Source organism: Halomonas qinghailakensis (assembly GCF_025820815.1).
Lineage (GTDB): Bacteria > Pseudomonadota > Gammaproteobacteria > Pseudomonadales > Halomonadaceae > Vreelandella > Vreelandella qaidamensis.
Genome location: NZ_CP096973.1, coordinates 862,650 through 1,093,335, shown reverse-complemented (window position 1 = coordinate 1,093,335; position 230,686 = coordinate 862,650). Strand labels below are relative to the sequence as shown.

The 230,686-nt window shown below is 53.2% G+C and carries 208 protein-coding genes, 4 tRNA genes and 2 pseudogenes (2 of these 214 only partly in view); 115 read left to right on the top strand and 99 right to left on the bottom strand.

From position 1 onward, the window contains the following. Positions 1-1,655 carry the 3' portion of a tRNA(Met) cytidine acetyltransferase TmcA gene (locus M0220_RS05095; RefSeq protein ID WP_030074722.1) on the top strand. It extends 547 nt beyond the left edge of the window, so 1,655 of the gene's 2,202 nt are visible here — the last part of the coding sequence; its start codon lies off the left edge, out of view; its stop codon occupies positions 1,653-1,655. 32 nt (positions 1,656-1,687) lie between these two features. Further along, on the top strand, positions 1,688-3,151 hold the full coding sequence (locus M0220_RS05090; protein ID WP_264018867.1) for an aminoacyl-histidine dipeptidase: 1,464 nt from the start codon (positions 1,688-1,690) through the stop codon (positions 3,149-3,151). 104 nt (positions 3,152-3,255) lie between these two features. Here M0220_RS05090 and M0220_RS05085 read toward each other — a convergent pair whose 3' ends face one another. Both M0220_RS05085 and M0220_RS05080 read right to left on the bottom strand, forming a co-directional pair. Then, complete coding sequence (locus M0220_RS05085; protein ID WP_009724882.1) at positions 3,256-3,732, bottom strand: Dps family protein; 477 nt, start codon at positions 3,730-3,732, stop codon at positions 3,256-3,258. A 276-nt stretch (positions 3,733-4,008) separates the two neighbouring features. Next, the gene (locus M0220_RS05080; RefSeq protein WP_264018865.1) at positions 4,009-5,139 is read right to left on the bottom strand and encodes a glycerate kinase; all 1,131 of its coding nucleotides are present in this window, start codon (positions 5,137-5,139) and stop codon (positions 4,009-4,011) included. 130 nt (positions 5,140-5,269) lie between these two features. On the opposite strand from M0220_RS05080, the gene M0220_RS05075 reads away from it, so the two are divergent. From M0220_RS05075 to M0220_RS05060, 4 genes are all read left to right on the top strand, one after another. After that, positions 5,270-5,848, top strand: a complete 579-nt coding sequence (locus M0220_RS05075) for a hypothetical protein (protein WP_264018864.1) — start codon at positions 5,270-5,272, stop codon at positions 5,846-5,848. Continuing rightward, the gene (locus M0220_RS05070; RefSeq protein ID WP_264018863.1) at positions 5,845-6,222 is read left to right on the top strand and encodes a hypothetical protein; all 378 of its coding nucleotides are present in this window, start codon (positions 5,845-5,847) and stop codon (positions 6,220-6,222) included. The genes M0220_RS05075 and M0220_RS05070 overlap by 4 nt, the downstream gene beginning before the upstream one ends. Beyond that, on the top strand, positions 6,219-6,914 hold the full coding sequence (locus M0220_RS05065; RefSeq protein ID WP_156963091.1) for a DUF1007 family protein: 696 nt from the start codon (positions 6,219-6,221) through the stop codon (positions 6,912-6,914). The genes M0220_RS05070 and M0220_RS05065 overlap by 4 nt, the downstream gene beginning before the upstream one ends. A 75-nt stretch (positions 6,915-6,989) precedes the next feature. Then, on the top strand, positions 6,990-7,976 hold the full coding sequence (locus M0220_RS05060) for a nickel/cobalt transporter (RefSeq protein ID WP_030074734.1): 987 nt from the start codon (positions 6,990-6,992) through the stop codon (positions 7,974-7,976). Positions 7,977-8,008: 32 nt separating this feature from the next. Here the strand turns inward: M0220_RS05060 and M0220_RS05055 are convergent, their stop codons facing one another. Then, positions 8,009-8,428 (bottom strand): HIT family protein, encoded by a 420-nt coding sequence (locus tag M0220_RS05055; protein WP_030074736.1) that lies wholly within the window; start codon positions 8,426-8,428, stop codon positions 8,009-8,011. Between the two features lie 190 nt (positions 8,429-8,618). Between M0220_RS05055 and M0220_RS05050 the strand changes: the two genes are divergently transcribed. Continuing rightward, positions 8,619-8,750 carry an entericidin A/B family lipoprotein gene (locus M0220_RS05050; protein ID WP_030074738.1) on the top strand — a complete coding sequence of 44 codons (132 nt, stop codon included), beginning with the start codon at positions 8,619-8,621 and terminating at the stop codon, positions 8,748-8,750. Positions 8,751-8,856: 106 nt separating this feature from the next. Next, on the top strand, positions 8,857-9,225 hold the full coding sequence (locus M0220_RS05045) for an I78 family peptidase inhibitor (RefSeq protein WP_030074740.1): 369 nt from the start codon (positions 8,857-8,859) through the stop codon (positions 9,223-9,225). Here M0220_RS05045 and M0220_RS05040 read toward each other — a convergent pair. Continuing rightward, a complete protein-coding gene (locus M0220_RS05040) occupies positions 9,222-9,827 on the bottom strand; it encodes a LysE family translocator (RefSeq protein ID WP_264018861.1) in 606 nt (201 codons plus the stop codon). The genes M0220_RS05045 and M0220_RS05040 overlap by 4 nt on opposite strands. 95 nt (positions 9,828-9,922) lie before the next feature. Here M0220_RS05040 and M0220_RS05035 point away from each other — a divergent pair, with 95 nt between their 5' ends. Beyond that, the gene (locus M0220_RS05035) at positions 9,923-11,317 is read left to right on the top strand and encodes an aminotransferase-like domain-containing protein (protein WP_264018860.1); all 1,395 of its coding nucleotides are present in this window, start codon (positions 9,923-9,925) and stop codon (positions 11,315-11,317) included. Positions 11,318-11,366: 49 nt separating this feature from the next. Here M0220_RS05035 and M0220_RS05030 read toward each other — a convergent pair whose 3' ends face one another. From M0220_RS05030 to M0220_RS05000, 7 genes are all read right to left on the bottom strand, one after another. Continuing rightward, positions 11,367-12,371: an ion transporter gene (locus tag M0220_RS05030; protein ID WP_264018858.1), complete on the bottom strand. Its 1,005-nt coding sequence runs from the start codon at positions 12,369-12,371 to the stop codon at positions 11,367-11,369. Positions 12,372-12,403: 32 nt separating this feature from the next. Continuing rightward, positions 12,404-12,928, bottom strand: a complete 525-nt coding sequence (locus M0220_RS05025) for an acyl-CoA thioesterase (RefSeq protein WP_264018856.1) — start codon at positions 12,926-12,928, stop codon at positions 12,404-12,406. A gap of 101 nt (positions 12,929-13,029) precedes the next feature. Next, positions 13,030-14,340, bottom strand: coding sequence for a short-chain fatty acid transporter (locus tag M0220_RS05020; RefSeq protein WP_264018855.1), 1,311 nt, complete (start codon positions 14,338-14,340; stop codon positions 13,030-13,032). A 230-nt stretch (positions 14,341-14,570) separates the two neighbouring features. Beyond that, the gene (locus M0220_RS05015; protein WP_264018854.1) at positions 14,571-15,869 is read right to left on the bottom strand and encodes an MATE family efflux transporter; all 1,299 of its coding nucleotides are present in this window, start codon (positions 15,867-15,869) and stop codon (positions 14,571-14,573) included. 11 nt (positions 15,870-15,880) lie between these two features. After that, positions 15,881-16,129 carry a YfhL family 4Fe-4S dicluster ferredoxin gene (locus M0220_RS05010; RefSeq protein ID WP_030074752.1) on the bottom strand — a complete coding sequence of 83 codons (249 nt, stop codon included), beginning with the start codon at positions 16,127-16,129 and terminating at the stop codon, positions 15,881-15,883. Between the two features lie 72 nt (positions 16,130-16,201). After that, complete coding sequence (gene coaD / locus M0220_RS05005; RefSeq protein WP_030074754.1) at positions 16,202-16,696, bottom strand: pantetheine-phosphate adenylyltransferase; 495 nt, start codon at positions 16,694-16,696, stop codon at positions 16,202-16,204. Beyond that, positions 16,693-18,579, bottom strand: a complete 1,887-nt coding sequence (locus M0220_RS05000) for a beta-ketoacyl synthase (protein ID WP_035537023.1) — start codon at positions 18,577-18,579, stop codon at positions 16,693-16,695. Before M0220_RS05000 ends, coaD begins: the two co-directional genes overlap by 4 nt. 209 nt (positions 18,580-18,788) lie before the next feature. Here M0220_RS05000 and trmB point away from each other — a divergent pair, with 209 nt between their 5' ends. The 6 genes from trmB (at position 18,789) to M0220_RS04970 (ending at position 25,815) form a co-directional block, all read left to right on the top strand. Beyond that, positions 18,789-19,454: a tRNA (guanine(46)-N(7))-methyltransferase TrmB gene (gene trmB, locus M0220_RS04995; RefSeq protein ID WP_030074758.1), complete on the top strand. Its 666-nt coding sequence runs from the start codon at positions 18,789-18,791 to the stop codon at positions 19,452-19,454. Next, positions 19,451-19,780 (top strand): DMT family transporter, encoded by a 330-nt coding sequence (locus M0220_RS04990; protein WP_030074760.1) that lies wholly within the window; start codon positions 19,451-19,453, stop codon positions 19,778-19,780. Before trmB ends, M0220_RS04990 begins: the two co-directional genes overlap by 4 nt. 56 nt (positions 19,781-19,836) lie before the next feature. Then, a complete protein-coding gene (gene dacB, locus M0220_RS04985) occupies positions 19,837-21,330 on the top strand; it encodes a D-alanyl-D-alanine carboxypeptidase/D-alanyl-D-alanine endopeptidase (RefSeq protein ID WP_051690215.1) in 1,494 nt (497 codons plus the stop codon). 28 nt (positions 21,331-21,358) lie between these two features. Further along, positions 21,359-21,730, top strand: coding sequence for a diacylglycerol kinase (locus M0220_RS04980; RefSeq protein ID WP_030074764.1), 372 nt, complete (start codon positions 21,359-21,361; stop codon positions 21,728-21,730). Between the two features lie 73 nt (positions 21,731-21,803). Continuing rightward, a complete protein-coding gene (gene glnE, locus M0220_RS04975) occupies positions 21,804-24,803 on the top strand; it encodes a bifunctional [glutamate--ammonia ligase]-adenylyl-L-tyrosine phosphorylase/[glutamate--ammonia-ligase] adenylyltransferase (RefSeq protein WP_264018853.1) in 3,000 nt (999 codons plus the stop codon). 118 nt (positions 24,804-24,921) lie between these two features. Next, positions 24,922-25,815, top strand: coding sequence for an AEC family transporter (locus M0220_RS04970; protein WP_030074768.1), 894 nt, complete (start codon positions 24,922-24,924; stop codon positions 25,813-25,815). A 23-nt stretch (positions 25,816-25,838) separates the two neighbouring features. Here the strand turns inward: M0220_RS04970 and M0220_RS04965 are convergent, their stop codons facing one another. Next, complete coding sequence (locus M0220_RS04965; protein ID WP_030074770.1) at positions 25,839-26,195, bottom strand: hypothetical protein; 357 nt, start codon at positions 26,193-26,195, stop codon at positions 25,839-25,841. A gap of 240 nt (positions 26,196-26,435) precedes the next feature. On the opposite strand from M0220_RS04965, the gene M0220_RS04960 reads away from it, so the two are divergent. The 4 genes from M0220_RS04960 (at position 26,436) to M0220_RS04945 (ending at position 30,578) form a co-directional block, all read left to right on the top strand. Next, positions 26,436-28,061, top strand: coding sequence for a BCCT family transporter (locus M0220_RS04960; RefSeq protein WP_264018852.1), 1,626 nt, complete (start codon positions 26,436-26,438; stop codon positions 28,059-28,061). A 385-nt stretch (positions 28,062-28,446) separates the two neighbouring features. Beyond that, positions 28,447-29,796, top strand: a complete 1,350-nt coding sequence (locus M0220_RS04955; protein WP_030074774.1) for an MFS transporter — start codon at positions 28,447-28,449, stop codon at positions 29,794-29,796. 14 nt (positions 29,797-29,810) lie between these two features. Next, a complete protein-coding gene (locus M0220_RS04950; protein ID WP_030074775.1) occupies positions 29,811-30,326 on the top strand; it encodes a retropepsin-like aspartic protease family protein in 516 nt (171 codons plus the stop codon). A 72-nt stretch (positions 30,327-30,398) separates the two neighbouring features. Further along, positions 30,399-30,578, top strand: coding sequence for a PLDc N-terminal domain-containing protein (locus tag M0220_RS04945; protein ID WP_030074777.1), 180 nt, complete (start codon positions 30,399-30,401; stop codon positions 30,576-30,578). 118 nt (positions 30,579-30,696) lie between these two features. On the opposite strand, the gene M0220_RS04940 is transcribed toward M0220_RS04945, so the two are convergent. Continuing rightward, positions 30,697-30,819, bottom strand: coding sequence for a hypothetical protein (locus tag M0220_RS04940; protein ID WP_264018851.1), 123 nt, complete (start codon positions 30,817-30,819; stop codon positions 30,697-30,699). Positions 30,820-31,047: 228 nt separating this feature from the next. Between M0220_RS04940 and M0220_RS04935 the strand changes: the two genes are divergently transcribed. After that, entirely contained in the window at positions 31,048-31,806 is a 759-nt protein-coding gene (locus tag M0220_RS04935) for a winged helix-turn-helix domain-containing protein (protein WP_264018850.1), read from the top strand. 22 nt (positions 31,807-31,828) lie between these two features. Then, on the top strand, positions 31,829-33,424 hold the full coding sequence (locus M0220_RS04930) for an ATP-binding protein (RefSeq protein WP_030074779.1): 1,596 nt from the start codon (positions 31,829-31,831) through the stop codon (positions 33,422-33,424). On the opposite strand, the gene M0220_RS04925 is transcribed toward M0220_RS04930, so the two are convergent. Next, entirely contained in the window at positions 33,387-34,325 is a 939-nt protein-coding gene (locus M0220_RS04925) for a LysR family transcriptional regulator (protein ID WP_030074781.1), read from the bottom strand. The genes M0220_RS04930 and M0220_RS04925 overlap by 38 nt on opposite strands. Before the next feature lie 99 nt (positions 34,326-34,424). On the opposite strand from M0220_RS04925, the gene metE reads away from it, so the two are divergent. Next, on the top strand, positions 34,425-36,722 hold the full coding sequence (gene metE, locus M0220_RS04920) for a 5-methyltetrahydropteroyltriglutamate--homocysteine S-methyltransferase (protein WP_264018849.1): 2,298 nt from the start codon (positions 34,425-34,427) through the stop codon (positions 36,720-36,722). A gap of 160 nt (positions 36,723-36,882) precedes the next feature. Here metE and ppk1 read toward each other — a convergent pair whose 3' ends face one another. Then, positions 36,883-39,075 carry a polyphosphate kinase 1 gene (gene ppk1 / locus M0220_RS04915; RefSeq protein ID WP_264018848.1) on the bottom strand — a complete coding sequence of 731 codons (2,193 nt, stop codon included), beginning with the start codon at positions 39,073-39,075 and terminating at the stop codon, positions 36,883-36,885. Positions 39,076-39,224: 149 nt separating this feature from the next. Then, complete coding sequence (hemB, locus tag M0220_RS04910) at positions 39,225-40,232, bottom strand: porphobilinogen synthase (RefSeq protein WP_030074786.1); 1,008 nt, start codon at positions 40,230-40,232, stop codon at positions 39,225-39,227. A gap of 196 nt (positions 40,233-40,428) precedes the next feature. Between hemB and elbB the strand changes: the two genes are divergently transcribed. After that, positions 40,429-41,088 (top strand): isoprenoid biosynthesis glyoxalase ElbB, encoded by a 660-nt coding sequence (elbB, locus tag M0220_RS04905; RefSeq protein ID WP_030074788.1) that lies wholly within the window; start codon positions 40,429-40,431, stop codon positions 41,086-41,088. A 124-nt stretch (positions 41,089-41,212) separates the two neighbouring features. Here elbB and tatC read toward each other — a convergent pair whose 3' ends face one another. The 13 genes from tatC to M0220_RS04840 all read right to left on the bottom strand — a co-directional run bounded on the left by tatC (position 41,213) and on the right by M0220_RS04840 (position 54,284). After that, the gene (gene tatC / locus M0220_RS04900; protein WP_030074790.1) at positions 41,213-41,995 is read right to left on the bottom strand and encodes a twin-arginine translocase subunit TatC; all 783 of its coding nucleotides are present in this window, start codon (positions 41,993-41,995) and stop codon (positions 41,213-41,215) included. Further along, on the bottom strand, positions 41,992-42,576 hold the full coding sequence (tatB, locus tag M0220_RS04895) for a Sec-independent protein translocase protein TatB (protein ID WP_030074791.1): 585 nt from the start codon (positions 42,574-42,576) through the stop codon (positions 41,992-41,994). Before tatB ends, tatC begins: the two co-directional genes overlap by 4 nt. 3 nt (positions 42,577-42,579) lie before the next feature. Continuing rightward, positions 42,580-42,864, bottom strand: coding sequence for a Sec-independent protein translocase subunit TatA (tatA, locus tag M0220_RS04890; RefSeq protein ID WP_030074794.1), 285 nt, complete (start codon positions 42,862-42,864; stop codon positions 42,580-42,582). Positions 42,865-42,887: 23 nt separating this feature from the next. After that, positions 42,888-43,244, bottom strand: a complete 357-nt coding sequence (locus M0220_RS04885) for a phosphoribosyl-ATP diphosphatase (RefSeq protein WP_030074795.1) — start codon at positions 43,242-43,244, stop codon at positions 42,888-42,890. 69 nt (positions 43,245-43,313) lie between these two features. Next, positions 43,314-44,936 (bottom strand): ubiquinone biosynthesis regulatory protein kinase UbiB, encoded by a 1,623-nt coding sequence (gene ubiB, locus M0220_RS04880; protein ID WP_030074797.1) that lies wholly within the window; start codon positions 44,934-44,936, stop codon positions 43,314-43,316. After that, positions 44,936-45,613 carry a ubiquinone biosynthesis accessory factor UbiJ gene (locus M0220_RS04875; RefSeq protein ID WP_030074799.1) on the bottom strand — a complete coding sequence of 226 codons (678 nt, stop codon included), beginning with the start codon at positions 45,611-45,613 and terminating at the stop codon, positions 44,936-44,938. The genes ubiB and M0220_RS04875 overlap by 1 nt, the downstream gene beginning before the upstream one ends. A 22-nt stretch (positions 45,614-45,635) precedes the next feature. Beyond that, positions 45,636-46,391, bottom strand: a complete 756-nt coding sequence (gene ubiE / locus M0220_RS04870) for a bifunctional demethylmenaquinone methyltransferase/2-methoxy-6-polyprenyl-1,4-benzoquinol methylase UbiE (protein ID WP_030074801.1) — start codon at positions 46,389-46,391, stop codon at positions 45,636-45,638. A gap of 121 nt (positions 46,392-46,512) precedes the next feature. Continuing rightward, positions 46,513-46,914: a gamma-butyrobetaine hydroxylase-like domain-containing protein gene (locus M0220_RS04865; RefSeq protein ID WP_030074804.1), complete on the bottom strand. Its 402-nt coding sequence runs from the start codon at positions 46,912-46,914 to the stop codon at positions 46,513-46,515. A 237-nt stretch (positions 46,915-47,151) separates the two neighbouring features. Then, positions 47,152-48,474: an ATP-dependent protease ATPase subunit HslU gene (gene hslU / locus M0220_RS04860; RefSeq protein WP_030074806.1), complete on the bottom strand. Its 1,323-nt coding sequence runs from the start codon at positions 48,472-48,474 to the stop codon at positions 47,152-47,154. An 11-nt stretch (positions 48,475-48,485) separates the two neighbouring features. After that, on the bottom strand, positions 48,486-49,019 hold the full coding sequence (gene hslV, locus M0220_RS04855) for an ATP-dependent protease subunit HslV (RefSeq protein WP_030074808.1): 534 nt from the start codon (positions 49,017-49,019) through the stop codon (positions 48,486-48,488). 267 nt (positions 49,020-49,286) lie between these two features. Further along, complete coding sequence (locus M0220_RS04850; RefSeq protein WP_264018847.1) at positions 49,287-50,066, bottom strand: SPOR domain-containing protein; 780 nt, start codon at positions 50,064-50,066, stop codon at positions 49,287-49,289. 3 nt (positions 50,067-50,069) lie between these two features. After that, positions 50,070-51,755 (bottom strand): arginine--tRNA ligase, encoded by a 1,686-nt coding sequence (gene argS / locus M0220_RS04845; protein ID WP_264018846.1) that lies wholly within the window; start codon positions 51,753-51,755, stop codon positions 50,070-50,072. 144 nt (positions 51,756-51,899) lie between these two features. Next, positions 51,900-54,284, bottom strand: coding sequence for a primosomal protein N' (locus M0220_RS04840; RefSeq protein WP_264018845.1), 2,385 nt, complete (start codon positions 54,282-54,284; stop codon positions 51,900-51,902). Between the two features lie 19 nt (positions 54,285-54,303). On the opposite strand from M0220_RS04840, the gene rpmE reads away from it, so the two are divergent. After that, entirely contained in the window at positions 54,304-54,519 is a 216-nt protein-coding gene (gene rpmE / locus M0220_RS04835) for a 50S ribosomal protein L31 (RefSeq protein WP_009724828.1), read from the top strand. Positions 54,520-54,864: 345 nt separating this feature from the next. Here rpmE and M0220_RS04830 read toward each other — a convergent pair whose 3' ends face one another. The 9 genes from M0220_RS04830 to M0220_RS04790 form a co-directional block, all read right to left on the bottom strand. Further along, complete coding sequence (locus M0220_RS04830) at positions 54,865-57,711, bottom strand: valine--tRNA ligase (RefSeq protein ID WP_264018844.1); 2,847 nt, start codon at positions 57,709-57,711, stop codon at positions 54,865-54,867. A 92-nt stretch (positions 57,712-57,803) separates the two neighbouring features. Further along, positions 57,804-59,120, bottom strand: coding sequence for an HlyD family type I secretion periplasmic adaptor subunit (locus M0220_RS04825; protein WP_264018843.1), 1,317 nt, complete (start codon positions 59,118-59,120; stop codon positions 57,804-57,806). Beyond that, positions 59,117-61,255 (bottom strand): type I secretion system permease/ATPase, encoded by a 2,139-nt coding sequence (locus M0220_RS04820; protein ID WP_264018842.1) that lies wholly within the window; start codon positions 61,253-61,255, stop codon positions 59,117-59,119. Before M0220_RS04820 ends, M0220_RS04825 begins: the two co-directional genes overlap by 4 nt. Next, a complete protein-coding gene (locus tag M0220_RS04815; protein ID WP_264018841.1) occupies positions 61,242-62,696 on the bottom strand; it encodes a TolC family protein in 1,455 nt (484 codons plus the stop codon). The genes M0220_RS04820 and M0220_RS04815 overlap by 14 nt, the downstream gene beginning before the upstream one ends. A gap of 36 nt (positions 62,697-62,732) precedes the next feature. After that, a complete protein-coding gene (locus M0220_RS04810) occupies positions 62,733-63,512 on the bottom strand; it encodes a SapC family protein (protein WP_264018840.1) in 780 nt (259 codons plus the stop codon). 58 nt (positions 63,513-63,570) lie between these two features. Then, positions 63,571-64,782: an MFS transporter gene (locus M0220_RS04805; RefSeq protein WP_264018838.1), complete on the bottom strand. Its 1,212-nt coding sequence runs from the start codon at positions 64,780-64,782 to the stop codon at positions 63,571-63,573. Between the two features lie 81 nt (positions 64,783-64,863). Further along, positions 64,864-65,295: a DNA polymerase III subunit chi gene (locus M0220_RS04800; protein WP_264018837.1), complete on the bottom strand. Its 432-nt coding sequence runs from the start codon at positions 65,293-65,295 to the stop codon at positions 64,864-64,866. Between the two features lie 101 nt (positions 65,296-65,396). Then, positions 65,397-66,518, bottom strand: coding sequence for a branched-chain amino acid aminotransferase (locus M0220_RS04795; RefSeq protein ID WP_264018836.1), 1,122 nt, complete (start codon positions 66,516-66,518; stop codon positions 65,397-65,399). Positions 66,519-66,670: 152 nt separating this feature from the next. Continuing rightward, positions 66,671-68,191: a leucyl aminopeptidase gene (locus tag M0220_RS04790; RefSeq protein WP_030074833.1), complete on the bottom strand. Its 1,521-nt coding sequence runs from the start codon at positions 68,189-68,191 to the stop codon at positions 66,671-66,673. A gap of 164 nt (positions 68,192-68,355) precedes the next feature. On the opposite strand from M0220_RS04790, the gene lptF reads away from it, so the two are divergent. From lptF to bfr, 5 genes are all read left to right on the top strand, one after another. Then, the gene (gene lptF, locus M0220_RS04785) at positions 68,356-69,435 is read left to right on the top strand and encodes an LPS export ABC transporter permease LptF (protein ID WP_030074835.1); all 1,080 of its coding nucleotides are present in this window, start codon (positions 68,356-68,358) and stop codon (positions 69,433-69,435) included. A gap of 15 nt (positions 69,436-69,450) precedes the next feature. Continuing rightward, positions 69,451-70,515, top strand: a complete 1,065-nt coding sequence (gene lptG, locus M0220_RS04780; protein ID WP_030074837.1) for an LPS export ABC transporter permease LptG — start codon at positions 69,451-69,453, stop codon at positions 70,513-70,515. 46 nt (positions 70,516-70,561) lie between these two features. Further along, positions 70,562-71,038, top strand: coding sequence for an RDD family protein (locus tag M0220_RS04775; protein ID WP_030074839.1), 477 nt, complete (start codon positions 70,562-70,564; stop codon positions 71,036-71,038). Between the two features lie 158 nt (positions 71,039-71,196). Beyond that, entirely contained in the window at positions 71,197-71,403 is a 207-nt protein-coding gene (locus tag M0220_RS04770; RefSeq protein WP_083001105.1) for a (2Fe-2S)-binding protein, read from the top strand. 154 nt (positions 71,404-71,557) lie between these two features. Next, on the top strand, positions 71,558-72,043 hold the full coding sequence (gene bfr / locus M0220_RS04765; protein ID WP_030074841.1) for a bacterioferritin: 486 nt from the start codon (positions 71,558-71,560) through the stop codon (positions 72,041-72,043). A gap of 151 nt (positions 72,044-72,194) precedes the next feature. Here the strand turns inward: bfr and sodC are convergent, their stop codons facing one another. After that, positions 72,195-72,728: a superoxide dismutase family protein gene (gene sodC / locus M0220_RS04760; protein ID WP_030074843.1), complete on the bottom strand. Its 534-nt coding sequence runs from the start codon at positions 72,726-72,728 to the stop codon at positions 72,195-72,197. A gap of 202 nt (positions 72,729-72,930) precedes the next feature. On the opposite strand from sodC, the gene M0220_RS04755 reads away from it, so the two are divergent. From M0220_RS04755 to M0220_RS04730, 6 genes are all read left to right on the top strand, one after another. Then, positions 72,931-73,704, top strand: a complete 774-nt coding sequence (locus tag M0220_RS04755) for a pseudouridine synthase (protein ID WP_264018835.1) — start codon at positions 72,931-72,933, stop codon at positions 73,702-73,704. A 65-nt stretch (positions 73,705-73,769) separates the two neighbouring features. Continuing rightward, complete coding sequence (tcdA, locus tag M0220_RS04750; protein ID WP_264018834.1) at positions 73,770-74,594, top strand: tRNA cyclic N6-threonylcarbamoyladenosine(37) synthase TcdA; 825 nt, start codon at positions 73,770-73,772, stop codon at positions 74,592-74,594. Then, a complete protein-coding gene (locus M0220_RS04745) occupies positions 74,591-74,827 on the top strand; it encodes a DUF1653 domain-containing protein (protein WP_030074849.1) in 237 nt (78 codons plus the stop codon). The genes tcdA and M0220_RS04745 overlap by 4 nt, the downstream gene beginning before the upstream one ends. 185 nt (positions 74,828-75,012) lie before the next feature. Beyond that, positions 75,013-75,441: a TIGR01244 family sulfur transferase gene (locus tag M0220_RS04740; RefSeq protein ID WP_264018833.1), complete on the top strand. Its 429-nt coding sequence runs from the start codon at positions 75,013-75,015 to the stop codon at positions 75,439-75,441. A gap of 89 nt (positions 75,442-75,530) precedes the next feature. Further along, positions 75,531-77,270 carry a SulP family inorganic anion transporter gene (locus tag M0220_RS04735; RefSeq protein WP_264018832.1) on the top strand — a complete coding sequence of 580 codons (1,740 nt, stop codon included), beginning with the start codon at positions 75,531-75,533 and terminating at the stop codon, positions 77,268-77,270. A gap of 111 nt (positions 77,271-77,381) precedes the next feature. Then, positions 77,382-79,403: a RecQ family ATP-dependent DNA helicase gene (locus M0220_RS04730; RefSeq protein WP_264018830.1), complete on the top strand. Its 2,022-nt coding sequence runs from the start codon at positions 77,382-77,384 to the stop codon at positions 79,401-79,403. 3 nt (positions 79,404-79,406) lie between these two features. Here the strand turns inward: M0220_RS04730 and zigA are convergent, their stop codons facing one another. The 4 genes from zigA to M0220_RS04710 form a co-directional block, all read right to left on the bottom strand. Beyond that, the gene (gene zigA, locus M0220_RS04725; RefSeq protein WP_030074856.1) at positions 79,407-80,633 is read right to left on the bottom strand and encodes a zinc metallochaperone GTPase ZigA; all 1,227 of its coding nucleotides are present in this window, start codon (positions 80,631-80,633) and stop codon (positions 79,407-79,409) included. A 111-nt stretch (positions 80,634-80,744) separates the two neighbouring features. Continuing rightward, positions 80,745-81,020 carry a TIGR03643 family protein gene (locus M0220_RS04720; RefSeq protein ID WP_264018829.1) on the bottom strand — a complete coding sequence of 92 codons (276 nt, stop codon included), beginning with the start codon at positions 81,018-81,020 and terminating at the stop codon, positions 80,745-80,747. 135 nt (positions 81,021-81,155) lie between these two features. Continuing rightward, positions 81,156-81,770: a class I SAM-dependent methyltransferase gene (locus M0220_RS04715; protein WP_264018828.1), complete on the bottom strand. Its 615-nt coding sequence runs from the start codon at positions 81,768-81,770 to the stop codon at positions 81,156-81,158. A gap of 51 nt (positions 81,771-81,821) precedes the next feature. Next, positions 81,822-82,766 (bottom strand): helix-turn-helix domain-containing protein, encoded by a 945-nt coding sequence (locus M0220_RS04710; protein ID WP_030074859.1) that lies wholly within the window; start codon positions 82,764-82,766, stop codon positions 81,822-81,824. Positions 82,767-82,966: 200 nt separating this feature from the next. Here M0220_RS04710 and M0220_RS04705 point away from each other — a divergent pair, with 200 nt between their 5' ends. The 6 genes from M0220_RS04705 to M0220_RS04680 all read left to right on the top strand — a co-directional run bounded on the left by M0220_RS04705 (position 82,967) and on the right by M0220_RS04680 (position 90,006). Continuing rightward, positions 82,967-84,382, top strand: a complete 1,416-nt coding sequence (locus M0220_RS04705; RefSeq protein ID WP_264018827.1) for an ethanolamine ammonia-lyase subunit EutB — start codon at positions 82,967-82,969, stop codon at positions 84,380-84,382. Beyond that, entirely contained in the window at positions 84,375-85,217 is an 843-nt protein-coding gene (gene eutC / locus M0220_RS04700; RefSeq protein WP_264018826.1) for an ethanolamine ammonia-lyase subunit EutC, read from the top strand. The genes M0220_RS04705 and eutC overlap by 8 nt, the downstream gene beginning before the upstream one ends. Before the next feature lie 161 nt (positions 85,218-85,378). After that, on the top strand, positions 85,379-86,812 hold the full coding sequence (gene eat / locus M0220_RS04695; RefSeq protein WP_030074862.1) for an ethanolamine permease: 1,434 nt from the start codon (positions 85,379-85,381) through the stop codon (positions 86,810-86,812). A 119-nt stretch (positions 86,813-86,931) separates the two neighbouring features. Beyond that, on the top strand, positions 86,932-87,450 hold the full coding sequence (locus M0220_RS04690; RefSeq protein ID WP_030074863.1) for a CIA30 family protein: 519 nt from the start codon (positions 86,932-86,934) through the stop codon (positions 87,448-87,450). Positions 87,451-87,493: 43 nt separating this feature from the next. Beyond that, positions 87,494-89,260: a bifunctional isocitrate dehydrogenase kinase/phosphatase gene (gene aceK / locus M0220_RS04685; protein ID WP_264018825.1), complete on the top strand. Its 1,767-nt coding sequence runs from the start codon at positions 87,494-87,496 to the stop codon at positions 89,258-89,260. 32 nt (positions 89,261-89,292) lie between these two features. Next, positions 89,293-90,006: an SIR2 family NAD-dependent protein deacylase gene (locus tag M0220_RS04680; RefSeq protein WP_264018824.1), complete on the top strand. Its 714-nt coding sequence runs from the start codon at positions 89,293-89,295 to the stop codon at positions 90,004-90,006. Positions 90,007-90,011: 5 nt separating this feature from the next. On the opposite strand, the gene bioA is transcribed toward M0220_RS04680, so the two are convergent. The 6 genes from bioA to bioB are packed head-to-tail and all read right to left on the bottom strand — an operon-like array spanning position 90,012 to position 95,717. After that, positions 90,012-91,283 (bottom strand): adenosylmethionine--8-amino-7-oxononanoate transaminase, encoded by a 1,272-nt coding sequence (gene bioA, locus M0220_RS04675; protein ID WP_264018823.1) that lies wholly within the window; start codon positions 91,281-91,283, stop codon positions 90,012-90,014. After that, positions 91,280-92,005 (bottom strand): dethiobiotin synthase, encoded by a 726-nt coding sequence (gene bioD / locus M0220_RS04670; RefSeq protein WP_264018822.1) that lies wholly within the window; start codon positions 92,003-92,005, stop codon positions 91,280-91,282. Before bioD ends, bioA begins: the two co-directional genes overlap by 4 nt. Next, complete coding sequence (gene bioC, locus M0220_RS04665) at positions 92,002-92,781, bottom strand: malonyl-ACP O-methyltransferase BioC (protein WP_264018821.1); 780 nt, start codon at positions 92,779-92,781, stop codon at positions 92,002-92,004. Before bioC ends, bioD begins: the two co-directional genes overlap by 4 nt. Then, positions 92,772-93,512: an alpha/beta fold hydrolase gene (locus M0220_RS04660; RefSeq protein ID WP_264018820.1), complete on the bottom strand. Its 741-nt coding sequence runs from the start codon at positions 93,510-93,512 to the stop codon at positions 92,772-92,774. The genes bioC and M0220_RS04660 overlap by 10 nt, the downstream gene beginning before the upstream one ends. Beyond that, positions 93,500-94,654, bottom strand: coding sequence for an 8-amino-7-oxononanoate synthase (bioF, locus tag M0220_RS04655; RefSeq protein WP_264018819.1), 1,155 nt, complete (start codon positions 94,652-94,654; stop codon positions 93,500-93,502). The genes M0220_RS04660 and bioF overlap by 13 nt, the downstream gene beginning before the upstream one ends. Beyond that, positions 94,641-95,717, bottom strand: a complete 1,077-nt coding sequence (gene bioB / locus M0220_RS04650; RefSeq protein WP_264018818.1) for a biotin synthase BioB — start codon at positions 95,715-95,717, stop codon at positions 94,641-94,643. The genes bioF and bioB overlap by 14 nt, the downstream gene beginning before the upstream one ends. 182 nt (positions 95,718-95,899) lie before the next feature. Between bioB and M0220_RS04645 the strand changes: the two genes are divergently transcribed. Next, entirely contained in the window at positions 95,900-96,661 is a 762-nt protein-coding gene (locus M0220_RS04645; RefSeq protein WP_030074880.1) for a tRNA-uridine aminocarboxypropyltransferase, read from the top strand. Here M0220_RS04645 and M0220_RS04640 read toward each other — a convergent pair. From M0220_RS04640 to def, 8 genes are all read right to left on the bottom strand, one after another. Next, entirely contained in the window at positions 96,658-97,563 is a 906-nt protein-coding gene (locus tag M0220_RS04640; RefSeq protein ID WP_264018817.1) for a DMT family transporter, read from the bottom strand. The genes M0220_RS04645 and M0220_RS04640 overlap by 4 nt on opposite strands. Beyond that, positions 97,564-98,817, bottom strand: coding sequence for a TraB/GumN family protein (locus M0220_RS04635; RefSeq protein ID WP_030074884.1), 1,254 nt, complete (start codon positions 98,815-98,817; stop codon positions 97,564-97,566). A 50-nt stretch (positions 98,818-98,867) separates the two neighbouring features. After that, on the bottom strand, positions 98,868-100,316 hold the full coding sequence (locus M0220_RS04630) for a TrkH family potassium uptake protein (protein WP_030074886.1): 1,449 nt from the start codon (positions 100,314-100,316) through the stop codon (positions 98,868-98,870). Between the two features lie 63 nt (positions 100,317-100,379). Next, positions 100,380-101,753 carry a Trk system potassium transporter TrkA gene (gene trkA / locus M0220_RS04625; RefSeq protein WP_264018816.1) on the bottom strand — a complete coding sequence of 458 codons (1,374 nt, stop codon included), beginning with the start codon at positions 101,751-101,753 and terminating at the stop codon, positions 100,380-100,382. A gap of 113 nt (positions 101,754-101,866) precedes the next feature. Further along, entirely contained in the window at positions 101,867-102,073 is a 207-nt protein-coding gene (locus tag M0220_RS04620; protein ID WP_264018815.1) for a dodecin, read from the bottom strand. 64 nt (positions 102,074-102,137) lie between these two features. Then, positions 102,138-103,472, bottom strand: coding sequence for a 16S rRNA (cytosine(967)-C(5))-methyltransferase RsmB (rsmB, locus tag M0220_RS04615; RefSeq protein WP_264018814.1), 1,335 nt, complete (start codon positions 103,470-103,472; stop codon positions 102,138-102,140). Next, the gene (gene fmt, locus M0220_RS04610) at positions 103,469-104,455 is read right to left on the bottom strand and encodes a methionyl-tRNA formyltransferase (protein ID WP_264018813.1); all 987 of its coding nucleotides are present in this window, start codon (positions 104,453-104,455) and stop codon (positions 103,469-103,471) included. The genes rsmB and fmt overlap by 4 nt, the downstream gene beginning before the upstream one ends. A gap of 146 nt (positions 104,456-104,601) precedes the next feature. Next, entirely contained in the window at positions 104,602-105,114 is a 513-nt protein-coding gene (gene def, locus M0220_RS04605; protein WP_030069496.1) for a peptide deformylase, read from the bottom strand. A 222-nt stretch (positions 105,115-105,336) separates the two neighbouring features. Between def and M0220_RS04600 the strand changes: the two genes are divergently transcribed. From M0220_RS04600 to aroE, 5 genes are all read left to right on the top strand, one after another. Then, positions 105,337-106,155 (top strand): peptidoglycan-binding protein, encoded by an 819-nt coding sequence (locus M0220_RS04600; protein WP_449768897.1) that lies wholly within the window; start codon positions 105,337-105,339, stop codon positions 106,153-106,155. A gap of 42 nt (positions 106,156-106,197) precedes the next feature. After that, a complete protein-coding gene (gene dprA, locus M0220_RS04595; protein ID WP_030069500.1) occupies positions 106,198-107,319 on the top strand; it encodes a DNA-processing protein DprA in 1,122 nt (373 codons plus the stop codon). Between the two features lie 82 nt (positions 107,320-107,401). Next, positions 107,402-107,959 (top strand): L-threonylcarbamoyladenylate synthase, encoded by a 558-nt coding sequence (locus M0220_RS04590; protein WP_030069502.1) that lies wholly within the window; start codon positions 107,402-107,404, stop codon positions 107,957-107,959. 41 nt (positions 107,960-108,000) lie between these two features. Beyond that, the gene (gene hemF, locus M0220_RS04585) at positions 108,001-108,933 is read left to right on the top strand and encodes an oxygen-dependent coproporphyrinogen oxidase (protein ID WP_264018812.1); all 933 of its coding nucleotides are present in this window, start codon (positions 108,001-108,003) and stop codon (positions 108,931-108,933) included. 9 nt (positions 108,934-108,942) lie between these two features. After that, positions 108,943-109,770: a shikimate dehydrogenase gene (gene aroE / locus M0220_RS04580; protein ID WP_264018811.1), complete on the top strand. Its 828-nt coding sequence runs from the start codon at positions 108,943-108,945 to the stop codon at positions 109,768-109,770. A gap of 93 nt (positions 109,771-109,863) precedes the next feature. Here the strand turns inward: aroE and M0220_RS04575 are convergent, their stop codons facing one another. Together M0220_RS04575 and M0220_RS04570 are read right to left on the bottom strand one after the other, a co-directional pair. Beyond that, positions 109,864-110,121 (bottom strand): hypothetical protein, encoded by a 258-nt coding sequence (locus M0220_RS04575; protein ID WP_030069507.1) that lies wholly within the window; start codon positions 110,119-110,121, stop codon positions 109,864-109,866. Between the two features lie 22 nt (positions 110,122-110,143). After that, the gene (locus M0220_RS04570; RefSeq protein WP_030069508.1) at positions 110,144-110,947 is read right to left on the bottom strand and encodes a M48 family metallopeptidase; all 804 of its coding nucleotides are present in this window, start codon (positions 110,945-110,947) and stop codon (positions 110,144-110,146) included. 97 nt (positions 110,948-111,044) lie between these two features. On the opposite strand from M0220_RS04570, the gene M0220_RS04565 reads away from it, so the two are divergent. Next, positions 111,045-111,926 carry an ATP-binding protein gene (locus tag M0220_RS04565; RefSeq protein WP_030069510.1) on the top strand — a complete coding sequence of 294 codons (882 nt, stop codon included), beginning with the start codon at positions 111,045-111,047 and terminating at the stop codon, positions 111,924-111,926. Here M0220_RS04565 and M0220_RS04560 read toward each other — a convergent pair. The 15 genes from M0220_RS04560 to trmJ form a co-directional block, all read right to left on the bottom strand. Next, complete coding sequence (locus M0220_RS04560; RefSeq protein WP_264018809.1) at positions 111,923-112,537, bottom strand: hypothetical protein; 615 nt, start codon at positions 112,535-112,537, stop codon at positions 111,923-111,925. The two genes, M0220_RS04565 and M0220_RS04560, sit on opposite strands and share 4 nt — an antisense overlap. A 173-nt stretch (positions 112,538-112,710) precedes the next feature. Beyond that, a complete protein-coding gene (der, locus tag M0220_RS04555) occupies positions 112,711-114,114 on the bottom strand; it encodes a ribosome biogenesis GTPase Der (RefSeq protein ID WP_030069514.1) in 1,404 nt (467 codons plus the stop codon). Continuing rightward, a complete protein-coding gene (bamB, locus tag M0220_RS04550) occupies positions 114,111-115,295 on the bottom strand; it encodes an outer membrane protein assembly factor BamB (protein WP_264018808.1) in 1,185 nt (394 codons plus the stop codon). Before bamB ends, der begins: the two co-directional genes overlap by 4 nt. Next, the gene (locus M0220_RS04545; RefSeq protein WP_030069518.1) at positions 115,292-115,951 is read right to left on the bottom strand and encodes a YfgM family protein; all 660 of its coding nucleotides are present in this window, start codon (positions 115,949-115,951) and stop codon (positions 115,292-115,294) included. Before M0220_RS04545 ends, bamB begins: the two co-directional genes overlap by 4 nt. 77 nt (positions 115,952-116,028) lie before the next feature. After that, positions 116,029-117,324 (bottom strand): histidine--tRNA ligase, encoded by a 1,296-nt coding sequence (gene hisS / locus M0220_RS04540; RefSeq protein ID WP_264018807.1) that lies wholly within the window; start codon positions 117,322-117,324, stop codon positions 116,029-116,031. An 88-nt stretch (positions 117,325-117,412) separates the two neighbouring features. Then, positions 117,413-118,528, bottom strand: a complete 1,116-nt coding sequence (gene ispG / locus M0220_RS04535; RefSeq protein WP_030069523.1) for a flavodoxin-dependent (E)-4-hydroxy-3-methylbut-2-enyl-diphosphate synthase — start codon at positions 118,526-118,528, stop codon at positions 117,413-117,415. 8 nt (positions 118,529-118,536) lie between these two features. Then, a complete protein-coding gene (locus tag M0220_RS04530; protein ID WP_264018805.1) occupies positions 118,537-119,544 on the bottom strand; it encodes a RodZ domain-containing protein in 1,008 nt (335 codons plus the stop codon). 39 nt (positions 119,545-119,583) lie between these two features. Further along, the gene (gene pilW, locus M0220_RS04525) at positions 119,584-120,318 is read right to left on the bottom strand and encodes a type IV pilus biogenesis/stability protein PilW (protein ID WP_264018804.1); all 735 of its coding nucleotides are present in this window, start codon (positions 120,316-120,318) and stop codon (positions 119,584-119,586) included. Positions 120,319-120,451: 133 nt separating this feature from the next. Further along, a complete protein-coding gene (gene rlmN / locus M0220_RS04520; protein ID WP_030069529.1) occupies positions 120,452-121,636 on the bottom strand; it encodes a 23S rRNA (adenine(2503)-C(2))-methyltransferase RlmN in 1,185 nt (394 codons plus the stop codon). An 85-nt stretch (positions 121,637-121,721) separates the two neighbouring features. Next, positions 121,722-122,147: a nucleoside-diphosphate kinase gene (gene ndk / locus M0220_RS04515; RefSeq protein WP_030069531.1), complete on the bottom strand. Its 426-nt coding sequence runs from the start codon at positions 122,145-122,147 to the stop codon at positions 121,722-121,724. Positions 122,148-122,310: 163 nt separating this feature from the next. Beyond that, entirely contained in the window at positions 122,311-122,637 is a 327-nt protein-coding gene (locus M0220_RS04510; protein WP_030069533.1) for a HesB/IscA family protein, read from the bottom strand. Between the two features lie 57 nt (positions 122,638-122,694). Further along, the gene (locus M0220_RS04505) at positions 122,695-123,864 is read right to left on the bottom strand and encodes an aminotransferase class V-fold PLP-dependent enzyme (protein WP_030069535.1); all 1,170 of its coding nucleotides are present in this window, start codon (positions 123,862-123,864) and stop codon (positions 122,695-122,697) included. Positions 123,865-123,895: 31 nt separating this feature from the next. Continuing rightward, positions 123,896-124,363 carry a Fe-S cluster assembly transcriptional regulator IscR gene (gene iscR, locus M0220_RS04500; protein ID WP_030069537.1) on the bottom strand — a complete coding sequence of 156 codons (468 nt, stop codon included), beginning with the start codon at positions 124,361-124,363 and terminating at the stop codon, positions 123,896-123,898. A gap of 76 nt (positions 124,364-124,439) precedes the next feature. Next, a complete protein-coding gene (gene cysE, locus M0220_RS04495) occupies positions 124,440-125,405 on the bottom strand; it encodes a serine O-acetyltransferase (protein WP_264018803.1) in 966 nt (321 codons plus the stop codon). 168 nt (positions 125,406-125,573) lie between these two features. Next, positions 125,574-126,320, bottom strand: coding sequence for a tRNA (cytosine(32)/uridine(32)-2'-O)-methyltransferase TrmJ (trmJ, locus tag M0220_RS04490; protein ID WP_030069541.1), 747 nt, complete (start codon positions 126,318-126,320; stop codon positions 125,574-125,576). A gap of 142 nt (positions 126,321-126,462) precedes the next feature. Between trmJ and M0220_RS04485 the strand changes: the two genes are divergently transcribed. Further along, the gene (locus tag M0220_RS04485) at positions 126,463-127,257 is read left to right on the top strand and encodes an inositol monophosphatase family protein (RefSeq protein ID WP_030069543.1); all 795 of its coding nucleotides are present in this window, start codon (positions 126,463-126,465) and stop codon (positions 127,255-127,257) included. Positions 127,258-127,386: 129 nt separating this feature from the next. Here the strand turns inward: M0220_RS04485 and secF are convergent, their stop codons facing one another. The 5 genes from secF to queA all read right to left on the bottom strand — a co-directional run bounded on the left by secF (position 127,387) and on the right by queA (position 132,989). Then, positions 127,387-128,313, bottom strand: coding sequence for a protein translocase subunit SecF (secF, locus tag M0220_RS04480; protein WP_030069545.1), 927 nt, complete (start codon positions 128,311-128,313; stop codon positions 127,387-127,389). A gap of 75 nt (positions 128,314-128,388) precedes the next feature. Beyond that, positions 128,389-130,242 carry a protein translocase subunit SecD gene (secD, locus tag M0220_RS04475; protein WP_030069546.1) on the bottom strand — a complete coding sequence of 618 codons (1,854 nt, stop codon included), beginning with the start codon at positions 130,240-130,242 and terminating at the stop codon, positions 128,389-128,391. A gap of 134 nt (positions 130,243-130,376) precedes the next feature. Beyond that, positions 130,377-130,703, bottom strand: coding sequence for a preprotein translocase subunit YajC (yajC, locus tag M0220_RS04470; protein WP_030069547.1), 327 nt, complete (start codon positions 130,701-130,703; stop codon positions 130,377-130,379). Positions 130,704-130,774: 71 nt separating this feature from the next. Further along, positions 130,775-131,893 (bottom strand): tRNA guanosine(34) transglycosylase Tgt, encoded by a 1,119-nt coding sequence (tgt, locus tag M0220_RS04465; protein WP_404813845.1) that lies wholly within the window; start codon positions 131,891-131,893, stop codon positions 130,775-130,777. A gap of 64 nt (positions 131,894-131,957) precedes the next feature. After that, entirely contained in the window at positions 131,958-132,989 is a 1,032-nt protein-coding gene (queA, locus tag M0220_RS04460) for a tRNA preQ1(34) S-adenosylmethionine ribosyltransferase-isomerase QueA (protein WP_264018801.1), read from the bottom strand. A gap of 113 nt (positions 132,990-133,102) precedes the next feature. Here queA and M0220_RS04455 point away from each other — a divergent pair. From M0220_RS04455 to M0220_RS04420, 8 genes are all read left to right on the top strand, one after another. After that, positions 133,103-133,189: transfer RNA gene (locus M0220_RS04455), tRNA-Leu, on the top strand. Between the two features lie 386 nt (positions 133,190-133,575). Continuing rightward, entirely contained in the window at positions 133,576-140,052 is a 6,477-nt protein-coding gene (locus M0220_RS04450; RefSeq protein ID WP_264018800.1) for a calcium-binding protein, read from the top strand. A gap of 171 nt (positions 140,053-140,223) precedes the next feature. Then, positions 140,224-140,991, top strand: coding sequence for a helix-turn-helix transcriptional regulator (locus M0220_RS04445; RefSeq protein ID WP_264018799.1), 768 nt, complete (start codon positions 140,224-140,226; stop codon positions 140,989-140,991). Positions 140,992-141,135: 144 nt separating this feature from the next. Continuing rightward, entirely contained in the window at positions 141,136-141,492 is a 357-nt protein-coding gene (locus M0220_RS04440) for a RidA family protein (protein WP_030069556.1), read from the top strand. 1 nt (position 141,493) lies between these two features. Continuing rightward, positions 141,494-142,432: an ornithine cyclodeaminase family protein gene (locus M0220_RS04435; RefSeq protein ID WP_264018797.1), complete on the top strand. Its 939-nt coding sequence runs from the start codon at positions 141,494-141,496 to the stop codon at positions 142,430-142,432. Positions 142,433-142,463: 31 nt separating this feature from the next. Next, positions 142,464-143,513: a histone deacetylase family protein gene (locus tag M0220_RS04430; RefSeq protein ID WP_264018796.1), complete on the top strand. Its 1,050-nt coding sequence runs from the start codon at positions 142,464-142,466 to the stop codon at positions 143,511-143,513. A 10-nt stretch (positions 143,514-143,523) separates the two neighbouring features. Further along, the gene (locus tag M0220_RS04425; protein WP_264018795.1) at positions 143,524-144,630 is read left to right on the top strand and encodes a class II histone deacetylase; all 1,107 of its coding nucleotides are present in this window, start codon (positions 143,524-143,526) and stop codon (positions 144,628-144,630) included. Further along, positions 144,627-145,583, top strand: coding sequence for a branched-chain amino acid transaminase (locus M0220_RS04420; protein ID WP_264018794.1), 957 nt, complete (start codon positions 144,627-144,629; stop codon positions 145,581-145,583). The genes M0220_RS04425 and M0220_RS04420 overlap by 4 nt, the downstream gene beginning before the upstream one ends. 54 nt (positions 145,584-145,637) lie before the next feature. On the opposite strand, the gene M0220_RS04415 is transcribed toward M0220_RS04420, so the two are convergent. From M0220_RS04415 to M0220_RS04390, 6 genes are all read right to left on the bottom strand, one after another. Continuing rightward, positions 145,638-146,747, bottom strand: a complete 1,110-nt coding sequence (locus M0220_RS04415) for a pyridoxal phosphate-dependent aminotransferase (RefSeq protein ID WP_264018793.1) — start codon at positions 146,745-146,747, stop codon at positions 145,638-145,640. A gap of 30 nt (positions 146,748-146,777) precedes the next feature. Next, the gene (locus M0220_RS04410) at positions 146,778-148,160 is read right to left on the bottom strand and encodes an FAD-binding oxidoreductase (RefSeq protein ID WP_264018792.1); all 1,383 of its coding nucleotides are present in this window, start codon (positions 148,158-148,160) and stop codon (positions 146,778-146,780) included. A 36-nt stretch (positions 148,161-148,196) separates the two neighbouring features. Then, entirely contained in the window at positions 148,197-149,852 is a 1,656-nt protein-coding gene (locus M0220_RS04405) for an ABC transporter ATP-binding protein (protein ID WP_264018791.1), read from the bottom strand. Positions 149,853-149,862: 10 nt separating this feature from the next. After that, positions 149,863-150,696 carry an ABC transporter permease gene (locus M0220_RS04400; protein ID WP_030069574.1) on the bottom strand — a complete coding sequence of 278 codons (834 nt, stop codon included), beginning with the start codon at positions 150,694-150,696 and terminating at the stop codon, positions 149,863-149,865. Then, the gene (locus M0220_RS04395; protein ID WP_030069576.1) at positions 150,693-151,670 is read right to left on the bottom strand and encodes an ABC transporter permease; all 978 of its coding nucleotides are present in this window, start codon (positions 151,668-151,670) and stop codon (positions 150,693-150,695) included. The genes M0220_RS04400 and M0220_RS04395 overlap by 4 nt, the downstream gene beginning before the upstream one ends. A gap of 83 nt (positions 151,671-151,753) precedes the next feature. Next, positions 151,754-153,310, bottom strand: a complete 1,557-nt coding sequence (locus M0220_RS04390; protein WP_264018790.1) for an ABC transporter substrate-binding protein — start codon at positions 153,308-153,310, stop codon at positions 151,754-151,756. Positions 153,311-153,575: 265 nt separating this feature from the next. Here M0220_RS04390 and M0220_RS04385 point away from each other — a divergent pair, with 265 nt between their 5' ends. The 15 genes and pseudogenes from M0220_RS04385 to M0220_RS04305 all read left to right on the top strand — a co-directional run bounded on the left by M0220_RS04385 (position 153,576) and on the right by M0220_RS04305 (position 166,265). Next, entirely contained in the window at positions 153,576-154,250 is a 675-nt protein-coding gene (locus tag M0220_RS04385; protein ID WP_264018789.1) for a GntR family transcriptional regulator, read from the top strand. 148 nt (positions 154,251-154,398) lie between these two features. Beyond that, positions 154,399-158,067 carry an ATP-binding protein gene (locus M0220_RS04380; RefSeq protein ID WP_264018788.1) on the top strand — a complete coding sequence of 1,223 codons (3,669 nt, stop codon included), beginning with the start codon at positions 154,399-154,401 and terminating at the stop codon, positions 158,065-158,067. After that, complete coding sequence (locus M0220_RS04375) at positions 158,064-158,693, top strand: condensin complex protein MksE (protein WP_264018787.1); 630 nt, start codon at positions 158,064-158,066, stop codon at positions 158,691-158,693. The genes M0220_RS04380 and M0220_RS04375 overlap by 4 nt, the downstream gene beginning before the upstream one ends. After that, positions 158,690-159,919, top strand: a complete 1,230-nt coding sequence (locus tag M0220_RS04370) for a hypothetical protein (RefSeq protein WP_030069590.1) — start codon at positions 158,690-158,692, stop codon at positions 159,917-159,919. The genes M0220_RS04375 and M0220_RS04370 overlap by 4 nt, the downstream gene beginning before the upstream one ends. Further along, a complete protein-coding gene (locus M0220_RS04365; protein WP_264018786.1) occupies positions 159,916-160,782 on the top strand; it encodes a DUF7281 domain-containing protein in 867 nt (288 codons plus the stop codon). Before M0220_RS04370 ends, M0220_RS04365 begins: the two co-directional genes overlap by 4 nt. A gap of 155 nt (positions 160,783-160,937) precedes the next feature. Beyond that, positions 160,938-161,321: a hypothetical protein gene (locus M0220_RS04360; RefSeq protein ID WP_264018785.1), complete on the top strand. Its 384-nt coding sequence runs from the start codon at positions 160,938-160,940 to the stop codon at positions 161,319-161,321. A gap of 383 nt (positions 161,322-161,704) precedes the next feature. Beyond that, positions 161,705-161,929, top strand: coding sequence for a Txe/YoeB family addiction module toxin (locus M0220_RS04350; protein ID WP_264018784.1), 225 nt, complete (start codon positions 161,705-161,707; stop codon positions 161,927-161,929). A 359-nt stretch (positions 161,930-162,288) separates the two neighbouring features. Further along, on the top strand, positions 162,289-162,543 hold the full coding sequence (locus M0220_RS04345) for a type II toxin-antitoxin system Phd/YefM family antitoxin (protein ID WP_030069594.1): 255 nt from the start codon (positions 162,289-162,291) through the stop codon (positions 162,541-162,543). Next, positions 162,536-162,799, top strand: coding sequence for a Txe/YoeB family addiction module toxin (locus M0220_RS04340; RefSeq protein ID WP_030069596.1), 264 nt, complete (start codon positions 162,536-162,538; stop codon positions 162,797-162,799). Before M0220_RS04345 ends, M0220_RS04340 begins: the two co-directional genes overlap by 8 nt. A 198-nt stretch (positions 162,800-162,997) precedes the next feature. Continuing rightward, positions 162,998-163,276 (top strand): type II toxin-antitoxin system RelE/ParE family toxin, encoded by a 279-nt coding sequence (locus M0220_RS04335; RefSeq protein WP_030069598.1) that lies wholly within the window; start codon positions 162,998-163,000, stop codon positions 163,274-163,276. Further along, complete coding sequence (locus M0220_RS04330) at positions 163,276-163,569, top strand: HigA family addiction module antitoxin (protein ID WP_030069600.1); 294 nt, start codon at positions 163,276-163,278, stop codon at positions 163,567-163,569. Before M0220_RS04335 ends, M0220_RS04330 begins: the two co-directional genes overlap by 1 nt. 118 nt (positions 163,570-163,687) lie before the next feature. After that, positions 163,688-163,846 (top strand): annotated as a pseudogene (locus tag M0220_RS04325) (MBL fold metallo-hydrolase); the annotation flags it as partial. Between the two features lie 227 nt (positions 163,847-164,073). Continuing rightward, positions 164,074-164,475: a type II toxin-antitoxin system death-on-curing family toxin gene (locus M0220_RS04315; RefSeq protein WP_030069604.1), complete on the top strand. Its 402-nt coding sequence runs from the start codon at positions 164,074-164,076 to the stop codon at positions 164,473-164,475. A 62-nt stretch (positions 164,476-164,537) separates the two neighbouring features. Continuing rightward, positions 164,538-165,500 (top strand): ribonuclease Z, encoded by a 963-nt coding sequence (locus M0220_RS04310; RefSeq protein WP_264018783.1) that lies wholly within the window; start codon positions 164,538-164,540, stop codon positions 165,498-165,500. A gap of 111 nt (positions 165,501-165,611) precedes the next feature. Then, entirely contained in the window at positions 165,612-166,265 is a 654-nt protein-coding gene (locus M0220_RS04305) for a DsbA family oxidoreductase (protein ID WP_030069608.1), read from the top strand. A gap of 183 nt (positions 166,266-166,448) precedes the next feature. On the opposite strand, the gene M0220_RS04300 is transcribed toward M0220_RS04305, so the two are convergent. Beyond that, on the bottom strand, positions 166,449-167,645 hold the full coding sequence (locus tag M0220_RS04300; protein WP_030069610.1) for an E22 family MetX-like putative esterase: 1,197 nt from the start codon (positions 167,643-167,645) through the stop codon (positions 166,449-166,451). A 77-nt stretch (positions 167,646-167,722) separates the two neighbouring features. Further along, positions 167,723-168,895: a UbiH/UbiF/VisC/COQ6 family ubiquinone biosynthesis hydroxylase gene (locus M0220_RS04295; protein ID WP_030069612.1), complete on the bottom strand. Its 1,173-nt coding sequence runs from the start codon at positions 168,893-168,895 to the stop codon at positions 167,723-167,725. Positions 168,896-169,010: 115 nt separating this feature from the next. Between M0220_RS04295 and M0220_RS04290 the strand changes: the two genes are divergently transcribed. Further along, entirely contained in the window at positions 169,011-169,850 is an 840-nt protein-coding gene (locus M0220_RS04290) for an NAD-dependent protein deacetylase (RefSeq protein WP_035536194.1), read from the top strand. On the opposite strand, the gene M0220_RS04285 is transcribed toward M0220_RS04290, so the two are convergent. After that, positions 169,847-170,488 (bottom strand): DNA-3-methyladenine glycosylase, encoded by a 642-nt coding sequence (locus M0220_RS04285; RefSeq protein ID WP_264018782.1) that lies wholly within the window; start codon positions 170,486-170,488, stop codon positions 169,847-169,849. The two genes, M0220_RS04290 and M0220_RS04285, sit on opposite strands and share 4 nt — an antisense overlap. A gap of 70 nt (positions 170,489-170,558) precedes the next feature. Here M0220_RS04285 and M0220_RS04280 point away from each other — a divergent pair, with 70 nt between their 5' ends. From M0220_RS04280 to M0220_RS04265, 4 genes are all read left to right on the top strand, one after another. After that, entirely contained in the window at positions 170,559-172,022 is a 1,464-nt protein-coding gene (locus tag M0220_RS04280) for a protein adenylyltransferase SelO (protein ID WP_030069619.1), read from the top strand. Positions 172,023-172,085: 63 nt separating this feature from the next. Further along, the gene (gene dinB / locus M0220_RS04275; protein WP_264018781.1) at positions 172,086-173,132 is read left to right on the top strand and encodes a DNA polymerase IV; all 1,047 of its coding nucleotides are present in this window, start codon (positions 172,086-172,088) and stop codon (positions 173,130-173,132) included. A gap of 143 nt (positions 173,133-173,275) precedes the next feature. Further along, a complete protein-coding gene (locus M0220_RS04270; RefSeq protein WP_264018780.1) occupies positions 173,276-174,097 on the top strand; it encodes an alpha/beta fold hydrolase in 822 nt (273 codons plus the stop codon). Between the two features lie 18 nt (positions 174,098-174,115). Beyond that, the gene (locus tag M0220_RS04265; protein WP_030069625.1) at positions 174,116-174,364 is read left to right on the top strand and encodes a YkoF family thiamine/hydroxymethylpyrimidine-binding protein; all 249 of its coding nucleotides are present in this window, start codon (positions 174,116-174,118) and stop codon (positions 174,362-174,364) included. 130 nt (positions 174,365-174,494) lie between these two features. On the opposite strand, the gene gabT is transcribed toward M0220_RS04265, so the two are convergent. From gabT to csiR, 5 genes are all read right to left on the bottom strand, one after another. Next, the gene (gene gabT / locus M0220_RS04260) at positions 174,495-175,769 is read right to left on the bottom strand and encodes a 4-aminobutyrate--2-oxoglutarate transaminase (RefSeq protein ID WP_264018779.1); all 1,275 of its coding nucleotides are present in this window, start codon (positions 175,767-175,769) and stop codon (positions 174,495-174,497) included. A 165-nt stretch (positions 175,770-175,934) separates the two neighbouring features. Next, positions 175,935-176,738 carry an EAL domain-containing protein gene (locus tag M0220_RS04255; protein WP_264018778.1) on the bottom strand — a complete coding sequence of 268 codons (804 nt, stop codon included), beginning with the start codon at positions 176,736-176,738 and terminating at the stop codon, positions 175,935-175,937. Positions 176,739-176,968: 230 nt separating this feature from the next. Continuing rightward, positions 176,969-178,183, bottom strand: coding sequence for a CaiB/BaiF CoA transferase family protein (locus M0220_RS04250; protein WP_264018777.1), 1,215 nt, complete (start codon positions 178,181-178,183; stop codon positions 176,969-176,971). A gap of 18 nt (positions 178,184-178,201) precedes the next feature. Beyond that, positions 178,202-179,380: an acyl-CoA dehydrogenase gene (locus M0220_RS04245; protein WP_264018776.1), complete on the bottom strand. Its 1,179-nt coding sequence runs from the start codon at positions 179,378-179,380 to the stop codon at positions 178,202-178,204. A gap of 85 nt (positions 179,381-179,465) precedes the next feature. Then, a complete protein-coding gene (gene csiR, locus M0220_RS04240; RefSeq protein WP_030069635.1) occupies positions 179,466-180,155 on the bottom strand; it encodes a DNA-binding transcriptional regulator CsiR in 690 nt (229 codons plus the stop codon). A gap of 122 nt (positions 180,156-180,277) precedes the next feature. Here csiR and lhgO point away from each other — a divergent pair, with 122 nt between their 5' ends. From lhgO to M0220_RS04220, 4 genes are all read left to right on the top strand, one after another. Beyond that, positions 180,278-181,474 (top strand): L-2-hydroxyglutarate oxidase, encoded by a 1,197-nt coding sequence (gene lhgO, locus M0220_RS04235; RefSeq protein WP_264018775.1) that lies wholly within the window; start codon positions 180,278-180,280, stop codon positions 181,472-181,474. Between the two features lie 161 nt (positions 181,475-181,635). Next, a complete protein-coding gene (locus tag M0220_RS04230) occupies positions 181,636-182,595 on the top strand; it encodes a TAXI family TRAP transporter solute-binding subunit (RefSeq protein WP_030069639.1) in 960 nt (319 codons plus the stop codon). A 45-nt stretch (positions 182,596-182,640) separates the two neighbouring features. Beyond that, positions 182,641-183,153, top strand: coding sequence for a DUF1850 domain-containing protein (locus M0220_RS04225; RefSeq protein ID WP_030069640.1), 513 nt, complete (start codon positions 182,641-182,643; stop codon positions 183,151-183,153). 32 nt (positions 183,154-183,185) lie between these two features. Beyond that, positions 183,186-185,198 carry a TRAP transporter permease gene (locus tag M0220_RS04220; protein WP_264018774.1) on the top strand — a complete coding sequence of 671 codons (2,013 nt, stop codon included), beginning with the start codon at positions 183,186-183,188 and terminating at the stop codon, positions 185,196-185,198. A gap of 78 nt (positions 185,199-185,276) precedes the next feature. Here the strand turns inward: M0220_RS04220 and M0220_RS04215 are convergent, their stop codons facing one another. After that, entirely contained in the window at positions 185,277-187,805 is a 2,529-nt protein-coding gene (locus tag M0220_RS04215) for a penicillin-binding protein 1A (RefSeq protein WP_264018773.1), read from the bottom strand. Between the two features lie 192 nt (positions 187,806-187,997). Between M0220_RS04215 and pilM the strand changes: the two genes are divergently transcribed. The 12 genes and pseudogenes from pilM to eno all read left to right on the top strand — a co-directional run bounded on the left by pilM (position 187,998) and on the right by eno (position 205,186). Then, positions 187,998-189,059: a type IV pilus assembly protein PilM gene (gene pilM, locus M0220_RS04210; RefSeq protein WP_030069643.1), complete on the top strand. Its 1,062-nt coding sequence runs from the start codon at positions 187,998-188,000 to the stop codon at positions 189,057-189,059. Beyond that, positions 189,056-189,625, top strand: coding sequence for a PilN domain-containing protein (locus M0220_RS04205; protein WP_264018771.1), 570 nt, complete (start codon positions 189,056-189,058; stop codon positions 189,623-189,625). Before pilM ends, M0220_RS04205 begins: the two co-directional genes overlap by 4 nt. Next, positions 189,622-190,269 (top strand): type IV pilus inner membrane component PilO, encoded by a 648-nt coding sequence (pilO, locus tag M0220_RS04200; protein ID WP_264018770.1) that lies wholly within the window; start codon positions 189,622-189,624, stop codon positions 190,267-190,269. Before M0220_RS04205 ends, pilO begins: the two co-directional genes overlap by 4 nt. Continuing rightward, on the top strand, positions 190,266-190,790 hold the full coding sequence (locus M0220_RS04195) for a pilus assembly protein PilP (RefSeq protein WP_030069649.1): 525 nt from the start codon (positions 190,266-190,268) through the stop codon (positions 190,788-190,790). The genes pilO and M0220_RS04195 overlap by 4 nt, the downstream gene beginning before the upstream one ends. A 29-nt stretch (positions 190,791-190,819) precedes the next feature. Then, entirely contained in the window at positions 190,820-192,847 is a 2,028-nt protein-coding gene (gene pilQ, locus M0220_RS04190) for a type IV pilus secretin family protein (protein ID WP_264018769.1), read from the top strand. Next, positions 192,847-193,413 carry a shikimate kinase AroK gene (gene aroK / locus M0220_RS04185; RefSeq protein WP_030069653.1) on the top strand — a complete coding sequence of 189 codons (567 nt, stop codon included), beginning with the start codon at positions 192,847-192,849 and terminating at the stop codon, positions 193,411-193,413. The genes pilQ and aroK overlap by 1 nt, the downstream gene beginning before the upstream one ends. Further along, complete coding sequence (aroB, locus tag M0220_RS04180; RefSeq protein WP_264018768.1) at positions 193,410-194,516, top strand: 3-dehydroquinate synthase; 1,107 nt, start codon at positions 193,410-193,412, stop codon at positions 194,514-194,516. The genes aroK and aroB overlap by 4 nt, the downstream gene beginning before the upstream one ends. A 515-nt stretch (positions 194,517-195,031) precedes the next feature. After that, positions 195,032-199,523: pseudogene (gltB, locus tag M0220_RS04175) on the top strand (glutamate synthase large subunit). 32 nt (positions 199,524-199,555) lie between these two features. Then, positions 199,556-200,974: an FAD-dependent oxidoreductase gene (locus tag M0220_RS04170; RefSeq protein ID WP_030069660.1), complete on the top strand. Its 1,419-nt coding sequence runs from the start codon at positions 199,556-199,558 to the stop codon at positions 200,972-200,974. Between the two features lie 302 nt (positions 200,975-201,276). Further along, on the top strand, positions 201,277-202,932 hold the full coding sequence (locus M0220_RS04165) for a CTP synthase (RefSeq protein ID WP_030069662.1): 1,656 nt from the start codon (positions 201,277-201,279) through the stop codon (positions 202,930-202,932). 10 nt (positions 202,933-202,942) lie between these two features. Continuing rightward, a complete protein-coding gene (kdsA, locus tag M0220_RS04160; RefSeq protein ID WP_404813844.1) occupies positions 202,943-203,827 on the top strand; it encodes a 3-deoxy-8-phosphooctulonate synthase in 885 nt (294 codons plus the stop codon). Between the two features lie 69 nt (positions 203,828-203,896). Continuing rightward, positions 203,897-205,186 carry a phosphopyruvate hydratase gene (gene eno / locus M0220_RS04155; protein WP_264018767.1) on the top strand — a complete coding sequence of 430 codons (1,290 nt, stop codon included), beginning with the start codon at positions 203,897-203,899 and terminating at the stop codon, positions 205,184-205,186. A gap of 501 nt (positions 205,187-205,687) precedes the next feature. Here eno and fdxA read toward each other — a convergent pair. Beyond that, positions 205,688-206,011, bottom strand: a complete 324-nt coding sequence (gene fdxA / locus M0220_RS04150; RefSeq protein WP_009722190.1) for a ferredoxin FdxA — start codon at positions 206,009-206,011, stop codon at positions 205,688-205,690. 155 nt (positions 206,012-206,166) lie between these two features. Then, positions 206,167-208,734 carry a DNA mismatch repair protein MutS gene (gene mutS, locus M0220_RS04145; RefSeq protein WP_264018766.1) on the bottom strand — a complete coding sequence of 856 codons (2,568 nt, stop codon included), beginning with the start codon at positions 208,732-208,734 and terminating at the stop codon, positions 206,167-206,169. 148 nt (positions 208,735-208,882) lie between these two features. On the opposite strand from mutS, the gene M0220_RS04140 reads away from it, so the two are divergent. The 9 genes from M0220_RS04140 (at position 208,883) to M0220_RS04100 (ending at position 216,078) form a co-directional block, all read left to right on the top strand. Continuing rightward, positions 208,883-209,416, top strand: a complete 534-nt coding sequence (locus tag M0220_RS04140) for a CinA family protein (RefSeq protein ID WP_264018765.1) — start codon at positions 208,883-208,885, stop codon at positions 209,414-209,416. 89 nt (positions 209,417-209,505) lie between these two features. After that, positions 209,506-210,570, top strand: a complete 1,065-nt coding sequence (gene recA / locus M0220_RS04135; protein WP_030069669.1) for a recombinase RecA — start codon at positions 209,506-209,508, stop codon at positions 210,568-210,570. A 39-nt stretch (positions 210,571-210,609) separates the two neighbouring features. Beyond that, a complete protein-coding gene (locus tag M0220_RS04130) occupies positions 210,610-211,071 on the top strand; it encodes a regulatory protein RecX (protein WP_264018764.1) in 462 nt (153 codons plus the stop codon). Positions 211,072-211,252: 181 nt separating this feature from the next. Further along, positions 211,253-213,862 (top strand): alanine--tRNA ligase, encoded by a 2,610-nt coding sequence (gene alaS / locus M0220_RS04125; RefSeq protein ID WP_264018763.1) that lies wholly within the window; start codon positions 211,253-211,255, stop codon positions 213,860-213,862. Between the two features lie 100 nt (positions 213,863-213,962). Then, complete coding sequence (locus tag M0220_RS04120) at positions 213,963-215,213, top strand: aspartate kinase (RefSeq protein WP_030069675.1); 1,251 nt, start codon at positions 213,963-213,965, stop codon at positions 215,211-215,213. A gap of 192 nt (positions 215,214-215,405) precedes the next feature. After that, positions 215,406-215,594 (top strand): carbon storage regulator CsrA, encoded by a 189-nt coding sequence (gene csrA / locus M0220_RS04115; protein WP_030069677.1) that lies wholly within the window; start codon positions 215,406-215,408, stop codon positions 215,592-215,594. Between the two features lie 124 nt (positions 215,595-215,718). After that, a tRNA-Ser gene (locus tag M0220_RS04110) sits at positions 215,719-215,811 on the top strand. A 45-nt stretch (positions 215,812-215,856) separates the two neighbouring features. Beyond that, positions 215,857-215,933 (top strand) — tRNA-Arg (locus tag M0220_RS04105). Between the two features lie 68 nt (positions 215,934-216,001). After that, positions 216,002-216,078: transfer RNA gene (locus M0220_RS04100), tRNA-Arg, on the top strand. A 155-nt stretch (positions 216,079-216,233) separates the two neighbouring features. Here M0220_RS04100 and M0220_RS04095 read toward each other — a convergent pair. Further along, positions 216,234-217,232, bottom strand: a complete 999-nt coding sequence (locus tag M0220_RS04095) for a tRNA dihydrouridine synthase (protein ID WP_232222327.1) — start codon at positions 217,230-217,232, stop codon at positions 216,234-216,236. A gap of 127 nt (positions 217,233-217,359) precedes the next feature. Here M0220_RS04095 and M0220_RS04090 point away from each other — a divergent pair, with 127 nt between their 5' ends. From M0220_RS04090 to M0220_RS04080, 3 genes are all read left to right on the top strand, one after another. Further along, on the top strand, positions 217,360-217,617 hold the full coding sequence (locus M0220_RS04090; protein WP_030069681.1) for an OadG family protein: 258 nt from the start codon (positions 217,360-217,362) through the stop codon (positions 217,615-217,617). Between the two features lie 93 nt (positions 217,618-217,710). Continuing rightward, positions 217,711-219,516 carry a sodium-extruding oxaloacetate decarboxylase subunit alpha gene (gene oadA, locus M0220_RS04085; RefSeq protein WP_264018762.1) on the top strand — a complete coding sequence of 602 codons (1,806 nt, stop codon included), beginning with the start codon at positions 217,711-217,713 and terminating at the stop codon, positions 219,514-219,516. A 12-nt stretch (positions 219,517-219,528) separates the two neighbouring features. Beyond that, positions 219,529-220,851 (top strand): sodium ion-translocating decarboxylase subunit beta, encoded by a 1,323-nt coding sequence (locus tag M0220_RS04080; RefSeq protein ID WP_030069684.1) that lies wholly within the window; start codon positions 219,529-219,531, stop codon positions 220,849-220,851. 118 nt (positions 220,852-220,969) lie between these two features. On the opposite strand, the gene M0220_RS04075 is transcribed toward M0220_RS04080, so the two are convergent. Both M0220_RS04075 and M0220_RS04070 read right to left on the bottom strand, forming a co-directional pair. After that, the gene (locus M0220_RS04075) at positions 220,970-221,593 is read right to left on the bottom strand and encodes an IMPACT family protein (protein ID WP_030069686.1); all 624 of its coding nucleotides are present in this window, start codon (positions 221,591-221,593) and stop codon (positions 220,970-220,972) included. A gap of 31 nt (positions 221,594-221,624) precedes the next feature. Continuing rightward, positions 221,625-221,882 carry a S24 family peptidase gene (locus M0220_RS04070; RefSeq protein ID WP_232222328.1) on the bottom strand — a complete coding sequence of 86 codons (258 nt, stop codon included), beginning with the start codon at positions 221,880-221,882 and terminating at the stop codon, positions 221,625-221,627. Between the two features lie 398 nt (positions 221,883-222,280). Between M0220_RS04070 and ccmA the strand changes: the two genes are divergently transcribed. The 10 genes in view from ccmA to smc are tightly spaced (at most 51 nt apart) and all read left to right on the top strand, a layout consistent with a single transcriptional unit that may run on beyond the window. Next, entirely contained in the window at positions 222,281-222,901 is a 621-nt protein-coding gene (ccmA, locus tag M0220_RS04065) for a cytochrome c biogenesis heme-transporting ATPase CcmA (RefSeq protein WP_030069688.1), read from the top strand. A 50-nt stretch (positions 222,902-222,951) separates the two neighbouring features. After that, positions 222,952-223,650, top strand: coding sequence for a heme exporter protein CcmB (gene ccmB / locus M0220_RS04060; RefSeq protein WP_030069690.1), 699 nt, complete (start codon positions 222,952-222,954; stop codon positions 223,648-223,650). A 14-nt stretch (positions 223,651-223,664) separates the two neighbouring features. After that, positions 223,665-224,405 (top strand): heme ABC transporter permease, encoded by a 741-nt coding sequence (locus M0220_RS04055; protein WP_030069692.1) that lies wholly within the window; start codon positions 223,665-223,667, stop codon positions 224,403-224,405. After that, entirely contained in the window at positions 224,405-224,671 is a 267-nt protein-coding gene (ccmD, locus tag M0220_RS04050) for a heme exporter protein CcmD (RefSeq protein WP_030069694.1), read from the top strand. Before M0220_RS04055 ends, ccmD begins: the two co-directional genes overlap by 1 nt. Continuing rightward, on the top strand, positions 224,661-225,170 hold the full coding sequence (ccmE, locus tag M0220_RS04045) for a cytochrome c maturation protein CcmE (RefSeq protein ID WP_264018760.1): 510 nt from the start codon (positions 224,661-224,663) through the stop codon (positions 225,168-225,170). Before ccmD ends, ccmE begins: the two co-directional genes overlap by 11 nt. 51 nt (positions 225,171-225,221) lie before the next feature. Then, complete coding sequence (locus M0220_RS04040) at positions 225,222-227,225, top strand: heme lyase CcmF/NrfE family subunit (RefSeq protein ID WP_030069699.1); 2,004 nt, start codon at positions 225,222-225,224, stop codon at positions 227,223-227,225. After that, positions 227,222-227,749 carry a DsbE family thiol:disulfide interchange protein gene (locus M0220_RS04035; RefSeq protein ID WP_030069701.1) on the top strand — a complete coding sequence of 176 codons (528 nt, stop codon included), beginning with the start codon at positions 227,222-227,224 and terminating at the stop codon, positions 227,747-227,749. Before M0220_RS04040 ends, M0220_RS04035 begins: the two co-directional genes overlap by 4 nt. Next, positions 227,740-228,210: a cytochrome c-type biogenesis protein gene (locus M0220_RS04030; RefSeq protein ID WP_030069703.1), complete on the top strand. Its 471-nt coding sequence runs from the start codon at positions 227,740-227,742 to the stop codon at positions 228,208-228,210. Before M0220_RS04035 ends, M0220_RS04030 begins: the two co-directional genes overlap by 10 nt. Continuing rightward, positions 228,207-229,454, top strand: a complete 1,248-nt coding sequence (gene ccmI / locus M0220_RS04025; protein ID WP_030069705.1) for a c-type cytochrome biogenesis protein CcmI — start codon at positions 228,207-228,209, stop codon at positions 229,452-229,454. The genes M0220_RS04030 and ccmI overlap by 4 nt, the downstream gene beginning before the upstream one ends. Before the next feature lie 36 nt (positions 229,455-229,490). Next, positions 229,491-230,686: the 5' portion of a chromosome segregation protein SMC gene (smc, locus tag M0220_RS04020; protein WP_264018759.1), read on the top strand. It continues 2,296 nt past the right edge of the window; only the first 1,196 of its 3,492 coding nucleotides appear in the window; it begins with the start codon at positions 229,491-229,493; the stop codon falls past the right edge of the window.

Genomic DNA, 230,686 nt, shown 5'->3' with positions numbered 1-230,686 from the left:
TTCGTGAATCGCGTGCGGCTCCGTTTGATGACACAGACTGTTTAACTGCCGACCAGGCTCGTGCGGTAAATGCACTAGTAAAACTAAAGCGTCGCCGACCATTGGTTATTACTGCCGATCGAGGGCGGGGTAAAAGCGCTGCACTGGGGATTGCTTGTGCTCGCTTATTGAAGAAAAGCATTACGCAACTGGTAGTGACGGCACCTCGTCTTAGTTCAGTGGAAAGCCTATTTGCGCGAGTGGTAGCGTTATGCCCGGAAGGCCAGCGTCTCAGCCACGCGCGGTTTGAACTGCCGAATGGTAGCTCGCTGTGTTTTCTTCCTCCTGATGCGCTAAACGAACAAGTTCACCAAGCAGCGCTCGGCGGCAGTGGCAGCTATTTACTTGTCGATGAAGCGGCAGCTATTCCTGCGGCCTTGCTAGCCCAGTGGTTGGTTGCATTCCCCCGTATCGCGTTTGCCACCACCGTGCATGGTTATGAAGGTTCTGGGCGCGGCTTTGCACTACGTTTTCGCGAGGTGCTAAATAGCAAAGCACCCCAGTGGCGAGAGCTAGCTCTTGAAGCTCCTATTCGCTGGTCAGCGGGCGACCCTTTAGAAGCGACTATTCAAACGTTGCTGCTGCTCAATGCTCCGCTACCTGAGGCTCAGTTACCTGAGTCACACGCTGGTACGGAGTGTCAGACCGTCTCTATTGCACTTGCTCAGGCTCAGTTAGCCAAGCAGCCTGAGTGCTTAGCAAAACTGTTTGGCTTGCTAGTGCAGTCCCACTATCGCACCACGCCCAGTGACTTACGCCAACTGTTGGATGGCCCTGGCACCGCTATTCGCACAATCATCGCATCAAAAGAGCCTCAGGCCGTTTTGGTGACTCGGGAAGAAGGTGACTTTAATGCTGCACTTGCTGAGCAGGTGGCTCGTGGTGAGCGGCGTCCTCAAGGTCATCTACTGGCCCAGTCGTTAGCGGCTCACAGTGGCAGTCGTGAGGCGTTAACCTCTCGCTGGCGGCGGGTAGCGCGCATTGCTACTCATCCAGAGCGGCGCCGTGAAGGATTAGGGCGCTGGTTGTTAGAAGACGATATAGCCGATGCTAGCCAGCAAGGGGTCGCGCTTTACGGGGCTACCTTTGGTGCCGAAGCCTCGTTGCTTCGCTTTTGGTTGGCGCTCGGTTTCGTACCTGTTCGCTTAGGTATCACCCGAGAAGCGGCGACCGGCGAGTACGCCATTATGGTGGCGCGAGCGCTGACAAGCGAAGGGCAAGCAGTGCTGACGTCTCTGCATGACTCTTTTGCGGCCTCGTTGATAACGCTATTAGCCTTTGAGTTAGCGACACTGCCCGCACCGATCGTCGCGTTACTGTTGCCGTCCTTGCCTCGTTTACCGCTTAGCAGCACTGATACTCAGGCAGTAGAAGATGTGGCGTATGGGCACCGTGACCCTGCATTGGCAAGAACGTCGCTTCAGGCGCTGGCCAGAGAGGCTAGCCATTGGTTATTAGGACAAGAGGTGCAAATAGCCCACCAACAGCTGATTGCCTGGGCCTTTCAAAACCAGCCGTTAGCGAAAGCACACGGCGAGTCAGTGCGGCTAATTCGTCGTGCGACTCAACAAATTATTGAACAGCGCACGCTTTTCCCCAGTAGCTCAGGCGGGTAAAGTAAACTGGTTATCGATAATGAAGAGTTTCCATGAACGCACATCTAGAAGCCCTCGAGCCACGTTTAGTGTGGCAGCACTTTCGCACACTATGTAATACGCCACGCCCCTCTGGCCATGAAGCCGCGCTAGTGGCGACGCTAGAGGCCTGGGCTGATTCCCAGGGGCTATCCCACGACCGGGATGCTTTTGGCAACCTGCGCATTTGTAAGCCCGCCACGTCCGGCTGTGAAAGCGCGCCAGGCATCGTGTTGCAGGGCCATCTAGATATGGTGGCGCAAGCTAACGCTGGGCATGACCACGATTTTACCCGTGACCCTATTCAGACGTATGAAAAAGAGGGTTGGTTATTTGCTGATGGCACCACACTAGGGGCTGATAATGGCCTTGGGGTGGCAGCCATACTCGCTGTTTTAGAAGATCCAGAGCTTACTCATGGCCCTTTAGAAGCGCTGTTTACGCTAGAGGAAGAGACTTCTATGGGCGGCGCGCTCAATCTCGCCGAGAACTGGCTGGAAGGGTCGTTGCTACTCAATTTAGACAGCGAAGATCGCGGCCAAGTGTATATTGGTTGTGCGGGTGGTGCTGATGTAGTGGTGAATGCGCAACTTCCCACTACCGTCCTACAAGAAGATGAACAAGTGATCTCGCTGGCGCTGACCGGCTTGAAAGGCGGGCACTCAGGGATGGATATTGATAAGCCTCTGGGTAACGCGAACCGTTTGCTAGTCCGCGTGCTGTGGGCATTGGAAACCTTTGGTGCGCGGCTGATTAGTTACCAGGGGGGCACGCTGCGTAATGCCATCCCCCGTGAGGCGTTTGCACAAGTTGCTCTGCCTGCTGATGAAGTTAACGCGGCGTTGGGGATGGTGGAAGCGCTTGCCGATACACTGAAAACTGAATTGGGCAGTGGCGATAGCAATATGGCGCTCATTGCGGAGCGAGTGGAGCTGGCTGACGCTGAACCGTTAACGCGGGACGCCAGTGCGATGCTGCTGGCTGCGCTGCATGCAGCCCCTTGTGGGGTTGAGCGCATGAGTGCGGATGTGCCGGGGGTAGTGGAAACCTCGAACAATTTGGGTGTATTAAGCGTGGAAAACGGTCGTTTCCATCTTTGTGCACTGGTGCGTTCATTGCATGACAGTGCCACTGACGCGATGTCGAGTCGTTTTCAGGCGCTGTTTGGCCTGATGGGCGCTAGAGTAAAAGTGGAAAATGGCTACCCCGGCTGGGCACCCAATCCACAAAGCCCCTTGCTTGCTATTTTTAACACTCGGCATGCTGCATTAATGGGCCGCGAACCCGAGGTTAAGGTGATTCATGCAGGCCTTGAATGTGGCATTTTAGGAAGTAAATACCCACATTTAGACATGATTTCGTTTGGCCCTCTGATTCGCGGCGCGCATTCGCCAGACGAGCGAGTAGAAATTGAATCGGTAGCAGAGTTCTGGGAGATGTTGCGCGATTTTATTGAAACGTTGGCGAAGTCTCGTTAGACAAATCGCCATAAAAAAACGGCACCGCTATGGGTGCCGTTTTTGATAGTGCTTACCTGATGCTCACGTCAGCCGTCAGCAAGGTAAACATCGTAAACATCGCATTATTTGCTCAGGTAAGCGTTGAGCATCCATACGGTTTTTTCCTGCTCGCGAATGTAGTCACCGGCTTGCGCAGCGGTGCCTTCATCGTCAGCATCCGACGCAATTGCTAGCAATTCCCGCTGTAATTCAATCAGTGTTTGATAACCGGTGAGTACGCCTTTTACGCAGGTTTGGCCATCATGAACGTCTTTATCTTCTTCAATACGCGAAATTTTTACATAGTCGCTATACGCATGAATGGGCTTGTGGCCGAGCGTTAAAATTCGCTCCGCCACTTCGTCGACTTTAGTCAGCAGATCCGTATAAAACTCTTCGAACTTGGCATGTAGCTCAAAAAAATCGCTGCCTCGGACATTCCAGTGGTAGCCACGAACGTTCATATAGAAGATCTGATAATTGGCCAGCAGGTGATTAAGTTTCTCAGCTAGTTGGCTTGCGCTACCTTCGTGTAAGCCGATGCTATTTGTATCACTCATATCGTGCTCCTCCATGGTGGTAGCCGCGCTAAAAACAGTACGGTTATCAAATCGTTTGATTTAGCTTAAGACGCTTAGTGGGCGTTGCAAAACAAGTTTTCTGCATCGCGTCAATAGCGTCATAACATTACCTTGGCGGTGAGCTGGCGACGGCTGACTCATCGCTGACGCAACGTAGTACAGTACTGATATGCCGCTGAATGTGCGTCTAATAAAAGAGATATAGGCGCTAAGTTAGTTTTTCAAGGGGAGATGTATTTTCAAGGGGCGGCTGGCTTACCGAGCAAGCCAAAGTCTTGTAATACTCTCACAGCGGTCAGCAAGCAACTCTGCAGTACGTGGTAGGGCGTCTTCAAGCGCCATTGGACCATCGGCAAGGGCAAATGAGGCAGTAACACCCTCTTCTAAACACGCCTGCCAGCCATCACCTAGGCTACCGGCCAGCACAATGACGGGCTTGCCATGGCGCTTGGCAAGCCGCGCAACGCCAATGGGCGTTTTACCCGAAAGGCTTTGGCCATCGAGACGACCTTCTCCAGTAATGATTAGGTCAACGTTAGGAAGCAGGCTGGGAAGCTTGGCCTGCTGCATAATCATCTCAATGCCTGGCGTAAGGGTGGCGTTAAGAAAGCAGCGAGCAGCAAACCCCATACCACCCGCCGCTCCTGCACCTGCTAATTCTTTCTCATCGCGACCCAACACTTGGGCGCTTAGGTCAGCAAAATGGCCAATTGCGCGGTCAAGGGTGTCGACATCATCAGGTGATGCGCCTTTTTGCGGGCCAAAGACAGCGCTCGCCCCACGAGGCCCTAATAGGGGGTTATCGACATCCACGGCGGCTTCAACCTCTAGGTTGTTTAAACGCGGATCTAGCGTGGAAAGGTCGAGCGTTGCAAGCTGCTGGAGTGCTGCGCCACCGGGAGGAAGCGAATCGCCGTTCTTATCTACTAATTTGGCTCCCAGTGCTTGGAGCATGCCTGCTCCTGCGTCATTGGTAGCACTACCACCTAAAAAAAGCAGCGCCCTCGTGGCACCAGCGTCCAGCGCTGCGAGAAACAATTCTCCGACGCCGTAAGTGGTGGTATGCAGGGCATTACGTTGGTGAGTGGTTAGGTGCTGCAGCCCACTGGCTTCTGCCAGCTCGATAAACGCGGTACGCTGCTCGCTTAGCCAGCCCCAAGATGCTTGTCGCGGCCGCCCCAAGGCATCTTGTACGGTTAGCTGACGGCGTTCGGCGTTGGTGGCGGCAATAAGCGCTTCCAAGCTGCCTTCGCCGCCATCGGCCAGCGGGCAAAGGTTAATCGTGGCGGTTGGCGCAGCCCGCTGAATACCGCTTGCCATGGCGCTTGCCGCTTGTTCAGCGCTAAGCGCATCTTTAAAACTATCGGGGCAAAGCAGAACATTCATCGCACAGCCTCCTTAATGCGTTGTCATAACTATTTGTCGTAGTTTTTTATCATTTATCTTAATGGTTGCCAGCGAGCTTAGCGCGGCGTTCGATGACACACCAGCCGCCACTGGGGCGAGAGGATCACTCATGAAGGCAATACTACCGATTAGCATGACGTGCTTGTTACTAGTGACAGGCTGCCAAACAGTGCCTGAGCGCCTTCCTCAAGCGGAGCCAGCCCCTTCGGCAGCCTGCTATTTTCCAAGCGATCAGCCTAGTCAAAAGACTCCATCGTTGGAGGTGCTGACACAAAGTATTGGCGTATTGGAAACATGGGGTTTTGAGCTTGAAACTACTGACACCGATCTAGGGCTTGTGACCGCTAGTCGGCGGCGAGATTTAATTGGTTACTATGACCCTTATGATAACGACTTTGGGTATGGGCGAAACATGCGGGTATTTGGTGGCTTCGGTTTGGGGCGCGGTGGTTCAAGCATTGGGCTGGGGATTGGTGGTGGGTTTGGAGCTGGTTTCCGGCACCAACCAGTCGAAGTAGAGCGGGTGTCGCTACTGGCTCGCGATGGCTATATCCGGCTTTCACGAGATATTCGTCGCTTTGACCACTTAGGGGATCTGCGTGAATCTTACAGCGCGAGCAATGATGATTTTTGTCAGCGTTTCCAAACTGCGTTTAAGCAAGCAGCAGCTACCCCGGGGGCGTTATGAAACCACTACGTAAGCACTTCTTTTTAACGGCCACCGCGCTACTCATGACTATTACGCTGGCAGGCTGTGCAACGACACAGCCACTAGAGCCGCGAGAGCTACGTTACAACGCTTCCCCAGAGCAAACGTTCCGCGAAGCCATTGAGTTAATGATGGAGCAGGGCTATGTCGTGCGGCACGCTGATTTAGCGCTAGGGCGCGCAGAGGCAACGCTAGCCCGCTGGCCTGAGTATCGCCTGCAACTACAGGTAAGTGAGGTGGCGGGTGGTAGCTATGTCAGCTTATCGGCGTTGCGTGGCAATCAGCCACTGCCACCGCGTGTATTAGATCCTTGGTTGGTTGAGCTGCAACATAAATTAGGAGAATTGCCGTGATAGGCGTATTGCCCGCGCATGGAAATTTGCTGAATAAACTCCGCGGTTACTGGGTAGTGTTGGCAGTAGGTGTTAGCGGCGCGTTAAGCAGCAGTCCGGTGATGGCTCACCCCCATGGCTGGGTCGATCTCAGTGTGCGGGTGATAACAAACAATGAGGGGATTGCAACAGGGCTTCATCAAACGTGGCGAATGGACCCTTTTTACAGTTTGGTGGTGTTCGAAGAGTTACAGCAGGTTCAAGGCAGCAATCTGCAAGAAGGCCTTGACCAGCTAGGCAGCGACATCCGTGACAACTTGTCGCAGCAGCACTACTTTACGGAGATTCGTGTAGATGGCGAACCACAAGCGCTGGGTGAGGTGTCTGAATACACGGCGTTGGAGCGTGATGGCCGCTTAACCTTTATGTTTATTCTGCCGTTAGCAACGCCTCAGCCATTGGCCGGACGAATGCTGGAGTATCAGGTCTTTGATCCAACCTACTATATCGAAGTGGTGCACGAAGAAGAGGAAGGGGCACCCTCTGAGCAGGCACTGATTCTTAATGGTGAACCTGACTGCCGTTTAAGCGTGTTACCTGCTGACCCTGATCCGGAACTGGTTATGCAAGCCGCGCTGTTAGATGTGGACGAAGAAGGTGAGCCAGGATTGGGCCGCCATTTTGCAGAAACGGGGCGGGTTGAATGCGACTAGCGGAAAACCTGGAAGGTCGTGTATAAAGTGTTACTTGACAGTAGTGTTACTTTATAACTTTTCAGTGGAGGGGCAATGCCTTTAACGCGGCAACAACTGTTATGGGGAGCGCTGACCGTGTTTGGGGCGCTGCTGTTGGTCGTCATCGTACAGGCTAATTTGCAGGGGGTTAGTCTTCAACTGCTGGCTTGGCAGCGAGATTTACACCGTACTCTGACGCTTGCTATTACCGAGCTTTCCCGCACGCCTTCTGCCACTACGTGGCTGACGCTACTAGGGGTAAGTTTTGCTTATGGCGTTTTTCATGCTGCAGGGCCTGGGCATGGTAAAGCGGTATTAGCGACGTATTTAGCGTCTCACGGTGGTGCCACCCGGCGCGCCTTGGGGCTTTCCTTTGCGGCAGCCTTGCTACAAGGGATTACAGCGATTGCCATGGTGGCTGTACTCGTACATGGCCTTGGCTGGCTGACCCGTCAGGCAATGGGTAGCGTAGCGTGGGTGGAACAAGCCAGTTTTATGTTAGTAGCACTGTTAGGTGGCTGGTTATGCTGGCGCGCCATTAAACAATTGCGCCACGCTTATTCCGCACACGCTAGCCATGCTGCTGAACACAGTCATAGCCATGATCATTCCCACTGCTGCGGAGGCGCTCATCATATTGAACCTCAGCAAGCGCTCGACTGGCGCACCGCATTGATGACCGTCGGTGCGATCGGTATGAGACCCTGTACTGGGGCAGTGTTGATGTTGGGGGCTGCTAGCCTGCTGGGGCAGTTTTATGTGGGAGTCGCTTCGGTGTTAGCCATGTCTCTGGGTACCGGTATTACCGTTTCTGTGCTGGCGCTGGCAAGCATCTTAGCTCGCGGTTGGGCGGCTAAACGGTTACAGCAACAGAGCAGCCGACAGGTGGTTGAAAAAGCGGCTGGCTGGGCAGCGCTTACTGGCGGTGCGCTCATTGTTGCGCTAGGCATATCGCTTTCCATGGCTGGCGCTGCCCAGCCTGCTAGTGGCCCATTGCTCAGCGAGCCACCATCAAGGCAGGGACCATTGCTAGGGAATTAAGCAATGTTTTGTTTTAAGCAATGCTTTGTTTGTTAAAACTTCAACCCCTCAATCTGGGCAAGCAACTGTTCACGTCGGCTGCCTTGAAGGGCTAGCTCATAAGGCTCAGGGCTGCCGTTTCCCCATACCGGTGCAGGCCAGCTGGCATCATCTTTATAGCGCACTACCAAGTGAATATGCAGCTGGCTGACAACATTGCCTAAGGTGGCAATATTGAGCTTATCACCGTGAAAAGCCTCCTTCATCGCAGCTCCTAGCAGCGTGGCTTCCCGCCATAGCTGTGTCTGGTCCTCGTGGCTAAGTTCAAACACTTCGCTAATTGAATCGCGCTTAGGTACCAGAATTACCCAAGGGTAGCGTGCATCGTTCATTAACAGCGCACGACATAGAGGAAGGTCGGCAAGCGGCAATGTATCCGCTTCTAGTCGCGGATCAAGTTCAAACGTTTTCAATTAAGTACTCCTTTACATAATAAAAGCTAGCATAGCAGCTGCTCAGTTCCTCTGCCTCTTGCCAATAACGGCTAAGTCGGTACCGAAACAAGCAAAATTATTAAAATCTGTTACGCTAAAAGCACTCCCAGACGGTAAGGCTACCGTCGGAGCTTCCCGATTGTTGAATACTTTGTTAAGGAGAACACAGATGAAAAAACTCATGGGTATTAGCTTTATTCTTTTAATGACGGCGGGCGCTCTAGCGGGCTGCAACACTATTTCAGGTGCAGGACAGGATGTTGAAGAGGGCGGTCAAGCAGTACAAGATGCGGCAAGTTAAGGCTATTTATTATTGGCACGTCTTGGCGTGAATGAACGGGTTAGGCATAGTTGTCTAACCCGTTTTGCATTGTGGGTAGTTATTAGCCAAACAAGGAAGAATCATCATGAATCACCCATTACGCTACGCTAAGAAAAAATTGGGTAGCCTTACGGTATTACTCGCATCGGTATTACCAGTCTCGGTCTTGTTGGTGGCATGTGCTGGTTCTCCCGAGAATGTCCCTGCCCCAAAGCCACCTACTGTAGGCCAGCCTTCTGCTGAGATGAACACTAGGTGCGATGCTGAAGCAGTTCAGTACGCTATTGGCGCTCCTTTTGATGAAGCCAATGTACCCACTCTACAAAATGAGAGCGGCGCTCAGCAGGTACGAGTACTCAGGCCTAACAGTGCCGCTACCTTAGACTACCGAGAAGATCGCTTAAATATTCTGCTTGAAAGTAACGACATGATTGAAGCGTTGCGCTGCGGCTAGCGTAAGATCAGTACAACACAGGCGGCCGTTAATAACCCCATGGTGATATTAAACAGCCGCCAAGCTTTATCACTTTTTATCCACTGCCCAATAGCGCTGCCAAACGCTGCCCATAAAGCAATACACGGCAGCGCGACCAATTCTGCAAAACCAGCTAACACTAGCGCATTTACTACTGGCTGCCCGTTTTCGGGGAGAAATCCTGCCATCAACGCCAGCCCCATTACCCAAGCTTTAGGATTAGCGAATTGAAACATTGCGGCTTGCAAAAAAGTTAGCGGCACGCCGTGTTGAGTTCCTTTGAGATTCGGCGGCGGTGCAGTGGCTATCTTCCAAGCTAAATACAGCAGATAGGCGCTACCCACCCAGCGGAGTGTCATTTGCACCATAGGAAAGCGTTCAAACAAGACGCCAAGCCCCAGCGCGATACCGGAAAACAGCAGAAAACAGCCGCCTAAAATGCCCCACATATGAGGCATAGTTCTGCGAAAACCAAAATTCGCCCCATAGGCGGTCAGCATAATATTGTTTGGCCCAGGGGTAAGCGTCATCGACATCATATAAAGCGCAGCCGGGCCAAGCAGTAGCCATTCGTTGTTCATTTTGTATCCATACAATTTTGTGGTTTAGATTGTTTTTTGATCGCTTTTGTAAGCATAATGGCGGGTAAATCTACGTCAAAGGTTTTATTGTCACCATGACAATTTGGGTGCCTTCACTTGAGTGTTTTTCTGGGCCACGCTATCGCGCTATTGCCCAGTCCATTGGCGCAGCCATCTCGGCCGGCGAGCTTGCCCCAGGCGAACGCTTGCCACCTCAGCGGCGCTTAGCGGATGCATTGGGGGTGACCGTAGGCACCGTTACCCGGGGGTATGCTGAGGCAGAGCACCATGGCTGGGTAACCGCTCGAGTAGGCAGTGGAACCTTCGTCAAGCAACCTGCGCCAAAAACCGTTTTTGACATGGCATGGCGGACGGGTGATGACAGTGATGTCATCGATTTAAGCTTAAGTTTGCCGCCGCCTCACCCACTTCGTTTGCAGGCGTTCAGTGCTGCTTTAAAGGCAATGAGCGAATCGCCTTCTGCAGTAACGCGAGGAGTCTCCTATCTTGATGCGAGGGGAGCCGAAGGTCACCGCGAGAGGTTGGCAGAATGGCTAGCGCAGTTAGGTATGTCGCTGAACGCAGATGAGCTGCTGATTACTCAGGGAGGGCAGCATGGCATTAGTCTTGTGCTTAGCACGTTGCTGCGCCCTGGTGAACTGATAGCGATCGATGCCTTGACCTATCCAGGCGCAATTAGCGCTGCCCAGCAAGCACACCTAAAAATGGTGGGCATTGCCTTTGATGAATCGGGAATGTGTATGGAGGCGCTGGAGGCTCAGTGCGCCCGCCAGGCACCCAGGTTAATCTATGTGACACCTGATCAGAATAATCCTACCGGCGCTTGTCTTAGCGAGGCTCGGCGAGAGCAATTAGTGGCGCTTGCCAGACGTTATGACAGTTGGCTACTGGAAGATGGTGTGCAGTATTTGCCTGCTGAGCAGCGCGGCACACCGCTGTATCAGTTAGCGCCAGAGCGAACGCTGTTTGTCTTCAGTACCGCAAAGGTACTAGCGGGTGGGCTGCGTATTGGTGTCTTGCGGACGCCTAATAAACTGCTTGAACGCCTTGCCGCCGGATTAAGGGCACAAAGTTGGATGGTGCCGCCACTAATGGTTGATATTGCCTGTTATTGGATCGCTCAGCCCGAGGCGGCTTCACTGCTTACGTGGCAAACCGAGGAGCTAGCCGCGCGACAGCAAATAGTGACAGAGATATTTTTCGGTTACACGCTGGGCCGAAGTCATAACGGCAGCAATGTCTGGCTTACGTTGCCGGAGGGAAGTCGTGCCATTGAGCTGTGTGAACGCTTGCAGCTGCAAGGCGTTAAAGTTTCAAGTGCGGAGCCTTTTTGTGTGGGAAGTACGCCAGCGCCCCAGGCGATTAGGATTTGTATTGGGGCTGCTGCAGACAGGCAGACATTAACCCAGGCACTGAATGTTATTAAGCAGTGCTTGGCTCAGCCGCCGTTGGCAACTATTACCGTATAACAGGGCTATTAATAGCCCTGTTGTTGATAAACAAGCTACTCATAACAGGCTATTTATAACGGTCTTTCCATCCTTGGTGGCGTACCTGCTCTTTGAGCATTTCGAGAATGTCGTAAAGCACTTGTTCGGTGACATGCGCGCTTGTTTCATCTACGGTTAGCCAACTGTTGAAGCCCGTTTCAGCCGTACGCTCAACCAGTTGGCGAAACTCAGCTGAGTGAATGCCCTGGGCGAGTTCATCCACTAGCCGCTGAGCAACCCCACTAAGAGAGGCCTGCATAGCGTTTGAGGCTGTGTTTCCCATGGGGAGGCGGTGTAGTTTTTGAATTTCTGGGCTTTCCCGTAGTGTTCGGCTAACTAAGTCATCAATCGCCGCCATGATAGTGGTACGGTTTTGTTGATAGGCTTGCCCCACCGTTGTTTCTAATCGCTGAGCAATTTCATGAATTAGCTGGGCCTTGCGAGGGAGGATAACGCGATCAATGACCCGCTCTGTTAGTGAATCGCTAGCCACAATTTGCTCTTGTACATTACCTAGTAAGCGCAGTGCAATGCGGTCGGAAAGCTCTTCTAGCAGGATATCGTAATACTTGGCAAAAAAGCGGTAGCTGTCCCAACTTGTTACATCAATCAAGCGCAGTCGATGCAGCCGATTTAATAGCGATACCACGCGCAGCACGCGCAATAAGCGGAACCCGCTGAGTGGAATGCAGCCCAGTACGTCATACCAGTGGACAAACGGGTAGAAAAACCAGCGGTGATAACGGCGTTCGGCAATCGCTACCGCCCATCCCAGCAGTACATCCGCTATAAAGATAGCGACAAAAAACAAATCAATAGTAATAAAGCGGCTGTGAACTACTGAGTCGTAAAACGCGTGGAAACTGGGTGTAAGGCTGGCAATAGCATCGTTAATTGGCCCAATCAGAAACAGCGAGTCAAACAGTAGCAGGCTAAGGTTGATGATAACCGCAGCGAGAATAAAAAAATCCCAACCGATATGCGCATACTCAACGGTTTTAGGTAGGTGTGGGTAGCGCTCCCTGACGGGCATGAGGGCTCCTTGCTCTGCGGTGTGTTTTAGCGTTAAGAGTGGTGTTGATGGTGGTGTTGATGGGTAAGCAACTCTTCTTGCTCTGCTTGCTTACGTAGTTTTTTACGCAGTGCTGCTTTTTCAAATCGTAGTTTCTGTAGCGAGGTTTTAAGGGCGAGTGGTGGCACTAGCGCGGGCTTGCCATTTGAATCTACCGCCACCATGGTGAGATAGCAGCTATTGGTGTGACGAATCAGCTTTTCACGAATATCTTCGGCCACTACCTTAACCCCGATCTCCATAGAAGAGCGCCCTACGTGGTTAACGCTAGCTAAGAAAGTCACCAACTCGCCGACATGAATCGGCTGTTTAAACAACACCTGATCGACGGAAAGCGTGACAACATAGTGACCCGAATAGCGGCTTGCGCAAGCGTAGGCCACCTCATCGAGTTTTTTAAGAATAGCACCGCCGTGTACTTTGCCACTGAAATTGGCCATGTCGGGTGTCATTAACACGGTCATGGAGAGTTCATGCTGGCCGGGTAGGGCGCTATGTTCAACGTGGGCGTCTGACATACATAAAAACCTACATAGAGAAAAATGCCCGCCCCAAGGGGCGGGCGCTAAACAGACAGTTAGTGTTCTAAAACTATCGCGACGTTAATGGCTATCACTTCTTAAAACCATACTAGGCCAACAGAAATGATAATGCCGGTGATAAACAGCTGGATGAGGCAGAAGCCCATGATGTCTTTCGCTTTCAGACCTGCGATAGCCAATACTGGCAGTGCCCAGAAGGGCTGTAATAAGTTAGTCCAGGCATCGCCCCAGGCGACTGCCATAGCCACACGAGAAATGTCAGCACCCAGCGCTTCTGCGGCAGGTAGCATAACAGGCGCTTGAACGGCCCATTGGCCTCCGCCGGAAGGTACGAACAGGTTTACGATGCCCGCGCTTAGAAATGACCAGAAAGGCAGTGAAGTCGCGGTGGCGAAAGAGACTAACCACTCCGACATGCTTTGGGCCAATCCCGACTGCACCATGATGGCCATAATGCCTGCGTAGAAGGGGAATTGAATGACAATACCTGCGCCGCCTTTAATAGCTTCATTTAAGCTATTGAGCAGGTTGCGTGGGGTACGATGCAGCACAATAGCCAAGAATAAGAATAGGAAATTGACGACGTTGAGGTTTAAGCCACCGCTACGCAGTAGAAAGTGGTCAAGCAGGAACAGAAGCCCTGGTACGCCCACTAAAAGGGCTAGCGGCATGCTGTTCTCGAGCTTTTCCGCTGGGCGGGTAATACGGCCCTGAACTTCAGGTTCATCGTCTAGCAGCTTGGCATCTACATACACGCTGTCTTTTTCATCTGGCAGCATCAAGCGGTTAACCAGCGGTACGGCGATAAACAGACAAATCACAATTGCTAAGTTAAAGAAGGCAAAAATAGTCGAGCTGGTACCAATAACGCCTATTTGGTCAGCGGAGAAGTGGCCTTCCGTTGCAATGGTTAGCGGAATGGAACCCGCAAGGCCACCATGCCATACAACGAAACCAGAGTAAGCGCTGGCAACTAGAAGACGGTAGTCGACCCGTATCAAACGGGCGAGTTCCTTGGCAAATAGTGCCCCAACAACCAGCCCAAATCCCCAGTTAATCCAACTGGCAGCAAGCGAAACGAGCGTTACTAAAATAATCGCGCCACCAGGGCTTTTCGCGGTGCTAGCGATTTTCTGCAGAATGCGTTTTACCGGTGGCGAGCTTGCCAGCATAAAGCCAGTGACGAGCACCAGTAACATCTGCATGGAGAAGGTAAGTAGTCCCCAGAAACCATCACCCCACATACGCAGTACGGCCAACGGCGTTTGGCGCTCAACGGCGATGGCAGCAATGGAGGCAATTAACGTAAGGAGCAGAACAAAGATATAGGGATCTGGCAAGTAGCGCTCAACCAGCTTAACGGCTGGTTTTGATATGAGTTTTAGCATGAGTGCTCTCTTTATTCGTTATTAGGAAGTGCGTGGCTAATATACGGCGGTACAGCGATTTTTTCATCCATTGTCAGGTGCTTGCTCTGGTACTTATGCCGATGCTTATTTAGGCGCTTGCTTAGATACACCCTATTACGGTAGCCCAGTTGGCAACTACTAAGCGTGATGGGCTTCAACGGTGGAACGGAGCCATGCGATTAGCGTTGTAGGTTTCACGATAGGAAGCTTTAATTTTGAGGGCACCAATGGCGTTGGCGATAGTGGTAATAGTAGGCAATCAGTACCGCTGAGCGTGTGAGCATAAAGAGCGAAAAGGCTAGCCACAAACCATGGTTGCCAAGCCCTTGAAAAAGCCACCAAGCAGGTAAGTAAACTGCTAAACCGGTAAAAATGCTGTTGCGCATTTCGCGCACGGCGGTAGTGCCAATAAAGACGCCGTCGAGTAAATAGCTCCATACGGCAATCAATGGCATCACTATCATCCACGGCAGGTAGCTCGCGGCGGTAGCACGAACTTCTGCTAGCCCTGTCAGCAGGGCGACTAAGTAATTTCCGCCTAATGCGAAGGCAAGGGTGGCTGCCGTGGCTGTCCATAACGAGAAACGCGCAGCCGCTCGAACGGTTGCGGCAAATTCACCCCAGTCTCGGCGCCCATAGGCGCGCCCCACCAGCGATTCCGCTGCGTGGGCGAAGCCATCGAGTGCATAGCTAGTCAGCATAATAAATTGCAACAGCACGGCATTAGCGGCTAATACGGTGTCGCCCTGGCGCGCTCCTTGAGCGGTAAAAAAGGCCATGGCAAACAGCAGCCCTAAGGTGCGCACAAACAAATTGGCGTTAACACTAAATAGCGCTGAATAGGCTGATAGCACCAAAAGTCGCTGCCGTTGAAAGCAGCCTTCCAGATGACCAAGCTGGCGTAGGACTAAATAGCCACCAAAGATGAGCGCACTATAATCGGCAATTACGCTGGCCAGGGCAACGCCGCCGCTGGTCATTCCTAGCCCCACCACAAACCAAAGATCGAGCACGATATTGACGCTGTTGGTCAGCACTAAAATCATTAGCGTGACGCGGGCATTCTGTTGGCCCAAAAACCAACCGAGGATGGCGTAGTTCGCAAGCACTGCCGGGGCTGACCAAAGCCGTATTTCAGCATACTCACGTGCCAGTGGTGTCGCCGCTTCGCTGCCATCTAACAGCCATAGGCCGAGCGAAATCAGTGGCGAGCCAAAGATAATCAGCAGTGCGCCAATAACGAACGCCATAATGAGTGACTGACCTAGCAAGTTGCGCACATCGCTATGCGCTTCGCGCCCAATTGCCTGGGCCACTAGGCCGGTGGTGCCCATGCGTAGAAAACCAAATCCCCAGTAGAGGAAGCTAAATAGCGTTGCACCGAGAGTCACGGCAGCCAAATAGCGAGAGTCGGGCAGATGCCCGACGACCGCCGTATCAACCAGGCCCAATAAGGGAACGGTTATATTCGAAAGAATAATGGGCCAAGCAAGGGTCCAAATACGCACGTCTTAGGGCTCTAGGCCGCAGTAATAATGCGGTATTTCTCCATGAGCTTCTCGTGGCTTTCGGGACGCTCTGGGTCGAGGGGAATACAGTCCACTGGACACACTTGTTGGCACTGTGGCTCATCAAAGTGCCCTACACATTCTGTGCATAAATTGGGATCAATAACGTAAATCTCATCACCAGGAGAGATGGCGTCATTGGGGCATTCAGGTTCGCAGACGTCGCAGTTAATGCATTCGTCGGTGATCATTAGGGCCATGGGCATACCTCACGAATGGCTTAACGCCCAGGTAGTGATATACCTGAGCGTTTTACTCAACATTATCGATAGCTAGATAGTGTAGTGCTTACGCAGTGCCTCTGCGACCTGCGGATGAACAAGCGGTGAAATATCGCCGCCCAGCTTGGCGATTTCTCGCACAATAGTGGACGAAATATAGGAGTTTTCCACCGCTGGGGTGAGAAATACGCTCTCAAGTTCAGGATTTTGCGCACGATTCATATTGGCTAGCTGTAGTTCGTATTCGAAATCCGAGACAGCCCGTAGGCCACGTAGAATAATGGTGGCTCCCTGTTCATGCATCATGGTAGTCAACAGTGTTGAAAAGCCGATGACCTCTACGTTAGGTAGCGAAGCACACACTGTTTTGGCCAGCGCGATGCGAGTTTCTAGCTCGAGGCTAGGCCGCTTGCCGGGGCTGGCTGCGACCGCAATAACTACCTTATCGAACATCCGCGCACCGCGCTCAATAAGGTCAAAGTGGCCGTTGGTGATAGGGTCAAAAGTGCCAGGGTAAACAGCAATGTTTACACGTTGATCGCTCATTTTGGTGTCTCCTGTTCGTCAAGCTGACCGAAAGGGTTGTCCGCCGTGAGCGAAACGGCGTGTTCATAACCTGGAATATGAATACGGTCGGCATGAATCTCAAGCTCTGGGCCTTCGAGTACCGCTTCACCGAACTGATAGCGAGGCGCATAGTGCCCACGGTCAGCACTTTCTAAATAAGCCTCAGCATTTGCTCGAACAGCTTCCCGGCGTGTTTTCCAAGCGTTGATAGCTGCACTACCATGACGTTTGATGAGCAAGCGCTCGGTGACCTGGGGAGAGAGCACTACGCCGGTGGCATTATTGCCGCCAAACCCTTTGGCATTAATAAAAGCGGCATCGGCGTCAAACGCCACTGGGGTGGTAGAAAAGCGAAGCCGCTTAGCGAACACATCATCCGCGACTGCATCCAAGGTGGGAATGCCGGGCAGCAGCCCATGGGCAAAGCTACCCAGTGCACTTACCAGTTGGTCGCCTGCTGCAGACCCTTGGGAGTGGCCGATAAATGCTTTAATGGCGACCACTGGCCAGTTCTCGATACCATTTGCGCGGGCAATTTCATCGAAAACATGGGATTCGGTAGTACGGTTTTTAGGGGTGCTGGTGCCATGGGCATGCAGGAAGGTACGCTCTTTGAGCGCTTTTTCGCCCAGCATATCTTTTACTAAAGCGGCGGCTTTACCTAAGGTGATGTAGTTGCCAATGCCGGGGGCGGAAATAGAGCGCTTAAAACCGTCGGCGTTAACGAATACATCGGGCACCGCACCTAAAATATCCGCCCCTAATTCAAGCGCTAACGCATCGTCCATTAACAGCACGAACTGGCTCGCTTCCGCCATGGTGAAGCCACAGTTACGCGCGAACGGGCGACAGGCGCGCTGGTAGTCGGCGTTGGTAAGCAGCTCTAAAGAATCCAGTGCTTTCAGACTGGCATCATCGGCCAATGCGCCCATGGCACGAAAGCCTTCGATGATTTCGGGGGTGATTGGCGCATCGGCGGTGCCTACCATAACGACCCGGCATCGTCCGGCACGGATGTCATCAATACCCAGGCGCAGATTATATAAAAAGCTGGCGCAGGCACCTAGGGCTGCACCAGTACTACCCACGCTGCCTAATACATAGGCATTGAGGAAGTCGGCAGGCATTTGCCCATAGCCTAGCGGCATTTGCTTAGAGGTAGCGCGCTGACCGCTAACCAAGCTCTTGAGCAACCCCCCCCATCCTTGCTCATCCAACTGGCCGATGGAGTTGCCCGCGTATACCGCAATATGGTCAGGGTCTAGCCGTTGGCGAATCGATTCCCAAGCGAGCCCGCTGGCACCTAGGCAGTCACTAGCAGCAAATATTGCCATAGACAGCCCGCGTGGATGATGCACGCTGCGGTAAAGGCTGGCGGGGTCGAAGCCACTGGGCAGTTGGGCAGCCGCACGCACCTTTGGTTCTAAGGCGTCAGGCAGTAGGGCACTAAAGTTTCCCGCAGGCACGGTGACAGCGACTTCCTTCGCATCAAGGTCCTCTACCTGCCATCCTTCAGGTAACTGTTCGGGAAGCTGGCGGCGGCGCAAGGTAAAGCGCATCGGCTCGGTTAGCGTCATTTCTGCCCGTCGGTTGGCTGGCAAGCCGGGAGCGAGAAAGCGCGGGTCTTCGTTGCGCCGAATCAATGTGTGATTAAGCACATGATCGCGCAGGGTTTGAGCGGCAGGGGCAATGGCCTGGCCAGCGCTATCATGCCCGCCGTTATCGTAATGCTCGGCAAGGCGCATTAGCGCTGCCAAGCTTGCCAGTGTTTGGCGCTGTTGGTCAGCTGGAAGAGCATCAAGCACGGTGCGGCGGAAGGCCTGATGGCCCGAGGTTCTGCCGGCGGGATTGATGCCGCCCATGCCGACAATCACCGGTAAGTGTGACAAGCCGGGTTCCTCGTGGTGCGGTGGTTTTAGTAACAGTTATTGTCAGAGGCGTAGCAAAAAAGTGCTGCTCATCTGAGCTTAATAATACGCTTGGGCGTGATCATAGCACCGGGCATACAACGGCGTCATGCCGCGTGCGCGGTAGACTGGTAGAATCACGTTTTTTTTAAGCAGGGGATGGCATGCAGCATACATCACGACCCGTGGTTTCCAATCAGCCAGGCCCGCATCAAGATGTGGCACGCCGGGTGGCACGTGCCTTGGAAAACCCGCTGCGGAAGCCAATCGCTGCGCATACGCAACAAGCGTTTCAATATGCCCAAACGTGGTTAATAAATCAGCAAGCGCCATTGATTTTAGACGCCGGTTGCGGCGTGGGTCTTTCGACCCGCCGCTTAGCAGAGAGGTTTCCAGCGCATGCGGTGATCGGCATCGACCGCAGCGAAGATCGGCTACGTCGAGATCATGGTGAGCTGCCTACTAATGCGCTGTTGGTGCGGGCTGACCTTGTCGATTTCTGGCGTCTAGCTGAACAAGCAAACTGGGCGCCCGAGCGCCACTATCTGCTTTACCCCAACCCTTACCCAAAAGCAGCGCATTTAAAAATGCGCTGGCATGGACATCCTGTTTTCCCCACACTGCTAGCCCTTGGTGGGCATTTAGAAGTGCGAACCAACTGGCAGTTATATGTGGAAGAGTTTGCTCTGGCGACCGCTCTGGTAACGGGTAAGCAGGCATTGATTGCCTCGTTGGCTCCTAACGGCAGCTATCTAACGCCATTTGAAGCAAAGTATGATCAAAGCGGGCAAGCGCTTTGGCAGTTGCAGATTGAATTGGAGCGGACATGACGTTTGTATATCTAGTGCTGGCTATTGTTGCCGAAGTTATCGCTACTAGTGCTCTCAAGTCTTCAATGGGGTTCACGCGACCGCTTCCAAGCGTCATGGTTGTTGTTGGTTACGGCGTAGCGTTTTATTTGTTGAGCCTCGTGTTACGGACCTTGCCTGTGGGTATTGCCTACGCCATTTGGGCAGGTTTGGGCATCGTATTGGTCACGCTGGTTGGTATTGTGGTTTTCGGCGAAAAACCTGATCTACCCGCCGTTATTGGCATTAGTTTGATCGTGGCTGGAGTAGTCGTACTTCAAGTCTTTTCAAAAATGAACGTGCATTGAGGAAGGTAAGCGTGACGTGCTCAGATATTAAGTGCTCGGATATTAAGTGCTCGGATATGAAGTTTTCAGCGGTTAATCATTTGGTTAAATCATCCATATGCCGCTGGCGTCGGGCATTAGTCATTGGTGTAGCCAGCACTGTCTTGTGTGCAAGCCCAGCACTGTATGCCGACTTCAGCCGCCTTGGTCAGTTAGAAAGCAAAGGCTTCTCTATTAGCGCTGAAGCGCGCTTACTCGATGCGGATACCGGCAGTAATGCATTATTGGGTAGCCTAAACCCTGATCGTCAGCTGTCGCCAGCTTCGGTCACTAAAGCTTATCTGTCTGCTGCGGCACTCAATCGTTTTGGGCCCCAGCATCGCTTTACCAGCCAACTCGTCAGCACAGGCAACGTGGATAATGGCGTGTTGCGCGGCGACTTGGTATTCGAAGGTGGGGGGGATCCAGGACTGACTACTGAAGACCTTTGGCGGTTAGTTCAGCGCCTGCAGCTGGCCGGTGTGCGCGAAGTGGATGGCGCGTTGATTGTTAGTCAGTGGCGCTTTGGTCCTGTGGAATGTATTACCACAGACCGTTGTAATGCACGTACCCGTGTCACCAACGCTTACAGTGCGCCGCTCACCTCGGCAGGTGTCAACTTTGGTAGCTGGTGCGCCAATATAGCCCCTGCGGCAGCAGCGGGAGAGCCTGCACGCGTGGGATTATGCGATAGTCAGGCGCCGCTAGTTGCGATTGATAACCAAGTTATCACGCGCCCGGCAAATAGCGGCACTGACATCAGTGCAGAGCGCATTACCGACGAGCGTGGTGATGTCCTGCGCCTCACTGGGCAGATTTCAACCAATGCTTCCGCCCGTGATGTTTACCGTGGCGCCGGCGATGCAGCAGAGAAAACGGCACAAGTATTGTTGAGCATGCTAAATCAGGCAGGTGTCAGCGTGCGTGACCCATGGCGGGTTAGTTCAACACAACCACCTAGCAGTGCGCAGCGTTTAGCGGCAGTGGATAGTAAACCGCTCCAGGAGCTGCTGCTGCGTACCATGAACTACTCTAATAATTATATGGCTGATGTGCTGGCGCTGAATCTGGTGGAAACACCCCAGGCGCAACTGCGCCAGGCAGGACAGGCGATAGAAGCCTATGCGCAGAGCTTGTCCGGCCACGGGCCGCTGACGTTACATAGCGGTAGTGGGTTGACGACGGATAACCGTACCTCCGCTCATGGTGTCAATGTGATGTTGGAGGACATGTTTCACCAAAGTGCCTTGTTCCCTAGCTTTGTTGCTTCCTTTCAATCGCCCGCCAATGGGGTTATGCGCTTTATTCGCCGTGGATCACCGACCTTCCAGAATAACGTCATGTTGAAAACAGGTACGCTCAATCAGCCGTTTGCTGTTCGTGCTGTCGCTGGCTATTTCCGTACTTCTCAGGGGCGTTGGGGCGTGTTTAGTGTGCTAGTTAACGGTAGCGGCAGTACCCCTTATCTTAGTTGGCCCGAGGTGTTAGATCCGCTGTCGCTGGATTTAGATGCGATGATATTGGCTAATTAATCTTAATTTTACCGCCGAGGCAACGGGCATGAAGCCAGGACATACGGGATTAACCCATTTACTGCACTCAACGCGCTATTCATGGAAAGGGCTAAAAGCCGCTTTCAGAAATGAAGCTGCGTTTCGACAAGAAGTGGTTATTGCAGCGGTATTGCTGCCGCTGGCTTGGTGGATTGGAGAAGGGCCTATTAGCTGGCTGCTGCTGGTTGGCAGCCTGTTTCTTGTGCTAATTGTGGAGCTGCTTAATAGTGCCATCGAGAATGTTGTTGACCGCATTGGCACCGAGCATCACGTACTTTCAGGGCGTGCTAAAGATATTGGCTCGGCGGCGGTTATGCTGTCGTTGATCATGGCAGGCTTAACCTGGGGGCTGTTAGGCTGGCAAAAACTGATGGGCTAATTTGCTGCCACGCAACTCATACAGTGGTTAGCTCCATTAACAAACATAATAGATGCTTGGCGGAGAGGTGGTTATGCAGTTAAACGACGCGTTTTTACCCCAGGATGAGTTGCCAATAGCGCTTAGGCCTTCTGCACAGCGTGCATGGCAGCGGTTAAGTGAAGCGCTTAGCCAAGCTGATAATATTGCCTCAATGACCAAGCAACCGTTGCCTTCTAGCAGTTGGGAGGCACTTTCCAACACGCGCCGTGAAGCGTTAGCGAAAGTCGTTTCTATCTCAAGCTTTGCCCTAGATACCTTAGCGCGCTTTCCCCACTGGCTAATTGATTTGGATGTGGCTGGTGAGCTGGATGCGACGGCAAGTAAAGAAATGCAAGCAAGCTGGTTGGATGATGCGCTGGAGAATGCCGATGAAGAAGAGGCTATGCATCGTGCTATCCGCCGTTTTCGTCGTGCCCGCATGCTTGGCATTGTATGGCGTGACCTGAATCGCCCTGACGGTTACACCATGTGGGACACCGCTCAGGCGGTCTCGTGGCTGGCGGAAGTTTGTATTGAAGCTGCGCTAAGCTGGCTTGAGCGTTTTTATGCCCCTCGCTGGGGGGTGCCTGCGACGCGTGCGGACGGCTCGGATCAGCGGCTTGTCGTACTGGGCATGGGTAAGCTCGGCGCGGGAGAGCTCAATCTCTCATCTGATATCGACCTGATCTTCGCCTTTCCTGAAAAAGGCGAGACCGAAGGGGGGCGTAAGCCTCTTGAACACCAGGAGTATTTCACCAAGCTTGGCCAGAAGCTGATTGCTGCTTTAGATGCCATGACGGCCGACGGTTTTGTCTTTCGAGTCGATATGCGGCTACGCCCACTAGGAGACGGTGGCCCACTGGTGGGCAGTTTTTCGATGCTTTCCAGTTACTATCAAGACCAAGGCCGTGAGTGGGAACGCTATGCCATGCTCAAGGCTCGCCCCGTCGCAGGAGATATTGACGGGGGGCATGAGCTGCTCGCTAGTCTCAGACCGTTTGTTTACCGCCGCTACCTGGATTTTGGTGCAATTGAGTCGCTACGTGAACTCAAGGCGATGATCAATCGCGAGGTAAAGCGCAAGGGCATGCAAAGTAATATCAAGCTAGGCCCTGGTGGAATCCGAGAAGTTGAGTTTGTGGTACAGGCGTTTCAGTTGATTCGCGGTGGGCGCGATACCGAGCTTCAAGTGACGTCGCTTAAGACTGCCCTGAACCGGCTGCCCGAGCTGGGGCTATTACCCCAAACGGTCGTTGACGATCTGCTGCCGGATTATGCGTATCTTCGTGATGTGGAGCACGCTATTCAGGCGCTAGAAGACCGCCAAACCCAAACGCTCCCCGTTGATGATGAAGACCGTGAACGGGTCGCTTTTGCCTTGGGGCATGAAGACTGGCCTGGGCTCATCGCGCAGTTGGATGAAGTGCGCGAACGCGTCCGTCAGCACTTTGATGCAGTGATCGCGGATCCAGAAGAGGATAGCGATTCAGAAAGCAGCGACGACAACCTTGGCCTGTCGCAGTGGCGGTTACTGTGGCGCGGCGAGCTAGAGCAAGAAGAAGCGTTAGCATTGTTGACTGATGCCGGTTTTCTTGAACCTGCGAAAGCGCTTAAACGACTGCATGGTCTTTACCACTCCCGCCAGGTACAAAGTATGCAGCGTATTGGCTTTGAACGGCTGGATGCGCTTATGCCACTACTGCTGGTTGCGGTTGCGGAAAGTGACTTACCGGATAACGCGCTTAGCGGCGTTCAACCGCTGATCGAATCAGTGTTAAGGCGTACCGCCTACCTTGCACTGCTGCGTGAAAACCCCCAAGCGCTTGAGCACCTAATGAAACTGTGCTCGTCCAGTCACTGGATTGCTGAACAGCTGGCGCGCTACCCCATCCTGCTTGATGAGCTACTAACGCCGGACACGCTCTACACCCCCGCTGACAAGTCACGTTTGGCAGACGAGCTACGCCAAACGTTGAGCCGCTTGCCAGAAGATGATGATGAGGCGCAGCTGGAAGCACTTCGCGTGTTTAAGCATGCGCAGATGCTTCACGTTGCTGCCTCGGATATCGCCGGAACACGCCATTTGATGAAGGTGAGCGACTACTTAACGTATATCGCTGAAGTTATTTTGGATGCCGTGCTAGCGATGGCGTGGAAACATGTCACGCGTAAACATGGTGTGCCAGAAGGTCTCAATACACAGGAGCCAGCGTTTCTGATTGTAGGGTATGGCAAGCTGGGGGGCATTGAACTTGGTTATGGCTCTGATCTGGACTTAGTGTTTCTTCATGATAGTGATGGGAAGGGAGTCACCGATGGCGCTAGGCCTATTGATACGCCAGTCTTTTTTACGCGATTAGGCCAGCGCATTATTCATCTATTAACGGCCATAACTCCGGCGGGTAGTCTCTACGAAGTGGATATGCGCCTGCGCCCCTCGGGCAACGCAGGTTTGTTGGTTACCTCATTAGATGCCTTTGCAGAGTATCAGCGCCAAAACGCCTGGACCTGGGAACATCAGGCGTTAGTACGCGCTCGCGTCGTAGCAGGAAATACTAAGCTTGCGGAAAAATTTGATGCAATCCGTGGTGAAATGTTGTGTCGTGAGCGTGACCCACACGCTCTGAGAGACGATGTTGTTAACATGCGCCATAAAATGCGTGATCACCTTGGTTCAAAAGGTCAGGGTTCAAAAGGTCAGGGTTCAAAAGGACAGCCAGATAATGCAGAAGGGGAAGTGTTTAGCCTGAAGCATGATGCGGGAGGCATGGTCGATATTGAATTTCTCTGCCAGTACGCAGTGTTATCACTCGCTCACGACACACCTGCATTAATAACGTATAGCGATAATATCCGCATTTTAGAAACTCTCGCGCAGAGTGGGCATCTCACCGAGTCAGAAGCGGAGCAGCTTCGGGAAGCGTATCTCGCTTATCGTAGCCATACCCATCGTGCGGCGTTAACTGGGGAAAAAACCATCGTTGATGCACAGGCATTCAAAGCCCATCGTGATGTGGTTATCGCACTTTGGCAGCGTTTTCTTGAACCTTGATTGGCGAGGTGAGTGTTTTTCAGTAGCATCGATAGGGAAGATAGCCTGATAACAATAAGGATGTACTCCCTATGCCAGCTACAGTTCGTCTTTACACCCTCCGATCGGCGGAGGGCGCATGATCGGTCATATTCTTGCCACTTTGTTACCGGTGTTCTTAATTGCTGGCTGTGGTGCGGTCTATGGGCGTTACCGTAACCCTGATATTCGTAGTCTCAATACGCTCAATATGGAGCTATTTGTTCCACTGCTGGTATTTGCTGTGCTGGCAGATCGCCAAGCCCCTTTAGCAGATTATGCGTGGCTTGCCATTGCGGCGGTGGCCGTAGTGCTTGGGTCTGGTTTGGTGCTTTGGCCGGTAGCTAAATGGCTGTCGCTGGATACAAAAGTGTTTTTGCCGCCAATGATGTTTAATAACTCTGGCAATATGGGGGTGCCACTATTGGTGCTTGCTTTTGGGCCAGAGGTGCTGCCAGCCGCAGTGGTCGTGTTTATTGTCGAGATGCTACTGCACTTCTCAGTGGGTCTTTATATGTTGGACCCACGCACGTCACTTTGGCGACTGTTACGCATGCCCATTGTTGCTGCAAGCCTAGCAGGGTTGGTAGTTAATGTGGGAAGCGTGCCGCTGCCGAGCTGGTTGTTGGAAGCAATGCATATGCTTGGTGGTATCTGTATTCCACTGATGCTGTTCGCGCTGGGCGTTCGGCTACTAGAAATTGACTTTAGTGACTGGCGGACTGGCCTGTTAGGCGCGGTGCTGTGTCCGCTTTCTGGCATAGTGATCGCACTTCCACTCATGTGGTTACTGCCGTTAAATCCGCTACAAACGGCCGTGCTACTGGTGTTTGCTGCACTGCCACCTGCAGTTCTGAATTACTTAGTGGCAGAGCAGTATAAACTCGCCCCACAAAAAGTGGCTTCATTGGTGCTGATCGGCAATTTAGGTAGCTTAATCGTTATGCCGCTGACATTAGCAGCGGCATTTGCCTGGATACAAGCGCCGCCTTAACAGCGGCGATATTCAACGGTTGATTAAGAACGGCGGTGTTCGTCTTTAACTTCGTAACTACCTTCTAGTGCATCGTACTGGCCCTTAGATGCATCACTGTGAGCGTAACCACCACCGATATCCTGAGCATGGTCAGCGCGCATTTGCTCCATGCGTTTTTTCATTTTATGGCGGACAAAAGGCATCATTGCCCATCCGATAAGCAGGAAAAAAAGTCCGAGCACGACACCAACGATCATCAGCGCTCCAAACGCTAGCCATGTTAGTAGCAGTTTAAAGCTACCCATTAGACCAGTTGGCTGGGTTTGGGCTGCCCGTGCACGCCACTGGTTAGCAGCTTGCCACGCGGCATTGCGTTGATCGCGATTCATTTGCGGCATGAAAGCCTCCATCGTTCGTATGCATTTGTTGGAACACAGACGGGGTGTCAAGTTCCTGGCCTGGGTTAACATTTCTTTATTTTGGGGGCGGCAACCCGTTATATGCCTATGTTAGGTTAATGGCCTAACTTGGTACGTTTGATGTTAAGTAACTGGTATACATTCGGTATTTCATAATGCCAGCATTTATCTGTACCGTTTGCATTATGGTACACAACGCTCATCTAACAGGATGGTTATATGGCAAATCATGGCGGTAAGTCGGTTTTTGTCGCATCAGCGATCATTATATTCGGCTTAGTTATTATTGGCGCTGCATTTCCAGAAGGCTTTGGTAATGCAGCCCAAGCAGCGCTTACATCAATTACTGAGCTGTTTGGCTGGTTTTACTTATTTTCAGTATTTGGTTTTGTGGTTTTTTTGATCGGACTTGCACTGAGTAAGTACGGAAAAGTGCGTCTTGGCCCTCAAGATAGCACGCCTAGCTACAGTTTTTTCTCTTGGATTAGCATGTTGCTGGCTGCCGGTTTTGGCGTCGGGCTGGTGTTCTATGGGATGGCTGAGCCAATGACTCACTATATTAATCCCCCTTATGGCGATGTTCCTGCCGAAACGGATGCTGCCGCACGCTATGCCATCCAATACAGCTACTTTAACTGGGGCATCCACCAGTGGGCGGCGTTTTCTGTTGTGGGCTTGATTATTGCCTACTTTCAATTTCGGAAAGGGCAAGCCGGGCTGGTGTCTTCTGTACTCTCTTCGGTGACGGCTAAACATCCCCGCGTTCGCCCTTACGCATCATGGTTGGATATTTTTGCCGTGGTTGCCACCGTTATGGGGGTTGCCACTTCGCTTGGTTTAGGTGTGTTGCAAATGAATGGTGGCCTTAATGCGGTGTTCGGTTTGCCGGAAAATGGCTTTTGGCAGTTTGTTATTCTGTTTGTCATGTTCTGTGCTTATATGGCATCGACCTGGTCAGGCTTGGATAAAGGGATTAAGCGATTATCAAACCTAAACATGATTTTATGTATTGGCTTGATGCTATATGTGTTAATTACCGGCCCTACCGTTGCTATTTTAGAGACTATTACCTTAGGTATTGGTGATTACTTACAAAATTTTATCGGTATGAGTCTGCGGATTTCCCCTTATAGCGATAACGAGTGGGCGAGCAGCTGGACTATCTTCTATTGGGCATGGGTGATTGCCTGGTCTCCCTTTGTCGGTACCTTTGTGGCACGGGTTTCTCGAGGTCGTACGATTAAGGAGTATGTCTTTGGCGTACTGTTTGTGCCGCCGCTATTGGCCTGTTTATGGATTGGCGTATTTGGCGGTGCTGCGCTTAATTTGGAAATGTCGGGCAGTGATGTAGGGTTGGCGGCCGCTACTGAAGCCAATATTACCGTAGCGTTATTCGAGATGTTCGAGCTGATGCCTTTCACCGGGGTATTGTCGGTAGTAGCTATGATGCTTATCTTTATTTTCCTGGTAACGTCAGCTGACTCTGCGTCTTATATCGTGGCGCAAATGACCGATAACGGTTCTATCAATCCACCTCTATACAAGCGCATTATTTGGGGAGTTTTGATCGCGGCGATTTGCTTAACGTTAATAGTGGCGGGGGGGCTTTCTGGTCTCCAGTCGGCAGCAGTGCTTTCAGCATTACCGTTTACCTTTATTTTGTATATGATGATTGTAGTGTTAGTTCGCGAGCTAAGGGCTGACCGCAAAGCGATGCTGACGCAGTTATATCGTCGCCATGGGGAAACGCCAGTGGGTGCCGATGCGTTTGAAGCGGAGCAGTTGGGTGAAGAAGAGCGCCTACGCCGTGCTCCAAGCGTCGTCAATCGGCGTATTAATAGCTAAATCATTCGCTTATTTACAGGGAACGCACACATGGACAAGGCGTGCTAATGGCCCGGCAAGGACACCACGGTGCCACGAGGAAAAAGCCCAAAAGAGTGGTTTTTGATCGCTGGCTGGATCGCATTGTCACCGTTGCTGTGGTCACAGCGATGGTGGTGGGTACTGCGGCCGTGGCAGCCCACTGGTTGCTATGAATTGGATTGCCATGGATGGTTCAGCAACAACGATCAGCGCGTTACGCTCGGCTATGCCGAGCGTTTGTTTTTTTAAGGCCCCGACCGCGGTTAAGCCGCTTTTCTGAATAACCACATGCCATCTTATCGTCATGAACTAACTGCCGTTAATATGGTGATGACGCTACTACACACTTTTTGAGAGAGCCTGCATGCTGCCTGCTAACCCCGCCAAGGTTGCTCCCACCTACGCATCGCGACGTGAAATATTTGGCTGGGCAATGTTTGATTTTGCCAACCAAGCTTACACCTTGCTGATTATCACCGTTGTGTTTGGAGAGCTTTTCACAACGGTCATTGTAGGCGATCGAGGAGATGGCTTTCGCCTAGCGAATTTTTTGTGGAGTCTCGCGTTGGCATTGAGCTATCTCATGGTCGTATTAACTGCCCCGCTATGCGGCGCGGTGATGGATTATCGAGCAGAAAAAAAGCGCTTTTTATTAATTAGTTACCTCGCCACCGTGGCAACTACTGCCATGCTGTACTTTGTCGAGCCTGGCTATGTGGTGGTGGGGCTGCTGTTAATCATACTGTCAAACTACGCTTATTCGATGGGTGAGTCGTTTATTGCCGCTTTTTTGCCAGAGTTAGGGCCGCCTGATGCGCTAGGTAAAATTTCAGGATTTGGTTGGGCGCTTGGCTATATTGGAGGCCTTTTTGCTGCTGGTTTTACACTGATGGTGCTGGGGGAGGCCACCGCCGACAACTTTGAGCGCATACGTTGGGTGGGGCCCTTTGCTGCAGGTTTTTTCTTGGTGGCGGCTATACCCACTTTTCTGTGGATGAAAGAGCGTGGTGTTCCTCAGCCCCATGGTGTTTCCTATCGACGTATTGCGATGCAGCGTGTGCGTTCAACGTTTGCCGAGCTGCGCTATTTTAAAGACTTAACTATCTTCTTAGTCTCGCTGCTATTCTCGATGGCAGGTGTCTACATCATTATTGCGTTTGCCTTTATTTATGGCGCTCAAGTAATTGGTTGGGAAGAGGGTGTGCGCAATATTATGTTTATTATTGTGCAAGTAACGGCAGCGGCAGGCGCGTTGGGGTTCGGGTTTCTACAGGATAAGCTGGGTGCCAAACGCACATATCAAATGACCTTGGCACTTTGGGTCATCGCTATTATCGCAATATGGGCGACGCCAGAGCTAACCGACTGGGTGAATAGCCGTTATGCCGTAGAGTGGCAGGCACAGCACGTTTTCCTGGTAGTTGGCTGTTTGGCAGGTCTTAGCCTGGGGTCTAGCCAGTCAGCCAGCAGGGCGCTGGTAGGCTTGTTTTCGCCACTGGAGAAGTCCGCCGAGTTTTTCGGCTTTTGGGGGCTGGCTAATAAATTGGCAGGGGTATTTGGAATTGTCATGCTAGGCGTTTTGCAAACGTTAATTGGTCTGCAAGCGTCTATCCTACTATGTGTGGCACTGTTTGTTATCGCGATGCTGATATGCGCTGTGGTTAATGAACAACGGGGGCGCGATGCTGCACTCGCCTGGGAAAGGAGCGTTTAGCTCGGAGGTGGCATATGAAAATCCTCGCTATGCAGCGTGGTGGTATCGCCCTAATGCTACTCTTTTGGATGCTACTATTGGCCGGGGGTACATGGCTGCTGGATGGGGGTTTTGAAAAGGTAATGACCCCGAATGCCCATGTAATGTATGCCTCTCCCGAGGATGGGCCTGTTAGTTTAACGCGCAACCGTGCAGGCCATTTTGAAGCGCCAGGTAAAATTAATGGTAAACCGGTTACATTTTTGTTGGACACTGGAGCTACCTATGTTGCAGTACCCGGCAACTTAGCTAGCGAGCTGGGGTTGTCGCCAGGGCGCAGTGCATGGTTTAACACTGCAAATGGGCGTGCAGAGGGAACGTTGACACAGTTAAATGAAGTGGTTTTAGGCAACATACGTATGAATGATGTGCAAGGCTCTATAAGCCCCGGTATGGAGAACGACACTGTGCTGCTGGGCATGAGTTTTCTTAATTTATTAACGATTGAGATACGTAGTGGAGAAATGCTGCTAAGCCTGCCTAAAGAGTGAAACTTACTTGTCGGCATCGGCACGATGTGCTTAGCTGAAAATTCATGGAAGTAAACCCGCTAAGGAGTCGTTATGGGTATTGAAGTAGGTGGATTACTGGGTCTTATTTGGCTGATTATCGTTATATGGGCCATTGTTAAAGTCGCTAAGAGTTCAGCCAGTGGCCTTGCAAAGCTATTGTGGATCTTGGCGTTATTGTTTTTTCCACTGGTTGGGCTGATCGCGTGGTTTCTACTTGGTCCCAAAGGGTAGCGAGCAACACGCTATCTCTAAATAATAAAAGGCAGTCCACTATGGTGGGCTGCCTTTTTAGTAACCCAACTATTAGGTTACTTAATGAAGCGCAACGTGGATGAGCGCATCAATCGTTTTACCCGCGTGGAGGTGCCTTGTAATGCCCAGGAATCGTTAGCTTTTCCCCATTAGGCAAGTCGCGCACTTGGGTGGGTACATAAACACGTTTGATAATACTTTTGGCTTTGCTGTTTCCCATGAAATCCTCCTCCTGTCAGATTGCCGACAGTTAGCCAACTCACATTAGCGCTTGGTTGCTTCAGAATCAAGGTACCTAGCAGGCAAATCATTGAATATACGATTAGGAAATAGCCAAGGGGCAGGCGTTTGAGTGGTTTTGAGGTATCCTGGGAAATATTACAGCCTGCGGTTATGTAAGGGTGAGCGGGTGATAACACAAACTGCCTAAGCGGAGTGAACATACAGGATGGTAGACCACTTGGAACAGCAATTTCAGGCGCTTGGGGCTCAAGACGCCGTAACACCAGATTATCCCGATCAAGATCATGTGTTGATTATTGAAGATGACCAGCGTTTGGCAGAGCTTACTCGCGACTACCTAGAAGCGAATGGCTTTCAAGTGACGCTGGAGGCGGATGGGGCTAAAGGCGTTGATCGTATTTTAACGCTTCAGCCTGACTTGGTGATTCTTGACTTAATGCTACCGGGTGAAGATGGCTTGGCTATTTGTCGTCGTGTACGGCCTAATTTTGCCGGCCCTATTATGATGTTAACGGCCCGTACTGATGATCTTGATCAAGTGCTGGGCTTGGAGATGGGGGCTGATGACTATGTGCCTAAACCGGTTCAACCTCGTGTGCTTTTAGCGCGTATGCGGGCGTTACTTCGTCGCGCGGATGCGCCTGCCCCCGGTGGTGAAATGCGCTTGCGCTTCGAAAATCTAGAGATAGATAACGCCACCCGCGAAGCGTGGCTTTCTGGCGAGCGCATTGACCTTACCAGTGCCGAGTTTGATCTACTGTGGCTATTGGCAAGCAACGCGGGGCGAGTCTTGACGCGCGAAGAAATTTTCAATGAGCTGCGTGGTATCAAATACGATGGACAGGATCGTTCGATCGATGTTCGCGTATCGCGTATTCGTCCCAAAGTAGGCGATGATCCTAATCAGCCACACCGCATTAAAACGGTGCGCAGCAAAGGTTATCTTTTTGTTAAAGATAGTTAATTAATCGAGCGAGGTTAACCGTATGCGGCGAGTGTTGGGCCACGGTTCTTTTTTGAGATTTTATCTTCTGCTGGGCTTGGCACTTTGCGTCGTGTTTTTTATTGCGCTGGGTGGGCGCTCTTTTATTGAGCAGGTTCGTCGCGAAGATTATCGTGAACAACTCGCCGCGTTACCTATGTCGTTAATGACGCAGCAGCTAGCGTCAAGCCAAGTGGCTGAAAGAGAAGCCTCACTTGCGCGCTTTTCAGAACAGCTCGGCATGCAACTCTCACTTCAACGAATTGAAGATGCAGAGCTGAATTACTTTGAACGATCGCGTGTCGAGCGGGGGTCCGTTTTAGTGACCGGAGACCCTTGGAAGCTGCGGCAACGCATACCCAATGATGAGTGGATGCTAGAAGCGACGTTTGCCGCGTGGAGTGAGCAACAGTGGCAAGGCAGTATGGTATTGATTGGAGACTGGCTTGCCAGTATGCCTCCTGAAGCAAGAGCTGACGCTTTGGCTTCTCTGAACACTGGCAGCTGGCCGCTTTCACTGCTTGTTACTGCCCCTCACGGGCTCACCTCAGAGCAGCAGTTTCAGCTCGCGTTAGGAGGTGTGCTGACGCGTTTGGTTTCGGATAAGCTTTCCTTGTTGCTAATTTATCAACTGCCAGGCGAGAACCAATGGTTACAGGCTGGCCCAACCTCTCGCGGTGATACGCTGCCGGTCAACTTGCACCTTCCTTTACTGGTAGGGTTGATGGTGGTGCTCAGCCTGATTATTTACTTAATTATGCGCAGTATCGAAGCGCGCATGGCGCGTTTAGAGCTAGCGGCAACCAGAATCGCCAGTGGCCGTTTGGAAACCCGTGTAAAAGTAGAGAGCGGTGATTTTTTAGGTCGAGTAGGCATGGCCTTTAATGGCATGGCGAATCAGGTCCAAAGTTTGCTAAGAGGCCAACAAGAGATGATTCGTGCGGTGTCTCATGAATTACGCACGCCGGTCGCTCGCATACGCTTTGCAGTACAAATGGTCGAAGATATGACGGATCAGCCTGCGATTCGTCGTCAGCTTCAGGGAATTGATGCTGATATCGCCGAGCTAGACGAGTTGGTTGATGAAATTCTCACCTACGCGCGTTTAGGAGGGGAATCCATTAATGGCGTAGAGTTGGAAATGGCGCTGGTTGAGTGTCGGGCAATGGCCGAGCGCGTTATTGATACGCTGTCACCGCTTCACCAAAGTTTATCATTAACGTTAGAAAGCAACTCAGAGGTTGAACTTTACGCAGAGCCACGTTATTTACAGCGCGCACTGCAAAACCTAGTCAGCAATGCTTGCCGCCATGCCAAGTCCCACGTCGTGATTCGTTTGTGTGACGAACCTCACCTGGTGCGTATCGATATTGAAGATGATGGGCCCGGCATACCGCCTGAGGCCCGCGGTGATATTTTTAAGCCGTTTGCTCGACTCGATAATAGCCGCGCACGTAGTTCTGGTGGTTATGGATTGGGTCTGTCCATTGTGCAAAAAATTATGGCAGGCCACGGGGGTAGCGTCACTGTTGATACCAGCCCTACACTTGGTGGCGCGCGTTTTACGTTGCTGATTCCTCGTCGCGAGTCGCCGGCTTAATGCCTGATAGCACTGCAAATGAGGTCTCTTTAGCGGTGCGCAAAAAGTCCTGCATCCAAGGCGCTTCTAAATTCTCCTCTCGAATAGCGGCATAAAGCGTGCTCCAAATGCCGTTCTCGCCCAGTTTTACGGCGCTAACATAATCCCGCTCTAAATACTCGGTGAGTGCCCAGTTGGGCAGTGCACAGACGCCTCGACCGCTGGCAACGAGCTGCATCATCATGATGGTGAGCTCTGCAGTGCGGATTTCTTTTGGTCGAACATTGGCGGGAGCCAAAAATTGGGTAAACACATCCAGCCGAGCGTGTTCGACCGGATAGGTGATTAGTGTTTCCTCGGCTAATGCTTTTGGTTCGATAAACGGACGGCCTGCAAAAGAGTGCTGCCGAGCAACCGCTAGCAGACCTTCATAACGAAACAGCGGCGCGTAGTGTACTCCTTCCAATGGCTGAGGATCGGCGGTGATCACCAGGTCTAACTGCTCTCTAGCAAGGGCAGGCAGCGGGTCGAAGTGGTGGCCACTGGGGATATCAATTTCGACCTCTGGCCAGTGATCGCGAAAGTAATCCACGGTTGGCATCAGCCATTGGAAACAGCTGTGGCACTCGATGGCCATATGCAGCCGACCCTGCTCCGTACCTGCCAAGCGCGCTAAGTCACGCTCAGCCTTACGTACTTCAGGCAAAATCTCATCTGCCAGTGCCAACAGGCGAAGCCCCGCTCTAGTGAATTCCACTGGGCGTGTTTTACGTACAAACAGTGCGCTGTCAACGCGGCCTTCCAAATCTTTTAACTGATGGGAAAGCGCCGACTGGGTTAGGTGAACCCGCTCTGCAGCCTCCACTAAAGAACCGGTTTCCCGCAGGGCGAGCAGCGTGCGCAAATGGCGTAATTCAATCATTGTGAGTATTTTTCATGTTTTGTATTAAAAACTTTAGTTTGATTCATGATTTTAAGATAAGCAGACTGTGCGAAATCATTCATGTTTAAAGGTTCCATCATGACAGTTTCTCATATTCTCGGCTATCCCCGGATTGGCGCTCAGCGCGAACTTAAAAAAGCCACCGAAGCCTATTGGAAAGGAGACATCTCACGGAACGAGCTTGAAACAACAGGGCAGGCATTGAGGCTCTCTCACTGGCAGACCCAGCAAAACGCTGGCCTCGACTTTGTCAGCGTTGGCGATTTTGCGTTTTATGACCAAGTACTTAATGTTTCCGTCATGCTGGGAGCGGTCCCCGCACGTTTTAATGCGCAGCACGAAGTGAGTGAAGGCAACGTTGATTTAGATACCGCTTTTCGTATGGCCCGTGGCCGAGCCCCAAGCGGTGAGCCTGCCGCCGCCTGTGAAATGACTAAGTATTTTGACACTAATTACCATTACCTAGTCCCTGAATTGCATGATGGGCAGGCGTTTACTTTAGCATCTGACCGCTTATTCAACGAAGTTAATGAGGCCTTACAGGCAGGTTTTACGCCGAAAGTGACGCTGACTGGCCCGCTCACTTGGCTGTGGTTGGGTAAAGCCAAAGGTGGTGAGTTCGATCGGCTGAGCTTGTTGGATAGTGTACTGGATGTATACAGCGAAGTTCTTTCACGCTTAGCGACACAAGGCATTGAGTGGGTGCAGCTAGACGAGCCTGCTTTGGTGCAAGACCTGCCCTTAGCGTGGCAACAGGCTTACGAGCGTGCTTATCATCGCCTACAATCCGCCCCGCTAAAATTGCTTGTTGCCACTTACTTTGGTGGGTTAGGTGATAACCTTTCGCTTACGACACGCCTGCCAGTAGCGGGATTGCATATTGATGCTGTGCGTGCAGCCGAACAGGTAGAGAGCGTGGTTGATCGTTTAAGCCCTCATCAAGTGCTTTCGATTGGCTTGGTGGATGGGCGTAATATTTGGCGTGCTGATTTGGCGGCCCTAAGAGAGCGTCTGCTGCCCCTAAAAGTACGTTTAGGGCAGCGACTATGGCTGGCACCCAGCTGCTCATTGTTGCATGTGCCGGTAGACTTGGTTCAAGAAACTGAACTGGATAGTGAACTAACCAGCTGGTTGGCATTTGCGCGTCAAAAACTGGATGAAGTAGTGACTCTTACCCGGCTGATTGATAACCGAGCCACACCGGTTGATGAACAGCGGGTGAGTGAGGCAACGCGTGCCTTGGATACGCGCCGGGAATCGCGTCGCATTCATCAGCCTGCCGTGAGTGGCCGTTTGTCGGCGATAACGGCTCAAGATAGTCAGCGTCAGTCGCCTTATGCCCAGCGCAGCGTGTCTCAGCGTCGAGCGCTTGCACTGCCACTGTTTCCCACCACCACCATTGGCTCTTTTCCGCAAACAGGTGAAATACGCGCCGCCCGTCGGGCATTTAAAGCCGGTGAGCTGAGCCAGGCAGATTACGAAGCGCGTATGCGCGAAGAGGTCGCATATGTCGTTGAGCGCCAGGAAGCGCTTGGTCTAGATGTGCCCGTTCACGGTGAAGCCGAGCGCAACGACATGGTGGAGTACTTTGGTGAACAACTTGATGGCTTTGCTTTTACGCGCTTTGGCTGGGTGCAAAGCTATGGCTCCCGCTGCGTAAAACCGCCGATTATTTTCGGTGACGTTTCTCGCCCCAAACCAATGACCGTTTGCTGGAGTGAATACGCTCAATCGCTCACCGAAAAACCCATGAAAGGCATGCTGACAGGGCCTGTGACGATTTTACAATGGTCGTTTGTGCGTAATGATCAGCCCCGCGCAACCACCTGCCGTCAGATTGCGCTGGCACTGCGTGACGAAGTTGTCGATTTGGAAAAAGCGGGTATTCAGATCATTCAAATTGACGAGCCCGCGCTACGTGAAGGCTTACCGCTGCGGCAGAACGAGTGGCAATCCTATTTGGATTGGGCAGTAGAAAGCTTCCAGCTAAGCGCTGCAGGCGTTGCAGACAGCACCCAAATTCATACGCATATGTGCTACTCGGAGTTTAACGACATCATTGGGGCCATCGCCGCGCTAGACGCGGATGTGATCACCATTGAAACCTCACGTTCCGATATGGAACTGCTGGACGCTTTCCAGGATTTTGCTTACCCGAACGAAATTGGGCCAGGAGTTTATGATATCCATACGCCCAATATTCCAGATGTCGCATGGATGGTGGCGTTGATGGAAAAAGCGCTGGAAAAAATTCCTGCTGAGCGGCTATGGGTAAACCCTGATTGTGGTCTGAAAACCCGTGGCTGGGCAGAAGTGGAGCCTGCATTGGCTAATATGGTGGAAGCTGCAAATCAACTGCGTGAGCGTTATGCGTAAAGACGATAAGCGTAACGTGGTAGAACCAGCATTAACCGATCATCCGCTAGATAAGTAAGTATGGGTGCCAAAAGCTAATTCTGACTACATAGCTAATTGCCATTTAATTAAGCCCCGCTGCAACAGGCAACGGGGCTTATTGTGTATCTAGCGGTGATGGCTAGCTTTTTGAGGCATAGGCATAGAGCAGCGTTTCCTGGGCACTAATCGCGTCACCATTGCCAGGGTCTTGTAGCTGATAACTGCCATCGCTTTTAAGCAGCCAACTTTGGCAATTATCGACTAGATAGGTCTCCAAGTCTTTACGCACCCGCGTGGCCAGCTTTTTATCCAGCAGCGGAAAGCAGGTTTCTACGCGATGAAACATATTGCGTGACATAAAATCAGCGCTTGAGCACCAGGTCTCTGATTTGCCGTCGTTGTGAAAGTGGAAAACGCGGGTATGTTCTAAAAAACGACCAATAATCGACCTTACGCGAATATTATCTGATATACCCTCAACACCGGGTTTCAAACAACACATACCACGAATAATCAGGTCACACTCGACGCCTGCTTGAGATGCACGATATAGCGCCTTGATAAGCTTGGGTTCGGTGAGTGAATTGCACTTAATAATAATATGCCCACGCTTACCCCTAAGCGCCACCTGAGCTTCACGATCAATCATTTCGACTAAGCGCTCGTGAAGTGTAAAGGGCGCGTGCAACAGCGTATCAATCTTACGCGCGCGGCCCATGCCAGAAAGCTGCTGGAAGACTTTATGTACATCGGCGCATAGCGCTTTATTGGCGGTCAGTAGGCTGTAATCGGTATACAGTTTTGCGGTCTTAGAGTGGTAGTTGCCAGTGCCTAAATGTGCGTAGTGGCGCAGTTCGCCTTTCTCACGCCGCACAATATGCAGCATTTTAGCGTGGGTTTTATAGGCCATAATGCCGTAAATCACAATGGCGCCAGCTTCTTGCAAGCGCGATGCTAGCTGTAGATTATCCGCCTCATCAAACCGTGCCCGTAGCTCAATAACTACGGTAACTTCTTTACCTTGGCTAGCGGCATCGACTAGCGCGCTGACTATTGTTGAATCAGCACCAGTGCGATACAACGTCTGCTTGATGGCCAGTACGTCGGGGTCGCGGGCGGCTTCGCGCAGTAAATCTTCGATAGGCGAAAAGGACTGGAACGGGTGGTGGAGCAAAATATCGCTTTTGGCAATCGCACTAAACAGGCTGCCGCCTTTCAGTGCTTTTGGCACGCTAGGCGAATAAGGGCGGTAAAGTAGCTCTGGGCGGTCGACATCGCCCAATACAGCCATCATGCGAGTCAAATTCACCGGCCCTTGGACACGGTATAAATCGCTATTTTCTAATTCAAACTGACGTAATAAAAAGCTGGTTAAGTCATCTGGGCAATTGTCGGCAACCTCAAGCCTTACGCCACTACCATAGCGACGCGCCAATAGTTCGCCACGTAACGCAGATGCCAGATCTGAGACTTCTTCGGGGTCGACGGTCATATCGGCATTGCGGGTCAGCCGGAACTGATAACAACCGCGCACACGCATACCGGGGAATAGTTCCTCGGCATGGGCGTGAATCATCGACGATAAGAAAATATACTCAGAAAAACCTTCAGCGCACAGCTCCTTTGGTAACGCCATTAAGCGAGGCAGCGAGCGAGGCGCAGGAAGGATTGCCATGCCACCAGCGCGACCAAAGGCATCCTTTCCTTCTAGTTCAACAATGAAGTTGAGGCTTTTATTAACTAGCCGTGGGAATGGGTGCGAAGGATCTAGGCCGATAGGGCTGATCACCGGCATGATTTCATTATCAAAGAACGCATGTACCCAGGCTTTTTGTTCGTCGGTCCACTGATCGCGACGACGGAAACGTAGGCCTTGCGCTTCTAAGGCAGGCAGCAAAATATCATTTAATATCTGGTATTGACGTGCAATTTGCTGATGCGCGATTTCGGAAATTTCAGCTAGTAAAGCTTTAGGCAAGCGACCATCGGCGGCAGTGGTATCGTCACCTAGTGCCATTTGGTGTTTAAGCCCAGCAACCCTGATCTCAAAAAACTCATCCATGTTGGATGAAAATATCAGCAAAAACATCAGCCGATTGAGTAGCGGATGCGCATCATCAAGTGCTTGTTCAAGTACGCGAATATTGAACTGCAGATGGGACAGTTCACGATTGAAATAAAGCTGAGGGTCATCCAAGTCAGCTTCTGAGTGCGATTCTCTGGCGTGAACGCCAGTAGGCGTACGATTAATGCGCAATGGTAAAATATCACCTTCGCCACTGGTGGGCTCGTTTGAAACTGCTGGAGTGGAATCTATTGACTGATCGTCCATGGTTGCCCCCGGTGGTGGTTCATACCCATCATAGCCTGATAGCTCTTGTTAATAACTATCGTTGATAACTATTGTTAATGGGAGTATGCCGGGAAAAGATGACAAATAGGTGTCACCTGTTTGTCATCTTTAAAGCGTAAGACGTTATTTTATCGTTGTAACAAGCGTGCAGCTTCTAACGCAAAATACGTCAAGATGCCGTCGGCTCCTGCTCGTTTGAAGCACATTAGTGATTCAAGAATCACTGGTTCAGCCTCAAGCCAGCCATTATCGAAAGCGGCGCGATGCATTGCGTATTCGCCGCTCACTTGGTAAGCGAACGTAGGTACCTGAAGTTCGCTTTTTACACGACGTACAATATCTAAGTAAGGCATGCCGGGTTTCACCATCACCATATCGGCACCCTCGGCGATATCCATAGCGACTTCATGCAGCGCTTCATCGCTATTGGCAGGATCCATTTGGTAAGTGCGTTTATCCGCTTTGCCAAGGTTGGCGGCAGAGCCCACGGCGTCGCGGAAGGGGCCATAATATTTAGAGGCATACTTGGCGCTATACGCCATAATGCGCACATTATGCAGGTGTTCCTGCTCTAGCACTTGGCGAATGGCACCGATACGACCGTCCATCATATCGGAAGGCGCTACTACATCGGCACCTGCTTCGGCATGAGAGAGCGCCTGTTTGAGCAGCGTGTCTACCGTACGATCGTTTTGCACATAGCCATGCTCATCAAGAATGCCGTCCTGGCCGTGGCTGGTATACGGATCAAGAGCCACATCGGTAATAATGCCAAGCTCAGGGAGCGCTTCTTTTAGCGCCCGCACGCTGCGCTGTACAAGGCCGCTGGAGTTATAAGCCTCTTCTGCCAACTCGCTTTTTTGCTCTGCACCGATAACAGGGAATAGAGCTAAAGCGGGAATGCCGAGCGCATAAGCTTCCCGTGCTTGCTCAATCAACAGATCGATGGAAAGACGCTCAACACCAGGCATAGAGGCAACCGCTTCACGCTGATTTTCGCCTTCGAGTACGAAAACCGGCAAAATCAAATCATTGGGCGTTAATGTTGACTCTTGCATTAAGCGACGGGAGAAATCGTCACGTCGCATACGGCGTAGTCGTGTAGCAGGGAAGTGGCGGGGGGCAGAGGTGTTCAACGGCGTTCTCCAAACAGTCACAAAGTGGATGCCCTAAAAGGCTTAATGTGAGTATATCAGTCTTGTACTACAGCGAAAGCGAGCTTGTGATAGCTGGCTTGTAGTGGCTTTATAGACTGACTAAAGTGAGCTGCTCGGCGACGCAAAGCGGCGACGATTTAACCGCGATAATAAGCGCTACAATAAGGAGATAAGTATGACAAAACAGGTAGCAATCGTATTAGCAGGCTGCGGCGTTTTTGATGGCTCTGAAATCTACGAAACAACGTTAACGCTGCTGCGCCTTGATCAGTTGGGGATTGGCTATCGTTGCTTTGCGCCGGATGTCGCTCAGCACCATGTGATTAACCATATAACTCAAGAGCCTGTAGATGGTGAACAGCGAAATGTGCTGCAGGAGTCAGCGCGCCTTGCTCGTGGTGATATTAGTCCAATTACTGAGCTAGACGCTAACGACTTTGATGCGGTTATTGTGCCTGGTGGGTTTGGTGTCGCTAAAAACCTGTCTGATTTTGCCGATCAGGGTGACAACATGCAGGTACTTGAGAGCGTAAAAGAAGCACTGATAGGTTTTAAAGAAGAGGCAAAGCCCATTGGTCTGATGTGTATTGCACCGGTTCTGGTGCCACGCCTTTTGGGCGAGGGTGTGGCCGTTACTGTTGGCCATGATCCGGGTGTCTCAGGTGCTATTAGTGCGATGGGTGGCCTGCATCGTAGCTGCGGCGTTGAAGAGATCGTGGTGGATCATGAGCACCGGGTAGTCACAACGCCTGCTTATATGCTTGCCACCCGTATCAGCGAGGCCGCCACAGGTATTTTTAAGTTGGTAGACCGCATGGATGAAATGATGGGCTAGTGCTCTCTAGGTAACCGAACTATGCGTATGAAGGGCAAAAAGCCTCTCGTATGAAGAGCAAAAAGCCTCTGTCATTTTTCAATGGCAGAGGCTTTTTTTGAGCAGTGTATCTTTAATAGTGCTTTTAGGTCTCTTGTTCCTCAGCGTCATCTGCCTTTGCCTTACGGCGTACCAATCTGCCAAACAGTAGGCCCACTTCATAAAGTAGATACATCGGTATGGCTAACAGACTTTGAGAAATAATATCGGGAGGGGTAAGCAGCATGCCCACCACGAAACAACCTAAAATAATGTAGGGGCGCTTTTTGGAAAGGCTTTCGACCGTGGTCGCGCCAGACAGTATCAGCAGAAACGTTGCGATGGGGATTTCAAAGGCAACGCCAAAGGCGAAAAACAGCTTCAGTACAAAGTTAAGGTACTGGTTAATGTCGGTCATTACGGCAACGTCTTCCGGCCCGGTCTGGGTGAAAAACTCAAATAACAGCGGAAAGACCACATAATAAGCAAAGGCCGCACCTGCGTAAAACAGCGCTATGCTTGAAACTAAAATAGGAATCGCCAGTGCTTTCTCGTTATCGTACAGCCCTGGTGCCACAAAGGCCCATGCCTGATGTAGCACAAAGGGAATAGCGATAAAGACGGCCACTACCAAGGTGAGCTTAAAGGGTGCCAAGAAAGGCGAGGCTACCTCGGTAGCGATCATCTGTGAGCCTTCCGGCAAAAGTGCCATTAAGGGCTCAGCCACAAAGCTATAGATATCATTGGCAAAGGCGTAAAGACCAAGGAACACGACTAATATGACTACGACTGCTTTCATTAGCCGCGTACGTAGTTCGATTAAGTGCTCAATAAGAGGCGCTTGGGCTTGTTCATTACGCGGTTCATGTGAATCGCCAGACATGCTCATTGGTGATTACTATCCTTTTTAATATCTGCCTTTTTACAATCTGTGTTTTTACTATCTGTCTTGTTAACATCCGCCTGGAAATTAGCCTGGCTAGACGCTTCGTTACTCGCATTGACCGCACGTAGCTCATCGGAAGTAGCTTGGTGGGGCGTTGAGGTGGCGGGTGATGAAGATGTCGATGTAGACGCGGCTGGCGCTTCTTCACGTACCGTCTGCAAAGCATCGTCTAGACGTGCGCTGGCGTTAGCAACCCGCTGTTCGGTATCATTTTGGCTGTCAGACGACGTAGAGTGTGAAGAAGGTTTTGCAGCAGAAGCGGACGGTTCGACAATGCCCTCAACATCCTGTTTGGCTTTCTTCAGGCTGTCATCGAGCTTTTTTTGCTGCTCGTTGAGTTTTTGACGTAACTCTTCTGCTTCCAGCTGGGCGCTAATTTCGCGCTGCATGCCGGATACCGTTCGCTTGATTTTACCGATCCACATGCCTGCTGTGCGAGCGGCTCTTGGCAGGCGTTCCGGGCCAAGCACCAGAAGCCCGACGATTCCAATCAGCATTAGTTCAAGAAAGCCGATATCCAGCATGGGTTATTTGCGCTCTTCGTTACGTTCTGTGGGTCGCCCTTCGGCTGCACGTTTCTCTTCTGCTTGAACATCGTAGGTGTTACCAGCCTCTTCGTGGCTTACCTTTGCCTGAGGTTGGTCGGCATCTTTTTTGTCAGCATCTTTCTCTTCTTCGTTGATTGCTTTTTTAAAGCCTTTGACTGCACCACCTAAGTCGGTGCCCACATTACGCAGTTTCTTGGTGCCGAAAATCAGGATGATAATGCCCAGAACAATCAGCAACTGCCAAATACTGATACCACCTAACATATGCATTTCCTCATTGGGACAGGTTAACGTTGTGTACGGGACGCTTTTTCATCATGGCCAGAAATACCAAACCGCCGTGCTAGCTCATCTAAAACGCATTGATGATCAAGATCAAGGTGCGACAGCATCACCAAGCTATGAAACCACAGGTCGGCGGTTTCAGCGATCAACGCTTGACGCTGTTGATCATTACCGTGTTCGGCATCTTTAGCAGCCAGCACCGTTTCGGTTGCTTCTTCGCCAACCTTTTCGAGTATCTTGTTCAAACCCTTGTGATGCAAGGAGGCAACATAAGAATCTTCTGCATCAGCATGGCGGCGCTGCTTTAAGACCTCGGCGAGTGCATCTAGCACATATGTGCTTTGGGTAGGATCAGTCATAAACATCCTTTTATCAATTGGCACAGCATTTTCGGCGCTATGATGTTTATCATTATCGCTAAGCCTTTGTTATTGCCACAATAACAACAGTAAGCCTACGCCCGCCGCCGCTAATACGGGCCACTCTTGAGTCGCTGCCCATCCGATAAGCGGCTGCCAAGCCAGGGCAATGGCAATCAAAATCAAGCCGAGGCGTAAACGGTAATGACGTTTTTGTTGGCGCGTCAATTGCTGTTGAACCGCGCTAATAGAGCTTACCTGTTGATGGCGCTGACGGTGCTCGTGTTCCATACGGCTCAGAGCCTGATGGGCTAATACCGGCAGTTCAGGCAATTGGTGAGAAAGCTCTGGTGCTTGGCGTTTAAGCGACTCCCACAAGCCACCAATACCTGCGCGCTCTTTCATCCACTTTTCAAGATAGGGCTTAGCAGTACTCCACAAGTCTAGGTCGGGGTAAAGTTGGCGGCCCAGCCCTTCGATGTTAAGCAGCGTTTTTTGCAATAAAACTAGCTGTGGCTGTACTTCCATATTGAATCGCCGTGCGGTTTGAAACAGCCCTAACAGCACCTGCCCAAACGAAATATCTTTAAGCGGCTTTTCAAGTATTGGCTCGCACACAGTACGGATTGCGGCTGCAAACTCGTTGGCACGAGTGTTTTCACCGACCCAGCCAGACTCGATATGCAGCGCGGCTACTTCGTAATAATCCTGATGGAAGAACGCCAGCAAGTTACGCGCCAGGTAGTCCTGATCTTCGCGGGTAAGGCTGCCCACAATACCGCAATCAATCGCAATGTACTGTGGGTCTTCAGGGTCATCGCAGTTAACAAAGATGTTACCGGGGTGCATGTCGGCATGGAAAAAGTTGTCGCGGAAGACCTGAGTGAAGAAGATTTCAACGCCGCGTTCAGCTAGCTTTTTGAGGTTGGTGCCTCGGGCAATAAGCGTGTCTAGGTCGGCCACAGGCACGCCGCGAATGCGTTCTTGTACCATGACGTGGCGACGAGTGTAAGGCCAGTAAATCGTTGGTACGAACAGTAGTGGTGACTCTTTGAAATTACGCTTGAGCTGCGATGTATTGGCCGCTTCTTTATAGAGATCAAGTTCGTCAAACAAAGTGGCTTCGTAATCGCGGATGACCTCAACCGGGCGTAGGCGTTTGGCGTCCGGTACTTTACCCAGCAGCTTGGCAATTTGATACATCAGCGCCATATCCTGTCGCATAATGCGGTCAATGCCTGGGCGAATAATTTTGACGACCACGTCTTCACCGCTATGTAACGTGGCTGCATGCACCTGGGCAATCGATGCAGAGGCGAGGGGGGTGCGATCAAAGGCGGCAAATGCCTCGGCGAGTGACATTTCAAGTTCCTTTTCAACCCGTGCGGCGGCTAACTCGCCGGGGAAGGGCGGCACTTGATCTTGCAGGCGTTTTAATTCATCGGCGATGTCTTCAGGCAATAGGTCTCGACGGGTCGAGAGCATTTGGCCAAATTTAATAAAAATCGGCCCAAGCGCTTCTAAAGCTAGGCGCAATCGCTCGCCGCGACTACGCTGCCCCACCGGAAAAAGCTTAAAAGGTGAAAAGTTCATTAAGATACGCATCCAGAGCGGAAGCCGTTCAGCGGGGATCAGCGTATCTAAACGATGGCGAGCCACTATCCAAGAAATCTTCAATAACCGCAGGCTCATCAGTGCGGCTCCTCAGAGTGTAACTGCTTATTTAGTGACGGGTCGGCCGTCAACTGCGTCAAGCGCTTATGCAGACGGTTAAGTCTTGCTTCAAGACGGTCGGTCGCGATCTCAAGCTCCGTTAAATGGTCACGCAGCACATCGCGCTGCTGACGACCAGGGAGCAAACGCGCTTCTTCAAAGACATACTCAGAAACGTCTTGCAGCAGTTCGTCTTTTGCTCTTAGCCCCCAACGAGCGGCGCGGCGGATGCCTTCGGCCAGTGAATGGGCGGGCATATCGCCTAGCCAGCGCGCTAGCTCGCTTTCCCAGTCAATATCCAAGTCAAATAGCAGGTCTCGGGTGGCTTCCAGTAGATGGATGCGACCGCGTACGGAAAGCTTGCCATCAAACATCAGTCGCTCGACAGAAGCACCGCTGAGCCATTCAGAGAGTGTTTCTGGGGTAAGCTCAACGATGGCATCAACATCGGTTTCGTCTAGATCATCACCGCGTAGCAGATCAATGCCAGCGTGATGATAGTGGAGCACCAACTGGAGATGAGGCTTTTCTAGCCTGACCAATAGTCGACTACCCGCTAACGCCGCAAGTCGCCCAGGCGCAGCTGGGTCGCGGGCAAGCAGGGCATTCAACGTGCGTTCACATCCGGCCAGCAATAGGGTCGGGGTGACTAGCATGCTGACCTCTTAGTCATTGACGTCATAATTTAATGCCACGATGAAGGGCAACAATACCGCCGGTCAGGTTGGTGTACTCCACCCGGTCCAGGCCGGCACTCTCCATCATGGCCTTCAAGGTTTCCTGATCGGGGTGCATGCGAATCGACTCGGCAAGATAGCGGTAGCTCTCACCATCGCCAGCCACTAGCTCGCCCATTTTGGGTAGCAAGCGGAATGAGTACTCATCGTAAGCTTTCGATAGTAACGCATTGTTGGGCTTGGAAAATTCAAGTACCAGTAAGCGCCCGCCCGGTTTTAGTACCCGTGTCATTGAGCGCAGAGCAGCATCTTTATCGGTGACGTTACGCAGGCCGAAAGCAATGGTGATGCAATCAAAACTATTATCGGGAAATGGCAGGCATTCCGCGTTGGCTTGCACATACTCAACGTTGCCCCCAACGCCATTGTCCATCAGCTTGTCGCGGCCTACTCTGAGCATGGAGGCATTAATATCGGCCAACACGACTTTGCCCCGAGGGCCGACGAGGCGGGAGAACTTGAGCGTTAAATCGCCGGTGCCGCCAGCAATATCGAGGACATGGTGGCCAGGGCGAACGCCTGCGCGCTCAATAGCAAGGCGTTTCCAAACACGGTGAATACCCATCGACATCAAGTCGTTCATGATGTCGTAGCGGGCAGCTACCGAATGAAACACATCAGCGACGCGAGAGGCTTTTTCGTCAACTGACACTTCTTGATAGCCAAAATGGGTGGTGCGTTTTTCTGTGGGGCTCATGGGGCTTTAGCTCCCGAGTTCGAGGCGGTAATAATCGACCAAAAGGTCGTCGCAATAAATGGTTAGCGACATTGTAGCCTTCTCACCCCTGATTTGTCTGCGCTTCACCTGAGTCGCAGGGTCACAGCTGTTTGAATTGAATACTGGCGGGCTCGCGGGAAGCCCCTGCCTCTTCTAAACGTTGCAGGTAGTTTTGCCAGTAGTCTGATTGGTGCTGGGCTAAATCGTACAGATAGTTCCAGCTATACAGGCCGCTATCATGGCCATCGTCAAAATGCAGCTTCAGCGCATAATTACCGGCTTGGGTAATGTTTTGCAGGCCGACATCTTTTTTACCTACCTGCAATACGGCGGTGTCGCCACCATGGCCACGTACTTCCGCTGACGGTGAGTAAACTCGCAAAAACTCAACCGGCAGCCGAAAGCTTTCGCCGTTTGCGTAGCCAAGCTCTAGCTCGCGAGCCTGTTTATGGTAGTGAACCCGCGTTGGGGTGGGGGCATTCGTAGAAATAGGAGCGTTCATTGATGACGTCACCTTTTACGATATTGAGCTAAAACGGGTTGACCGACTATTTACGCTTTAGCGAATGCGTGAAGGCAAGCGCCACGGCTAACGTTTGATCGACAGGACGTCGATCAAGCACGAGCAACAGGGGTGTTGTTCTCGTGCGCAACGTTAGCCGCAGCGTAGCCTGAACAGCAGCATTTGCGTGTGTAAAAAGCGGGCAAGCTGCTGCGGACTATACCGATATAAGCGCGTTTACAAAATATAGCGCGATAGGTCTTCGTCTACTGCTAGCTCACCCAGTTGGGCATTGACGTAATCGGCATCAATGACCAGCGGGCTATCCATATCGCCACCTTTAAACGAGGCCTCTTCTAGCAACCGTTCCAGCACGGTGTGTAGACGGCGAGCACCAATATTCTCAGTGCCTTCGTTCACCTGCCAGGAAATTTCGGCAATGCGCTCGATACCGTCAGGGGTGAACTCAATATCTAGTCCTTCAGTGGCCAGCAGCGCTTGATACTGTTTTGTAAGTGACGCTGATGGCTCAGTGAGGATGCGCTTGAAGTCGCCAGGTGTCAGCGCGTCTAGCTCTACACGGATCGGCAAGCGTCCCTGTAGTTCAGGAATAAGGTCCGAGGGACGCGACAGGTGGAAGGCACCGGAAGCGATAAATAGAATATGGTCTGTTTTGACCATGCCGTATTTGGTCGAGACGGTAGAACCTTCGATCAGCGGCAGCAGGTCACGCTGCACGCCTTCACGAGAGACTTCACCGCCACTGGACTGACCGCTACCCTTGGCAACTTTATCGATCTCATCCAAGAACACAATGCCGTGCTGCTCGACGGCTTCGACAGCACGAGCTTTGATCTCTTCTTCATTGACCAGTTTGCTAGCTTCTTCGTCGCGTAGTAACACCAGCGCTTCTTTAACGGTCACGCGGCGCTGCTCACGCTTTTGTTGACCCATGTTAGAGAACAGACTCTGTAGTTGGCTGGTCATCTCTTCCATGCCAGGCGGCGTCATTATGTCGATGCCTTGCCCATGTGAAGAGACTTCAATGTCGATCTCTTTATCATCCAGCTGGCCTTCTCGCAGCTTCTTGCGGAAGGTTTGACGCGTACCACTATCTTCCCGAGGCTTATCTTCCTGGCCACGGGGCGGCGGCAGTAATGCATCTAGAACGCGGTCTTCAGCGGCATCCTCAGCGCGATGGCCAACTTCTTCCTTAGCGTGCTCGCGAACCATTTTGATCGCAGCTTCCATCAAATCGCGAATAATCGACTCAACATCGCGGCCCACATAGCCCACTTCAGTAAATTTAGTGGCTTCGACCTTGATGAAGGGTGCTCTGGCCAGTTTGGCAAGGCGACGAGCAATTTCCGTTTTACCCACGCCGGTAGGGCCAATCATCAGAATATTTTTTGGCGTCACTTCCGGGCGTAGCTCATCGTTTAACTGCATGCGGCGCCAACGGTTGCGCAGGGCAATAGCGACGGCGCGTTTGGCATCCTGCTGGCCAATAATGTATTGATCCAGGGCATGGACGATTTCGCGGGGGGTCATCTGGGTCATAAAAAGGGGCCTCAACGGTCGTTGATGTTCAGCTCTTCGAGCGTCACGTGGTGATTGGTAAACACGCAGATGTCGCCGGCGATTTCGAGTGACTTTTCAGTAATTTCACGCGCAGAAAGCTCAGTGTTTTCCAGCAACGCACGGGCGCTTGCCTGGGCAAAGTTGCCGCCAGAGCCAATCGCAATAATGCCGCGCTCAGGCTCAACCACATCACCGTTACCGGTAATAATCAGTGAGGCGCTGTGGTCAGCTACGGCCAGTAGTGCTTCCAGGCGGCGTAACGCTCGGTCGGTACGCCAGTCTTTTGCCAACTCAACGGCGGCTTTGGTTAAGTGCCCTTGGTATTTTTCGAGCTGCGCTTCAAATCGCTCAAATAGCGTGAAGGCGTCGGCGGTGCCGCCAGCAAAGCCTGCTAGCACCTTGCCACGGTAAAGACGACGTACTTTACTGGCATTTCCTTTCATTACGGTGTTGCCCAGCGATACTTGGCCGTCGCCTGCCAGAACAACGTGGTTACCACGGCGTACGGATACAATAGTGGTCATGGAGATAACTCCTTGGGGGAGGCATAAGCTCCCGATGACTGATCGGTCACGTCACGCGACCGCAAAAAAGGCGATTCACAACAAAATGCGGGCGGCTGATAAAAAATCAACCGCCCGCTAAGTAAAGCCTTCAGATAAAGTGTTTTTTAAACGGTGTTTATGAAAATAAAAGCCCGCCTAGCCGTTGTTTAGAGTTGCCTGTCGTTATTTGTTTAGCGTTACAGGTAGCTAACGCAGCTCTGTGGATAGGCTAGTTCTTTGGATTGGCTAGTTCTGTAATTGGATCAGTAGAGGCTCAATACCTTGTGTACTCATCAAATCCTGGGCGCGATTTAACTCACGGGTGTCTTCATAAGGGCCTACTTGAACGCGGTGCCAGGTATCGCCGTTGGCCTTCACTTCGCTAACCTGGGCAAGCAGACTTAAATTGCGTAGACGACTGCGCAGCTGCTCGGCATCGCTTAATTCCCGAAATGAGGCAGCCTGCAGCATATAGCGGTTAGGTGTGCTAGAGGGGCTAGCCGTTGCTTGCTGAGCCGCAGCCACTTGCTCTTCAGGGCGCATGTTAGCGGCAATAACCTGTGCGATAGGATCATCGTTTTGACGCGCACTGGCGTTGCTAGTCGTTGTTTCGCTGGTTGCCGTGTCGTCATTACTTGAGGCCGTTTGAGCCTGCTGTGCTGCCGCTTCAGGACGGTTTACAGTTGATGGTAGCGACACACCTGGAGCAATAACCTCCGTATCTGGCAGCAGCGTGTAAAACTCAAACGTGGGCATAGCCGGTTCGGTAACGCTCTCTGTTTGGCGCGCTGCACTACGTTCATCGCTATCGGCAGGCTTGGGTAACACCGTTGCTTGGGGTGTGTCTTCCTGCGCTTGCCAGGGGGCCGTGCCATGTTGATGCTGTGCCAGAAAAAAGCCTGCTGCTACGCCTGCTATCCCCCAAAGCCAGCCGGGAATTTTGAAACCGCCACCCCCTGAGCGTTTGCTGGCTTTACGCTGAGTGGTTGCACCTCGGCGGTTAGGCTTTTCTTTAGGGCTCGCCATCGCTTACATCTCCTCTGGGGCGCTAACCCCCATAAGGTCCAGCCCATTGCGTAGCACCTGCTTGGTTGCTAAACCAAGGGCTAAGCGTGTGTTGCGCAGAGTGTCATCTTCGACCATGACCTTAACGGCGTTGTAGCAGGTGTGGAAATCCCCTGAAAGATCCAATAAGTACTGAGCAACCTGCTGCGGTTCGCGATTTTTGGCAGCATTCTCAACCACTTCTGGGTAGCGTGCCAAGCGGTTAAGCACGGCCTTTTCCTGGTCGCTATCAAGCAACGCAAGATTAGCTAGAGCAACACCGTGGTTGAAGGGCTGGCCTGCATCTTCGGCTTTACGCAGCATGCTAGATACCCGTGCATGGGCGTATTGGATGTAATAAACCGGGTTATCGTTCGATTGCGAGCGAGCCAGGTCAATATCAAACGTGAGCTGTGAATCCGCTCGGCGGGCCGCCAGGAAGAAGCGGGTAGCATCACGGCCAACTTCATCAATCAGGTCGCGCACGGTGACATAGCTGCCAGCACGTTTGGACAGTTTTACCTCTACGCCTGAGCGGGTCACCATGACCATTTGGTGGAGGACATAGTCGGGCCAGCCTTTTGGAATGCCAACTTCCAGTGCCTGCAAGCCTGCACGAACACGAGTAACCGTGGAGTGGTGGTCAGCACCCTGCTCATTAATCACGGTTTTAAAGCCGCGCTGCCACTTATTCAGGTGGTAGGCCACATCCGGCAAGAAATAGGTATAGCCTCCTTCCCGTTTACGCATTACTCGGTCTTTGTCATCGCCAAAGGCAGTCGTGCGCAGCCACATAGCGCCATCTTCTTCGTAGGTATGGCCATTAGCAACGAGCTTTTCGACGGTCGCTTCAACTTTGCCATCTTGATACAACGATGACTCAAGGAAGTAGACATCAAATTCAACGCCAAATGCTTTCAGGTCTAAGTCTTGTTCACGGCGCAGCCAAGCCACAGCAAAGGCTTGAATGGCATCAAGGTCATTAGCATCTGCTTTCGCAGTGACTTCACGATCATCGGCTGTCACCATTTTGCCAGCCATATAATCATTAGCCACATCAACAATGTACTCACCACGATAGCCGTCTGCTGGCCAGCTTGGGTCATCGGGCCCAAGGCCCTTGGCGCGAGCCTGGACAGACAGCGCTAGGTTTTTGATCTGAGCGCCGGCATCGTTGTAATAAAATTCGCGAGTCACATCGTAGCCCGTGGCTTCCAATAGGCGGCAAATACAGTCGCCTATTGCTGCGCCTCGACCATGGCCAACGTGCAGTGGCCCTGTCGGGTTGGCAGAAACAAACTCCACCTGAACCTTCTCACCTTTGCCAATCAGGCTGCGTCCAAAGGCATCGCCGCTATCGAGCACTTGAGCAACAATTTGCGCGGCTGCATCAGTAGCGGCAAAAAAATTAATAAAACCAGGGCCTGCAATCTCGGTTTTTTGAATGGCATCGCTGGCGGGTAGGGCGGCAACCAATAGGTCGGCAAGCTCGCGAGGTTTCTTTGCTGCAGGCTTTGCCAGCATAAGGGCTAGGTTGGTGGCGTAGTCGCCGTGGGCTTTATCTTTGGTCGGATCAACTTTAATCGTCGGCTGTAGATCGTCGGGCAGCACGCCTTGGTGCTTAAGCGCGTCAATTGCGCCTTCTAGCAAAGTAATAATGGTGTCTTTCATTTAAATATCCGGATGTCGTCGGTGGCGGCGTGTGCGTGCGCTCATATCAAGTAGCGGCAAAGTGGTCATTATCGGCAATTGGCGCGCAGTTTCAAAGCCGTATTCCGTTACAGGGTGAGCCGGTTGCCTCTAATACGCCTATCTTTACGCAAGAGTTTGCGGGTCAATATCGATTGACCAACGTACTTTGCGAGCGTCTCGGTTTGCCTCTAACCACTGTACCAGCCAGTTAGCTGCCGTGTGACGCTGGCTACGTTTATCCGCTGCCAGCATGATGTGTATATGATAACGGTTTTGGCGGCGCTCCATGGGGGCAGGAACAGGGCCTAAACAGCGAACCGCTAGATTTACCATTGTTAACCATTCCCGTAGAGCCAGAGCAGCTTGCTGAGCCAAAGAGATAGCAGCTTCTTCGTTAGGGCTTTCAAAGCGTAGCAGGGCCATAAAGCAAAAAGGCGGCAGTTTTGCGATACGGCGCTCTTCTAATAAGCTGCGTGCGAGTGCGCCATAACCATGCTCAGCAAGCTGGCCCAGGTGCGGGTCATCGGGGTGTAGGGTTTGTACCAAAACCCGTCCTGGATGAGCTGCGCGCCCAGCGCGTCCGGCGACTTGTTCGAGCAACTGCGCGCTGTGTTCCATGGCGCGAAAGTCAGCAGCATAGAGGCCGCCATCGGCATTGACCACCACCACCAGCGTGACATGGGGCAGGTGGTGGCCTTTAGCGAGCATTTGGGTGCCAACAAGCAAGCAAGGCTCGCCCCGCTGAATCTCCTTGAGTATCTGCTCAAAACTCTCTTTTTTACGTGTACTGTCGCGGTCAATACGGTGCACAGTAACGTTTGGGAACAAGCCTTGAAGCGTTTCTTCGGTGCGTTCGGTGCCGCTGCCCAGAGCGCGCAGGTCACCGCTGCCACACTCGGGGCAAGCGTCTGGCAGCGCGCGCCGACTATCACAATGGTGGCAGGCTAGTAGTGGCGGCTGCCGGTGCAGCGTCATGCGTGAATCGCATTGCCCGCACTCGGCTATCCAGCCACAGCTATGGCAGGCAAGCGTTGGTGCAAACCCCCGCCGGTTGATAAACACCAGTGCCTGCTTGCCTGCCTTTAAGGTGTTTTTGATGGCGGTGATAGCGCCAGGCAGAAGCCCGCCTTGGCGCCGCTGGTGGCGTAGGTCAATCAATTCAAGCCTGGCAGGCGGGTGACGGCTAGGGCGCTGGGTAAGCCGCAGATGACGATACGTTCCTGAAAGCGCCTGCTGCAAGCTTTCGAAGGAGGGCGTGGCACTGCCTAATAGCAGGGGAATATTGTGGTAGTGAGCCCTGGCAACGGCTAAATCTCGAGCGTTGTAGCGAAGCCCATCGTGCTGTTTATAAGAACCATCATGCTCTTCGTCAACGATAATGGCGCCTGGGTTTTTGAGCGGAGTAAAAATAGCTGAGCGGGTGCCAATAATGACGAGTGCGCGGCCATTGGCAGCGGCTTCCCATACATCCAGTCGCTCCAAGTCGGTAAGCCCCGAGTGCAGCGCCATGACCGGTACCCTAAAGCGGCTCTTGAAACGCGCTAGGGTTTGCGGCGTGAGGCCTATTTCAGGCACCAGTACCAGTGACTGTTTGCCCTTAGCGGCGAGGGCTTCAATTAGCTGAAGGTAAATTTCAGTTTTACCGCTTCCAGTCACGCCTTCAAGTAAGCAAGGATGGTAGTTTTCGAGTTTTTCATGCAATACAGCAAGTGCCGAGGCTTGTTCTCTATTCAGCGGAAGCGATGGCGAGGCCAGCAAGTTGCCGCCAGCGGGCGGTGTTGCGGCTAATGTGGTTTCTTGGGGTTGGGCGAAGCCCTTTTTCTGCAAAGCTAGAAGTTGCTCCCGGGTAAAACCATGGGCAGTGACTGCCCGGCTAGCCAGCCCGTGTGGGTGCTGGCACAGCAGGGCATACAGCTCGGCTTGCTTGGGTGCTCGCTGAAGCGATAGTTCATCACCCCGTGACAGCGGGAGCCACAGCGTCTGCATTCTTCCCCCCATGGGATGGCCCTGGCGCAACCGGGCGGGCATGGCTAGCTGCATCGTGTCGCCTAAACTGTGCTGGTAATAGCGGGCGGCAAAATGGCATAGCCACTGCCAGTCGTTGGGCAGTGGGGCGTCGTCTAGCACCTCGCTGATAGCACGTAGCTTTGTGCGAGGCAATTCACTGCCGTTGGCAAGCTCTGCCACCACGCCGACTACTTCTCTGCGGCCAAAGGGTACGCGCACTCTAAGACCCACCACCCAGCCGCACGCGGGAGGCTGGCGTGTTGGCAAATAGTCAAATAATCGTCGCAGCGGCGATGGCAGTGCGACCTTTAATACTTGAAAAGGTGATGACGTCGCGTCTTGAGGGCGTGCCTGGGTAGAAACAGAGTCGGACAATTGGCCTCCGGCGTTTAGTTTGCTAGAATGCGCGGCCGCTCTGAATCTATAGGATGGAGCGGTTAACCGGTTAGCAGTTTTTTCAAACCCGTATGCGGTGCCTGGCAACGGATCAGGTGGCGGCATACAGCTCATGAGGCTCAAGATGAAACAAGGTATCCACCCGAATTACAACACGGTCACCGCTAGCTGTTCTTGCGGTGCAAGCTTCCAGGTTGGTTCTACCTCTGGTCAGGACTTCTCTCTGGACGTGTGCTCCAACTGCCACCCGTTCTACACTGGTAAGCAGAAGCAAGCGACCACTGGTGGCCGTGTAGAACGCTTTAACAAGCGTTTTGGCGCTGCTGTTAAGCGCGGCTAATCCTAACGGATTTGCGCTATTGCATACACACAATGTGTTTTGCAAAAAATCACGCCATGGCGTAATGCCGATCAGTTAAGAAAATTAATATGATCGGCTGACCGATTTTTTCGGAGCCTTCAAAACCCATAGTCAGGTTTACTGACTACGGGTTTTTTTATGTTCTTAAGCCAGGCACTGGAAGCTCTTCAGGATTTCACCTCGGATGACTTCAGTAAAAAGGAGACCGGGTCGGTATCCGATACGGTCTCCTTCTAAGCCCACTTATCGCAAGCTTAACTGACAAGCATTCCACCTCGAGGTGTCGCCTTTAATCTAGCTAATCAACCTAGCTAATCGTTCACTCTACAGCGCCGCGATCTTCACTTGTTGCTCTTCCAGCAGCTTTTTGGCAGCTTGGAATTCAGCGAGTTTGCCACGCTCTTTTTCAACCACGGCTTCTGGGGCTTTGGCGATAAAACCTTCGTTGCCGAGCTTCTTCTCAATGCCGCCGATCAACTTGTCCTGCTTGTCAATTTCTTTAGCCAGGCGTTTGAGTTCGGCGTCTTTGTCGATGAGATCCGCCATGGGCACCAGCACTTCCATATCGCCCACTAGCTGCGTTGCGCAGAGCGGTGCGTCGTCTGGGTTGGGCAGCCAGGTGGCGCTTTCCAGCTTGGCCAGCTTGGCGAGGAAGTGGCGGTTGCTTTCCAAGCGCTGGGCGTCTTCCGGCTTGCCTTTGGTGAGCAGTACGTCCAGCGGTTTGCCAGGGGCAATGTTCATCTCGGCGCGGATGTTACGCACTGCGATAATCACGCCTTTTAACCATTCGATATCCCGAGTGGCCTGTTCGTCGATTTTGCTTTCGTCGGCTTCCGGCCAGGCTTGGAGCATGATCGACGCGCCATCACCGACGAAGGTACCGGCCAGCGGTGCAACGCGCTGCCAGATCTCTTCTGAGATATAGGGCATCATCGGGTGAGCGAGGCGCAGAATAGTTTCCAGTACGCGCACGAGCGTACGGCGGGTACCGCGTTTGGCTTCTGCACTGGCGTTTTCGTCCCATAAAACAGGTTTGGAAAGCTCCAGGTACCAGTCGCAGTACTCGTTCCAGACAAACTCATACAGCGCTTGGGAGGCGTGGTCGAAGCGGTACTCGTCCATCGCTTTAGTGACCTGGGTTTCAGTTTTCTGCAGCTGGGAAATAATCCAGCGGTCGGCCAGTGAAAGCTCAACGTCGCCACCCTCTGTTCCACAGTCTTCACCTTCGGCATTCATTAGCACGTAGCGTGAAGCGTTCCACAGCTTGTTGCAGAAGTTGCGGTAGCCATCCAGGCGGTTCATATCAAACTTAATATCGCGCCCGGTGGTTGCCTGGGAAAGGAACGTAAAGCGCAGGGCATCGGTGCCGTGGGCTTCAATGCCGTCTTTAAATTCGTCCTTGGTTGCTTTGGCGATGGCCTTGGCCTGTTTCGGCTGCATCATATTGCCGGTGCGCTTTTCCAGCAGCGCATCTAGCGTGATGCCGTCAATCAGGTCGATTGGGTCCAGTACATTGCCCTTGGATTTGGACATTTTCTGACCCTGACCGTCGCGTACCAAACCGTGCACATAAACGGTTTTGAACGGGACTTCGCCAGTGAACTTGAGGGTCATCATGATCATCCGGGCGACCCAGAAGAAGATAATGTCAAAACCGGTCACCAGCACGCTGGAGGGGTGGAAGGTTTCCAGTTCTGGGGTTTTTTCTGGCCAGCCTAGGGTGCCAAACGTCCACAGGCCCGAACTGAACCAGGTGTCGAGGACGTCTTCGTCTTGGGTCAGGGTGACGTCTGCCGAAAGGCCGTGCTTCTCGCGGGCTTCCTCTTCGCTGCGGGCAACGTAGACATTGCCTTCCGCGTCGTACCAGGCAGGAATGCGGTGGCCCCACCACAGCTGGCGGGAGATACACCAGTCTTGCAGGTCGCGCATCCAAGCGAAGTACATGTTTTCGTAGTTCTTCGGTACGAACTGGATATCGCCGTTTTCTACCGCTTCAATGGCGGGCTTGGCCAGGGTTTCTACCGCAACAAACCATTGATCAGTGAGCAGCGGTTCGATCACATCGCCGGAACGGTCGCCATAGGGCAGGGTGTTGTTGACGGCTTCTACCTGTTCCAAAAGGCCCAGGGCGTCCATATCGGCAACAATTTGCTTACGCGCTTCAAAACGGTCCAACCCTGCGTATTTGGCGGGCAGGGTGGCGTCTTCGTCGGGCTGGGGAGTGCCTTTTAGGTCGAAGATTTCAGCGCGCTCAAGGATGGTGGCATCCTTGGTGAACACATTGATCAGCAGGTGGTTCTGGCGCTTGCCGACTTCGTAATCATTGAAATCGTGGGCCGGGGTGATCTTCACGCAGCCGGAGCCTTTTTCCATATCGGCGTGCTCGTCGGCAACGATAGGAATGCGGCGGCCGACCAGTGGCAATTCGATAAATTTGCCAACCAGCGAGGCATAGCGAGCATCATCGGGGTTAACCGCGACACCCGTATCGCCTAGCAAGGTTTCAGGGCGAGTGGTTGCCACGACCAGGTAATCGTTACCATCGGCGGTTTTGACGCCATCGGCCAGCGGGTAGCGGAAGTGCCAGAAGCTGCCCTGCTGCTCTTTGTTTTCCACTTCCAGGTCGGAAATCGCGGTGTGTAGGGTAGGGTCCCAGTTAACCAGGCGTTTGCCACGGTAGATCAACTTTTCTTCGTGCAAGCGCACGAACACTTCTTGCACGGCTTTATAGAAGCCGTCATCCATCGTGAAGCGCTCGCGGGACCAATCAACGCTGGCGCCCATGCGGCGCAGCTGGCGGGTGATGTGGCCGCCGGACTCCTCTTTCCACTCCCATACCTTGTCGATAAACGCATCGCGGCCCAGGTCGTGGCGGGTTTTGCCTTCTTCTGCGGCAATTTTACGCTCAACCAGCATTTGTGTGGCGATGCCTGCGTGGTCGGTGCCTACCTGCCACAGGGTGTTGTTGCCCTGCATCCGCTTCCAGCGCGTCAAGGTATCCATAATGGTGTCCTGGAACGCGTGGCCCATGTGCAGGCTGCCGGTCACGTTAGGCGGTGGAATCATGATCGAAAACGGCTTACCGCGGCCTGTTGGGGCGAAGCGGTTGTCGGCTTCCCAGCGTTCGTACCAGCGGGTTTCGATCTGTTCGGGTTGGTAGGTCTTTTCCATGGGGAGTCGGCTCACGGCTTGCAAAAAAATGGTGGCAAGTATACCGCGAACGACCCCCTGGCGTCAGGGGCGTTGATGAAACCGCACAGCGGTTAATCGCGTAGGGCGCGGTCGCGTACTTTCACCACGGGTTCCATGAGGTAGTCCAGTACGCTGCGCTTACCGCTGAGAATATCGATTTCCGCCACCATACCAGGAATAATGGTCAGCGGTTCATTGTCAGCGTCGAAGAGATAGCCGTCGGTGCGCACCTCAACGGGGTACATCAACTCACCGCTTTCGGGCATTTGAACGGCGTCGGCGGCAATAGTGACCAGCTCGCCATCCAGGCCGCCGTAACGGGCAAAGTCGTAGGCCGTTAGTTTTACCTTCACCGGCTGGCCGGGGTAGAGGAAGGCGATATCCGAGGGGCGAATATGCGCTTCTACGACCAAGGCGTCATCGGCTGGGACGACCTCCACGAGCGGCTCACCAGAGCCTGCTACGCCACCTACGGTGCTAATATGCACTTGATTCACGACCCCTGCGACTGGCGAGCGGATGGTGGTGCGTGCCACCTGGTCCGCTCGGCCGGGAAGCGTCTTTTGTAGCTCTGCGGCCTGTGAGGTCGCTTCGGCCAGTTGGGCGAGCGCATCGGCTTCAAAAGCATTGCGGGCGGCTGCTTTGCGGTCTTCAATTTCAGCGATGGAAGATTCTGCGCGGGCAACAGCACTTTGTTGGCGGGCTACCTCGCCGCGCAGTTCGTTGAGCGATTGACGTACTCGCAGCAGCGAAGTTTCTGGCTCAATGCCGCGCTGAGCCAGTGGCTGAATGATGGCCAGCTCTCGTTCGGCCAGCTGCACGCTGGAACGGGCGGTGCTTAACGCGGCTTCGAGCTCCGCTTTTTCCTGACGGCGCTGATAGCCCTGCTGTTCTAATACTTGAAGTTCGGCGCTTAGCTCCAACTGCCGCCCATGAAACAGGCGGGTTTCGCTCGCAGCCACACTAGGTGCGCTTTGGCTGAGTGCATCATCGAGTGCCAGCGGCGTTTGGTTGATTTCGGCTTCCAGGCGTTGCAAGCGTAGTTGCAGGGAACGTAGGCGCTGTAGGCTCTCTTCGTAGTCGCCTTCCAGCGTGCCGCCACTAAGCACCATCAGCGTGTCGCCTTGTTCGACCGTATCCCCACGGCGTACGTTAATCTCGGTTACCACGCCGCCTTCCAGGCTTTCTACTACTTGCAGGCTGCGCGAGGGCACGACTTTGCCTTGCCCTCGGGTCACTTCGTCCACCTCCGTGAGATAAGCCCACAAGAAGCCAATCAGTAAAAAGCCAATAATGGTGAGCAGGAGTAGGCTGCTAGCAATTGGCCGCTTGGTGCGGCCATGGCGTACAAAGTGTTCAAAATCAAGCTGGGACGTCGGGCGGCTCACAATGCTGTTCCTTCACGCGTGCGGTGGGGCGCTGCTTCAACGGGGCGCATCACCTGGGCCTTGGGGCCATCGGCAATAATCTGGCCTTGATCAACAATAATCACCCGATCAACCAGCGCTAACAGACTGGTGCGGTGCGTCACGACCACCAGGGTTTGCGACTGGCTAGCGGCTTTTAGCCGTGAGATCACCTCTTTTTCGGTTTGAATATCCATTGCACTGGTTGGCTCATCCATCAGCAACATCGGTGGGGCTCCCAGCAGCGCGCGGGCAAGGCAGATGAGTTGCCGCTGGCCACCGGAAAGCCCTTCGCCGCGCTCACCAATGGGCATGTCGTAGCCCTGGGGGTGGCGGGCGATAAAGTCGTGGGCACCGGCCAGTTTGGCGGCCTGGAGAATTTGTTCATCGGTAGGGTGGTGGGCACCAATCGCAATATTCTGGCGAACAGTGCCAGAAAACAGCCACGCTTCCTGCAACACGCTACCAATGTTGTGACGTAAATCCGCAGGGTCAATTTGGCGAATATCGGTGTCGTCTACTAGTACCGCGCCTTTTTCGGGCGGGTAAATGCCGAGCAGTAGCCGCGCCAGGGTACTTTTACCGGAACCCACGCGGCCCAGTAGCGCAACCTTTTCTCCAGGCTCGATCGTCAGATTGATATTGGCCAATGCTGCAGTGGTTTGCTCTGGGTAGCGGAAGCTCACATCTTGCAGGCTGATTTTGCCTTCCAGAGAAGGGCGGCTTAAGTAGTGACGGCCAGCGGGGCGCTCGGAAGGCATATTCATTAGCTGGTCAAGCGCGCGGTAAGAGGTGCGGGCTTGGTTAATGCGGGTCATGGTTTGAGCCAGCTGCGCCAGCGGCGCGAGTGCACGACCGGTGAGAATCACACAGGCAATCATTGCACCCATGGAAATCACCCCGTCACCGACTAAAAACACCCCATACACCACAATGCTCACCTGAGCGGCTTGCTGGGCGAACGCGGTGGCATTCAGAGCAAACTGTTGAATTGCGCGGCCTTTACGACCCACGTTAGATTGCTGCTGAACGCTCTCTTCCCAGCGTTGGCGAATCATTGGCGCAGCGCCACTGGCTTTAATGGTTTCCAGCCCTGCTACCGCTTCAATCAGCACGCCCTGCTTGGAACGGCTCTCTTCAAACGCTTGGCCGGACAGGCGTTTAAGAAAGGGCTGCACCGCCAGGCCAATCAGCAGTACCAACGGCACGGCAATCAGCGGCACCATAAAAAGCGGCCCCCCAATCAGATAAATCACGCCGATAAACAGGAAGATAAACGGCAAATCGACGAGGGCTACCAGCGATGCTGAGGCGAAGAAATCGCGCAGCGACTCAAATTCCCGCAGGGTGTTGGCAAACCCACCGGTAGAGCCCCGCTTGGCACTCATTTGTAGGTTGAGCACATGGTCAAAAATGCGCCTGCCCATGCGCAGGTCAGCTTCTTGTCCCGCCCGTTCAATAAACAGTTGGCGCAACGTTTTTACCGCAAAATCAAACAGCAATGCGATACTCACACCCACGGTTAGCGCGACGAGCGATTCAATGGCCTCGTTGGGCAATACGCGGTCGTAAACCACCATAATAAACAGTGAGGTGGCTAGCCCAAGGAAGTTGGTTAGCGCAGCGGCAATCACCACTTGGGTGTACACCCAACGATTAGACGAGAGGGCGCTCCAAAACCAGTGGCCGCCTTGTATGGCTGGCTCGCTATTCAGGGCTACCGGCCGGTAGCGGGCGCGCACTGCAATCAGGTGGCCAATGTACTCTGCTTGCAGGGCACTTAACGCGGTTTCGACCGGCTGTTTGCCTAATGCCGGGTCAAACAGTGCAAAACGCTCATCATCAATGCGCTCAATGATGACCACGGCGCGCCCGTTTTTTAGCAGCGCGACCGCTGGCAGCAGCGAGTTCCCCAGCGTTGCCAGGGCATGTTCGCCCAGCGCAGCGACCATGCCGTGACGCTCGGCAGCATCAATAAAGCCGTCGGGAGTGAGCGGGGTGTGTGCGCCTACCCGTTGGGCGCGCACAGCCGCTTCTGAGACCGGTAGTTCAAGCCGAGCCGCCACAAAGGTCAGGCATTGCTCAAGGGCGTCTGCGGGCGGATTAGCGGCGTTCAAGGTGAATCTCCATCACATCGAGTAGCTGCCCGGTTACCGCAAGTTGCTGAAAGCTAGCTTGCTCCCAGCGCACACGGCGATTGATTAGCTCTAGCGCGGTTTGGAACAGATCCCGCTGGGCGTCCAGCAAATCGTTAATATTGCTTCTCCCTACGGCGAACTGATCGCGGTAGGCCAGTAGCGCTTCTTCTTCAGCGGCAAGCGTGGCGGTTTGCGCTTCAAGCTCCGCTAGGCGGGTGCGTGTATCGGTATAGGCAGAGCGCACTTCCCGCTCCAGCTCGCGATGCAAGGCTTGGCGTTCAAATTGACTCTGCTGCTGACGTTCAACCGCCTGGGCAATGCGCGATGAGGTTGCGCCGCCGCTATAGGGCGTGTAATCAAGGTTAAACAGCAGTGCCACGTCATTATCCGATTCGTTGAACTCATTTACATCGAATTGGCGACCTTCCACGGCCACGCTCAGGCTAGGCAAGCGGGCGTTACGAGTAGCTTGCGCTTCGGCTTCGCTGGCCTCACTGGTAAGGGTTTGGCTACGCAGCGAGGCGTTACGGGCAAGGGCGTTATCCAGCAGTTGGTCGGCGCTGGTCTCGCTTAGCAACGCTCCGCCTTGAGGCAAGGCCAGCACGTCGGGCGGGGTAAAGAACGCTTCTTGATAGACGTTAATCGCCCGGGCTAACTCACCCTCTAAGGAGATTAGCCGTGAGTTGGCGTCGCTTAAGCGGCTCTGGGCACGCAGTACATCGGCTCGCGAACCGGCGCCTGCCTCGCGGCGAAGTTGAACGTCTTCAAAAATGCGCTGATGCTGCTGCAGATTGTGCTCAGCTAGCTGGCGCTGAGCGGTAACACGGGCAACATCCAGGTAAGCATTCAAGGCGTAGAGAACTTCTTCTTCGACACTTGCCTGGGACTGCCAGTACGCCGCTTCAGCGCTAAGATCGGCCGCGCGTATGCGCTCACCGCTGGCGCCAAAATCCACCAACAGCTGGCTGAGCGTAACGACCGCGTCAACGCGTGAGCCGCGGTCAGGCAGAGATTCAGTGCGCTGCAAGTCGTTACGGTACTCAAGCCCAGCGTTCACCTGAGGGCGACGCACGGCGCGCACTTCATCAATTTGCAGCACCGACTCACGCTCACGAGAGCGCTGGGCCAGAATGCGAGGCTGTTGCTCTAAGGCGCGTTGGATTTTTTGGCGTAGCGCCTCTAGCGCAGGAGAGGCTTCCATTGGTTGACCTGCTTGCCAGCGAAAGCGCGTTAGCAGTTGCGTCAGTTCCGGTGAAAATGCCGGGCCCTCCAGCGATGAAGCGGGTAAAGGCGTAGCCTCGGGAATCGGTTCATCAAACGCCGTTTGAGCCGCCAACAGTGGGTTTACCAGCAAAAGCGCAGCGGCTACGCTGCTCAGTAATAGCCGTTTGCGTGTCCGCGTATCAACATTAAAAGACATTCACGTTCCTGAATAACGTCGGTGCTTGGCACCCAATTAAGAGGGATCCGGCCATTGATAGCGCTCTTCGCTGCTGAACGCTTCTTGCCACTCGGAAAGGGGGCGGGAAGCGCTTGCTTCTGGCAGCGGTGTCGTTGGCCGTTGAAGGAGGCTGCGAAGAACGCCAAGCTGCTGTTGGGATATGAGCTGAGCGTACACTAAAGGGACGGCACCCAATTGCCAGAAAAGCCCCATTTGTTCAGCGGATAGTGCCTTCCAGGCGGGTTCATCAATTTGATATAACGGCGTGCTGCTTTGATAGCCTTCTGGCTGCCAAGGCGTGAGCAGCTTGGCATTGGCCAATGCATCAAGCTGCTGTGCAACTCGCTGGCAACCCGCTTCCCGCTGTTGGAGAAAAGCCAGTACGTGTTGGGGGAAGCTGGCTAGCTCGCCGTGTTGATTAAAGAAAGGTTCGGCATCCAGGTGCGCCACCACAAAGGGTGAGTGCTGGTCTATGCATAGCTTTTCAGGATATTCAGCATGCAGTCCGAAGGGGTGGCTGCGCAGGGCGGCGGGCACATACGCCGCGCGCCAGCGCCCTTGGCTATCGACGATGAGATTTTGTTCATCGCGCAGCCCCAGCAGTGCGACGGCCTGCCAGCCTAGTGCTGTCTGGGTGAACCCAATTGGAAAACTAGCGGCCGCATGGCGTAATTCGGCCTCTGCTAGGCTTGCCTGGGTAATGTGCTGAGCAAAATGGTAGGCAGTAAAACGTTGCCACATCAAACCGCTGTGGCGCTTAACGTCAAGCGGCACCCAGTGGGCAGCGTGGGCCATAGGAAAACCTTTGTGGTGGTGATAATAAGGCGGCTACCTTACCAAGAACACGCGCTAATCATTTACTTGAAGAGAGCCCACGCATGGCGATTAATCCAAGCACTGGGCCAGGTAGTAGCCACCATATCACCCAGGGGCCTTGGCTTACCCATAGGGCAGTGACTAGGGCGATAGACGGAATCGTTAGCCCAAAGCCAATGGCATTCATCATCGCCAGCGCTGCGCCGAGGCGCTCAGGTGGCGCGGTGGCTGCCGCCAGCGCGGAAAATTGCGCGGAATCGGCAATTACGCTAATGCCCCAAATCCCTAGCAGAGTTAGCAGTAGCCAGGGCGATGTGCCACCTAACAGTGGATAGAGCAAACAAAGCATGCCGGAGGTTGCTAGCGCCACAACGGCCACTCGCGCGCTGCCCACACGGCGGCTCCAGCGGCCAGCCCAAACGCAGCCAGGTAGGCCCAACGCAATCACCGCAAAACTTAGCCATGGCTGAAGGCCCGGCGCTGCGCTTAGACGTTCCAGCTCTCTAGTAACTAAAAAGGGCACCAGCGCCCACAGGGCGTATAGCTCCCAGCAGTGGCCAAAGTAGCCAAGTGCCGCGGCGCGGAAGTGCTTTTGCCTGAAGGCAGACAGCCCCGCCCAGGGGCGTCCGCCGCTGGCTTTGGCGGGCAGGTGTGGCCCCACGCCTAGTTTAAAAATCATTAGTGCGGCGAGCAGTGCCAGGGCAGAAGCCAGCAACAGCGGCCACTGCCATGGCAAGTGCAGCGTTAGCCCGCGCAGTAAGTGGGGCGAGGCAATGCCCAGAGTCAGCATGCCGACCAACCAGCCCAGTGCCGAGCCTGCGTTGCTGGGTGTCCAGCTCACTACCAATTTCATACCGAGTGGATAAATACCGGCAAGACACAGCCCGACCAAAAAGCGTGCTGCTACCGCTAAGCTGACGCTGTCGGCGACGCCAATAAACGCGGCATTAATCAGCGCGCCTGCTACTGCTGAGATAGCAAACAAGTGGCTGGCGCGTACGCGATCGGCAAGGCCGGTGGTAGCAATGAGCAGCGTACCGGTAATAAAACCTGCTTGCACCGCAATGGTGAGCAGCCCCAGGTCGCTTTCACTCAAACCAACGGCCTGTTGAAGCGCAAGCCCTACGCCGTTAACGCTGAACCACAGTGAAGTGCCAAACAGCTGGGCAATGACAATCGTGGCGAGCGGGGCGCGCGCTAAAAAAGCATGGGAAGGCAGGGTGGATGCAAGCCGAGTATAAAAGCGCATTGAGTGACTCTTCCTCTGAGTTATTGTTATGTATGGCGCTAGTGTAAGTGGTTATGCATCCGTGGCCAGATGGTAGAAAGGTTACCCCAACTTATGCGGCACCACTTCATGGCCCATTTCTTTATAGCGCTGCCAGCAGGCGCGTTTGGCGACCAGAACTTGCTGGTGCTGGTTGATAATTTCGGCAATGCGGACGTAGCGTTCCACGCCTTCGGGAATGTCGGGGTGTAAGTTCAGTAGAGCGGTTTCTTGCGTTGGCACCGGGAGTTGCTGCCAGCCTAGCGTTATCGGCACGCTGGCGGCCATGTCGCTGTCTTCCAGCGCGTGGGGGAGGTAGGCATCTTCACGGAACTGCCAAAGGGCCTCGTCAGCCTGTTCGGCCAGGGCTTTATCTTCGCAGTGCAGGTGCAATCGATAGCCTTTGCGGTGGATGGTTTCTGCTAGCTTGCAAGCAAACTGCAGGCGCGCTTCCAGGGTGGTGTCAGGAAGGATATAAAAATCGATACGTGCCATCGAAGGCTCCAGCGGTTTCCGCTTTTTCAAAACCTTTCCCTACCACCGCAGCTTGCGGCGGTAGGGTGTCGGTTTATACCCGTTGATTTATACCAACTGATTTATACCAATCGGGTGAGCCAACCGTATTTGTCTTCACTGCGGCCATATTGCAGGTCGAGCAGCGTTTTGCGGATACGCTTGGCGATCTCGTTGTTGCCATCGCCTTGTAAACGAATACGCTCGTTTTCGGTGACTAGTTCGCCGACCGGGGTAATGACCGCTGCCGTACCGCAGGCGAACACTTCCGTAATCTCACCAGACGCAGCGCCTTCACGCCATTCGTCAATGCTGATGGGACGCTCTTCTGGTGTGAGGCCCGCATCTTTTGCCAGGGTAAGCACGGAGTTGCGGGTGACGCCTTCCAGGATGGTGTCGGTGAGGCGAGGCGTCACTAAACGACCATCTTTATAAACGAAGAACAGGTTCATACCGCCCAGCTCTTCAATCCACTTGTTTTCAGCGGCGTCTAAGAACGCTACTTGGCTGCAGCCGTTCGCGGCGGCTTCTTTCTGGGCTGCCAGGGAGGCCGCATAGTTACCGCCGCACTTGGCAAAGCCGGTGCCGCCAGGGGCTGCGCGCTTGTAGTGGGAAGAGAGCCAGATAGACACCGGCTCAATGCCGCCCTTGAAGTAAGCCGCCGCTGGTGAGGCAATCACGTAGTAGTCGACTTCATGAGCCGGACGTACGCCTAGGAAGGCTTCGGAGGCGATCATAAACGGACGCAGGTAGAGGCTGCACTCGTCGGCATCGCTGGAAGGTGTAGGTACCCAGGTGTGGTCTTGGGCCAGCAGCGCTTTCAGTGAACCGATGAAATCTTCATCGGAAAGCTCCGGCAACGCTAAACGGCGGGCGCTGCGGCGAAAACGCTCGGCGTTTTTCTCTGGGCGGAATGTCCAGATAGAGCCATCGGCATGGCGATACGCTTTAATGCCTTCAAAAATTTCCTGACCGTAGTGCAGCACAGAGGCCGCTGGGTCGAGGGTTAGTGGGCCATAGGGGCGCACTTGATGGCCGTGCCAGTCGGCGTCGACTGTCCAGCGGACGTGGGCCATATGGTCAGTGAAGTGCTTGCCAAAACCTGGGTTTTGCAGAATGTTGTCACGAATCTCATCAGCCATCGGTTGATTAGACGGCAGCGTTTCAAAATGAGACTCAAGCTGGGTATCTGAAGCTGTGGGCACGGCGTATTCTCTCCGCTATAGCCTGGCCCCGAAGGGCAAGTGTTAGTGTTTATTTGGTGTAGCGTGCGCTCTGAGAACAGCACGCACGCTAATGCCCTTAGATGTAACGTTTACGTCAACCAATGGCAACCGTTGATCGCCTGATTGTGATGTTAGCTGTCGCTATTTTCTACTTGGGCATCGGTCTCACGATCAAGCAAATACTGGGTTAATAGCCCTACTGGGCGGCCAGTGGCGCCTTTTTGTTTGCCGGAGTGCCAAGCGGTGCCGGCGATATCCAGATGCGCCCATGGGAAGTGATCGGCAAAGCGCGATAGGAAACACGCTGCTGTAATGGTACCGGCCGGGCGGCCACCAATATTGGCTAAGTCGGCGAAATTGGACTCTAGTTGTTCCTGATACTCATCCCATAGCGGCAGATGCCAGGCGCGATCCCAGGCTGCTTCGCCAGCGTCGAGCAAATCGAGCGCCAGATCATCGTCGTTGGAAAGCAGGCCCGTTGCGTGGTGGCCAAGGCCAATAATGACAGCACCGGTCAGGGTGGCAATATCAACCACGCTGGCCGGGGTAAAACGCTCAGCGTAGGTCAGCGCATCGCAGAGCACCAAGCGGCCTTCGGCATCGGTGTTCAGCACTTCAACCGTCAACCCTTTCAGGGTTTTGATAATATCGCCGGGTTTAGTGGCCGCACCGTCAGGCATGTTTTCAGCGGCGGCAACAATAAACACCACGTTTAGCTTGGGCTTAATGGCGAGCACTGCTTTGACGGTGCCGAATACGCTAGCCGCACCGCCCATGTCGAACTTCATTTCATCCATGCCTTCGCCGGGCTTCAGCGAAATACCACCGGTGTCAAAGGTGATGCCTTTGCCCACGAGCACATGGGGCGCTTCTTCAGGATTTTCCGCACCCTGGTACTTCATCACGATAAGGCGTGTCGGTTCTTGACTGCCGCGTCCAACAGAAAGCAGTGAGCCTGCTCCCAACGCTTCCAGCGCCTCCTCATCTAAAATATCAACCTCAAGCGCGCCTTGGGAATCGCGCCCAAGCTGCTCGGCTTGCCCTGCAAGGTAGCGAGGCGTACAAACATTGCCGGGAAGGTTGCCCAGCGTGCGGGTAAGGTTAATGCCCTGGCCAATGGCGACACCCAATGCAGCGCCCTGCTTGGCCATGGGGGCCTCGTCGGCATCGCTGACAATAAGGTTCAGCTTGGTTAGGCTAGGGGCTTTTGCGGGAGATGATTTGAACTGGTCAAAGCGGTAAATAGCGCGTTCAGCTGCTTCGAGTGTTTTACGAGCTTTCCAAGCAGTGTCGCGGTCTTCGAGGGGAACGTCGGTAAACGTAGCGCTAGCTTCATCAATTGGCAGCTTGGTCAACGCTGCCATGGCAGCATCTAAGGCTTTAATAAATGCTGCTTCCTGACATTTGGCCCGTTCGCCTAGGCCAACGAGCAACAAACGTTCAGCGCCCAAGCCCGGCGCAAAGGGGACAATCTGTACATTGCCCAGCGCGGCATCAAAGTCGCCACGATCAAGTAACTGACCAATGAGCCGCTCGCTTGCGTCATCTAACTTGGCGACGGCGGGCAGTAAGTCGCTACCTTTAAAGACAGGCAAAACGAGGCAAGCCGTTTCGGCTTTGGCTGGGTTTGCGGTCTGAACGGAAAATTCCATGACGTCTCCAACAAGACAAGCATCGAGTGATTCGGGATAATGCCCCGTTACCTAGGTTTTTGATAACAGGTTTTTGATAACAGGTTTTTTAATAACAGTTTGATTAGTGTACCCAAGCCATGGGCGCATTGCATTGCAACCTGCGCTACTAGCCGGAGAGTGCGTTGATTTTATTTCGGTACTTAACTCGCGAAGTGTTACTGACGATGTCGGCGGTGGCTGGCATTTTATTACTGGTGATCATGGGCAGCCGCTTTATTCGCTATTTTTCTGATGCGGCAGAGGGCGACATTCCGGTCACTATCTTAGGCAGCCTCATGGTTTTTCACCTGCCTGGATTTATGGAGCTGATTTTACCGCTATCTTTTTTCCTGGGAATATTGCTGGCCTATGGTCAGCTATATATGAACAGCGAAATTACCGTGATGGTGGCTTGTGGTATGAGTCCTATGCGGTTGTTGCGAGTAACACTATTGCCTGCTTCGGTCGTGGCGGTGCTGGTAGGACTGTGTAGTTTGTGGCTAACACCTGCGGGTGCACTACAAACTGAGGCAGCGCTTGAAGAGCAGCGCAGCCGATTAGATGTGTCAGTACTGGCGCCAGGGCGTTTTCAGGATTTTGGTGGGGGGCGTACCGCTTACATCAGCGATTTCAGCAGTGATGGCACTGAAATGCAGGAGGTGCTGGTTCATGAGCAGCCTGTTTCTGGTGCGGAAAAGACCCATAGCTATGTGACCCGTGCAGGCTCTGGCTATCAGGAAACCAGCGTGGAAACTGGTAGCCGTTTTCTAGTGCTGGAGGATGGCGAGCGCTATGGCGTAACACCGGGAAAGCAGGCTGCCGAGCGGTTAACCTTTGAACGTTACACGCTGCGCCTGGGCTTAAGCCGAAATAGACAAGAGCTGGATTCATTAGAGTACGCGACCACGGCTGAGCTATGGAACGACCCCACTCCTCGTGCCCAAGCGCAGTTTCAGTGGCGTGTAGGTTTGCCGCTAATGGTGTTTATATTGGCATTGCTAGCTCAGCCGCTTTCCAGAGTAAACCCTCGCCAGGGTCGGTTTGCCAAACTGTTGCCTGCTGTTTTTCTTTATGTCGCTTATTTAAGCCTGCTATTGGCGGCGGTGGATGCCATTGGCAGCGGCGCGCTGGCAGTTGCGCTTGGGGTTTGGCCGGTACACGGGCTGTTTTTGGCGCTTGGCTGCCTGCTGCTATGGCACTCGCAACGTAAAGGAATGCGCTAATGAAGGGGCTAACTCATGCTTGCTGATCGTCTTGACCGCTATATTGCCCGCAACGTATTGGCGGCCATCATTGTTGTTCAGTTCGTTTTACTTGGCCTGGATATTACCATTGCCTATATCGGTGATTTAGGCGACACCCAGGGCAACTATACCGCGTTAGATGTGTTGATTTATCTGGGGATGCGACTGCCTTGGCGATTTTATCAATATGCCCCGGTGGCGGTATTGATTGGTGCGCTAATTGGCCTAGGGAGCATGGCGTCCAGCAATGAATTAACCGTCATGCGCGCTGCCGGCCGGTCCCTTGCACGGATTGTCTGGGGCGTCATGAAACCGGTGTTGTTAGTGGTGGTTGTGGTACTGCTGGTTGCTGAATTTGTATCTCCGCGCACTGAGCAGTTTGCCGAGGCATGGCGTTTAGAACAGCGTCAAGGAGAAGGGGCGCAGCTAACTAGCCGGAGTGGCTGGCAGTTCGAAGGAGAGAGTGTCTATCGCTTTGGTGCTATTCGTGCGGATAACGTGGTGCTGGATTTAACACGCTATCGTTTTGATGAGCGTCGGCTAATTGAGGCCACCCACGCTAACCGTGCGCGCTGGGAAGAGGGCGCGTGGCAGCTTGAGGGAGTGACCACGACGCGTATTTTTGATGACCATACTGAATCGGAGTATCAGCAACATGCAGCTTGGGAGACGGCGTTAACGCCCACCCAATTGGAACGTTTGCTGCGTGATATCGAGAGCCAGGCGCCTAGTGAACTGTGGGCGTACGCCAATTTTTTGAAAAGCCAAAACCTCCAAGCGGATCAGCCGCTGCTCTACTTCTGGCAAAAGGTATTGATGCCGCTAACAATGGGGTCGCTGGTATTAATCGCTGCTTCCTTTGTGTTTGGTCCATTGCGTACGGTGGCTGCAGGTACGCGCGTGTTTTATGGCGTGGTGACCGGCCTCATCTTTAAATATGTACAAGATCTGCTGGCACCTGCATCCACTATTTTTGGTTTTTCACCAGTGTGGGCGGTATTAGTGCCAACCTTGGCTTGTGCGGTGGTAGGTATTTATTTCTTGCGCCGCAACGGCTAGTTGGGGCTTTGGTACTTAAAAGAGGATTAGCCAGGTGACGAGCAATATGACCAAATCCCGACGCTTTACCCAATTAGATAGCGTATGGCCTGCGGGTTTAGGTCGCCGCTTGGGCGCAATGCTGTATGACGGATTTTTAGTGACAGCCATTTGGATCGCAGTGACGGTGGCGCATCTGGCTTTTTTTCGGTTTGTGTTAGGGCAGCAGGCTGAAGAGATTGGTACGACCCCTTTCGATATTTGGAGCCTGAGATTAATGCTGTTGTTCTTTGTCACGCTATTTTTTGTCTATTCCTGGCGGCGTGGGGGTATGACATTAGGTATGCAGGCTTGGCGACTGCGGGTGCAAACCATCGATGGACATGCGATTACACTCAAGCAAAGTTTGATTCGTTGTGTGACAGCTTGGCTTTCCTTGGCAGCACTTGGTATTGGGTACTGGTGGGTACTGTTTGATCCGCAGCGCAGAAGCTGGCCAGATATCGCCTCTAATACGCAAACCGTGGTGCTACCAAAAAAATAATATCATCGCCTGTTTTGGCGAAAATTGTGCTGTGACAAGGCGTTATCCTATAGCTCATTTTTATTAAGACGAATGGCTACCAAAAAGCATCCATTTCTACTTGAAAAGATGTATGCGAATCATTTACATTCATCTCATGACTTTTATGAGGTGTCGCCATGTACGTTTGCGTGTGCAAGGGAGTAACCGACCATCAGATTCGCCAGCACGTCAGCGACGGAGCGCGCAGCTGGCGAGAAGTACGTGAAGCTACAGGCTGTGGAACCCAGTGTGGTAAATGCGCCTGTTTTGCTAAATCGCTTACCCGCGAGGCGGTCCAAGAGGCGCGCTGCGAGGCGGATATGAGTCTCGCTTACGCTGTATGACGCGAATCACTATTGTTAGGGTTTTCGTTAGCAAGCATATGATTTTTTTGAGTTTTTAGTTACTTCCTATATACTCCCAACATCGTTGGGAGTAAGCCTGTTTATGGCCTATACTCTCTAGTTAGCGTAATTGCACACTAAGAAAGGTGACGTCATGAAAGGTGATCCCAAGGTCATTCAGCATCTCAATATCGCCCTCGGCAACGAACTGGTAGCGATCAACCAGTATTTTTTGCATGCCAAAATGTATAAGGATTGGGGCTTTAAAGAGCTTGCCAAGTGGGAATACGATGAATCCATCGAAGAGATGCAGCACGCCGACAAGCTGATTGAACGTATTCTGTTCCTTGAAGGTATTCCTAACCTTCAGGATCTAGGCAAGCTGCATATCGGCGAAAACGTTAAAGAAATGCTCGAAAGTGATCTAAAAATCGAGCACGACGGTCGTAAAGACTATATTGAAGCAATCACCTACTGTGAAAGCGTCAAAGATTACGTAACCCGTGATCTACTGCGTGATCTGCTTGCCGATGAAGAGGGTCATATTGACCACATTGAAACGCAGCTTGGCTTGATCGATAAGGTTGGTATCCAAAACTACCTGCAAAAACATATGCAGTTGGCGACTGACGAAGAGTAACTTCTGGTTATTTAATTAAAGCGATACTGTTTAATTAAAGCAGCACTGGGGTTTAATCAAAGCAGCACCGGGCAGCCCTATGGCTGCCCGTTTTTCGTTACCAATCATAATAAGATGTCGTTTTGCTTCAGCTTTTTTTAGCTTTACAGCATTACGATTCAACCACGCCACAGGCCATGCGTGCACCGCCACCGCCTAGGTGAGGTTCATCCGAGTACGTATCGCCGCCAGCATGAATCATCAGGCTGCGTCCCGGCATATCTTCCATGCTCAAGCGTGGTGCCAGCACCGGCAAGTTGGCCTCGCCGTCTTCATTCACCGTGAGAACTGGTAGGTCGCCTAGATGGCCATCGCCGTAGGGACCTTGGTGGGTGCCAGTTTCTTCAGGGTCGTAATGACCTCCTGCAGACAGCGCTGCTGTCATTTCGCCGCTATCGTTCTCGGCAGGCTCGCAGCTGGCATTTTGGTGGACATGAAAACCGTATACGCCAGGTTCTAGGTCAGTCAACGACGGCGTAAGCAACACGCCGTGCTCAGTGTGCTCAATAGCGATAGTCCCTATAGACTCTTCAGTTCCTTCAGCGCTGACCTTGTGCATGTCAACGTCGAGCGTTTCATTGGCCTGAACGGTGGATGCCAGCAACAAACCCACGGCCATGCCTGTTAACGGTAGTGAGTAACGCATAGTGCAATTCTCCTGTCCTTATCCATGGAAGCTCGTATAACGAGTTGCTACTTCAAGGTAGCTGCCCCTAGATAACTCCGCCAATGGATTGCGTAAAGGTGAGGTTTGCCTACTGGATAACGTTAGCAATGGATGACATCTCGCTGTCAAGCCGCGACAATAGCTCCCTGTTTCGTTGGTTAGTTTTTTACTGGGGAGCGTTATGACGCCACTCAACATCCTCTATCAGGATGAGTATCTCGTTGCAGTGCATAAGCCGTCAGGGCTTTTAGTGCATCGCTCGGCGTTGGCGCGTGGCGAAACAGAATTTTTGCTTCAACGCCTGCGTGACCAAATTGGCAAGCGGGTTTATCCAGTGCATCGCTTAGACAGGCCCACTTCCGGCGTGATGGTGTTTGGTTTGTCATCTGAGATGGCGGCTTTATTGAGTGAAGCCTTCAGCGAACGGCAGGTGGAAAAGCGTTACCTAGCGGTGGTGCGCGGTAAAGCGCCTGAGAGCGAACGTTTGGACTACCCGCTTCGGGAAGAGGATGGCACACGGCCCAAAGCGGAGATGCCTGCTATGCCCGCGATGACTGATATTCGTCGCCTGGACAGTGTTGAGCTGCCGATACAGGTAGACCGCTATCCGGTGGCACGCTATTCGTTGGTGGAAGCGCAGCCCCTCACTGGCCGGCGGCATCAGATTCGCCGCCACCTTTCACGGCGTGGTTACCCCATTATTGGCGATGCCAAGCATGGTAAAAGTATTCACAACCGCTTTTTTGCGGATCAGTTGGATGCTCCCCGTTTACTACTGGCGGCTACCTATTTAGCCTTTAATCACCCCTTCATCGAAAAGCGCATTCAATTAGGCTGCGCTCTCGATGAGACCATGAAACGCGTGTTCGAGCAGTTCGGATGGAGTGGCCACTTACCGCTCGATAGCGTGCGTACCCCGCCCACTGCCACGCCAGCCGCGCTTCAGGAAAGATAGCGCTTTATAGCGCCAATGTAGCACCGCTGGAAAGCGCATCATGTTTTTATTAGAGAGAGCCTGCCATGTCTTCGGATTATGACGTTCGCTTTGGCGGTATTAGCCGTTTGTATGGTCAGCGTGCCGCTGAGGCATTTCGCCATGCCCACGTGGTCGTTGTTGGCGTAGGCGGCGTTGGCAGTTGGACGGTAGAAGCTCTGGCGCGCTCGGGAATCGGCAAGCTTACGCTGATCGACCTGGATGATGTCTGCGTATCCAATGTGAACCGTCAGCTTCATGCGCTAGACGGTACAATTGGCGCTCCCAAGGTTGAGGTGCTGGCCGAGCGCTGCCGCCTAATTGCCCCTGAAATAGAGGTCGTGGCTGATAGTGCGTTTGTTACGCCAACCAACCTCGCTGAACGTATTCCTGATGATGCCGACCATGTAGTGGACGCTATTGATAGTGTGATCGCTAAGGCGGCGCTAATCGCTTGGTGCAAACGGCATAAACTGCCGATTACCGTGACGGGAGCCGCAGGCGGTCAGACAGACCCCACGCGTATTCAGGTGGCGGATTTAACGCGCACTGAACACGACCCTCTGCTTTCTAAAGTGCGTTCACGACTGCGCAGGGATTATGGTTTTTCGCGTAATCCAAAGCGGCGCTTTTCCGTTGAGTGCGTCTATTCTGATGAGCAATTAGTGTATCCCAGCGCTGACGGCGAAGTTTGCCTGCAAAAACCCGGCAACGGTGACGCTACCCGTCTAGACTGCGCTTCAGGCTTTGGCGCAGCCACTTTTGTCACCGGTGCATTTGGTTTTGTCGCTGCCTCAAAAGTGCTCGAACGACTGGCTAAAAAAGCCGCTAAGTCCATGCCATTAACGACTAAACAAGAGGAAAGTGAATGACCGCGCCTATTCCTGGTATTTATCGTCACTATAAAGGCAGTCTTTACGAAGTGCTGGGCACTGCTCAGCATAGTGAAAGTGAAGAAGCGCTAGTGGTTTATCGTGCGCTTTACGGCGACTACGGCCTGTGGGTGCGCCCGCTTGAGATGTTCACCGAAAGCGTTACCAAAGACGGCCAGCCACAGCCGCGCTTTGCTTTAGAGAAGGCGTTTAGTGAGCCAAGTCTGTCCTAGTGGCGACAGCGCTCAGTAGCATTACGTTTTCCTCTTCACCCCGCTTTTTTCCTTCACTCTTTATGCTCCATTCGGGCCTTTTCTTGCTCAGGGCTCGGGTGTTTTTTTAGTGCGCTATTGTTTATATTCCACAATAAGCTATTCTTATAACAATTAATGTTAACGAGCTTGGGCGAGGAGAAAATATGCAAACACAGCCGTTAGAAAAGGGCGTCGAGATCACCTCACAGCTTACAGTCGAGGAGCTTGAGCAAGTAAAAGCACAGGGCTTTAACACGGTGATCTGTAACTGCAAGCCCGGCGAAAGCACCGAGTTTCCAGGTGAAAGTGCGTACCGCCGTAAAGCAGAAGAAATTGGGCTTCATTGGGTACACATTCCAGTAACGCCTGGCGAGTATAGCCAAGCGGATGTGGCTGCTTTTGCTGAAGCGTTGCAGCAGTTACCTCGGCCAATATTGGCATTTTGCCGGTCGGGTAAGCGCGCTACCCACCTTTGGGCCTACGCCAAGCGTCACACTGAAAAGTGCGATTTGGCGGAACTGTTTTGCGCCGCGAAAGCAGCCGGTTTCGATTTGGAAGAGCACCGCCAGGGGCTCGAAAATCAAAGCGCATAACCGTCACTATTGCGTCGCTATTGATGGCCGCAGACGAAATGAGCTGTGACTGAACGTGTTTAGTTTCACTGTGATAGCGAGTAGTCCGAATGATGATTGAGCGTTGGGTGCCGCTAGTGGGGTGGCTAAAAAGCTATAACCGCGCGCTATTCTCACGGGATGCGCTGGCAGCAGTCATTGTGACGCTAATGCTGGTGCCCCAGGCGCTGGCCTATGCCTTACTGGCGGGGTTGCCGCCAGAGATGGGGCTTTATGCAAGCATGCTACCGCTGGTGCTTTATGCCATTTTTGGTACCAGTGCCAGCTTGGCAGTGGGGCCGGTAGCCGTAGCAGCGCTAATGACAGCCTCTGCGTTAAGCAGCTTTGCTACCCCCGGCAGCCCTGAATACATTGGCGCTGCTCTTGTGTTGGCGGCGCTTTCAGGGTTGATATTGATTGCCATGGGCGTTCTGCGGTTGGGTTTCTTGGTTAATTTTTTAAGCCATCCAGTGATTTCAGGATTTATCACTGCCTCGGGTATTTTGATCGCTATTAGCCAGCTCAAACATATTTTGGGCGTTGAGGCTGCTGGGCATAATGTTTTTGACCTGCTGAGTGCACTGTTCAGTCAGTGGCAGCAGGTTAACCTCATTACATTGATGATTGGCTTGGGGGTATGGGGTTATCTGCTAGTGTGTCGCAAACGCTTGAACACCTGGCTGACGGCCATGGGTATCTCGGCTAGCGTTGCTGGCTTAATGGTTAAAGCCGCACCGATTTCGGCAGTGGTTGTCACCACGCTACTGGCCTGGCAGCTTAATTTAGATCAGCGCGGTGTGGATTTGGTCGGCTTTGTGCCTAGTGGCTTGCCCGCCATTGCGCTGCCTAGCCTAGACCAGTCGTTGTGGCTTGGCCTGCTGCCTGCGGCGTTACTAATAAGCTTAGTAGGCTTTGTGGAGTCAGTCTCCGTGGCACAAACGCTGGCCGCTAAGCGCCGTCAGCGTATCGACCCTAACCAAGAGCTAATTGCTTTAGGAATGGCCAATTTAGGGGCTGGGGTCAGTGGTGGGTCACCGGTTTCAGGTGGCTTTTCACGCTCGGTCGTCAATTTTGAAGCGGGCGCGGCAACGCCGTTGGCTGGCGCATTTACCGCTTTAGGTATCGTGCTTGCCACGTTGTTGCTCACTGATCTACTGGCATTTCTACCCACAGCAACGCTGGCCGCGACGATTATTGTGGCCGTAGGAACGCTGATTGACCTGCCTGCAGTAAAGCGTACTTGGCAATACTCCCGCAGCGACGGCGTGGCGATGGTGGTGACCTTGCTGCTGACCCTGCTACACAGCGTAGAAGTTGGCATTATCAGCGGCGTGGTGCTCTCGCTGGGGCTGCACCTTTATCGTACCAGCCAGCCTCACAGTGCGGTGGTGGGGCGTGTGCCGGGCACCGAACATTTCCGTAATGTGAAGCGCCATGAGGTTGAAACTGATGAGCACGTTGCCATGCTACGCATTGATGAAAGCCTTTACTTTGCTAACGCTCGCTACCTAGAAGATACCGTGATGGCGCTAGCTGCTCGTTCGCCTTCGTTAAAACATATTGTCCTCACCTGCCAAGCGGTGAATGTTATTGATGCATCTGCTCTTGAAAGCTTAGAAGCCATTAACGGGCGGCTAAAAGATGCGGGCGCAGTGCTGCATTTGGCTGAAGTGAAAGGGCCTGTGATGGACCGTTTAACGAACACCGCGCTTTACCGCGAGCTAACGGGGCAGGTGTTTTTTACCACCTTTGATGCCTGGCAGGCGCTGGCGCTTCCCAGCCAGAACGAAAAGCCGCAGCCCTGCACTTAATGGTGCCGTTAATTGAAAAAGTGACCAACGGGTGAAAATGACGCATTGGTGAAAACGATGTGAACGCGTTAGCTTAGCCCTTTCGTATTGATGACTTTCCAAGGAACGGCTATGACCTCGCTATCACCGCAGCAAACGCTGAAGGCAGTATTTGGATTCGATGAATTTCGCGGCGGCCAACAAGCGGTGGTGTCCAGAGTATTAGCCGGGCATTCTAGCGCGGCGATATTTGCTACCGGCGCGGGAAAGTCGCTCTGTTATCAGCTGCCTGCACTGCATCTTCCGCACCTAACGTTAGTGGTCTCGCCGCTACTGGCGCTGATGCAGGATCAACTTGCTTTTTTGGCGCGCCATGGTGTTCCAGCGGCCAGTATTGATTCGACCCAAGACCGTGATACGACCCGTGATGTGATGGAGCGGGCCAAAAGCGGTGAGCTAAAAATCCTCATGGTGTCGGTGGAGCGGCTTAAGAACGAGCGTTTTCGGCACTTTCTACGCCAAGTACAAATATCGCTGCTGGTAGTTGATGAAGCACACTGTCTCTCGGAATGGGGACATAACTTCCGCCCCGATTACCTCAAACTACCCGACTATCAGCGCGATTTCGCTATTCCCCAGGTGTTGCTACTGACAGCCACGGCCACGCCCGCCGTTATCGCTGATATGCGCGAGAAGTTTGCCATTGCGCCGGAAAATGTTGTTACCACCGGTTTTTACCGCCCCAATTTGGAACTGTTGGTAGCGCCCGCGATGGAAAATCGCCAGCAGCAGTTGATTGATTGGCTTAAACCACAAATGCCGCCTGGCAACGAAGCCCCGACGATTATTTATGTCACTTTGCAGCAAACTGCCGAGCAGGTGGCAAGTGCGTTGGCAGCCCAGGGAATTGCCGCCCAGGCGTACCACGCGGGTTTAGATTCAGCCCGCCGTGACAACATTCAGCGCCAATTCATGAGCGGCGAATCCCCCTGCATTGTGGCTACCATTGCCTTTGGCATGGGCATTGATAAAGGCAATATCCGTAACGTTGTGCACGTTGATCTGCCTAAATCGATTGAGAACTACAGCCAGGAAATTGGCCGAGCGGGGCGCGACGGGTTGCCTTCCACCTGTTTAACAATTGCCGGACGCGATGGGCTGCGGGTGCTGGAGAACTTCGTTTACGGCGACACACCTGAATACGCGGGGATTTTGCGCTTACTGGAAGAAATCTCATCAGCTGGTCAGGCGCCAGATCGCCAGTGGGAAGTGCTGCTTACTACGCTTTCCCGAGATACCAATATCCGCTTGCTGCCGCTCAAAACGCTGCTGGTGCGGTTAGAAATGCACGGCATTATTGCGCCGCGCTTTGCGTTCTTAGCCGAGTATCGTTTGCGCTACCACATTGAGCCTACTGCCTTGGTGGGGCGTTTTGAAGGAGAGCGGGCGGCCTTTGTACGTTTGTTGATCGACAATATTGCTATTGCTCGCACCTGGGGAACAGTAGATTTTGAGCGACTGCATTACGCTGGTCAGGCGCAGCAAATTGATGCGTCTCGTGCCCGCGTGATTACCGCGCTTGAGTACTTCCAGGATAAAGGCTGGCTGACCCTGGAAGGTAAACGCATGACCGACGTGTATGACGTTTGCCAGCCAGATTTTTTGATCGAGCAGCTTGCGAGCGAGTTGTTTAATGAGTGTCTGAAGCGGGAGCAAATCGAAATTGAGCGGCTGCATTCTATGCTGGCGCTGTTTGAGTCAAAAAGCTGCTTAACACGTCGGTTAGCCGAGTATTTTGGGGATACTACGTTCGATGGGCCAAACGATGCATTACCTCAAACCGAGCAGGGCCGCTGTGGGCACTGCTCGGTTTGTTATGGCAATCCGGTTCAGTTGCCGACAGCGCCGCCGCTACCCTCGCTGACTGAAAATGAGTTTACCCGCTATGCCACGCCACTGATTAAACGCCACACCGAAATATTTGGTCAGCCACCCAGTGCCCAGCGACTGGCGCATTTTCTGTGTGGCTTAACCATGCCGATCTTTATACCACTCAAAGCCCGGGGCCTTAACGGTTTTGCGGTCTTTGAGCAGCGTGCCTACCCTGACGTGAGGCAATGGGCAGAGCGGTGTTTAGCTAGCTCAGGCAGCTAATCGCTATTCCCAGACAGGGAAAGGATCGGGTAGCTGCTTCCAAGCTTCCATACCTTGTAATAGCTCAGCTTCGCTTAGCAGGCAGGCGTCTAGTGCGTCACGCATCTTGGCTTGGTCCAAGTTCTGGCCGATAAACACCAGCTCTTGGCGCATATCACCAAACGGTTCCTGCCACTTTTCCATGATGAACTGGCGAGTTTCAGGATCTTCCGGCCAGTTAGCTTCGGGGATCGCTTTCCAGAACACCCCCGCCGGGCCGTGGTGGGCAATGCCGCCTGCTTGGCTCCATTGGCCTGCATAGCGTGGCCGTGTGGCAAGCCAGAAAAAGCCTTTCGAGCGCAGCAGCCCCTCACCAAACCACTCCTGATTCAATAGGTCGTGGAATTTCTGCGGGTGGAAGGGGCGGCGGGCGTGGTAGGCAAAGCTGCCGATACCGTACTCTTCGGTTTCCGGCACATGCTCGCCACGCATCTCTTTTAGCCAGCCGGGTGCTTGCTGGGCGCGCTCAAAGTTGAACTTGCCGGTATTAAGCACTTTTTCTAGCGGCACGCTGCCTTGGGTGATGGGCACCAGCTCCGCATCAGGGTTCAGTGAGCGCAGTATCGCCTTTAGCGCATCAAGCTCTTTTTTATTGATCAGATCGGTTTTGCTGATCAACAGCACATCACAAAACTCGATTTGGTCGACCAGCAGGTCGGCGACATTACGTTCGTCGTCTTCACCCAAGCTTTCGCCCGCTTCCGCGAGGCTTTGCGCTTCGCGATACTGGGCTAGGAAGTTAGCCCCATCAACAACCGTGACCAGCGTATCCAGTCGCGCAACGTGGGAAAGGCTTTGGCCACTTTCATCTTCAAAGGTGAAGGTTTCCGCCACCGGTAGCGGCTCGGAAATACCCGTAGACTCAATCACCAGATAATCGAATTTACCTTCCCTGGCCAGTTGGCTAACTTCTTCCAGCAAGTCTTCACGCAGCGTGCAGCAAATGCAGCCGTTGCTCATTTCTACTAAGCGCTCTTCAGAGCGGTTCAGCGCCACCTCGCCATCCAGCGTGGACTCGCCTGGGCCGCCACGCACTAAGGCACCGTCAATATTGACCTCGCTCATGTCATTGACAATCACCGCAACGCGACGGCCCTCACGGTTAGCAAGAATATGGTTGAGTACGGTCGTTTTACCGGCACCAAGAAAGCCCGAGAGCACGGTCACGGGCAGGGGAGAGAACGCGGTCATTGCGAGCACCTCTAAACGGGTTTCATGTTATGTGATAATATAACATAAAGGCGGCGGCTAGAAAGATCCGTTTTGAAAATGGCGGTGTTCTATTATCGTTGGATAAGTGAATTAACGCTTATATTGGGTTGGGCAATAGCCGCGTAAAACATCCGGCGAACGCAAAGCAGTATGTTTCGTGGTACGGCCAGTAACTCGCTTGCGCCATAGCCGGAACGAGGCTGGCTTAAGCTGGTGGCGCATTACCTCGATGACGTCCGGCTCCCCTAGGCCAAACAGGGTATCGATCGCTTCAAACGGGGTGCGGTCTTCCCAGGCCATTTCAATGACACGGGACTGTTCCTCTTCAGGCAAGCGACGAAAGCGCTTTATGGCAGCTTTAGGCATTAGGCACCTTACAGTATGGATGAGGCGAGTAAGCATTAACGATACGGCTTTTAATTATACTGATATTAGACGGCAGTGTCGTTTCTGTAGATTTATTTTGCAATAATGTGTGAAAAAGGGAACAGGCCGAGTCAATTACTTTATCGCTAACAGTGCGCGAAAAAGGCCATTCATTAACACCGGCTCATCACGGCGAATAGTAAAGCCTGCCTGTTGCAACAGTGGTGTTGCTTGGCGGGTAATGTCGGTCGCAATCAATGAAGTGATGGCGTTCAACGCTCGCCGACTTGGCCCGGCGATGTGAGTATCGGGTTGGAATTTATCCATGACACATAGTTGACCATCGTTTTTCAGTACCCGGTAGGCTTCGGTTAGTCCCTGTTCTGGTTTGGGCATCACCGCCAAAATCAAATGCATGACAACCACATCAAAGTGCTCATCTGGGTAGTCTAGCGCTGCGGCATCCATCACACGACACTCCACATCACGCTGAGCGTGTTCGGCGCGTTCACGTGCGCGCGTTACCATAGCGGGGGTAAGGTCGGTTAAATGAATCTCCAACTCGCGAGGTAAGTATGGCAGGTCTAATCCGGTGCCTGCTCCCACCAATAGCACGCGCATGCCGGGTTCCCAATCCACTTGGCCAAGTGCGTTTCTACGTGGTTTGCAAAACGTTTTAGTCGCTACTAGGTCGTAGATTGGCGCGTAAAGGCTGTAACGCAAGCGGTTCCATGCGGTGGTGTTCACCATAGGGTTACTACCTCTTCATAGGATTGCCACCCCGAAAGGGCTGCCGCGCACTCAGTCAATCCTGTTCAACGTCTGCGAAGGGCTTTCACCAAATTGCTGCTTATAGTCATGAGAGAATTGTCCCAAATGCCAAAAGCCCCAGTGGGTGGCAATGTCAGTTACCGTTTGGTGAGGCGCTGCTTTACGCAGGGCGCGTCGCACTCTGTTAAGCCGCGTTAAACGTAAAAACTGCAGCGGGCTAATACCTAGGATAGACGTAAAACTGTATTGCAGCGTACGCCGGCTGACATGGGTTAGCTCGCATAGCGTATCCATGGTCACTGGGCCTTCCAAGTGTTCATCAACATAGTACTTGACCCGGTCAACTACGGCTTTTCTGTGGGCGTAGCTGGGTGGCAGTTCATGGCTTACTGGGTTGGCTTGCAGTACTTCTAGTAGCCCCGTTAGTAAAATATCTTGATGCACATTTTCAGCGATGGTGCCCTGCTGATGTGAGAGTAAGCGTTCAAGTAAAAACGACACCGCGTGCAGCGTGTCGGGTGCAACCCGGCGGCGTGGAGACCCTTGCCACTCATTATCGAGTATCACGCCTTGCCGATGGGCGGCAGCCTGTAAGATCGGCATGCGTATCACCAGTCCATAAATATCAAATGCTTCTGGCGTCACCAGTTCAAAATCGTGACCGCCGGGGTGGCACATCACCTCATGCTTTTCCAACATCTGCCCGTTAATTCGTGAACCTGTCGCCCGCGTGGGTATGCCTAGCCATAGGGAGTCAGCCCACACGCGGCAGTCTTGGCGTAGGGCTTGCCCTGTATGTTCTTTGAATACCTGCATGGCGGACAGCTCAATTTCATCCAGCCGACCATAAAAGCGACCAGGACTTAGTTGGTCGTATTGCTGCTGCCAGCGGGTCAAATTCTGGGCATGTTCGTCGGCATCAAACGCTTCTTGTATGCACTTTTTTGGTGCGACGCCTTGGCTTGTCAAGGTCACTTGCAACTCCTTTGAACGCAATAAAAGCGCTATCACGTCGCTAATTCATTGTATTTATTTTGTTTTCTTATCAGTAGGGCATGTTTGCCAAAACTCGATACTCCCCATTAAGTGATAGCGCTATTGTGGAAACAAGCAAATTCTGTTCCCAAACGCGTATACGGTGTCGTTGTCGTTTAACTATAAAAAAGGAAGGTCCTATGGCGCAGACCTATCACACCACTGTCGGAAGCCGCCGCTATCGCTTTAATGGCCTGGCGGAATTAATGGCCAAGGCTACGCCACCACGCTCCGGTGACCGCTTGGCAGGTGTTATTGCAGAATCAGCAGAAGAGCGGGTAGTGGCGCAAATGGTACTGGCAGAACTGCCGCTGACCACGTTTTTGAATGAGGTGCTGATCCCTTATGAGCACGATGAAATTACTCGATTAATCATCGACGAGCACGATGTCGCTGCGTTTGCGCCGCTGACGCATTTAACCGTGGGTGATTTTCGTAATTGGCTGCTGTCCGACCATGCCACCAGCGATGTGTTAGCCGCGGCTCGCCCTGGCATTACCCCTGAAATGGCCGCGGCTGTTAGCAAGTTGATGCGCAACCAAGACTTGATGCTGGTTGCCAAGAAGTGCCAAGTGACGACCGCGTTTCGCAATACGATTGGTTTGCCGGGACGGTTATCCACGCGTTTGCAGCCCAATCATCCTACCGATGACGTGACTGGGATTGCCGCCAGTATTCTGGATGGCCTGTTATATGGCAGTGGCGACGCGGTCATTGGTATCAATCCTGCTACTGATAACGTTGCCCAGAGCATCAAGCTAATGCGCCTGATGGATGACGTCATTCAGAAGTACGAAATCCCCACCCAATCCTGCGTGCTAACCCATGTGACCAACACGCTGGAAGCGATTGAGCAGGGTGCGCCGGTGGATCTTGTCTTTCAATCCATTGGCGGTACCGAAGCCACCAACCGCAGCTTTGGCTTTGATTTGAGTACGCTGGCGGAAGCTGAGGCGGCCGCTCAGACCCTGAACCGCGGTACGGTCGGGCGCAATGTGATGTATTTCGAAACTGGCCAAGGCAGTTCGCTTTCCGCAGACGCTCATCATGGTTTGGATCAGCAAACCTGTGAAGCCCGTGCCTATGCGGTGGCACGTAAGTTCAACCCGTTGCTGGTGAATACGGTGGTGGGGTTTATCGGCCCTGAATACCTGTACGACGGCAAAGAGATTATGCGTGCGGGGCTGGAAGATCACTTCTGTGGCAAGTTGTTAGGCGTGCCCATGGGCTGTGACGTGTGCTACACCAACCACGCTGAAGCTGATCAAAACGATATGGACAACCTGCTGACGCTGTTAGGCGTGGCGGGCTGTAATTTTGTGATGGGCATCCCCGGCTCTGACGACATCATGCTCAACTACCAAACCACTTCCTTTCACGATGCCCTTTACGCACGTCGAGTGCTTGGGTTGAAGGCAGCACCGGAGTTCGAGCAGTGGCTGGCGAAGATGCATATCTTCCAAGACGTGTCTTCCTACCGGCTCAACGATCAGCTACCGGCCGCGTTCGCCAATAGCCTACGCCACCTGCCAAAGGAGGCTGCCCGCGATGTCTGATCATCAACCGAAAGAAGCGCCACCAATTGTGATCGCGAACCCATGGGAGCGGTTAAGAGCATTTACCGATGCGCGCATTGGGCTTGGCCGTGCGGGTATCAGCCTGCCCACGCATCAACTATTGGCGTTTCAGCTGGCTCATGCCCAGGCCCAGGATGCTGTTCACTGCGCTCTTGAGTGCGACACGCTGGCCAGCGAGTTAACCGCAGCGCTGGGCCTGAGCCAGACGCCTATTCATGTGCATAGCCACGCCGTAGACCGTGCCATGTATCTGCAGCGTCCAGATTATGGCAGGCGTCTGAACGACGCGTCGCGAGAGACGCTGCAGCAAGCGGGGCAAGGGGGGCAGCGCTTCGATTTGGCGGTGGTAATTGTCGATGGACTTTCCGCACTGGCGGTGCAGCAGAACAGCGCGCCGTTTCTTACGGCGCTTTATCGCGCTTTTGAGAGTGATCAGCAAGCGTGGCAGCTCGCCCCCTTAACCCTTGTAGAGCAGGGCCGCGTGGCGATTGGCGATGAAGTCGGCGCGCTGCTTAATGCCGATGCCGTGCTAGTGATGATTGGCGAACGCCCAGGCTTAAGCTCCCCCGATAGCCTCGGGCTGTATATGACCTGGGCACCCGAAGTGGGCTTAAAAGATGACCGCCGAAACTGTATTTCAAACGTTCGCCCGGCAGGGCTGAAACCTGAAGAGGCTGCGCGGCGACTGCTGCTGCTATTGACCGAGGCCCGCCAGCGGAAGCTGTCTGGTGTTCAACTGAAAGATCGTAGCGAGGACAACGTATTAGAAGGCACAACAGGTGAGACAACTCAAAACTTCCTGGTGGCCGATTAACGAGGGCTTACGCGCTACGAGCAACCCATCAACAACAACCCATTAATAACAACCCTAATAGCAATACTCCTAACAACGCTCCTAACAACAATAGGGAACCAACACTCTGATTCAGCACGCCGCTGACAACGATTGCGTTCCACACCAAAAAGGGCAAGACCATGACACAACCTTCTGTTGATCAAGCGTATCTGGCCAAGCGCCAGCTTAGAAAAGGAACCGCTGGCTGGCTATTACTGGCAGGGCTTGGGGTTTCCTATGTTATTTCCGGTGATTTTGCTGGCTGGAACTTCGGTATTGCCGAGGCGGGCTGGGGCGGCTTTGCCATTGCTGCCTGCCTAATGGCGCTGATGTATCTTGCGCTGGTGCTGTCACTGGCGGAAATGTCGGCGGCGATTCCAGCCGCGGGTGGAGGCTATAGCTTTGCCCGCCAAGCAATGGGGCCAACGGGGGGCTACCTAACGGGACTCGCGGTGTTGATTGAGTATGCCCTTGCGCCAGCCGCGATTGTGATTTTTATCGGCTCAGCAGTTGAAGCGCTGTTGGGCATTAATGGACCGTTGGTTTACCTGCTGTTCTACGCGGTGTTTATCGGTATTCACTTAGCAGGCGTGGGTGAAGCGCTAAAAGTCATGATGGTGATTAGCGGCCTGGCGGTGTTTGCGATTTTGGCAACGGCAGTGGCGCTGATTGGCAATTTCGACTCAGCGAACCTATTTGATATTGCGCCCACTGATGCCGCCGGTGCGAGCACCTTTATGCCCTATGGCTGGTACGGTATTTGGGCCGCGCTGCCGTTTGGTATGTGGCTATTTTTAGCGGTTGAGGGTGTGCCGCTAGCCGCAGAAGAGGCCAAAGACCCCGCGCGAGATATGCCTAAAGGGATTATTGGTGCGATGCTATTTCTGCTGTTTACCGCCTTATTGGTTGTGGTGTTACTGGCAGGTGCGGCGGGCGCTGAAATGATTGGTCAAAGCGGTGTGCCGCTGGTGGATGCGTTGAATGCGACGGGCAACCCAACCTTGGCGACATTAGTTAATGTGTTGGGCTTGGCAGGACTCATTGCTTCTTTTTTCTCTATCATTTATGGCTATAGTCGGTTGGTCTTTGCGCTCTCGCGGGCGGGCTATCTGCCCAAGCAACTATCGCTGACCAGCGAGCGAAAAGTGCCTTATCTCGCGCTGATTGTACCGGGCGTTTTTGGCTTTCTGGCCTCATTAAGCGGTGAAGGTGATCTGATGTTAGCAATGGCGGTCGTCGGCGCAACGATCTCGTATGCACTGATGGCACTGAGCCATATTCTACTACGCGTACAGCAACCCGACTTGCCACGCCCTTATAAAACCCCAGGCGGCATTGTGACTTCATCAATTGCGCTGGTGTTGGCACTCGTGGCGCTGACGGGCGTTTATGCCTTCGACCCGCGTGCGTTTAATTACACTATTGTGCTGTTCATTGCCGGTGCGGCGTACTACTTCTTCTACAGCAAGAAAAGGCTGGTGGCGAAGACCGCAGAAGAGGAGTTTGCACTGGTGACGGCTGCACCAGAAGAGGTCGATACTAGCGAGCCGATACCGGTTGCTGCCAAGCTGTAATGTTTGCTGCCCATCGCCTAGGCTGACTAGGCAGATGAAGCCTCTGTGCCCAACGGCCCAGAGGCTTTTTTAGTATCTTTAGCGATAAGTAGCAAAACGTCACTACGACAGGAGCCAACATGACATTAACCTTTGTGCCCAGTGCGAACGCCCCCAATTTCGATCAACAGCGCGAAGCGCAGCGCTGGTTTGCAGTGAATGACGGTGTGATGGGTGGCGTGTCTCACAGCACATTTCGTATTGAAGCGGGGGTGGGCTGTTTTATTGGTGAGCTTTCACTCGATAATGGTGGTGGCTTTGCCTCGATACGCCGTGAGCCAGACCACTTTGAGAAATCGCTTGCTAAAAGTAACGGCGTTACGCTGTGCGTACGGGGCGACGGCCGTGCTTATCAATTGCGTTTGAAAAGTACAGCGTTAGACGATGCCAGCGCCTATCGAGTAACGTTCACACCGCCCCAAGGCCAATGGGAAACGATGACGTTTACTTGGGATAGGTTTGAAGCTGTGCGGCGTGGCACACTTCTTAACGATGCGCCGCCACTTACCGCTGATAGTATTTATCAACTTGGTTTTTTAATTGCTGACCGAACCGCTGGGCCATTTCGACTCGACATTGCATCCATTGCAGCGCTTTAGTGGCCTATTTTGCAAAGTAATTTTCCAATAAGAGCACACCGCCATGAAGCACTCTCCAGCGTATCGCTTAGCGGCCACTATACTGCATGGGTTTGATGGCTATCGTGCTCGCTTTAAGCAGATAACCTTTGATGCCAGCCGTCGTTTTCGAGAGGCAGCCTGGCGGGAGGCCCAGCAAGCTTCAGCCGCGCGGATCAATCTTTACGAAGAGAAAGTAAACGATACGCTGGCGCGTTTGCAGCGTACGTTTGCCCATGAAGCACTAACGTACTGTGAAACGTGGCGGGAAGCGCGTGAGCATTATGCACAGCTGATTAGCCAGCGGTTGGATTACGAGTTGGCCGAGACGTTTTTTAACTCACTGTTCTGCTCAGTTTTTCACCACCGTCATATCCGCAACGACTGGATGTTTGTATACAGCTCCCGGGAAGATGCTGCGCATCATTCGGGCATTGAGCTGTGTCGTCGGCATTGCGTTAATGGTAACTGGCCCCAAGCGCTTGCTTGGGCGCTTGAAGAAGCGCCTTTTGATAACGCCTTTGCTGACCTGGAGCGCGATATTAGGTTAGGCGCAGGCTTGCTGGAAACTCAACTGCCAGCGGCCATTTTGCAGGCAGATGACGCTCAATTAGAATTGTTGAAAAGCGTCTTTTATCGCAATAAAGGGGCCTACTTGGTGGGCCGTATTCTGGGCGGCGGTGAGCAGGTGCCGCTGGTGTTACCCATTTTGCATGGTGAAGGGTTTGGCGAGCAGCAGGGCGGCGACCCCTGCCTGCACTTAGATACGGTGCTAACAGAAACTGATGAAGTCTCAATTATTTTCTCGTTTACCCGTGCCTATTTCCAGGTAGATGTACCGGTGCCGGGCGAGTTTGTCCATTACTTAAAACAGCTGATGCCCCATAAGCCTGAAGGCGAGCTGTACGCTTCCATTGGCTTTTTTAAGCATGGCAAAACTGAATTTTTCCGTGCGCTAAACCAGCAGGTGGCCAAGCGTGAAGATCAGTTTGTCATTGCGCCTGGTGTCCGTGGCATGGTGATGGCGGTGTTTGTACTGCCCAGTTTTCGCACCGTGTTTAAGATCATTAAAGATAAATTCGATCCGGCCAAAGACGTTACCCACGCGGTGGTACGTGAAAAATACCGCCTGGTAAAACGCCACGACCGGGTTGGGCGCATGGCTGATACCCAGGAGTTTTCGAATTTTATCGCGCGTCAGGATCACTTTTCCCCAGAGTGCTTGGCGCACTTGCTAGAAGTGGCACCCTCTACGGTGTCGCTGAAAGATGACAAGGTGATTATCAAGCACTGCTATACCGAGCGCATGATGACACCGCTAAACATCTACCTTGAACAGTGCAGCGCAGATGAGTGCGTAATGGTGCTCAAAGACTACGGTAACGCCATTAAACAGATGGCAGCGGCGAATATTTTCCCTGGCGATATGCTGTTAAAAAACTTTGGTGTTACTCGCCATGGCCGGGTGATTTTTTACGATTACGACGAAGTATGCTATCTCACGGAGTGCCGCTTTAGGCACCTGCCCAAAGCCTATGGCAATGACTTTCAAGGGGGTGGGGGAGAGAGTTTTTACGTTGGCCCCAATGATATCTTCCCTGAAGAGTTCGGCCCTTTTATGTTTGCCAACCCAGGGCTTCGCGCTATTTTTATCCAGCAGCACCCAGAGTTATTTGACCCCGACTATTGGCTAGAACTGCAGCAGGCCATTGTCGATGGGCGGGTGATCGATGTTTATCCATATCGTAATAAGCAGCGTTTCGCGGGAACCATAGGGCAGCTGGTATATTAGCGAATATACGCAGTGATTTACGCGAGGAAAACATGGCAGCATCACCGCACTTAGTGGTTTTTACCGGTTCAGGGATTAGCGCCGAAAGCGGTATTAAAACGTTTCGTGCCAGCGATGGTCTCTGGGAAGATCATCCGGTCGAGGAGGTAGCCACGCCAGCGGGCTGGCGTCGAGATCCTCAGCGCGTGCTGGAGTTTTATAACCTGCGCCGCGAACAAATTCGTAAGGCCAAGCCCAACGCTGCCCATAAGGCTTTGGCTGCGCTTGAAAAAGATGGCTTTAACGTCAGTGTTGTCACGCAAAATATTGATGACCTGCATGAGCGGGCAGGGTCACGTCATGTGCTGCATTTGCACGGTGAGATTTTGAAGGCACGCTCTACGGTAGATACGCGGCTGCGCTATCCACTGCCGAAAGGCGGCATTGCGCTGGGCGATATTTGTGACAAAGGCAGCCAGCTGCGCCCGGATGTGGTGTGGTTTGGCGAGTCGGTGACGCTGTTTGAAGATGCCTGTGAACTTGTTAGCCAAGCGGATTTTTTGCTGGTAGTGGGCACGTCCCTGGCGGTAATGCCCGCGGCGTCGCTGCTGTCGTATATTAACTTGGATACCCCGTGTGCCCTGGTCGACCCCGACGCGGATGCCTTAACACCGCCGGGCGTTCTAGCGATTAACACCACTGCAGGTGAAGGCGTTCCTGCCTTGGTCAACCAATGGCGCAAACAGGGCAATTTGATGCTGCCTTGAACTGTCTATCGCTTCAAAAACCATGCTTTCATTACGTCGGTAATCTGAGTGATGTTGGCGTCGGTAGCGATATAAGCCGGCATGGTGTAAAGCCAGCGGCCGATTGGTCGCAGCCACACCCCACGCTCGCGGGCGAATTGCCCGACGCCTTTTAGCGCCTCGGCGGAGTGCGCTTCAATCACCGCGGTGGCACCCAGCACTCGCACATCGGCCACGGCTGGGTGGGCGTTCAGCGCGGAGTCGTCCATTAGCGCTCGGCTAAGCTGCTGGCTGAGTGCCGCAATCTTGTCCAGGTAGCGCTCCTCTTCAAACACGCGCAGGCTTTCCAGCGCGACGCGGCAGGCCAGCGGGTTGCCCATAAATGTAGGGCCGTGCATAAAGGCATGGTGGGCGCTGTCGCCCACAAACGCGTCGTGAACGCGGTCGCTGGCCAGGGTCGCTGCATGACCGAGGTAGCCGCCGGTTAATCCTTTTGAGAGCACCATAATATCCGGTGTCACGTTGGCGTGATTGGCGGCAAACAGCTTGCCGGTGCGGCCAAAACCGGTGGCTACTTCATCAAAAATCAGCAACACGCCAAACTCATCGCACAACGCCCGTGCACCGCGCAGGTAGTCCGGCGAGGTCATGTTTAGCCCGCCTGCCGCCTGGAGTAATGGTTCCATCAGCAGGGCAGCAATCTCATGATGGTGGCTCGCCAAAACGTCGCGAAGTGCCGCTAAATCGTAGGCTACCTGTTCCGGTGTGGCGTTAAACGGTGCGCTGGGCGCGGGGGCAAAGTGGTGCTGGGGCAGCAGGCTGGCGAACAATCTATGCATGCCTTCTTCAGGGTCACAGACCGCCATACAGCCGGTAGTGTCGCCATGGTAGGCCTTCATTAACGAAAGCATCTTGCATTTTTCGGGGTGGCCGATGAGCAACTGGTACTGCAGGGCCATTTTCATCGCCACTTCCATCCCGACGGAACCACTGTCGGAGTAGAACACGTGATTAAGTCCATCAGGGGTAATGCGCACTAGCTCCCGAGCAAGCTGGTCGGCGGGATCATGGGTGAGGCCACCGAGCATGACATGGCATAGCTCGCCTGCCTGTTCACGAATGGCCGCGACTAAACGCGGGTGGCCATAGCCATGAATCATGCACCACCAAGAGCAGGTAGCGTCGAGCAGTTGCTCGCCGCTTTCCAGGGTGAAATGGCTACCGCTGCCGCCGACTACTTTAGGGGCGGGTGCTTGTGTTTTGAGGTGGGCATAAGGGTGCCAGACGGGAGAACTCATAGAGCGGCTTCCTGGTTCAAAACGGGCGTGTTGAGCAGCGCGGTTAGTGAGAGCGCGTGGCGCGCATGGACGGCATCAGCGATAGCTAAATGGGGAATAACGCCTAGACATGGCGCGTTAAGGGTGTTTTTAAGCAGGGCGATATTGGCATCAAAGCGTGCTGTATCAGAGGCGAATGCAGGGTCCACCACGCTGCCGACCCAGCCTGCAAGGGTTAGGCCATCGGCTGCGATCACCTCTGCGGTAAGCCGCGCATGATTAAGACAGCCAAGTTTTAGTCCCACGACCAGAATGACAGGCAGCTGCATCAGCCGCGGTATATCGGAAAAGTCGTCTTGCTCATTGAGTGGCACGCGCCAGCCGCCAGCGCCTTCGATGAGCGTTAAATCGCGCGGCGTGTCGTTTAGCGTGGCAGTAAGCGATTCCACTACGCTGTTGACGTTAAGAGCGTGCCCCGCCTCGCTGGCGGCCAGATGCGGCGCGATAGCGGGCGCAAACGTCCAAGGGTTAACGGTGGTGTAATCGACGGCGGGAGCACTTTGTGCCTGTAGCGCCAACGCATCGCTATTGCGTAGCCCATCCGCCGTGGTGTGGCTACCAGAGGCAATCGGCTTAAGCCCCAGCGTGCTGAGCTGCTGATCTTTGGCAGCGCACAGCAGTGCGCTGGTGGCCAGGGTCTTACCCGCATCGGTATCGGTGCCGGTCACGAAATAGACGGTCATGATGATTTTTCCAGGTGCAGGGTGATGCAGTGGTAACTAACGGGTAGCCCTTGGGGGTCACGTAGCGTTTCAAACCGCTCACGGGCGACGGCCAGCTCTCGGCGAGTAAGGCGCGCCTTGGGTCGCGCCACTTGGGCGCCTACCCCCTTGATTGAGGCCATCACGGCCGTTAGGTCGGGGTAGTAAAACCGCCGCCATTCGGTGATGCGATCAACCAGCGTTAAACCGCTCAGTGCAACGGCGCGTTCAAGTGCTTGGGCATTCGGCGTTTGCAGTAACGCCTCCGGGCGCTGCCAAGCCGTGGCGACTTCTGCCAGCGTGCCAGGTAAGAGCGTTGTGAGGCGCACTTGGCCGCCAGGGGTCAGCACTCGTTGAAGCTCGCGCATAACCCTATCGATATCGCGGCACCACTGGATGGCGAGGTTGGAAAAGACCAGATCAAAGGTGCTGCGCTCAAACGGCAGCGCAGCGGCATCGCCTTGCTGCCAACGAATATGATGGCCATAGCGCGCCTGGGCATGGGCGAGCATGCCCGGGGCAATATCCAGCCCAGTGACGTGGGCTTGGGGAAACTGAGTGGCTAGTCGTTGTGTCCAGACACCGGTGCCGCAGCCAAGATCGAGTATGTTGTCGGCACTAGGCGGAAGCGATGACCAGAGCGTTTCCCCTATCTGACGCTGGGCGCTGGCCAGAGCATCGTAGCGTTGAGCCGCCCGAGAAAAAGCGTGGGCGACTTTTGCTTGCCAGTTTGGTGCGGGCATTGTCGTTAGGTGCATACGTGCTCCTTGGTGACAAGTGCGGCCTGGGAAGCGATGGTCGCGACCAACTGAGCAGGCTGGGAAAGCATGGGGCAGTGCCCCGCGTGGGCAAGGTTGATAGCCTGAGCACGGATGCCGGAAGCTACTAACGGGTCGTGCTCGCCAACTAATCGAATGACCGGACAGGGCGCCTCTTGCAAACGCTGGGTGTTATCCAATGTGGCAAGCCAGTGAAGCCCTTGGGACAGCGTGCTGAGCGTGGCGCTTGGGGTGTCACCCAGCATGGCGCGAAGCTGTTGGTGGGCGTGGCGAGCATTAGGTTCGCCCTGGGTTTGCCAGCGTAAGAAATGCCGCCAGGTGGCATCGGGGTCGTGGCTAAAGGCGCGCTGAAAGCTGGCAAGCTCGGCGTTGCTGACGCCATCATCGCTACAAAATTGCTCGCCCGTGCCAATCAGCACAAGGCCGCGTGGCGCAGGCAGCTTATCGAGCAGCGCGCTGGCTAACAGCCCGCCCAGCGACCAGCCGACCCACACAGCGTTACTGGGTAGTTGGTCGGCCATGGCGCTGGCAAGAGTATCAAGGGTTGCAGGTTCAGGCAGGGCAGGGGTATCTCCATAGCCTGGCCAGTCCACTGTGTGTACCTTGCTATGGGCGGGCCAGTGGTGTTCCAACGGCTGCCAAATGCGCTGGTCGACTCCCCAACCTGACAGCAGCACCAGATGTAGAGGGGCGGCGTCTAGGCAGGACATCGTGCCTCCTCGCGCTGACAGGCGCTCAGACCTTCGACAAGCCGATCAATATCGCTGGGGGTATGGCGGGCGCTCAGCGTAATACGCAGGCGAGCGGCACCCATGGGCACCGTGGGTGGGCGAATCGCCCCGACGTGAATGCCTCGCTGGGAGAGCTTAGCCGCCCAAGCCATGGTGCGTGACTCGTTGCCAAGTAACAGCGGTTGAATAGGTGTATGGGAGTCGGCAAGGGGCAGCTCTAGCGCCTGGACTTGCTGGCGAAAATAGTTGATGTGGTGCTGGAGCCGCTGGCGGTGTTCGGGTTCGCGCTGCACGATGGTCAGCGCTTCCAGGGTCGCAGCGGCAATGCTGGGAGGCTGGGCCGTGGTATAGACATAGCTGCGAGCAAACTGGGTGAGGTGGTCAATCAGCACAGCGTCACCGGCCACAAACGCGCCAGCGGTGCCCAATGCCTTGCCTAGTGTGCCGACCAAAATAGGCACCGCTTGGCTGTCGAAACCTTCCACACAGCCGCTGCCGTTATCGCCTAAAACGCCTAGGCCGTGCGCGTCATCAATCATTAGCCAGGCGTTGTGCTGCTGGCTGACGTGGGCAAGGGTGGCAATATCGGCAACGTCGCCATCCATGCTGAACACGCCGTCACTGACCACCAACTTATGGGTGGCTGAGCTGCGCGCTAACAGGCGTTCAAGATCAGCGCCATCGCGGTGATGAAAACGCCGTGAGCGAGCGCCGCTCAGCGTTGCACCATCGAGCAGTGAGGCATGATTCAAACGGTCTTGAAAGAGGGCGGTATGCGAGTCGGCGAGCGCCTGCAACACGCCAAGGTTAGCCATATAGCCGGTGGAAAACAGCAGTGCACGCTGCCGTCCGGTCCACTGGGCTAAGGCGTCTTCCAGTGCTTCGTGGATTTCCAAATGGCCGCTGACCAAGTGCGACGCGCCCGCGCCTGCGCCAAAGCGACGCGCACCCTCTGCCTGGGCAGCCTGCACACGTGGATCATGAGCCAGCCCAAGATAGTCATTGCCTGCGAAGTCCAGCGTGTTAGGGGGCATCACCCGCCGATGCCGCCAGCGCTGTTCTTCAACACGCTGCTGCCTGGCGCTGGCTAGCCGCTGATGCCACACGTCAGACACTAGCATCTACCGCCAGTGCTGCTGCCTGTTCTGCCTGGGCGCGCTGCTGAGCTTGTTGGGTGAGTCGCTCGGTGTGAGCAGCTTCATCTTCGCAGGTATCACGGCGCTCTGGGTGCAGGCCTAATTTTGCAAAGAGCGCGCGGTCGCGGTCTGACTGTGGGTTGCCGGTGGTGAGCAGTTTGTCGCCGTAGAAGATCGAGTTGGCTCCAGCCAAAAATGCCAGTGCTTGAGTCGACTCGCTCATCTGTTCGCGGCCAGCGGAAAGCCGCACATGGCTTTGCGGCATCATAATACGTGCCACCGCGATGGCGCGGATAAACTCAAGCGGGTCTAGATCTTCGACGTTCTCCAGCGGTGTGCCCGGTACTTTGACCAGCATATTGATGGGCACGGATTCTGGGTGCGGTGACAACTTGGCTAACTGCTGTAACAGCGCGCTGCGGTCTTGTGCGCCTTCACCCATGCCTAAAATGCCGCCGGAGCATACTTTCATGCCCGCTTCACGCACGGTGGAAAGGGTGTCTAGGCGGTCGCTGTAGGTGCGGGTGGTGATGATTTCACCGTAAAAATCGGGGGAGGTATCCAGGTTATGGTTGTAGTAATCCAGCCCGGCAGCCGCCAAACGGTTGGCTTGATCACCGTCGACCATGCCTAGTGTCATGCAGGTTTCCAGCCCTAGGGCTTTCACTTGGCGAACCATCTCTTCGACCAGCAGTAAATCTTTGTCCCGCGGGCTGCGCCATGCCGCGCCCATACAGAAACGGCTGGCGCCGGCTTCTTTGGCAGCCTTGGCCTGGGCAACGACTTTTTCGATTTCCAGCAGCTTCTCTTTTTCGAGCTGGGTGTTGTAGTGACCGGACTGCGGGCAATATTTGCAGTCTTCTGGGCAAGCACCGGTTTTAATCGACAGCAGGGTCGAGACCTGCACCGCGTTAGCATCAAAGTGGGCGCGATGTACTTGCTGAGCTTTAAATAGCAGGTCGTTGAAAGGCAGCGCGAACAGCGCATTAATTTCGTCCAGCGTCCAGTCGTGGCGCGGGGCGGCGGCATTGAAAGCGGTGGCGGTCACGGGTAAACCTTTTTTCTTTTGAAAGTTGACGAGACTCTAGCGGCGTTACGCTTTTGGTGTCAACTTTTAAGAGTGTTCTGGTTTACTACGAGTGGTTTTAGAGAGCAGGGGTTCGTCATGGTGGCCGGGCTGCTTTATACTCGGCGCCCTTTATTAATCGCCCTTTATAAATTGGAGCGCGGATGTCTGACGCTACGTCACAGCCCCCTGAGTCTTCTTCATTGACTGACTACGACCCTGCTACGGGGCATCCGCGTCCACCTCGGCGTGAATTTAAAGCACGGGGCAGTTTTGTCACACGTTGTGAAGGGTGCAATCTTCCTGAGCTCAACTGCCTGTGCCCTTACCAAGTTAAAGCGGATAGCACCGCCCAGGTGTGGCTATTGACCCACTCTATAGAACACTACAAGCCAACTAATACGGGACGGTTAATTGGGGATGTGCTGACGCAAACCAAAGTGTTTACCTGGTATCGCACCGCACCAGACGAAGAGTTAGCCGCGCTGCTTGAAGATCCTCGCTACGCGCCTTTTGTGATCTTTCCTGATGACCAGCCCGACTACGCAGATCGTGTAGTGGATATTAATGCGGTGCACGCGGTGAAGCAGCAAGCACGTATTCCGGTATTTGTGATTTTAGATGGCACGTGGCGGCAAGCGCGACGCATGTTCCGCAAGAGTCCTTATCTGGATGCGCTGCCGGTACTACCGCTGCGCACTGAGCGGGAAACACGCTATCGGCTTCGCAAACCTGCCTCAAAATCGCACCTTTGTACTGCGGAAGTTGCCATTGAACTGTTGCGCCAAAGTGGCGATGAAAATGCCGCTGATGTGCTAGACGATTACTTTGATGTATTTAACGATAGCTATGCCGAGAGCCGCTACTATCGCAAAATTGCTCAACCAACCGCTGCCATGCAGCGACTGTTAGATCGGAAGGGTTAGCGCTGAGCGCTAGGTAGCCAGCGCAGCATCACTTTGCGTACCCAGTACCAGCGGTTAATCAATAGGGCGGTAAAAATCAGGCTACAGCCAAGCAGCTGTAGCAGGGTCATGGTTTCGCCAAACCACCATGCGGCGAATAGGGCAGTCCACACGGCTTCAAGCATTAAGATAACCGCCGCGTGGCTAGGCGTGGTCATGCCTTGGGCTTTGATTTGCAGAAAGAAGCGCAGTGAACTGGCTAGCAGCACGCTGGCCATAAACCAGCCCACTATGGAGGGGCTGAGCGCTAAAGGCTGATGCTCGACGACCAACGATAGGCAGGTCAGTATGCTGCCGACTGAAATCAACTGAAGTGTTGTTAATGGCAGCGCAGGCACGTTGCGCACCACGCGGGTGTTGACGTTGATCAATAGCGCAAAGCAGAGTGCTGCACACACCATTAGCAGTTGACTGGCTTCTATTCGAAACCCTGCGTTCAGCGACAGCAGTGCAAAGCCAAATAGCGCCACCGGAAGAGCAACCCAGGTAGAGCGTGGCGGGCGGTCACCAAACAGCAAGCGCGCTACCACGGGTACTAGTAAAATCCCCAAGCTGTTGATAAACGCGCTTTCACCCAGGTGGTCGGAGTAACTTAACCCCAGAATCCAAAAGGCAATCGCGGCGCTAAACAAAAAACCTACTAGCACACCGCGCCTTACCCTACGTGGGGGCAAGCGCTGCAGAGCAGGCCAGGCGAAAGGTAGAAGTAGCAGCCCCGCCAGTAAAAAGCGCGTACCAATAAACAGTAGCGGGGGCATGCCCGCTAACGCTTCTTTAGAAAAAATCCACCCACTGGCAGCTACCACTGTCACCAGTAATAGCAATGCATCGGCTTGCCATGAGGCCTGTTTTAGCGCACTCATTTAGGCCGCGCCGCTACCGAACAGTGCGCCGGCAATCCTAAAGCCTGCGACCCAGGTGCCCACCGCTGAGCCCACGGTTGCCAGAATGAACACCAGGAGGGTGCGCGAAACACGGTTTTTCCACCACCCCTTCAGCTGGGTAACATCGTGGCGCAGGGTCGAAAAATCACGCACCTTTGGTTTGCGCATGTAAAGTTCTACCCCTGCAGCGACAAAGCCTGCGCCAATGGTAGGGTTTAGCGAAGTCAGCGGAGCAGCAAAGAAGGTGGCGATCACCGTTACTGGGTGTGCCAGGGCTAGAATGGTCGCACCACCGGATAAAATGCCGTTGATTAAAAACCACTCAATCACTAGCTGCCAGCCAAGCTCGGTATTGCGCGAAAATCCGATCACAAAGCCGGTAATAACCAGCGCGGTAATCAGCCAAGGGGCTGCTTTCCAGAGTTTAGACGGTGGCGGCGTTGCCTCCAGTGACTCACGCTCTGCAGTGGGGTTGTCGGGAAGCGGTGCTTCTAAATGCTCACCAGTGCCTTTTAAATGCCCGGCACCCAGTACCACCAACACGTTTTGGTAGCTCCCAGGCGGTGCTTCTTCAGCTAAACGCAGTGCCATATAGCGGTCGCGTTCGCGAATGAGCGGGGTATAAAGCGCTTCCGACTCTGCGGCAAACTCGCTGAAAGTGGCTTCCAACATGTCGCCTTCTTTGAGCTTTTCGATGTCTTCTTTAGAGACATCCTGGCGCGACATCACGCTGCCAATTAGCCCCGAAAATAGCGAAAAGCGTTGCCACCAGGGAACATTGCGGTAAATGCGTTTTAGCGTAATACCAACGTCACGATCGACCAACATTAAAGGCAGCTTGCGGGTACGGCACTCTTCTACTGCTGCACGCATTTCAGCGCCAGGCTGAATGCCTGACTGCTCGGCAATCCGTTGTTGAAACGCACCAAGCGCTAGGCTTGCTGCTACCATGCCCGCTTTGCCCTGTTTAAATACCTGGAAAAGATCCTGCTCCCCCATTGCATCGGGGTTATCCATGCTGTGATGACGTGCGTCGCATAGTTCAATGGCAACGGCATCGAAAGTGCCACTGTTGATTAATTGGCGAACGTCATCGGCACTTTCGGCTGAGACGTGAGCGGTGCCGAGAAGGGTGTAACGAGTGCCGCCAACGGTGACGGTTTTTAACGGGCCGCTGGTAGTTGGCAGCGCATTGGGGTCTTGCGCCAGCGGTGTCGCATTATCCTGGGTCATCAATGTTACTCAACTCATAAATGTAAAAACGTTAATTCTTCGACGCTAGATCAGCGACGCCAAAATGCCGGCGTAAATAGCACCAGCACCGTGAATATTTCTAAACGGCCAAGCAGCATAGCCAGTACCAGTATCCATTTGGCTAGACTGGGTAAGTCGCCATAATGACTGCTAGCTTCGCCTAGCGCTGGGCCTAAATTGTTCAGTGCAGAACCAACCGTGGACCAAGCAGTCACTTGGTCAACACCCGTAGCCATCACGCCCACCAGCATTAGGAAAAACAGCATAACGTAGGCAGAAAAGAAGCCCCATACCGCCTGGGCGATACTATCGGGCACGCTGACTTTGCCCACTTTAACGGCAATCACGGCGTTGGGGTGAATAAGGCGCATAACTTCACGCATACCCTGTTTCAAAATTAGAATAATACGGATTACTTTCATGCCGCCCGCTGTAGAGCCGGAACAGCCGCCTACAAACGCGGCAACAAATAGCAAAAAGGGTAGTGCGCCTGGCCAGCCTGAAAAGTCGGCAACCGCAAAGCCTGCTGTGGTGGCGACTGAAACCACTTCGAACAGACCGTGGCGCAGCCCTTCAACATCGTCATAGGTGCCAGTGAACCACAGGGTAATCACGGTGATTGTGGTTAACCCGCTAAGAAATATCATTAAAAAGCGGGCTTCAGGGTCTTGAAAATAGTGCAGTAGGCTTTTTTCACGCCAAGCAATAAAGTGCAGGCTAAAACTGACCGCTGAAATCAGCATAAAGCCGATACAGATAAGCTCAATAGCGGCACTATCAAAGTAGCCTATGCTGGCGTCATACGTAGAAAATCCGCCAATCGCAACAGTGGAAAAGCTATGGCTTAATGCATCGAACCAATCCATGCCTGCCAACATGTAGGCGACCATACAGGCCAGCGTGAGTGTTGCGTAGATGTACCATAGTGCTTTGGCGGTTTCGGTAATTCGCGGCGTTAGCTTTGAATCCTTGAGCGGTCCAGGAATTTCAGTGCGGTACAGGGCCATACCGCCAACACCTAGCGTGGGCAAAATGGCGACAGCTAATACCACAATCCCCATGCCACCTAACCACTGTAGCTGTTGGCGATAGTAAAGGATGGATTCTGGCAGAAAATCGATGCCGGTAATCACGGTTGCGCCTGTCGTGGTAAGACCAGAAAACGACTCAAATACTGCATCAGTGATACCGAGCGCGCTTTCACCAAACAACATCAGCGGTAGCGAGCCGAACAGTGCTAGTACGGTCCAAAACATGGCCGCAATAATGAAGCCGTCGCGAATCCGCAGTTCTTTGTGGGCGCGGCGATTGGGTAAGTAAAGCAGTAGCCCGGTGATAACCGTAATGGCGATGCCGCTCATGAAAGCATGCCAAACACCATCGCGAAACCAAAGTGATATCAGCATAGGTGGGAGCATCGTGAGGCTAAATAGCATCAACAAAAGCCCTAAAATGCGTAGTATGACCCGCAAACTCATAGCAGTGGTTGCCTCATAGCGATGGCTTGGTTTCTTGAAGAACGTTGCTTAGAAGGACGTTTCCTAAAAGAACGTTAAACCGACTTGGAATAGGCGTTCCACGTCACGGATGCGCCGCTTATCGATCACAAACAGAATTACGTGGTCGCCGCTCTCGACCATCACATCCCCATGGCCAATGATGACCTCTTTGCCTCGTACAATGGCACCTATGGTGGTGCCTTCAGGCAAATTGATCTCAGCAATGGTACGGCCCACGACCTTGGACGACTGCTTGTCACCGTGGGCGATAGCCTCGATGGCTTCCGCCGCGCCACGGCGAAGCGAATGGACGTTAACGATATCGCCACGGCGAACGTGGGTAAGCAGGCTGCCGATGGTCGCTTGCTGGGGCGAAATGGCGATATCGATTTCGCCCCCCTGAACCAAATCTACGTAGGCAGCGTTGTTAATCAGCGTGAGTACCTTTTTGGCACCCAAGCGTTTGGCCAGCAGCGACGACATAATATTAACCTCGTCGTCGTTGGTCAGAGCACAAAAGATATCGCACTCTTCGATGTTCTCTTCTTCCAGCAGCCGCTTGCTGGTAGCGCTGCCGTGAAGTACCACCGTACGGTCAAGCCGTTCGGAAAGCGCGGTACAGCGCTCTAAACTGTGCTCGATAATTTTGACCTGATGGCTATGCTCCAGGTGTTCGGCCAAGCGTTCACCGATATTGCCCCCACCGGCAATCACCACCCGCCGAAAATCCCGTTCAACGCGGCGTAGTTCGCTCATTACCGCGCGAATATCGCGCCGTGCGGCCAGGAAAAACACTTCGTCGTCGGCTTCAATCACCGTATCGCCACGGGGAATGATCGGCCGATTGCGGCGGTAAATCGCGGCGACGCGTGTTTCCACATTGGGCATGTGCTTGGCGAGAAAGGCTAAATCTTGCCCTACCAGTGGGCCACCGTAGAACGCCTTGACCGCCACCAATTGCACCAAACCACCGGCAAACTCCAACACCTGCAGCGCACCAGGGTGCTCAATCAGGCGGCGCACATGATCCGTGACCACTTGTTCAGGGCTGATCAGTACATCAATAGGAATCGCTTCGTGGGCGAATAACCCTTTACGGGTGAGGTAGGCGGTTGAACGTACGCGGGCAATTTTGGTGGGGGTACGAAATAGCGTGTGGGCGACTTGGCAGGCGATCATATTGACTTCGTCGGTGTTGGTCACCGCAATCAACATATCGGCATCTTCACAGCCTGCTTGGCGCAGCACCATAGGATAAGACCCCGCTCCGGTAACGGTGCGTATATCCAGCTTGGTGTGTAATTCGCGTAGCCTAGCTCCGTCAGTATCGACGACGGTAATATCGTTTTCCTCGCGAGCAAGATGCTCCGCTAAGGTGCCGCCGACCTGGCCGGCGCCGAGAATGATGATTTTCATTGCTGAGCATCGGTTCCGTTGTAAGCGCCAGCGCGTTCTCGGCAAGAGATATGTGCGCTGCAATAAAGACGGCGGCCAGTGTAAACCAGCCGCCGTTAAAAAGCAGGTCGGGATTATTCCAAAGTAAAGCCGATTTTGACCGTGACCTGCCAGTGAGCCACGCGGCCTTCTTCAATATGGCCCCGGGTGTCGGTTATCTCGAGCCAGCGCATGTGCTTGACAGTTTCAGAGGCTTTGGCGAGGGCATTTTGCACGGCTTCCTCAATACCTTTCTCGGAAGAACCGGTTAGCTCGATATGCTTATAAGTATGATGACTCATATTGCCTCCATCTTTTCGATAAATTCACTGCGTCGCTAGTCAACAAGGCTTAACGAGCAGTAAGTTACGCAACGTGCTTCTCTAGTCTGGCATAAAAAAAGCCATCATGGCCGCTTTGCGCGGGAAACAGTTGGCGGCCTTGGCCACTGGGTTCCCCCCAGGCGACATCGCTTGGGGTGGTAACTTTTGCATCCGGCGTGCGGGCAAGAAACGCATCAATCTGCTCTGCGTTTTCTTCAGGCAGTACCGAACAGGTAGCGTAAAGTAAGGTGCCGCCCGGGCGTAGTAACGTCCATAGGTTATCTAATAACTGCCGCTGTAGCTTGGCGAGTTGGCGAATATCCTCTTTACGGCGCAGCTTTTTAATATCGGGATGACGACGAATAACGCCTGTGCCAGAGCAGGGAGCATCGAGCAAGATGGCGTCAAAAGGAGTGCCGCTCCACCACTCCTGCTGAGTAGCATCGGCGTGCTGTAGTTCTGCGGTCAAACCTAAGCGGTTCAGTGTGTCGTCTACACGCCCTAGGCGCTGGTTGTCACTATCAATGGCCGTCAGCGCAATATCAAACTGCTCTAATAGGTGGGCAGTTTTACCGCCAGGTGCACAGCAAGCATCGAGAACGTGCGCACCTGGGCGTGGTGCTAAAGCAGGGCCAAGCAGCGCGGCAGAAAGCTGTGCTGCCTCGTCTTGAACGCTGACATGACCCTCTTCAAAGCCGGGAAGTATGGTGACATCACAGGGTGTATCCAGGGTGATGCCATCTGGCGCATGTAAGCATAGGTGTCCACTTAATCCCTGTTCAGTGAGCTGCTGTAAATAGCTTTCACGGTCATTGTGGCGCTGATTAACTCTCAGCGTCATGGGGCCTGGTTCGTTATTCGCTTCCGCAATCGCTCGCCACTGTTCAGGCCAGGCGCTGCGCAACGCGTTGAGAAGCCAGGGCGGGTGCTCCAGAGCAACGTTTTCATCGCGGTCGACGATGGCTTGAAGCTCCTCGGATTCACGCTGAAGGCGACGCAGGCAGCCATTAAGCACCCGGGTGGCCCACTCTTTGCCCAACAGACGAGCGGCACCTGCAGTTTCACCGACTGCGGCATGAGCCGGAATGCGCATATAAAGCAGCTGGTAGATGCCTACCAATAACAAGGCGTGAACATCACTATCACGCTTCTTAAAAGGCTGTTTGAGCAGAGAGTTGGCCAGTGCTTCTAAGCGTGGCAAGCGCCGACAGGTGCCGTAGCAAAGCTCTTTTAATAAGCTGCGGTCGCGGGCGATAACGCTATGCTCATCTAACCCAGCGAGTGAGCCTTGATCAGTTAATATCGGCACTAGCGCACGGGCGGCTGCAGCGCGTACTTCCTGGCCACTGCCGCCTTTGGGTGGGCGATTCTGGCTCATTCACTAACTCCTTGATGAGCGGCGGCGTGCCCAAGGCGAGCGCCGACGGTAAGCGGGGTTTGACGGGCGTTAAGCAGGTCGCGCACAGCCATTGCTTTACCACCAGGCAGTTGGGCGCGGCTAACGCACAGCACTTCTTGGCCTTGCTCGCCACAGGCGATGCGCAGGTGATCTTCGCCATGTTCCAGCAGCGTGCCTGGCGGCGAAGCGGGCTGTTCGCCGGGTTCAACGCTGGCCATCAACAAACGTAAGCGATCATTACCTAGCGTGCACCACGCCACAGGCCAGGGGTTAAAGGCGCGGATTTTGCGTGCCAGCCGTTCAGCGGGCTGGTAAAAATCCAGCTCGGCTTCAGCCTTACTGAGTTTGGCAGCGTAGGTAACTCCCTCGTCAGGCTGCGGCGTTGCTGCTAGGTCGTCGCTGTCTAACATGTCGAGCACGTTCACCAGCGCATTCGCCCCTTGAATGGCTAGCCGGTCATGCAAGTCACCGCCCGTGGTGCGGGGAGTGATCGGCGTGCGAACTTCATACAGCATAGCGCCGGTATCTAGGCCCGCATCCATCTGCATAATGGTAACGCCTGATGCGCTATCACCAGCTTCAATGGCCCGCTGGATGGGAGCAGCACCTCGCCAGCGTGGTAGCAGCGACGCGTGCACGTTGATGCAGCCTAAACGGGGAGTATCGAGTACCGCCTGAGGTAGCAGTAACCCATAAGCCACCACGACCATTACGTCGGCATTTAATGCTGCCAGCTCCGCTTGGGCATCAGTGTCTTTTAAACTGACGGGCTGATAGACCGGTAGCCCATGCTCAAGCGCAAGCTGCTTGACGGGGCTGGGGGTGAGTTTGCGCCCGCGGCCTGCGGGGCGGTCTGGTTGGGTATATACCGCTACTACCTGATGCTGACTGTCGAGTACGGCAGCAAGGCTTGAAGCGGCGAAATCAGGCGTGCCAGCAAAAACAACGCGCAACTGTGACATGGTGATGCCTACCTAGCATTGAGTGGAAAAGTGAGGGTGTGGCGCGTAAAAAAATAAAGGCCGACAGCGTCACTCCACACGGTAGTCATTTTCCGTGTGGTCGCAACGTGTCGGCTTGGCCAGCTATTGACACGGCGTAGGTCGGTTTATGCGTCGTGTAATAGTTTGTGGCGTTTCTGCATCTTTTTCATCACACGGTCACGTTTCAAAGGTGATAAATAGTCAACAAATAGCACGCCTTCCAGGTGGTCATACTCATGCTGGATGCAGTGAGCTAATAAACCGTCGGCTTCCAGTTCATAAGGTTCACCGTTACGATCTAGTGCGTTCAGCGTTACTTTTAAATAACGCGGTACTTCCGCGTAGTATTCCGGAATTGATAGGCAACCTTCAGAAAGGGGTTCTTTTTCATCACCAATGGGTTCGTAGCGCGGATTAATAAGCACCAGCGGCTGCGAGTTATCGTCGCTGACATCCATTACTACGACGCGACGATGTACATCGATCTGTGTCGCTGCAAGGCCGATGCCGCGCGCGTCGTACATGGTCTCCAACATATCGTCGACGAGCTGGCGGACCTCATCGTCAACGGTTTCCACCGGTGCGGCCTTGGTGCGCAGACGCTCGTCGGGGAATTCGAGAATAGGAAGTTTGGCCATGGCGTTACAATCACCGTTATGCTGAGTCTTTAATATGAGCAGGCTTTGCCATCTGTGTTGGCAAGCCTAAGTGCTTTACTATCGGCCACTATATCATGCTGTAAGCGTTCCTGGGCACGCACAACGCCATGCAGCTCCCCTCAACGGCTTCACCCATCACTGGCAAGGGAGAACAGGATAGTGGCGAAAAAAATCGTTGCGAAAAGGCTTCTTTATTATAGCGTGTCGTTGGCAAGTTTGACGCTCATGATAACCGCTGCGTTTGCCTGGGAAACACCGCAACGGGTGGTAAAGCTTTCACCTCAGATGCGTACCGTTCCCCAACAAGAGACGATGGCGCCGCTTCCTATGGAGGCAGTCCGGGCATTTTTGCGTGAACACCGAGTAATAGAGCCAGGTGAACCCCCGCAAGAACTGGCTTACGTTGTGGGAGGGGAAAATCAACGATTGATGAGTGGTGCCGGCGATACGTTATATGCGCGGGGAGAGCTGCCTGCCAGAGCACGTTTGGGGGTTTATCGGATGGGTGAGGCGTATGTTTCTGCTACTGGTGCGCCGTTGGGTACGGAGTTAATTAATATTGGTGAAGTGCGCCAGCTCAGCAGTGAAGGCGGAATTGCACGCTTAGAAGTACTCAGTGCTTACCAGGAAGTACGTAACAACGATATTTTGCTACCGCTAGACTCCCTGTGGCCTGACGCTCAGTCGTCAGAAGTTAGCTTTAAGCCTCGTTTACCGTTGAACAATATCGCTGGCCAGATTATTGCGGTACCTGGCGGAGTACGCTTTATTGGACGCTTACAAATAGTGGCACTGGATATCGGTACTCAGAATGGTTTGCAGCCCGGACATGTGCTGCACGTTGGGCAGCAGGGGGAGCTTGTTAATGACCCGCGTACTCAAGAGTTGCTGCAGCTACCCACGACTGATGCAGGCAAGGTAATGATCGTTAAACCCTATAGCCAGATGAGCTATGCCTTGGTGATGCAGGCTTCCAGGGTGCTAGCTGTTGGTGACAAGGTGGGCACGCCAACGCCATAAACGCCACATAATTAAACACCACTCAATTAACAGGAGATGCGAATGGATGCCAAGGAGTGGTTAGTGGTGAATGAGCTTCCTGGTATGGGGGCGCTTCGCACCGCAGCGCTGGTCGCCAAACAGCCGCAATGGCCCCATGGCTGGCTTGCTGGGCTGCCCAGCAACGCCGCTACTGCCCTGAGGCTTTGGTTAACGCAGCCAGATCGCAGCCCGCTGCAGCAGGCAGTCGACCACTCCTTCGCATGGTTAAACGCCGCGCCTAATCGGCATTTACTTCATCGTAATCATCCAGCATGGCCAGAGCTGCTCAACCAATTGCCAGACCCACCTGTAGTGCTGTGGGCACAAGGTGATCTTAGCGCACTAGAGGGCCCAAAGCTTGCCATGGTGGGAACACGACGCCCCACGTCTGAAGGTAGCGGTAATGCTCAGGCGTTTGCTCGAGAACTGGTTAATCGCGGCTGGTGTATTGTCAGTGGCATGGCGCTAGGGGTGGATGGCGTTGCACAGCGCGCCGCGTTAGCGGCCGGTGGGCAATCGATTGCAGTACTTGGCTGCGGCGTTGATGTGATTTACCCGCCAAGCCATCGTGAGTTACATGAACAGCTAAGCAATGTGCCGGGAGGCTTGCTGTTATCAGAACATCCGCCGGGGACTGGCGCTCGACCAGCTTTTTTCCCTCGTCGGAACCGAATTGTGACGGGCCTTGCATTAGGTACGTTAGTGGTCGAAGCGACGGAGAAGAGTGGCTCGTTGGTCAGTGCAAGACTAACGCTGGAGCAAGATCGGGAACTGTTTGCACTACCCGGCTCGTTGCATAATGTACAGGCTCGCGGTTGTCTGCAGTTATTGCGCAGTGGCGCGACGTTGGTACGTCATGTGGACGATATTGTAGACGAATTGCAGCATTGGTCTGAACGCTATATGCCTAGCAGTCCGCGTGCTATCGCTGAAAACACAAGTCTTGACTTGCCTATCGATAACGATGAGCTCAAAGACAATGTACTAAGCGCGCTGGGAGCAACGCCAACACCCATTGATCTATTGGTTCAGAGTGCGGGCATCACGGTCAGTGAATGTCAGCAGCGATTACTCATGCTGGAGCTTGATGGCAAAGTGGCGCAGCAAGCGGGCGGCTGGGTGCGTTTGACACGCTCATGGTAGGATATAAGTAACCGTTTTTTATATTTTATAGCACTATAAAAGCCAAAGTGATGAGGGGCCGCGTTTGTGACGAGGAGCATCTATGAAATCGGCTGTTGACGTTAAAGAAGCGGTACGTGCTTTGAAAGCGGGTGGCGTTATCGCCTGCCCCACCGAAGCAGTCTGGGGGCTGAGCTGTGACCCCGATAACGATGAAGCGCTAGCGCACCTGATGCGGATGAAGGAGCGTGACCCCGCCAAAGGCGTCATTATCGTTGCTGCAAGTATTCAGCAATTTCAGCCCTGGCTAAACCAACTGCCGCTAGCTTTGCATGCACCCTTAGCCGCCAGTTGGCCCGGCCCTAATACTTGGCTAGTGCCTGACAATGGTCGCAGCCATGGGTTAGTACGCGGAGCCCATCAGAGTGTGGCATTGCGGGTGACCGATCACCCGCTGATGAAGGCTCTCTGTGAGGCCTTTGGTGGCCCGCTCGTCTCTACCTCTGCTAATCGTGCGGGCGATCCTCCCGCCATGAGCGCCGAGGAAGTGTCGACTATTTTTGGTGAAGAGGTTGCCGCGATTGTCGCAGGTGAGCTTGGGGGCAACGCAAAGCCCAGCACCATTAGAGACTTGCTAACCGGCAAAATAATGCGTTCTTAGCGCAGCCTCTTACACTTATCTTTGACCTCTTTGGAGTTACTGTGGCCCACGAGCACCTAGACGACGTTAAACATTACCTTCTGGACCTGCAAGAAAGGTTGTGCGCAGGGCTTGCCGCTGCTGACGGAAAAGCGGCGTTTAAAGAAGATAGCTGGCAGCGTGAAGAAGGCGGCGGCGGGCGTTCGAGAGTCATCGAAGAAGGAGCTGTTTTCGAGAAAGGCGGTGTTAACTTCTCCCATGTTTACGGTGCCCAGCTGCCCCCCTCGGCGACAGCGGCACGGCCAGAGCTTGCCGGGCGCAGTTTTCATGCGGTTGGTGTTTCCTGGGTACTCCATCCTGAAAACCCTAATGTGCCGACAAGCCACGGAAATGTGCGTTTTTTTATCGCTGAAAAACAGGGTGAACCACCGGTATGGTGGTTCGGTGGCGGCTTTGATTTAACACCTTATTACCCGGTGTTTGAAGATGTTGTGCATTGGCATCGGGTTGCCCAGGCTGCTTGCCTGCCATTTGGCGAAGACGTTTATCCGCGTTACAAAGCGTGGTGCGACGAGTACTTCTATCTTAAGCATCGCGAAGAAACACGTGGTGTGGGCGGGCTGTTTTTCGATGACTTGAATGAGGGCGGCTTCGACAACTGTTTTGCGTTTCAGCGTGCGATAGGCGACAGCTTTCTAGATGCCTACGTGCCGATTGTGGAACGCCGTAAGGGTGATGCATGGAGCGAAAAAGAGCGTGATTTTCAGTTATATCGTCGTGGTCGGTATGTGGAATTTAACCTAGTGTGGGACAGAGGAACGCTGTTTGGCCTGCAAAGTGGCGGGCGCACTGAGTCTATCTTAATGTCGATGCCGCCGCTGGCCCGCTGGGAGTACGCATTTACACCCCTTGAAGGTAGTCGCGAGGCGCAATTGCATGACTACCTCGTGCCCCGTGACTGGCTTGCTGAGGCCGCTCAGCAAGGTACTGCATAAGGAGCCTGTATGACCGACCGTTACTGTGTGTTTGGTAATCCTATTAAGCACTCTAAGTCGCCGTTAATTCACGAAGAGTTTGCCAACCAAACTCACCAACCCATAACGTACACCGCTGAGCTTGCTCCAGTGGAGGGCTTTGCTAGCGCCTGGCGGGAATTTATGGCAACGGGTGGTCGCGGGGCAAATGTGACCGTACCGTTTAAAGGCGATGCCTTTGCGCTGTGCGACACCCTAAGCCACCGCGCAAAGCGTGCTCAAGCGGTGAATACGCTGATTGTCGGTGGCAACGGCCGCACTTACGGTGACACCACGGATGGCATTGGGCTGGTGCGTGACCTTGGATACCATCACGTACCTATTAAGGGTAAACGCGTGCTGGTGATCGGTGCAGGTGGTGCAGTGCGAGGCGTGCTTGAACCGCTGCTTGCTGAGCAGCCGCGTGAGGTCGTTATCGTCAACCGAACGGCGGAAAAAGCCGCTCAATTAGCAGAAGCGTTTACCGACTTAGGTACCCTTCATGGCGGTGGGCTTGACACGCTAGAAGGCCAGTTTGATTTGGTGATTAATGGCACCAGCGCCAGTCTTACTGGTGATTTGCCGCCGTTGCCGGATAGCTTATTTAACCAAGGCGCTTGGGCCTATGACATGATGTATGGCCCGGAGCCCACGGTGTTTTTGCAGTGGGCAGGCCCACGCGGTGCCAAGTTGCTCGATGGCCTGGGTATGCTGGTTGAGCAAGCTGCTGAATCTTTCTTCTTATGGCGTAACGTGCGGCCCGAAACAGCTCCGGTGCGCACACTGTTAAGGCAATCGTTGAACGTCGCCAGCGACTAGCTAGCGTTCGTTTTCATTTGTTCTGAACAGAAGTCAGCAAAAGGCAGCCCTTGCGGCTGCCTTTATTGGTTAATGCTGGTTGTTCTCTCGTGTTTAGCGAGATTTGGTGTAAAAGCCAATCATGCACATCACGAGACCGACTACTGAGAGCAGCATGCCGCCGTTGACCAGTAGCGGAGATCGCTCAAGCCACGACACAAAGGGCTGGGGCGATTCGCTGCATGCACTTGCTAGGTAGTCCCAATGTCCACCTTCAAGCTGACAAGCGCGTACATCACCCAGCTCCCAGAAATAGACGCCGAGTAATACCAGAATCGGCAGGACAAGCAGCAATAAACCAAATCGAATCATTTAAACCTCAATAGTAAGGTGCCTAGGGGCGTGGGCAATTGGGGGTGCGGCCACTGTTACGTGCCTGTTCGTAACTTGCTATGGCGTCATTCATATTGGCTTGTAGCCCTTCAATGCGCTGACCTTCGCTTGGGTGGGTTGACATCCACGCGGGCGGTGAGCCACCACTGGAAGCCCTCTGCATATTTTCCCAAACGGTCACACTTTCACGTGGATCAAAGCCTGCCTGGGCCATTAACTGAAGGCCGATAACGTCAGCCTCACTTTCATGGCGGCGTGAGAAGGGCAGCGCAATGCCATATTGAGCGCCCATGCCCAGCACGCCCATCAGCTGTTGGCCACCTGGGGTTTGCATTCCTGAGGTGCTGGAAAGCACTGATAGGCCAAGTGACGTAGCGCTTTGGGTTGAGGCGCGTTCATTAGCATGATTCGCAATGACGTGACCAATTTCATGGCCGACAACCGAAGCTAGCTGATTTTGATTAGTTGCGATATCAAGCATGCCCGTATTGACGCCCATGTAGCCACCGGGCAAGGCAAAGGCATTAGGTTGCTCAGATTCAAAGACGCGAATTTGCCAATCAAGGTTACGCTGTTCCGCTGGCAACACTTCTACAATGGCATCCGTAATGCACTGTACATAGCGATGACTTGCCTCACCTGCGGTGGGGATATCTTGTTGATACTGCGCAAAGGCTTGCTGACCCATTTGATTGAGCTGATCATCAGAGAGCAGGAGCAGCTGCGAGCGACCGGTAGGAGACGTGGAGCATGCTGCAATAGAAGCACACAGTGCAGTAACAGCCAGTGGGCGAAGCCAACGCATAGACGGTTTCCTTATAGACGAGTAGGGATCCTTGCACACAAGATAACCACTGTCAGTGGTAAATCAATACCTATCATAACGTACTCTGAGGACAATCATGGATGCTGAATTGAGCCAACGCTTAACGCGGTTGCTGGACCACGTAGAACATTGGTTACCCCCTGCGCCAATCCAGGTGGATTGGGAAAAGCATGTAGCCGCTATTTGGCAGCGTCATCCATTAGGCGGGCGCTTGGTTCCCGTACCACCGCGAGACATGATGACGCTGGATGACCTGCTAGGCATTGAGCGTCAAAAACTAGCGCTAGTCGATAACACACGTGCTTTTTTACAGGGGTTGCCTGCTAATCATGGCTTGCTATGGGGTTCTCGGGGCAGCGGAAAGTCATCGGTGATTCGCGCGCTGCTTAACTCTTTGGCCAACGATGGACTGCGCTTGATCCAAGTAGATCGCCACGATCTGAGCAGTCTGCCGATGTTAGTCGAACAGTTGCGCAATACACCGCATCGTTTTGTGGTGTATTGCGATGATCTTTCGTTTGAAGGCAATGATGATGCCTACAAGGCGCTAAAAAGCGTGTTAGATGGCGCATTAACAGGGCCACCAGAAAACGTCTTGCTCTACGCTACCTCTAACCGCCGCCATTTATTGCCCGAGTCCATGGACGACAATAGCGGTACGCGTCTTGTGGGTGAAGAGCTGCATCACGGTGACGCGGTTGAGGAGAAAATATCATTATCGGATCGCTTTGGCTTATGGTTAGGCTTTCATCCTTTTAGCCAAGCGACTTACTTAGAGGTCTGTGAGCACTGGGTCGCCCGTATTGGTGACAAGCAGGATTGGAGTGATGCCGCACGCGCAGAAGCGGTTCGTTTTGCCACGCTAAGAGGAGGCCGCAGTGGCCGAACGGCTTGGCAGTTTGCAGCCCAGTGGGTGGGCCGCAAACGGCTTCACGAAGGTGGAAGTCGTCAGGCTTAACGCACAGGTGTTAACTGGCCGTCGGCGCCTACGTTCAGGCGAATGGTCGGTGTTAAAAGCCCAGCGGGTAATGTCATGCCCAAGCCGCGCAGGTCTCCCGGTGTGATAGCAAGCTCACTGCCAGGCGGTAGTGAGCCTTGGGTGGCTAACTGACTAGCGAGTTCTAGCATGGGCATCATGCGCTGGGTATCGGTAGTTAGAATGTCAAACGATACCGGTAGACGTAAAGTTGAATCCTGCCCAGATGTGAGCGTTACTTCTTCTTGATATTGGCCCTGTACCGGTTCAATGCCCGGCATGTCTAACATCCAGCGAAAACCTGACATCTCAACCGCAGGCATGCCGGTGGGTAAGCCCAAGCCCATTGCAAGGGTTGCCTGAACGGGTAAGCTGCCAGCGCCTAGGCTAGACGCGAGCAAGCTTGTTAGGTCACTGGTATCAAGCCCTGCTTGAACGCTATAAGGGCCAATGCGCACCTCTTCAATACCCAGTGATGTTACCGCCAAGCGAAAGGCAAATAAGCCTGTTTGGGGTAGGGCAAGACAGCCTGCCAGTAAGCTGGCCAAGAGCAGTAAGAGCAAACCGCGCCCGCGTTTAATTGCGTAGTGCATTAATATCCCTCCTAAGAAGGGCAATAGGTAAGAGAGGCAATTGTCGAAAAGCGCGGCTATTTGAGGGCTCGTGCGGATAACTGTCAAGTTAATTTGTTAGTGGGGGGAGCTATCAACCAAAACGCCTGCTGAGGTTAATCAGCAGGCGTTGGGTATAGCATAGTAAGTTGGTATTAACGGCGGCTTTTACGCGCTTCTTTGGTACGGTTAAGTTCGCGTTTTTTGGCTTTCTCTTTATCGCTTGCCCCTGCCATGTGGTCAAACGGGTTACTACCAGAGCGGAATTCAAAGCGCATCGGCGTACCGCGAACCTTTAACACTTTACGGAACGTGTTGGTTAGGTAACGGCGGTAGGCTTCCGGCAGTGATTCAGTCTGGTTGCCGTGCACTACGATGATAGGGGGATTGCTGCCACCTTGGTGAGCCATACGTAGTTTGATACGTCGGCCGTTGACCATGGGCGGTGGGTGTTGGCTGACTGCATCTTGAAGTAGCGTGGTTAACCGGTTGGTCGACCAGTGAGCGTTCGCGGCATCGAAAGCTCGTTCGATCGAAGGATAAAGATCACCCACAGCGGTGCCATGCAGCGCGGAAATAAAATGCATCTCTGCATAGTCGGCAAAGCCCAGGCGGCGCTTAATCTCTGAACGCATTTTCTCCTTCGCGTCGCTTTCCAAGCCATCCCACTTATTGATAGCCAATACTAGTGCTCGGCCAGTGGTCAGGACGTAGTCAAGCAGGTGCATATCTTGCTCAACTAAACCGGTGCGAGCATCGAGCACCATAATCGCCACATGACACTCTTTAATCGCGTCAAGGGTTTTGATGATTGAGAACTTCTCAGCGATTTCGCTCACATTCTTACGTCGCCGAACCCCCGCCGTATCAATTAATACGTAGGGCTTACCACGACGCTCGAAAGGTATTTCAATCGCATCGCGAGTAGTGCCTGCCTCATCAAATACGACAACGCGCTCTTCGCCCAACAGCCGATTAACCAATGTGGACTTACCCACATTGGGACGGCCAATAACACCTATACGAATACCTTTGGTGCCGGTATCCCCAGGAATGCTGGGATCGCGTTCGGGAAATGGCTCCAACACTGTGTCAATGAGCAGTGAGACATTGCGGCCGTGGGCGGCAGCAATCGGCCATGGGTCGCCAAGCCCTAAGGTCCAGAAGTCAGCCATGGCCGAATGCTCTTCCAAACCATCGGTTTTGTTGACCACTAGCCAGGTTTTTTTCTGATTAACGCGCAGATGGTTAGCAATGGCTTCATCGGCCACGTTAAGCCCTGCGCGAGCGTCTACCAGAAACAGTACAATATCGGCTTCATCAATCGCGGCCAGGGACTGCTCGGCCATTGCCGCATCAATCCCTTCTTCGTCACCGCTGATGCCGCCGGTATCAATCACCGTATACGCTTTGCCGCCTAGCATTCCGTTCCCGTATTTACGGTCACGGGTAAGGCCAGGAAAGTCCGCTACGAGCGCATCGCGTGAGCGGGTAAGGCGGTTAAACAAGGTCGATTTGCCCACATTGGGCCGACCGACTAAAGCAATGACGGGTGTCATGGAGTTACTTCCAGGGTTTCCAGGCGACCATTATTGGCCTGAACATGAATGGTGCTGCCTTCAGTAGCGGGACGCACGCTGATGCCAGACTTATGTACGCGGGTACGACCGACTAGCGTGCCTTCGCGGGCGTCAAGCAAATGAACATAGCCCTCGAAGTCACCGACGACCACGCGGCCATCAGCAAATGCGGGTGCTGTTAACCAGCGATCTTCTAGATCATCGTTACGCCACACTTCCTGGCCGCTGTCGGCATCTAGGCCCACAACGTGGCTATCGTCGGTGACCACAAGCAGAATGTTACCCACCAAAATCGGGGTGTGACGGCTAGATAAATTGCTTTCCCATAGAACGCCACCGCGTGTTGCTTCCAAAGCTACGACGTTGCCGTTGTAACTGGTAACGAAGAGTCGGCCATCAGGGGTGACGACAGGCTGACCGGCAAGGTCAACTAACCTATCGACGTCGCTCCGCCCACGGGGAGTGGCAATCTGCAACTCCCACAGCGGCTGGCCATTGCGGTTATCTAACGTGGCGAGTTGCCCGTTAGCAAATCCAACAAAACTCACTGGATCAATGACCATTGGCGTGCCGGTACCGCGCAGGGTAAGCGAAGGCTGCGAGCTGGTATATACCCAGCGCTCTTCGCCACTGGCACGGTCGAGAGCGGTGATTTGTCCGTCAACGCTTTGAACGAGTAGTAACTGTTGATTCGCTTGTGGTGCTGCCAGCACTTCACTGGAAACGCGTGAGCGCCAATTGACACTGCCATCACGCTGATCCAAGGCGATTACTTCACCGTTGCGAGTACCTAAATAAAGCTGACCTGCAATGGCGTTCAGGGCGCTTGAGATAGGCGTATCCAGTTCGATTTCCCATTCGCGATTGCCGTTATCAGCGTTAAACGCGGCTACCACGCCATCAGCATCCGCGGCAAATATGGTCTCGCCTTCGCGAGCCGGGGCTATGGGGTAACGGGCACGACCAAGGCCATCGCCTACGTTTCTACTCCATACGCTTTCAAGCGAGGAGGTTTCTGCAAAACTACGCAGCTCTTTCGGCGTATACGCAGGTTCGCCTTTGCTGGCACAACCTACTAGCAAGGCCAGCGCCACGGCACCAACGGTAAGACGCACCGTTGGCTTAGAAAATAGCAGTTTAGAAAAGCGGGTTGTGATCATTGTGTCACCTCTTCGACGCCGAGATCGTCAAGCTTGAACTGTACGCCGTAGAGTGGCTGGTTCTGGGTTTGAGCCAGTTCTAGCGCAGTTTGCCAAGCGTCTCGCGCTTGCTCTGTTTGGCCTAACGCCGCATAGGCATCACCACGAACATTGGCCTGCTGAGCTGCTAGGGCATCGGTAATCGACTCATCTAATAAACTCAGGGCTGCTTCTGGATTGTCGTTTGCAATCTCAATACGCGCCAACCTCAGCCATGCGAGACTTTGCACATAGCGGCGGGAAGAGTCGCTAGCAACATTCTCAAGCGCACTTTTCGCTGCATCAAGATCGCCCTCTTGAACAGCTAAACGCGCTTCCAGCAGCTGTGCTAATTCTGCGTAGAGGGTGTTGCCATGGTCACTGGTGATTTCATCAATGAGCTCACGGGCATTGGCTAACTGGTCATCTGCCAAAGTGTTACCAGTGGTCATATTGACAAGTTGCTGATAGCGCACGGAGGCGGCTTCTGCTTGGCCTTCTTGATAGTTTTGCCATGCATTCCAGCCAAGTACACCCGCCGCCGCAAGAACAGCCCCTGCTATGAGAGAGGTTCCGTTCTCTTTCCACCAGCGTTTAATTACTTCTAGCTGTTCTTCTTCGCTTCTCAGCTCCGCCACGGGCGGCCTCCTATTCTTTAGCTCAGCCGCTAAGGCGGCTGGCGAGTGTTCGTCTGCCAACTATATCGACAGTAAGGTTAATGGGGCACTAGGTGTTGCAGTGTCGCGGCGAGCTCAGCCTGAGAGACGCGCAACTGCGCGCGATCATCACGCAGGAACTTAAGCGTTACGGCTTGCTCTGCTAGCTCATCTTCACCCAATAAGACTGCAATAGGTGCGTTGCTTTTATCGGCTTTTTTCATACGGCTTTTGAAACTGCCGCCACCACAGTGCAGCTGCAGCCTAAGGGTTGGCAGCTCACTACGCAGTTCTTCGGCCAGCGTAAGGGCTACAATAGTAGCGTTATCATCCATCGGAAGCAGATAAACATCACAGCCACCTAGCGCTTCTTCTGGCACCAGGTCTAGCGTTTCTAGCAACAATATTAAACGCTCAATACCCATGGCAAAACCAACGGCTGGCGTGGGTTTTCCGCCGAGTTGCTCGACTAGGCCATCGTAGCGACCGCCTGCACATACCGTGCCCTGGCTGCCTAGGGCGGTGGTGGTCCACTCAAATACCGTGCGGCAGTAGTAATCAAGACCCCGTACCAAGCGTGGGTTAACAACATAGCCAATGCCAGCTGCATCCAGCATGGCTTTGAGTTGCTCGAAATGCGTGCGCGACTCCTCGTCCAAATGATCCATTAACTGTGGAGCATTGTTAAGCATGTCCGCCATTGCTGGATTTTTGGAATCCAAAATGCGCAGCGGGTTGCTTGTCAGGCGACGCTTTGAGTCGTCATCAAGAACATCGTGATGTTGTTCAAAATACGCAACGAGTTTATCGCGATAGGCCGCGCGTGCCTCTGAAGAGCCTAGGGAGTTAAGCTCTAGCGTCACGTGTTCTAGCAGGCCAAGCTCTTGCCAAAGACGCGCAGAGAGCAGAATGACTTCGGCATCGATATCCGGTCCATCAAAGCCGTACGTTTCTACGCCTACCTGATGAAATTGGCGATAGCGGCCTTTCTGAGGGCGCTCATGGCGAAACATAGGGCCTTGATACCACAGTCGCTGGGTTTGGTTATGTAGCAAGCCATGTTCCATCGCCGCCCGTACGCAACTTGCGGTACCTTCAGGGCGCAGCGTTAGGCTGTCACCGTTGCGGTCGTCGAACGTGTACATCTCTTTTTCGACAATATCGGTGACTTCGCCAATTGAGCGAGCAAATAGCGCCGTTTGTTCAACAATGGGCGTACGAATTTCATCAAAGCTGTAACGGTGCATTAGCTGACGCACTTTGGCTTCAAAAAATTGCCAGCGTGGACTCTCGCTAGGCAATAAATCGTTCATACCACGGATAGCCTGGATCTTTTTTGCGACGGACTTGCTCAATGAAAACTCCTTGTATGGGAGACAACGCTGGGGCGGGAAAAGAAAAGTTATGCCCGCCTCCAGGTTGGGTATCGCTTGCTCGGCTTTTTTAAACGCTGCGGGCAATCATGTCGTCTTCTTGCTGCTGTTTTTGGCGCACTTTCTCGCGGATAAGCTTTTCCAGATCATCCACTAAGTGATCATTACGTAGTTTGCTAGCAGGCTTTCCATCGATATATACCAAGTTGGCCGGTGAGCCGCCGGTTAGGCCGATATCGGTTTCTTTCGCTTCACCTGGGCCATTGACGACGCAGCCAATGACTGAGACGTCCAGGGGCGTCATGACGTCTTCCAGCCGTTCTTCTAGCTGGTTCATGGTGCTGATGACATCGAAATTTTGCCGTGAGCAGCTGGGGCAGGCAATAAAGTTAATACCCTTTGCCCGCAGCCTTAGGCTTTTGAGCATGTCAAAGCCAACTTTAATTTCTTCTACCGGATCGGCCGCTAGCGATACGCGAATCGTGTCGCCAATGCCATCCATTAACAGCATGCCAAGACCAATCGACGACTTCACCGTACCAGAGCGTAGGCCGCCTGCTTCGGTAATGCCCAAATGAAGCGGCTGCTCGATACGCGTAGCCAGGTCGCGGTACGCTGCTACTGCCATAAATACATCTGAGGCTTTCACGCTGACTTTAAATTCTTGAAAATCGAGGCGATCCAGGTAATCGATATGGCGCATAGCCGATTCCACCAACGCGGCGGGGGTTGGCTCGCCATACTTTTTCTGTAGATCTTTTTCTAGGGACCCGGCATTGACACCAATACGAATCGGTATGCCATTATCGCGGGCAGCATTAACCACCGCGCGTACTCGATCTTCGCGGCCAATGTTACCTGGGTTAATACGCAAGCAGTCGACACCGAGTTCGGCTACACGCAGGGCAATTTTGTAGTCAAAATGGATGTCTGCCACTAGCGGAACATCGACACGTTGCTTGATTTTGCCGAAGCTTTCAGCGGCATCCATATCAGGTACAGAAACGCGAACGATGTCGGCACCGGCTTTTTCCAACTGCTGAATTTGTGCCACGGTGGCATCAACATCCAGCGTATTCGTGTTGGTCATGCTCTGTACAGCAATCGGCGCATCACCACCGACGGCGACATTGCCAACGTGGATCTGGCGCGAAAAACGGCGTTTAATCGGAGAAGGGGCGTGCATAAGACGGGTCACTCTCCCAGGGTAAAGCGGGCAACATTATTAGCACCGGCGTGTTGGACAAGGTTAACGTCCTCGCCTGCATAGCGCAGTTCTACACCGGTTGCGTTGCCGATAGTTAAACGAAAAGGCGGCTCGCCCTCAACACTTGCTGTGGTGCCAGGGGTTTGCAGTCCGACGAACACCCGCTGGTTATTTGCATCAAAAATTTCAGTCCACGATTGTTCGTTAAACGACAGTTCAAGTAAGTTGAGGTTCGTTGCTGGCGCTGCATCGGACGTATTGTTTTCACTGTCAGCGGCGGCATCCGTTGCTTCTGCTGTTTCGTCTGTAGCGGCAAACTCTGTATCTTCGCTAGGCACCGGAGTCGATGATTCAGTTTCTGCTGATGGCTCAACAGCTGCCGATACGGCGCTAGCCACTTCCTCATCAATGCCCTCGGAAGAGCTAGTCTGTTCTGCAGGCGTATTATTAGGAAGCTGTGGTGTGGCAACCAGGGGTTGTTCAGGTGTTGCCGTTGCATTGTTAGCTGGCGTGCTCGCGGTGTTACTCCCTTCCTCTAACCCGGGGTTGCTTCCCATGCTGGGTGGTTCACTGCCGCCACGGCTTTGCCACCACATAACGGTGACGGCAATTAAGGCCACAATGACTAATAAAGTAACAAGCTTGAAAAGCCACGCACCAAGACGAGACGGTGGCCGAGTGACAGAAACCGGCGTTACCCGGCGGTCTGGCTCTTTACTACCATGGTTGGCCTGATAGGCCTCAAGCACTAAACCGTCATCCATACCGAGATACTTCGCGTAAGCACGCAAGTAACCCCGGCGGTAAGCAGCGACAGGAATCTCTTCGTAGTTATCTTGCTCTAAACCGTCAACCACCGCTGGGCGCAAATTCAGTGCCCTTGCGGCATCCGTAAGCGGTACGCCAAGTGCTTCACGTTGGCGCGAGAGAAGCTCGCCAGGAGTAGCAGTTGGACTAGCGGTCGTAACATTCTCGTATGACTGTGTATCGCTCATAGCTGAGCATCCTTCAATAATTAGGTGAACAGGGCACCGTTAGTCAATATTCAATAAGCGCTGGTAGTTGGCAGCCGCAGCATGATCACCGCGGGCATGGGCGATATCAATCGCCATTTCCAGCGCTACTGGATCTTGCCCGGCCAGCTGTAAATAGCTCTGCAGCGGCTCCCAAGCTTGACCATAATTGCCCTGTGAAACTTCAAGTTCGGCTAATAATAAATATCCACGCGGGCTACGTGGATCAATGCTGACTGCACGCAGTAAGCGTTTGCGCGCTTCATTAATGTTCTCGGTTGCCAAATAGCACTGTCCTAAATTGGTAAACAGCTGAGCGCGATTGGCATACTGGGCATCCTGAGATGCGGTTTCTAACTGTTCGCAGGCGGCGGTGAACTGCCCCTGCTGATACAAAAACGCCGCATAGTTGTTACGCGCGCGAGTGAAAGAGGGGGCTGACTTAATTGCTTGCTGGAAATAGTGACTCGCAAGCTCATTCTCGTTCTGCTGTTGATAGACCAGTGCAAGCGCCTGAAGTGCCTCGGCATTACGTGGGTTAATTTCAAGTGCACGATCAAGCGCACCGAGCGCGCGGGTAAGATTGTCACGTTCTAGATAAGCTACCCCTAATTGGGTGTAAGCATCTGCCGCGCCATCGTCAGAGGTTGAGAGTGCGTTATCAGTCGTGGCACAGCCAACTAGCAACATACTGCTGGCTAGCACGCACAGCATACAAACCCTAGATGGGTAAAAGCGCCAGCAGTGACTGATCATGTACACCCTCTTGTAGCAACCATTTTGCAGTGAACATCAGACGCGTAGTTATGTGGCAACATTTTTGCGTGTGGCGGTTCGAAAACGTGTCCATCAAAGCGCCGCACTCGACGGAAGTCAAGATAACAACGGTTTAGTCTGCGTCAAGCTGTACGGACTGAATATAGCGTGCACTACGCTTAGTGCGGTCTTTCACACGCCCTACCAACTGGCCACAGGCAGCGTCGATGTCTTCGCCCCTTGTGACACGTACAGTGGCGTTATAACCCAGGTCATATAACCATTGCTGAAAGCGCATCACTTGGTTGCGTGAGGGCTTTTCGTAGCCTGAGTTAGGAAATGGGTTGAATGGTATCAGGTTAATTTTGCAGGGCAGTTCTTTTAACAATGCCGCCAGTTGCTCAGCATGTTCCTGCTGGTCATTTACATCTCTAATGAGCGTGTATTCAATGGTCACCTGGCGATTATCCGGGCATTTCGATAAGTAACGATGACAGGCGTCCAGGAGTGCACGGATATTATATTTACGGTTAATCGGTACCAGCTCGTTGCGTAGCTCGTCGGTGGATGCGTGCAACGAAATGGCTAAGCTAACGTCGATCTCATCGCCAAGCTTATCGATCATCGGCACCACGCCAGATGTGGATAGCGTAACGCGGCGTTTGGAAAGGCCATAGCCGTTGTCGTCTAGCATCAGCTTCATTGCTGGAACGACATTGTCAAAGTTGAGCAGCGGCTCACCCATGCCCATCATGACTACATTCGTCACCGGGCGATTAGCGGTATCGCGGCGCGGGCCAACACTGCGCTGGGCGACCCATACTTGGCCGATAATCTCGGCGGCGGTCAGGTTGCGCTGGAAGCCTTGCTTGCCGGTCGAGCAAAAGCTGCAGTCTAACGAACAGCCTACCTGGGAAGAGACGCATAGCGTCCGGCGCTTGCCATTTTCTGCAGGAATCAGCACCGTTTCTACGTAACTGCCATCTTCGACTTCCAAGACCCACTTGCGTGTGCCGTCGCTGGAAGTGCCTTCGTAAACAACTCCAGGACCACGAATCTCTGCCAACCGAGCTAGTTTTTCACGCAACGGTTTGGAAAGATTCGTCATGGCAGCAAAATCGTCGCTACCTTCCTGATGAATCCACTTCATTAGCTGGGCAGCACGAAACTTCTTTTCGCCGATTGACAAAAAGAAGGCCTCCATCTGCTCACGAGACATGCCCAGCAGATTCTGGCGTTCTGGCGCGTTAGTGGCGGCAGGTTCGCTTTCGGTCGAAGAGAGAGAGGTAGGCGTATGTTGAGCTACGGTAGTGGTCATGGCGGTCAGCGTTCAGAGAAAAGGCGGGGGCTTAGCCCCCGCGAAAATGGCCGGCAACGGATGTTGAATCGGCGGCACGCTTGGTTTAGCGCGGGCAAATTTCGTCGTTACCGAAGAAGTAGCTAATTTCGCGCGCAGCGCTTTCCGGCGAATCAGAACCATGGACAGCGTTTGCGTCGATTGTTTCCGCAAAGTCAGCACGAATAGTGCCCGGTGCTGCTTCTTTCGGGTTAGTCGCACCCATCAAATCGCGGTTTTTAGCAATAGCGCCTTCGCCTTCCAGTACCTGAACAACGACTGGGCCAGACGTCATGAAGCCAACCAGGTCTTTAAAGAAAGGACGCTCTTTATGTTCGGCGTAAAAACCGCCTGCTTTTTCTTCAGAAAGATGAACCATCTTCGCAGCAACAACTTTCAGGCCTGCTTTTTCAAAGCGAGCAATAATGTCGCCAATTGCATTTTTAGCAACGGCATCAGGCTTGATAATAGAAAGAGTACGTTCAATTGCCATGGTGGAATCTCCTTAAGAGGCATAAAGCAGAAGTGCCGCCCCGGAGAGCCGAGGCGGCGCAGGAAAAATGAGTCGGCAGGGCGTTTGCATCACCAATTGCCGAGTGGCCGCGATTATAGCGCCTCAAGGGGGGGATGAATACCGGTGATGCAGCGCTAAACGCTTAGACTGTGAAGCTTTCGCCACAGCCACACTCATCTTTAACGTTGGGATTGTTGAAGCGGAAAAAGCGATTCAGCCCTTCGCTTACATAGTCCACTTCACTGCCGTTGAGTATTTCTAGCGCGTCTGGCGCGATATATACGCAAGCGCCATGCTCTTCAAAGCGAATTTCGTCATCGCTGACGTCATCGGCAAAGTCGAGTACGTAACTATAGCCTGAACAACCGCTAGGTTTAACGGAAACGCGCAGCCCCAGTCCCTGGCCACGCTCATCGAGAACATGGCGAATTTGCTGAGCTGCAGCGGGCGTAATATTGAGAGTTGCCATAGGGGCGTTCTCCTTCAAGAAGTCGGTAGGTTGATTGCCAAGTGTGGCATCAGCCATTTAACGCGTGGATGAGCGAAGACCACTCAATGCATGGCGCAGTAATGTCAGTGCATGATCAATGTCGGCGTCGGTAGTGAAACGCCCGAAACTGAAGCGTAGCGAGGACAGCGCCAGGGCGCGCGGTATACCAATTCCCAATAAAACATAGGATGGGTCGACGCTAGCAGAGTTACAGGCTGACCCAGTTGATACGGCAACATCGCGCAGTGCCATCAGTAGCGATTCACCGTCTACCCCTTTAAATGCCAGATTTAAAATATTGGGAACGGCATTTTCCAGTGGAGAGTTAGCGAAGACACCATCAACGTCCTCTAGCCCTGTCAGGAAGCGCGCCCGTAGCTGGGCAATATGCGCTTGATCCTCCTGATGGTGGTGTTGCATCAGTGCAAACGCTTCACCCATCCCGGCAATTTGATGGGTAGGTAGAGTTCCAGAGCGCATGCCTCGCTCGTGACCGCCACCATGAATAAGGGCTTCTAGGCGTATATCTGGGTGGCGTTTGACATAAAGCGCACCAACCCCTTTAGGACCGTAAGCCTTGTGGGCAGACAGAGACATTAAATCAATCTGCTGCGCTACAACATCTAAAGGAATACGGCCAACAGCTTGGGCCGCATCGGTATGGAAAACAGCGCCAAACTCATGAGTAATCTCTGCCAGCGCAGCAATATCGTTAATGCTACCCAGTTCGTTGTTAACTGCCATTAACGATACCAGTGCCGTATCGTCTCGCATAGCGGCACGCAGCTGCTCAGGCGTTGTACGACCATCGCGCCCTGGCGTAATCCACGTCACCTCAAAACCTTCGATTTCTAAGGCCTTGGCGGTATCAACAACTGCTTTATGCTCAATGGTGGACGTTACCAAGTGCATGCCGCGCTCACGATTGGCACGCATATAGCCAATTAGCGCGAGATTGTTGGCCTCAGTGGCGCCGCTGGTCCAAACGATTTCGCGTGGGTCTGCGCCAACGGTATCCGCGACTTGACGGCGGGCCTGCTCTACTACCTGTTCCGCCTGCCAGCCTAGCATGTGGCTGCGCGAGGCAGGATTGGCGAACAGCTGGTCAACCGTTAAGTAGCGCTGCATGATGTTAGCGACGCGCGTATCGACCGGCGTGGTCGCGGCATAGTCCAAATAAATCGGCAGCGAAGGTGAAGAGGTCATCGTCATAAAGTCCAACGTGCGGTGAAAGCCGTTAAGGGGATGAGGCGAGAATGCCTGCTTCTACGCGCTGCTGTTGCCGAGAGGCAATACGCATAACATCGGGGCGCTGCATCAGCTGTGCAAGGCTTGTGTCATCAAGGAAATTACGAATCTGACTAGACAGCTCGCACCATAGGTGGTGAGTGAGGCAGGTGTCGCCTTGTTGGCAGTCTGAAAGCCCTTGGCAGCGTGTTGCATCCACGGTCTCATTAACCGCATCAATCACTTGAGAAACACTGATATCTTCAGGCGGTTTCGCTAGTAAATAGCCGCCACCCGGGCCACGCACGCTGCTGACTAGGCCAGCTCTTCGCAGGCGTGCAAACAGCTGCTCAAGGTAAGAGAGCGAAATTTCCTGACGCTGAGAAATGTCCCCCAAGCTGGTAGGCCCTTGGGGGGTATTTATCGCCAAATCAAGCATGGCGGTAACGGCGTAACGGCCTTTAGTGGTCAAGCGCATGACAGGCACCTCGACGCTGAACCTCAGCGCACTTACGGCAAATGTAGCGCCATTATGGAAATCCTGAGTGCTTTGGTCAACTATTGCGCGATGTCGTTGACTCAGATGTCGACTCTGATGCTGTGTCAGCCGCTAAAGTGGAGGGTGAGTCCGTAGGTGGATGCGCCGCAGTTTGCTGCGCATTGGCTGTGTCTGTCTCGGTCGTCCTGGTGTTGGTTTGTGGGCTATGGCTATGTTTGCCAACCCCTGGGCAGCCTGTATCGTTTTCATCCAGAATGTCGGCAAAATCTTCATCCCGCAGGGCAGGTAGCTGGCCGTCGCGATAGTTAGCATCGAGTTTGCGCAGTGTTGAACACATGCGCTCAATGCGTTCATCCACAGCGTGCATATGGTCGAGCATGGCCTGCATCGAACGTGCCACAGGGTCGGGCATATCCTGGCTAACACCATAGGCATCAAAGCCAAATTTTTGGCAAATCGCTTCACGGCGAGCAGGATCGATATCTAATACTTCTTCGCTATCGGGGTCGGCGCGTTTAACGATCTTGCCTGGAATACCAACCACCGTAGCGCCGGATGGAACTTCTTTAGTAACGACAGCATTAGAGCCAATTTTTGCGCCTGCACCAACGGTAAATGGTCCTAGAATCTTCGCACCAGCGCCGACAATCACACCATCTTCCAGCGTAGGGTGACGCTTGCCCTTATTCCAACTGGTGCCACCTAAGGTAACGCCCTGGTAAAGGGTCACGTTGTCGCCAACTAACGCCGTTTCACCAATCACTACGCCCATGCCGTGATCGATAAAGAAGCGGCGGCCAATGGTGGCACCTGGATGAATTTCGATGCCGGTCAGCCAGCGGGAAAATGTCGATAGCGTTCGTGCCAGCCATTTAAGGTTTTTCTTCCACAGCCAGTGGCTGCAGCGATGAAGCAGCAGGGCATGTAGGCCTGGATAGTTGGTCAGCACCTCAAGAAAGTTACGTGCCGCTGGGTCGCGGTCGAATACGCTATTAATGTCTTCACGCAGGCGTTGAAACATGGGTGATCCTTGGGCGTTAAAGGGCGGCAGTCATAAGTTCTTGGAATATGGTTCTTAGAATATGGTTCTTAGAATATGGTTAGCGCAATGCCACGTTTAAAAAACAATGTTGGGGCGCGCTGGGGCGACTTCAAGTTTCGGCAACTCAGGCTGCAGCAGTAGTCAGCGTTATGGCCGATGTTTGTCTGCTGTTTTTTCAGTTGCCGAAAGAATCCCACGTAGAATGTTCATTTCCATTTTTTCTGGACGAGCACGCAGGTAGAGACGACGCAGTCTAGCCATCAGTTGGCGCGGCTGTGCGGGGTCATGAAACTCAATGGCAATTAGCGTGCGTTCTAGGTGTTCAAAGTAGCGTTCTAGTTCGGCATGGGTGACCAACGCATCATCCGGTTCTTCAGTGGTGCTGGCGGTATCCTGTTGGCTTAGCCATGCCATACGGCACTCATAGGCAATCACCTGAACAGCGGCGGCTAGGTTTAGCGAGCTGAAGTCTGCGTTGGTGGGAATATGCACATGGGCGTGGCAACGCTGCAGCTCGGCATTTGTTAAGCCGCTGTCCTCGCGGCCAAACACCAGGGCTACGCGAGCGCTATCAGGCTGACATTCATCGGGCAAACGTTCGGCCAACTCACGAGGAGAGATCATTGGCCAGGGCAGCGTGCGCGAGCGGGCGCTAGCACCCACGGCAAGCGTGCAGTCAGCAACGGCGTCTTCTAGGGTAGAGTGAACCGTTGCCTGATGGAGCAGGTGGTCAGCTCCCGAGGCGCGGGAAATGCTGTCTTGGGTAATTACTTCGCAGCGCGGCGCGACCAGGGCTAAATCGGCTAAGCCCATGTTGTGCATGGCGCGGGCGACGCCGCCAATATTACCAGGATGGCTAGTGCCAATAAGAACAATACGAATGCGCTCAAGCATAATGGGCTCGGTAATCAAGTGCGGAAAACGCGCAGTTTAGCATGAGTCGATAGCATGCCCGAGGGGGCTCTGTTAGAATTACGCGCCAAAGCAGTCCTGCCACTGCCTCCGTTCTTTAACATCACTGTGACAAGGCCCGATCATGAATCCTATGGTCCAATTTACGCTGCGCGCTGCGCGTGGCGCTGTTGAACACTTTTTACGTGTTCGTGAACGCATTGAAAATGCTCACGATGAATTTAACCTCGACCGCTTGCTAGAAGATACTGCTCGCAAAGCAGAGGCTACCATTGTTCAGCAGCTGCAGCGCGGGTATCCCCTGCATGGCGTCAGTGGCCGCTATACGCCCCATAAAGCGGGCGAAGGCGAAGGCGCTGATATCGTCTGGAAGATTGAACCAATGCACGGCTATTCCAATTTAGCGGTGGCAGGTAAGGGCTTTGCTCTCTCAGTGGTGTGTCTCGTAAAAGGTCGTCCTGAGCATGCGGTCATTATTTGCCCGTTCGCCGACGATGAATATATTGCTAGCCGCGGTCGCGGTGCGCAGCATAACGATAAGCGCATGCGTGTTAGCAAGCCTACCGCTATTAGCGGTACGCGAATCGCCATGAGCCTGCCGGAAACCTGGTTACGCCCTAGCCATTTGCCAGCTTACCTGACCATTACTCAGCAATTAGCGCCTCAAGTAGAAGCCATATTGGCATCTGGTAGTGGCCTGCTGGATATTTGCGAACTCGCCTGTGGCCGAGTGGACAGTGTGTTTGTGTTGGGCCTTGAAGAGCAGGATATGCAGGTAGGAACGCTATTGCTGAAAGAAGCCGGAGCGCTGATAGGGTCGCCTGATGGCAAACCGACAGTGAATGCTGAAGGTCAGCTGATGGCCGCTGGCCCGCGCCTGTACAAAGCCTTGATTAAACAATTGGCACCGCATTTTTAAGCGTTAAAAAGCGATGTAGTTAATAAATGATGTAGTTAATAAATGATGTAGTTAAAAAGCCCCGCTGGTTTTTCGCCAGCGGGGCTTTTTTGCTTGCCACTTAACGTATTGGCGCGATCAAGCTGCCGTTTAGGGCAGCTCTTCTTCCTCTTCATCCAGCTCTTTCTTAGTGGGTATAAGGTCTTCCCGAGAAAGCTTAAGCGGAATCAGTAGTGCGCCTGAGATATAAATTGATGAGAACGTGCCTACTACGATGCCAATCAGCAGCGCAATGGCGAAGTTCTTAATCATATCGCCGCCCAATAACAGCAGCGCCAGTAGCACCAGCACAGTCGTGCCAGAAGTAGCCAGCGTACGGGACAGCGTGGCATTGATCGCTTCGTTGAAGATTTGCGGCATATCATCAATACGTGATGTGCGAATAGCCTCGCGGATACGGTCATAAACAACAATCGTGTCGTTTAGCGAGTAGCCGATTACCGCCAAAATCGCTGCCAGTACTGTTAAGTCGAAGTCCAGCTGAAACAGCGCAAAGATGCCAACAACGATGATGACATCGTGCAGCAGGGCTAGCAGGGCGCCAATGGCAAACTTGTATTGGAAGCGAAAGGCAACGTAGAGCATCACCACGCCCAGGGCTACCAGCAGGCCTAAGCCGCTCTGGTCACGTAACTGGTCACCCACCTGTGCGCCAACAAACTCGGCCCTTACTAGATTAACGCTATCGCCATTGGCACGAAGCAAGCTGACAACCTCATTGCCGACATCAGCATCGAATGCCTGCTGGAGTCGGATAAGCACTTCGGTTGATGCACCAAACGTTTGTACTGACACATCCTGGAAGCCGCTGTCTTCAAGCAGTTGGCGAATCGCATCTAATGACGGTGCGGCACCATAACGTACTTCCACCAGCGTACCGCCCGTGAAGTCCAGCCCGAGGTTTAATTGCTGAAAAATAATGGCGCCAATTGAGATAATTAGCAGCACGGCAGAGACGACAAACGCAAAGTTGCGCCGCCCCATAAAGTCGATTTGCAGTTGTGATAGGGGTTTCATTACCACCTCTTAAATTCTGGGCTAAGCACGTGGTTCAGATCCATGCTTTTCAAATCTATGCCATTTAGATCCATGTTAAATCCACAGCTTTTTGACGGGCTTGCTGCCATAGGTCAGGTTGACCATGGCGCGCGTTACCAGTAAAGCAGTGAACATGGATGTCAAGATGCCAATAGAGAGCGTAACGGCAAAGCCTTTTACCGGACCGGTACCAATCGAGAACAGAATTACCGCCACCAGTAGTGTGGTGATATTGGCATCCACGATAGAGGTGAAAGCGCGCTCGTAGCCCGCATGGATTGCCTGCTGTATCGACATGCCATTGCGTAATTCTTCGCGTATGCGCTCGAAGATTAGAACATTGGCATCCACCGCCATCCCCAAGGTAAGCACAATCCCGGCGATACCTGGCAGTGTAAGTGTGGCACCGAGCATCGACATCACCGCAATTAGCAGCGTCAGGTTAAGCGCCAGGGCGATATTGGCGAATATGCCAAACACTTTGTAACGTGCCAGCATAAACAGAACGACCAGCAACAGGCCGATTTGAACCGAGAGCAGACCGCGCTCAATATTTTCAGCACCCAAGCTTGGGCCGATAGTGCGTTCTTGTACAAAGTAGATAGGGGCGGCTAGTGAACCAGAGCGCAGCAGAAGAGCAAGCTCAGCAGCTTCAGTCGGCGAGTCTAAACCGGTGATGCGGAAGCTATTGCCCAACGCACTTTGGATGGTTGCAAGGCTGATCAAGCCGCGTTCGGTATAAGGCTCGCGGACAGTGGTTTCTTCGCCCGTTTCGGGGTCGATTTCTACCCGATCTTCGCTTTTATGTTCAATGAATAACACCGCCATATTACGGCCGATATTCGTACGCGTAGCGCGGTTCATAAGCGTACCGCCGGTGCCGTCTAGGTTGATGTTGACCTGGGGGCGGCCATTTTCATCAAAGCTGTTGCTGGCACTGGATACGCTGTCGCCGGTAATAATGACGTCGCGCATCAGCTCCGCTGAGCGTGCTGGGTCGTTACGGAATTCGAAACGCTCGGTTTCTGTATCTGGTGTGTCGTTACGTGCTTCCAGGCGAAACTCTAGATTTGCCGTTGCGCCGACAATGCGCTTGGCAGCGACGGTATCTTGAACGCCGGGCAGCTCAACCACAATTTGGCTAGGGCCTTGGCGTTGAACCATCGGTTCAGCTACGCCCAGTTCATTCACGCGGTTACGTAGCGTGGTGAGGTTTTGATTGATCGCATAGTCTTGAATCTCGCTAACGGTTTGGTCGCTTAGCGTCATAACAAGGCTAGAAGCGCGGCCATCGCCTTCGTTACTATATTCAAAATTAGGGAAGTCGCGACTAATCAAGCGTCGAGCAGTATCACGATCATCTGTACTGCCGAAATCGATAGAGAGTGACCGATCGTTGATGGTGGTATTGCGATAGCGAATACGCTCACCACGCAGCAGCTCACGCATGGCACTAGCATTCACTTCCATACGCTGGGTAAGGGCGGCGTCCATGTCTACTTCAAGTAAGAAGTGCACACCTCCGCGTAAATCGAGGCCCAGCGTCATGGGAGATGCGGAAAAGGCTTGCAGCCAACCAGGGGTGGCGTCAGCAAGGTTGAGTGCAACAGTGGCATCGTTGCCCAATACATCGGAGGCGATATCACGGGCATCTAGCTGGTCATCATCACTCTGTAAACGAATTAGCCATTGGCCATTCGTTTCTTCGATCGCTTTAATGGCGATATTGCTGTCGATGAGTGCTTCTTCAACGCGGGATATTTGCCGTTCATCCAGCGAGTCGCCCTGGGCATCACTAACTTGGATAGCGGGATCTGCGGGGAATAAGTTGGGAAGCGAATAGATAAGGCCAACCACCAGGACGACCAGTATCAGCAGATACTTCCACAGGGGGTAACGGTTGAGCATGCAAGCCCTGCCTTCAATTACAAACGGAATTGCTGTGCACGGACAAACCGCGCACAGCAAAGTTCACCATCGTGGCTACCATCTCACCCCTGCCGGGGTGGCTGGCACTGGATCGGCAGGGGGGAATGCAGGCGTTAGATGGACTTAATAGTGCCTTTAGGAAGTACGGCAGCAACGGCATTTTTCTGCACGTTAACTTCGGTGCCTTCAGAAACTTCCAGCGTTAGGAACTCATCATTAACTTTGGTAACACGACCAACAAGACCGCCACCGATGACAACTTCGTCGCCTTTAGCCAAGCCAGAAACCAACTGCTTATGCTGCTTTGCGCGCTTTGCTTGGGGACGCCACAGCAAGAAATAAAAGATCAGTACAAAACCAACCAGCATAACAATTTGCGCGATGCCACCGCCGGCAGCGGCTTCTTGGGCATGGGCTGGTGAGATGAAGAAATCCAGCATTGCAGAGAACTCCTGGGTTAGAAAACTCAATGGGTGAACCGATTAAACCACCCGCCAACGGCGGATGGCGATTAATTCGCTAGGGGAGGCACTGACAGGCCGCGCTGGGCGTAAAAGCCTTCCACAAAGGTCGTCAATGTACCCGCTTCGATTGCCGCGCGCAAATCAGCCATTACCCGCTGGTAGTAGCGTAAGTTATGGATGGTATTGAGCATGGAGCCGAGCATCTCGTTACAACGATCAAGGTGGTGTAAGTAGCCGCGTGAGAAATTCTGACAGGTATAGCAGTCACACCCTTCATCAAGCGGTCGAGTATCAAAGCGGTGTTTGGCATTACGGATCTTAACTGTACCGTCTGAGGTGAACAGGTGGCCGTTGCGCGCATTACGAGTGGGCATCACGCAATCAAACATGTCGACGCCGCGGCGCACACCTTCTACCAAGTCTTCTGGCTTGCCAACGCCCATTAGGTAGCGTGGGGTATCGTCTGGCATCCAGGTGGGTAGATAATCGAGTACTTTGATCATCTCCTCTTTGGGCTCGCCCACCGATAGGCCACCAATGGCTAAGCCATCGAAGCCAATACCGAGCAGCCCTTTTAGTGAGCGTTCGCGAAGTTCAGGGTGCATGCCACCTTGAATAATACCGAACAACGCTGAAGGCGAATCACCATGGGCATCGCGGGAGCGTTTTGCCCAGCGCAGCGAAAGCTCCATGGATTTTTCGGCTTCTTCAAAGGTCGCGGGGTATGGGGTGCACTCGTCGAAGATCATCACCACGTCAGAGCCCAACGAGCGCTGCACGGCCATGGACTCTTCCGGCCCCATAAACACCTTGCTACCATCGACTGGTGAGCGGAAATGCACACCCTGCTCGGTGATTTTGCGCATTTCACCCAAGGAAAATACCTGAAAACCGCCTGAGTCGGTCAGGATGGGTTTGTCCCATTGGGCAAAGTCATGCAAATCGCCATGAGCTTCAATGACATCGGTGCCAGGGCGCAGCCATAGGTGAAAGGTATTGCCGAGAATGATTTCTGCGCCAATCTCTTTCACGGAGTCTGGTGTCATGCCCTTCACTGTGCCGTAGGTGCCCACCGGCATAAAGGCGGGAGTTTCCACGGTGCCACGAGGAAAGTGCAGGCGTCCCCGGCGCGCACGGCCATCTTCAGCAAGGCGCTCAAAGCGCATAAAGCATTCGTTTCGCATCTAAAATAACTCGTCAATAATCGGTTAAGGCGCGGGTGTGTGGTGCTTAGCGGGTCAGTAGCATGGCATCGCCGTAGCTAAAAAAGGCGTAGCGCTCGTCTACTGCCGCGCGGTATGCGCGCATCATGTGGTCATAGCCTGCAAACGCGGAGACCAGCATTAGCAGCGTCGACTCAGGTAGATGGAAGTTGGTAATCAAAGCATCCACACAGCGCCATTCGTAGCCAGGGTAGATAAAGATGTCGGTGTCGCCGCTGAACGGAGCGATCTGGCCATCGCTACTTTTCAGGCAAGCGCTTTCTAAGCAGCGCACGCTGGTCGTGCCGACAGCAATGACTCGTTTTCCAGCGGCCTGAGTGTCGCGAACTTGTTGGCAAGCAGCCTCAGAAACCTCAATCCACTCACTATGCATATGGTGTTCGAGAATGTTGTCGACGCGCACTGGCTGAAAGGTGCCTGCGCCAACGTGCAAAGTCACAAACGCGCTGTTAATACCTTTTTCGGCCAAAGCATCCAATAAGGGCTGATCAAAATGAAGCCCTGCGGTGGGCGCCGCAACGGCACCATCGCGACGAGCATATACAGTTTGATAGCGCTCTCGATCACTCAGCTCATCTTCACGGGTAATATACGGCGGTAGCGGCATATGGCCGTGCTTCTCAAGTAGCGCAATCATCGGCGTATCGCCTAGAAAGCGTAGCTCAAACAGCGCATCGCGGCGGCCTTCAACAATGGCATGAATATCGCCTTCAAAGATCAGTTCGGTGCCTGGTTTTGGCGATTTACTCGAACGGATATGCGCTAAACCACGGTGGCTGTCCAACGGACGCTCCAGCAGCATTTCTACTTTTCCGCCGCTCGCCTTATGGCCGTGCAAGCGCGCTGGAATGACACGCGTGTCATTGAAGACCAGCAAGTCGCCTGGTTCGAGTAGCTCAAGCAAATCAGGAAACCGGCGATGCTCAAGCGCACCGCTTTTGCCATCCACGCATAGCAAACGACAGTCGCTGCGCTGCTCAGAGGGGTAGCGAGCAATTAGCTCATCAGGTAACTCGAAATGAAAGTCCGCGCGCTGCATGGGAATGGCTCTTTTCAGTGGTCAAACAGGCGGCATAGGATAGCGCTTTAGATAGATAAAGTCAGTCAATGTGATTGACCTGCGAGGTTATCTCCGTATAATGCGCATCCATTGCCGGTGTGGCGGAATTGGTAGACGCAGCGGATTCAAAATCCGCCGCCTTTACGGGTGTGCCAGTTCGAGTCTGGCCACCGGCACCAAATTTTAAGGGCTTAGCGTTTTATCGCTAGGCCCTTTTTTGTGCCTGCTTGTTTGTGCCTGCTTGCGTCGTTTTTCAATCCTCTTTTGCCAGCTTTCAGCTCCCCGTTTTTCAGCTCCCCGTTTTTTCAAGTGTCCACTTTTTGTCCATTGATCTTGTTGCTCGCTACTACGTTTTGTTAATGATGATGTGTCTAATGCTCTGTTACCGCACTTTAACCGGCCTTTTTCAGGGTTTGGTTAACACTTCTTTGTGAAATACTTAAGCCTATTTTTCTAATGCGCTTGATAAGCACGGTGTCTGCAGGCGCGTGGGCGATGAACGCCAACCGGATATAAAAACGATTAGGCGCCAAGCGCCTGCGAACTTTCAGTGGAGAAGTGCTCAATGGCGATACCATCAGCCGATATTCTTAAGTCGACCCAGCCTGGTGTGATGAACGGCCACTTGCTTAATGGCGTCAGGGTGAGTGCGGTTAGCTCTCAGGGCGACTGGGAGGCGTTCGCTGATACCCAGGAGGGTGTGGCACGGATAGAAATACCGGCTGATCCGCAGGCACGTCTTGCTTTCGTTCGGCGTTGGATGGCGAAAAACCAGAAAGTGTTGAAGCGTGGCGGCATGGCGGCAACGCTCGTACTGCCGTTGATGGCTCAGCAGGCGTTGGCTGATGATATGGTCGCCATTAACGACCTGCAAGGGGTGGCTGAGGTGATACGCCAGCCCAATGGCAGCCTGACATTGGTAATGGATAACGGCCAGCGTATTTATCTAGCGGCTGCGGATGTTGCGCTAGAAGGTGGCCGTGTGGTGGTCGAGATCACCGCACTTATGGAAAAATTAGATGCTGACAGCGGCCTTCTTGTGCCGTTAAGCCAGCTGCCCAATGTGCAGACCTGGGAGCTGTTGCCCGATGGCAATGTGATGATTACCCGCGCTGACGGCTCGCTGTTGCTGGTGGAGCGGGGCGCGGTTGTGCAGCAGGGCGATCTTTTACTGATTAGCCCGAGTAGTGCGTTACAGCAAGGTGTTGCAGAAAGTACAGATTTTGGCGCACTGCTATTTGTGCCGAGCGCCTCTTTCTCACCTAGTATGAGCAGCAGTGAAACTACCTCGAGCAGCATAGGCGGTTCAAGCGCTAGCAACACACCGGTTAGCTCGTTTGGTGATATTCCACCTTGGCTGTATCTCGGCGGCGGTGCGCTTGCGTTAGGGGCGGCCGCAGCAGGCGGCGGTGGGGGAGGTGGCGGTGGTTCCAGCCCACAACCAGCGCCAGAGCCTCAGCCAGAACCAGAACCCCAGCCGCCGACCATTAGCGGTTATGTGATTGATGGCTATATTGCCGGTGCCACCGTTACCCGCGCAGTTAATGCCAATCAAGTGGAAACCAATAGCAACGGTTTCTTCAGTGGCCTGCAGGGCAGCGGTATTCTGACTGCCACAGGTGGGGTCGATATTGCCACGGGCCTGCCCTTCAATGGGGTGCTGCGCGCGCCAGAAAACGCCACGGTAATCACGCCGTTGACCACCATGATGGTCCAGCTATCGGCGCAGTTTGATGTCAATGACGCTAACGCCCAGAGCATGATTAAAACCGCGTTAGGCCTGGACGAACGCCTGAACATACTGACCACCGACCCCTTGGCTGAAGCGTCTTCTAGCGTCGATTTGCTTATCGCAGGCATCAAAGTGGCTAGCTTGCTGGCGATGGCTGACAGCGCCGGGATTAGCAGTAGCGATGCGCTGTCACGCTTGGCGAATGCGTTCAATCAAGCCAATGAAACAGGTCGCGAACTCACCAATCAGCAAATGGCCGATGTATTAGGGCTACCTTCTATCACAGGCCAAGTAAAGCAAGCGTTGGATGCTATTGATAACGCGGGCGCAGATGTCAGCCTTGATGCCTATCGAAACGGGGACAACAATCCACTGCGCGATGCTCAGCAGGCCGCCCAAAATCCCAATAGCGATCTTTCTAATACGATTGATGTTCGCGCTGATCTTCCTTATCTCACGCTTCAAACCGCGGTTAATCTTGCGCAACAAGGAGACTTGCCATCGCAGTACTTGGTCAATCCTGGTCAGCCGTTCTCTGCGGGCACCCTAGGACTGACCGTCGCCGCTGACCGTTTAGCATTGGTAGAGAAGATTTTAGCGGGTGATTACGATGTTGGAACGGCGCCTATCGAGCTTTCCGACATTTACACATGGTCAATTCGCGCCAGCGTCGAAGATGTGCTGGTTACCGGTGGTTTGGAGCGTCCTGCCGTTTTAGGCGCGGAACGCGTCACGTTGACGGATGAAACGATTCGACCGGACCAGTTTGCAGACCTGAATACGCTGGATAATTTCGTACTTGGTAACACCGTCGTGCCTTACACGCTAGAACAGGCACTGGAAACGGCAGAAATGCCCGCCAACTACACGTTAGACCCAGCGGTGCCGCTAAATAAAAATGCCCTAAGCCTGCGTGAAGCTGCAGAGCTTATTGATGAAACCCGACTGTTAACGGACCGCGCCCTTAATACCGGTGAGGATGGCTTAAACCGCGAGATGTTGTTGGACTGGACCATTCTCGATAGCTTTGAAAACGTGATTGGCGCTTCCAGCGCCGACCCGCAGCTTAACGAAGCCCGTCGTGTCAGCGTTACGGAAACCGTGATTACCCCTGCGCAATTTAAGCAGCTTGATGCGTTGGACAATTTTGAGTTAGGCGCTACAGCCGTTGGTTATACGTTAGAGGAAGCTCTTGAAGCAGCGCCACTGGCCAGCAACTACCTTATTGATCTTGATGTTCCTCTCGATGTAGGCACCGTGACCGTCGCCCAGGCCGCCTCAGCGTTTGCCGATGTTTCACGGGTGTTGGAAGGTGCCAATAATCAGCCGCCGCTGTCGCTATTTCAATGGGCCGTGAGTGATAGCGCCACTGCTATTATTGCAGACCTCAATGATGCCCATGTGACCGGTGCCAACCCCATCACGATCAGTGATCGCTCTCTCACCGTCGATGAGTTTGACCAGCTAAATACGTTGGACAACTTTCAGCTAGGCGACACCGTTGTCGGTTACACCTTGGCGCAAGCTGTCGCGGCCGAGGTGATTGCCGACAACTATGATATTGCCCTTGCGCCGCCCCTTAATGCGGGCAGTGTCAGCGTTTTGGAAGCACAAGAGACGCTTGCCACGGTAGAAAACATTCTGGCTAACGCGCTTAACTCAGACTCGCTTAATGCCGATCAGCTTTTTAACTGGACGGTGCTGGATAGCGCCGATGCGGTTCTTGGCGCGGGCGATGTTGCCCATTTGCTGCGCGCTAACGCCGTCAACGTTAATGACGGCATGATTAGCCTAGCGCAGTATGAAGCCCTAACAGGGCTTCAGAGTAACTACGTACGCACTGGTGAAACCGTCGAGTACACCTTGTCGGAAGCCATTGACGCCGAAGACGTTGGCGCGCTGCTCACCAATTACGCGATCAATCCAGAGGTGGTTCGTCTGGGTGGCGAGCTCTCCGTGGCAGCTGCACGGGAAGACTATGCTCAGATCGAAGGGTTAGTGGCTAACGCTGAAAATAGCGCGGAGCTGCGCGAAGATCTGCCGTTTAGCTGGGAAGTGGTCGATAACGCCAACACCATCATTGGCGATATTGCTGAAGACCACGTAACGCTGGCGGATCAGGTGCGTGTTGCCAATGCAGGGATTAATCAAGCCCAGTACGAACGTTTGGCGGTGCTAGAGAACTTTGAGTTGGCCGACACCGTTGTTCTCTATACCTTAGAAGGTGCTGTTAGTACCGACATCGAGCTGGCGAGCAATTATCAACTTGCGCTAGACGTTTATAACCCTGGAGAGCGTAGCGTTACTGAGGCCAGCGTAGAACTCGCCCGTGTGGAAAATATTATTAGCGGTGCCAATAACGCCGGTGGGCTAGACGCTGACGTGCTGTACAACTGGGTGATTAACGATACCGCTGAGGCGATTTTAGCCGCTGCACAAGGCGCGCCGCATATCGCTCGCGCCGATGAGGTTCGTGTTACTGATCAAACGATTACGCTTGACGACTACACGGCGCTGTTAGCCATTGAAAGCGATAACGCTGGGTATCAGCGCGGCGACGAGCAGGTGGAATACACGCTAGCGCAGGCATTTAGTGTGGGTGCCGATGATGTCGTGGCGAACTATCTGATCAGCACAGCGTTATTTGCGCCGCAGTCACTGACCGTCGAGTCTGCTATTAATGATCTAGCCGCTGTGCGTCAGCTGCTGGATAACGCCGAAAACACGCCGAATCTTACCAATGTCTATACGTGGAGCGTGCTGGATAGCTATGACAATATCCAGTCCCAGCTAAGGGCTAATCTTCCGGAAGGCTTGGAGCTTGCAGAGACGATTCAAGTCACTAACCCCACATTAACCGCTGCACAATATGAACGCTTAGATGCGGCGCTGGATAATTTTAGTTTAGGTGAGGCGACTGCGGTCTCCTATGCCGATATTAGCGATGCGTTGCGTGCCGAAGAGGCTGATTTACTCGCGCCAGCAGGACGTTTTAGCCTGCTAGATGATACCGCGCCCTTTACCGCGACATTAACCGTCGCAGAGTCTGCTGATACCTTGGCCAATATCCGCACCGTATTGGAAGCCGCTAACGGCCTGGTCAATGATAACCAAACCGTGCAGGCCCTGTTTGACTGGACGGTAAGCGACACGGCTGACAACGTTATTCAAGCGATCAACCAGGGCCATGTCACCCTGGCTGATACGGTGGCAATTACCAATGATCAAATCACTTACGCCCAATATCAGTCGCTGATAACGCTAGGCAATTATCAGTACGCCAATGACCCTATTGAAGTGTTGTATAGCCTGGAAGAAGCACTCCAGGTGATCGACCAAGAGGGTGTTGAAAGTCTTAATAAAGACCCGAATGATAACAGCGTGGGTTATCGTATTACCGATGCAGAGCTGTCGGTTGGCACCTTCACCGCGGCAGACGTTAAACCGCTGGTAGATAAGGCGGTATCTGCGCTGGCAAATGCCAATAATGCGCCGACGCCTGTGTTAAATACACTGCTGAAGTGGACGGTGGTTGATACGTCAGCGGCCTTGCTTGAAACCCAGGTTGGCACCGCGTTCCCACTGCACATTACCGGCGCAGAGCAGGTATCGGTGAATAACGACATTCTAGCAATTGCCGATTTACAGCGTTTACAGCGGATAGAGAGTTTTGAACTTGGCGACACGCCGGTGCGGTTTATTTTAACCAGCAATTTAACGCTCAACCAGATTGAAAGCATTGCCAATAGCTACGAAATTACCCCAAGCAGTGTTGAGCTACCAAACTTTTCACTGGCAACCGTTGAAGATGCACAAGCCCGCTATCAGTCGGTTCAGGCGATTGTCGATGGGGCGCTAAACAGCCGCGATGTCAACGTGGAAACTCTTCAGACCTGGAGCATCACCAATGCCCAGGCGACTAATCTATTGGCAGCCAGTGAAGAGGCATGGGTACTGGGTGCGGATAACATCAGCTTGCAGCTGGGAGCCGATGAGCTGCTGACCGCCGAGGAGTACGAAGCGTTCGTTGCGCTAGGCAACGTGACGCTCGATAGCATCGAAGTAGGCTACTTTCTGCAAGATGCGGTTGCCGTCATCAATGCGGGAGAGGTACTGCCTGCCAGTACGGAGGAGCGTCCTGGCAGCTATCAAATTTTGGCTGACCAACCGTTTAATGTCACCCCGTTAACCGTCGCGGAAGGTGAGCAACTGCTCGCTACTGTTGCTCCTATACTGGCAGATGCCAACAATGCCGCTGAGCTGGATCGTGACACGCTACTGATCTGGGTCATTGAAGATGATGCCCAGCGGCTTATTGACGCTATCGATAGTGACGTGCTGTTAGCGGCGAACAGTGTGCGCGTTAATACGGATGAGATCAGCTCTCAAGATTTTGAAGTGCTCAGTGAGTTAGACAACTTTGACCAAACAGGGTTAACGGTTTCGTACGCCCTGGGCGATCTGGTGCAGCGCTTCGTCAGCGGAAGAATCATCCCCGAAAATTACGCGTTAGATACCGATCAAACGGCCTTTTTTGATGCAGGGTTGTTAGATGTCCGTGCGGCAGAGCAACTGTTTGACGCCGCCAGCACGCTGCTGGAGGGTGCGGTCAATAGCGATGTGCCGCTCTCTTCGCTCACCACATGGGTAGTCCAGGACACCTACCACAATATCTACACCCTGAATGTGGTGGGCAATGGGGATGAGCCTGCTGAGTTTCTGGTCGATGATGCCGCCAGCATTGTCGTAATTGATGACCCGCTTAACACTAACGATGAGCAGGATCTGAATATTGCCTTTACCGTTAATGGCTACGAGCACCAGCCGGGTGCTGAAGCGGGTGGTAGCGTTGAGCAACTAGCCCAAACCTTTACGGTAGATGGCCAGTCTGGTGGCGAGGTGATGAACATTACTGACTTCCGTGTTGGTGATGTGCCGGGTGCTGATGAGCTGCGCGTTGAACTGACCGCCGAGGAGTTTGCTGCGCTGCGTGGTGATGGCTCGGGGTTGGTCATCAGCGGTGAAGTGCAGGCGTTAGATATCAACGACGCCTTTGCTGTGTTCACTACCGCTGAGTTCGAAAACGGCGTTGATTGGTTTGATCAGCTAGGCCTTGAAACCGGTGACGTAGTTTATCTCTTAGCGGGCGACGGCAGTACCCAAGATATTGATGACGATGCCCTGCTACAGCGTGTTGAAGCCCTTTCAAACAGTACGTTTGACGCTGATACGCTGGCAACGTTTGAAAATATTAATTTGGGTGACTTTGACGACGTTAACTGGAATACCAACTACAACACGTTTGCTTAGGCTGTGTAAGGGCAATATTGGCGTGTGTAGCCACTATTGCCCTCCATCGGTGATGTGTATTGTTTGTACAGCCGTTTTTTCCTGCAAAAGAAAGCGTCGGTGCTTTCCTCGCTTTTATAGTGGCAGCCGTTTTATAGTGATCTTGTTAACGTAACGCCGAACGGTACGTCCATGGTTCAGTTTGAGCTGCATAACCGCAATTTAGCCCCGGAGCAGGTGTCCCACGCCCACGACTTTCACCAGTTAATTCTGGCAACGTGTGGCGTGACGGAGCTTGCTATGGAAGGGCAGGGCGAGCGCGTGACGGCGCGTCGTGGCTGTTTGATCCCATCGTCCCGGCACCACGAATACCAAGGTGATGGCAGCAACCGCACGCTGGTGCTGGATATTCCGGTGAAGCACTTGGCGGTTTTAGAAAAAGGTAGTGAAATCGAGCGGCTGTTCGATAAGCCGCGCTTTTTTACCGTGCCCCCGGCGCTTAATCAGCTTACCCATGCGTTGGCGCATCAGTTGGAGCAGTGCCCCGCGCTGCAAAATGAAATTGCTGTGCTGCTGCTTCGGGCGTTGTACATGTACCTTCAAGATGAGCCGAAGCAGGTCGCTGATAAAATTGGCGCTCGCTGTATCAGTGAACGGCTGGATCTAGAACGCTTGGATGCGTGGTTGGATCAGCACTTAGCGGACGATATTCGGGTTGAGCAGTTAGCCGCACTATGTGCGCTAAGCCCTGGTCATTTTCATGCCTGCTTTCGCGAACTAACCGGGGTGACGCCTTTGGCGTATGTACAGCGCAGGCGGCTTGAACATGCCCGTACCCTGGTGCGCCACAGTGCGCTGAGCCTAGGTCATATAGCTATGCTGGTTGGCTTCCGTGATCAAGGCAGTTTTTCACGTGCCTACCGGCGCTACTTTGAAATTGCCCCCTCCTCAGACCGTTAGCCGTCGTTGCAACGTCCACCGCCTACGTATTCATTCTTGCGGAATTTCAGCACTTGCGGGCAAATGTTGCAGAGTTTCGGGCAAGCACATTGCGCATCGTCGTCGTAGTCTCAAGAGGAACCTTACCTTCCTTGGAGAGACCTCATGAGTGTTACCTATCAAGACAGCAATGCCCGTATGAGCCAAGTAGCGATTCATAACGGCACCGTGTATCTCGCCGGCCAAGTACCGAGCGATGCGACCGCTGATATGCGTGGCCAGACCGAGCAAGTACTTGCGCGTATCGATCAGCTGTTAGCCCAAGCAGGTACCTCGAAAGAGCATCTGGTCTCGGCCCAGATTTGGGTCACCAGCATGGCTGAGTTTGATCAAATGAACGCCGCTTGGGATGCTTGGGTAGTGCCTGGCCGTCCGCCGGTGCGTGCAGCCCTCGAAGCTAAGCTTGCTAAGCCGGAATGGAAAGTAGAAATCATGGTCGTTGCTGCGCTGCCGGAGGCTTAATATGCAGGTTGTATCAGCGGCGGAGGTGGAACGCCATCTTGCCTGGAAAGGCTTGATTAAGCGGCTACATACGACCTTTGTGAACGGTGTTGAATCTCCGCCACGCCACCATCACGCCATGCATCGCCCCGACGGTGAAGCCACTATGCTGCTAATGCCTGCTTGGGAAACAGCAGGCTATATTGGCGTCAAAATGGTCAACGTATTTCCACAAAATGCCCAGCATAATATTCCTGCTATTTCAGGTCTTTATTTGCTTAGCGAAGGCAAACATGGGCAGCCGCTGGCCTGTATTGATGGCAGTGAACTAACGCGCCGTCGCACGGCAGCTGCTTCCGCTTTGGCCGCGCAGGCATTAGCTAACGAAGCAGCCGAAACGCTTCTGGTAGTGGGTACTGGCAAGTTAGCCCCTATGGTCATTGAAGCCCATGCCAGCGTGAGGCCTATCAAACGCGTTTTAGTGTGGGGTAGAAACCCTGATAAAGCCTCTGCTATTGCTGAGGAGTATGCCGACCGTTTCGATACCCAAGCCGTGGGCGATTTGCAAGACGCTGTTGCCCAAGCTGATATCGTCAGTTGTGTCACGCTTTCCACCACGCCTTTGATTAAAGGCGAGTGGTTAACGCCAGGCACCCATGTTGACCTTATCGGTGCTTTCCGCCCTCAGATGCGCGAAACCGATGCTGAATGCCTGCGCCGCGCTGATGTGTTTGTGGATACCTACGCAGGCGCTAAGGGTGAAGCTGGCGATATTCTTCAAGCGATTGACGAAGGCGTATTCCGTTTTGATGAGATCAAGGCAGAGCTTGCTGAGGTGCTTTCGGGAACTAAGCCGGGTCGTTGCTCTGTAGATGCGATCACGCTGTTTAAATCAGTGGGCGCATCACTTGAAGACTTAGCGGCGGCGATTGAAGTATGGGAGGCTATGACAACAGCATGATTCCCAAGATAAAAAGGCAGGGCTGCGACACATGAAGTGCTTTTACCACCCTGATCAAGACCACCATGCGCCGCCGACCTTTCTGCTGCGCGGTCAGCCGGCACCTTCACCTGAAGGGCCGGTTCGCGCTGAGCTGCTTAGCAAAGGGCTAGCGGCGGCTGGTTTGAGCCTAACGGCACCTAGTGAAACCGACTCGCCGACGCTGCGTAAACGCCTTGAGCAGATTCATACGCCGCGCTATTTACGCTTCTTGGAAACGATTTATGCGCGTTGGCAAGCGCTGCCTAATGCAGCGGCGCTGGTAGCACCTAACGTTCACCCTTGTGGGGGGGCGAGCCACTATCCACGTCACCCTGTTGGCCAGGCGGGCTGGCATTTACACGATATGGCCTGCCCGTTAAGCGACACCAGCTTTCAAGGGGCACTCGCTTCGGCGGCGACTGCCGTGGCGGCAACTGAGGAAGTGATGAGTGGAGCATCGCTCGACTCCCCCTCTCGTGCTTATGCCCTGTGTCGGCCACCAGGACATCATGCAGGGCCAGACAACGCGGGCGGTTTCTGCTTGCTGAATAACGCTGCCTTGGCTGCCAGCGTGCTGCGTGAAAAGTTCGCTAAAGTAGCGATCATTGATGTGGACTTACACCACGGCAATGGCACTCAGGATATTTTCTATTCGCGCGGGGATGTCTGGACCGGCTCTGTACACGTTGACCCCAGTGACTTTTACCCTTTCTTCTGGGGGGGCGTGGATGAAGCGGGTAGCGAAGAGGGCAAAGGTACCAACGTTAATCTACCTTTGCCATTGGGCAGTGATGGCGAGACCTATCTGGACGCCGTGGCCACGCTGATTGAGCAGCTCAACCGTTACCAGCCTGACGCGGTGGTGGTGTCCTTGGGGTTGGATGCCCATAAGGATGATCCACTGGCGGGGTTTAACGTCGAAACGGAAGCCTTTGTGGCTCTGGGTGAGCTGTTGAACGGTTTATCACAGCCCACCGTGGTCATTCAGGAGGGCGGCTATCCGACCGAACATCTCAGCGCTAATCTAACCGCTTTTATGCGCGGTTATCAGAGAAGTTGAGAGAAGCTAAATGAGTCACACAGGGTTTTACTGGCACGAACGTTGTTTTTGGCACGACCAGGGTGCGATTGGCGTTTTTTCCGCACCCGGTGAGTTTTTGCAGCCGCAGCCTGCGTCGGAAAGTCCCGAAAGCAAGCGTCGGCTGAAGAACTTGCTGGAAGTCAGCGGCCTGATAGATGAACTGAAGGTGGTTAAGCCACCCGCTGTTGCACAGGACGACCTGCTGCGCTTTCACACCCCGCGTTACCTGAAAATGCTGGCGGAAGCCGATGCGAATGGCGGTGGCAACGGCGGTGACTGCGCACCCTTTACGCCTGGCAGCTGGGCCGCTGCACGGCACTCAGCGGGGCTTGCTGTGGCAGCGGTAGAGGACGTGGCGCTTGGGCATGTCAATAACGCTTATGCGCTTTGCCGCCCACCGGGACATCACGCCGAGGCGGATCAGGGGCGTGGTTTCTGTTTGCTGGGCAACATCCCGGTAGCGGTGATGCGTGCCCGGGCCTTGGGGCAGGTAAAGCGGGTAGCGATTCTTGATTGGGACGTGCACCACGGTAACAGCCAGCAGTCGGCGTTTTACGCTGAGCCTGAGGTGTTTACCGTTTCCGTTCACCAAGCCGCGAACTATCCGCTTGATACCGGCAGTTTTGAAGAGCAGGGAGACGGCGAGGGTCGGGGGGCAAATCTCAACCTTCCGCTGCCGCCGGGCTGTGGTTTGGGCGCTTATCGCTATGCGATGGAGTCGCTGGTGTTACCAGCCCTGGAAGCGTTTAACCCAGACTTAATCGTGGTGGCCTGTGGCTATGATGCTTGTGCCAAAGACCCGCTAGGCAAGATGCTGCTCAACAGTGCGGCGTTTGCCGAAATGACCGCACAACTAAAAGCGCTTGCCGCCCGTTGCTGTCAGGGGAAGCTAGTCTTCGTCCATGAAGGCGGCTACTCAGAAGGCTATGTACCGCTATGTGGGCATGGCGTTATTCAAACCTTGGCTGGTAGCAGTATTCGTGTCCCCGACCCGCAAAACGATGAAATTGCTGCCTGGGGGTATCAGGCCTTACAACCGCACCAGCAGGCGCTTATCGACGGCTGGCGCCAACAGTGGGAGCAATGCACGCAATGACACCGCTTTATGATCGCGATGGTTGGATTTGGCAGGATGGTGAATGGCTGGCTTGGCGAGAGGCTAAGGTTCATGTGTTTACCCATACGCTGCACTACGGAATGGGCTGCTTTGAGGGTGTGCGCGCTTATGAAGGGGAGCAGGGAACGGCACTGTTTCGGGTAGCTGAGCATACCCGCCGCTTAGCAGAGAGCGCCCACTCCTTAGATATTCCGCTCGCTTTTAGCGAAGAGGCGCTTATCGAGGCTCAGCAGGAGTGCCTGCGTAAAAATCAGCTAACTAACGCTTATCTTAAACCAACAGTGTTTCTTGGCGCGGAAGGCCTTGGCCTGCGAGCCAAAGGATTAAGCACCCATGTGATGATTGCTGCCTGGGATCTTGGGCCGTATCTGTCGCCACAGGCAACCCGCTGTGGGTTACGTGCGCTGACCTCCTCTTGGGCGCGTCACCACGTCAATATCAGCCTGTGTCGTGCCAAGACCAGCGGTCATTATGTGAATTCGATGCTGGCGCTGAATACCGCCGTGAAAGCAGGGTTTGATGAAACCATCATGCTCGATCCGGAAGGCTATGTGGCCGAAGCATCCGCCGCTAATGTTTTCTTATTGCGCGATGGTGTACTGCACACGCCCGAAGTGACGTCCTGCTTGCAGGGTATCACTCGCGACAGCGTGATCCAGTTAGCCCGCGAGGCGCTGGGCATTGAAGTGCGCGAGCGACGCATCACTCGTGATGAGCTGTATACCGCCGATGAAGCGTTCTTAACCGGTACCGCTGCGGAAATCCTTCCTCTGCGTGAACTGGATGGCCGCCGCATCGGGGTAAGGGCGGGTGCGCCGGCTGTCGACGCGCCGATACCGGACGACAGTGTGACCGCGCGCTTGCAGCGCCTGTATCGCCAAGCAGTGCGTGGCGAGCTGGCCGCGTTCAAGCACTGGTTAACGCCCGCTTAGGTTCGTTCTACCTAACCCGCCCAGTGTTTGAATAATGCCTGACAGCCAGTGCTGTCAGGCATTCTCTTTAATGGCCTGCTCAAGAATCGCCAGCTGCCCTGGTTCCAAAGCATCCGCGACAGCGGTGATGCGTAAGACATGACCAAGCGCTGGGTGAGCGGGGCGGGCGATTAAACGGCCTGCTTCCAGTAGCTCACGGTTTACCCGCTCGGCCAGTTCGGCAGTTGGTAAGCGAATGCCGATAAAGTTGGTGGCGCTAGGCAGTACGTCGGCACCCAGTGCCTGGAAATGAGCTGCTAACTGTTCCCGCCGTGCTTTCACTTCCGCAATATGCTGGTTAACTTCATCAGGGTGGTCGAGCACGACTTCTGCGGCTGCCTGGGTAAAGGTGGATACCGCGTAGTGAATGCGTACCTTCATCATCAAGGCAAGCACATCAGGGTCAGCAATCGCATAGCCAATGCGTAAGCCTGCTAAGCCGTGGGCTTTTGACAGAGTGCGTAGGCGAATGACACCAGGAAGTGCCTTGGCCGCGAAGTCACTGTTGGCGTCATCACGAAAATCGCCATACGCCTCATCCAGCAGCAGCCAGCAGGTATCCGGCAGTGCGTCGCGCAGCTTGAGAATGGCACTGTCGCTATGCAGGTGGCCGCTAGGGTTATCCGGGTTGGCTAAATAGACCAGCTGGGCATTTTCCTGGTGTGCTGCCGCCGCTAACGCTTCCAAATCAGGGGCCAGTAGGCCAGGGGCTTCAACATAGCTAGGTTCTACTAAGTGGCAACCCTGGCCTTTCGCAAAGTAACCAAAGGTTGGGTAAGTGCCCGCCGTACTAACCACGGTGTCGCCCGGTGTGCAGGTGGTGCGCAGTGCTAACGCAATCAAGCTGTCGGCACCGGCATCCACCAGCAAGTGGTCAAGCGGTATACCTTGCTGGGCGCTTAGTCGCTGACGCACGCCGAGAGCTTCTGCATCGCCGTAGCAATAAACATGCTCGACGACAGCATCGCCAAAATGCTCACGTAGCGCACGATGGGGCATGTCCAGCCCTTCATTAGAGCCCAATCGATGAGGGATCTCGCGGCCAATGCGGCGCTCCAAAACTTTAATCCCAGGAAACGGATTAAGGGGACCGTCACCAGTAAGATGATAGGGGTAGGAGGGCATATTGGTATCCTAAGAGAAAAGTGAATATTGTTAGCTCAAAATCTTACCGCGATTAAGCAGCTGGTGCGGGTCAAACGCCTGCTTGAGTGTGTGCATTAATTCAATTTCCGCCTGAGAGCGGCAGGTGCTAAGCCAGGGGCGCTTTTCTAAACCAATGCCATGCTCCGCTGAAACAGAGCCTCCTAGTGCTTTAAGTGGCTCGTAAACCAGTGTTTCTACCGCATGGCGCTCTTCTGGTGCATCGCTGCCAACGCTAACAGAAATATGCAGGTTGCCATCGCCAAGGTGGCCAAATACCACCAAGCGGCCATCTGGCCAGCGTTGTACCAGTTGCTTCTCTAAGGCATCGGTATAGCGCTGCATATCGGCAATGGGCAGGCTGACATCAAAGGTAAAGATGGGTGCCAGCCCCTTGATGAGCCCTTCAATATCTTCTCGTATCGCCCAGAGACCATCGCTTTGTGCGCTTGATTGGGCAATCACCGCATCGACGACTAAGTCTTGTTCAAATGCCTGTTCAAGCGCTGCCCGGAATTGCTCTGCATGGTGGGTTTCATCGTTGCCGAGTGATTCGATAATCACATAAAAGGGGTGTTCTGCTGGGATCGGGGGCGTGTGCCTCGCCAGGGTTTCAGTGAGCAGGCGATAGTGGTTTTGCCACATTACCTCAAACGCACCCAGGCCACCCCCAAGCGCTTTGCCCATATGGCTTAATAGCCCGGTGAGCGCGTCAAACGAGGGGCAGGCCACCAGCGCCGTTTGCTCGCTAGGAGTAGGCGGCTGTAGCCGCAGCACGGCGCGTGTAATAATCCCAAGGGTGCCTTCACTGCCAATAAATAGCTGCTTTAAATCAAACCCTGCATTGTTTTTCAGCATGCGGTTCATGGAGCTGACAACACGCCCGTCGGCCATCACTGCTTCCAGCCCCAGTACTTGCTGGCGCATCATGCCGTAGCGAATCACCCTCACACCGCCAGCATTGGTGGCGATATTGCCGCCAATCGTACAGCTTCCGCGTGCGCCTAAATCCAGCGGGAACTGAAGGCCAACCTCGTTAGCAGCTTCCTGTACCCGCTGAAGAGGCGCTCCGGATTGCACGGTAATGGTGCCACCGACTTGGTCAATTTCTTCAATAGCGGTCATGCGCTCCAGGGAAATGACCAGCTCCCCTGGGCTAGCCTCCGCGCCATGCACTAAACCGGTTAAGCCGCCGTGGGTTACCACTGGCTGTTTAAGCGCGTGGCATGCCTGCATAACAGCCGCTAACTGTTCGGTATCTGCCGGGCGCACAATGGCGCCTGCCTGGCAGGGCGCACCGGTCATCCAGTCAACACGGCGACTAGTGACATCATTGCCCGTGAGCACATGGGCAGCACCAACAAGTTTACGCAGCGCCTCCAGGGTTATCTGCATGGGTGTTCCTTGGTAAAGAGGTTAACGATTTAATGATTAGGCGGTAGCCGCCACCGGCGCTTGACGACCAGGAATCGCATCAAGCAGCGACTGGGTGTAGGCTTCTTTTGGCTGAAGGAATATTTGTTCAGCGCTGCCTTGCTCAACAATACGGCCATGCTGCATTACCACGATGCGATCGCAAATTTGCGCAGCTACCCGTAAATCGTGGGTAATAAACAGTAGTGAAAGCGAAAGCCGTTGCTTCAGTTCTTCAAGCAGCTCAAGCACCTGGGCTTGAATAGACACATCCAGTGCTGAGACCGCTTCATCTGCCACAATAAGCTCTGGATTTAACGCTAACGCACGGGCAATGCCAATGCGCTGGCGCTGCCCGCCGGAAAACTCATGGGGGTAGCGCTCCACGGCGCTTGCGCCAAGACCCACTAGGTCAAGCAATTCCCCCGCTTGTTTCAGGGCAGTGGCTTTGGGGGTGCCATTGGCCATAGGCCCTTGTGCGATCGCCATGCCGACCCGAGTACGTGGGTTAAGCGAGGCGTAGGGGTCCTGAAAAATCATCTGCACGCGGTGGCGTTCACGACGCAATGCATCGCCCTTTAGCTGTGAAAGATTAACACCATCGAGCAGCAGTTCACCGCTATCTGGATGTTCAAGACGCACCACACAGCGGCCAAGGGTAGATTTCCCCGACCCCGATTCGCCAACAATGCCGATAGTTTCGCCGCGCGCCAAGGTTAGCGAGATATCATCCAGCGCGCGAACTTCGCGGGCCGTTTTAAACCATCCCCCGCGTGAACGGAAGACTTTATTTAGCTGTTTGATCTCTAGCAGCGGGGCCACCTGGCTTGTCTCACGGTGTGGGGGCACGGCATTGCTGGGAATGGCGGCAATCAGTGCTTGTGTATAAGCATTTTGTGGATTTTCCAGCACCTCTTTTGCTTCACCGATTTCGACAATTTTACCATGGCGCATAACACAAACGCGGTTGGCAATTTCAGCCACGACCCCAAAATCATGAGTAATAAACATCACCGCCATACCACGGCGGCGCTGCAGATCACGAATAAGCTCAAGGATTTGGGCCTGGGTAGTCACATCCAGCGCGGTGGTGGGCTCGTCGGCGATTAACAGTACGGGCTCAAGGGCCAATGCCATGGCGATCATGACGCGTTGCCGCTGGCCGCCTGAAAGCTCAAAAGGATAAGCGCTAATGGCTTTTTCTGGCTGCGGGATACCGACTTCAATCAGCAGCTCCAGAGCGCGCGCTTGCCGTTGTTTGGGGGTTAATTGACCGTGTGCTTCGAACACCTCAGCAATTTGGGCACCGACCCGCATTAACGGATTAAGCGCAGTCATCGGTTCCTGAAAAATCATGCCGATTTTAAGGCCGCGCAGGGCGCGATGCTGCTTCTCGGTGAGGGAAATAACGTCTTGTCCCAGAAAGTTGACCTCACCTTGAACGGGGCGAACGCCTTTAGGGAGCAGTCCCATCACAGTGTTAGCAGCCATGGATTTACCTGAGCCGGACTCCCCGACCACGCACATGATTTCGCCGCGATTAACGTCGTAGCTAACGTTTTCCACCGCCAAGGCTCGGTCGGCCCCTTTGGGTAGCGCCACACTTAAGTCACGAATGCTAAGTACTGTTTCAGCTGATGGATGCTCTTTTTTAGAATTGGTAGTGACCGTCATAAAGGGGCTCCTAGCGCTCGCGGGAAAGTTTGGGGTTAAGCGCATCGTCTAGCCCTTCACCGACTAAGTTCAATGCTAGAACGGTGAGCAGAATCGCTACACCAGGAAAGAAGCTCAGCCACCACGCTTGACGAATAACCGTACGCGCTGCGCCAATCATGTAGCCCCAGGACATCACATTGGGGTCGCCCAAGCCTAAAAACGACAGCGCTGATTCCAGCAAAATAGCGGTAGCGACCATCAACGAGGCCAGCACAATAATTGGCGACAGCGTGTTAGGCAGAATCTGACGCAAGATAATGGTGCTATTGGTTTGGCCAACCAAGCGAGCCGCTTCAACGTATTCACGGTGCCGCAACGACATAAACTCAGCCCTTACCAAACGGGCAACCGGGGGCCAACTGACCAGCGCAATTGCCAGCACAATGGAGGTGATGCTGGGTTGCATAATTGCCACTAGCACAATTGCCAGGGCAAAGTTGGGGATGGTTTGAAAGAACTCGGTAAAGCGCATGAGTACGTCGTCAATCAGCCCCCCGTAGTAGCCCGCAATCGCTCCCAGCGGCACGCCAATTAGTAGGGCAACGCTAGTGGATACCAAACCAATCAGCAGCGACACCCAGGCTCCATGCATTAACCCTGCAGCCACGTTGCGTCCCATGGTATCGGTGCCCAGCAGAAAACCGTCCTGGGAAAGCGGCGGCAAAAAGGGACGCTGAACCATGCGCCAGGGAGACTCAGGAAATAGCAGCGGAGCAAGAATCGCCATGGCGATAATCAATAGCAGAATGATCAGCCCTACCAGGGCACCACGGTTTTGCGCAAAGCGTGCGAAAAAGCTCATGAGGCCCCCTTAATGCGCGGATCAGCCAGGCGGTAAACCAAGTCGGTAAGAATATTGAAGACAATCACCAACGCCGCTGAGAAGAAGAAAATACCCAGCAACAGGTTGTAGTCACGCTGCTGTAGCGCTTCAAACATCAGTCGCCCAATACCCGGCCAAGCAAATACGGTTTCCGTCAGAATAGCGCCACCAACCATCTGCCCAGCCTGCAAGCCTGCCAGGGTGATAATCGGCAGTAAGGCATTGCGCAGAATGTGTCGGCGCTGAATGACGCTAGGCTTTAAACCCTTCGCACGGGCGGTTTTAACGAAGTCCTGCTGGGCTGCATCGAGCATTGAGGTGCGCGTCATACGGGTATAAATCGCCATAAAAAATAGCGCCAGCGTGGTGGCAGGCAGTATTAAATGCTTGGCGACATCCAGCACAAGCGCAAAGCCAGTGTGGCCCGCGCCAACCGTGTAAAGACCATAAGCGGGCAGCCAACCAAGATAAACAGAAAACACCACCACCGACATCAGTGCTACCCAAAACAAGGGCGTGGCATAAAACACTAAGGCCAGCGCCATAATTAGCGAGCCAGAGGGCTTTTTAACCCGCGCCGCTGCCATGGAACCTGCCACTATGCCGAGCACCAGCGAGAGCACAAACGCCGTGCCGGTTAGCAACAGCGTGGCGGGTAAGCGATCCATAATCAGATCAAAAACAGGTACACCAAGCCGATAGGAGTAACCAAAATCGAGCATGGCAATGCCTGATACGTAACGCCACAGTTGCACATATATCGGCTGATCAAGTCCGAAGCGTTCACGTAACTGGTTGAGAAACTCCTGGTCAGCCGCGCCCGCCTCACCGGCTAAAATCGCCGCAGGGTCTCCGGGGGCCATCTGAATAAGAAAGAAGTTAAAAATAACGATTAAGAACAATACGATAACGGCCTTCAATAGCCGCATCACTATCAAGCGAGCGTAAACCATAGACACCTTCCTGACCGACACCTTCATGACATGGCTGAAGCACCCAGGCAGCTGGCGCTACCTGGGTGGGGCTGTGGCTAAAACTAGCGGTCTAGCCAAGCATCTTTGAAGCCGTCGTTAACACCCACGCCGGAGGTCACGAGGTCTTTTACGTCACAGCGGTAAAGGGTAGGGAAGCCAAGCTCCATCAACCAACCGACAGGCACGTCTTCGTGGAGAATCTCCTGCACTTCACGGTATAGCGCTTCACGCTCTTCATCAGGGAAGGCCGTGGCCGCAGCGTTAAACAGCTCGTCGACCCGCTCGTTTTCGTAGCCTTCTACGTTATTCCAGGGTGAGCCTTTGGCAATATTGTCGGAAAGGTAGGTGCGCGAAATGCCCAGCGCTGGGTCGCCATACTGGAACAGGTAGGTAAAGGCGAGATCGTAATCCCAGTCGCCCAGGCGCTGGTTCCAGCCGCCTACGTCGGTGGCTTGGGTTCTTACGTTAATACCCACTTCACGCAGGTTCTGTTGTACAGCTTCAGCCCAGCGGGTCCACGTTTCGCCGTAAGGAAGTGGCAGAATGGTAATTTCTTCGCCGTCATACTCCATTTCTTCCAACAGCTCACGGGCACGGTCTGGATTGTGATCGTAAGGCTCTAAACCGTCATGTTGGAAACGCGCATTGGAGCCAAAGGCTGAGAGCGGCACATTGCCTAAGCCATTCCACAGCACATCTTTGGCAAATTCACTATCCATGGCATACATCACCGCTTGGCGGAAGCGTTTGTCGGCGGTGGGGCCTTCACGGTTGTTCATCCACAGCATGGCGAAGGGACTGAAATATTCGTGGCCTTCTTCCGTCATGCAGACGTTATCCATGGCGGATAAGCGCGGAATATCGAAGTTCTCAACGGTGCCGCTTGGCAGGACATCGATGGAGCCATTCTCGAAGGCGACAGCGCGGGAGCCGCCGTCTGGAATGATGTGCCAGTTGACGCCGTCTAGATAGGGGAGCCCGTCTTCGTAGTAGTCATCGTTTTTAACCAGCTCAATGACGGTGCCGCGTTCCCAATTAGCAAACTTGAAAGGGCCTGTGCCAATCGGGTGGTCGTTGTGTTCGTTGTTGCGGAAGTCTGTATCCGCGTAAAGGTGTTCAGGCACCATAGTGAAGGTGCCTGCTTCAAAGGAGATCAGGAACGGGCCGAAGGGCTCGATTAAGGTAAATACAACGGTGTGGTCATCCGTTGCTTCGATGCTTTCCACATGTTGTAAAACGGCCCGCGCACTGGGGTTCAGCTCGCGGTGGAAAACATCGGCAGAAAATACCACGTCGTCAGCGGTGAAGGGCTCACCGTCGTGCCAGGTGACGTCTTCACGCAGATGAAAAGTATAGGTGCGGCCATCGTCGCTGACTTCCCATGACTCTGCGAGCTGCGGCATGGGTTCCAGGTCTGTGGTGTAGCGCAGCAGCCCTTCATAGATATTGCCTGCCACGGTGCGTGTAGGGGCGTTTTGCACCATCCCCAACACTAAGCCTGGCGGTTCTGGTTGAATAATGGTGTTAACAGTGCCGCCCTGTTTCGGGTCGTCTGATAGAGCGGCCGACGAAAAAGCGAATGCTGCAGCGGAAATTGCCAAAGCCAGTGGTGTCTTCATGTTTCCTGCTCCTCGGTTATTAGCACGTAATAGATTTACGTTGTCGTTAGGCGAGCGAGGCGTGATACAAAACAGCCCAGTTGTGATTGTTGTGATAGAGCGTTGTTATGAGTTGCCGTTATAAATCGTTGTTGTGGTCGTGATGCGAGACCTTTTTGAACATAGCAGTGGTTTGTAAAACTGTCGACAGTCGGCAATCGTTCATCGACAGAGCGCTTTTTTGCGTCATACTAAAAGCACGTAACACGCTATAAGAGTAGACACTATGGCCCCTTCAGCAGCGGCTCCCGGCGCTTTTATTCAACAGCAAAACCTTGTTGAACAGGTGGCCGACTATTTGACGCAAGCGATTATCCAGCAACACTTTTTACCCGGTGAGCGGCTTTCGGAAGTGCAGCTTTCCCGGGATTTAGGCGTCAGCCGAGCGCCGGTTCGCGAGGCCGCGCGTTTATTGGAAAGTCGTGGACTTTTGGTCTCAAAACCAAGGCGTGGCTTTTTTGTCAGAGCGTTGAATGCCGTTGAATTGGAGGATGTCTTCGATCTGCGGCTATGCCTTGAACGCCATGCGATCCAACGCCTGTCGGAATGCTATAGCTGCGAGGCTGAGCGTGCGCTAAAGCAGCAGGTAGACACGTTGTGCGAAGCGGCCACCAGCAATGATGGAACACGCCGCATTGAGGAGGATTTGCAGTTTCATCGTTTGATGATTCATTACGCAGGCAACGAGCGGCTGCTGCGGGCCTTTGATGGTTTAACCCACGAGCTGCGCCTGTGCATTACGCTGATTACCAAAACCCACGAAGCCCCCGATACCATTGCCACTAGCCATTTCCAGCTGCTCGATGCATTGGGTAGCGGCAGCGCCGAGGCTTGCCGTGAAGCGATTGATTACCATATCGGTGTCGCCAGAGACTTCGTAGTGCGCAGTGTGGGCGATTGAACGGCGAAGAATTAATTGAAGAAAAAGCTGGAGACGTGTCCGACGTTGATAAATCCTGTGAATGAATAGTTCACATGTGAACAGATGCCGCTTTGCGCTAGGTCTGGCAAGATAGCGTTTTCGGACGTTTGACGATCAAGGACACGGCATGGCGCATTTGCTACGCATCGTTATGATTCACGGCCACTTGTCGGGAGTGGTTGAACTCAATGTGGATGGCCACACCAATATCTGTGGCACCAACGCGTCAGGCAAAACCACGCTTCAGCGGTTAGTGCCGGTGTTTTACGGCGAGCTGCCCAACAAGGTGGTGCCGAAAACCCGCATGAAGTTTGATGCCTTCTATTTGCCCACTCGTCAAAGCTATCTCGTTTACGAATACCGCCGCGAAGCAGGCAATGTTTGCCAAGTAGTGCTGACGCGCAAGCAAGAAGGTGGCGTGGAGTACCGTTTTGTCGGTGCCCCTTATCGGCCAGAAGACTATCTGATCGACACTGAAAAAGGCCCCTTGGCGCTGGAGTACCCGCAGTGGTCTAGCGGATTGCGCAGCAGCGGGATTCCTGTCTCTTCCAAGCTGGGGGCTACCTCCGAGTTTCGCTCGGTGATCCAAAACGACTTCACCCAGCTTCACGGTAATAGTCGCGACGGCCTAAAACTGCGCCAAATCGCAGCGCAATTTAGCCTAGTTAACCCTGAACGGCGTATCCGTCATATCGAAAAGCTGGTCTCTGCGGTGCATGCGAAAGAGGGCAAGATGGATACCCTCAAAACCATGCTGGCGGCAATTTTCGAAGAGGATGGCGTCGAGCTGCCGGTCACCCGTATTCGCAGTGCCAAAGCGCGGGAGTGGATTGCCCAGATGCGCCAGTCCATGCGGCTGGAGCCACTGCAGGCCGCGTTGACCAAACTTGGCGGCATCGACCGCGAACTGGCCCAGCTAGAGACCACGCTTTGGCAGTTGAAGCCCCAGCTAAGCGCCGATCATCAGCAGGCAGAACAGCGCATTGCGGACCTGGATGGTGAGTTAAACCGCCACCAGCGAGAGTTCCAACAGTGTGAACATGCCTATACTCAGCAGCGCGATGAGCTGAACGACCGCCACAGTGAAGTCACAAGCGACTTGCAGCATACTCAGCGCCGCCTGAATGATCTGCAAACCCAGTTTGAGCACTACGCCGATGCTGACATGACTGGCCTGGAGCGAGACATCAACGCCTTGCCCCAGTGGCGTGAACAGCGTGATCAGCTTCAGAAGCATCTGCACGTCATGCAAGAGGCGGTAAAAGAGAGCCAGGCGCGCTTAGATGGCCGGTTACGCGAGCTTTCCGAAATACTTGCCCGTCAAACCCAAGAAAACCAGGAATTGATAGATGCCCTGGTCGAGGAAAAAGCCCAGCGCCGAGAGCAGCAATGGCAAGCCGAACAGCAGCATAGCGAGCGCTATCAGCAAGAGCGCCAACGGCTAGAAGGTGAGTATCAAGCGCAGTTAGAACTGGGTGTTGAGCAGCTAGCCGAATTAAAAGCGCAGCTGGCGATGCCCACCCAAACTGCTGAAGAAGTTCAAGAAGCCGAGCTTGCCCAAGCGCGTTTAGACCAAACACAGCAGGAACGCAGCGTCGCCGCCGCCACGTTGGAAGCATTGCGCCGCGAGCTTGAAAGCCACAAACGTGAACGCGATACCGCCGAGCAGCAGCTGGTGCAGTGTCGTCAGCAGCGCGAGCGGGCCGAACAACACTGCTATGCACTCTATCAACAGCGTGACCCCGAGCAGGGCAGCCTGCGCCATTTCTTGCGTTACCACCGCCCTGGCTGGGAACAGCAGCTTGGCAAGGTTATTGCGCCAGAACTGCTTGAACGCCGAGACCTCGCCCCGCAGCTTGCTGAAAGCGCCAGCGACGACCTGTTCGGGCTAGCGCTGGACCTAAGTGCCATTGCACTGCCGGATTACGCCCAAGACGAAGCCAGTTTGCTGGCGGCGATTGAAGAGGCAGATAGCGTCAAAAAGCGCGCCCAAACGGAGTGTACCGCTGCCGAAAAAGCCCTAAAGCAGCACAACGAACGGGTTCAGCAGGCGGATGAGGCGCAAGATCAGGCGCGGTTGGTCTATCAACGGGCCGAACAGGAAGTGGAGTATGCCCTGGAGGCTCGCCGTCAGCAGCAAGCGCGTCATACCCAGTGCCAGCAGGCACGCCGGGCGGAGCACCAGGCGGCGTTGGCTCGCCAGGAGCAGGCCCAGGCTGGACTGCGCGAAGAGAAACGCCAGTCGCTTGCCGAGCTTGCCGAAACCCATCAGAGCCAGCTGCTGGAGTTAAAAGCCGACGCGCAACACCAGCTGGATAGCCTGGAGGCGCAGCTACGCCAGTACAAGCAGCAGCTCAACGATGCCAACGCGGAACATCAGCGCCAACGCGCGGAACTGGAAGAAGCCTTTAGCCAGGAGCTGGCCGACCAGGGCGTAGACCCCGCCAAGCTAAAAGAGACTAAAGAGCGCCTGGCGAACCAGGACGAACGCATTCGTAAGATCGCCGCTCGCCAGGAAGAACTCACCGAGTACCAACGCTTTATGCGTGTAGAGTGGGGCCAGCACAAGCCCCAGTTGGTGGCACAGGAAGCGGAGCTTGTTCAGCTTGACCAGCAGTTGAAACGTGAAAAAGCGCGCCTTAAAAATGACTTCCATGCCGCACGCGACGCGCATCAAACGGCAGTTAATGAGCTAAAAATTCAGCGCGCAAATGCCCACAGCAGCGTAGAAGCCCTTAAACCGCTGCTGACCCAGTTGGAAAGTTTGGACATCGTGTCTTCAGAGGGTGCGCCCTTAGCGGATGTCGTAGGTGACATGGAGGAGCGCATTGAGCGTGCGCGCCAAGCGCTAACCAGTCGCCATCAGCAGCTTGAGCAGCTTCGTCGAGGCTGCCTGGAGGTAGAAAGCCAACTGATTAAAGATGCCAGCAGCGGCTTTGCCGATGCACTGCAAAGCGAACGCGAGAAACTGCCAAACGACAGCCCACGACTGGTGTTACCGCTGCTGCGCGACATGCTAAAACTGTTAGAAGATCAACAGCAGCAACTGATTCAGGAAGGGCGCAACCTAAGCGATGACCTGGATAAATTCTTTATTGTCTTCCGCGACTTAAACCGCCGAATCAGCGCTCAAAGCCGTCGGCTTTCCGACGAAGTGGCGGATGACCTTCGCCTAGAAGGCATCAGCAAAGCAGAAGTGCGCATTCAATCGACGATTGATGAGCTGGGCTTTTGGGAGCCTTTAAAGCTGTTCGCCCAGCGCTACAAAGCATGGCGGGAATCCGGCCAGGAGCTGCCCAGCGACGATTACCTTAATGCACTGGCCGATGTGGTTGACCTACTGCGCAGTGACCAACAGTACAGCTTCGAAAGTTTGCTGCGGCTTGAACTGCACCTCAACGAAGGTGGCACTGATCTGGTGATCAAAAACGACCGCCAGCTGTTGGAGTCTTCCAGCCATGGCATGGCTTACCTGATTTTGTGTAAGTTTCTGCTGGCGTTTACGCGGCTGCTGCGGGGGGATGCGCAAATTGCTATCCATTGGCCGATTGATGAAATTGGCACGCTGGCTTATCACAATGTCGAAAAGTTATTTGACGCCTGTGACAGCAACCGCATCCATATTGTCGGTGCTTTCCCCAACCCAGAGTCGGATGTGCTGCTGTTGTTCGCTAATCGCTACCTGATTGAGCGGGACCCTAACCAGCCCAACCAGCGCCTGCTAAAACGTATTGAGCCGCGCCTTAGCCCGCTTGCGCAGCGGATCAAGGAGCGTCAGCAAGAGGTGACCGCATGATCGAACACGGCCCGCTACTGGAACGCTTGCTGGCTGGCGAGTTTGTCTGCGCCGTCAGTGATGACAACGCCTTCCGCCACCTGACAAATGAAGAGACCCGCGATGCGATTGATGACTACCTGCGCCCGCTCAACCGCAGGCTGGCGAGCAATGATGAAGGCAGTGTCTACTTTTTAGCCTGGCGACAGCTTAATGAAACCGCTCGGGAGCAGCTATCGCGCCAGCTGAGTGACACGGTCAACAGCCTGTTGCCATTGTTGGAATGGCTGCAGCTGGTTCAAGAGGCGCTAGGCCGCGACACCTTGGCGGCCCCTGGCGATGTGCTCAAGCCCGCTGAGTTCAGTGCTAAGTGCGAAGATAACCAAAGCCTGCGCGAGCGCCTGGAACGGCTGGCCACAGACAGCTTCTTTGGCTCCCAGAGCGACCAGCTGGATGCCCAGGTAAAGCAGCTATTTAAGCGCTTGAAAGAGCATGGCTACTTGCTTCAGCCCCACACAGAGCGTCAGGTGTTTGTGGTCACCGGTAAAATTGATTACCTGATCGAGGTGGTGCGCTTTATCCGCGATGAGGAAAACTTGCCCATTGACGCGGAGCGAGAAGAGGGAGCCCAGGAGGCGCTGCTGTGAGCGAACTGGAAAGCCGCCTGCTAAAAACCGGCGCTGAACGGCTGGCGCTGTTGGGCAAGCATGCCGAACGGCTGATGCAGGGCTACACCCGCGATGACGTACCGTTAGACGGCCTCAACGACAGTGCGCTGCGCAAGCTGTTGGCCGCTCGGGTGTTATGGCGGCCAGATGAGCAGAGCGGGGTAAAGCTCTCTCCCAAGGTGCGCGACCTGATCGCTGAAATGCTCGCCGACGAAACCCGCCGCCATGTAAATGCCGATGTCGCGGAAACTCTTGAGCTAGTGCGCTCGTTGGTGCACAGCTACCGTGAAGCCCGCAGCCAAGGTGAGCATTGGCGACAGGAGCAGCAGCTGCTACGCCTGCGCCAGGAAGTCGACGATCTGAACGGGCGCTTTGCCGATGCCATTGATAGCCTTTGGCAGCGACTCAACAGCGATTTCGGCTTTGTTAGCCAGTTGAGCGATAAGATCCGCGAAAACGACCGTGCCCAGAAGCAGATTGTTAGGTTGCTGGATGGCCTGGCACTGATCGATTTCGACGAGCTGATTGCGTTAGTAGGCAGCGATGGCAGCCTGCGCAAGCTACTGATCAGCCAGCTACAGCAGCGTTTAAGCCATCATTACACCAGCCTGCGGGAAGTGCAGCGGCGGTTAATTGAGCTAATGGCACGCTTTCGCAAACAGCAGGCACGCAGCCGCCTGATCAGCGGCATGGTCGCGTTTATGCGCGAACATCCAGGCTTTGTGCCGAGTAATTACGCGAAACGCAGCGACGTACCTGCGTTATTCAACCACGCTGCGCCGTTACATGCCGCCGCTGCGCCAGCACTAGACCGGGCGCTAGAAAGCCGCGTGTTGGCAGAACTGCTGCATGAATTGCCAACCCCGCGCCATGCTACGCACACCGTCGAGTCGGCAGTGGCTGCGCTCACGCCGGAAGATGACCTTGCCGCTGCTCGCCAGCAGGCGCTTAAACAAGATGTGGAACGCTTTTACCTCGCGGTGTTAGATCAGCCCCCCGCCGAGCCGATTAGCGCCCTCGCTTATCTGTACGACAGTCACCTCGACTGGCCGGATGAAATTTGGCTGTTTCAGGTGATCTCCGAATACCAGGGCTTGCCACGTAGCGAGCAGCAGGCGTTTCGCCTACACCAAGACGAATCACCGGCCAGCCCATTTAACGATCTGCGCCTGATTCATGACGTCGCACTGGCGGTGGCGATATGACGTTATCAGGCCGCGCCCGTGCCGGGCTTAACGGTGTTGCCCAAGAACTTAACCGCAAGCCCTGGGTTGAAAAGCAGCGCCGCCAGTGGGTGGAAGATGTGGTGGCATGGTGCCGCCAACAAGATATAGATCTGACCAAACGAATTTCCAATCAAACGCTGCGCTTTGACGCCACCCTATTGGCGCAAATCAATAGCATGCTGGAAAGTGACCGTTTGGCACCGCTAGGGCGCTCGTTAAGTGGCTTAAGTAGTGCCGCCCAAGCAGCAGAAGGCGTTGAGGAGGATAAAAGCCGCCGCGAAGGCCCACGCGCAAAACGCGTGCTGATCAACTTGCCGCCACAACCCTTGGCGTGGCTGGCGCCAGAGCCGCGCAGCATACGCGATGTTGATGTAAGCGGCTTGAAGCTGGCGGTGTTTGGGGCGCTTGTTCAAGTGGAAAACTTGGATAGCTTCTACGTGTTTTCACCTGAGATAGCAGCGCTGAGTGGTTACGCTAACCCGCTGGTGGTTTACCGGGGCGACAGCCACTACGGCGGCGGCTTTGCCGAACTGAAAAAAGCATGGCGCAAAACCAATCGGCCACACCTCTACGCGGGCGACTTCGACGCCAAAGGCGTGACCCTAGCCCTAGACAGCGACGCGACGCATTTACTACTACCTGGTATCGAATGGCTCGCCCAAAACGTCACGCCACTGCACCAACCCGCTGAACAGCTGCCTTTCCAACGCCGCCTACGCCAGCTGCATCTCACGTTGCCTGACCACCACCCACTACGCCCGTACTTAGCCCTGTTGGAAAAACAGCGCGGGCTAAAACAGCAGTGGTTTGGAGGGGAGTTGGTGTGTGTATCGCTCAGTTAAAAACTGCCGTACCTCGTCACGGAACTCGAACCTTTTGCAGATAACAGGACTTTATTTGAGTAACCATTCCATCCTAACAGTTAAATAAATGTCGCCGGATACGGCCTATGTACGCATCGATTATTAAAGGGCGTTATGCCTAAAAGGAGAATAAATTGAACAAAGTCGTATATGTCCCTGCTTTTTTCAAACCAATAAGAAAAAAAATCACAAAAAAAGTCCCCACCGGTGAAAAGAAAAAGGGCTTCTTTGGTGGTGAAAAAGAGGTCACACAGACGGTAACTGATTGGCAACAAACCGGATATTCAGACAGATGGGTAGATGGCGAGCGGTTATCGTTAGACATTAGTAATGCGGTTAGTCAATTAAATGAAGAAGGTTATGAGGTGGTGTCAGTAACTCCTCTCACGTCTGGTGCATATAACTACAACTGGGAGTTGCATAAAGGGGGAGTGAATCACGGGGGCGGCGGTTTCGGCTATGGTTATGGCTATAGTTATACAGAGGGCGTAACAATAATCGCAAAAAAAATCGCATAACAAGGCCATGTACCGGATGCGAGTACCTCTGCTTCGCTCTCGTTTTGTGGCCGGTGGTGGCTGGTATTATGCAAAGCGTTCGTCTTGACGTACGTATCAAAGGATTTACTCTTTGTAGTCACTTGAACTTGCAAAAGGTGCATTATGACCGCAATCACCGCAACTGAGGCGCGCAGCAAGCTATATCGGTTGATTGATTAAACTGCTGAGTCTCATCAACCGATTGTTATCACGGGTAAGCGAAACAAAGCGGTCTTGGTGTCTGAGGAAGATTGGTCGGCCATTTAGGAAACGCTGTATCTGCTCTCTGTGCCCGGTATGCGGGAGTCTATTCGCGAGGGGATGGACACTTCTGTGGGCGAATGCGATGAGGAGCTGGACTGGTGACATGGACGTTGGTTTACACCAAGCAAGCCCAGAAAGATGCAAAGAAGTTGGCTTTCAGCGGCCTTAAACCAAAAGCCCAGGAACTGTTAGCGCTGATAGCGGAAGATCCATACCGAAAGCCGCCTCCGTTTGAGAAGCTCATTGGGGATCTTGCGGGTGCCCATTCACGCCGCATCAATATTCAGCATCGTCTGGTCTACCAAGTGCTTGAGGGCGAGTGATTGGTGAAGGTTCTCAGGCTCTTGAGCCACTACGAATAATGCATAGTCAGCCGCTTTGCTGGACTATTTTTCACCGCTGCGCGCCTCCAAAATTGCCGCAGAGGTTCGCGTTAAGTTTTTTCTCTACCCCCATTCAGTTCATGCCACTGCCATCATTGTTCTCCGTGTATGGCATGGTCTTAATGGTGAATGGTAGTCATTAAACTAGGCGCGGCACTTGGGTGCCTTTGTATCTGCTTTGCTGCGTAAAAACCATCGGTGTGCTCTGTGCTAGCTGCTACAACTGACATGTTCATCATATTGTACATGTTAAGGTCTAAGGCTATACTTGTCCTGTAAAGCGTACAAGTGGAGGCTCTATGAAAATTGTATCTTTTACAGAGGCAAGAAATAGTTTGAAAGCAGTATTAGATTCCGTTGTTAATGACGCGGATACAGCGGTGATTACTCGCCGTGATTCGGAAGATGCTGTTGTTATGTCGCTAGACTACTACAACAGTCTGATGGAAACGGTGCACTTACTGCGCTCACCGGCGAATGCTGAGCATTTGAATCGCTCAATTGAACAGTTCAAAGCAGGTAAGGTAACCCATAGAGACTTAATGGATGAGTAGTCGTTTACTGTCATGGACTGACGAATCCTGGAGCGATTACCTGTATTGGCAAACCCAGGACAAAAAAACGCTGAAACGAATAAACAAGCTTATAAACGACGCTAGACGCTCACCCTTTGAAGGTATTGGTAAACCAGAGCCGTTAAAGGAAAACTTAGCTGGTTTTTGGTCGCGACGTATAGATGATACGAATCGATTAGTCTACGCAGTTGATGATAATGCGATTACGATCATTTCGTGTCGTTATCACTATTAGTTTCGGCCCTTCCACAGGGCAGCTAACAAGTTAGTTACTGCACCGGAAAAATAACTCGCTGGCGCCCATCATTTTCCGGTGAGTAAAGCGTTAGCGCTACTCCAAATCCCGAAAGGGTAAGTTGTTGGCTCAGGCTCGGGTAACTCAAATAATATAGATCTGCTTGTTGCGTGATGCGCAACGCGCTATGATGTACTGATGATTAAATCATTCCGCCACAAGGGACTCAAGCGGTTCTACGCTAGTGGCAGCACCGCTGGTATACAAGCGGATCATGCCAAGAAATTGCGTATGCAGCTTGCTGCTCTGGACACGGCCGTGTCAGTAGAAGATATGGATATCCCCGGTTTTAGGCTCCACCCGTTGAAGGGGAGAGACAAAGCGCGGTGGTCAATTTGGGTCAACGGAAATTGGCGCATGACGTTCGAATTTCGAGATGGTAATGCGTACATTCTTGATTATGAGGATTATCACTAATGACGATGCATAATCCGCCGCATCCTGGCGAATTTATTCGGGAAGTTTACCTAGAGCCTTTTGGTATTAGCTCCCGTCAGCTTGCTTCCAACTTGGGTGTTTCACCATCCACCTTGTCACGGTTGCTCAAAGGGGATAGTGGCATTAGCCCTGAAATGTCTTTGCGCTTGTCGAAGGTTCTCGGACGTACCCCAGAGAGCTGGCTATTAATGCAGGATATGTATGACCTATGGATGGCTCGCAGCACAATTAATTTGGACGACCTGCAGCCATTGGATTTTGAGGCCGCTTAACGATTGCTACTGTTGTCGTTGGCATCCTGTTGTAAAAAGCTGAGCAACCAAACTTATTGGAAATCTGTATGCCGCCAGACTAGGTTCAGGTTTCTAATAGAGAAAGCACGGACGCGATATGAACCTACTTTTCCTCGGCACCTCCGCAGGCGTGCTCACCAAGCAACGCAACGTCTCCGGCATCGCCTTGCGCGAGAGCAAAGGGAAAGGTTGGTATCTGATCGATTGCGGTGAGGGCACCCAGCATCAGGTGTTGCACACCAAGCTGTCGTTTCATTAACTTTTTTTATGCTGGCTCAGGTGTATAATCTTACCCAATTGCTCGGAGGTGCTCATGAACACAAAGATAGAAGCGTACGGCGTTAAGGCTGTTAAACGTCCTAAAATTGTGGCCAGCAAGAAACTTGATCTCTCCGGTGAGTCTGGCCAGCAAATTGTTAAGTCTGAAACCAAGCTGGTTCTCAGAACGCATAAGCGAACTTTCAAAAAGCTAGCTGATATGTGATGAACCTTATTTTCTTTCCTTTCGAGCGTGTTCTGGAGATAAATATCTTCATCCTTGAGCATGAGCCAGGTATGAAAGGGGCTGCCGATATAAATAAGCTTCAAGGCGCGTTAGGTAGAGTAGACAATGCTATTGCATACTCTGGCTTGGATGACGTTTTCGAGATTGCGGCAAAATATGTAGCATCCATTGCTCTTTCCCACTCTTTACCAGATGCAAACAAGCGAACTGGTTTGGCAGTTGGCCTGGAATATTTGTCTCTTAATGATTTCGAACTTACCGCTGATAATGAGTTATTTGCTGACGCAGTCAAAGACCTGGTGATCGGTGCCATTGATGAGTCCGATTTTGCTGATTTACTCTACGCTCAATATGCTGCAGAGCAAGATAATAAACTATAATAACGGCACCCATTTACCCGCAAGTGGATGACCTGTATCACCGCTACCGGTTTGAGCAACACATGAACCTACTCTTTCTCGGCACCTCCGCCGGTGTGCCCACTAAACAAAGAAACGTCTCTGGGATCGCTTTGCGTGAAAGCAAAGGGAAGGGCTGGTATCTGGTTGATTGTGGTGAGAGCACTCAGCATCAGGTCTTACATACCAAGCTGTCGTTCCATTCGTTGAAAGCCATCTTGATTACCCATGTGCACGGCGACCACTGCTATGGGCTGCCGGGCATTCTGGCGAGTGCCGCCATGGGTGGCCGGAAAGCGCCGCTGACTATTGTTGCGCCCGCAGGTATCCAAACGTGGTTTGAGGCAACCTGTGAGGTGACGCAGCTATGCTTACCTTTCGCCCTGGAGTTTATCGCCTCAGACGATCTGCCAAGCGTTGAGTTTGAGAGCATCGCGGTTGAGACCTTCGGACTTTCACATCGGGTGGCGTCTTATGCCTATGCATTTACGGAGCGAAAGGTTGATGCTGCCCTGGACGTGGATAAGCTAGCGCAAAAGGGGATTCCAAGAGGGCCGTTGTGGGGGCAGTTGAAGCAAGGGGTTGATAGTGAGTTTGCAGGTGAGCAGTTAAAAAGCAATGATTACTTAATTTTTAAGAATAAGCCCAGGAAAGTAGTGATCGCTGGAGACAATGACCAGCCTGACTTATTGAACGAGGCGTGTGCAGAGGCGCAGGTGTTGGTGCATGAGGCCACCTATACCGAAGAGATGGCTGAGAAGGCTGGCGATGTGGGACATAGCTACGCCAAACTTGTTGCTGCTTTTGCCGAATCGATAAAGCTACCTAATTTGGTGCTGACGCACTTCAGCCCTCGTTATCAGCTTAACCCCAGTGCGTCGCCGTCTATCGAGGACATCCGCAAAGAAGCACAAAGCGTCTATTCAGGCTCGCTTTTCTTGGCGCGGGATTTTAGCGAATACACCTTGGAAAAAACGGGCCACTTTTCTGAAATAAAGGGCGAGTAGTGTTTTCTGCGCGTGGTCGTCTGGGCTGGTTACGTTTAGGGGTTTCGTGTTACAAGCCAGTGCTCGGCGCTGTTTGAGCCCCGATGACCGAACCCAGCAAGGAGAGTCCTCATGCAGAAGTTGAGAGTCGATTTGGTGTCCGATGTAGCATGCCCGTGGTGCGCGATCGGCTATCGGCGCTTCGAACAAGCGTTAGAGATACTTGATGGTGAGATCGATGTAGAACTCTTCTGGCAGCCCTTTGAGCTCAACCGGGATATGCCGCCCGAGGGCGAGCCGATCCTAGAGCACTTATGCCGCAAGTATGGCAAGGACGCGGCCAGCATGGAGCAGTCCCAGCGGGAGATTATGGCCGTGGCCGAAGAACTTGGGCTGAATTTCCGTGGTGCACTGGAGCGCCGGGCGAATAATACCTTCGATGCCCATCGTGTGCTTGCATGGGCCGCAACGCAGAACCGAGAGACGGCGCTGCAGTTGGCATTATTTGAGGCCTACTTTGGTGATGCCAAGCGTCCTTCGGATCCAGAGGTGCTACGAGAGAAGGCTATTGAAGTTGGGCTTGATGGTGACGTTGCCGAGGCCATCGCCCGGTCTGATCAGTACGCGGACGACGTTCGAGAGGCAGAGCAGAAATTCATGGAGGCAGGGGTCACTGCCGTGCCGGGGTTTATACTCGATGGACGCTACCTGATTTCTGGCGCCCAGCCAGCCGATGTGCTTGTCGATGCGCTTCGTCAGGTGGCTGAGGAAAACGCGAGCCGTTAATGCCCTACAGCCTCTGGGGCGACTCTAGTAGTGCATCATCATACGCTGGGTGAATGCTCTTCGCTTCCCAGCATTTTTGTCGCTGGCGTGTGGCTAGTCAAACGATTTCAAAACGCTATTTCTTAAGCGCGGGCTCTCAATAAGCCCGCGCGTTACTCGCTATTTCAAAAGCTATTTTAAAAGCTATTTCAAAAACTCTCGCAGCGTTTTGCTGGCTTGGTCGATGGCGACGACGCCATCTAAATGGCCGCGGTTGCCTTCCAGGGTTTTAAGCGTTACTTCGGTGCCGTCGGCTTCTATCAGCTCGGCAGTGCGGCGTACGCCTTCGGGGGCGAAGACGAGGTCGTTTTCGCTGTACAGCATCAGCGTTGGGGCGTCGATGGCGGCCAGTCCTTCTTCTAGTGAATCACCGTGGCCCGCCATAAAGAGTTGGTTGGCGCGGACCAGGTAGAGCAGGTGGTTGGCATCGGAAAGTTCAGCGCGGGCGGCGGCGACGTCATCCAGCGTTTGTTCAATGGCGTAGCGGGCGTTGATATCTTGAGCAGGATCGCGCTCTTCGTCAGCCCAGTCGCGGTTGAAGGTTTCGTTGGCCCACTGCCAGTGATTGGCATTGAGGGTGACGAGCTTGAGCGCTTCTTTTAGCCCATCGGTGGGTGGCTCGCCATCGTAGTAATTGCCTTCATTCCAGTTGGCGTCTAAGCGAATGGGCGCTGCCCAGGCGCTAAGCGTTGCCAGTAACCAGGGGTCGGCAACGCCGCCGCCAATAACAGGAATCAGCCTGTCCACTTTGTCAGGGTACGCGCTGGCCCATTCAAACGCTTGAAGCGCCCCCATCGAGGCACCCATGACCGCGTGGAGTGATTCAATGCCCTGGCTCTCTAACAACGCACGCTGTACCTCGACAAAGTCACGGATTGTTACCACAGGAAAGTCCATTCCCCACGGTTCGCCGGTGTCTGGATTAATAGAGGCGGGGCCAGTGGTGGTGACATTGGGGTCGTGGGCGTTGAGGTTCACCAGCGTATCGGACGCAATAATGTAGTACTCGTCGGTATCCAGTGGTTTGCCGGGGCCGATGATGGCATCCCAGTAGCCGGTTGGCTCGCCATCCGGGTCATAACGACCTGCTGCGTGGCTGGTGCCAGAGAAAAAATGGGTAATTAAAATGGCATTGTCACGGGCGTCGTTTAATTCACCGTAGGCTTCCCAACCCACCGCAAGCTCGGGAATTGTTTCGCCGCCTTGAGTGGTGAAGTCTTGCATCTCGAAGGTTTGTTTTTCGACGACGCCATCCCAGGCCAGTAGCGGTGATGCTGCAAGTAACCCGAGGCTAGTGAACGTCACCACGGTCAATAAAGAGTGTCGTTGCTTGAGGGGCATACGCCTTCCTTAAATGAGGGATTGTTATGATTATTGTTGGCAACGGCTGCGTTGCCACCCTCTTAGCGTAGACGGCTTTAGCGCATTTTAAATGGGTTTAGCCCGTTAGCTTGTTGCATCATCATACGTTTGGCGAGCGGTACGCGTTCGGCAAGGTGCAGGCTGAGATCACCCAGCTGGCGTAGCGGTTTTGCGCCGGTAAACAAGTGATGGAAGCTGTCAGTGGCAGCAATCATGGCTTGGTTGGCTAAGCGGCGCTGGCACTCGAAGCGATGCAGGCTAATGTGGTCACCAGGGTCGCGGCCTTTGATGATTAGCTCTGCCAGTGTGTCGGCATCATGCAGGCCAATATTCAGCCCTTGTCCTGCCAGCGGATGCACCACGTGGGCGGCATCGCCAATCAAGGCTAAGCGCTTGCCGATATAGCGTTTAGCGTGCTGGCGTCTAATGGGAAAGCTCGCTTTTGCCACGACTCTTGTTAGCTTGCCAAGCCGCTTAGGAAAGGCGGTTTCAATGGCCGTTTTTAGAGCGTCATTGGATAGCTGTTCACGGGCTTTGGTGGCTTCGTCGCTGTCATACCACACCAGCGATGCACGTTGGCCGGGTAAGGGCAGCATGGCAATCGGGCCAGTGGGGGTGAAACACTGCCAACTAATATCTTGCTGGGGCAGCTCGGTCTCCACGTTAATAATCATCGCCCGCTGATGGTAGTCGTAACTGCTAACGCTAATGCCGGCGAGTTCTCGTAGCGTTGAATGCGCGCCATCAGCGCCCACTATTAATCGGGCGCTTAAGGTTTTGCCATTATCTAGCTCCAGCATGCGGCCGGTGCTGGCGGCCATGGTGCTCAGCGGCGCGCACTGGGTGTAGCAGGTCACGCTGGGAAGATTCTCTAAGCGCTGCCATAACGCATATTGCAGGGTGCGGTTTTCGATAAAAATACCGAAGTCATCCATGCCACTGTCCTGGGCAGAAAATAGCGAATGGCCGGAGCCATCCTGGTTGGCGACATCAATATGGCGAAATGGGCAGCAGCGCTCTTCCGGTAGCTCGGTGCCGCTTGCTTTTACAAACGACAGCGAGCGGGCATTAAGTGAGGAGATACGCAGGTCATAATCGCCGCTGGGCGGGGTGGGGGCGCTGCCGCGTTCTACCAAGCCAACCGATATACCGGCATGGCCTAACCGAGCCGCCAGTGCAGCTCCCACCATGCCACCGCCGACAATGATAATCTCGTGATCCCACTGCATGAGGCACTCCTTACGTTGAATAACGAGGGCATATTGCATGACCCTTTATTGTCATACAGTATCGTTTACTTGTCGCAGTGTTGCATAGGGTGATCCATTGACGCAGGCCGTGGAAATGACAAATAGCATCGCGCAGGCAGGGGAAGCGCTGGCGAGTTTTATTGAGCGCCATCCTAAACTGTGGGTGATTACTGGCGCAGGAGTCAGCACCGACAGCGGCATTCCTGATTACCGTGATGCGGACGGGCAGTGGAAGCGACCGCCGCCGGTACAGCATGGCGATTTTATGGCCTCACTGGCGGTGCGCCAGCGCTATTGGGCGCGGGCGCTTATTGGTTTTAAGGCCATGCGTGAAGCCCAGGTGAGCGGTGCGCATCGTGCACTAGCGGCGCTTGAAACCATGGGCTACGTGGAACTGCTGGTGACACAGAACGTGGACCGTCTGCATCAGCGGGCAGGTTCTAGCAAGGTGATTGATTTGCACGGGCGAGCAGACATGGTGGCGTGCATGACCTGCGGTTACCAACTTATGCGCCATGCTATGCACAGCGAAATGGCTAACATGAATCCCCGTTTTGCAGCGTTAGATGCCCGCCATGCCCCCGACGGCGATGCAGATTTAGAAACCGATTTTTCGACGTTTAAGGTGCTGGACTGCCCACGTTGCCAAGGCATCTTAAAGCCCCAGGTCGTTTATTACGGCGATGTGGTGCCGCCAGCGCGGCGCTTGGCTGCTCAAGCAGGGCTGCAAAACGCCGATGCTGTATTGGCTGTGGGCACCTCGTTGATGGTGTATTCCGGTTACCGCTACTGCCGTGATGCCCACGCCATGGGCTTGCCAGTTGCCTCGCTGTCGTTGGGCGTTACTCGCGCCGATGCGCTCTTAACCCATCAGTGGCGCGCTCCGTTAACGCCAGTGCTAGAGCACGCGGTGGCGTGTTTGAAGCGTGACTAACGCGTTTTCGAGACCCAGGGATTGCCCTCACTCCACAGCCGCCAAGGGGCATCGCGGTCGGTGGGCTGGGCATAATCGATACCCACGCGAGGGCCAGAGGCAACGGCATCGGGAGGAGTGCCCGCTGTTATCCATAGCGCGTTCGGCTGGGTCATATCATGACCATATAGCGTTTTATCAATACGCAGCGCGCGGGTTAGCTTACCGGGGCCATTGGTGAGATTGCGGCCCTTTACATCACGTAGCGCGCGCATGGCCGCTTCGCCTGACACTGGCTCCACCGCACGAATAAGCACCGCGCACGGGTTGCCTTCTGGCTGTGTCACCACGTTCAGCAGCCAGTGCATGCCATACACCAGATACACGTAGGCGTGCCCTGGTGGCCCAAACATGGCCTCCGTTCTCGGCGTTTTGCGCCGATGCGCATGGCAGGCCGAATCTTCAGACCCCCGATAGGCCTCTGTTTCGACAATCTTCGCGATCATCAGCTCACCTTCGTAGTAACGAACCAGTCGGCAACCCAATAGATCCCGAGCGACGGCGAGGGTGTCGCGGTGATAAAAGTCGCGCGGAAGAGGAGGTAACGCCGCTGTGTTAGCGAGTCGATTAACGTCAATTAATGGGTCAGTATGCGCCATGATATCGCCAATTACTTGAGTAAGCTGCTAGGGTATTCGTTAGTCCTTTCTTTTAAAAGCGGAGTCGCCCGTGCTGTCATTTGAACACCAGTTTGCCACGCTTCCCGAGCCACTGTGGATGGCCTGTCAGCCAACGCCAGTGAACCAGCCGACGCTGATTGTATTTAATCAGCGGTTGGCAGAAACGCTAGGAATGGAAGTTAAGCCTGATGATGCCACCCTTGCCCAATGGTTTAGTGGCAACCAACTGCCACCAGGCGCAGAATCGCGGGCGCTAGGTTACGCTGGGCACCAGTTTGGTAACTTTGTGCCGCAACTAGGTGATGGCCGCGCGCTGTTGTTAGGGGAAGTCATCGACCAGCACGGCATACGGCGCGATGTTCAGCTCAAGGGCAGCGGCCGCACGCCCTTTTCCCGCGGTGGTGATGGTCGTTCGCCGTTAGGCCCGGTATTACGTGAGTATTTGGTCAGTGAATTTATGGCTGCAATGGGCGTGCCCACCACCCGTGCGTTAGCCGCTGTTTCGACTGGCGAACGAGTGGTGCGCCAACTGCCTGAACCTGGCGCGGTCTTTACCCGCGTTGCCAGCAGCCATCTTCGTGTAGGCACCTTCCAATTCGCTGCGGTGCGCAGAGATGAAGCTGCCCTGAAGGCGTTGGCCGACCATGTGATTGCTCGCCACTACCCTGAAGCCGCCAGTGCAGACGATCCTTATTTAGCCTTGTTAGAGGCAGTCGTTGCTCGCCAAGCGGCGCTGGTGGCGCGTTGGATGAGCCTTGGCTTTATTCATGGTGTGATGAATACCGATAACTGCAGCATTGCCGGAGAAACCATCGATTACGGCCCCTGTGCCTTTATGGAGCAGTTTGACCCGCAAAAGGTCTTCAGCTCGATTGACCAAGGCAAGCGCTATGCCTTCGACAACCAGCCCGCGATTGCCCAATGGAACCTAGCCCGCTTTGCCGAAACGTTACTGCCGCTGATGCGCGAAGAGGGCGATACCGTGGTAGAGCAGGCCACTGACGCCATTCGTCATTTTGAGTACCTGTTTGATGTGGAGCAGTGCCGTCTGCATGCAGATAAACTCGGCCTTGCTCCAGAAAGCGATCAAGCAGATCCGCTGATGAAAGCGCTAAAGAGCCAGATGCACCAGGGACGGATGGATATGACCGCCACCTTTGATGCGCTGACACATTACGCCAGCACCTCAAGCGAGCTGCATAAAGAGGCACTGTTAGCGCTGACCACCCAGCCCAATGAACTGGCGGCATGGTTGGATCAGTGGCAAGCCGCACAGCTGGCCAGCCAAGGCAGCGAGCGTTTAGACGCCATGCGGCGTGCTAATCCAGTGGTCATTCCCCGCAACCACCGCATTCAGGAAGTTATCGATGCGGCTTACGAGGGCGATTTTGCGCCGTTTCACACCTTGCTTGCTGCGGTCACCCAGCCCTTTGATGAATCCGCAGAAGCACGCCGCCTTGCAGCCCCTGCAACAGAAAACGAACAAGTACTGAGAACGTTTTGTGGCACCTAGTAGCGGCTTTTCCTGTGGTAAACTGTGATTATTTACAGGTAAGGGCGGAGGCAAGGGCAATCTGTGCGCAAAATTATTCATTGCGACTGTGACTGCTTCTACGCAGCGGTTGAAATGCGTGACAACCCGGTGCTTAACGATGTGCCTATTGCGATAGGTGGCAGCGTTGAGCAGCGCGGAGTGGTCGCCACCTGTAACTACCCCGCCCGCGAATTTGGCATTCACTCGGCCATGCCTATGGCCCAGGCGCTCAAACGCTGCCCGCATTTGATCGTGATCCGTGGCGATATGGCCAAATACAAAGCGGTGGCGCGCCAAGTGTTTGCGATCTATCGCGATGTGACCGAACTGATTGAACCGCTCTCGCTAGATGAAGCCTTTTTAGACGTGACCAATGTCACTCTGTGCAACGGTAGCGCCACCCGCATGGCCGAAGCGATTCGTCAGCGGGTGAAAAGCGAAATAGGCATTACCGTGTCAGCGGGGGTTGCTCCCAATAAGTTTCTTGCCAAAATTGCCAGCGACTGGCGCAAGCCGGACGGCCTGTTTGTGATCACACCAAACGACATTGATAGCTTTGTGCAGCAACTGCCAGTCAAGAAAATCCACGGAGTAGGGCCGCGCACCGCTGAAAAATTGGCGGGGTTGGGTATCCAAACCTGTGCGGATTTGCGGGCTCGCTCGCTTACCGAGCTGGTCGAACAGTTTGGCCGCTTCGGGCATCGGCTGTTCGAGCTAAGCCATGGGCGCGACGAGCGGCCAGTGAAAACCCATCGCGAGCGAAAATCGATCAGCACTGAGCAAACCTACTCCCAAGACTTGCCGACGCTGGAAGCCTGTCGCCAGCAGTTGCCTGACCTGCTCAGTGACTTAGAGCAGCGCTATGCCAGACTAGACCCAGCGCCCGCCGTGCGCGGGCTAATGGTAAAGGTGAAATTCAACGACTTTACCCAAACCACCGTGGAACACGCCGACCCAGCGCCCAGCCTAGATCAGTTCGAATCCCTGTTAACTATTGGCTGGTTACGAGGGGAGAGGCCGGTTCGGCTCTTAGGCGTGGGCTATCGCTTGGCAGAAGAAGTTACCGTTCAGCAACTCTCACTGTTTTAATTAGCCTGTTAATACTTATGTCGATTGACGCTCATTTAAAGGCGAGTTAAAACAGACGTATGATAGTTTATCTACTTGCTAGCTAGTTAGCGTGGATGCTGTTGCCACGCTGCTTTCCTGTCTTCTTACCCTGCGAGCGAACCATGTCTGCCCATGCCACCCAACGCCCTCGTTTAGTGTTCGCCCATGCGAATGGCTTTCCTGGCTTAAGCTATCGTACGCTGCTGGAACCGCTGGCAGAGTCGTTTGACCTTCATCCGCTGGATCGATTGGGTCATCATCCGGATTATCCGGTAAACCATAACTGGGGCAATTTAGTTGATGAACTGCTGAGCTATTTACCTGAAACAGACGCGCCGCTATTGGGCGTTGGTCACTCGTTAGGCGGCACGCTGATGGCGATGGCGGCAGATAAACAGCCAGAACGCTTTTGTGGTGTGATTATGCTTGACCCGCCGTTGATGCTGGGGCCGGATGCCTGGGTGATGAAAGCGGCGAAACGATTCGGTTTTATGGACCGCATCACGCCCGCTGGCAAAACCCAGGGGCGGCGCAGCGTGTGGCCTAGCCGAGAAGCCATGGCTAACTCGCTACGCCGCCGTGGATTATTTCGCCGCTTTACCCCAGAGGCGTTGAACGACTACATTGAAGCAGGCACGCGCTTGCTAGACGATGGTAGCGCTGAGCTAACCTTTGACCCGCGTATTGAGGTGGAGATTTTTCGCCATCTGCCGGATCACCTTTCTGGGTTGCCACGTCGAGTCGGTGTGCCGATCCAGCTAGTGGCAGGGCAAGAGTCGCACTTACTCACCCCCACACGGGTTAAGCGGCTTCAGCGTCGTGGGTTAGCTATCAGCGAGGTTCCTGGTACCCATATGTTCCCTATGGAGCATCCAGATGAAACGCGGGCGGCCATATTAGCGGCGTGGCAGCGTTTTTCACAGGGAGCCAGTAAGCGCGCATAAAGCGCATAAGGAGGCAGAATGTATCTTTCCGTACAGCTAAGCTATTACCCGCTGGCCGATGATTTTAAGCCAGTAGTAAAAGACGTAGTAAAACGTTTGGAAGCCACAGGGTTAGAAGTTCACCCTAATCGAATGAGTACCCAGGTGTTCGGGGAATTCGATGCGGTGATGGCCGCTTTAAGCGATGTGATGAAGTGGTCGTTTGAGACTCATGGAAAAGCGGTTTTTACAGCTAATTTCCTTGAAGGCGATCGACGCCCTCGGTAAGTAGAGAGCTGGTATGGCCGAAACAGCTCTAGGCGGGGGCGCTGTAAACCCATCCCTGGGCGCTACTTTTGCCATCCATGGCAAAAGACCCCCGCTACGAGCTGTTATAGGCCTTTTGAATCAGAGCCCCTTAAACCAGCGATTCCAGGCAGGATTCAATAATATCCAGCCCTTCGTTGAGGACGCTGTCTTCAATCGTGACCGGCATTAAGAAGCGAATCGTATTGCCGTACATGCCGCAAGAGAGCAAGATCAAACCTTCCTCACGGGCTTTTTTACACAGCGCGGCAGCAAGCTCAGCATTGGGCGTGCGATCGGTTTTATTTGAGACTAGCTCGAATGCTGCCATAGCGCCCAGGTTGCGCACATGGTCAATGCAATCGAACTTGGTTTGCCACTCATTAAAACGCGCCGCTAGCTTTTCACCCAGTGCTTGGCTTTTTTCAAGAATATTCTCCTCTTCGAACACTTCCATCACGGCCAGCGCTGCGGCACAGGCCGTGGGGCTGCCGGTATAGGTGCCGCCCAGAGAATTGGGGCCTGAAGCGTCCATGACCTTGTCGGTGCCAACAATCGCAGAAATGGGCATGCCGTCAGCCATGCTCTTCGCCATGGTCATTATGTCTGGCTCAACGCCGCTGTGCTCAATGGCGAACATTTTACCGGTACGGCCAAAGCCAGACTGCACTTCGTCGATGATCATTAGCATGCCATGCTCATCGCAAATTGCGCGGATTTTCTCAAGAAAGCTCTTGGGCGCGGGATAGAAGCCGCCTTCGCCTAGCACGGGCTCTAAAATAATAGCGGCGGTATCTTTTGGATTGGCGTCAGTTTTTAGGGTCATTTTTAGACCACGAATGGCTTCGTCTTCGCTGACACCGTGGTAGGGCACCGGGTAAGGGGCGCGGAATACCGTACCAGGCATCGGGCCGAAATCGGTTTGATACGGTGCGACTTTGCCGTTCATGGCCATAGTGTAAAACGTACGTCCGTGATAACCACCATCGAAACAAATAACGTTAGAACGGCCGGTGGCCGCGCGGGCAATTTTAACCGCATTTTCCAGCGCTTCGGCGCCGGAGTTAGCTAGCATGACTTTTGCGTGGCCGCGTACCGGTACAATATGGCTAAGTTTTTCAGCAACCTTCACATAACCTTCATAAGGCATGACGGTCTGGCAGGTGTGCATGACCTTATCCAGCTGGGCTTTCACAGCAGCAACGACTTTCGGGTGACGATGCCCTACGTTCAAAACGCCAATGCCGCCTGCGAAGTCGATAAAGCGGTTGCCGTCGGCGTCCCAGATCTCAGCATTTTCAGCACGATCCGCAAAAGCGGTAGCAGGGCTGGCAGCGCCCGCCGCAACGTACTTCTGCTTTAGTTCGTTTAGCTCGGCATTGCTCATGGCTCAACTCCTTTGGGTGTTGGATATTGCTTATAAAAAGTCTGCAGTGACACTGTTCATATGACAGGTTCAGTCTTCATTGTTTCATATTCGTTATACAGACGATAAAACGGGTGTTATGGGTAGTAAATAAAAGACAGTAGGTAGTAGACAGAAGGTTGGTGTTCAGTAGATTGATGTTTCTAAGCCTACACACACCTCTTCTCTTAAGTCTAATAATCGAGAGGTGAGGTCTGGGCCCAAGCAATTAATGGCGGGTTTTGCGTAAAAAAATCCCTGCTGGCGAACAATGCCTGTCCGCGCTAACCACAGGGCTTCTGCACGGGTTTCCACTCCCTCAGCAATCAGTGTCATATTTAATTCTTTGGCTAACAAAACAATCGAGTTAAGCAACGCTTGGCGGCGTGAGTCATGGTCACAGTTCATCACCAGTTCACGGTCAATTTTAAGCTTGTCCGGCGTTAGGTCAGTCAATAAATCAAGATTGGCATAGCCGTTACCAAAGTCATCTAAGGCCGTTTTAAAGCCCATTTCGCGGTACGCTTCGATAATGTTGCGTAGATGTTGGCGATCACGTACGCGCTCGGTTTCGGTGATTTCAAAAACGAGGCGTTCCATTGGCCACCCAACGCGTTGTGAAACTTCGAGGGTCGCTTGAATACAGGCTTCCGGCTCGTAAACAGCATTGGGTAAAAAATTGATTGATAAGTCTGTTTGCATATTTAGTGCGCTTGCCATTTCAATCGCTTTTACCCGGCAAGCTTGGTCAAAGCGGTACATCAAATCATCGGTTACCTGAGAAATAACGCTCCAAGCCGATTCGCCATTAATACCCCGTACGAGCGCTTCATGGGTCGTAACCCGCGCAAGTGATACGTCGACGATCGGCTGGAAAGCCATCGTGAACTCAAAAGGAAGGTCTCCTTCGCAGCGTTTACAACTACCCTCTACCCATGCGCAGTGACCCATGAAATTCCCCCTATCGCCGTGCGCTTAATTATCAGCCTGCCGATCTTTTGAGCTGTCGTCGGTTAATTTGAAACTTTATTTAATTATCTAATTATAGACGAAATTAGTTTAGTCGCTTGTGAACTTTTCGTATAGGTTTTGTATAAAGATTATAGTGAAGCATGCTTAAAGGGCAAAAAAGCGCCTTGTTAGGCGCTTCGATGAGTTATCTGCCGTGCAAACGTGCAAGATTAAATAATGCCTGCTTGGCGCAATGCATGACGTTGTTCGCGAGTAATGCCAAGCTCGTCGAGCACCTGATGGGTGTGCTCTCCCAGAGAAGGAGGGGCCGTTGGGGCACTAATCGATTCACCGTTTATGCGGATTGGGTTCGCTACCAAATCAACCTGGCCTGCTTGGTGGTGAGGGAGCGTTTGCTTTAAGCCGCGGGCTTTAACATGGGGGTCGTCAAAGACGCGATCTAGCGTATTGATAGGGCCACAGGGCACCCCGACATTTTCAAAAGCGGTTAACCACGTATCTGTTTTCTGAGTAGCTAACGCGGCGGCGATAGCAGGAAGCAATTCCTCGCGGTGTTTTACACGCGCGCCATTGGTGGCAAATCGCGCGTCTAGCGGTAGGTTTGGCTGGTCAATCACGTGGCAAAAACGCTTAAACTGTTCGTCGTTGCCGACGGCCACGATCATGTGACCATCTGCGGTGGCAAACGCTTGATAAGGCACAATATTGGGGTGCGCATTGCCCATTCGCTCGGGCACGTGACCGGACGTTAAGTAATTGAGAGCTTGGTTTGCCAGTACGCCTACCTGCACATCCATCAGCGCCATGTCAATATGGCATCCAACGTTGCTATCGCGGCGCTGGTAAAGCGCGGCTAGCACTGCATTGGCGGCATATAAGCCAGTGAATATATCGGTAAAAGCCACACCGCTCTTCACGGGGCCACCACCGGGTTCATGGTCAGGTTTGCCGGTTAGGCTCATAATGCCGCCCATGGCTTGAATCATGAAATCATAACCGGCGCGGTGCGCATAAGGGCTTTCCTGGCCAAAGCCGGTGATCGAGCAGTAAATAAGCCGCGGATTCAGCGTCTTTAGGCTGGCGTAATCAAGGCCGTAGCGTTTTAAGCCGCCGACTTTAAAGTTTTCCAGCAGCACGTCAGACTGAGCGGCCAACTGTTTAATAAGCGCTTGCCCTTCGGCCGTTGCCATATCCACGGTAACCGAGCGCTTGCCTCGATTGGCGCACAGGTAGTACGCCGACTCTGAGCTGCCAGAGAGCCATGGAGGCCCCCAGTGGCGAGTGTCGTCACCGCTGACAGGGCGCTCTACCTTAATCACGTCGGCCCCCATGTCCGCGAGCATCTGCCCGCACCACGGGCCAGCCAGTACGCGGGAAATGTCGAGTACCTTAATGCCTGCAAGTGGTTTGGTTGCTGTGCTCATCGGGTGCCTCGTTTGCCGTTAGAAAAACGCCTGAATACCGGTTTGGGCGCGGCCAAGAATCAAGGCATGGACATCATGTGTGCCTTCGTAGGTGTTTACTGATTCCAGGTTGACCATATGGCGAATAACGCCATACTCGTCGGAAACGCCGTTACCTCCGTGCATATCCCGTGCGACGCGGGCGATATCCAACGCTTTACCGCAGTTGTTGCGTTTAATCAGCGAGATCATTTCAGGCGCCCAGTTGCCGCTGTCCATCAGGCGGCCTACCTGCAAGGCGGCTTGCAGGCCCAAGGTGATCTCGGTTTGCATATCCGCGAGCTTTTTCTGGATCAGCTGATTAGAGGCTAACGGACGGCCAAACTGTTTGCGGTCTAGCGTGTATTGGCGAGCGGCATGCCAACAGAACTCGGCGGTGCCTAATACGCCCCAGGAAATCCCGTAGCGGGCTTTATTCAAGCAGCCGAAGGGGCCTTTTAAGCCGCTAACGTTAGGCAATAAGTTTTCGTCAGGAACAAAGGCGTTATCCAGTACGATTTCACCGGTAATAGAGGCGCGCAGTGACACTTTGCCTTCAATTTTGGGTGTGCTGAAGCCGTCGGTGCCACGCTCAACAATAAAGCCTTTAATTTGGTTGTCGTGGGCAGCGGACTTCGCCCACACCACTGCAATGTCAGCAATCGGACTGTTGGTAATCCACATTTTAGCGCCGGTTAAGCGATAGCCACCGTCAACTTTTTCTGCCCGGGTAATCATGGAGCCGGGGTCTGAACCATGGTCTGGTTCGGTTAGACCAAAGCAGCCGACCATTTCACCGCTGGCAAGCTTAGGCAAATATTTGTGCTTCTGCTCTTCAGAGCCATAGGCTTCAATGGGGTACATCACGAGCGAAGACTGCACGCTCATAGCCGAACGGTAGCCAGAATCGACGCGTTCTACTTCGCGGGCAATCAAACCGTAGGCTACATGGTTAACGCCTGCGCCGCCGTACTCTGGGGAGACGGTCGCACCCAATAAACCAAGCTCGCCCATCTCATTCATAATCTGACGGTCAAAGCGCTCCTCGCGAAAAGCACTCAGCACACGTGGCTGCAGGTTTTCCTGGCAGTAGTCGTGGGCGGCATCGCGAATTTGGCGCTCTTCGTCGGTAAGCTGGTGCTCAAGGTGTAGCGGGTCATCCCAATTGAAGCGTGTCATGGCGTGAACTCCTCAGGCATTATCATATTGAGTTCAATGTATCGTCGTTCTTATAAAATTTCTACATTTTTTTAAAACGGCGAATTTATTGAATGCCTCGAGCTGTTAGCACGCGGGTAATGATTGGCACTGGGGTCATTAAGTGGTCGCGCATCAGGTTAGCTGCTTGCTCTGTGTCACGGGCTAGGATGACATCGACTAGTGCAGCATGCTCTTGGCGTTTGGTTTCCAGCGCTTGGGGAGACATCACGGTTTCCTGCAGCCACAGGTGGCGATAGCGCTCAACCTGATTAAACAGCGTATCGCGCATTTGTAGTAGGTGGGGCGAGTTGCAACCGCTGGCAATGGCGGTATGAAACGCTTTATGGCGTGAGTCCCAGCCATCAAGCAGCTCATCAGGTGAGCTCACTTCAGTCACTTTGGAAAGCCTGTGAGCAGTCGCCAACACGTTAGCTTCCCAGTCGTCGTCGCCGCGCTCGATGGCTAAGCGCAAAATCAGGCCCTCTAACTGTGCGCGGGCGTCGTAGATGTCATTGAGTTCAGCCAGTGACATCGGCGCAACACGATAGCCGCGCTGGCTAATCGCAATCACCAAACGGTCGGCGACTAGTTGGGAAAGCGCTTCTCGGAGTGGGCCGGTGCTGACGCCGTAATACTCCTTTAGACGGCTCATCAATAGCTTCTCTTCCGGCGCATAGCGGCCGCGAATAATGTCGTGCTTTAGCGCACCATAAGCGCTGATAGCGAGGTTTGGGCGCGGCGCATCGTGCTCCATGGTATCTCCCTAGGCGAGTGTACCGGGTCAGTATTTTAGACCAATGTAGGGACGTGGCGATCAACGTCGATTAACGGCTATTATCAATAAATTTTGAAAATTTGGCACAGGTAACGTCATTCATGTGGGATTTCATCATTATTGGTGGCGGTATTTTGGGGTTTTCGACCGCTATGCAGCTGCAAAAAGCGTATCCAGAGAAACGTATGCTGGTGCTCGAAAAAGAGTCTGGCCCCGCGCAGCACCAAACGGGTCACAATAGTGGAGTCATTCATGCCGGGGTGTATTACACACCGGGTAGTCTGAAGGCTAAGTTTTGTCTTGAGGGCAACCGCGCGATCCGTGAATTTTGCGATCAGCACAACGTAAAATACGATATCTGCGGCAAATTGTTAGTCGCTACTAATGCCGTTGAGAAACAGCGTATGGAAGCGCTATGGGAGCGAACCGCTGCCAATGGTTTGGAGCGAGAATGGCTAGAGGCTGATGCGCTAAAAGAGCGCGAGCCTAATATCTCTGGGGTAGCGGGTATTTTTGTACCTTCAAGTGGCATCGTCAATTATGCCGAGGTTACTCAAGCGATGGCCGCTGAATTCGAGCGTTTAGGGGGTGAAGTTCATTATGGCAGCTGCGTCACTGGTCTTGATGAGCGTACCAACGATGTCGTGGTGACCACGCAAAATGACACGTTCACCAGCCGTTACTTGGTGTCTTGTTCAGGACTGATGGCTGATCGGGTGATCCGCATGCTGGGGCAAGACCCTGGCTTTACGATTTGTCCGTTTCGCGGCGAATATTACTTGCTGCCAGAGCGCCATAACCGAATTGTTAATCATCTGATTTATCCCATTCCGGATCCTACCATGCCGTTTTTGGGCGTACACCTGACGCGCATGATTGATGGCACGGTGACGGTTGGCCCCAATGCGGTGCTGGCGTTGAAGCGCGAAGGCTACCGTAAACAGGATATGTCGCTGACCGACATGGGTCAGATGTTCACCCATCCGGGCATCTTGAAAGTGTTAGGCAAGCACCTAAAGCCTGGGTTGCTTGAGATGAAAAACTCGCTCTACAAGCGCGGTTATTTGTCTTTAGTGCGCAAGTATTGCCCCAGCCTAACGGCAGAAGACTTAACACCTTATCCTGCGGGGGTGCGGGCTCAGGCGGTGTCGAATGATGGCAAACTGGTGGATGATTTTCTATTTGTTAATACGCGGCGCACCGTCAACGTAGGCAATGCGCCTTCTCCTGCGGCGACCTCGGCGTTACCAATAGGAGCGCATATTGTGGAACAGGTAAAAGGGCTGCTGAGTGAGTAGTGTTGTATGAGTAGTGTTGTATTAGCATCTCACGCTAAAGCCGTGCTAACTTCTTTGCACCGTTTCTACTTGCCGTTTACGGTAACCAGAAGCAGAGGGGCTTGACGCCCCCTTATCGTCAACCCTACTTAATAAGTCCAAAAAGGACGTAGGAAATGCTCATGAGAACTCTAAAATATACAGTGGCAGCATCTATGTTAGCCGTCGCACTGCCCGCCAGTGCGCAGCAGCTCTCTATTGCGACTGGTGGTACCGGCGGGGTTTATTATCCAATCGGCGGTGGCTTTGCTGAAATGATTAATAACCATATTGAAGGCGCTCAGGCGACCGCTGAGGTTACCGGTGCCTCCGTCGAAAATATGGGCCTAATTATGCGTGGCGATGCCGATTTGGCACTCGCGCTCGCGGATACGGTTTATCAGGCTTATAACGGCAGCGGCGACTTTGAAAGTCGCCAGATTGAAAATACCCGCGCGCTGGCGTCTGTTTACCCCAATGCAGTACAGCTAGTGACGCTAGCCGAGTCGGATATCCAAACGATTGCTGATCTTGCCGGTAAGCGCGTTTCTGTTGGTGCGCCGGGTAGTGGTACCGAACTCAATGCGCGTGCCGTACTGGAAGCCAATGGCATTAGCTACGACGACTTTACTCCTCAGCGCCTCAACTTTAACGAAACTGCTGATGCCATTCGTGATGGCGATATCGATGCCGGTTTCTGGAGTGTTGGGCCGCCTACCAGCTCTATCCTAAACCTTGCGGCTACTCGTGATATCCGTCTCATCGGTCTTTCTGATGAAGAAGTTGCCAATGCACAGGAAGCAGAAGCAGTGTTCGCGCCCTATCAGCTGGCAGCGGGTATGTATGACGGCATGGATGAGGCCATTCAGACCATTGGTATTCCCAATGTCTTGGTGGTGAATTCTGATATGGATGAAGAGCTTGCCTATCAGTTGACTCAGCTGCTGTTCGAGAATACTGACGAGCTGATCGCTGTTCATCCTGCTGCCAACGACACCACGATCGAGTTCACCATGAACTCTACGCCAGTGCCGTTACACCCGGGTGCCATCCGCTATTTTGAAGAAGTTGGTGCTGATATTCCCGATCGTCTGCGCCCTTAACGGTTAACGAGCCACGTCGTAAGACATTGCCATAAGGATATTGCCATGCAGTGGCAACAACGACTGATGGTGCTCCTTGTTGCATGTTTAGCGTTCGCCGAAGTGGGGGCTTCCCCCGCTTCGGCGATTGCGTCTATGCGCCTAGTCATTGCGACCGAAGAGGGCGCTACTCTGGTGAATCAAGCAGTGCCTAATGGCGGTCGCTGGTGCCTTCAATGGAAGCACTCTGTTGAGCACTTTACGGTACTTGACTGCTATCGCAATGTGGCTGGCGTGATGCAGCTAGAGCGAAGCCATCAACCGGATTTTGCCGCCGGGCTTGGGCATATCTTTGGCCGTGGGGTGCAGGTGTCAGACGGTGAGGGCGGTTACTGGATTAACGCCATTAATGAGCCAGTTGCCAACAACCGCTATGTGTTAAGAGTGGGCTCCCCTGCGGTTAACCATCAAGTGGTGTGGCCAGGTGATGAACGCTCATCGGTGAGTTTAAGTGAGGTCGCCGCTGGGCAACGTGTCATCCTTCAATTAATTGCCCCCGACGCCGCCCCAAGTGAATAAAAACGACATTAGTTAACGCTTCCGAGGACTTCATGAACGATTCCACTCCACCGCCGGTTGTGATGCCCGGCGCGAATGCGATGCAGCCCCGCATTGTACTGTGGTGTATCACCGCGGTTGCGGTGGGCCTTTCTCTGTTTCAGCTTTACTCTGCGGGAATCCAGCCCCTGGGGCTTTTCTACCAGCGCAGCATCCACTTAGCACTGATTATGCTATTGGCCTTTTTGATGTTTCCAGCGTTTGGGCCGAAGCGGAAGCGCGGTGTTTTAGGTTGGGGGATCGATTGTCTATTTTTAGCCGGCGCGATGATCACCGGTGGTTACTTAGTATTTAATCTAGATGCGATTTTTAGCCGTGCCGGCTTTTGGAACGATACCGATATATTAGTGGCTTGCATTGCCACGGTGACGGTACTTGAGGCAAGCCGTCGTGCCGTTGGGTTTGGTATGACAGTGATTGGCCTGCTTGCCATTATCTACGCGTTTGCAGGACCTCGTGGCGAGCTGCCATGGCTAGGTGAATGGATGCCCGGCATTTTAGAGCATCGCGGCTATACCTTGGAGCGCATTGCAGGACAGCTCTATTTAGGGCAAGAGGGTATCTTTGGTTTGCCGCTGGGTGTTGCGGCAACCTATATTTTTATATTCGTGCTATTTGGGGCTTTTTTAGAAAGCACTGGTGCGGGTAAGTTTTTTATCGATATGGCGTATGCCGCCACGGGTCGCCAACGGGGTGGCCCCGCAAAAGCTGCTGTGCTGGCGTCTGCGGGAATGGGCTCCATTTCAGGTAGTGCGATTGCCAACGTGGTGACCACTGGGGCATTTACCATTCCGCTGATGAAAAAGCTGGGCTATCAGCCGAAGCAGGCGGGTGGGATTGAAGCCGCAGCATCGACCGGTGGGCAAATTATGCCGCCGCTGATGGGCGCAGGTGCCTTCTTAATTGCCGAGTACACCAATACGCCTTATTTAGAAATCGTCAAAATCAGCATTTTGCCAGCGATAATGTACTTTGCGACGGTGTATCTGTTTGTGCATATTATTGCTTTGAAGCAGGGCATGCAGGGGTTAGCAAAAAGTGAGCTGCCGCAGATGCGTCAGGTGATGAAAGATGGCTGGCACTTCCTGCTGCCACTGGCAGTATTGGTGTGGCTGCTGGCAATGAGCATGTCGCCAATGCGCGTGGGTTATTACGCAGTGGTCACCATTATCGCCGTGGCCGTTCTCCGTTATGCACTGTGGTACTTCTTTATTGCCCCCAAGCAAGGGCAGCCAGTCACCGTTAGCCGCACTAAAGGCGTGGTGTGGGCAGGGCTAGTTAAACTGGTTCAAGGCTTAGAGCTTGGCGCGCGTAATGCCGTTGCTGTTTCCATGGCGTGTGCCGTAGCAGGGATTATTGTTGGCGTAGTGGGCCTGACAGGGCTTGGCCTTAAATTCTCCTCCATGATGCTGGCTTTCTCTGGCGGCAACCTAGTGTTGGCGCTAGTGATGGTACTGCTGGCAAGCTTAATTTTGGGGATGGGGTTGCCGGTTACCGCCAGCTATATTGTCTTGATTGTGCTGGTGGGCCCAGCGCTGACCGCTGAATTTGGGGTGCCGCTATTGATCGCCCACTTAGTGGTGTTCTGGTATTCCCAAGATTCTAATGTGACTCCACCTATCGCCCTGGCAGGCTTTGCAGGGGCAGCGATTGCAGGTAGTAAGCCGATGGAGACTGGCTTCCAAGCTTGGAAGTTTGCTAAAGGGCTCTACCTGATTCCGCTGTTTATGGTCTTCAACCCAGAGATCATTGTGGGTGGGCCAGTGTTGGTGGTGGTGTGGAATGCACTGATTGCTATCTTGGCACTGTGCGCGTTTGCTGCAGCACTGGAGGGCTACTTATTCACTAAAATGTCCTTGCTGCCGCGTTTGGCGATTGGTGGCGCTATTGTTGGGGTCTTCTACCCTAGTCTGTTAACTGAAATTGCTGGGGTGGCAATAATGATGGTCGCGATTGGTGCCAATTGGGTCGCCTGCAAGCAAGAGTCTCAGCCAGTGAACGGTTAATCCAATAGCTTTAATACTCACCATGAAAAAGCCCGGCGACCATTAGGCCGCCGGGCTTTAACATTGAGAAGGCTGAGATTAGAAAATTGACTCAGCAGTACCAGATCCCTGAGAACCACTGACTTCTTCTAGTTCACGACTGATACGACGTTGCTGAAAGCCAGGAAGGTGGTCGCGGTGGAAGAGTTCCGAAATGCCTCCCGATTGACCATCCTGCAAGCGGCGGCCAGTGGTTGGGTCGATACGGGCACTGACGATAGTTTCTGGACGTTCGGGTAACGCTGAAGGCGTACCTTCTAATGCATCACCCATAAAATCTACCCAGATAGGAAGAGCGGCATTGGCGCCATACTCAGCAATAGTTTCATTGCTGTCTTTGCCTACCCACACAGTGGTCACTAAGTCGCTGTTAAAGCCAGCGAACCATGCATCACGCTGGCTATTGGTGGTGCCTGTTTTGCCAACAATATCATCGCGGTTCAAGCTTAGTGCGCCTCGTCCTGTGCCCGAGGTAATAACGTCGCGCAGCATATCGCGCAGAATATAGACAGCCGCAGGATCGGCTACTCGAGGAGCAACAGGGTACTCTTTGCCGTCGATTTCAACAGTTTCTTGCCCTTCAGCACAGCTAGGGCAAGCAACCTGGGGCGTTGCCTCATCCACTAGTTCCTCATCATCGTTACGCGTGACGCGTTCAATGAACCATGGTGCGACCTGGAAGCCGCCGTTGGCAATTACGGAGTAGGCGTTGGTCATTTCCATGGGGGTTAAGGTAGCACTGCCTAAAGCAAGTGACAGCCCACGTGGCAAGCGGCTGGGAGAGAAACCAAACCCTTCTAAATAGCTAATAGTATGGTCTAGACCCATGGCTTGTAGTACACGAATCGTGACTAGGTTGCGCGAACGAGCAAGCGCGGGGCGCAAGCGCATTGGACCTTGGAAATCCCGGCTTGAATTGACCGGACGCCATAAGGAATTACTGCCGTCATCGAGTACAACTGGGGAATCATTAACCACGCTTGCCGCATTCATTTCGCCATTTTCTAGGGCAGCAAGATAGATAAACGGCTTAAAAATAGAGCCTGATTGGCGCTGGGCTTGAACGGCGCGATTGAACTTACTTGCGTTGAAATCAAACCCACCCTGTAAGGCCAAAATAGCGCCGGTGCGAGGATCTTGGGCAACCAAAGAACCTTCGGCATCGGGCCGTTGCGATAGGCGAAGTGTTTCGTCCTGGTTTTCAACCACTCGGATCAGGTCACCACGAACAGCAATCTGCTCTGCGCTACTTGGTTCTGCACCGCGACTGCGTGGGCTTAAATAGGGGCGTGCCCAGCTTAGGCCGCTCCATTCGATTGTACGCAGCTCTCCGCCACGGGTAAGTACCTGCATCTCACGACCACTGCTCTCAACCACAATGGCTGGCTGGAGGAGGCCATAGTTGGGCGTGCGCTCTAACACCTGTAACCAGTTACTAACGTCACCATCCACCCCTTCAACTTGTGTTTGGCTGCGCTCGGCGGCTTGGCGGGCGGTTTCGCGAATTTCGGGTGATTCTGATAACTCTTCCTCTAGCCCGAGGGTAGCGGTTTGCTCTTGAGCTTCAACCAAGCTGGCAGCGATATCCTGCTGTTCTGGCCCACGCCAGCCGTGGCGTAGATCGTATGCCAATAAGCCGTTTGCCAGAGCTTGGTGCGCATAGGGCTGTAGCGTGCTATCAATCGTGGTGTAAATACGATAGCCACCGGTATATGCCGCATCGCCAAAGCGTTCCATAGCAAATTGACGGGCCATTTCTGAAACATAAGCCGCATCTACTTCGGTTTGGGTGTAATGGCGACGTGCAGTAACAGGCTCTTGCACCGCTGCTAGATAAATATCGTTTTCAATAAGACCAAGCTCGCGCATACGGAATAAAATCCAGTTGCGACGAATGAGCGAACGCTCGGAATTAGCTAGCGGGTTAAAAGCGGAAGGCGCTTTAGGAAGACCGGCAATCATGGCCGTTTGAGCTAGCGTTAGCTCTGCCAGCGGCTTGTCGTAATACGTTTCAGAGGCTGCAGCGATGCCATAAGCGCGATTACCGAGGAAGATCTTGTTGACGTAAAGCTCGAAAATCTCCTCTTTATCAAGAATCTGCTCCATTTGCAGAGCCAGAAGAATCTCGCGAATTTTGCGAGTAAACGTCTGGTCAAGCGTCAACATATAGTTGCGCGCAACCTGCATCGTGATGGTCGAGCCGCCGGATTGGATAGTACCGCCACTCTGGGCTAACTCTACCGCCGCCCTTGCAATGCCGCGAGGGTCAACGCCAGCATGATCAAAGTAATTGGCATCTTCCGCCGCGATCAGTGCGTTAATCATGTCCTGGGGAATATCAGCAAAGTCGACAGGCATGCGGCGTTCTTCGCCAAATTCACCAATGAGCTTGCCGTCATTGGTGAAGATGCGAAGCGGTGTATGTAGTTCAAAATCCTGCAGCTGGCGCACATCAGGTAGGCCAGGTGAGAAATAAATAGCAGCACCCACCACTGCCAATACGGTAGCACCAATAAGCGCAACGATCAGTGAAAACAGTGACAGGATGAGGGTTCGAAAAAACGTCATGAACAGAGTACACCCGTGGAAATGAGAATAGACACGGTATCCAAACGACCGTATCACGCAATTGGCTGCCATTATAGGAAGGGGAAGCAGCGGTCACCAGTGTTGATATGCCGTAATGCCATTCGCGTGTGACTGAGGTGAAAATCATGTAATCTCGAAACTTGCACGTTAGGCAGGCGGAGCCGAACCAAGATGCGCTTACTCACACCCCGTAAAGGGTTGATTGGCGTCGATATTACATCGGCGACCGTCAAGCTGTTAGAGCTCAAACAGTATAACGATAACTATCAAGTAGAAAGCTACGCTGTTCGTCCATTGCCAGAAGGCGCGGTGGTTGAAAGGCGCATCCGCGACATTAATGATGTGGCAAATGTGCTTAGGCGTGCTGTTGAGCACGCAAAGCCCTCTACGCGAAAAGCGGCGGTGGCTGTACCAGCGAGTGCCGCTATTACCAAAACACTGACCTTTCCTGCTTCGCTAAGCGAAGAAGAAATTGAAGAGCGAATAATCGCCGAATCTGACCGCCATATTCCTTTTCCGTTCAGCGAAGTGGCATTTGATTTTCAATGCCTCGGTCCCGCTCCTTTTGATGAGGACAAGCAAGAGGTTATTTTAGTGGCGTGTCGCCAACAAGATGTGACCCAGCTTACCGAAACATTAGAACGTGCTGGGCTGGAACCTGCTGCAGTCGACGTAGAAACATTTGCGATGGAGCGTGCGCTGGCCGAGTTACGCCGGCAACTAAACGTCGCAAACGATCCAACTGCGTGTGTGGGGTTAGTTGATATCGGGGCGAATATGAACGCTTTTCACGTGGTACGGGGCGGGCACATTGTGTATAGCCGCGATACCGTGTTTGGTGGACGTCAGTTAACCGATACGATTCGTGAGTATTACCACATGAGCATAGAAGAGGCTGGTTTTGCTAAAAAGCGTGGCGGGCTACCTAGTGATTACCAAGAGAAAGTGCTCACTCCATTTTTAGAGACGGTGGTGCAACAGGTAGGACGGTCATTGCAGCTTTATTATACCGCTGGTCGTCAGCATGAGGTTCAACATATTGTGTTAGCAGGTGGTTGTAGTGTTATTCCGGGCCTTGCAGAGCGTATCGCTGACGATAGTGGTATGTCGGTAACTATCGCTAACCCGTTTCAGCGTATGCGCATCAATAAACGGATTAATAAAGAAGCGTTAAGCAATGACGCACCTGCGATGCTAACGGCGGGCGGATTGGCAATGCGAGTTAGCCAATGAGTATTAATATCAACCTTTTGCCATGGCGTGAAGTACGGCGAGAAAGGCGCACGAAGAAGTTTTACGGCATTATGTTATTGATGCTAGTGGCAGGTGCTGCGTGTGGGCTAGGCGTCTTGTACATATATCAGCAGCAATTGGCTGCTCAGCAACAGCGTAATGCTTATATTTCTACCTATATTGAGCAGCTCAACATTGAAATTTCCGATGTGCAGCGCTATCAGGGTGATACGGAACGTTTAGGCGAGCAGTTAGCGTTGTTTCAAACGCTTAATTCCGAACGTATGAGTACAGTAAGGCTGTTTAATGATATTGCCGCTAGCGTTGCCGATGGTGTGGTGTATCAACGTATGACACGCAGCGGAGAGCTCGTTAGCCTTTCCGCGGTCGCCAGTAATGAGCGTCAAATTTCTGAGCAGTTACGACAAATTGCAGATATGCCTGGGTTGGGTGTGCCGCTATTTTCTGAGGTTGCCAGCGGCCAAGATGACACACGGCGTGTTTTTCAGTTTGAAGTGATGCAGCAGCCTCTTAGTGACGCTGTTTCCTTGGAGGCTGCACCATGATGGTTAACCGTGGACAGATTAACCGAGAGTGGCAACGTCTGCGCAATCTTGATTGGCAGACGTTGGATGTTAAAGAAGCCGGCGAGTGGCCCGGGCTGCTGAAAGCTCTACTAGGACTATTTGTTTTTTTAATTTCTTTTTTAGCTATTAATTGGTGGTTCGTGGGCGAGTCGCGTGACTTACTTGCCGCGGAACAGCGTCAAGAAGAGCGACTGTTAGTCGAGTATCGACGCAAAGCCTCTGAAGCTGCCTTTTTGCCAGATATACGTAGTCAGTTGTCGGTTCTTGAAGAACAGATGGTGCAGATGCAGGCAATGTTGCCTACCAGCGCAGAAATACCTTCTTTATTAGATAGCATCAGCGACGCTGCCATTGAGAATCGGCTGACCATTGAGACTATTCGTTTAAGGCCTCCGGTGAGCAATACCCACTATATTGAGCACCCTTTCGATATCCAGGTGCGAGGGGGTTACCATGCGTTGGCGCAATTTGTCTCGGATATTAGCGATCTAGCGCGAATTATTACTCAACACGACTTAACACTCTTGCCTGTTGATCAGAGCGGTGACACGCTACGAATGACGCTACTTGCACGCACATATAGCTACAAGACAGTATCGGCAGAAGGGGGCAGCACGCCATGAAGCGCTTGTTATGCCTGCTGCTGTGTAGTGTCGGCTTATCTGGTTGCAGCGATCCTCAATTAGGCCAGCTAGACCAAACACTTTCAGAAATACGCCGTGCTCCTGGTGGGCAAGCGCCGGAGATAGTTAAGAAATTACCAGAGTACCAGTCGCTTGATTACCGTTTTAGCGATGCACGCAGTCCTTTTTTAGCGCCTGAAGGCGTTCGCAAAAATGCGTTGCAGGTGGAGCAGGTCATGAGTGAACTTGCCCCCGATCAACAGCGCACCCAAGAGCCGTTGGAACGTTTTCAGCTTCAGACATTACGCTTAGTCGGTACGCTGCGTATGGGAGGGCAGCAAGTCGCATTAATTGCCCCTCCTGAGGGAGACATTGTTAGCGTACGAGAAGGTAATTATCTAGGCACCAACCATGGTCTTATTAACCAGATTGGCCCACAGGAAATCAGTATTGTTGAACGCGTTTTCAGCCCTCAGCACGGGTGGCAAGAGCGGCAGGCAACGCTCACCCTCGAGGAATAATTTTTTTACTTGTTACCGGATATCCCCCTATGGTCGTCACATTTCGCCAAATTTTACTGTTATTGATAGCCTTCGTGCCGTCGCTCGGCATGGCTTCAGTACTTACCGATTTAGATGTGCGCCAAACCAATAACGGTAATGTAGAGTTAGTGTTGCAGTTCAGTGGCGGCGTTGCCCAGCTAAGAGGCTATCGGTTAGACGCACCTCCTCGTCTAGCGCTTGATTTAGCCGATACACAGAGTGCCGTTGCCCAACGCCGTATTGCTGTTAGCCGTGGTGGTGTTGAGCAGGTGACCGTGTTGGAGGGCAGTGGGCGAACGCGTCTCGTGGTTGATTTGAATGAATCCCTTGATTACACCTCTCGTGTAGTCGGAGATCAGCTAAGAGTCACCCTCTCAGGAAACTCCGCGTCTATGCCAGCATCGCAGGCTACTCAGCCGCCCAACCAAGGGCCCCGTGTTGAAAATATTGATTTTCAGCGTGGCGAGAATGGCGCGGGACGTGTTTTGGTGACATTTAATCGCGATGGTGTAGTGACTAACCTGCGTGAAGGGAGCGGAGGCAGTGTATTGGTAGAACTGAGGGACATTGACCTGCCCGATGCGCTTAACCAAGTTTATGATGTCACCGATTTCGCGACACCCGTTACTCGTATTACTCCCTTTGTTGGGCAGCGTGATGTGCGACTTGAACTGCAAACGAATGGCCCTTACGCGATGATTTCATCGCAAAATGGACGTACGCTGGCAGTTGAGATTCAGCCAGTCAGTCAAGCATCACAGCAGGAGCGAGAGCAACAAGGGGAGTCGTTTACTGGAGAGCGATTAAGCCTTAATTTTCAAGATATTGAAGTACGTGCAGTACTGGCTATCTTGGCAGAGTTTACTGGTCTCAATTTAGTGGCCAGCGATAGCGTTGCTGGTCGTATTACGCTTAATTTGAACGATGTTCCCTGGGATCAAGCATTAGCGCTGATCTTGCAAAGCCAAGGGCTTGCAAGCCGTGAACAGGGTAATGTGATCGTGGTCGCACCAGCTAGTGAACTGGCGGCGCTTGAACGGCAAGAGATAGAAACACGCAACCAGCGCCAAACGTTGGCACCCTTAGTCACTGAATTTATCGAAGTAAAGTACGCGCGCGCTGAAGACCTTGCCCAACTGTTGCGTGGTGGTGATGGCTTTGGTCTGTTAACCGATCGAGGGCGAGTTAGTATCGATCAGCGTACCAACACGCTACTGGTACAAGATACCGCAGACCAGGTGCGCGATATTATTCGCACGTTAGATCGCTTGGATGTGGCCGTGAGGCAGGTGCAAATTGAAGCAAGAATTGTTATTGCTCGAGATACCGCCTCACGGGAGCTGGGTATTAACTGGGGGGCGTCAACTACGGGAGGCTTCCAGCAAGATAGCAACGGCGTTTTTGAAAGACGTAATGTAAACCCTAACAGTCTCAATCGAGCCCAAGCGGGTCTGGCGGTTGATTTAGGATCCACGGCAGCGTCCAATACAGGGTTTAGCTTTGGCTATCTTTCTGGTGATATTTTACTGGATTTAGAGCTAAGAGCGCTGGAAAGTGAAGGTAAAAGCCAAACAATTTCTCAGCCCCGAGTGATCACTGCCAACCAACGTACTGCTATTATCCGTCAAGGTGAAGAACGTGCTTTCCAGAGCGTAGATGCTCAGGGGAATCCTGATACAGAGTTTAAGGAGGCCGAGCTTTCCTTGGAAGTAACGCCACAAATCACTCCGGATAACCGCATCATTATGGATTTAGTGATTAAAAACGATAGTTTCCGGGAAAGTGAATTTGGTGGTGAGCCGCCAATTGATACGAACCAAATAGAAACCCAAGTGCTGGTTGATAATGGGCAAACGGTAGTGCTGGGCGGTATTTTGACAACAGAACAGTTGAGCCAAATAGCTAAAACACCGCTGCTTGGGGATATCCCTTTGCTTGGGCGACTGTTTCGCTATACCGAAGAGAGCAATGAAAAGGTAGAGTTATTGGTCTTTATTACTCCACGACTACTTGATGATGGTTTGGCGGTTCGCTGATGCAAGAATTACCCAATATTTTTTTAATTGGCCCCATGGGGGCTGGCAAGAGCACGATAGGTCGCTTGCTCGCGGCTGAATTATCGCGCTCGTTTTTTGACAGCGATCACGCCATACAAGACCGCTGCGGCGCGGATATACCTTGGATTTTTGACGTTGAAGGTGAGCCTGGCTTTCGGCTGCGTGAAAGCCAGATGATTGACGAGCTGACTCAGTTGCCGAACGTGGTGGTAGCGACCGGCGGTGGAGCGGTGCTACGTGAAGAAAATCGCCGTGCTTTACGTGAACGCGGTACCGTCGTTTATTTACTGACCACCGTTGACCAGCAGCTGAAGCGGACTGCCAAAGATCGCAACCGCCCGTTATTACAGTGTGATAATCGTGAGCAAGTACTGAACGATATGTTTGCCACACGGGATCCGCTGTATCGAGCGACCTCCGATATTACGGTGCGAACTGATCGGCGCAGTCCACGTGCGGTGGTCAACGAAATTCTGCGTCGTGTCCATCGTATGGTGGACCCTTTGGAAATTGCGCGGGCCCAAAGCAAAAAGGTATCACAATGACTGAAACAATAAACGCCCAGCGCACACTCACCGTCGCGCTAGGCGAACGTAGCTACCCAATACATATTGGCGTTGGGCTGCTTAAACGTGCCAACGTCTTAGTGCCTTATCTTGCTGGTCAGCAGGTGATGGTTGTGACCAATGAGACTATCGCACCGCTTTATTTAGAATCGCTTTGCGCCAGCCTACCGGATCATTTAGATGTTCATACCGTGGTGTTACCTGACGGCGAACAGTACAAAAGCATTGAGCAGGTAAGCCGGATTTGGGATGCGCTGTTAGAGGCGGGCTTCAACCGTCGCTGTACGCTGATTGCTTTAGGTGGTGGTGTGATTGGCGATATGGTCGGTTATGCAGCAGCTGCTTATCAGCGTGGCGTTGCTTTTATTCAGGTGCCTACCACGCTACTTTCTCAGGTTGACTCCTCGGTAGGTGGGAAGACCGGCGTTAATCACCCGCTGGGTAAGAATATGATTGGCGCGTTTTGGCAGCCGAAAGCAGTCATCGTTGATATCAATACTTTGACCACACTGCCTAGTCGTGAGCTTTCTGCAGGCTTGGCAGAGGTAATCAAGTACGGGTTAATCCGTGATGAGCGTTTCTTGGGCTGGCTAGAAGAGAATATGCAGGCGCTACGTGGTGTTGAGCCTTCGGTAATTGCTGAAGCGATTGCCCAAAGTTGCCAAATTAAAGCTGACATTGTGGCGGAAGATGAAACTGAGCAGGGCGTTCGTGCGCTGCTAAACCTGGGGCATACCTTTGGGCACGCCATCGAAGCGCATCAGGGTTACGGTAACTGGCTACATGGTGAAGCTGTGGGAGCGGGCATGGCGATGGCGGCAACGCTCTCTCATCAGCTTGGTTGGATTGATAGCAATGCCCTCGCGCGTGCTAAGGCAGTTATTGAAAGCGCCGGATTACCACTGGCGGCACCTGCCGGAATGACAGTAGATGACTTTTTAGCTCGTATGAAGCTGGATAAGAAGAATATTGATTCCCGCCTACGTTTGGTGCTACTCAATGCCCTAGGAGACGCCTGTGTAAGTGATGCCACGCCGCCTGATATGCTGCGTGAGCTACTTCACCACTTTCCGCGCAACTAAATATTAAAGCGTATTGTTAAACGCTATAGGCTGGCAGTATTGATAACTGACATTACTGGTCAAAGGCAGTATTAATAAAAAAAGCTATACGGAAAACCCACCTTCGCGTGGGTTTTTTGTTGCCTGGCTGTCAAGTGAGGATCATTTTGTATGTAATCCGCATGCCTTATGCGCTATCGGCATGGGGTTTTTGAGCGATTTAATACTAAAGTTTAATATTGTGTTGGCATCGTTGAAATAACGTTTTGCTGCATTGCAAGTGGTTGAAGTTAATATATTTTTCCATTCAGTGCGAATGCAAATGCAGGATTTGACGAGGTTTTTTGAAGATTTGCGGGTTCTGGGTGATTGCGCTACACACCGGCAAATCGCTATGCTGGGCGACCATTTCTTAAAGCAGTGAAGGCGAGAAGTGCCTGTTTTCAAGCAGGCAGTGGAATACTAAAAAAAGAAAAACTCGTCAATATATCATCAAAACACTGCTAAAAAAACACACGCTGACTAGAGGCACGCCCATGAATAGAGGTCTTCACCAGCCTGGCGAGTTTCGCGATAACTGCGGCTTTGGCCTTATTGCTCATATGGAAGGGCAGGCCAGCCACGACTTGCTGAAAACGGCTATTGAATCACTTACCTGTATGACCCATCGCGGCGGTATTGCGGCAGATGGCAAAACCGGTGACGGTTGCGGCTTACTGCTGAAAATGCCGGTGCAATTCATGCGTGCTGCCGCGAAGAAGGCGCTTGATGCGGAGCTTGGTGAGCGTTTTGCCGTGGGCGTCATTTTTTTACCAGATGACGATACGCGTGCAGCTCATGCTAAAGAAATCCTTGAGCGCGAGCTAAACAGCCGCGGCTTGGAGATACTGGGCTGGCGCGTAGTGCCCACCGACTCTAGCGTGTGTGGTCCTATGGCGCTGGACTGTCTACCGCGTATTGAGCAGCTGTTTGTTCAGCCAGCTAGTAGTGGAAATTTAGGCAGTGAACGCTTCGATGTTGATCTGTTTATGGCGCGACGCTATGCAGAGCAAGCGCTACGTAGCGATGAAGACTTTTATGTTGCTTCACTCTCATCAGAGGTTGTTTCCTATAAAGGCCTCGTCATGCCGGAAGATTTGCCGGCGTTCTACAAAGACTTAAATGACCCGAGCCTGGAAACCGCTATTTGCGTGTTCCATCAGCGTTTCTCTACTAACACCGCACCGCGCTGGCCGCTGGCCCAGCCATTCCGCCTGCTAGCGCACAATGGTGAGATCAATACGATTGAAGCCAACCGCGGCTGGGCGAATTCCCGCAAAGCCAATTTCGTTAATGAACGTCTGCCTGATATTGCTGAGCTTGACGAAATCGTCAATACCACTGGCTCAGACTCCTCAAGCATGGATAACATGCTGGAAGTGCTGCTGACTGGTGGTATGGAGCTGCATCGTGCGGTGCGCATGATGGTACCGCCTGCTTGGCAAAACGTTGAGACCATGGACGCTGAACTGCGCGCGTTTTATGAGTACAACTCCATGCACATGGAGCCTTGGGATGGCCCTGCAGGCGTGGTAATGACTGACGGCCGTCAAGCTGTTTGTATGCTCGACCGTAACGGCCTTCGCCCCGCGCGTTGGGTGATCACCAAGAATGGTTACATTACGCTAGCGTCTGAAATTGGTACATACGGTTATCGCCCTGAGGATGTTGTCGCTAAAGGCCGCGTTGGCCCAGGCCAAATGCTAGCGGTAGACACTGAAACAGGCGAAGTGTTGCACACCCAGGATATCGATAACCGTCTGAAATCAGCATATCCCTATAAGCGTTGGCTTAAGCAGGAAGCTAATTACCTAGAGTCGGCGCTGACCGAGCTTGCGCGTTTCCAGACGATGGATACCGACGCTCTTAATGTTCAGCAGAAAATGTTCCAGGTGAGCTTTGAAGAGCGTGATCAGGTACTGCGTCCGCTGGCAGAAAGTGCGTGATCAGGTACTGCGTCCGCTGGCAGAAAGTGGTCAGGAAGCAGTCGGCTCAATGGGTGATGATACGCCTATGGCGGTATTGTCTAGCCGTCCGCGCCTGCTGACGGATTTCTTCCGTCAAAAGTTTGCCCAGGTAACAAACCCGCCGATTGATCCGCTTCGTGAAGCGATTGTTATGTCGCTGGAGACCTGCTGTGGTGCAGAGCTAAATGTCTTTAAGGCAACACCTGAGCATGCTCACCGTTTGATTCTAACGACACCAGTACTGTCGCCGCGTAAGTTCACTGCACTTATTAATCAAGATGACCCTGCTTTTGCCAGCCATACGTTGTCACTTGGCTATGACCCCGAAAGTAGTAGCCTTCAGCAGGCAGTCACTTTGCTTTGCCAAGAGGCAGAAGCGCAGGTAAATGCGGGCAAAGTGATTTTGGTGTTGACCGATGCTGACCTTCCCAAAGGGCAGTTGCCCATCCAGGCGGCTTTAGCGGTAGGAGCCGTTCACTCTCACCTTGGTCGTTTGGCGCTACGTCCCAATGCCAATATCGTGGTGGAAACCGGCTATGCAAGGGATGCCCACCAAATGGCAGTGCTGTTTGGCGTAGGTGCAACGGCGGTCTACCCCTGGCTTGCTTACCAAGTGATGGCTGACATGCACCGCACCGGTGAGCTAACGGGCAACCCAGCTGATTCACGGGAGAATTATCGTAAAGGCCTGCAGAAAGGGCTGTTCAAAATTCTTTCTAAAATGGGAATCTCAACGCTGGCTTCCTATCGTGGCTCTATGTTGTTTGAAGCGGTGGGGCTATCCGATGAGGTTATGAATACCTGCTTTGTCGGTATGGCATCGCGCATTCAAGGTGCTGGTTTTGCTGAGCTTCAGATGCAGCAAGAGCTGCTAGCGAAAGATGCCTGGATTGCCCGCAAAGGCATTTCTCAAGGCGGCATGCTGAAGTATGTCCATGGTTATGAGTACCACGCTTACAATCCAGATGTGGTGAAGTCGCTTCAGGCTGCGGTGCAAGAAGGCAGCTACGCGAAGTGGAAGCAGTTCGCCCGGTTGGTAAATGAACGTCCGGTCGCGACGATTCGTGATTTATTGACACTAAAACCTGCTGCGACGCCTCTTCCATTAGAGGAAGTTGAGCCAGTTGAAGCGCTTATTCCGCGCTTTGACAGTGCAGGTATGTCGTTAGGTGCACTTTCGCCGGAAGCCCATGAAGCGTTAGCCCAAGCAATGAACGAGGCGGGAGGGCGCTCCAATTCAGGCGAAGGCGGCGAAGATCCTGCTCGCTACGGCACTATTCGCAGCTCGAAAATTAAGCAGATTGCGTCTGGCCGCTTTGGTGTTACCCCGGCCTATTTAGTCAATGCAGACGTGTTGCAGATCAAAGTCGCCCAGGGTGCTAAGCCCGGCGAAGGTGGTCAGCTGCCTGGTGGCAAGGTCAACCAGTTAATTGCTCGGCTGCGTTATTCAGTGCCCGGTGTGACGCTTATTTCGCCACCGCCTCACCACGATATCTACTCGATTGAAGATTTGGCGCAGCTGATTTTTGATCTTAAGCAGGTCAACCCAGAGGCACAGGTGTCGGTAAAGCTGGTTTCTGAGCCGGGTATTGGCACCATAGCTACCGGTGTGGCGAAGGCCTATGCGGATCTGATCACCGTTTCCGGTTATGACGGTGGTACTGCGGCAAGCCCCCTAACCTCTATTAAACACGCGGGATCGCCCTGGGAGCTGGGTCTACCCGAGGTTCATCAGGCGCTGCGTATTAACGGTCTGCGTGACAAGATCCGTCTACAGACCGATGGCGGTCTCAAAACCGGTCTTGACGTGGTAAAAGCGGCGATTCTTGGTGCTGAGAGCTTTGGCTTTGGTACTGCGCCGATGGTGGCATTGGGCTGTAAGTACCTGCGTATTTGCCACCTGAATAACTGTGCCACCGGTGTCGCAACACAGGATGACTTTCTGCGCGGCGAGCATTTCCGTGGCACTGTCGATATGGTCAAAAACTACTTCCGCTTTATTGCTGAAGAAGTGCGTGAACTGATGGCAATGCTGGGTGTGCGTCAGTTGACTGATCTGATTGGTCGTACTGACCTGCTGGAAGTGTTAGAAGGCAATACTGCGGCTCAGCGTAAGTTGGATCTAACTCCGCTGCTATCAAATGATTTTGTGCCCGCAGAGGCGCCGCAGTTCTGCACCGTGAGCCGTAATGTGCCCCACGATCCAGGCGCCAAGAACCAGGAAGTGCTGGCCGCGCTAAAAGCAGCCATTGAAAGCCAGTCGGGGGGTGAGTTTGATTTCACTATTACCAACTGTGACCGCAGCGTGGGCGCGTTAACCTCTGGTGCGATTGCTAAACGTTACGGTGAAGATGGCTTGGAGGCAGCGCCAGTCACTGCCCGCTTTACTGGGGTGGCTGGGCAAAGTTTTGGGGTGTGGAATGCTCGTGGCTTAAACCTCTATCTCGAAGGCGATGCCAACGACTACGTCGGCAAAGGCATGAACGGCGGCAGTATTGTGATTGTGCCACCCAAGGTAAGTCAGTTTGAGAGCCACAAAACCGCCATTATTGGCAACACCTGTCTGTATGGCGCGACAGGCGGCACGCTGTTTGCCGCAGGAACTGCCGGTGAGCGTTTTGCGGTGCGTAACTCAGGGGCGACTGCGGTGATTGAAGGCGCAGGTGACCACTGTTGTGAATATATGACTGGTGGGTTGGTCTGCGTACTGGGTGAAACTGGCGTTAACTTTGGCGCGGGCATGACCGGTGGGTTTGCCTATGTATTGGATGAAGACCGTACTTTTGTGGATAAGTACAACCACGAGCTGGTCGAAATCCATCGGGTCAATACTGAAGCGATGGAAGCGTATCGTCGTCATCTACGTGAAATGATTGAAGCCTACGTTGCGGCAACAGGCTCCGCGCGAGGCGCGGCGATTCTGGAAGATTTTGGTGACTACGCGCGCCACTTCTGGCTAGTGAAGCCAAAAGCGGCAAGTTTGGGTAGTTTGCTGAATCAATCTCGGCGTCAGCCGGAATAACCGCCAGAGCCTACGCTTCGAGGAGAGAGATCATGGCTAACCGTTTAAACAACGATTTTCAGTTTGTAGATGTGGGTCGTAAAGACCCACAGAAAAAAGCCGCACATACTCGGTCAAAAGAGTTCGCTGAAATTTACGAACCTTTTAAACCCACTGATGCGGCGAGCCAAGCGCACCGTTGCCTGCACTGTGGCAATCCGTACTGTGAATGGAAGTGCCCAGTACATAACTATATTCCCAACTGGCTTCAGCTGGTGGTGGAAGGCAACATTATTGAAGCGGCTGAGTTGTCACACAAAACCAATTCGCTGCCGGAAGTCTGTGGCCGCGTATGCCCACAAGACCGCCTGTGTGAAGGCGACTGTACGCTGAACGATGGCTTTGGTGCGGTTACTATCGGTTCGGTGGAGAAGTACATTACCGACACGGCGTTTGCGATGGGCTGGCGTCCGGATATGTCTAAGGTGGAGTGGACCGATAAGAAGGTCGCTATCGTCGGTGCGGGGCCCGCAGGTCTTGGTTGCGCTGATATTCTGGCACGCAATGGCGTCAAGCCTGTGGTGTTTGATAAATACCCCGAGATTGGCGGCCTGCTTACTTTCGGTATTCCAGAGTTCAAACTGGAAAAGAACGTGATGGAACGTCGCCGCGCTGTCTTTGAAGAGATGGGTGTCGAGTTTCGTTTGAATACTGAGATTGGCACCGACATCGAATTCGACACGCTGCTGCAGGAATACGATGCTGTTTTTCTGGGGATGGGCACCTATAAGTACATGGAAGGGGGCTTCCCCGGCGAAGATTTGCCTGGCGTGTACAAAGCGCTCGATTTCCTGATCGCTAACGTTAATCGCCGGTTAGGCTTTGAAAAAGATCCTAACGATTTTATCTCGATGGAAGGTAAGCGTGTGGTGGTGCTGGGTGGTGGTGATACTGCCATGGATTGTAATCGCACCTCCATTCGCCAGCGCGCGGATAGCGTGATCTGCGCTTATCGCCGCGATGAAGAGAATATGCCGGGTTCACGCCGTGAAGTTGCCAATGCGCGTGAAGAGGGCGTTGAGTTTCTGTTCAACCGTCAGCCGGTTGCGGTGGTGGGCGAAGAACAGGTCGAAGGGGTTAAGGTTGTGCGCACCCGTTTGGGTGAGCCCGATGAGAATGGCCGTCGTCGTCCTGAAGTGGTGCCTGGGTCTGAAGAGATCATTGCTGCTGACGCTGTTGTGGTAGCGTTTGGTTTCCAGGCAAGTCCTGCGCCTTGGTTCGATGGTGCCAACATCCAGGTCGATGAGCGTGATCGCGTAAAAGCACCAGAACACGGCCAGTACGCCTACCAAACCAGCAATGAGAAAATTTTTGCCGGTGGCGATATGGTGCGCGGCTCTGACTTAGTCGTGACCGCAATTTATGAAGGCCGCCAAGCTGCTGAGGGGATTTTGGATTACCTGGGGGTTTGATAGTGAGGCTGGGGAAGTAAGTGCTTAATAGGGCGACTTTCCCGACTTCAGGCCTTCGCGAGGGCGCTGTGAACCTATCCATGGGCGCTACTTTTGTCATCTGACCGCCATGGATGGCGGAAATGCCGGAACTGTGGGGAACATTTTCCGGCCATGACAAAAGACCCTCGCTTAGGCCTGACCTCGGTGTCGCCCATCGAGAGCAGTTCAAATTGAGCCTTTAGGCGTACTCTGCTATTCTGTCATCCCATCCTGGTGTGGCTTTCTGTTACGCCTTTTGATCACGTTTCGACAGGTTTTCCATGACACGATATATCTTCGTGACCGGCGGCGTTGTGTCCTCTCTTGGCAAGGGCATCGCGTCGGCCTCGCTGGCGGCGATTCTAGAGGCCCGCGGCCTTAAGGTCACCATGCTCAAGCTCGACCCCTACATCAACGTGGACCCGGGCACCATGAGTCCTTTCCAGCACGGCGAGGTGTTCGTCACCGAAGATGGCGCCGAGACGGACTTGGACTTAGGGCACTACGAGCGCTTTATTCGCACCAAAATGACCCAAGGTAATAATTTCACCACTGGCCGCGTGTACGAGAGTGTGCTGCGCAAAGAGCGCCGTGGTGATTACCTGGGTGGCACCGTTCAGGTCATCCCGCACATTACCGATGAGATCAAGCAGCGTGTCTATGCCGGCGGTGAAGGCTTTGACGTGGCGCTGGTGGAAATCGGTGGTACGGTAGGTGATATCGAATCGCTACCGTTTCTTGAGTCAATTCGCCAGATTCGCAGCGAGCTTGGCGCCAGCCGGGCGATTTACATGCACCTCACGCTGGTGCCGTATATCAAGACGGCAGGCGAGACTAAGACCAAGCCGACTCAGCACAGCGTTAAAGAGCTACGTTCGATTGGTATCCAGCCGGATATTCTGATCTGCCGTAGTGAAGTAGAGTTGGAAGAGAGCGAGCGCCGCAAAATTGCTCTGTTTACTAACGTAGAAGAGCGTGCGGTGGTACCGCTGCAGGATGCCGATACCATTTATCGCATTCCGTTGATGCTGCACGAGCACGGCCTGGACGACATTGTTTGCGACAAGCTGCGTTTGGAAGCCGAGCCTGCTGACCTTTCTGAGTGGGTTAAGGTGCTGGACTCCAAGCTGAACCCGCTGAAGTCGGTAAGCATTGCCATGGTCGGCAAGTACATGGAGCTATTGGATGCTTACAAATCACTTAACGAAGCGCTCATACATGCGGGTATTCAAGGGCGTATCAAGGTTAATGTCGACTATATCGACTCTGAAGATATTGAGCACCACGGAACCGAACGGCTCGCTGGCAAAGATGCCATCTTAGTGCCTGGTGGCTTCGGCGAGCGCGGCGTGGAAGGCAAAATTCTTACCGCCCAGTTTGCCCGTGAGAACAACATTCCCTACTTGGGGATTTGTCTGGGCATGCAGGTGGCAGTCATTGAGTTTGCCCGCAACGTAGCTGGCTGGAAAGACGCTAACTCTACCGAATTTACCCACGACACCAAGCACCCCGTAGTGGGCTTGATTACTGAGTGGATTAACGCCGAAGGCAAGATCGAGCTGCGCGACGCTGCCTCTGACTTGGGCGGTACGATGCGTCTAGGTGGGCAGATCTGTCATTTGAAAGCAGGCAGCAAAGCCCGCGAAGCCTATGGCGCTGATGAGATTGTCGAGCGTCACCGCCACCGCTTTGAAGTCAATAACCAGTTTATTGATGAGTTGGAGCAGGCGGGCTTGGTTATTTCAGGCAAGAGCGTTGATCAATCCTTGGTAGAGGTGGTCGAGCTGGCTGATCATCCTTGGTACGTGGCGTGCCAATTCCATCCGGAATTTACTTCAACACCGCGCGATGGGCATCCGCTGTTCTCTGGGTTTGTTAACGCTGCTTTAGAGCACAAAACGGCACGCACGCGCGCCCATACAACGACTCAGGAATAAGGGAGAGCGAATGTCTTCCAAGAGCATGTCTTCGGCGTCTCAATCAGCCCTTCCAGAGCGTCATATTAACGTTGCCGGCCTAACCGCCGGCAATTCTTTGCCGCTAATGTTATTAGGCGGCATGAATGTGCTGGAGTCGGCGGCGCTTGCCGATGAAGTGGCGCAGGCCTATGTGAAGGTGACGCAAAAACTCGGGATGCCTTATGTTTTTAAGGCAAGCTTTGATAAAGCAAACCGTAGTTCGATCCACTCTTATCGTGGACCAGGCCTAGAAAAAGGTTTGCAGATTTTAGCGGATATTAAAGCGCGCTATAACGTGCCCATCATAACCGACGTTCATGAACCCTGGCAGGCAGCTCCTGCGGCGGAAGTTGCTGATATTATTCAGCTGCCAGCGTTTCTTGCCCGTCAGACCGATTTAGTGGTGGCGATGGCCAACACCGGCGCGGCGATTAATATAAAAAAACCGCAGTTTCTAGCACCTCACGAAATGCGCCATATCCTTACCAAATTCCAAGAAGCCGGTAACGATCGCCTGATGCTATGCGAGCGTGGCACTAGCTTCGGCTATAACAATCTTGTAGTGGATATGCTGGGCGTTGGTGATATGAAGCAGACCGGCTATCCGGTGTTTTTCGATGTTACCCATGCCTTACAGCGTCCAGGTGGCCGTGCGGACAGTGCCGATGGCCGCCGTGCCCAAGTAGCCGAACTTGCCCGTGCGGGCGTCGCAGTTGGCTTAGCGGGAATTTTCTTAGAAGCGCATCCAGACCCAGATAACGCTAAGTGCGACGGGCCCTGTGCACTGCCATTGGATCAATTAGAGCCATTTTTGACTCAGCTTTCGCAGTTAGATGCCCTGGTGAAAGGGTTTGCGCCTCTTACCATCCGTTAACCGCGGTAGCAAACTTGGTGTACATTGAACCCCAATCATCCATTAGACTGACAACCAAAGGATACTGTTATGACCAAAATTGTTGAAATCAGCGCGCTAGAAGTGCTTGATTCCCGCGGCAACCCCACAGTTCAGGCTATGGTGCGTCTGGAAAGTGGCGCCGTAGGTGAAGCATGTGCGCCCAGCGGTGCTTCTACTGGCTCCCGCGAAGCGCTTGAGCTGCGCGATGGCGACAAGACACGTTACCTTGGCAAAGGTGTTTTAAAAGCCGTTGAGGCCGTGAATGGCAAAATCAGTGGTGCGTTGTTAGGAATGGATGCGCGTGATCAGCGTGGGCTGGATGACGCAATGTTGGCCCTGGATGGCACTGAAAACAAAGCTAATCTGGGCGCAAATGCCATCCTAGCGGTGTCACTGGCTGCCGCTAAAGCTGCTGCTAACGCTAAAGGTGTGCCGCTTTATGCGCACATTGCCGAGCTTTATGGCCAGCCGGGCCAGTACAGCATGCCGGTACCGATGATGAACATTCTTAACGGCGGCGAGCATGCGGATAATAACGTTGATATCCAAGAGTTCATGGTACAGCCAGTAGGTGCGGCAAACTTCCGTGAAGGCCTACGAATGGGCGCGGAAATTTTCCACGCGCTGAAAAAAGTGCTGTCTGCTAAAGGCCTTTCTACGTCTGTGGGTGACGAAGGCGGTTTTGCTCCTAACTTGGCATCTAACGCAGACGCCCTGGCGATCATTAAGCAAGCTGTTGCAGACGCGGGTTATGCCCTGGGTAAAGACGTCACCTTGGCGCTTGATTGTGCTTCTTCTGAGTTCTACAAAGATGGCCAGTACAACTTAAGTGGTGAAGGTAAAAGCTACGATGCCGAAGGTTTTGCCGAGTACCTGGCGGGGCTTTGTGCGGACTATCCGATTGTTTCCATCGAAGATGGTATGGATGAGTCAGACTGGGCGGGCTGGAAAGCACTGACTGACAAGCTGGGCGAGAAAGTACAGCTGGTTGGCGATGATTTGTTTGTTACCAATACTAAAATACTCAAACGTGGCATCGACGAACAAATTGGTAACTCAATTCTGATCAAATTCAATCAAATTGGCTCGCTGTCTGAAACGCTGGATGCGATCAAAATGGCCCAGGATGCTGGCTTTACAGCCGTCATTTCTCATCGCAGCGGTGAAACTGAAGATACTACGATTGCTGATTTAGCAGTGGGCACTTGTGCAGGCCAAATTAAAACGGGCTCACTATGCCGTTCCGACCGCGTAGCGAAATATAACCGTCTGCTCGTCATCGAAGCCGAATTGGGCAATGTGGTCTACCCTGGCTTGAAAGCTATTAAAGGGCAGTAGGTGGAAATGGGCGTCGGCGTGTAAGAGATATCTCAAAATTTTGTAAGAGATATCTTACAAATGCCGACGCTAACGACTCAAATGCCTTTTGTGATTTGGGTTTATGTTTTTGATTTTTTTGGTATTTTTAATAACAGGCGAGCCGCAGCGGCTTGCCTGTTGTCGTTTTTGCCCGCTTGAGTTGTGATGGCTTTCTGCCACACTGTACCTAGGACAGGGGAGGCAAGGATGCTTCAGGCAGGATGCAACGGGATGCAGGTCAGATACGCCGGGTGATACAGTGAGGTGAGCCCTGGCAAGGATAGTATCTGAGGAGTTTGACACAGGGAGTGGTCAGAGGAAGTGCTTGGAGCGGGCGGCCTACGGGCCGCCTTTTTTTGTAGCCTGCTCTTTTTATAGCGCACTTTTTTGTAGTCTATTGTTGCTTGATATACCACCAAAATAAAAAAACCAGCGCGAACGCTGGTTTGAAAAGCTGATTTGAAAAAATAGCGCTTGGGGTTAGCGCTCTAGTTTCTCGAGCTTACCCGTTTTGCCATCCCACTCTTCTGCATCAGGCAGCGGATCTTTTTTCTCGGCAATATTTGGCCATACATCGGCCAGTTCCGCATTGATTTCTATAAACTGCTCTTGGCCATCCGGCAACTCGTCCTCAGAGAAGATAGCTTCGGCGGGGCACTCCGGTTCACACAGGGCGCAGTCAATACACTCGTCTGGATGAATGACCAGGAAGTTGGGGCCTTCGTAGAAGCAGTCGACCGGACAGACTTCCACACAGTCGGTGTATTTGCACTGGATGCAGTTCTCGGTAACGACAAACGTCATCTTGCTATCCCTCTTGCGGGACCGGGTGTGTCCCGGTCGTGGTCAATAGTTAATGGTTATAAATCGATCGTTTTTTATAAGATAAAACAGTATGGGCGACATTCTAGTGGTGCCCTTACGCGGCGGCAAGCGCTCATGACTTTCTGGTCACTCCATCACAGTAGTTCTCGCCACTGATAGAGCAGCGCTAGCGCTTCGCGAGGTGTTAAATCGTCTATATCGGCCTTACCCAGCGCTTCCACCACTGGGTGTGGGGCGCTGGCAAACAGGTCGTTTTGTTGCGGGGTCGTGGGCTTCCCGTTAGGGCGCTGCAATTCAACCACTTCCTTTTTTTCCAAGGCCACTAGCTTTTCACGCGCCCTGTGGATCACATGACTAGGAACCCCCGCCAGCTGTGCCACCTGTAGGCCATAGCTCTGACTTGCTGGGCCAGCCTCAATGCGGTGCATAAATACGATACTGTCGCCATGCTCGGTAGCGGTCAGGTGAATGTTAGCCACGCCTTCGGCCTGTTCCGGTAGCGCGGTCATTTCAAAGTAGTGAGTGGCAAACAGTGTTAGTGCCCGCGCATCAGCTAAGTACTCGGCACTTGCCCAGGCGAGTGAAAGGCCATCAAAGGTGCTGGTGCCACGGCCAATTTCGTCCATTAATACCAGGCTATGTTCAGTCGCGTTGTGCAGAATATTAGCGGTTTCGGTCATTTCGACCATAAACGTAGAGCGACCGCCTGCCAGGTCATCTGACGAGCCAATACGGGTAAAAATACGATCCACAGGTCCTATTTCAGCGCTATCGGCTGGTACAAAGCTGCCGCTATGAGCCAGCAGCGCGATGAGCGCGGTTTGGCGCATATAGGTGGATTTACCGCCCATGTTGGGACCGGTGATAATCAACATGTGCTGCTCAGGCGTTAGTGTGACATCGTTAGGTACAAACGGTGTGTCGCTAACGTGTTCGACGACGGGGTGTCGTCCAGCAGTAATTTTTAGGCCAGTGGCATCGCTGAGCTGGGGCCTTACCCAGTTGAGTGCCTCGGCACGCTCGGCAAAGGCGCAGAGTACGTCAAGTTCAGCCAACGCCCGCGAGGTGTTTTGCAACGCATGAAGCGCCGCGTTGAGCTCTCCCATTAAGCGCTCATAAAGCCACTTTTCACGCGTGAGTGCTCTGGACTTGGCCGAGAGTGCTTTGTCTTCAAACTCTTTAAGTTCTGGAATGATAAAGCGTTCAGCGTTTTTCAGCGTTTGACGACGGATATAGTCGGCGGGTGCCTGCTGGGCTTGAGAGCGAGGGAGTTCAATAAAGTAGCCATGAACTCGGTTATAGCCGACTTTTAAATTGGCCAGACCAGTGCGTTCACGCTCACGCAATTCCAACTGCACCAGGTAATCACCGGCATTTTCAGCCATACCACGGTGTTCATCTAGTTCGGCGTCAAAGCCGTTTGCAATCACGCCGCCATCGCGAATCACCACCGGCGGATTCTCAACCAATGCGCGAGTTAACGTATCCGCTATCTCAGGGTAGGGGCAAATGTGCGGTTTAAGACCATCTATGGCGCTACCGCTATCAATATCGCTTAGTAGTTGCTCAAGTGTGGGTAGAGTTACTAGGGCGTCGCGTAGGCGCGCTAGATCTCGTGGGCGGGCGCTATACAACGCGACGCGGGCTAGGATACGTTCAACATCGCCTACGTCGCTTAATGTCTCACGAAGTGCCATGTAGGCGACGTCTATCGAAAGTAACGCCACGCCAGCGTGACGGTTTTCCACGACGTTACGCTGGCGCAGCGGGCGGTTCAGCCAGCGCTTTAATAAACGTGATCCCATCGCGGTGGTGCAGGTGTCTAGCACACTGGCCAGCGTGTTATCGCTGTTGCCACCGAGATTAATATCAATTTCTAGGTTGCGCCGACTGGCCGCGTCAATCACTACGGCTTCATCGCGGTTTTCGACACTAATGGCCGTGACGTGAGGCAGGCGTGAGCGCTGAGTGTCGCGGGCGTAATCGATCAGCACGCCCGCAGCGATTAGTGCGGTGGTTAGGTGTGCACAGCCAAAGCCGCGTAAATCCTGAACTTCAAACTGATCGCACAGGCTGCGAGTGGCGCTGTCTAAGTCAAACAACCATTCGCCTTGACGGCGTAGACTGCGCTTTTGAGACCACGCGTCGGGCAGGGTCAAACTTTCGGGTACTAACAGTTCGGCAGGCGATAGGCGGGTTAGCTCTGCCTGCATTTCTGCTTCACTTTCTACTTCAAGGATATTGAAGCGACCGCTGGAAAGTTCCAGCCACGCAAGGCCCCAGCTCTCTTTGCCGGGCGCAACGGCGACCAGCACATTATCGCGGCGGGCATCTAGCAGAGCTTCATCGTGAAGCGTTCCAGGGGTGACGATGCGAACTACTTGCCGGTCAACGGGGCCTTTGCTGGTGGCAGGGTCACCGACTTGCTCGCAGATGGCAACAGACTCACCAGCTGACACTAGACGAGCTAAATAGCCTTCAGCACTATGGTAGGGCACACCTGCCATAGGAATGGGCTTACCACCTGACTGGCCGCGCTGGGTAAGCGTGATATCCAGCAGCATCGAAGCGCGTTTGGCATCATCGAAAAATAGCTCGTAAAAATCCCCCATTCGGTAAAATAGCAGTACCTCAGGGTGATCGCGTTTGATCTTCAGATATTGCGCCATCATGGGCGTGTGAGCGGGGCTGGCCTGTGACATGGGCGTCCTGGTTAAGCGTTGCGCAAGCAGTGTTGGCTTGCGGCATGTTCTTTGGCAGTTACTTTAAGCGATTTCTTTGAGCAATTTCTTTGAGAAAGTTAAACACGGTATTCTACGCTGAACTAAGGTCTCACATGAAGGAGTCACCATGGCACCTAGCGTTTCAAGCCTCAAGAATCTTGACCTATCACTGCTTGCTCAGCGGTTGGGAAAGCTGTGCCAGCAGCTTGGGGTTGACGTTTCCACGGCAGAGTCCTGCACCGGCGGTGGGATTGCCAGCGCGATTACCTCTGTAGCGGGTAGCTCAGCGTATTTTACAGCGGGCTACGTGACCTACTCCAATGCCGCTAAAACGCGTATGTTGAAAGTGCCTGAGGCTGTTATTGAAGCCCATGGCGCAGTCAGCGAACAGGTAGTAAATGCGATGGTTAAAGGCGCTTGTATAGACAGTGGCGCTAGCTTAGCTGTTGCAGTCAGTGGGGTGGCAGGCCCCGATGGTGGTAGCCCAGAGAAGCCTGTGGGTACCGTATGGCTTTCTTGGGGTAGTGCGGAAAGTCAGCAAGCAGCATGCTTCCACTTTTATGGTGATCGGCAGGCCGTGCGCGAGCAGGCCGTGCGTGAAGCATTGGCAGGGCTGGTTGCTCGCTTGATGGCTGAGGCGAAAGACAAGGAAAAGAAATAAACATTAAATATAGTGCTGAGGATTTGTTTAACCGCTAATCTTTGGCATACTACTGGCTAATTATACAGTTTGTAATGAGGAATTTCTGCATGGCTCAGGATGACAACCGCACCAAAGCGCTAAATGCTGCACTTAGCCAAATTGATCGCCAGTTTGGTAAAGGAACTGTTATGCGCCTTGGCGATGCACCGCGCGTGGTGATGCCGTCTGTCTCCACTGGTTCATTGGGGCTTGATATTGCACTTGGCATTGGTGGCCTGCCGTATGGACGCGTATGCGAAATTTTTGGCCCAGAGTCATCAGGTAAAACAACCTTGACCCTGTCAGTTATTGCGCAAGCGCAAAAGCAGGGCAAAGTATGTGCGTTTGTCGATGCAGAGCATGCTCTGGACCCAAGCTATGCAGAAAAGCTCGGTGTTAATCTGGACGACTTGCTGGTTTCCCAGCCTGATACCGGTGAGCAAGCGCTGGAAATTACCGATATGTTGGTACGGTCCGGCGGTGTTGATGTGATTGTGATTGACTCCGTGGCGGCATTAACCCCGCGTGCTGAAATAGAAGGCGAGATGGGCGACTCCCACGTTGGTCTTCAAGCACGCTTAATGTCTCAAGCATTGCGCAAAATTACCGGTAACATTAAAAACGCCAACTGCTTAGTGGTGTTTATTAACCAGATTCGCATGAAAATCGGCGTGATGTTCGGTTCGCCCGAAACGACGACCGGCGGTAACGCGCTTAAATTCTATGCAAGCGTACGTTTAGATATCCGTCGTACCGGCTCTGTAAAATCGGGTGATGAAGTCACGGGTAACGAAACCCGTGTCAAAGTAGTTAAAAACAAGGTTGCCCCCCCCTTCCGTCAGGCGGAGTTCCAGATTCTTTACGGCAAAGGTATTTACCATGCCGGCGAGGTAATCGACCTGGGCGTTCAGTGTGGCTTGGTAGATAAAGCGGGCGCGTGGTACAGCTACAAAGGTAAGAAAATTGGCCAGGGTAAGGCAAACTCGGCGCTATATCTGGAAGAGCATCCTGATATTATGCTTGAGATTGAAACCCAAATTCGCGAACAGTTGTTGGCGAAGCCTGATCCTAAAAAAGAAGAGACAGCGCCCGCGGCAGACGCAGTTGCTGATAGTGATGACGACTTGCTATAAGCTGTTTTAGGATGCTGTTCTCTACACTGAGTGAGCGATATGTTTTCTTCCAGTGGTGAGTTAACGCCACGTGAAGTTGCCGTTCAACTATTAGCTCGGCGCGAGCACTCTCGCGCTGAGCTAACGCGTAAATTGCAGCAAAGATCCTTTCAAGCGGATGCTATTGCTGCTTGTCTAGACGCGTTGCAAGAGCAGAGTTTGCAGTCTGATGAGCGCTTTGCCGAAAGCTTTATACGTTCGCGTATTCTTCGCGGACAAGGTCTTATTCGTATTAAAGGCGAGCTGCGTCAGCGTGGCGTAGATAAAGAAACGTCAGTGACGGCTTTGGAAACCGTAGAAGAGCAAGAAGCTGTGGACTGGTTTGAGTTAGCCCGTGATACCTTGGCTCGACGTTTTACTACACCAGGCGATACGCCCAAGGATCGTGCTAAGCGTGAGCGCTTTCTTGCCACTCGTGGCTTTGATTTTGAGCAGATACGCTACGCGCTATCCTGCTTGTAATTTCTTTTGGTCAGTCCTTTCTGTCAGTCATTTCCCATTGCTATTTCGCCATCTGTTTTCGTTCTGCCACTAACTGCGGCTTTAGTCGTTTGACAACTGCGTTATAATGCTCCCTTTGCGACCCCAGCGGGTGGCGGCGACAGCGCCCTGGGGCATCATGCTTTCTTGTCACGGATACCCTATGAAAAGCGCAGAGATCAGACAGGCCTTTTTATCTTTTTTTGAAAAGCAGGGGCATACGGTTGTGCCCACTAGCTCTCTTGTGCCGGGCAACGACCCGACACTGCTCTTCACCAATGCAGGCATGGTGCCCTTTAAAGACGTTTTTCTTGGCCGCGACCCGCGTCCCTATGTGCGTGCTACCTCTGCTCAGCGTTGTGTGCGCGCTGGCGGTAAGCACAACGATCTAGATAACGTTGGTTACACCGCGCGTCACCATACGTTTTTTGAAATGTTGGGTAATTTTAGTTTTGGTGATTACTTCAAGCGTGAAGCGATTCGCTTTGCCTGGACATTCCTAACGGAAACGCTAGGCCTGCCCAAAGAGAAACTTTGGGTAACAGTGCATATTAGTGACGACGAAGCAGAGCGCATTTGGAAAGATGAAATCGGCATTGATCCTGAGCGTTTCTCAAAGCTTGATGAAGATAATTTCTGGCAAATGGGTGACACTGGTCCTTGTGGTCCTAGCTCTGAAATCTTTTTCGATCATGGTCCCGACGTATGGGGTGGACCGCCTGGTAGTCTTGAAGAAGATGGCGATCGCTATATCGAAATCTGGAACCTTGTGTTCATGCAGTTCGACCGTGATGCCGCTGGAACATTGAATCCGCTGCCCAAACCTTCCATTGATACGGGGATGGGGCTGGAGCGAGTGGCTGCCGTTATGCAGGGCGTTCACTCCAACTACGAGATTGATCTGTTCCAAAACCTGCTTAAAGCGGCTGCCGAAGCGACCGGTCATGGGGACACTACAACACCGTCGCTACGCGTTATTGCGGACCATATTCGCTCTTGTGCCTTTTTGATCGCAGACGGCGTATTGCCTTCTAACGAAGGGCGTGGCTATGTGTTGCGCCGTATTATCCGCCGAGCAATTCGCCACGGGCATAAGCTTGGCGCTTCTGAGCCGTTTTTCCATAAGTTGGTAACCGCGCTGGATGCCGAAATGGGAGATGCCTATCCTGAGCTGCGCGATGCCAGCGATCAGATAGGCCGCGTGCTGCTTAAAGAAGAAGAGCAGTTTGCACGCACGCTCGATCACGGTATGGGTTTATTGAATCAAGCGCTTGAAGAGCTGCAAGGTGGCGTGCTGCCAGGCGAAACCGTCTTCAAACTTTACGATACCTACGGTTTCCCCTTCGACTTGACCGCGGATGTTTGTCGCGAGCGCGAAGTTACCTTAGATGAAGCCGGTTTCCAGCGTGAGTTAGAAGCGCAGCGCGAGCGGGCGCGAGCGGCTAGCCAGTTTGGTGCAGACTACAGCGCTGCTATCGACCTGGAAGGCGAAACCCAGTTCACTGGCTACGAGCTCCTGGCTGACCAAGCGACAGTCACTGCCATCGTGGACAGCGAAGGCAATGCATTAGCTGCCTTGGAAGCGGGGCAGAAAGGCACTGTTGTACTGGATCGTACTCCTTTCTATGGCGAATCGGGTGGGCAGGTAGGCGATACTGGTTACTTATACGTTGAGGGCGGTCGCTTCCAGGTCACCGACACACAGAAGCAGCGTGGTCACCACCTTCACCAAGGGATTATGGTAGAGGGCGCGCTGAGCGTTGGCGCAAACGTCCGGGGTGAGGTGGATGCAAGCTTGCGTGGCGCCACCATCCGTAATCACTCAGCGACTCACTTGCTACACAAAGCACTGCGCATGGTGCTGGGTGACCACGTTCAGCAGAAAGGCTCGCTAGTTAATGCTGAGCGTCTGCGCTTCGACTTTAGCCACTTCGAGCCAATGACTGCTGAGCAGTTGGCAGAAGTAGAACGACTGGTAAATGAGCAAATCTTAGCGAATGCTCCGACCAAAACAGAGCAGATGAGCCTAGCAGAAGCGAAAGCTAAAGGGGCGGCTGCGTTGTTTGAGGCAAAATATGCCGATAACGTTCGAGTATTGACCATTGGAGCTGATGACTTCTCTATCGAGCTATGTGGTGGTACCCACGTAAAACGTAGTGGCGATATTGGGTGTTGCCATGTGGTGAGCGAAGTCGGTATCGCTTCCGGCGTGCGTCGTATTGAAGCGATTACCGGTGAGAATGCGCTAACTTATTTCCGTGAGCAGGAGGCCCGTGTTCAACGGTTAGGTGAGCGACTAAAAACCAAACCCGAGCAAGTCGAAGCACGGGTCGAATCACTGGTTGAGCGTAACCGCGCACTGGAAAAAGAGCTTGAGCAACTGAAAGCAAAGCTGGCAAGCGCTGCGGGCAGTGACATGCTTAACCAAGTGCAGGAAATTAATGGTGTTAATTTACTGGTCACCCAGCTTGAGGGTGTTTCCGGTAAAGATTTACGTGGCGTACTTGATCAGTTGAAAAACAAGCTTGGCTCTGGCGTCATCTTGCTTGGAGTTGCGGATGCAGCGGCAGGTAAAGTGAGCCTAATTGCCGGTGTTACCCAAGACTTAGTAGGCCGCGTTAAGGCAGGTGAATTAGTCAATCATGTCGCTTCGCAGGTGGGCGGTAAAGGTGGTGGCCGTCCCGATATGGCTCAAGCGGGGGGCAGTTTACCCGATGCCTTGCCGGCGGCATTAAGCAGTGTGCCGGCTTGGTTGGAAAATACGCTTAGCTAATTAAAAAGGCCGGTGGCACTATCTGTGCTACCGGCCTTTTTGTTAAATAGCAATAACAACACTCACCCTCCATTCCCGAACCTATAGGAAAAAACGGCATATGGCATTATACGTACAGAAGTTCGGCGGCACCTCGGTGGGCTCTGTCGACCGTATCAAGGCCGTGGCGGAAAAGGTTAAAGGCTTTCGCGATCAAGGCCACCAAGTTGTCGTGGTGGTATCAGCGATGAGCGGAGAGACCAACCGCCTGACCGATATGGCAAACGCAATCAATGAAGACCCAGCACCGCGCGAAATGGACATGCTGCTCTCGACCGGTGAGCAGGTGACGATTTCATTGTTGGCAATGGCGCTTCAGCAAATTGGTGTTTCTGCCACTTCCCATACGGGTGCCCAAGTCGGCATTCACACCGATAGCGCTTATACCAAAGCGCGTATTCAGCGCATTGAAACCGATGACCTTAAAGCTGACCTTGATGAAGGTAAAGTGGTAGTAGTCGCTGGGTTCCAAGGCGTTGATGAAGACGGCAATATTACAACGCTTGGGCGTGGTGGCTCAGATACAACAGGTGTTGCGCTTGCTGCAGCGCTAGGTGCTGATGAGTGTCAGATATACACCGACGTGGATGGTGTTTACACCACTGACCCTCGCGTGTGTTCCAAAGCTCAGCGTCTTGAGAGCATTACCGTAGAAGAAATGCTTGAGCTAGCAAGCCTAGGCTCCAAAGTTCTACAGATTCGCGCCGTCGAATTTGCTGGTAAGTACAACGTACCACTTCGCGTGCTGTCGAGCTTTGAAGATGGCCCCGGCACCCTAATTGTTGCAGACGCAGACCAAGACGAGGACTCTATGGAAGAACCGCTAATCTCCGGTATCGCTTTTACTAAAAATGAAGCTAAATTAACCCTGTTGAATACGCCTGATGTGCCGGGTGTGGCGTCGCGTATCCTGGGACCTATCGCCGATGCCAACATCGAAGTCGATATGATTGTTCAAAACGTGGCACCTGCTGGTGATTACACCGACTTCACCTTTACTGTTGCCAAAGGCGATTACAAAGCAACCAAGAAATTGCTTGAAGAAACCGTAATTCCTGATTTGGGTGGCGGCGAGCTACGCGGCGATGACAATATTGCCAAAGTATCGCTTGTAGGGGTTGGTATGCGTTCACATGCCGGTGTTGCCTCTAAAATGTTCCGCGTGCTGGCCGATGAGAACGTCAATATTCGTATGGTTTCTACGTCGGAAATTAAAATTTCCGTCGTTATTGATGAAAAGCATATGGAGCTAGCAGTTAACGCCTTACACAAAGCATTCGGTTTGGATAAGTCTGATATCGAATCTGAATAACAATTAAGCATCAAACCTTCTACGCTGAAGAGTACTTACTGCCGTGTGGTGGTGAGCTTTCTTTCAACGGGAGGTTAAGGTGTCATAGGGGCTTGAGCCATTGGTGGCGGCGACACCATGCCGCATAATAGTGTGGTGTCGCTTTAAGCGGACACATCCCGTTGTATAAAACGTCTGAGAAGGAGATCAGCCATGCTCATCCTAACCCGCCGTGTTGGCGAAACGCTTATGATCGGTGATGAGATCACCGTCACAGTGTTAGGTGTGAAAGGTAATCAAGTCCGTATTGGTGTTAATGCACCAAAAGATGTTTCGGTTCATCGCGAAGAGATCTATCAGCGCATTCAGCGTGAGCGCAATAGCGAAAGCGAATCGGAATAAGTGGCCGTCTGTGTCACGCCCATTACAGGGCGTTTAAGCGGTAGTTGCGGGGCGGTGCGAAAAAAATCGGCATAGGGCTGGACAGCAGTCATTAAAATCGGTAATATTCGCGCCGTGCCGTTGAGGAGAGGTGGCCGAGTGGCTGAAGGCGCTCCCCTGCTAAGGGAGTATAGGGTTTATAGCCCTATCGAGGGTTCGAATCCCTCTCTCTCCGCCAACTGCATATAGCAACATCAATAGATAGCAGTATCAATTTGGATAAGCGCCCGTAGCTCAGCTGGATAGAGTACCTGACTACGAATCAGGGGGTCGGAGGTTCGAATCCTCCCGGGCGCGCCAACTTGCACACCGAAGTTATTGATGTTACTATGTTTTTGCTCACATTGTGTGAAGTTAAAAACTGTTAAGCGCCCGTAGCTCAGCTGGATAGAGTACCTGACTACGAATCAGGGGGTCGGAGGTTCGAATCCTCCCGGGCGCGCCAGATTCGAAAAACCCGCTTTCAATAGAAAGCGGGTTTTCTTGTTTCTAGCCTGACCTTAGTGGCTCGTGCTTGGGTCTTGTGATCGTTTAAAGCGCCCCCGCACACAAGCAGCGGTAGGGCGCTTTTTTTTATGCGCTGGGCGCGCAGTGCAGGATTTATGCGGGCTCGCAGCAGAGAGGTGTGTCGAGAACTAGGCTATTGAGTAGCGTATCAAGTTCCGTAAGACGCTTTAAGCGTTGAAAGTGCTGATTAGCTTCAGTATTGCCTTGGCGCATTTGTGCCAGCCATTGTTTGACTAATGAAACCACCACGCGCTCTGGTAAGTGCTGCCGCTGTAAGTTGGCGTATTGCCTTAGTACGCTGGCGCGCATGGCCCAGGTAGTGTCGGGTAGGCGCTCACCGGTGCGTTGCCAGTGGCGTATCCGAGCAGCAAGCCATGGGTCTGAAAGCGCGCTACGGCCAAGCATGACGTCTTGGCAGCCAGATAATGTACGAGCCTTCCAGTAGTCTTCCAGCGTCCAGATATCGCCATTTGCAACGACAGGAATCGATACATGGCGGCGAACGTTGCCAATCCACTCCCAGTGCGCGGGTGGACGATAGCCTTCGTCACGCGTACGGCCATGCACAACTAGCTGCGCAGCACCGCCAGCTTCTGTCGCTTGGGCACAGGCCACTGCTAAGCGTCGATCAGAAAAGCCAAGGCGAATTTTAGCCGTGACTGGGATGGCGCCGTCTAGTGCTTCGGCCACTGCCTTAACGGCGGCATAGACGCGCTCTGGCCGGCGTAGCAGTGAGGCACCACCATCATGGCGGTTGACCAATTTGGCAGGGCAGCCAAAGTTTAAGTCAACGCTAATGGCTCCCAGCGATAGCGCTTGCTGCGCATTGCTGGCAAGCGCTGCGGGGTCAGACCCTAAAAGCTGTAAATGCACGGGAACGCCGCTAGGTGTTGCGACGCGGTCTGCTGTCAGTTCTGGGCAGTGTTTATAAAACACGCGGGGAGGGAGGCGTGCATCAACCACCCGGACAAATTCAGTCACTGCCCAATCAAAACCTGACTGTTGAGTCAGCAGATCACGCGTTAGGGCGTCGATGACGCCTTCCATAGGCGCTAGGCCTATCTTGCCTTTATGTAGTAAATTAACAACCATGACTTCCACTATGGCGCGATTGCAATCTATCTTGGATGTGGCAGGTTAGTGTATTAGCCTCACTGCGCCAAGCGCCTTTAGAGGCCATTGGTGTGCCGATAAGCATTTGAAACAAGGGGAATGCGGTATGCAAGAGTCAGAATTGCTCCAAGAAGGGCTAGCTCTTATGGGGTTAGGGATGGGGTTTGTTTTTGTTTTTCTTACGGTTTTGGTAATTAGCGTTACGCTGATGTCAAAACTGATTGGCCGTTTTCAGCCTGCTCCTGTTGCGGCACCAAGCGGTAGAGGTAGCGTAAAATCTTCTGCACAGAATGGTCAGAATGATGAAGTGATGGCAGTGATTAGTGCTGCGGTGCATCGTTATCGTTCTTCACGCCGTAAATAAGCCCCAACTTTTGTAGCTATCCTACCGCTTAGCTAACTATTATTTTGTTAAATTTACTACAAATCCATAACGTAAAAACTGTGAGCCACGACCATGAATGAAACCAAACGTCCTCTGGGAATCACTGATGTTGTCCTTCGCGATGCCCACCAATCGCTGTTTGCTACTCGTTTGCGTCTTGATGACATGCTGCCGATTGCCGAAAAACTCGACAACGTTGGCTACTGGTCATTAGAGACCTGGGGTGGAGCAACGTTTGATTCATGCATTCGCTATTTGGGTGAAGACCCTTGGGAACGTATTCGGGCATTAAAAGAAGCTATGCCGAATACCCCTCAAGCAATGTTGTTGCGCGGCCAAAACTTATTGGGCTATCGCCACTATGCTGATGACGTGGTTGATAAATTTGTAGAGCGCGCCAAGACTAACGGGGTTGATGTGTTCCGCGTGTTTGACGCGATGAATGACCCGCGCAATCTTGAGCGTGCTATTAAAGCGGTTCGCCAAGTAGGTGGACATGCACAAGGCACTATCTCCTATACGGTTAGCCCGGTACATACCCTGGATAGCTGGGTAGAGCTCGCTAAAACCATTGCTGCAATGGGCGCAGATTCACTGGCTATCAAGGATATGGCGGGGCTATTAACGCCGTACGTTGCCTATGATCTTGTAACGCGTTTGAAAAAAGAACTGTCGATTCCTGTGCATTTGCACTGTCACGCTACCACTGGCCTATCCACGTCGACCATTTTGAAGGCAGTAGAAGCAGGTATTGATAACGTCGATACGGCTATCTCTTCTATGTCCATGACATATGGCCACAGCCCGACAGAGTCTGTGGTCGCCATGCTTAAAGATACTGATCGCGATACCGGGCTTGACTTGGAATTATTGGAAGACATCGCCAGCTATTTCCGCGAAGTGCGCAAAAAGTACGCAGCATTCGAGGGCTCGCTGCGCGGTATCGACTCTCGCATTCTGATTGCCCAGGTGCCAGGCGGCATGCTTACCAACATGGAAGGCCAGCTTAAGGAGCAGGGCGCTGGCGATAAGCTTGATGATGTATTGAGTGAAATTCCCCGTGTGCGTGAAGACCTTGGATTTATCCCGCTGGTAACGCCAACTTCACAGATTGTCGGTACCCAAGCGGTAATGAATGTGATGATGGGCGAGCGTTACAAGTCGATCTCCAAAGAAGTGCAGGCACTATTAAAAGGTGAGTATGGCTCCGCGCCCGCGCCGTTTAATGCTGAGCTGCAAAAACGTGTGCTTGAAGGCGGCGAGCCGATCACCTGCCGTCCTGCAGATAACTTGTCGCCAGAAATGGATCGACTAGCTGCTGAGCTTAAGGAGAAGGCCAGTGCAGACAGCATTCGTATTGCTAGCGGCGAGCAGGAAATAGACGACGTATTGACGTACGCATTGTTCCCACAAATTGGTCTGAAATTCCTTAAGAATCGTGACAACCCTGATGCTTTCGAGCCTGTTCCTCAGGCAGCTGAATCGAAAAGCGCTAATGTGCCAGCAAAAGCCGAAAGCAAAACGCCAGTAGTGTCGAGTGGGCCGGAAACCTACACCGTTAAGCTTAATGGCAAAGCGTTCGTTGTAGAGGTGTCTGAGGGTGGCGAAATAGGCGATGTCCAAGAGCAAGTCGCTACGCCCTCTAAAGAAGCAGAGCCTGTGGCAAGTGGCGAAAGCATCGATGCACCGCTCGCTGGCAATATCTTCAAAGTCAACGTGCGTCCTGGTGACCAAGTGGCGGAAGGCGATGTGGTGATTATTTTGGAAGCCATGAAAATGGAAACCGAAGTGCGCGCCAGCAGTGCCGGTACCGTATCGAAAGTTAACGTCAGCGAGGGTGACAGTGTCGCCGTCGGTGATTCGCTGATCGAGCTTTAAGGGCATTCGGCAATGGATAAGTTAATCACCTTATGGGAAGGCTCAGGGCTTTATAACCTTGAGTTTGGCCAAGCCGTTATGATTTTCGTGGGGCTTGGTCTGCTCTATTTGGCTATTTATAAGAAGTTTGAACCGCTGCTACTGGTGCCAATTGGGTTTGGTGGCATTCTTGCCAATATTCCTGAGGCTGGCTTGGCAATTTCAGCGCTCGATCAGGCGATTGAGGTGGCTAAGCCAGCAGTGCTGCAACAAATGGCCTCTGTGTTAGGCGCCACTCTTGATCCATTGAGCAGTGTGGAAGCCTGGCGGGAATCGCTGAAAACAATTGCCCACGATGCTGCCGCTCCGGATCAGTTGCGTGCAGCAAAAGATATCGCCATGAATGTTGGTTATGGCGATGGCATGCTTTACAGCTTCTATAACGTAGCCATTGCCTCTGGCATTGCCCCGCTGATTATCTTTATGGGCGTAGGGGCAATGACCGACTTTGGGCCATTATTAGCCAATCCGCGTACGCTCTTTTTGGGGGCGGCTGCTCAGTTTGGTATTTTTGCCACATTGTTTGGTGCGGTGGCACTGTCGTCGATCGGAGTGATGGACTTCTCGCTGAATCAAGCGGCGGCAATTGGCATCATCGGTGGTGCAGATGGCCCAACGTCTATTTACGTGTCGAGTGTGTTAGCCCCTGAGCTGCTTGGCGCTATTGCCGTAGCCGCCTATGCCTACATGGCTCTTGTGCCACTGATTCAGCCGCCAATTATGCGCCTGTTGACCACCCAGAAAGAGCGGCAAATCACCATGACGCAGCTGCGTCCGGTATCTAAGCTGGAAAAGATCGTTTTCCCGCTGATGCTGTTAATCTTGGTCGCACTCTTTTTGCCGGATGCAGCGCCACTGTTAGGGATGTTCTGCTTTGGTAATTTGATGCGCGAATGTGGTGTGGTTGAGCGTTTATCGGATACAGCACAAAACGCACTGATCAACATTGTGACCATTATCCTAGGGCTGTCGGTAGGCTCGAAGCTGATGGCCGAAAGCTTTTTAACGTTTGAAACGTTAGGGATCTTAGGCCTCGGTATTGTTGCATTTGGCATTGGTACCGCCGCAGGCGTGTTGATGGCGAAGCTAATGAACCTAGTTAGCAAAATGCCGATTAACCCGCTGATTGGTGCCGCGGGTGTCTCCGCAGTTCCGATGGCTGCGCGAGTGGCTAATAAGGTTGGGTTGGAGTCTAACCCACACAACTTCCTGCTAATGCACGCCATGGGGCCTAATGTGGCAGGTGTTATCGGTTCTGCTGTCGCGGCGGGTGTGATGATTAAATATTTAGGCTAAGACCCGCTAACAGGCATTACGCAGCTATTGTTACGTGATGGTTAGTGACTAAAACGCGGCTTACCGAGCAATTGCTCGCGTAAGCCGCGTTTTTTTGTCGGGTATATCAAGGGCTTTATTAAAGCGTTACTTTTTGAATATCGAGAGCAGTTTTAAGTCGGTTTTCAAGCGTTGCGAGATTGAGGATCTCATCCCTTGGCCAGCCAATCGTGAGGCATACACCAACGCTATCGTACTCTGCTTGTTGAACGGGAACTTTTTGCTCGTCACACCAGGCGCGCGCTACTGCCTCGTGAGCAAAACTAATGCGGAGCTGATAATTATCTCGTTCGACAACTTCGCGTGTGGGTAACGTTTCAATCCCTGCGTTAACCGACTGTGCGTAAGCCCTTGCAAGCCCGCCAGTCCCTAATTTAGTGCCGCCAAAATAGCGGATAACGACGCAGCCTATTTCGCCTATATGGCTACCCTGTAAGGCTTGAAACATGGGCCTGCCCGCAGTACCACCAGGCTCGCCATCATCAGAGAAACCTATATGCGTTTGTTCGCCAGGAGGGCCGGCAATAAAGGCAGTACAGTGATGACTTGCATTGGGATGAGCAGTTCTTGCCTCCTGCAGCAATGCATGAAAATCAGCCGTATTGGGTGCATGACATAGCCAAGTGAGAAAGCGACTTTTTTCAACTTCAATCTCGGCGGTATGCCATGTTCCGGCTGCTAAATCTGGGATCCGATAACGCAAACGTTACTCCTATGGAGATAGCGGCGAAGAATCAGTGGTGCTGAGATTGGTTGGTGTGACGTTCCACGCCCATCACCATCCCTAGCGCTTGAATGTCACCGTTACGTAGAAAGACATCAGGAATAGTCGTATCTGCAGGCCATAAATGAACGCCAAGGCGACTAATAGAAAGTTGTTTTAAGACAATTTCTTGTTGATTAATTATCGCGATGGCGGTTTCTTGGTGGCTTCCTTGCTGATGACAACGAATAATAACGATATCACCATCAAAAAGATTATAGCTATGCATTCTGTTGCCCTGCACGCGAAGTGCATACGTATTGCGTCGTGTAGTGCGGGGAGTGGGAAAAGGTTGGCTAGGCGCGTTTGCCGTTTTTTGAAACAGCGATGGTTGAGTTGTGTTCGAGGGTGTTGGCATTGACATCGTCATGCTGTTCTCTCCAATGCAGCGCCCGCTCCCTAAGCGTATAACTGAGCAGATGGCTGTTTGTTTGAATGGTGTTTTTCCATACAGTGGTTAGAGTATACGCCTGTTTTTGCATACAGTGCTAGTGGTCTGCATTATCTACTGTTTTTAAGTAAGCGCTATTGGTGATGCGCTGCGACCCCAGGCCGCAGAGACTGACTGGCGAGAAGTGGTCTTTCCGTGTAGAGTTCGACCCAAAATTACTGTGCTTGGAGATATCCTTGAGCCTCTGCCTGCAAGCCCGACAGCTAGCCTGTGAGCGTGATGATCGCTGGCTTTTTGAGGGGCTAGATCTTGATATTAAAAGTGGTGAAATTGTTCGTATCGAAGGCCCGAATGGGAGCGGTAAAACCACATTATTGAAAATTCTTTCAGGCCAGTTAAGCGACTACCATGGCGAGATTTATTGGAATGGCGCTTCAATGCGCGAGGTGCGTGAACATTTTCTCGCCAATCTACTCTATTTAGGACACGCACCGGGCGTAAAAGCGGGCCTTTCTCCGCTAGAAAACTTGGCCTGGTACCAGGCGCTTAGTGGCGATAATGGCAGTGAGACTCAGCGCGAAAAAGCATTAGCTGACGTTGGGTTAGCTGGTTTTGAAGATGTGCCAGCCGGACAGTTATCTGCCGGGCAACAACGGCGTGTCGCGTTGGCAAGATTAACGCTAACGAAGCGTGCGCTCTGGGTGCTAGATGAACCTTTTACAGCAATTGATCGCCATGGAGTGGCAGCTCTTGAAGCTCAGCTGGTTGCCCACGCCCAGGCGGGAGGCTGTGTATTAGTGACGACGCATCATGAGTTAACCGCATCATCCGTGCTTAGACGCATTCAACTGGGATAAAAAAGGAGACAGTGTTGTCCAGCTTACACGCTACGACAGGCATCCCAGATATGACGATGCATGCACCAGCCGGCGGTCTAATGGTGGCTATTAGAGCTACCTTTAAGCGTGACTTAACACTTTTACTTCGCCGCCGTGGTGAAGTGCTTAATCCGTTGGTGTTCTTTGCGTTAGTGATTACGCTGTTTCCGATCGGTATTTCACCTGATCCTCAGCTATTGGCAGAAATAGCACCTGGATTGCTGTGGGTGGCGGCGCTGCTGGCAGCCCTGCTGTCTCTGGATAGTCTGTTCAGAAGCGATTACGACGACGGCAGTTTAGAGCAGCTACTGTTAGCCCCTCAGCCACTAGCGGCCCTTAGTCTTGCAAAAGTTGCCGTTCATTGGTTGCTGACCGGTTTGCCTCTCGCACTGATGGCACCAGTTTTAGGCATTATGTTGGCCCTTCCTGCGGGTAGCTACGTGGTTTTGGCGCTATCGCTTGCATTGGGTACCGCAAGCCTCAGCTTGATTGGTGCGATTGGCGCGGCACTGACGGTGGGATTGGCTAGGGGCGGCGTGCTGCTATCACTGCTGGTACTGCCGCTTTATATTCCGGTGCTTATTTTTGGCGCAGGTGCTGTACAGGCCGCTATTGTAGGTGATGGTCTAGCGGCCCATCTTGCTATTTTAGGCGCACTTTTAGCGATTTCGTTAATGCTAGCACCTTGGGCTATTGCCGCCTCGCTACGCATCAGTATCAACGGTTAAAGGACGAAAACACCATGTGGGCCTTTATTAATAAACTGAGATCACCCAAGTGGTTCTACTCGATTAGCGCCAAGCTTCAGCCCTGGTTCTGGGCAGCAGCGTTGCTCCTGTTGGTGGTGGGAACCGTTTGGGGGTTAGTATTCGCTCCCGCAGATTACCAGCAGGGTAATAGCTTTCGGATTATTTATGTGCACGTTCCAGCCGCGTTCTTAGCCCAGTCTATTTTTGTCTCAATGGCAATCTCTGGGCTGGTGTTCATGGTCTGGAAAATCAAAGTAGCCGATATGGCCGCTACCGTCATGGCGCCCTTGGGGGCAGCGATGACATTTGTGTCACTTTTTTCAGGTGCTGTGTGGGGAGTGCCGACTTGGGGCACATGGTGGATGTGGGATGCCCGCTTAACATCCATGCTAATTTTACTGTTTTTGTATTTAGGGGTGATCGCACTTCGCGGTGCTTTTAACAGTCGAGATAGCGGTTCACGGGCAGCTTCAGTATTGGCAATGGTCGGGGTGATTAATATTCCGATTATTAAATATTCAGTTGACTGGTGGTACACCCTGCACCAGCCAGCAACGTTCACGATTACCGGACGCTCAGCAATGCCTATGGAAATGTGGGCACCCTTGCTCATCATGGTACTGGGTTTCTATTGCTTTTTTATTGCGTTGACCCTCATGCGTACCCGTAACGAAATACTGCGTAGAGAGACCAATAAGCGCTGGGTGCAAGCGTTAGTAGAGGAGGTGAAATAATGGCTTTTTCCTCACTCAATGAATTTTTTGCCATGGGCGGCCACGGGCCTTATGTGTGGTCCGCCTGGGGCATTACTGCGTTGTTAATGCTGGTGATAGTTTGGCATGCGCGCCAAGAGCGTAGCCAACTCTTAAAAGGGGTAAAACGCCGTGTACGGCGCGAAAACGCCCATCTTAAGGCTGAGCAAGGAAACACCGACACTCACTCCCAGCCTGCGCAAGTACCAGTTAACTCTGCTCAAGGGGACGTCCACAATGACGCCTAAACGTAAACAAAAGCTGTTTGTTATTTTAGGGTTAGTATCATTAACCGCGATTGCCGTGGGTCTAACGCTTTATGCGCTGCGCTCAAATATCAATTTATTTTTTAGCCCAGTACAAATCGCCCAAGGTGATGCTCCCATGGAGCGTCAGATTCGAGCGGGAGGCATGGTGAAAGAAGGGTCTGTTTCTCGCGATTCGGAAAGTCTGGATGTCGAGTTTACCGTGACTGATTACGTCGATGACTTAGAGGTTTATTACAGCGGTATTTTGCCTGATCTTTTCCGCGAGGGGCAGGGCGTGGTCGTGGTGGGTGAACTCCAGGCAGATGGACGTCTATACGCCGATAAAGTCTTAGCCCGCCATGATGAAAACTATATGCCCCCCGAAGTAGCGCAAGCGCTGGAAGAGGCTGGCTACTCCCCGTCGGATTTCCAGGCAAAAGCGGCCGAAGTGGGTAAGCGTCTAGAGCAGCAAGGCACCCCCCAAGCAAGCGACTATTAATGGCTAACGCCAGCATAATACGCTGATGCCCAATGCGAATTCGGAGCGCTTATGTTCATCAAAATGATTCCTGAAATTGGCCACTTTGCTTTAGTCATTGCCCTATTAATGGCAGTGGTTCAGGCGGTGATGCCGCTTGCAGGTGCAGCCACTCGCCGCCCGTTATGGATGGCTTATGGTAAACCTATGGCAACAGGGCAGTTCTTCTTCGTTGCTATTGCTTATTTATGTTTAACCGCTAGTTACATGCTGGATGATTTCAGCGTGGCGAATGTTGCCAATAATTCAAATTCGCTGTTGCCTTGGTATTACAAGTTCAGTGCCGTGTGGGGTAACCATGAGGGGTCGGTGTTGCTATGGAGCTTAATGCTGGCTGGTTGGGGGTATGCTGCGTCGATATTTTCTGGCGATTTGCCCCGCGATATGGTGGCGCGAGTTCAAGGCATCATGGGGATGGTTTGCGTTGGCTTCCTGCTGTTTATCTTAATGACCTCCAATCCCTTCGAACGGCTATTACCGAATATGCCTCAAGACGGGGCAGATCTTAATCCGCTGCTGCAGGACTTCGGTTTGGTGGTGCATCCTCCTATGCTCTATATGGGGTATGTAGGATTCTCGGTGGTATTTGCCTTTGCGATTGCCGCGCTGCTAGGTGGGCGTTTAGACGCTGCCTGGACCCGCTGGGCACGCCCCTGGACCAATGTTGCTTGGGCATTTCTTACTGTAGGCATTGCGCTAGGTAGTTGGTGGGCTTATTACGAGCTTGGCTGGGGCGGCTGGTGGTTCTGGGATCCAGTTGAAAACGCCTCATTGCTGCCCTGGTTAACGGGAACGGCGCTGGTGCACTCGTTGGCGGTCACTGAAAAACGCGGCTCGTTTAAAAGCTGGACGGTGCTGCTGGCTATTTCGACATTCTCACTGTCTCTCATGGGTACGTTCCTGGTGCGCTCTGGCGTGCTGACCTCCGTGCATGCGTTTGCTAACGACCCCTCTCGCGGCTTTTTTATCTTGATGCTGCTGGCAATTACGGTGACGTTGTCACTACTGGTGTTTGCGCTGCGTGCTCCCCGAGTGAGCCATAAAGTTGGGTTTAATTGGTTATCTCGTGATTCGTTGTTGTTAGTTAATAATATTTTGCTGGTCATTATGACGGTTACCGTGCTGTTAGGGACGGTCTATCCGCTAATCCTGGACTCGCTTGGATTAGGCAAAATCAGCGTTGGCCCTCCGTACTTTAATGCGCTTTTTGTGCCGCTGACGGTACTTATGTGCATGTTCATGGGGCTTGGTCCCATTGCACGCTGGAAAAGCATGAACGCCAATGAGCTGTGGCGTAAGCTGTGGCTGTCTGGTGCGGCAGCATTGCTACTGGGCGTTGCTATGCCTTTGTTATATGGCGGCGAATGGAATCTTTGGGTTTCTTTAGGAATTGTTTCGGCACTTTGGATAGTTCTACCTATCGTACGCGACCTATTCGATAAAACCCGCCATGCTAGCTCCTTTATGGCTGGGCTGCGTAAGCTGTCATTAGCGTATTGGGGCATGATACTTGGGCATGTGGGTATTGCAGTCACCATCGTTGGCGTGGCAGTTGTTTCAAACTACAACATCGAGCGCAATGTGCGTATGTCGCCGGGCACTACGGTTGAGGTGGCAGGCTATCAGTTCACCATGAAGGAATTGACAAGTCGCCGAGGCCCTAACTTCTTGGCTGATACCTCCATCATACAAGTTCAGCGTGGTGAGTCAGGGCGCAGTTTTGTCATGCGTCCAGAAAAGCGGCTTTACTTGGCCACCGGAATGCCAATGACCCAGGTGGCGTTGCGTCCAGGGCTATTCCGTGACCTTTATGTCGCCATGGGAGAAGACCTAGGCGACGGTAGCTACGCCATGCGTGTCCAATATAAACCATTTGTACGTTGGTTATGGTTAGGTGGGTTGTTGATGGCTTTCGGCGGCATCTTGGCGGTACTTGATAAGCGCTACCGTCGCATCGTTGCCCGTAAGGCAGCGACGACAGAGACTGCTGTAACACCAAAGGAAGCTACGGTATGAAGCGTCGGCTGTTGCTTTTACTACTGCCCATTAGCTTTTTGGGAATCGCACTCTTTCTTTACCAGGGGTTGGGGCAAGACCCGTCGCACCGTGATTCAGCGTTAATGGCTAGACCGTTTCCTGCGTTTGAGGCAACGACACTGCGCGATGAGAATCGCCAAGTCGATCAAACGCTGTTGACTGGTGACGTTACCTTGGTAAATGTATGGGGCGAATGGTGTCCTGCTTGTAAACAGGAAATGCCGCAGCTGCTGGAGCTAGCCGACCAAGGAATCCGCATGATCGGCATTAACTATCGGGATACCCGCGAAAAAGGGTTGGAATTCTTGAGCGAGTTCGGAGATCCCTTTGACGTTAATGTGTTTGATCCTGACGGCAGCCTTGGCTTTGATTTGGGGGTTTACGGCGCGCCTGAAACCTTCTTGGTTGATGCTGACGGTATCATTCGCTACCACCACAAAGGTTACGTGTCACCGGAAGATGTTCGTGAACGCATTCTGCCCGAGGTGGAAAAATGGCGCTAATACGCTTAATGCTTACCGTTGCACTGCTGGCACTGACTAGCAGTGCTATGGCTGCTGGCATAGAGATACGTGAGTTTGACGATCCTGTTATGGAGCAGCGTTACCGCGACTTAACGGCTTCAATGCGCTGTCCTTTGTGCGAGAACCAAGCCATTGATGACTCTGATGCGCCAATTTCTGGTGATATGCGTGAACGTGTCTACCAACTGCTCCAAGATGGTCAGTCAGATATCGAGATTGTTAATCACATGGTGCAGCGGTTTGGAGAATACATTCTCTATAACCCGCGTTTAGAAAACCGGACTTATCTGCTGTGGGGGTTGCCGATAGGATTAGTGCTGCTCGGCGCGATTGTCGTCGTGATGATGGTTCGCGCTCGTCGAAACGCCTCAGCAAAAGCGCTTAGCGCCGAAGAACGAGCCCGCCTGGATGCCCTGATTAACCGCGAGAGGTCTTCATGACACCGCTGTGGATTGCAATTGCCTTACTACTTCTTCCTGCTCTTTGGTTATTAGTAGCGCCCATGCGTGAAGCCCGTGCGCTGCGCGACAAGCTCAGTCACTTTGAAGCCAACGATACCGCTGATGAGCAAAACGTCGCAATTTTTAAGCGCCGTTTGGCTTCCTTAGAAGCAGCCCACGAACGTGGTGATATCGATGAAGAGCGCTTTAAAGAAGATCGTTTGGAGCTAGAGCGTAGCCTGTTAGAAGACACCGCTACCCGCACTAAGCGCCCCTTGAAAACGGCAACAGCTGGCAGATTGGTGGTTCCCCTGGTCATGGTGGCCGTCGTGGGTGCGAGCACGTTTTGGTATCAACAAAAGGGTGCGGAAGGAGACTTGACGCTTTACGCTATTCAGCAAGAGGTGCAAAACGACCCTGAAGGCTCACTGGCCATGTACCTTGAACGTATGGAAGCTGAAGCCGAGCGTCAGCCAAATAACCCTAATGTGTGGAGTTCACTGTTCCCACTTTACCGTGAAACCGGTCAGGCTGATAAAGCCGCCGATGCCTTAGAGCGATTAATTGCTATTGAAGGGCGCATTCCTCCATTGCTAGCACAACTTGCTCAGCTTCGCTTTTTTATGGCAGAACGGGAACTGACTCCGGAGGTGCAGTCGTTAGTCGATGAGACGCTAGCGCAAGATCCACGCCAGCCCACAGTGCTCGGTTTGCTTGGTATTCATGCATTTGATAGTGGCAACTACGAAACCGCGATAGACCGCTGGCGTCGCGCTGTAGCCAATATCGAAGACCCTGACACAGCCTCCTCATTGCGTGAAGGTATCCGCGTTGCTCAAGAGCGTTTAGGGATCGCGCCAGAAACGGCCGCCGTTGACGCTGCCCAAAGCCAAGGCGTGCGAGTTACTGTTTCGTTAGACGAAGCACTGGCCGATAATATAAGTGATGATGCCACCGTGTTTATTACCGCCCGGGATACGGAAGGCGAACTGCCGCCACTTGCGGTTATTCGTGGTCAAGTATCTGAACTGCCGATGACGGTTGTGTTGGATGATACTGCGGCTATGTCGCCTGACGCACAGATTTCTCAAGTGCGCGAAGTGCGTCTAATAGTGCGTGTATCATCTTCTGGCCAAGCAACGCCTCAGCCAGGTGATCTTTTCGGAGATGTAGAGAGCGTTAGCGTTGGGCCTATTAGTGAAAATGATGCAACAGCGGTTACTGTTAATCGCATTTTTGAATAAATATCACCACGCAAGCAGTCGTCATAAAGGGTCGCAATGCGCTTAACCTCTATTCGTCTTGTTGGGTTCAAGTCTTTTGTTGATCCGGTGACCGTGCCCTTCGATGGCAACATGACGGCCATCGTTGGGCCAAATGGCTGCGGCAAGTCCAATATCATCGACGCGGTGCGTTGGGTAATGGGGGAGTCTTCCGCCAAAACTCTGCGCGGTGAGTCGATGGCCGATGTTATTTTCAATGGTTCCACCGGCCGTAAGCCGATCAGCCAAGCCTCAATCGAACTCAAATTTGATAACCGTGATGGTGGCATGGGCGGTGTTTACGCCCAGTACGCAGAAATCGCGGTAAAACGCTTAGTCACTCGCGATGGCCAGTCCAATTACTTCTTTAACGGACAAAAGTGTCGTCGGCGAGATATCGCTGATCTGTTTATGGGCACCGGTTTAGGGCCACGCTCTTACGCTATTATCGGCCAGGGGATGATTTCACGGTTAATTGAAGCGCGCCCAGACGATTTGCGTGCCACCCTGGAAGAAGCTGCGGGTATTTCAAAATACAAAGAGCGCCGTAGGGAAACTGAAAATCGCATGCGCCGTACCCAGGAAAATTTGGAACGCCTGGATGATATCCGTGAAGAATTGGACAAACAGCTCGAACGCCTTAAGCGTCAGGCAGAAGCAGCGAAGCGCTACCAAGAGTTAAAACAGCAAGAGTACCGGCTAAAAGGCGAGTTGGCGTTAGTGCGTGGACGCACATTGCGCGCTGAGCAATCTCACCAAGAAAGCCGAGTGCGCGAGCTGGAAATTGCGGTTGAGAAAGACGTATTTGGCGTACGACAGTGTGAAACACGTCTAGAGCAAGCGCGCGAGCAGCACGATGAGCTCGCTGATGTTCTTGATCGCCACCAGCAGCAGTTTTTTGAAACCACTACCCGGATTGCCCGTCTGGAGCAGGATCAGGCGCACCGCCGCAGTCGTGAGGCCCAATTGGCGAGCGATTTAGCAACGGCGCGGCGCGACCTTGATGAGCAGCGCAGAATCAGTGAAGGGGATCAAGAACGACTTGTCGCTATAGAGACCCGTTTAGATGACTTACTTCCAGAGCATGAAGCCCTTGAAGAGCAGTTAGAAGGGCTTGAGCAAACGCTAGCGGATGCCACTCCCGCGCTAGAAGCTGCTGAGCAGCAATGGGCTGATGCAGAAAATCACTGGCGTGATGCCAGTCGAGAAGCAGA

Bases quoted from the DNA above. Each gene is read 5' to 3' on its own strand.
- ccmD (WP_030069694.1), top strand. From the start codon at position 224,405: ATGGCTTTTTCCTCACTCAATGAATTTTTTGCCATGGGCGGCCACGGG.
- M0220_RS04805 (WP_264018838.1), bottom strand. From the start codon at position 64,782: ATGCGCTTTTATACTCGGCTTGCATCCACCCTGCCTTCCCATGCTTTT.
- M0220_RS04960 (WP_264018852.1), top strand. From the start codon at position 26,436: ATGGCAAATCATGGCGGTAAGTCGGTTTTTGTCGCATCAGCGATCATT.
- M0220_RS04885 (WP_030074795.1), bottom strand. From the start codon at position 43,244: ATGACTGATCCTACCCAAAGCACATATGTGCTAGATGCACTCGCCGAG.
- M0220_RS04345 (WP_030069594.1), top strand. From the start codon at position 162,289: ATGAAAATTGTATCTTTTACAGAGGCAAGAAATAGTTTGAAAGCAGTA.
- M0220_RS04390 (WP_264018790.1), bottom strand. From the start codon at position 153,310: ATGAAGACACCACTGGCTTTGGCAATTTCCGCTGCAGCATTCGCTTTT.
- coaD (WP_030074754.1), bottom strand. From the start codon at position 16,696: ATGAGCGATCAACGTGTAAACATTGCTGTTTACCCTGGCACTTTTGAC.
- M0220_RS04680 (WP_264018824.1), top strand. From the start codon at position 89,293: ATGGCAGCATCACCGCACTTAGTGGTTTTTACCGGTTCAGGGATTAGC.
- M0220_RS04195 (WP_030069649.1), top strand. From the start codon at position 190,266: ATGAAGCGCTTGTTATGCCTGCTGCTGTGTAGTGTCGGCTTATCTGGT.
- M0220_RS04300 (WP_030069610.1), bottom strand. From the start codon at position 167,645: ATGCCCCTCAAGCAACGACACTCTTTATTGACCGTGGTGACGTTCACT.
- M0220_RS04215 (WP_264018773.1), bottom strand. From the start codon at position 187,805: ATGACGTTTTTTCGAACCCTCATCCTGTCACTGTTTTCACTGATCGTT.
- M0220_RS04485 (WP_030069543.1), top strand. From the start codon at position 126,463: ATGAATCCTATGGTCCAATTTACGCTGCGCGCTGCGCGTGGCGCTGTT.
- aroK (WP_030069653.1), top strand. From the start codon at position 192,847: ATGCAAGAATTACCCAATATTTTTTTAATTGGCCCCATGGGGGCTGGC.
- lhgO (WP_264018775.1), top strand. From the start codon at position 180,278: ATGTGGGATTTCATCATTATTGGTGGCGGTATTTTGGGGTTTTCGACC.
- zigA (WP_030074856.1), bottom strand. From the start codon at position 80,633: ATGACCGCGTTCTCTCCCCTGCCCGTGACCGTGCTCTCGGGCTTTCTT.
- ccmI (WP_030069705.1), top strand. From the start codon at position 228,207: ATGACACCGCTGTGGATTGCAATTGCCTTACTACTTCTTCCTGCTCTT.
- M0220_RS04530 (WP_264018805.1), bottom strand. From the start codon at position 119,544: ATGAGCGATACACAGTCATACGAGAATGTTACGACCGCTAGTCCAACT.
- gabT (WP_264018779.1), bottom strand. From the start codon at position 175,769: ATGAGCAATGCCGAGCTAAACGAACTAAAGCAGAAGTACGTTGCGGCG.
- aceK (WP_264018825.1), top strand. From the start codon at position 87,494: ATGAAGCACTCTCCAGCGTATCGCTTAGCGGCCACTATACTGCATGGG.
- M0220_RS04040 (WP_030069699.1), top strand. From the start codon at position 225,222: ATGTTCATCAAAATGATTCCTGAAATTGGCCACTTTGCTTTAGTCATT.
- M0220_RS04225 (WP_030069640.1), top strand. From the start codon at position 182,641: ATGCAGTGGCAACAACGACTGATGGTGCTCCTTGTTGCATGTTTAGCG.
- pilW (WP_264018804.1), bottom strand. From the start codon at position 120,318: ATGATCAGTCACTGCTGGCGCTTTTACCCATCTAGGGTTTGTATGCTG.
- pilM (WP_030069643.1), top strand. From the start codon at position 187,998: ATGCGCTTACTCACACCCCGTAAAGGGTTGATTGGCGTCGATATTACA.
- kdsA (WP_404813844.1), top strand. From the start codon at position 202,943: ATGTCTTCCAAGAGCATGTCTTCGGCGTCTCAATCAGCCCTTCCAGAG.
- M0220_RS04165 (WP_030069662.1), top strand. From the start codon at position 201,277: ATGACACGATATATCTTCGTGACCGGCGGCGTTGTGTCCTCTCTTGGC.
- pilQ (WP_264018769.1), top strand. From the start codon at position 190,820: ATGGTCGTCACATTTCGCCAAATTTTACTGTTATTGATAGCCTTCGTG.
- glnE (WP_264018853.1), top strand. From the start codon at position 21,804: ATGCAGTTAAACGACGCGTTTTTACCCCAGGATGAGTTGCCAATAGCG.
- M0220_RS04875 (WP_030074799.1), bottom strand. From the start codon at position 45,613: ATGCTAGTCACCCCGACCCTATTGCTGGCCGGATGTGAACGCACGTTG.
- tatB (WP_030074791.1), bottom strand. From the start codon at position 42,576: ATGCTGGATATCGGCTTTCTTGAACTAATGCTGATTGGAATCGTCGGG.
- tatA (WP_030074794.1), bottom strand. From the start codon at position 42,864: ATGTTAGGTGGTATCAGTATTTGGCAGTTGCTGATTGTTCTGGGCATT.
- M0220_RS04575 (WP_030069507.1), bottom strand. From the start codon at position 110,121: ATGATTCGATTTGGTTTATTGCTGCTTGTCCTGCCGATTCTGGTATTA.
- eutC (WP_264018826.1), top strand. From the start codon at position 84,375: ATGTCTGATCATCAACCGAAAGAAGCGCCACCAATTGTGATCGCGAAC.
- oadA (WP_264018762.1), top strand. From the start codon at position 217,711: ATGAATGAAACCAAACGTCCTCTGGGAATCACTGATGTTGTCCTTCGC.
- M0220_RS04130 (WP_264018764.1), top strand. From the start codon at position 210,610: ATGTTTTCTTCCAGTGGTGAGTTAACGCCACGTGAAGTTGCCGTTCAA.
- der (WP_030069514.1), bottom strand. From the start codon at position 114,114: ATGACACCCGTCATTGCTTTAGTCGGTCGGCCCAATGTGGGCAAATCG.
- M0220_RS04965 (WP_030074770.1), bottom strand. From the start codon at position 26,195: ATGCCGCAAATGAATCGCGATCAACGCAATGCCGCGTGGCAAGCTGCT.
- M0220_RS04970 (WP_030074768.1), top strand. From the start codon at position 24,922: ATGATCGGTCATATTCTTGCCACTTTGTTACCGGTGTTCTTAATTGCT.
- M0220_RS04730 (WP_264018830.1), top strand. From the start codon at position 77,382: ATGACCTCGCTATCACCGCAGCAAACGCTGAAGGCAGTATTTGGATTC.
- bioF (WP_264018819.1), bottom strand. From the start codon at position 94,654: ATGCTAGTGTCTGACGTGTGGCATCAGCGGCTAGCCAGCGCCAGGCAG.
- M0220_RS04335 (WP_030069598.1), top strand. From the start codon at position 162,998: ATGATTAAATCATTCCGCCACAAGGGACTCAAGCGGTTCTACGCTAGT.
- M0220_RS04640 (WP_264018817.1), bottom strand. From the start codon at position 97,563: ATGAGTGCGCTAAAACAGGCCTCATGGCAAGCCGATGCATTGCTATTA.
- M0220_RS05035 (WP_264018860.1), top strand. From the start codon at position 9,923: ATGACAATTTGGGTGCCTTCACTTGAGTGTTTTTCTGGGCCACGCTAT.
- M0220_RS04800 (WP_264018837.1), bottom strand. From the start codon at position 65,295: ATGGCACGTATCGATTTTTATATCCTTCCTGACACCACCCTGGAAGCG.
- fmt (WP_264018813.1), bottom strand. From the start codon at position 104,455: ATGTCACAGTTGCGCGTTGTTTTTGCTGGCACGCCTGATTTCGCCGCT.
- M0220_RS04365 (WP_264018786.1), top strand. From the start codon at position 159,916: ATGACGTTATCAGGCCGCGCCCGTGCCGGGCTTAACGGTGTTGCCCAA.
- bioC (WP_264018821.1), bottom strand. From the start codon at position 92,781: ATGCACCTAACGACAATGCCCGCACCAAACTGGCAAGCAAAAGTCGCC.
- M0220_RS04120 (WP_030069675.1), top strand. From the start codon at position 213,963: ATGGCATTATACGTACAGAAGTTCGGCGGCACCTCGGTGGGCTCTGTC.
- M0220_RS05020 (WP_264018855.1), bottom strand. From the start codon at position 14,340: ATGCTAAAACTCATATCAAAACCAGCCGTTAAGCTGGTTGAGCGCTAC.
- M0220_RS04925 (WP_030074781.1), bottom strand. From the start codon at position 34,325: ATGATTGAATTACGCCATTTGCGCACGCTGCTCGCCCTGCGGGAAACC.
- rlmN (WP_030069529.1), bottom strand. From the start codon at position 121,636: ATGACCACTACCGTAGCTCAACATACGCCTACCTCTCTCTCTTCGACC.
- M0220_RS04410 (WP_264018792.1), bottom strand. From the start codon at position 148,160: ATGCAGATAACCCTGGAGGCGCTGCGTAAACTTGTTGGTGCTGCCCAT.
- M0220_RS05010 (WP_030074752.1), bottom strand. From the start codon at position 16,129: ATGGCCCTAATGATCACCGACGAATGCATTAACTGCGACGTCTGCGAA.
- M0220_RS04095 (WP_232222327.1), bottom strand. From the start codon at position 217,232: ATGGTTGTTAATTTACTACATAAAGGCAAGATAGGCCTAGCGCCTATG.
- M0220_RS04070 (WP_232222328.1), bottom strand. From the start codon at position 221,882: ATGCATAGCTATAATCTTTTTGATGGTGATATCGTTATTATTCGTTGT.
- def (WP_030069496.1), bottom strand. From the start codon at position 105,114: ATGGCCAAACTTCCTATTCTCGAATTCCCCGACGAGCGTCTGCGCACC.
- M0220_RS05030 (WP_264018858.1), bottom strand. From the start codon at position 12,371: ATGCCCGTCAGGGAGCGCTACCCACACCTACCTAAAACCGTTGAGTAT.
- trmJ (WP_030069541.1), bottom strand. From the start codon at position 126,320: ATGCTTGAGCGCATTCGTATTGTTCTTATTGGCACTAGCCATCCTGGT.
- M0220_RS04705 (WP_264018827.1), top strand. From the start codon at position 82,967: ATGGCGCAGACCTATCACACCACTGTCGGAAGCCGCCGCTATCGCTTT.
- aroE (WP_264018811.1), top strand. From the start codon at position 108,943: ATGACCGACCGTTACTGTGTGTTTGGTAATCCTATTAAGCACTCTAAG.
- secD (WP_030069546.1), bottom strand. From the start codon at position 130,242: ATGCTCAACCGTTACCCCCTGTGGAAGTATCTGCTGATACTGGTCGTC.
- argS (WP_264018846.1), bottom strand. From the start codon at position 51,755: ATGAAAGACACCATTATTACTTTGCTAGAAGGCGCAATTGACGCGCTT.
- M0220_RS04755 (WP_264018835.1), top strand. From the start codon at position 72,931: ATGACGCCACTCAACATCCTCTATCAGGATGAGTATCTCGTTGCAGTG.
- secF (WP_030069545.1), bottom strand. From the start codon at position 128,313: ATGAAACCCCTATCACAACTGCAAATCGACTTTATGGGGCGGCGCAAC.
- M0220_RS04775 (WP_030074839.1), top strand. From the start codon at position 70,562: ATGACCAAATCCCGACGCTTTACCCAATTAGATAGCGTATGGCCTGCG.
- M0220_RS04690 (WP_030074863.1), top strand. From the start codon at position 86,932: ATGACATTAACCTTTGTGCCCAGTGCGAACGCCCCCAATTTCGATCAA.
- M0220_RS04230 (WP_030069639.1), top strand. From the start codon at position 181,636: ATGAGAACTCTAAAATATACAGTGGCAGCATCTATGTTAGCCGTCGCA.
- M0220_RS04305 (WP_030069608.1), top strand. From the start codon at position 165,612: ATGCAGAAGTTGAGAGTCGATTTGGTGTCCGATGTAGCATGCCCGTGG.
- M0220_RS04635 (WP_030074884.1), bottom strand. From the start codon at position 98,817: ATGACCCAGGATAATGCGACACCGCTGGCGCAAGACCCCAATGCGCTG.
- M0220_RS04080 (WP_030069684.1), top strand. From the start codon at position 219,529: ATGGATAAGTTAATCACCTTATGGGAAGGCTCAGGGCTTTATAACCTT.
- mutS (WP_264018766.1), bottom strand. From the start codon at position 208,734: ATGTCACAGGCCAGCCCCGCTCACACGCCCATGATGGCGCAATATCTG.
- M0220_RS04570 (WP_030069508.1), bottom strand. From the start codon at position 110,947: ATGCGTTGGCTTCGCCCACTGGCTGTTACTGCACTGTGTGCTTCTATT.
- eno (WP_264018767.1), top strand. From the start codon at position 203,897: ATGACCAAAATTGTTGAAATCAGCGCGCTAGAAGTGCTTGATTCCCGC.
- M0220_RS04645 (WP_030074880.1), top strand. From the start codon at position 95,900: ATGTCTGACGCTACGTCACAGCCCCCTGAGTCTTCTTCATTGACTGAC.
- M0220_RS04590 (WP_030069502.1), top strand. From the start codon at position 107,402: ATGAAATCGGCTGTTGACGTTAAAGAAGCGGTACGTGCTTTGAAAGCG.
- M0220_RS04030 (WP_030069703.1), top strand. From the start codon at position 227,740: ATGGCGCTAATACGCTTAATGCTTACCGTTGCACTGCTGGCACTGACT.
- dacB (WP_051690215.1), top strand. From the start codon at position 19,837: ATGAAGTTTTCAGCGGTTAATCATTTGGTTAAATCATCCATATGCCGC.
- fdxA (WP_009722190.1), bottom strand. From the start codon at position 206,011: ATGACGTTTGTCGTTACCGAGAACTGCATCCAGTGCAAATACACCGAC.
- csiR (WP_030069635.1), bottom strand. From the start codon at position 180,155: ATGGAGCACGATGCGCCGCGCCCAAACCTCGCTATCAGCGCTTATGGT.
- M0220_RS04620 (WP_264018815.1), bottom strand. From the start codon at position 102,073: ATGAGTCATCATACTTATAAGCATATCGAGCTAACCGGTTCTTCCGAG.
- M0220_RS04505 (WP_030069535.1), bottom strand. From the start codon at position 123,864: ATGACCTCTTCACCTTCGCTGCCGATTTATTTGGACTATGCCGCGACC.
- aroB (WP_264018768.1), top strand. From the start codon at position 193,410: ATGACTGAAACAATAAACGCCCAGCGCACACTCACCGTCGCGCTAGGC.
- M0220_RS04945 (WP_030074777.1), top strand. From the start codon at position 30,399: ATGGGTATTGAAGTAGGTGGATTACTGGGTCTTATTTGGCTGATTATC.
- M0220_RS04440 (WP_030069556.1), top strand. From the start codon at position 141,136: ATGAGTGTTACCTATCAAGACAGCAATGCCCGTATGAGCCAAGTAGCG.
- M0220_RS04990 (WP_030074760.1), top strand. From the start codon at position 19,451: ATGACGTTTGTATATCTAGTGCTGGCTATTGTTGCCGAAGTTATCGCT.
- sodC (WP_030074843.1), bottom strand. From the start codon at position 72,728: ATGCGTTACTCACTACCGTTAACAGGCATGGCCGTGGGTTTGTTGCTG.
- M0220_RS04290 (WP_035536194.1), top strand. From the start codon at position 169,011: ATGACAAATAGCATCGCGCAGGCAGGGGAAGCGCTGGCGAGTTTTATT.
- M0220_RS05090 (WP_264018867.1), top strand. From the start codon at position 1,688: ATGAACGCACATCTAGAAGCCCTCGAGCCACGTTTAGTGTGGCAGCAC.
- M0220_RS04840 (WP_264018845.1), bottom strand. From the start codon at position 54,284: ATGCCGCCACCTGATCCGTTGCCAGGCACCGCATACGGGTTTGAAAAA.
- elbB (WP_030074788.1), top strand. From the start codon at position 40,429: ATGACAAAACAGGTAGCAATCGTATTAGCAGGCTGCGGCGTTTTTGAT.
- M0220_RS04980 (WP_030074764.1), top strand. From the start codon at position 21,359: ATGAAGCCAGGACATACGGGATTAACCCATTTACTGCACTCAACGCGC.
- bfr (WP_030074841.1), top strand. From the start codon at position 71,558: ATGAAAGGTGATCCCAAGGTCATTCAGCATCTCAATATCGCCCTCGGC.
- M0220_RS04435 (WP_264018797.1), top strand. From the start codon at position 141,494: ATGCAGGTTGTATCAGCGGCGGAGGTGGAACGCCATCTTGCCTGGAAA.
- M0220_RS04255 (WP_264018778.1), bottom strand. From the start codon at position 176,738: ATGGGTCACTGCGCATGGGTAGAGGGTAGTTGTAAACGCTGCGAAGGA.
- M0220_RS04425 (WP_264018795.1), top strand. From the start codon at position 143,524: ATGAGTCACACAGGGTTTTACTGGCACGAACGTTGTTTTTGGCACGAC.
- ccmB (WP_030069690.1), top strand. From the start codon at position 222,952: ATGACGATGCATGCACCAGCCGGCGGTCTAATGGTGGCTATTAGAGCT.
- M0220_RS04630 (WP_030074886.1), bottom strand. From the start codon at position 100,316: ATGAGTTTGCGGGTCATACTACGCATTTTAGGGCTTTTGTTGATGCTA.
- cysE (WP_264018803.1), bottom strand. From the start codon at position 125,405: ATGTTTCAACGCCTGCGTGAAGACATTAATAGCGTATTCGACCGCGAC.
- trkA (WP_264018816.1), bottom strand. From the start codon at position 101,753: ATGAAAATCATCATTCTCGGCGCCGGCCAGGTCGGCGGCACCTTAGCG.
- M0220_RS05025 (WP_264018856.1), bottom strand. From the start codon at position 12,928: ATGTCAGACGCCCACGTTGAACATAGCGCCCTACCCGGCCAGCATGAA.
- M0220_RS05045 (WP_030074740.1), top strand. From the start codon at position 8,857: ATGAATCACCCATTACGCTACGCTAAGAAAAAATTGGGTAGCCTTACG.
- M0220_RS04295 (WP_030069612.1), bottom strand. From the start codon at position 168,895: ATGCAGTGGGATCACGAGATTATCATTGTCGGCGGTGGCATGGTGGGA.
- M0220_RS04170 (WP_030069660.1), top strand. From the start codon at position 199,556: ATGGCTAACCGTTTAAACAACGATTTTCAGTTTGTAGATGTGGGTCGT.
- rsmB (WP_264018814.1), bottom strand. From the start codon at position 103,472: ATGAGCCAGAATCGCCCACCCAAAGGCGGCAGTGGCCAGGAAGTACGC.
- csrA (WP_030069677.1), top strand. From the start codon at position 215,406: ATGCTCATCCTAACCCGCCGTGTTGGCGAAACGCTTATGATCGGTGAT.
- M0220_RS04265 (WP_030069625.1), top strand. From the start codon at position 174,116: ATGTATCTTTCCGTACAGCTAAGCTATTACCCGCTGGCCGATGATTTT.
- bioA (WP_264018823.1), bottom strand. From the start codon at position 91,283: ATGAGTTCTCCCGTCTGGCACCCTTATGCCCACCTCAAAACACAAGCA.
- eat (WP_030074862.1), top strand. From the start codon at position 85,379: ATGACACAACCTTCTGTTGATCAAGCGTATCTGGCCAAGCGCCAGCTT.
- M0220_RS04745 (WP_030074849.1), top strand. From the start codon at position 74,591: ATGACCGCGCCTATTCCTGGTATTTATCGTCACTATAAAGGCAGTCTT.
- bamB (WP_264018808.1), bottom strand. From the start codon at position 115,295: ATGATCACAACCCGCTTTTCTAAACTGCTATTTTCTAAGCCAACGGTG.
- M0220_RS04250 (WP_264018777.1), bottom strand. From the start codon at position 178,183: ATGAGCACAGCAACCAAACCACTTGCAGGCATTAAGGTACTCGACATT.
- M0220_RS04430 (WP_264018796.1), top strand. From the start codon at position 142,464: ATGAAGTGCTTTTACCACCCTGATCAAGACCACCATGCGCCGCCGACC.
- M0220_RS04090 (WP_030069681.1), top strand. From the start codon at position 217,360: ATGCAAGAGTCAGAATTGCTCCAAGAAGGGCTAGCTCTTATGGGGTTA.
- M0220_RS04445 (WP_264018799.1), top strand. From the start codon at position 140,224: ATGGTTCAGTTTGAGCTGCATAACCGCAATTTAGCCCCGGAGCAGGTG.
- M0220_RS04420 (WP_264018794.1), top strand. From the start codon at position 144,627: ATGACACCGCTTTATGATCGCGATGGTTGGATTTGGCAGGATGGTGAA.
- M0220_RS05060 (WP_030074734.1), top strand. From the start codon at position 6,990: ATGCCTTTAACGCGGCAACAACTGTTATGGGGAGCGCTGACCGTGTTT.
- recA (WP_030069669.1), top strand. From the start codon at position 209,506: ATGGCTCAGGATGACAACCGCACCAAAGCGCTAAATGCTGCACTTAGC.
- M0220_RS04735 (WP_264018832.1), top strand. From the start codon at position 75,531: ATGATGATTGAGCGTTGGGTGCCGCTAGTGGGGTGGCTAAAAAGCTAT.
- M0220_RS04055 (WP_030069692.1), top strand. From the start codon at position 223,665: ATGTGGGCCTTTATTAATAAACTGAGATCACCCAAGTGGTTCTACTCG.
- ispG (WP_030069523.1), bottom strand. From the start codon at position 118,528: ATGCACGCCCCTTCTCCGATTAAACGCCGTTTTTCGCGCCAGATCCAC.
- M0220_RS04245 (WP_264018776.1), bottom strand. From the start codon at position 179,380: ATGACACGCTTCAATTGGGATGACCCGCTACACCTTGAGCACCAGCTT.
- M0220_RS04395 (WP_030069576.1), bottom strand. From the start codon at position 151,670: ATGGTTTACGCTCGCTTGATAGTGATGCGGCTATTGAAGGCCGTTATC.
- M0220_RS04740 (WP_264018833.1), top strand. From the start codon at position 75,013: ATGCAAACACAGCCGTTAGAAAAGGGCGTCGAGATCACCTCACAGCTT.
- ndk (WP_030069531.1), bottom strand. From the start codon at position 122,147: ATGGCAATTGAACGTACTCTTTCTATTATCAAGCCTGATGCCGTTGCT.
- hslU (WP_030074806.1), bottom strand. From the start codon at position 48,474: ATGACCCAGATGACCCCCCGCGAAATCGTCCATGCCCTGGATCAATAC.
- M0220_RS05050 (WP_030074738.1), top strand. From the start codon at position 8,619: ATGAAAAAACTCATGGGTATTAGCTTTATTCTTTTAATGACGGCGGGC.
- M0220_RS04375 (WP_264018787.1), top strand. From the start codon at position 158,064: ATGATCGAACACGGCCCGCTACTGGAACGCTTGCTGGCTGGCGAGTTT.
- tgt (WP_404813845.1), bottom strand. From the start codon at position 131,893: ATGCGCTTTGAGCGCCTTGCTGAAGATGGCCGTGCGCGCCGGGGACGC.
- ubiB (WP_030074797.1), bottom strand. From the start codon at position 44,936: ATGAGCCTGCGGTTATTGAAGATTTCTTGGATAGTGGCTCGCCATCGT.
- M0220_RS05085 (WP_009724882.1), bottom strand. From the start codon at position 3,732: ATGAGTGATACAAATAGCATCGGCTTACACGAAGGTAGCGCAAGCCAA.
- M0220_RS04660 (WP_264018820.1), bottom strand. From the start codon at position 93,512: ATGTCCTGCCTAGACGCCGCCCCTCTACATCTGGTGCTGCTGTCAGGT.
- M0220_RS04380 (WP_264018788.1), top strand. From the start codon at position 154,399: ATGGCGCATTTGCTACGCATCGTTATGATTCACGGCCACTTGTCGGGA.
- M0220_RS04400 (WP_030069574.1), bottom strand. From the start codon at position 150,696: ATGAGCTTTTTCGCACGCTTTGCGCAAAACCGTGGTGCCCTGGTAGGG.
- ccmE (WP_264018760.1), top strand. From the start codon at position 224,661: ATGACGCCTAAACGTAAACAAAAGCTGTTTGTTATTTTAGGGTTAGTA.
- M0220_RS04815 (WP_264018841.1), bottom strand. From the start codon at position 62,696: ATGTCTTTTAATGTTGATACGCGGACACGCAAACGGCTATTACTGAGC.
- M0220_RS04285 (WP_264018782.1), bottom strand. From the start codon at position 170,488: ATGGCGCATACTGACCCATTAATTGACGTTAATCGACTCGCTAACACA.
- M0220_RS04270 (WP_264018780.1), top strand. From the start codon at position 173,276: ATGTCTGCCCATGCCACCCAACGCCCTCGTTTAGTGTTCGCCCATGCG.
- M0220_RS04720 (WP_264018829.1), bottom strand. From the start codon at position 81,020: ATGCCTAAAGCTGCCATAAAGCGCTTTCGTCGCTTGCCTGAAGAGGAA.
- rpmE (WP_009724828.1), top strand. From the start codon at position 54,304: ATGAAACAAGGTATCCACCCGAATTACAACACGGTCACCGCTAGCTGT.
- lptG (WP_030074837.1), top strand. From the start codon at position 69,451: ATGCTTGCTGATCGTCTTGACCGCTATATTGCCCGCAACGTATTGGCG.
- pilO (WP_264018770.1), top strand. From the start codon at position 189,622: ATGATGGTTAACCGTGGACAGATTAACCGAGAGTGGCAACGTCTGCGC.
- dprA (WP_030069500.1), top strand. From the start codon at position 106,198: ATGGATGCCAAGGAGTGGTTAGTGGTGAATGAGCTTCCTGGTATGGGG.
- M0220_RS04385 (WP_264018789.1), top strand. From the start codon at position 153,576: ATGGCCCCTTCAGCAGCGGCTCCCGGCGCTTTTATTCAACAGCAAAAC.
- iscR (WP_030069537.1), bottom strand. From the start codon at position 124,363: ATGCGCTTGACCACTAAAGGCCGTTACGCCGTTACCGCCATGCTTGAT.
- M0220_RS04935 (WP_264018850.1), top strand. From the start codon at position 31,048: ATGGTAGACCACTTGGAACAGCAATTTCAGGCGCTTGGGGCTCAAGAC.
- queA (WP_264018801.1), bottom strand. From the start codon at position 132,989: ATGCAGCGCGCGGACTTTCATTTCGAGTTACCTGATGAGCTAATTGCT.
- M0220_RS04830 (WP_264018844.1), bottom strand. From the start codon at position 57,711: ATGGAAAAGACCTACCAACCCGAACAGATCGAAACCCGCTGGTACGAA.
- M0220_RS04930 (WP_030074779.1), top strand. From the start codon at position 31,829: ATGCGGCGAGTGTTGGGCCACGGTTCTTTTTTGAGATTTTATCTTCTG.
- M0220_RS05040 (WP_264018861.1), bottom strand. From the start codon at position 9,827: ATGAACAACGAATGGCTACTGCTTGGCCCGGCTGCGCTTTATATGATG.
- metE (WP_264018849.1), top strand. From the start codon at position 34,425: ATGACAGTTTCTCATATTCTCGGCTATCCCCGGATTGGCGCTCAGCGC.
- M0220_RS04770 (WP_083001105.1), top strand. From the start codon at position 71,197: ATGTACGTTTGCGTGTGCAAGGGAGTAACCGACCATCAGATTCGCCAG.
- M0220_RS04405 (WP_264018791.1), bottom strand. From the start codon at position 149,852: ATGACGGTCACTACCAATTCTAAAAAAGAGCATCCATCAGCTGAAACA.
- M0220_RS04940 (WP_264018851.1), bottom strand. From the start codon at position 30,819: ATGGGAAACAGCAAAGCCAAAAGTATTATCAAACGTGTTTATGTACCC.
- M0220_RS05070 (WP_264018863.1), top strand. From the start codon at position 5,845: ATGAAACCACTACGTAAGCACTTCTTTTTAACGGCCACCGCGCTACTC.
- M0220_RS04340 (WP_030069596.1), top strand. From the start codon at position 162,536: ATGAGTAGTCGTTTACTGTCATGGACTGACGAATCCTGGAGCGATTAC.
- M0220_RS04330 (WP_030069600.1), top strand. From the start codon at position 163,276: ATGACGATGCATAATCCGCCGCATCCTGGCGAATTTATTCGGGAAGTT.
- M0220_RS05075 (WP_264018864.1), top strand. From the start codon at position 5,270: ATGAAGGCAATACTACCGATTAGCATGACGTGCTTGTTACTAGTGACA.
- M0220_RS05000 (WP_035537023.1), bottom strand. From the start codon at position 18,579: ATGGGCGGCATCAATCCCGCCGGCAGAACCTCGGGCCATCAGGCCTTC.
- M0220_RS04715 (WP_264018828.1), bottom strand. From the start codon at position 81,770: ATGGTGAACACCACCGCATGGAACCGCTTGCGTTACAGCCTTTACGCG.
- M0220_RS04205 (WP_264018771.1), top strand. From the start codon at position 189,056: ATGAGTATTAATATCAACCTTTTGCCATGGCGTGAAGTACGGCGAGAA.
- tcdA (WP_264018834.1), top strand. From the start codon at position 73,770: ATGTCTTCGGATTATGACGTTCGCTTTGGCGGTATTAGCCGTTTGTAT.
- M0220_RS04565 (WP_030069510.1), top strand. From the start codon at position 111,045: ATGGATGCTGAATTGAGCCAACGCTTAACGCGGTTGCTGGACCACGTA.
- trmB (WP_030074758.1), top strand. From the start codon at position 18,789: ATGCAGCATACATCACGACCCGTGGTTTCCAATCAGCCAGGCCCGCAT.
- M0220_RS04560 (WP_264018809.1), bottom strand. From the start codon at position 112,537: ATGCACTACGCAATTAAACGCGGGCGCGGTTTGCTCTTACTGCTCTTG.
- M0220_RS05080 (WP_264018865.1), bottom strand. From the start codon at position 5,139: ATGAATGTTCTGCTTTGCCCCGATAGTTTTAAAGATGCGCTTAGCGCT.
- ubiE (WP_030074801.1), bottom strand. From the start codon at position 46,391: ATGAGCCCCACAGAAAAACGCACCACCCATTTTGGCTATCAAGAAGTG.
- M0220_RS04790 (WP_030074833.1), bottom strand. From the start codon at position 68,191: ATGGAATTTTCCGTTCAGACCGCAAACCCAGCCAAAGCCGAAACGGCT.
- bioD (WP_264018822.1), bottom strand. From the start codon at position 92,005: ATGACCGTCTATTTCGTGACCGGCACCGATACCGATGCGGGTAAGACC.
- alaS (WP_264018763.1), top strand. From the start codon at position 211,253: ATGAAAAGCGCAGAGATCAGACAGGCCTTTTTATCTTTTTTTGAAAAG.
- hslV (WP_030074808.1), bottom strand. From the start codon at position 49,019: ATGACCACTATTGTATCCGTACGCCGTGGTAACCACGTTGTTCTGGCA.
- M0220_RS04865 (WP_030074804.1), bottom strand. From the start codon at position 46,914: ATGAACGCTCCTATTTCTACGAATGCCCCCACCCCAACGCGGGTTCAC.
- M0220_RS04850 (WP_264018847.1), bottom strand. From the start codon at position 50,066: ATGGCGAGCCCTAAAGAAAAGCCTAACCGCCGAGGTGCAACCACTCAG.
- yajC (WP_030069547.1), bottom strand. From the start codon at position 130,703: ATGCTGGATTTCTTCATCTCACCAGCCCATGCCCAAGAAGCCGCTGCC.
- M0220_RS04510 (WP_030069533.1), bottom strand. From the start codon at position 122,637: ATGGCAACTCTCAATATTACGCCCGCTGCAGCTCAGCAAATTCGCCAT.
- M0220_RS04035 (WP_030069701.1), top strand. From the start codon at position 227,222: ATGAAGCGTCGGCTGTTGCTTTTACTACTGCCCATTAGCTTTTTGGGA.
- M0220_RS04810 (WP_264018840.1), bottom strand. From the start codon at position 63,512: ATGGCCCACGCTGCCCACTGGGTGCCGCTTGACGTTAAGCGCCACAGC.
- M0220_RS04950 (WP_030074775.1), top strand. From the start codon at position 29,811: ATGAAAATCCTCGCTATGCAGCGTGGTGGTATCGCCCTAATGCTACTC.
- M0220_RS04450 (WP_264018800.1), top strand. From the start codon at position 133,576: ATGGCGATACCATCAGCCGATATTCTTAAGTCGACCCAGCCTGGTGTG.
- M0220_RS04310 (WP_264018783.1), top strand. From the start codon at position 164,538: ATGAACCTACTCTTTCTCGGCACCTCCGCCGGTGTGCCCACTAAACAA.
- M0220_RS04955 (WP_030074774.1), top strand. From the start codon at position 28,447: ATGCTGCCTGCTAACCCCGCCAAGGTTGCTCCCACCTACGCATCGCGA.
- tatC (WP_030074790.1), bottom strand. From the start codon at position 41,995: ATGAGCATGTCTGGCGATTCACATGAACCGCGTAATGAACAAGCCCAA.
- ppk1 (WP_264018848.1), bottom strand. From the start codon at position 39,075: ATGGACGATCAGTCAATAGATTCCACTCCAGCAGTTTCAAACGAGCCC.
- M0220_RS04415 (WP_264018793.1), bottom strand. From the start codon at position 146,747: ATGCCCTCCTACCCCTATCATCTTACTGGTGACGGTCCCCTTAATCCG.
- M0220_RS04220 (WP_264018774.1), top strand. From the start codon at position 183,186: ATGAACGATTCCACTCCACCGCCGGTTGTGATGCCCGGCGCGAATGCG.
- M0220_RS04140 (WP_264018765.1), top strand. From the start codon at position 208,883: ATGGCACCTAGCGTTTCAAGCCTCAAGAATCTTGACCTATCACTGCTT.
- M0220_RS04315 (WP_030069604.1), top strand. From the start codon at position 164,074: ATGAACCTTATTTTCTTTCCTTTCGAGCGTGTTCTGGAGATAAATATC.